The sequence below is a fragment of the Streptomyces sp. NPDC102360 genome, from assembly GCF_044766085.1.
Classification (GTDB): Bacteria; Actinomycetota; Actinomycetes; order Streptomycetales; family Streptomycetaceae; genus Streptomyces.
Genome location: NZ_JBIWLG010000008.1, coordinates 1 through 230,686 on the forward strand (window position 1 = coordinate 1; position 230,686 = coordinate 230,686).

Here is a 230,686-nt window from a genome sequence, read left to right on the forward strand (position 1 = left end):
GTTACATTCCGAACCCGGAAGCTAAGCCTCACAGCGCCGATGGTACTGCAGGGGGGACCCTGTGGGAGAGTAGGACGCCGCCGAACTAATTTTATGGAAAAGCCCGGACCGGGATACGGTCCGGGCTTTTCTGCGTTTACCGCGCTTCTATTGCGTGGAGATCCTGAGGCAGGCGCGCAATTCCTCGACCGGCTCCGGAGCACCGGTGATCCGCACGTGTGAGGTCTCGGCGGCGCCCGCGCGGTTCCACAGGTCGCGCAGCAGTGCCTCTGGCATGCCGCTGAGGGTGACGTCCGTGGTGGAGTTGGCGGCTGCACCGTCCTCGACCGTGAAGGTGGGTTCGGCCCCTGTACGGATCCGCCACGTCGCGCCCTTCTCCGCCTCCGCGCGTACCTCGTACGTCCGGCCTGGCGACGCGGCCAGCGGCTCCCGGAAAAAGTCGGGCCACTCGGTGACCGCGTAGGCCGTGAACACCTTCAGGAGTTCGTCGATCCCGTCGACGGCGAGGTCGTCGGGGACGGGGGAGATCGGGCCGCCCGCCGCGAGTTCGGCGTCGATGCGGTGGATGACCGTCTCCTGCGCCATGCGGCGGATCCAGAAGCCGACGGTCTGGTCCGGGGCGTACCAGGTGCCCGACGGGGCCTCCGGCTCCCGTGTCTCGAGGGCGGTCCGCAGTTCCGCGTAGGCACGGTCCATGAGGGCGAACGGTTCCTCGTCGGACGTGCCCTTCGGCGGCCACTCCGGTTCGGAGCCCGGGGCGGCCGCCAGCACGGCCTGCGTCTTGTGTGCGTAGACCTGCCCGACGTGGCGCACCAGATCGGTGACGGTCCAGTCGGGGCAGCTCGGCACCTGTGCCGTCGGGGCCGGTGTGGCGGCGGCCCGGAGCCGCTCGAAGTCGGCGGCCAGGCAGTCGAGGTACCGGGCGACGGACAGGGTTGTGCCTGCTTCGTGGCTCATGGGCGCAACGTAGCGGCAGGCACTGACAATCGGCCCCGGATTTACGGGCCCGGCGGAGTCAGGAGGGCTCCCGCTCGACCGGCAGCCACAGTTCCGCCTCCGCCGTCGCGCCGTCCGGTGACAGCCGCGTTCGCAGGATCTCCGGGCCGGGGCGTCCGGGCCGGCCACCACGCCGTGGTAGTAGTCGAGTTCGCTGCCCTCGGCACGGCCGGGGTCCAGGTCGTCGCAGACCGCGACGATGCCCTCGGGGTCCTCGCCGGAACCCTTCGAGAGCTGCTGAAGGGCCGTGACGGTTTCGGGCGGAACGGAGCGGACGAAGTCGATGATCGCCTGGTTCGGGCCCAGGTACACCAGGGGGACCCGGGCTTTCGGTCCGACGACGCTGAACTCGGGGCGGTCCACTACGCGGTAGCGCATGCTGCTGTTCCCTTCGACGGTGAGCCGGAAGGAGAGGCGGGGCTGGGAGACCAGTGCCGGTTTCGTGCGGCGGGCCTCGCCGGGGCCGACACCGTGCAGGGCACGGAACGCGCGGGCGAAGGCCTCGCCCGAGCCTTCCCCAAGCTCTCGAACAACCTCGAGCAGGGGAGACCCCATTCGTAGCGCACGGCGATGGTCAGGAGCGGCTCTTGGCCGGCGAGGACCTCGGCGCCCGCCACCGTGAGCCGGCGCCGCCGGACGTACTCGGACAGCGGCTTGCCCGCGAGCGCCGAGAACATCCGGCGCAGGTGGTACTCGGACGTGGTGGCGATGCGCGCCAACTCCGCGATGTCCAGGGGCTCGTCGAGGCGCTGCTCGATGTGGTCCATGACCTGGTTGAGTCGGTCCAGCAACCTGGCCCCTCCTGCCGGTTCGTGCTGTTGACGTCTTGAACGCTAGGGACGGTGCGCCCCGGTGGACCCGACATCCTGTGCCCGATCAAGTCGGCTGTACCGGCCATGGGAACTGAGTACGTGAGCTGAGTACGTGAGCTGAGTACGTGAGGTGAGTACGCGCACTCAGGTAGGGGAACAGCTGTCCGCCTTGGATGGAGACATGATCTCCGAACTCGCCGCCGAGCCCGCCGCACCGTCCGCGCCGCGTCCTCGCGCCTGGGTCGCCCCGCTGGTGTCGAGTCTGGTCACGCTGCCGGGGGCGTTCCTCGCATGGACGGCCGTCGGCACGGACGCCGCACCCGTCTTCGGCTGGGGGCTGACGGTCGCGCTCCTCACGCTCGCCACCGCCTGGCTGCTGCCGTGGGAGGAGCGGTTCGTGGCCCGTCGGCGGGGGTTCTCGGTGGCGGCGCCGTTCGCCGTCGCGGCCACGTATCTGCTGTACCTCGTACTCGTCGACTGGCCTTGACGTCAGCGGCAAGGTCTAACGTCTTCGACATGCGCATCGGAGAGCTCGCCGCCCGCGCCGGTACGACGACGCGGGCGCTCAGGTACTACGAGTCGCGTGGGCTGCTGCCCGCGCGGCGCGGTGGCAACGGCTACCGGACGTACGACGAGGACGACCTGCGGGCGCTGCGGCAGATCCGCACGCTGCAGGACTTCGGCTTCGACCTGGAGGAGACCCGGCCGTTCGTGGACTGCCTGCGGGCCGGTCATCCGGAGGGCGACTCGTGCCCGGCGTCGGTGGCCGTGTACCGGAGCAAGGTCGCCGAACTCGATGCGCTGATCGGCGAGTTGACCGCCGTACGCGAGACGGTCGGTGCGCAGTTGGCGCGCGCCGAGCGGGCCATGGAGACGCTGGCGGCGGAGGCCCATGAGCCGCGCTGTGAGCTGACGGACGAGGAGTGATCATGCGGGATGTGACCGACGAGGACTTCGAGGTGCGGGTGCTGCGGGCCGAGCGGCCGGTGCTCGTGGAGTTCACGGCCGAGTGGTGCGGTCCGTGCAAGCAGTTGGCGCCGGTGCTCAAGGCCGTCGCGGAGGAAGAGCGGGAGCGTCTGGACGTCGTGGCCATCGATGTCGACAGCAATCCGGAGACGGCCGTCAAGTACGGGGTGATGTCCATGCCCACGCTGATGGTGTTCAAGAACGGCGAACCGGTGTGGTCGCGTGTGGGAGCCCGGCCGAAGCGGCGGCTTCTGGAGGAATTGGCCGAGACCGTCTGAGCAACGTCGTCCGAGCAGCGTCGACGGCTTTGGAATTCAGCCCCGCCCGGGGTATATTCGGTGTTTCTGTGTGCCCACAGAAAAGGCCCCACAATGGGGGCCAACAAAAACCACGGTACCGGGCAGGGAGTTGTTTTGTCAAGCCGGGACAGCCTGGAATTGCAGAAAGAGCAGGAATACATCGACGCGCTCTACAGGCGCGTCGATGAGCTGCGTGGCGTCACCGCGGACTCCGTCCGGGATGCGATCACCCCGGTGGGGACCGGCCAGCAGGCCCTCCTCGAGCGGGACCTGTTGGTCGTCGAGCGATCGGGGCTGCTCGCCGCGTTGAATGCGGTGGAGGGATCGCTCTGCTTCGGTCGAATTGACCTCAAGGGCGACGAAGATCAAGAACTCGGTGTGGCGTACCACATCGGCCGTATCGGAATTCGCGCGGACGACTCCGAGCGCACGCCGATGCTGATCGACTGGCGGGCGCCCGTCGCCCGGCCTTTCTATCTCGCCACGGGCCATACGCCGATGGGTCTTCGCCGGCGCCGTCACCTCACATTCGACGGGCGCACGGTCACCGAGCTGCACGACGAGATCCTCGACCTCGACGACTCGGAGCGCACCGGGTACGAGGACCCCACCGGCGACGCCGTGCTGCTCGCCGCCCTGAACTCGGCGCGTACCGGCCGCATGGGCGACATCGTGCAGACGATCCAGGCCGAGCAGGACCGCATCATCCGGCACCCGCACCCGGGCGTGCTCGTCGTCGAGGGCGGGCCCGGCACCGGCAAGACGGCCGTCGCGCTGCACCGCGCCGCGTTCCTGCTGTACGAGCAGCGGGAGCTGCTCGCCAAGCGGGCCGTGCTGATCGTCGGCCCGAACCCGGCGTTCCTGAAGTACATCGGCGAGGTGCTTCCGGGGCTCGGCGAGACCGGGGTGCTGCTCTCCACCGTCGGCGAGCTGTTCCCCGGCGTGCACGCCACGCTCAAGGACACGCCGCGCGCGGCCACCGTGAAGGGCTCGGCGGCGATGGCCGACAGCCTCGCGCTGGCCATCGAGGACCGGCAGCGACTGCCGGAGCCCGGCGCCCCGCTGATCATCCCGAACGACGACGGCGACCTGATCCTCGACTGGGAGATCGCCTACGAGGCCCGGCAGGCGGCCCGCGACACCAAGCTGCCGCACAACCTGGGCCGCCCGCACTTCGCCTTCCGGGTGATCGACGCGCTCACCGAACAGCTCACCGAGCGGATCGGCGCCGACCCCTACGGCGGCCCGAACTTCCTCGGCCCCGACGACATCGCCCAGCTCGGCAAGGCCGTCGCATCCAGTGCCGACGTGCACGCGGCCATCGAGGAGCTGTGGCCCCAGCTCACCCCGCAGGGCTTCCTCGCGGACTATCTGGCCGAGCCCACCCACGTACCGGAGGAGGACGCGGCCGCGATCCGGAGCGAGAGGCCGGGCGCGGGCGAGTGGACCATCGGGGACGTGCCGCTGCTCGACGAGGCCGCCGAGCTGCTCGGGTACGACGACAGCGCCGAGCGGGCAGCGGCGGAGGCGGCGCGGCAGGAGCGGATCGCGTACGCGCAGGGCGTGCTCGACCTCTCCAAGGGCTCGGAGACGTACGAGTTCGAGGACGAGGACGAGTCGGAGGTGCTCGCCGCGCACGACGTCGTGGACGCGGACCGGGTCGCAGGCTGGTACGAGGAGGAGGACCACCGCAGCGCCGCGGAGCGGGCCGCCGCCGACCGGACCTGGGCGTTCGGGCACATCATCGTCGACGAGGCGCAGGAGCTGAGCCCGATGGCGTGGCGGCTGCTCATGCGCAGGTCGCCGACGCGGTCGATGACGCTGGTCGGGGACCCCGCGCAGACCTCCGAGGAGGGCAGCGTCGGCGCGTGGGCGGACATCCTCGCGCCGTACGTCGAGGACCGTTTCGAGCACACCCGGCTCGGGGTCAACTACCGGACGCCGTCCGAGGTCATGGACGTCGCGGCGGCGGTGCTGCGGGACTCCCATCCGGAGTACGAGGCGCCGTCGTCCGTGCGGTCGAGCGGGGAGCGGCCGTGGGTGCTGCGGGCCGACGACGTCGTGGAGGCTGCGGCCAAGGCGGCGGTTGAGCGGGTTCCGGAGGAGGGGCGGCTTGCGGTGATCGCGCCGCGGGGGCTGCATGCCGGGCTTGCGGCGCGGTTGCCGGGTGTTGAGGCCGGGGGAGAGCCTGACCTCACGCGGCATCTGGTGCTGCTTGATCCGAGGCAGGCCAAGGGGCTGGAGTTCGACCGGGTGATTGTGGTTGAGCCCGGGGAGTTCGGGGTGAGCGATTTGTATGTGGCGCTTACTCGGGCCACGCAGGATCTTGGGGTTGTTCACGCGGGTGAGTTGCCGGAGGCCCTGGGGGCCGCGTTGCGGGGGTGAATTTCCCCCACCCCGCCCCTTCCCGAAACCGGGGGCTCTGCCCCCGGACCCCCGCTCCTCAAACGCCGGAGGGGCTTGATCCATCAAGCCCCGTCGGCGGTGCGGGTGAGCCAGATTGTTGACAGGGGTGGCAGTGTCAGGTGGAGGCTTGCGGCGTCCGGTTTGATCGGGTCGCGGTTCGTCACGTCGCCGCCGCCGTAACGTGCGTTGTCCGTGTTGAGGATTTCGTGCCATGCCGGGGTGTCGTCGGGGACGCCCAGGCGGTAATCGTGGCGGACCACCGGGGAGAAGTTCGAGACCGACAGGAGCGGGGTGCCGTCGGAGGCGTGGCGGAGGAACGCGAAGACGTTGTCCTCCGATGCGTCGCCGGCGATCCAGGAGAAGCCTGTGGGGTCGGTGTCCCGTTCCCACAGGGCGGGGGCGGCGCGGTATCGGGCGTTGAGGTCCCGTACGAGGTCGCGGACGCCGCGGTGGTCGGGCTCCGCGCCGTATGCGGGGTCGAGCAGCCACCAGTCGGGGCCGTGGGCCTCGGACCATTCGGCGCCCTGGGCGAACTCCTGGCCCATGAACAGGAGTTGCTTGCCGGGGTGGGCCCACATGAAGGCCAAGTACGCGCGGTGGTTGGCGCGTTGCTGCCACCAGTCGCCGGGCATTTTGGAGACGAGTGAGCGTTTGCCGTGCACGACCTCGTCGTGGGAGATGGGCAGCACATAGTTCTCGCTGTAGGCGTACACCATGGAGAACGTCATCTCGTTGTGGTGGAACTTGCGGTGCACCGGCTCGTGGCTCATGTAGTCGAGCGAGTCGTGCATCCAGCCCATGTTCCATTTGAGGCCGAAGCCCAGGCCACCGAAGCCTGCGGGGCCTTCGTGGTGAGTGGCGCGCGTGACGCCGTCCCAGGCCGTCGACTCCTCGGCGATGGTGACGACGCCGGGCACGCGGCGGTACAGGGTGGCGTTCATCTCCTGGAGGAAGGCGACGGCGTCGAGGTTCTCGCGGCCGCCGAACCGGTTCGGGGTCCACTGGCCGTCCTCGCGCGAGTAGTCGAGGTAGAGCATGGAGGCGACGGCGTCGACGCGCAGGCCGTCGATGTGGAATTCCTGGCACCAGTACAGGGCGTTGGCGACGAGGAAGTTGCGGACTTCCTTGCGGCCGTAGTCGAACTCCAGGGTGCCCCAGTCGGGGTGCGCGGCGCGGAGCGGGTCCTCGTGTTCGTACAGGGGCTTGCCGTCGAACTCGGCCAACGCCCAGTCGTCGCGGGGGAAGTGGGCGGGGACCCAGTCCATCAGGACGCCGATGCCGGCCTGGTGGAGGGTGTCGATCAGGTGCTTGAAGTCGTCGGGGGTGCCCAGGCGGGCGGTGGGGGCGTAGAAGCCGGTGACCTGGTAGCCCCAGGAGCCGCCGAAGGGGTGCTCGGCGACGGGCAGGAACTCCACGTGCGTGAAACCCAAGTCCGATACGTAGGCGGGCAGTTGCTCGGCGAGTTGGCGGTAGCTGAGGCCGGGGCGCCAGGACGACAGGTGCACCTCGTACACCGAGAACGGCGACGTGTGCGCGGGGCGGGCGGCGCGGTGCTCCAGCCAGGCCTCGTCCTGCCAGGTGTGGTGCGAGGCATGGATGACCGAGGAGTTGGCCGGGGGCACCTCGGTGCGGGTGGCGAGCGGGTCGGCGCGCATCGTCTTGCTGCCGTCCGGGCGGGTGATCTCGAACTTGTACAGCTCGCCCTCGCCGATGTCCGGCACGAACAGCTCCCACACGCCCGAGGAGCCGAGCGAGCGCATGCTGTGGGCCGCGCCGTCCCAGTAGTTGAAGGTGCCGACGACGCGGATGCCCCGGGCGTTGGGCGCCCACACCGTGAAGCGGGTGCCCTGGATGCCCTGGTGCTCCATGGGGTGGGCGCCGAGTGCCGTCCAGAGCTGTTCGTGGCGGCCCTCGGCCATCAGGTGCAGGTCGAGGTCGCCGAGGGAGGGGAGGAGGGCGTAGGAGTCCGCGATCCGCTGCGTCGTCTCGGCGTACGTGATCTCCAGTTCGTACTCGGGTGGGATCTCGCGGAGTTGGAGCAGGGCGGTGAAGAATCCGTCGCCGTCGTCGTGGAGTTCGGCGCGCAGGCCGTCCCGGGTGGTGACGGACACGTGCTGGGCGTAGGGGCGCCAGGTGCGGAAGGCGATGCCGCCGTGGGTGGGGTGTGCGCCCAGCACTCCGTGGGGGTCGTGGTGGGTTGCGTTCAGTAGCCGTGTGCGGTCGTCCGGGGGGACGGGGGCCGGGGGTGTCGTCGGGGCGGGGGTCACGGTGGGGGCCTCCTTGCGGCTTCGTGTGTGCGTGTGGGTCGCGTGCGGTGCGGTGCCGTACTTGGAGGTCGCCCCCTCCTCCCCTTCCCGTCCCGGTCCTGGGGGCTGCGCCCCCTTGCCCCCAAAAAGATTGCGCAGTTCCCCGCGCCCCTATAGGGCCAATCGCCGTAGTGCTGTCAAGGGGACCTCGAGCCAGTCCGGCCTGTGGCGGGCCTCGTACAGGGCCTCGTAGATGGCCTTGTCCGTTTCGTAGGCGCGGAGGAGGGCCGGGGCCGTGCGGGGGTCGGTGCCTGTGACCTCCGCGTAGCCGGTGCAGTACGCGGTGCGGCAGGAGAGTGACCAATCCGTGCCCGGGGCCGCGTAGTCGAAGGAGCGGAGCATGCCGGCGATGTCGCGGTGCACGGGGTGCGGCAGGCGGCGTTCCGGGAGGGGGCGGGACGGTTCGCCCTCGAAGTCGATCAGATGCCAGTGGCCGGACGGGGCGCGCAGGTACTGGCCCAGGTGCAGGTCGCCGTGGATCCGCTGGGCCTGCCAGGTGCGGCCGTCGGCGCCGAGCCGGGCGAGCGCGTCGAAGGTGGAGCGTAAGCCGGGTACGAGGGGGAGCAGTGCCGGGACCTGTTGGGCCGTCGCCTCCAGGCGGCGCGTCATCGACTCGGCGAGCTGCTCGATGTGGGCGCGCGTGTACGTGACCGTGGGCAGCGCGCGGGCCAGGGCGGTGTGCACCTCGGCGGTGGCGCGGCCGAGGTCGCGGGCCTGCGCCGTGAAGTCCTGCTGGTTGGTGACGTGCTTGAGGGCGAGGTCCCAGCCGTCGGCCGCGCCCCTGAGGAAGGGCTGGAGGATGCCGAGGGTCGCGGGTTCGGTGGGGTGCGTACCGGCCGTCTCGAACCAGGCGACGGGTGCGGGCACCCGGTCGCAGCCCTCGCGGGCCAGGGCCAGCGGGAGTTCGAGGTCGGGGTTGAGGCCGGGGGAGACCCGGCGGAACAGCTTGGCGATGAGCGTATCGCCGTACACGACCGAGGAGTTGGACTGCTCGGCCGTCAGCGGGCGGGGTGCGAGTTCGCGCGGCACCTCGCCGTGCGGCCCGCGGTGGAAGCGGAGCGCGCCGAGCGCGCCGGGTATTCGGAGCCGCTCCAGGAGGACGGCGCTGTGGCGCGGGTCCTGGAGCGCCTCGTACGCGGTGCGCCCCGCGAGCGGGCCGTGGGTGATGTGGCCGATCACCGCGGGCGCGAGGTGCGGCGCCGCGGCCTCGGCGGTGCCGATGAGCAGCTGGTAGCGGTCGCCGGGCCCCTCCTCGTCGGCCGGTGGCTGGTGGGCGCGGACGAGGAGGTGCAACAGGGCGGCGTCCGGCAGCAGTTCGGTGACGGAGTCCAGGGTGAAGCCGGTGACCGGGCGGCCCTTGCCGGCGAACCAGCGCTGGCGGGGCAGCCACTCGCGCAGCAGTGGATCGAGCGACATGAGCAGTTCGGATTCTCCGGCCGTCGGGGCGGCGGGCCGGGTTGCGGCTTCCGACATGGAGTCGTGTCCTTTCCCCGATGTATTTGTGGAGAGTGCCCAGGTGCGTCGGTGTCAGTCCTCGCGGAGCCGGTCGTCAGTCCTTGCGGAGACGGAACCAGTAGAAGCCGTGTCCCGCCAGGGTCAGGAGATACGGCAGTTCGCCGATGGCCGGGAATCGCACCCCGCCGATCAGTTCCACCGGGTGGCGTCCGTTGAACGACTGGAGGTCGAGTTCGGTGGGCTGTGCGAAGCGGGAGAAGTTGTGCACGCACAGCACCAGGTCGTCCCCTCCGTCCTCGGTCGCGGGGGCCTCGCGGAGGAAGGCGAGGACCGCGGGGTTGGAGGAGGGGAGTTCGGTGTAGGAGCCGAGGCCGAAGGCGGGGTTCTGTTTGCGGATCTCGATCATGCGGCGGGTCCAGTGCAGCAGGGACGACGGGGAGGACATCGACGCCTCCACGTTCGTGACCTGGTAGCCGTAGACCGGATCCATGATCGTGGGGAGGAAGAGGCGGCCCGGATCGCTGGAGGAGAAGCCGGCGTTGCGGTCCGGGGTCCACTGCATCGGCGTGCGCACCGCGTCGCGGTCACCGAGCCAGATGTTGTCGCCCATGCCGATCTCGTCGCCGTAATAGAGGATCGGCGTGCCCGGCAGCGAGAGCAGCAGGGCGGTGAAGAGTTCGATCTGGTTGCGGTCGTTGTCCAGGAGCGGGGCCAGGCGGCGGCGGATGCCGATGTTGGCGCGCATCCGCGGGTCCTTGGCGTACTCCGCGTACATGTAGTCGCGTTCCTCGTCGGTGACCATTTCCAGGGTCAGCTCGTCGTGGTTGCGCAGGAAGATGCCCCACTGGCAGCCGGCCGGGATCGGCGGCGTCTTGGCCAGGATCTCCGAGACCGGGTAGCGGGACTCGCGGCGTACCGCCATGAAGATGCGGGGCATCACCGGGAAGTGGAAGGCCATGTGGCACTCGTCGCCGCCGGTGTCCGGGGCGCCGAAGTAGTCGACGACGTCCTCGGGCCACTGGTTGGCCTCCGCGAGCAGGACGACGTCGGGGTACTGGGCGTCGATCTCCTTGCGGACCCGCTTGAGGAAGGCGTGCGAGGCGGGGAGGTTCTCGCAGTTGGTGCCTTCCTCGGCGTACAGGTAGGGGACCGCGTCCAGGCGGAAGCCGTCGATGCCCAGATCGAGCCAGAACCGCAGGGCCGCCAGGATCTCCTCCTGGACGGCCGGATTCTCGTAGTTGAGGTCCGGCTGGTGGGAGAAGAAGCGGTGCCAGAAGTACTGCTTGCGCACCGGGTCGAAGGTCCAGTTCGAGGCCTCGGTGTCCACGAAGATGATCCGCGCGTCCGCGTAGCGCTTGTCGTCGTCGGCCCACACGTAGTAGTCGCCGTAGGGGCCCTCGGGATCGGAACGCGACTGCTGGAACCACTCGTGCTGATCACTCGTGTGGTTCATGACGAAATCGATGATCACGCGCATCCCGCGCTGGTGCGCCGCGTCCACGAACTCCACGAAGTCCGCCAGGTCGCCGAACTCGGGGAGCACCGAGGTGTAGTCCGAGACGTCGTAACCGCCGTCCCTGAGCGGGGACTTGAAGAAGGGTGGCAGCCAGAGGCAGTCGACGCCCAGCCACTGGAGGTAGTCCAGCTTCGCCGTGATGCCCTTGAGGTCTCCTACGCCGTCGCCGTTGCTGTCCTGGAAGGAACGGACCAGGACCTCGTAGAAGACGGCGCGCTTGAACCAATCCGGGTCCCGGTCCTTCGCAGGGGTGTCCTCGAAGGTGTCCGGGACGGGCTCATTCATCATCATGGTGTGGGTGACCCTCCGAATCCCATGTCCCGGCCGTGCGTGCGAGTTCATCGCGGCGTGGCCGGTGACGGGAGGACGAGGATGTGCGCGGGCGTGCGGCCCGGCTCTAGGCGCACATAGTTCGTCCTGCTCCAGTGATAGGTGTCGCCGGTGAGTTCGTCGCGCACCGGTACGGATGCGTGCCAGTCGAGCCCCAGGCGCGGCATGTCCAACGACACCGTCGCCTCCTGGGTGTGGTGCGGGTCGAGGTTCACGACCACCAGAACCGTGTTCGAGCCCTGTGCGGTGCTGGCGGTCTTCGAGTACACGAGCACCGCGTCCTGGTCGGCCTCGTGGAAGTGCACGCCGCGCAGCGTTCGCAGGGCCGGATTGCGGCGCCGGATCGCGTTCAGCTCGGTGATCAGCGGGGCGATCGTGCGGCCCTCGCGTGCGGCCGACTCCCAGTCCCGGGGGCGCAGTTGGTACTTCTCGGAGTGGAGATACTCCTCGCTTCCGGCGCGCAATGGAGTGTTTTCGCACAGTTCGTAGCCGCTGTAGACACCCCACGTGGGCGAGAGCGTCGCGGCGAGCACCGCGCGCAGCTCGAAGGCCGGGCGGCCGCCGTCCTGCAGGAACGCGTGCAGGATGTCGGGGGTGTTCACGAAGAAGTTCGGCCGCATGTACGAGGCGGCTTCTCCGCTCAACTCGCGGGCGTACTCGGTGAGTTCTTGCTTCGAATTGCGCCAGGTGAAGTACGTGTACGACTGCTGGAAGCCGACCGCGGCCAGTGCGTGCATCATCGCGGGCCGGGTGAACGCCTCCGCCAGGAAGATCACGTCCGGGTCGCTGCCGTTGATGTCCGCGATCACCTGCTCCCAGAAGACCACCGGCTTGGTGTGCGGATTGTCGACCCGGAAGATGCGCACCCCGTGGTCCATCCACAGCCGCAGGATCCGGACCGTCTCCGCGATCAGGCCCGGCATGTCCTGGTCGAAGGCGAGCGGGAAGATGTCCTGGTACTTCTTCGGCGGATTCTCCGCATACGCGATGGAACCGTCCGGACGGTGCCGGAACCAGTCCGGATGCTTGTGCACCCACGGATGATCCGGCGAGCACTGCAACGCGAAATCCAGCGCCACCTCCATGCCCAACTCCCGCGCCCGGCCCACGAAATGATCGAAGTCCTCGAACGTGCCCAGGTCCGGGTGGAGCGCGTCGTGACCGCCCTCGTGCGAGCCGATCGCCCACGGCACCCCCACGTCATCGGGGCCGGGCGAGAGCGAGTTGTTGGGCCCCTTGCGAAAGGTGGTGCCGATGGGGTGCACGGGCGGCAGGTACACCACGTCGAAACCCATCGCCGCAATGGCCGGAAGCCGCCGCGCCGCCGTGCGGAACGTCCCGCTCACCGGCGGCACACCCGGCTTCACGACAGCGCCCTCGGACCGCGGGAAGAACTCGTACCAGGACCCGAACAGCGCCCGCTCCCGCTCCACGAGAAGCGGCAACTTCCCGCTGCGCGTGACCAGTTCGCGCAGCGGGTGGCGGGCGAGGGCCCGCTGGACGTCGGGGGCGAGCGCCGCAGCGAGCCGGGTGGGGGCCGGGAGCGTGGTGTCGCGGAGCGCGGCGGCCGCCCGCGCGACCGCTTCGCGAAGAGGTGCGGGGGCGCCCTTCGCGGCGCGTTCGTGCAGCAACGCGCCTTCTTCCATGACGAGTTCGGTGTCGATGCCCGCCGGAATCTTGATCTTCGCCGTGTGCCGCCACGTCGCCACGGGGTCGCCCCACGCCTCGACCCGGTACGTCCAGCGCCCTGTCGCGTCCGGGGTGACCTCGGCGCCCCAACGGTCGCTGCCGGGGGCCAGTTCGCGCATCGGTGTCCAGGGGCCCGGCTCGCCGTCGGGCCCGCGCAGCACGACGTTCGCCGCGACGGCGTCGTGCCCCTCGCGGAATACGGTGGCCGTGACCAGGAAGGTCTCGCCGACCACGGCCTTGGCAGGGCGCCGGCCGTGCTCGACGACGGGGCGGACGTCGCGGATGGGGATGCGGCCCGTGGTGGCGCGCGGTTTCGGGGGCGTACGAGGTGTACGGGGCGTGCGCGAGGCGTGCGAAGGGGATCGCTTTGCGGGCATGACCGCTCCTGTCCGCGGGGGATCGGGGGTGCGGAAACGAGATTCGGGGAGAGGGCCGTGCGGTGAAGTCGTGCGGCGTACCGGTGGAGCCTTCCACGCTCCACCGGCGGGCAATCCGTGTCGTACCCAGTACTCGTCACTACTGGCGCGTAAGGGAACACATAAGACCGGTCCCGCCGAAAACGACGGGACCGGAACATCGACTCACCTCCTCCTACGGGTTGTTGACCTGAAGCAGCTTGTTGGGCGAGCCGAGTCCCGCGCCCGTCACCTTGCCGGTCGCGGCACGTTCGGCCAGTGCCTTGCTCACCTCGGCGGGCGACGCCGTCGCGTGGTCGGCGAGGTACAGCGCGGCCGCGCCCGCGACGTGCGGCGACGCCATGGACGTGCCGGAGAAGGTGGCCTTCCCCGAGTCGCTCTTGTACGAGGCGGACGTGATGTCCACGCCGGGAGCGAACAGGTCGAGGCGGGTACCCCAATTGGAGAAGCTCGCACGCGCGTCCTTCTTGTCGGTGGCGCCGACGGTGATCGCTTCCTTGACTCGGGCCGGCGAATACAACTCAGCGGGCATGTTGTCGTTGCCCGCGGCCACCGTGTAGGTGACGCCGGAGGCGATGGAGTTCCTTACGGCGGCGTCGAGTTGGGCGTTCGCGTAGCCGCCGAGGCTCAGGTTCGCCACGGCCGGCCGCTGGGCGTGCTTGGTCACCCAGTCGATGCCCGCGAGCACCTGCGCCGTCGTGCCGGATCCCTCGTCGTCGAGCACGCGCACACCGACCACGTCGGCCTGTTTGGCGACGCCGTACCGCTCGCCCGCGACGGTCCCCGCGACGTGGGTGCCGTGTCCGTTGCCGTCCTGGGCGGTCGAGTCGTTGTCGACGAAGTCCCAGCCGCTCGTGGCCCGGCCGCCGAAGTCGCGGTGGGTGGCGCGGATGCCGGTGTCGATGACGTAGACGTGCACGCCGGCGCCCGCGGACTCGGGCCACGTGTACGACTTGTCGAGCGGCAGATCGTTCTGGTCGATGCGGTCCAGGCCCCACGACGGCGGGTTCTTCTGGTTGTGTTCCGTGGTGACCTGGGAGTCCTGGACGACCGACGCGACGTTCCCGTCGGCCGCGAGCCGCTCGGCCTGACCCGCACCGAGTGTCACCGCATAGCCGTTGAGCGCCCGGCTGTAGGTGTGGCGTATTTTCGCCCCGTACTTCTCCGCGAGGTCCTTGCCCGCGGAGGACGGGGCCTTCGTGTCCCCCTTCAGTGTCACTATGTAGCTGCCCGCTATGGCGCCGGGCTCCCCGGCGCCGAATATCCGCCCCTGTGCCGGGGCGGCGTCCGCGGGAAGCGTGATGGCCGAAAGCACCGCGACCGTGGCGACCGCGGTGAGCCCACCGGCCCAGCGCGTCCGTCGCTTTCGCGTCACTCGCACGGTCCCTGCCATGGGTGAGTTCCCCTCCTCAACTCGGCGCGGTGTCACGCCAGTTGGCAGCCTCTCGTGTGGTGTGAAGCACCACAAGGAGGTACGAGGTGGCGGAATCGGCCATATCGGTCGTGAGGGTTGTGCGTTTGAGTTGCGGCGTTTTTCGGACTCCGTACGGGGTTTTCGGTCGTTCCCGCGGGGCGCGCAATTCCCTGGCGTGACGCACGGCGACGTCCGATGATGAAGCCGTGTCGATCATTCACCGCACCACACTCACGCCCACCAAGCTCGAACTCCTCGCCGACTGGCTGCCGAAGCAGCCCTGGTACCGGGGCTCCGGCACCCCGGAGCTGACGAAGGCCGGCGGTTTCCGGCTCGACGATCCGGCCGGGGAGGTCGGCCTCGAGTTCATGGCCGCGACGGACACGTCCGGCCCCGAGCCGGTGACGTACCACGTGCCGATGGCCTACCGCGGGGCCCCGCTGGAGGGCGCCGCGGACGACGCGCTCATCGGCACCCTGGAGCACGGCGTGCTGGGGAAGCGCTGGGTGTACGACGGGGCCAAGGACCCGCTTGCCGTGAGGGAGTTGACCGCCCTGCTCAAGGGCGCGGTGCGCGCGCACGCGCAGAGCGTCGACGGGGCGCTCGACCCGACCGTGCACGCCCGGGTCACCGCCGACGACGTACGGCCCGAGATCGTGCGCGTACTGGAGGCGGGGGCGAAGGCGCCGGGCGACACCGTCGGTGAGGTGTCCGCCGAATGGACCGCGGAGGACGAGCGGCGGGTCCGTGGGGTTTTCGTGGTGGTCCGCGCCGGCTGACGACCTCTGGGCGTTGCGTGCCTCTGGGTGATCATGAAATCTGGCATCGTGGGCAGGTCGCCGATGACCTACGGCGGCAACTTCCTGTACCGACGTCCGAATGGTTTGGATGTGGTTCTTTGATCTGGGGGGCACCACGCATGACAGCGACCCGACGTCCGCGACGGCTGGCACGCATCTTCACGGGAGCGGCGCTCACGGTGGGCGCGCTGCTCGGCGCCGCGGCCGCACCGGCCGCGGCCTACGACCCCAACCCCGACGCGGCGGTCACCTACCGGCAGGCCGCGGGCGGCAGCGTCGGCGCCGACGTGGCGCTGACGCAGAACGGTTCCCGCCTCGGTGAGGTGGAGTTCCAGCCGGAGACGCAGCAACTGCGGGTGTACGACACCCGCAACGACGGCGACACGTTCTACGTGCACGTCTCCTCCACGACGAACGGTGTCACGCACAACCTGGGCACGTACGCCGCGCCCGGCAGCGAGGCTCCCGTGGACTTCCTCGTGAAGGACTTCCACCTGACCAAGGGCACCCCCGTCGACATCGAGGTGTACGACGACGCGGGACTCACCGACTACATCGGTGGGGCGCGCGGCGCCGGGGCGGCGATCGCCTGACACCGGCTCCCAGGGGCCTGGAACGTACGGCGGTCAGGGCGCGCGCCGCGCGCGCCCTGACCGCCGTACGCGTTTCGGCGCCCTGTCCCGCGCCGCGGCCGTGCGGCTACCGTCGGGGACACGACTCAGGCATCCGACGCGCAACCGCAGAGGTGAGCACGTGAAGGCCATCCGTCGATTCACCGTCCGTCCGGTCCTGCCCGAACCCCTCGCCCCGCTGCACGAGTTGGCGCGCAATCTGCGCTGGTCGTGGCATGCCGGGACCCGTGATCTGTTCGCCGCCGTGGACCCCGGTCGCTGGGCCGGATCCGGCGGTGACCCGCTGCGGCTGCTCGGCAGCGTGCCGCCCGAGCGGCTGGCCCGGCTCGCGGGCGACGAGGACTTCCTCGCGAGGCTGAGCGGGGTCGCCGACGATCTGCGCGGCTATCTGCACGACGACCGCTGGTACCAGGAGCGGGCGCGGCAGTCACAACTCCCTTCCTGTATCGCGTACTTCTCGCCCGAGTTCGGTATCACCGCCGCGCTGCCGCAGTACTCGGGCGGGCTCGGGATCCTCGCCGGTGACCACCTCAAGGCCGCGAGCGACCTTGGGGCGCCGCTGATCGGCGTAGGGCTGCTGTACCGGCACGGCTACTTCCGGCAGTCGCTCTCGCGGGACGGCTGGCAGCAGGAGACGTACCCGGTCACCGACCCGAACGAGCTGCCGCTCGCCCTGCTGCGGGAGCCCGACGGCAGCCCCGTGCACCTCGCGCTCGCGCTGCCCGGCGGGCGGCGGCTGCTCGCGCGGGTGTGGCAGGCGCGGGTGGGCCGGGTGCCGCTGCTGCTTCTCGACTCGGACATCGAGGAGAACGACGTCCACGAACGGGATGTGACCGACCGGCTCTACGGCGGCGGCAGCGAGCACCGGCTGTTGCAGGAGATGCTGCTCGGGATCGGCGGGGTGCGCGCCGTCCGCGCCTACTGCCGGCTCACCGGACACCCCGAACCCGAGGTCTTCCACACCAATGAGGGGCACGCGGGCTTCCTCGGTGTGGAGCGGATCGCCGAACTCGCCGAGCGGGGCGCGGACTTCGACTCCGCGCTGGAAGTGGTGCGGGCGGGCGCCGTCTTCACCACACACACCCCCGTCCCCGCCGGCATCGACCGCTTCGACCGGGAGCTCGTCGCCCGCCACTTCGGCGCCGCGGCCGAGCTGCCGGGTCTCGACGTGCAGCGCATCCTCGGGCTCGGCATGGAGACGTACGCGGGCGGTGACCCGAACGTCTTCAACATGGCGGTGATGGGGCTGCGGCTCGCGCAGCGCGCCAACGGCGTCTCCACACTGCACGGCTCCGTCAGCCGGGACATGTTCGCCGGACTGTGGCCGGGATTCGACGTCGAGGAGGTGCCGATCGCCTCCGTGACCAACGGTGTGCACGCACCGACATGGGTCGCCCCCGAGGTGCACCGGCTCGGCGCGCGGCAGATCGGGGAGCGGCGCACCGAGGACGCCCTGTCGATCGGCGGCTCGGACCGCTGGGACGCCGTCGGCGAGATCCCCGACCGCGACATCTGGGAGCTGCGCGGCGAACTGCGCCGCCAGCTCGTCGACGAGGTGCGCGAGCGGCTCGCCGCGTCCTGGCGGCAGCGCGGCGCGGGCGCGGCCGAACTCGGCTGGATCGACGGCGTGTTGGACCCGCATGTGCTCACCATCGGCTTCGCCCGGCGCGTGCCCTCGTACAAGCGGCTCACGCTGATGCTGCGCGATCCGGACCGGCTGATGCGGCTGCTGCTCGACGAGGAGCGGCCGGTGCAGATCGTCGTCGCGGGCAAGGCGCACCCGGCCGACGACGGCGGCAAGCGGCTCGTCCAGGAGCTGGTGCGGTTCACCGACGACCCGCGGGTACGGCACCGTATCGTCTTCCTGCCCGACTACGGGATGGCGATGGCGCAGAAGCTCTATCCCGGCTGCGACGTGTGGCTGAACAATCCGCTGCGCCCGCTGGAGGCCTGCGGCACATCCGGCATGAAGGCGGCCCTCAACGGCTGCCTCAACCTGTCGGTCCTGGACGGCTGGTGGGACGAATGGTTCACGCCCGACTACGGCTGGGCCATCCCGACGGCCGACGGTACGGCCACCGACGAGCACCGGCGCGACGACCTGGAGGCGGCCGCCCTGTACGACCTCCTGGAGCGCCGGGTGACGCCTCGCTTCTACGAGCGGGGCCCCGAGGGGCTGCCCGACCGCTGGATCGAGATGGTCCGCCAGACCCTCACCCACCTCGGCCCGAAGCTCCTCGCGGGGCGCATGGTCCGTGCGTACGTGGACCAGCTGTACGCCCCGGCCGCCGCGTCGGCCCGCTCGCTGGACGCGGACGCCGCCCGGGACCTCGCCGCGTGGAAGGCACGGGTCCGCGCCGCCTGGCCGCGCGTCACCGTCGACCACGTGGAGGCCTCGACGGGGAGCACCGAACTGGGTGCCACCCTCGGCCTCCATGTCCGGGTGGCCCTCGGCGAGTTGGGCCCCGACGACGTCGAGGTGCAGGCCGTCGCGGGGCGCGTCGACACCGAGGACCGGATCACCGAACCGACGACGGTGCCGCTGAAGCCGGCCGGCGGCCCGGACGCCGAGGGCCGCTGGGCGTACGAGGGCCCGCTCGCCCTCGACCGCAGCGGACCCTACGGCTACACCGTCCGGGTGCTGCCCGCGCATCCGCTGCTCGCGTCGGCGGCGGAGACGGGGCTCGTGACGGTGCCTTCGCAGGAGGCGGGCGAGGGCGGCGGGATGTTGATGCGGTGAGTCCTACGTGACGGTGAGTCCTACGTGACGGTGAGTCCTACTTGACGTTGACGCCCGACCAGGCGGCCGCCACGGCCTTGGACTCCGCCGAGTCCGCCCCGTACAGGTCCTTGGCGGCGTCCAGCGTGCCGGTGCGCGCCGCCGCGTAGTCGGTGTTCGACGTGAAGTACGTCGTCAGCGCCTTGAACCAGATCTTCTCGGCCTTGTCGCGGCCGATCCCGGTGACCGTGGAGCCGTCGGACGTCGGGGAGTCGTAGTCGACGCCGTTGATGGTCTTCTTTCCGCTGCCCTCGCTGAGCAGGTAGAAGAAGTGGTTCGCGATGCCCGACGAGTAGTGGACGTCGACGTCGCCCGCGCCCGACTTCCAGGCGTCGAGCGAGTTGCCGTCCTTGCTGGGCTTGTCCATGTAGCGCAGCGGCGAGCCGTCGCCGTTGATGTCGATCTGCTCGCCGATGAGGTAGTCGCCGACGTCCTTGCTGTTCTTCGCGTAGAACTCCACGGACGTGCCGAAGATGTCGGAGGTCGCCTCGTTGAGGCCGCCGGACTCGCCGCTGTAGACGAGGTTCGCGGTCGCCGAAGTGACACCGTGGCTCATCTCGTGCGCGGCCACGTCGAGCGAGGTGAGGGGGTTCTTGTTGCCCTCGCCGTCGCCGTATGTCATGCAGAAGCAGCTGTCGTCCCAGAACGCGTTGACGTAGTCGTTGCCGTAGTGGACCCGCGAGTACGCGCCCTTGCCGTCGCCGTTGATCCCGCTGCGGCCGTGCACCGACTTGTAGTAGTCCCAGGTGACCTGCGCGCCGTAGGCGGCGTCGACGCCGGCGGTGGCCGCGTCGTTGTTCGTGCCGTCGCCCCACTTGTCGTCGGCGTCCTTGAACAGGGTGCCCTTGCCGGACTCGCCGTGCTTGAGGTCGTACGTGGAGTGGCCGCCGCGTTCCGCGTCCGTGAGGGAGAACTCGGAGCCGGAGCCGCTCGTGCCGATGTCGACGCTGCCGCTGTACTGGGATTCGCCGGCGCCGGTGCGGATCTCGTCGTACTCGAAGATCTTCTTGCCGGTCTGGGCGTCCGTGATGACGTGCAGCCGGCTCGGCGTGCCGTCCTTCTTCGTCGACGTGACGACCTTGTCGTACGCGAGTCTCGGGGTGCCGGAGGCGGCCCAGACGACCTTCCGGGCGCCGGACGGGGCGGCCTTGAGGGAGACCCCGCTGGTCTGCACGTCGATGGACCTGGACGTCGCGCGGGTGACGCCCTCGCGCTTGCCCGCCTTCGTCTCGTGGACGACCAGATCGCCGCCGAGCACCGGGAGGCCGTCGTACGTGCGGTCGTAGCGGGTGTGGGTCGTGCCGTCGCGGTCCTTGACCACGTCACGGACGACGAGCTTCTCCTTGGAGCCGAGATTCAACTCCTTCGCCGTGGCGGTGGCGGTGTCGGCGGCGGCGCCCGTCGTGCCGAGCGAACCGGCCAGCAGCGCGCCGGCGGCGACTGCCGTGGCGACGGCGAGCGTGGTGCGGCGGGGCATGCGTCGGGATGTGTTTCTCGATATGTGGGGAGTCACGAAGAAAGCTCCTTGTGTGATGTGGGGGGTGAGCTTTGCCGTGCGGGTTGTGCGGGAAAACAGTGGCAGTTGATGACCAGGAATGTCATGTACGTGATCGGAGTTTGGCCGGAATTCGTTCGTTGAGCGAAAACTGACGGTCGCATTGCGAACAACGCATGAACAGGCGCGCCGCGCCGGGTAGTTGGGCCCCGGCACGACGCGCCTGGTCGTGGGCGTCCGTGCGGTTTACGGGAACGTCAGCTTGAAGCTGTTGATGTAGCCCGTGTCCTGCGGGCCGAGGTCCTGGACCTTCAGCTTCCAGGTGCCGTTCGCCGTCTCCGTGGAGGCGTTGACCGTGTAGGTGGTCTGGATGTTGGGCGTCGGGTCGTACGCCGACGAGTGCAGCCGGTACGTCTTCCCGCTCGGGCCCACTAGGTCGACCTGGAGGTCACCGCTCCACGTGTGCACGATGTCGACGCCGACCTTGAGCGTCGACGGCGCGTTGCCGCTGACGCCGGATACGGTCACGGACGAGGTGACCGCGGCCCCCGGGGAGTCCGGGATGTTCACGTCGGTGTCGTTCGTGAACGTCTTGCCGGTGCCGGGGTCGCCGCCACCGGAGCGGGCGCCCACGTTGATCGCGGCGAACGCGTCCTGGACCGCCTTGTACTCGGTGGACGTCGTCCCGTACAGCTCACCGGCCGCCGCGAGCGCGCCGGTGCGGGCCCCCGCGTAATTGGTGGTCGACGTGAACTTCGTGGTGAGCGCCTTGAACCAGATCAGCGCCGCCTTGTCGCGGCCGATGCCGGTGACCGGAAGACCGTCGGAGGTCGGGGAGTTGTACGTGACCCCGTTGATGGTCTTCGTGCCGCTGCCCTCGCTCAGCAGGTAGAAGAGGTGGTTGGCCGGGCCCGACGAGTAGTGGACGTCGATGGAGCCGATGCCCGAGTACCAGGAGTCCTTCGACGCGCCGTCCTTGCTCGGCTTGTCCTGGTAGCGCAGCGGGGTGCCGTTCCCATTGATGTTGATCTTCTCGCCGATGAGGTAGTCGCCCACGTCGGCCGTGTTGTTGGCGTAGAACTCGACGGCCGACGCGAAGATGTCGGAGGTCGCCTCGTTCAACCCGCCCGATTCACCGGAGTAGTTGAGCCCCGCGGTGTTCGACGTGACGCCGTGCGTCATCTCGTGCGCGGCCACGTCGAGCGAGGTCAGCGGGTGCGTGTTGCTCGTGCCGTCGCCGTACGTCATGCAGAAGCAGCTGTCGTCCCAGAACGCGTTGACGTACGCGTTGCCGTAGTGGACCCGGGAGTACGCGCCGACACCGTCGCCGCGGATACCGGTGCGGCCCTGCACGTTCTTGTAGTAGTCCCAGGTCTCCGCGGCGCCGTAGTGCGCGTCGGCGGCGGCCGTCTCGGTGTTGGAGGCGGAGCCGTTGCCCCACACGTCGTCCGCGCCGGAGTACAGCGTGCCGGTGCCCGACGTGCCGCGGTTCAGGTTGTACGTCTTGTGGCCGCCGCGCGCGGTGTCGTTGAGGGTGTACGAGGAACCGGACTGGGCGGTGCCGAGGGAGACGGTGCCGCTGTACTGGGTGTTGCCGGTGCCGTTCTCGATGGCCTGCCACTCGTGGAGCTTCTTGCCGGTGGCGGCGTCCGTGATGACGTGCAGCTGGTTCGGGGTGCCGTCGTCCTGGAGGCCGCCGACCACGGTCTCGTACGCGAGAGTGGGCTGCCCCTTGGCCGCGCCCTGGCCGAGCCAGACGACCTTGCGGGGTGCCTTGTCGGCCTCGGTCTTCTTCGAACCGTCGGCCTTCGCGAGCTTCAGGGCCTGCGTCTCGGCGGTGGCCGGTTTCACGTCGGGGGTGGTGTCGACGTTCTTGAGTTCGGCCTTGGCCGCCTTGGTGACGCCCTTCTCGGCGCCGGACTTGGCGGCGTCGACGATCAGGTCGCCGCCGAGGACCGGGAGGCCGTCGTAGGTCCGCTCGTAGCGGGTGTGGGTCGTGCCGTCGCGGTCCTGGAGCACGTCCCGGACGACCAGCTTCTCCTTGGCGCCGAGGTCGAGCTTCTTCGCGGTCTCGGCCTTCGCCCTGGTGGTGTTCGCGGCGCGCAGCAGTTCGGCGCGCTTGGCGGGGGAGAGCTTCACGGGCAGGGCACCCGGGTCGGCGCCGCGGGCCGCGTTCGCGGTGGCCTGCGCGGCGGGGGTCGCGGCGCGGGCGTCGGAGGCGGTGGCCGGGCCCGACTGGAGGGCGACCGCCAGCAGGGCGGCGACGGCTCCGGCGGCGGTTGCGGCGGCGGTGCGGCGGCCGCGGCGGGTGCGGGGCGTGGGTCTGTGGGAGGTGGAGGTGCTGCTTCTCAACGCTGACTCCTTGTGCACGGCCGCGTGGGTTGGGCGGCCAGCGGGACCGGGCGGCGGATGGCCGTCCGGGCAGAGCGCGGTGCGGGCAGTACGAAGTGCGGTGGTACGCGGTGCGGTGGTACGTGGTGCGTGGGGCTGTGCGGTGGCCGGGCGCGGTGCCGCTGTGTGGTGACTTTGCGGCGGCTGTGCGGTGGCCGTGGGGAAGAGTGGCAGCAGAGAGCGCGGTCTGTCAGGGGCCCGTCAGCAGGTTGGCCGGAAATGGTTCGTTGTCCGGTGCGGGCCGTTCGGTCTGCGGTGACGTGGTTGCGGACACGGGGCTCTGCCCCGGACCCCGCTGCTCAATCGCCGCAGGGGCTTGGTTTGCCCGAGTTGCGCTGATCAGTCCAGTGACTGGCTGTCGTGCCAAGCGCGGTGGAGGCCGGCGAATTCGCCGGAGGCGGCGATGAGTTCGGACGGGGGGCCGTCCTCGGTTACCCGGCCCGATGCCATCACCAGGACCCTGTCCGCGATTTCCACCGTCGACAGGCGGTGGGCGATGACGACCGCTGTGCGGCCGCGCAGCACCGTCCGCATGGCGCGCTGCACCGCCCGCTCCCCGGGGATGTCGAGCGAGCTGGTCGCCTCGTCGAGGATCAGTACCGCCGGGTCCGCGAGGAGGGCGCGGGCGAAGGCCACCAGCTGGCGCTGGCCCGCCGAGATCCGGCCGCCGCGCTTGCGTACGTCAGTGTCGTAGCCGTCGGGGAGCGCCGCGATGAAGTCGTGGGCGCCGATGGCCTTCGCGGCCTGTTCGATCTCTTCGCGGGTCGCTTCGGGGTGGCCGATCGCGATGTTCTCCGCGACCGTCCCGGAGAACAGGAAGGCCTCCTGGGTCACCATCACCACCCCGCGCCTGAGCTCCGCGTTGGACAGTTCGCGCAGGTCGACGCCGTCGAGGAGGACCTGGCCGTGCGAGGGGTCGTAGAAGCGGGCCAAGAGCTTGGCCAGGGTCGACTTTCCTGCCCCCGTCGAGCCGACCACCGCCACCGTCTGGCCGGCCGGCAGCGTCAGGTCGAAGCGGGGGAGGACCTCGCCGCCCGTGCGGTAGCCGAAGGAGACCGACCGGAACTCGACCTCGCGGCCCGGCTGTTCGCTCTCCCCCGGCGGCAGCGGGCGCGGCATGGCCGGTTCCGGCACCGTCGGCGTCTGCACCAGTAGGCCCGCGATCTTCTTCAGGGACGCGGCCGCGCTTTCGTACGCGTTGAGGAACATCGCCAGGCGGTCGATCGGGTCGTACAGGCGGCGGATGTAGAGCACCGCGGCTGCCAGGACGCCGAGTTCGAGCGTGCCGTCCGCGACGCGGTACGCGCCCCAGAGCACCATGCCCGCCACCGCCGTGTTCGCCAGGAGCCGGGAACCGATCACGTAGCGCGCCATCTCCAGCATCGCCGTGCCGTTGGACCGCTCGTGCCGGCGGTTGAGCTTCGCGAAGTGCTCGTCGTTCGCGCGCTCGCGGCGGAAGGCGCGCACCGGCCGGATCCCGTTCATCGTCTCGACGAACTTCACGATGACCGCGGCGATCGCCGAGGAACGCTCCGCGTACGCCCGCGCCGCCCGTCGCCGGTACAGCGTGATCAGGACGTAGAGCGGCGCGAAGGACAGGGCGGCGACCGAGCCGATGCCGACGTCGAGCCAGAGCAGCATCGCCGTGATGTAGATCGAGCCCACGATGACGTTGACCAGTTCCTGGAGGCCCTCGCTGAGCAGTTCGCGCAGCGCCTCGACGTCCGTCGTGGCGCGTGAGATGACGCGGCCCGACGTGTACCGGTCGTGGAAGTCCACGCTCAGCGCCTGCGCGTGCCGGAAGATGCGGCCGCGCAGGTCGAGCAGCACGTTCTGGCTGACGCGGGCCGAGAGGCGGATGTACGCGTACACGAAGGCGGCCGAGCCGACCGCGCACAGCAGGAAACCCGCGCCGACCGCGACCAGCGGCCCGTAGTCGTGCGCCCGGAACGCGGGGACCGCGCTGTCGATGGCGTACGCGACGATCAGCGGCCCCGACTGCACGGCGGCCTGTTGCAGGAGCAGCGCGAGAACGGTGAGGGCGACCATGCGGCGGTGGGGTGCGAGCAGCGAGCGGAGCAGGGTGCCCGTCGCGCCTGGGGGTGTGGGCAGGTCGTCCTGGTCGAACGGGTCGCCGGGGGAGGGGAGTTGGACGTCATCGGCGTCTTCGGGGTGCTGCGAGTCGCCCTGTGCGGCTGCCTTGGCGTTCGGCTTCGCGGTCGTCGTCATACGCGCTCTGTCTCCGTCTCCGCGTCCGTCTCCCCGGCGTGTTCGCCCGACATCAGGTGTCTGTACTCGGCGTTCGTGCGCAGCAGTTCGTGGTGGGTGCCCACCGCCGTGATCCGGCCCTCGGACAGCAGCGCCACGCGATCGGCGAGCAGCACCGTGGACGGCCGGTGCGCGACCACGAGTGCCGTGCTGTCGGCGAGGACCCGGCGCAGCGCCGCCTCCACCGCGGCCTCCGTGTGCACGTCGAGCGCGGACAGCGGGTCGTCGAGGATCAGGAAGCGGGGCGTGCCCACGACGGAGCGGGCCAGGGCGAGGCGCTGGCGCTGGCCGCCGGACAGGCTCAGGCCCTGTTCTCCCACCTCCGTGTCGACGCCGTCGGGGAGGTGGTGCGTGAAACCGGCCTGTGCGACGTCGAGCGCCTGCTCCAGTTGCTCGCGGTCGGTGGCCTCGGGGGCGCCCATCAGGACGTTGTCGGCGACCGAGGCGGAGAACAGGGTGGGTTCCTCGAACGCCACGGACACCAGTGCGCGCAGTTCGGAGCGGGGCATCGCGGTGATGTCGCGGCCGTCGAGCGTGATGTGGCCCGCTGTCGTGTCGTAGAGCCGGGGTACGAGGGCGGTGAGTGTGGTTTTGCCGCTGCCGGTCGCGCCTACGAGGGCCATGGTTTCGCCGGAGCGGATGTGGAGGTCGACGTGGGTCAGGGTGGGGGTGGCGTCCTCGGCGGCGTCCGGGTAGCGGAAGGCGACGTCTTCGAAACGTAGGCCGTCACCTCTGGCCGCCGTGGTTGCGGACTCGGGGCTCTGCCCCGGACCCCGCTGCTCAATCGCCGCAGGGGCTTTATAGGTGGCCTCCGGATCCGCGTCCATTACCTCGAAGTAGCGGCGCGTCGCCGTTGCCGCCTCCTGGCTCATCGCGAGGAGGAAGCCGATGGATTCGATGGGCCAGCGCAGTGCGAGCGCCGTGGACAGGAAGGCGACGAGCGTGCCGGCCGACAGCGTGCCGTCGGAGACCTGGATCGTGCCGAGCACCAGGGCCGCCCCGAGTGCCACTTCCGGCAGCAGCGTGATCACCGTGAGGATCCCGGCGAGCAGCCGCGCCTTGAGGAGTTCCGTGCCGCGCACCGTGCCCGCCAGGTCCCGGAAGGCGCGGGCCTGGCTGCGGTGCCGGCCGAAGCCCTTGATGACGCGGATGCCGAGGACGGACTCCTCGACGACCGTCGTCAGATCGCCGACCTGGTCCTGGGAGCGGCGTGAGGCCTGCGCGTACCCGTCCTCGAACTTGTAGCAGAACGCGATCAGCGGGACGGCGGGGGCGAGCAGAACGAGGCCGAGCCCCCAGTCCTGGACGATGAGCACGGTGAGCCCCGCCAGGATCGTCACCCCGTTGACGATCAGGAACGTCAGCGGGAAGGCGAGGAACATCCGCAGCACCATCAGGTCCGTCGTGCCGCGCGACAGCAACTGGCCCGATGCCCACCGGTCGTGGAAGGAGACCGGGAGCCGCTGCAGATGCCGGTACAGATCGGCCCGCAGCGCCGCCTCCACTCCGGCGAGCGGCCGCGCCACCAGCCATCTGCGCAGCCAGAACAGGACCGCCTCCACGATGCCGAGCGCGAGCAGTACCCCGGCGCCCACCCACACCCCGCCCGGATCGCGCTCGGTCACAGGACCGTCCACGATCCACTTCAGGACCAGCGGGAAGACCAGCGCCAGACACGACGCGAGCACCGCCACGAACGCCGCGCCCGCCCACCGCGCCCGCACCGGACGCACGTACGGCCACAGCCGCAACAGCGTCCGCACGGCGGAGAGTTGACCGGTCGTCTCTGTGGTGGCACGTGTAGTCGTCGGCATCAGGGGCGAGCCTACGGATTGCCACTGACAACGCCCACCGAGTTTCGGTCGGCCGCAGGTCGCAGGCCTGCCGAGAGCCCGCCGCGTCCACTGAGTCGTACCGGACCGCCCCCGGAGTCGTACCGCCCATCAACCGATCGGTTGATGCGTGCTCGAGCGCGATGGCCGATGCCCCGACCCGGCCCGCGCGGCGACGCTTGATGCCATGACCACCACCACAGCACCGCTCATCGAGGTCGCCGGGCTGCGCAAGACGTACGCCGGGCGGGCCGTCGTCGACGGGGTGTCCTTCACCGTCGGCGAGGGCGAGATCTTCGGCATCCTCGGGCCGAACGGCGCGGGCAAGACCACCACCGTCGAATGCGTCGAGGGGCTGCGCGCGGCCGACGAGGGCCACGTACGGGTCGCGGGGCTCGACCCCGTACGCGATCACGCGCAGGTCACCGGGATCCTCGGCGCGCAGCTCCAGGAGAGCGAGATCCAGCCGAAGCTGACCGTGAAGGAGGCGCTGGAGCTGTACTCCGCCTTCTATCCCGCGCCCCTCGACTGGCGGCCGCTCGCCGACCGGCTGCGGCTCACCGACAAGCTCGGCACCCGCTTCGCGAAGCTCAGCGGCGGCCAGAAGCAGCGCCTGTTCATCGCGCTCGCCCTCGTCGGCAACCCCCGCGTCGTCGTCCTCGACGAGCTGACCACCGGGCTCGACCCGCGCTCGCGCCGCGACACCTGGGAGCTCATCGAGGAAGTGCGCGACAGCGGCGTCACCGTCCTCCTCGTCACGCACTTCATGGAGGAGGCCCAGCGGCTCTGCGACCGGATCGCCGTGATCGACAAGGGTCGGGTCGCCGCGCTCGACACCCCGTCCGGGCTGATCCGGCAGGCCGCGGGCGCCACCGTCATCTCGTTCACCCCGTCCGCTCCGCTCGACGAGCGGGAGCTCGCCGCCCTGCCGGGGCTCGCCTCCGCGGGGCACAAGGACGGCCGGGTGACCCTCACCGGCGGCGACGAGACCGTCGACGCGGTCCTCACGCTGCTCGCCCGGCACCGCGTCACCGCCCACCAACTCCGCGTGTCCGACGCCACCTTGGACGACGCGTTCCTCGACCTGACGGGAGCCGGACAGTCATGAGCACCGCCACCGCACCCCACACCGCCACCGCGGTCCCCGCCGCGCGGGCCTCGGTCAACAGGGCCGTCCTCAAGGCCGAGTTCACGCTCTTCCGGCGTGAGGCGGGCAGCCTCGTCGGGATCCTGCTGTTCCCCGTCGCGCTGCTCGTGATCCTCGGCTCCATCCCGTCCTTCCGGGAGGCCGACGCGGGGCTCGGCGGCATCCGGCTCATCGACGCGTACGTGCCCGTCACCGTGCTGCTCGGCATGATCGCGGGCGGCATCCAGTCGATGCCGCCGATCATCACCGGGTACCGCGAGCGCGGCATCCTGCGCCGCATGTCGGCCACGCCGGTGCGGCCGACAGCCGTCCTCGGCGCGCAGATGGGCATCCACGGCGTGGCCGTCCTCGTCTCGGTCGCGGTCTGTCTCGCGGTCGGCCGGATCGCCTTCGACGTGGCGCTGCCACGGCAGCTCGCCGGGTATCTGCTCGCGCTCCTCCTCTCCGTCGTCGTCTCCCTCGCCCTCGGCGCGCTGATCGCCTCCAGGGCCCGTACGACGAAGATCTCCAACGCGATCGGCTCGATCGTCTTCTTCCCCGCGATGTTCTGCGCGGGCGTCTGGCTGCCGGTGCAGGCGATGCCGGACGCGCTGGCCCACATCGTCGAGCTGACGCCGTTCGGCGCCGCCGCGCAGGCCCTGAACCAGGCCGCGGCGGGGGACTGGCCGACCTGGTCGCACCTGCTGGTGCTCGCCCTCTGGGCCGTCGGCCTGACCGGCGCGGCCGCGCGCTGGTTCCGCTGGGAATGACCGGGGAGCCGGGCGTGGTCGCGCAGACTGGGGGCATGGACGAGCGGGACCAGCGAGGACCGGGCGCGCGGCCCGGCGGCGACGGGAGGGCCGGCGGCCCCGACCGGGCGGGCCGTGCGGTCCCCTGGGGCGGGCGCGCCGTGAGCGGGGGCGCGGAGAGCGGCGGGCGGGCCGGCGCCCGTGAGGGGGCGCAGCCCGGCTGGGGCCCGACGGGCGCCGCGTGCGGCCGTGACGCGGAGCGGCTCGACCCCGGGGCCCTGGACGTCGAGCTGCGCTGGCGCGCCTTCCACCGGTACTCCCCGTACGTGATGCTCGCCATCAGCGCGCTGCTCGCGGTGCCGACGAACGCCGCCTTCGGTGTGGGGCACACGGGTTGGTACGTGATGGGTGGCCTCGTCGCGGGCGCCGCGGTCCTGGAGGGCGTCGCCATCCGCGTCGGCCTCGCCCGCAAGGGCCCCTCGGTGGCGACGACCGTCTACTACGGGCTGCGCTGGGCACTGGCCTTCTGCCTCGCGTGGATCAACCCGCTCTTCGCGTTCTACGCGGCCATGGGCTACTTCGGTGCCGGCCGGTTCCTGCTGCCCCGCCTGGTCAAACCGGGCCTCGCCGCATCCGCCGTGATCCTCGCCGGATCGCAGGCCGGCGGCCTGCCGCCGGAGAACGCGCCGCAATGGGCCCTGTTCGGCGCGCTGCTCGCGATCAACCTGGGCCTGGTGGGCGCCATGGTCCACCTCGACACGAAGGAGTACGAGCGCACCCGCGCCCAGGTCGCCACCATCGCCGAGCTGGAGCGCACCAACAAGGCGTTGCAGGAAGCCATGGACGAGAACGCGCAGCTTCACACCCAACTCCTCGTCCAGGCACGGGAGGCCGGCATCTCCGACGAGCGCCGCCGGCTCGCCGCCGAGATCCACGACACCATCGCCCAGGGCCTGACCGGGATCATCGCGCAGCTCCAGGTCGTCGCGAACACGGACGACCGGGGCCTGGCCTGCGAGCACCTCGACCGGGCCGCGGACCTCGCCCGGCACAGCCTCGGCGAGGCCCGCCGCTCCGTGCACAACCTGGCGCCCGCCGCCCTGGACGACGCGACGCTCGCCGAGGCCCTGAAGAAGACCGTCGAGGACTGGTCGGCCCGCACCGGCGTCCGCGCCGACTTCACCCTCACCGGCACCGCCGAGCCGCTGCACGACGAGATCGAGGCCAGCCTGCTGCGGATCGCCGAGGAGGCGCTGTCCAACGCGGCCCGGCACGCGGCCGCCACCCGCGTCGGCGTCACCCTGTCCTTCATGGCGGGCGAGGTCACCCTCGACGTGCGCGACGACGGCCGCGGCTTCGACCCCCTCGCCGTTCCGGGCCGCTCCGGCGGCGGCGGCTTCGGCCTCGACGGGATGCGGGCCCGCGCCGAGCGGCTCGCGGGCGGCGTCACCGTCGAGTCGGAGGAAGGCGGCGGCACCGCGATCTCCGCTCGCGTACCGTTGGTCCGCCATGACCAGTGACTCCGCCCCTCCCGCCATCAGCCTGCTGATCGTCGACGACCACCCCGTCGTACGGGACGGTCTGCGCGGCATGTTCGAGTCGACCACCGGTTTCACGGTGCTCGGCGAGGCGGCGAACGGGGTGGAGGCCGTCACCCGCGCCGAGGCACTCGACCCGGACGTCGTCCTCATGGACCTGCGGATGCCGGGCGGCGGCGGCGTCGACGCGATCCGGGAGCTGGCCGGGCGCGGCGTACGCGCCCGGGTCCTGGTCCTCACCACGTACGACACGGACTCCGACACGCTGCCCGCGATCGAGGCGGGCGCCACCGGCTATCTGCTCAAGGACGCCCCGCGCGAGGAGCTCTTCACGGCGGTACGGGCCGCCGCCGACGGCCGCACCGTCCTGTCACCCGCGGTCGCGTCCCGCCTGGTCACCGCCGTGCGGACGCCCGCGGCGCCCGCCGACGAAACGCTCTCCGGCCGCGAGCGCGAGGTACTCGTCCTGGTCGCGCGCGGCACGTCGAACCGGGAGATCGCGCGCGAGCTGTTCATCAGCGAGGCCACGGTGAAGACCCATCTCACCCATATCTACGGCAAGTTGGGCGTGAAGGACCGGGCGGCGGCGGTCGCGGTGGCGTACGACCGCAAGATCCTCGGCTGAGACCAGGTCCCGTACATGGCCCGGCCTCAGCCGATCTGCTCCGGGGTGACGGTCACCCACCGCTTGTCGGCGGTGACCTTCTGCCCGAGCTCCTTCTGCCGCTTCACCCCGTCCGCCTTCATCCCGTTCAGCTCCTTCATGTAGCTGTCCTTGCGGTTGACCCACACCCGAACGCCCCCGTGCGCCACGTCCACCGACCGGAACAGCATCGGCCCGTCGCTCTTGGGTGTGTCCCCGGCCGCGAGGACCGGCTTCTTCCAGGCGTCGATGTACGTACTGATGGCGGCGGGCTTGCCTTCGTACCAGGTGGCCGGGGCCCACAGCGTGGGCGTCAACTCCCGGTCCTCCAGGGCCTTCTGGTCGAACTTCCCGGCCGCGATCTCCTTGCGGGAGCTGGTGACGTCACCGGTCTTGCGGTCCTTGAGCAGGGCGGCGACACCGAGCACGTTCTCGGGCTTCACGTCGTAGCCGTACTTCGGGTCGCCGAGCACCATGCGTACGAGGTCCTCGCTCGCGGCGCTCACCACGTACACCTCGATGCCGTGCGAGCGCAGCGCGTGGTACAGCTCCCGCATGCCGTCGGAGAACTCCGGCGGCTTCGCGCCGCCCGGCAGCTCCCCCTTGTACGCCAGCAACTCGTCCACGTACACCTTGAGTTGCTTCAGCGTGAACCCGGAGAAGATCTGCGCGGCCCACGGATAGCAGACCTGGTCGTCGACCTCGCACAGCCGGTTGTAGTACTCGGTCAGGGTCTCCTTGTGCGTGGCCGTGTCCTTGAAGGGGATGACCTTCAGCGACGGGTCCATGGTGTCCCGCGTCAGGACGCCCTTCATCTCCATGAAGGGCAGCAGCGACTCCTCCAGGTCGTTGCGGTACGTCGTGTTGTCCGCGTCGAAGGTCGCGTACGCGCCCTTCTCGCCCTCGTGCGCCGCCACGACCCGGGCGAGCTGCTGCGCCTGCGCCCGCGGCCAGTGCTTCAGCTGGGCGGCGACGGTCCGTGCCGTCGCGTCCCGTCCGGTGGCGGCCGTCGCCTCGGTGTCGGGCCACAGCACGGTGGTGGCGAGCGCCGCGGTGAGGGCGGCGCCCACGACGCCGGCGAGGAGGGGCTTCTTGCGCAGGGAGTTTCTGGCTTCGGTCACGGCGCGCCACCCTAGAGCTACGGGACCCTGATTCCCATGATCGAGGTCACCGTCCGTGACCCGCATGCGACCGCCGGGCGCGGGTAGGTGTCCGGCTTGCATACTGGAGGTATGAGCACCGGCTCCCAGGAGTTCGTGCGCGCGACGCCACGGCCCGGCGGCCCGATCGTCTCCGCGGTCGGCTATCGCACGCGAGGCCTGCCTCCCGCGCTCCACCGCGGCCTGCCCTCCCCGTACCTCACGGTGATCTTCACCCTCGACGAGCCGGTCGTCGGCGGCCACACCCCCGAGGAGGCCCTGGGCCCCGACGCGGTCCGCACGGACATCGTCGTGGGCGGGCTGCACCAGAGCCCCGAGTTCATCGCGCAGTCCGGGTCCGACGCGGGCATCCAGCTCGCGGTGCACCCCCTCGCGGCCCGCGCGCTGCTCGGGGCGCCGGCCGCCGAGCTCGCGGGGCCCGTCGCGGTCGAGGGTACGGACGTGCTCGGCCGGACGGCGGCCCTCGTACGGGAGGAGCTGGTCGGGCTCGACGACTGGCGGGCCCGGTTCGACCTCGTCGCCGACTATCTGGCGCGGCGGACGGCCGGCGACCCGCTGGCCGGCGTGCGCCCCGAGGTCGCCGAGGCCTGGACGTGGCTCGCCCGGCACCGCGGCGCGGGCACCCTGAAGGGACTCGCCGCGCACGTCGCCCTCAGCGAGCGCCGCCTCACCGCGCTGTTCCGCGCCGAGACGGGCCTGAGCCCCAAGCAGGCCGCCCGCCTGATGCGCTTCCAGCACGCGAAGGCCGCCGTCGTCCGCGCCGTGGCGGCGGGCGCCCCGCCGGACCTGTCCCGCGTCGCCGCCGAGCACGGCTACTGCGACCACTCGCACCTGGTCCGCGACTTCCGCCAGTACACAGGTCTGAGCCCGACCGGGTGGCTCGCCGAGGAGTGCCGGAATATCCAAGCCGGGGGACACCACAACGGCGAAGACTCGGAGCCATGAACACCACACAGAGCACCCAGCAGACACCCCGCGAGCCCGCCGTCTGGCCCACTCTCCAGGCGAACGACGCGCCCGCGCTCATCGACTTCCTCGTCGGCACCGTCGGCTTCCTGCGCACGGCTGTGTACGAGGACGGCGACCGCGTCGCCCACGCCCAGCTCGACTGGCCCGAGGGCGGCGGGATCATGCTCGGCTCCCACAAGCCGGACGCCGAGCCCGGCACCTGGTGCGTCAAGCCCGGCAGTTTCGGCGGCTACGTCGTGACCGCCCGGGTCGATGAGCTGTACGCCCGGCTCGTCGACGCGGGCGTCAAGATCCTCCGCGAGATCGAGGACCAGCCGTACGGCAGCCGCGAGTTCGCGATCACCGACCCCGAGGGCAACATGTGGTCCTTCGGCACGTACCCGGGCGAGCCCAGGCCTACGGCCTGACCTTCAGGAACAGCACCGTCCTGGCCTCGACCGTGACCGTGGCGCCGGCCTCGTGCAGCACCGCCGGCGCCGCGCCCTGTTCCTCCTCGCCGGTGTCCACCACCACCTCGTACGACCCGGCCCAGGGCTCGCCCGGCAGCACGAAGCTCTCGGCCCGGTCGCCCGCGTGCAGGATCGCGAGGAAGCTGTCGTCCCGCACCGGCTCGCCGCGCGCGTCACGGCCGGGGATGTCGCGCCCCGACAGATACATGCCGACCGTGCCGGCGGGCGCGTACCAGTCGCCCTCCGTCATCTCGGTGCCTCGCGAGGTGAACCACGCGAGGTCCCGCAGCCCGTCCGCCGAGGCCGCCCGGCCCGAGAAGAACGCGCGGCGGCGTAGCACCGGGTGCGCGTGCCGCAGCGCGACGAGCCGTGCGGTGAGCGCGAGCAGCTCCCGGTAGCCGGGGTCGTCGAGGAGGGACCAGTCCACCCAGCTGATCTCGTTGTCCTGGCAGTACGCGTTGTTGCTGCCGCGCTGCGTGCGCCCGAACTCGTCGCCCGCCACCAGCATCGGCACCCCGGTCGACAGCAGCAGCGTCGTCAGCAGATTCCGCAACTGCCGTCTGCGCAGGGCCCGGACGCCCTCGTCGTCGGTCTCGCCCTCGACGCCGCAGTTCCAGGACCGGTTGTCGTGCGTGCCGTCCCGGTTGCCCTCGCCGTTGGCCTCGTTGTGCTTCCTCTCGTACGACACGAGGTCGCGCAGCGTGAAGCCGTCGTGCGCGGTGATGAAGTTGACCGAGGCGTACGGGCGGCGCCCGCCCCACGCGTACAGGTCGCTCGAACCGGAGAGGCGGTACCCGAGGTCCCGTACGTCGGGCAGCGCGCCGCGCCAGAAGTCGCGCACGGCGTCGCGGTAGCGGTCGTTCCACTCCGTCCACAGGGGCGGGAAGGAGCCGACCTGGTAGCCGCCCGAGCCCACGTCCCACGGCTCCGCGATCAGCTTCACGCGGCGCAGCACCGGGTCCTGCGCGATGACCGCGAGGAACGGGGAGAGCATGTCGACGTCGTGCATGGAGCGGGCGAGCGCCGCGGCCAGATCGAACCTGAACCCGTCGACGCCCATCTCCGTGACCCAGTACCGCAGCGAGTCCGTGATCAGCCTGAGCACCTGCGGCTGCACGACGTGCAGCGTGTTGCCGCAGCCCGTGTAGTCGGCGTAGCGGCGCGCGTCGTCCTGGAGGCGGTAGTAGCCGCGGTTGTCGATGCCCTTCAGGGACAGCATCGGGCCCAGCTCGCCCGCCTCCGCCGTGTGGTTGTAGACCACGTCGAGGATGACCTCGATCCCCGCGTCGTGCAGCGCCCGCACCATCCGCTTGAACTCGCCGACCTGCTGCCCGGCCGTGCCGGACGCCGCGTAGCCCGCGTGCGGGGCGAAGTAGCCGATGGAGTTGTAGCCCCAGTAGTTCCTGAGCCCCCGGCGCAGCAGATGGTCCTCGTGCGCGAACTGGTGCACGGGCAGCAGCTCCACAGCCGTCACGCCCAGCTTCACCAGGTGCTCGATGGCGGCCGGGTGGGCGAGCCCGGCATACGTTCCCCTCAACTCCTCCGGAATGCCCGGGTGTTGGCGGGTGAAGCCGCGTACGTGCAGCTCGTAGATCACCGAGTCCGCCCACGGCGTCTTCGGCCGCCGGTCGTCCACCCACTCGTCACCGGACGCGTCGTCGTGCACGACCACGCCCTTCGGTACGTACGGCGCGGAGTCCCGGTTGTCGCGCACGGTGTCGGCCACGTGCTGCTCGGGCCAGTCCCGTACGTGCCCGTAGACCTCGGGCGGCAGACTGAACTCGCCGTCCACCGCCCGCGCGTACGGGTCGAGCAGCAGCTTCGCCGGGTTCCAGCGGGCGCCGGTCCACGGGTCCCAGCGGCCGTGCACCCGGAACCCGTACCGCTGCCCCGGCAGCACTCCCGGTACGAAGCCGTGCCAGATCTCGTGCGTCAACTCGGTGAGCGGGGCCCGGCGTTCATGGCCCTCCTCGTCGAACAGGCACAGCTCGACGGACTCGGCGCCGCCCGCCCACAGGGCGAAGTTGGTGCCCGCGACCCCGTCCGGTCCGACCCGGAAGCGGGCGCCGAGCGGCACGGGCGTGCCCGGCCACACCGGCTCCAGTGGGGACACGCGCTCCCGTTCCCGCTCGTGACCGCGACCGGTGAACGGGGCCGGCAGCGCTCTGCCGTTGCCCGCGCGCGGCGCGCTCTGAACTGCCTCCTGCTCGGGTGCGCTCGACACCTGACGGCCTCCCGCGGCTCCACGGCTCCTGGGCAGCGGGGCGCCCGGCGTCCCGGCCGCGCTCCCCCTGCCTCCTTCCCCTGTTCTGCCCAGAGCTTCGCTCGCACTCACGTTTCCCCGGCGGGGTGCACGTCGTTGGCTCTGGCGTGAGAACAGCTGTGAGGCGTGCGCGGCACGCAGGGGCGACCTTGGGCGCCGTACTGACCTGGGCGGGACTGATGGGCGCGCTCGCCGGATGCGGGGGCGACACGACGTTCGGCAAGCCGCGGTCCGCGAAGGAGTTGGTCCGGGTCACGCCCGACGACGGGGCGAGAGGCGTGCGGGCGGACGGCGGTCTTCACGTCACCGTCGCCGAGGGCCGGTTGGAGTCGGTCAGGGTCGTCAAGGTCCAGGACGCGGAGGAGCGGTCCGTGCCGGGCCGTCTGGAGCGGGACTCGATGCGCTGGCGCCCCACGGGCCCCGGCGCGGGCCGTCTCGCGCTCGCCGCGCAGTACAGGGTCGACGCGGTCGCCATGGACGGCCACGGGCGCCGCGTGGCGCGGCACACCACGTTCAAGACGTACGTTCCCGACAAGCGCTTCATCGGCTACGTCACGCCGGAGCACCGCGCGAAGGTCGGCACCGGAATGATCGTCAAGGTCGCGTTCAACCGGGAGATCGAGAACCGGGCCGCCGTGCAGCGCGCCATCAGGGTCACCGCCGAGCCCGGCGTCCGGATCGCCCCGCACTGGTTCGGCAGGAGCCGCCTCGACTTCCGGCCGAAGCGGTACTGGAAGCCCGGCACCGAGGTCACCGTCGACCTGGGGCTGCGCGACGTACAGGCGGCGCCCGGTGTCTACGGCCGCCAGGACAAGGCGTTCACGTTCACCGTGGGCCGCAGCCAGGTCAGCGTGGTGGACGCGGCCGCGCACACCATGCGGGTGCACAGGGGCGGCAAGCCGGTGGAGACGGTGCCGATCACCGCGGGGGCGCCGGGCTCGACGACGTACAACGGGAAGATGGTCGTCAGCGAGATGCTCGACGTCACCCGTATGGACAGCCGCACCGTCGGATTCGGCGGCGAGTACGACATCCCGGACGTGCCGCACGCCATCCGGCTCACCGACTCCGGCACGTTCCTGCACGGCAACTACTGGTCGGGCGGCGTCTTCGGCCGCAGCAACGTCAGTCACGGCTGCGTAGGACTGCGCGATGTGAAGGGCGGCAGCAAACGGACCCCCGCGGGCCGGTTCTTCGACCGCAGCCTCATCGGTGACGTGGTGGAGGTCAGGAACAGCGCGGACAAGCAGGTCGCGGCGGACAACGGGCTGGGTGGCTGGAACATGGACTGGGCGCGCTGGAAGGCCGGGGGAGCGGTTACGCGCTAGCCGAAACTGGGGCATCCTCCCCACTGTTGGGACTGAACGGTGACATCCCTGGGGGTCCGTTTCCCCAGGTCGTGTGGTTATCTTTCGCAATGCGTGCGCGCGAAGGCGCGGTAGTGCGGGCCTTGGGGCAAGGCCGTGCGAGGGGAGAAACATCTTGAACGGGCGACGACCGATATCCGCGGCTCTGCTGGGGGCGGCACTCTTCCTTGTCACCGCGTGCGGTGGCGGCGGTGGTTCCGGCGACGACAAGGGGAGTTCCGGCAAGGCGGCACAGAAGGAGTCGCAGGCTGTGGTGGAGGTGGCGCCGAAGAACGGCGCCGACGGGGTCGCGACCAGCGGGGCCCTCAAGGTCACCGCGGACAAGGGGAAGCTGACCGAGGTGAAGGTCGCCGACACCAAGGGCAACGAGGTGCAGGGCGCGATCGCCGGCGGCGGCAGGAGCTGGACCCCGGCGCGGCATCTCGCCGCGTCGACCGAGTACAAGGTGCACGCGGTCGCCAAGGACAAGGCGGGCCGCGAGTCCGCCAAGGACTCCACGTTCACCACGCTCACCCCGAAGAACACCTTCATCGGCACGTTCACCCCGGAGGACGGCTCGAAGGTCGGCGTCGGCATGCCGTTCTCGATCCGCTTCTCGCGTGGCATCACGCACCCGGAGGACGTCGAGAAGGCGATCTCGGTCAAGGCCGAGCCCGATGTCCCGGTCGAGGGCCACTGGTTCGGCAACGACCGCATCGACTTCCGCCCGGAGAAGTACTGGGCCACGGGCACCAAGGTCACCGTCAAGATGGACCTCGACGGCGTCGAGGGCCGGCCCGGCGTATACGGCAAGCAGGCCAAGACCGTGAAGTTCACCGTCGGCCGCAGCCAGATCTCCACGGTCGACGCCAAGACGCACATGATGACGGTCAAGCGCGACGGCAAGACCCTCAAGAAGATCCCGGTCACCACGGGCAAGCCGGGCTACGAGACGTGGAACGGCAAGATGGTCATCAGCGAGAGCCTGCGCGTGACCCGCATGAACGGCGAAACGGTCGGCTACGGCGGCGAGTACGACATCAAGGACGTCCCGCACGCCCAACGCCTGACCGACTCCGGCACGTTCATCCACGGCAACTACTGGGGCGGCGGCACCTTCGGCAACGTCAACTCCAGCCACGGCTGCATCGGCCTCCGCGACGTCCGCGGCGGCTACGACAAGAAGGTCCCGGCGGCCTGGTTCTTCGACGAGTCGATGACGGGCGACGTGGTGGTGGTCAAAAACTCCCACGACAGGACGGTCGACGCCGGCAACGGCCTGAACGGCTGGAACATGTCCTGGGCGGACTGGAAGAAGTAGACGCTCGTGTCCATGCCCTGCCGGCGGGCGAGCTCTTCAAGCTCCGCCGGCGGGCGAGCCCATCAAGCCCCGCCGGCGTTTGAGGCGAATCAAGCCCCTGCGGCGATTGAGCAGCGGGGTCCGGGGCGGAGCCCCGATCTTTCCAGCCCCGCCGGCGCTTGAGGCGCGGGGTCCGGGGCGGAGCCCCGTGACCGCAACCCCGGTGGACCGCAACGATCAACTGGGTACGCTGCGCCGCATGACCGTTCACCTCGAAGTAGCCGCCGGCGTGGGGACCATCCGCCTGGACCGCCCCCCGATGAACGCCCTGGACGTAGCCACCCAGGACCGCATCAAGGAACTCGCAGAGGAGGCCACGGCCCGCGACGACATCCGCGCCGTGGTCCTCCGCGGCAGCGAAAAGGTGTTCGCGGCCGGCGCGGACATCAAGGAAATGCGCGACATGGACCACGCGGCGATGGTCGCGCGCTCCCGCGGCCTGCAGGACTCCTTCACCGCGGTCGCCCGCATCCCGAAGCCCGTCGTCGCCGCCGTCACCGGCTACGCGCTGGGCGGCGGCTGCGAACTGGCGCTCTGCGCCGACTTCCGGATCGCCGCCGACAACGCCAAGCTCGGGCAGCCGGAGATCCTGCTCGGCCTGATCCCCGGCGCGGGCGGCACCCAGCGCCTGTCCCGCCTCGTCGGCCCGTCCAAGGCCAAGGACCTGATCTTCACGGGCCGCCAGGTACGGGCCGAGGAGGCGCTCACCCTCGGGCTCGTCGACCGGGTGGTCCCCGCGGCCGAGGTCTTCGACGCCGCGAACGCCTGGGCGGGGCAGCTCGCCAAGGGGCCCGCGATCGCGCTTCGGGCGGCGAAGGAGTCGATCGACACGGGCCTGGAGACGGACCTCGACACGGGCCTGGCGATCGAACGCAATTGGTTCGCAGGCCTGTTCGCCACGCAGGACCGGGAGACCGGGATGCGCAGCTTCGTGGAGGAAGGCCCCGGGAAGGCGAAGTTCGCCTGACGCGGTCCCCAAGTAGCTTGCGGGCAAGCCGAGTTGATCAGTTCGCCCGTTCGGGGAGCATTATCCGAGCCTTAAGGGAACCTTAAGCGAACTCGGCCGGGGACGATCAACGGCGGCGTACGTACGGGGAGTTGTCGCAGCTCACGTGGGGTGGAAACGGCCCTGTACTGCCAAAGGCATATGCCTAAGCGGCCCTCCGGAACGGAGCGTTCCGGGGGGCTTATTCCGTCGGAACGACCCCACGGAGCGCCCCGTGGCCCCATCATGGAGGCATGGCGGGGCTTGAGGGTGTGGAACAACCGCGGCGGCACGCAAGTGCGACCGCGGCGCGCTGGTCTCCCGCGGTCGAGGACGAACACGCCCTGAGGGCACTGGAGTTGTTCGGAAACCCGGCCGAGGCGGAGGTGTCGCTGCCGTCGCGCCCCGAGTCGGCCGCGACCGCGCGGCGGCTCACACAGGTGGTCGTCCTGCGCCACTGGGGCCTCTCCCCGAAGATGACCGAGGACGGCGTCCTGCTCGTCTCCGAGCTGGTCGGCAACGCGGTGCGGCACACCGGGGCCCGCCACTTCGGCCTGCGCATGCTGCGCCGCCGCGGCTGGATCCGCGTCGAGGTGCGCGACCCGTCCCGCGGACTGCCCTGCCTGATGCCGGTGCAGCCGATGGACATCTCCGGCCGCGGCCTCTTCCTCGTCGACAAGCTCTCCGACCGCTGGGGCGTCGACCTGCTGCCGCGCGGCAAGACCACCTGGTTCGAGATGCGCGTCGCCGACCGCTGACCTTCGTACGCTGGGTGGCTTGAGTCTCCACCCACTGGAAGGCCCAGACTCCTCGACATGATCGACGACGGCCCGAAGCTGCTCACGATCGGACAGCTGGCCCGCCGCACCGGCCTCACGGTGCGCACCATCCGGTTCTGGTCCGACGAGGGCGTCCTGCACCCCGTGACCCGCAGCGAGGGCGGCTACCGGCTCTACGACGCCGAGTCCGTCGCCCGCCTGGAGCTGATCCGCACCCTGCGCGAGCTGGGCCTCGGCCTGGACGACGTACGGAAGATCCTCTCCGGGGAGCGGGACATCGCGTCCGTCGCCGCCGCACACGTGGCGGCGCTCGACGCGCAGATCCGTTCGCTGCGACTGAACCGGGCCGTCCTGTCGACCGTCGCGAAGCGTGGTTCGAGCACCGAGGAGATGGCTCTGATGAACAAACTGGCACGGCTGAGCGCCGCCGAGCGGAAGCACATCATCGACGACTTCATGGAGCAGACCTTCGGCGGCCTGGACGCCGCCGACCCCGACATCCGCAACCGGATGCGGGTGATGGTCCCCGATCTGCCCGACGACCCGACGTCCGAGCAGGTCGACGCCTGGGTGGAGCTGGCCGAGCTGATGCGGGACCCGGACTTCCGCGCCCATATGCGCCGCATGATCGAGTTCAACGCGGCCGACCGCGGTCCCGACGTGACGCCCGGCAGTTCGCTGTGGTTCATGAGCCGCCTCGTGCACCTCGCGTCCGAGGCCAGGGAGCGCGGTGTCGAGCCCGGCACCGCCGAGGCCGACGAGGTGCTGCGCGGTCTGCTCGGCGACGCCGACCGCGCCGAGGTCCTGGAGCGGATGGAGGCGGCCGCCAACGACGACGTGGCCCGGTTCCGCGACCTGGTGTCCCGGGTCCGCGGTCTGGAAACCCTGCCACGGCACGAGGCGGAGTTCGCCTGGGTACTCGCTGCACTGCGGTCGGGGCCCGCCAGCTAATCTGGCTGCCGTCAACACGGCAGTACGAGAGCAGTACGGAAGACGAGGGGTGGACCCGGTGGCGGACATCGAGGAAGCACGCAAGGCGTTCGAGCGGTTCGACGCGGACGGCGACGGCTTCATCACGGCGGCCGAGTACAAGAGCGCCATGGCGCAGATGGGCGACTTCAACGTCACGGACTCCGTGGCCGAGGTACTCATCTCCGGGCAGGACGCCAACGGGGACAAGCGCCTGTCGTTCGACGAGTTCTGGGCCAACCTGAACAAGTAGGCATCCGGCTCTGGTGGGGCGTGCGCACGGCGCACGCCCCACCGGTGTCTCACGCCTCAGTCGCGCCCCGGTTCACCGCCGACCCGAAGTTGCGCGAACGCGACGGGGCGGGCGGCCCGCGACGAACTGACGGCGATTCAGGGCAAGTTGGAATCGCGAGTGGACGAGTGAGGCCGGTCCGAGGGTCGGAATAGCGGGTGTGTCCTCCCGGTTCACATCCTGTGCACGTGCATGCTTCTTCCGAATCCTCCCGACCTCGAAGGGCAAGGCTCGACATGAAGATCGGCATCATCGGAGCGGGCAACATCGGCGGCAACCTCACCCGCCGCCTCACGGCCGTCGGCCACGACGTCCACGTGGCGAACTCGCGCGGACCGCACACCCTCACCGCTCTCGCGGAGGAGACCGGCGCCACGCCCGCCACCATCGAGGACGCGGTCCGCGACGCGCAGGTCGTCGTCGTCACGATCCCGCTCAAGGCGGTACCGAACCTGCCCGCCGGGCTCCTCGACACGGCGGCCGACGACGTCGCGGTCATCGACACCGGCAACTACTACCCGCAGCAGCGCGACGGGAAGATCGACGGGATCGAGGACGAGGGCCTGACGGAGAGCCGCTGGACGGAACGCCAGATCGGCCACCAGGTGGTCAAGGCCTTCAACGGCACCTACGCCCACGACATCCTCGAGAAGGCCCGCCCGGCCGGCGACCCGCAGCGCGTCTCCCTGCCCATTGCGAGCGACGACGCGGCCGCGAAGCAGGTCGTCTCCGCGCTGCTCGACGAGATCGGCTTCGACACCGTGGACGCCGGCGGCCAGGACGAGTCCTGGCGCCAGCAGCCCGGCACCCCGGTCTACGGCCTCGCGTCCGACGCGGCGGCGGTGCGCAAGGCCCTCGACTCGGCCTCCCCGCAGCGCACGGCGGAGTGGCGCGCCTGACCGCCGGCTCCCGTCAGACGCCGCCGGCCCACTCGTGCAGGGCGTCCTTGCTCTCGAAGTCGGCGACGTTCTTGTCGAGGGGGCTGTCGGTGTACTGGTGGATCGCCCAGTCCGCCTTGATGCGGGGCTTTCCGGCACTGACGTAGTCGGCGATCCAGAGGCCGTCGCCGGCGTAGGACGTCGAGTCGATATTGAGCCAGAAATTCCTGTTTGCGTAGAGAAGCACCCGATGGTTCGGCCGCAGCCGCTTCACCTCGCGGATGAACTTGTCCTTCTCCGCGTTGCTCGCGTGCGTGCCCTCGCCGGTCGTCTCCCAGTCCGCCGCCAGCAAGTCCCCCACCTTTTCGGGGGACTTGCTCACGAAGTACTCGGCCTGCGCCGTGATGTTCCCCGGCCACAGGAAGTGGTAGAAGCCGACGACGCAGTGCGCGTCACGGGCCCGCTTCGTCTGGGCGGCCAGGCGCGGGTTGACGTACGAGCGACCCTCCGTCGCCTTGATGAAGACGAACGACAGGCCGTCCGTGTCGAACGTGGACTGGTGCGAGCTGACGTCGATGCCACGGATCATGCGGGCCTCCAGGTCGGTGGGGCGACGAGGTCGAACTTTCATCGTCCCTGATCCGGCGCGTAATGAGGTCACCTTTGCGTAGATCAGCGGCTGTTGGCCATGCCCCGGGCCGCACGGATGTCACTTTTCGCGCAGGCCGATCCGTCCGTCTGGTGAACCCTTCTGAAGGAGCGCACATCATGTTCACCGTCTACGTCGTCGTCACCGTCCTCGCCGCCGTCGTGTACGGATCGGCGGCCGTCGCCAACCTCGCCGGCCACGCGTATCCGAAGGCTCAGGCCGACAAGCTGGGGGTGCCGTACGCGTGGATCCCGTGGCTCGGGACGGCGCTCGGAGCCGGCGCGCTGGGGCTCGTCGCCGGGTTCGTGGTCCCGGCCCTCGGGATCGCCGCCGCTTCGGGCCTGGTGCTGTACTTCGTCGGGGCGCTGGGCGCGCATCTGCGCGTCGGCGACCGGAACTACGGTGCGTGGTCCTTCTGCTGCGCACTCGCTGTAGCGGCCCTGGCCCTGAGGGTCACTGTCTAGAGTCCGACGTTTCGGACACCCCAAGTCTTGGAACTCGCTTTACGTGCGCGGACGCAACTGACCGAGGCCCTGTGGCTGTCTGACAGGGAGCTGAGCCCCGTTCGGGGCGTGCTGTGCAGAGCGGACTCGGAGAGTGGGGCAGGTCGTGGGACGGCGCAGGGGCAGTGGCATAGGAGTCGCGCTGGCGACGGTCGCGGTACTGGTGGGCGCGAGCGCCTGTGGCGGTGGCGGCACGGACAAGGCGGGCGGGGAGCCGTCGGGGAAGGCGAGTGCGAGCGCCTCGCCGTCACCGGCGAAGCCCAAGGGCCCGCCGATGCTGCTGGAGACGATCACTCCGCAGACCGGCACCAAGGTCGGCGTCGCCATGCCGGTATCGGTGGTCTTCACCAACCCGGTGGCGGCGAAGGCGCGCGCGAAAGTCGAGAAGCACATGAAGGTGAGCGCCTCGCAGCCGGTGAAGGGCGCCTGGCACTGGTTCGGCGACAAGCGCGCCGACTGGCGCCCCAAGACGTACTGGCCCTCGGGTACGAAGGTGAAGGTCGACGCCGATATGAAGGGCGTCAGCAACGGCAACGGCCGCTACGGCGTGCACGGTTACACGCACACCTTCACGGTCGGGGACGACGTGCGCGCCGATGTCTCCGTTCCCGGCCACACCCTGAAGGTCACGAAGAACGGCAAGGCCGTGCGCACGCTGTCGATCAACGCGGGCAGCGCCGAGTACCCGACCTGGAACGGCACGATGGCCGTCATCGACAAGCAGAAGAAGGTCCACATGACCTCCTGCAGCGTCGGCATCAGCTGCGACAAGGGCAGCCCCAACTACTACGACCTGACGCTGCCCTGGGACGTCCACCTCACCCAGTCCGGCACGTACGTCCACTACTCGACCGGTGACCCGAACCCGGGCAGCGGCAGCGCCCGCGGCTCGCACGGCTGCGTGCACCTGTCGATGTCCGACGCCAAGTGGTTCTACGGCCAGGTCAAGCAGGGCGACCCGATCACCATCACCGGCTCCCCGCGCGCCAAGGCCCCGGCGGACAACGGCTACGCGGCCTTCAACCTGAGCTGGGACCAGTGGCTCGAGGGGAGCGCGTCGGGGCAGGGGACGAGCGCCGCCCTGTGAGCTGAGCCGGGCGGGCGCCGTCCGGTGCCCCGGTGGGCCGGTCGCTCAGCCCACCAGGAGTGGGTCCAGCCGTTCCGCGGGATAGAAGATGTCGATGTCGACCTCCTCGCCGCCGACGATCTGGGTGTCCCAGGCGCCGCTGTGCACCAGGGTGTACAGGGTCTGGCCGTTCAGCGTGTCCAGGTGCTTCAGGAGCGTCGCGTCGTCGGGCAGTCCGGGAATCCGCGGCGCCAGACGGTCGCGGATCGCGCGGAGTTGATCCATGAGGGCGTCGAGGTCGGCCTGCCGGTCCGGCGTCCGCTCCGCGGCCTCCGAGATGCTCTGCTGGATCTTGTCCTTGATGGCCCGGGTCACCCCTTGCTCGTCCGTGGTGATCATCGAGTTCCAGGCGCGGCTCTTGTGCCGGTACTGGAGCATCGACATGGCCGCCTCGTGGCGTACGAAGTCGGCATCGCGCAGCGGCCGCCCCCGCCAGGTGCCGCTGAGGGAGCGGGCGAGCGAAATGGCCGATCCCCAGCCGCTGTTGAGGCCGCGGCCCGGCCAGAAGTGGATGGCGTTGGCGGCGTCCCCGAGCAGGAATCCGTACGTGCCCGGTCCCGAGGCCGTCTTGGGGTGCAGCCGCGCGGTGAACCGCGGCCGCTGCACCATGTCGAGGCGGAACGCGGTGACGGCGCTCAGGTCGGACTCGGGCACGGCGAACAGCGCAAGCCCCTCCTTGACCCGCTTCCACAGCGCCGACCCCTTGAGCAGGGCGGGCAGGAACAAGGTGCTGTGGGTGTCGCAGAGGAAGTCGCCGTCCTCGCTCCGGTTCATCACGCACGGGCGCGAGGCGATGCACTCCTCGAACACCTGCCGGACGGGGTCGATCCCCACGACCTCCTTTGCCTCCTCGTCGGTGAGCCGCATGTTGAGGAAGCCCTCACCGCGCAGGGAGTTGAGGAGGAACCGGTTCTGCGCCACGGTGAGCAGCACGGACATCGGATCCGACAGCCTGGACTTCACCCTCAGGCCGAGCACCACGTCCTGGAGGTGCGCGCCTTCCAGCGAGTAGATGGACGTGTCGGCCCGGCCGAACTTCTCTGTGAAGTGCGCACGCGTCCGGGAGCGACCTCCCTCGCAGATGGCGAGCACATGGTCCGCGGCCGCGCTCTTCTCGTGCTCGACCGGGTCGAACCGCTCCGGCACGAGGCGGATGCGGTCCGCCTTCTCGTTGGCCAGCTCCAGGAGTGTGTCCTCCACGTAGGAGATCCGGATGTTGCGGGGCTGGTGACCGCGGATCGAGTCCGGGCCCGCCGGCCACATCTCGCTGTACGCGCCGTCCTTGAACAGCCGGTCCTGGACCTCCTGGGGAAGGCCGAGGTACTGGCGGCTCTGCACCGTGACGACCTGCATGCGCCGGACGTTTCCCTGTGTCGCGTCCTTCCAGACGACCCTGTCCCCGTCCCGGGTCCAGCGGCCGTCGTAGATCGTGACGGCGGCCCGGGGGCCGAGCAGGGACTCCAGGAGCAGGGCGAAGGCAAGCCCCACGGGACCGCCGCCCGACACCGTCACCTTGAGCACCGGGACCGGCTGCTCGGCGGGAGGCGGCGTGAGGGCCTCGAGAACGGAGAGGTCCATGATGGTCTCCATCGGTCCTGCCGCCTCGAAGGAGAACGTCTCCTCACCGATCGTGATGACGTCGTCGGGCTGGAGCACGCGCGAGGTCATGCGCTCCCCGTTGACGTATGTCCCGTTGCTGCTTCCCAGGTCGTAGAGCATGAATCCATGGCCCTCGCGGCGTACCTCGGCATGGAACCGCGAGATGCTCACGTCGCGGATCACCACGTCGTTCGCGGACTTGCGGCCGAACGTGAGGGGCTTCGCTCCGATGCCGAACCGCTCTCCGGCCAGGGAACCTTGACGGCTGACTATCTCAGGGGGCATGAGTCCTCGGATTCCATTCATCCAACGAGCCAGGACCGTGCGGCGAGGGCGGCCGTTACCCCGGCCGCCCTGCCCGTACGTCAAAGCTAGGGCCCTTCTGACGGATCCTGCTGGAGTCGCGGGGTCTGGCACGCCCATCTGCGGCGTTGTCGTCGGTTGCCAACGCTCCGCGTTGACGCCCTCCTCCGCCTTGCAGCTGCACGCACCAGACCCCGCTCGTCTGCACCGGACGGCCACGGCCACCCGCATCCAGCCTGACCCGTCAGAAGGACCCTAGAGGCGTCGACGGATTCGGGAACCCCCTGGCGCGTGAACCGGCCGACCCCGAGGAGGCGGCCTCAGCACTCGATGATGTTCACCGCGAGCCCGCCGCGCGCCGTCTCCTTGTACTTGACGCTCATGTCCGCGCCGGTGTCCCGCATCGTCTTGATGACCTTGTCGAGGGACACCTTGTGCGAGCCGTCGCCGCGCAGCGCCATCTTCGCGGCGGTGACGGCCTTGACCGCCGCCATGCCGTTGCGCTCGATGCACGGGATCTGGACGAGGCCGCCGACCGGGTCGCAGGTCAGGCCGAGGTTGTGCTCCATGCCGATCTCGGCCGCGTTCTCCACCTGCTCCGGGGAGCCGCCGAGCGCCTCGGCGAGGGCGCCCGCCGCCATCGAGCAGGCGGAGCCGACCTCGCCCTGGCAGCCGACCTCGGCACCGGAGATGGAGGCGTTCTCCTTGAAGAGCATGCCGATCGCGCCGGCCGTGAGCAGGAGGCGGACCACGCCGTCCTCGTCGGCTCCGGGCACGAAGTTCACGTAGTAGTGCAGGACGGCGGGGATGATGCCCGCCGCGCCGTTCGTGGGCGCCGTGACGACCCGGCCGCCCGCCGCGTTCTCCTCGTTCACGGCCATCGCGTAGAGGGTGATCCACTCCATGGCGAGGGCCTTGGGGTCGCCCTCGGCGCGCAGCTTGCGGGCCGAACTCGCGGCGCGGCGGCGGACCTTGAGGCCGCCGGGCAGGATGCCCTCGTGGGACATGCCGCGGGAGACGCAGGACTGCATGACGCGCCAGATGTCCAGGAGACCCTCGCGGATCTCGTCCTCCGTGCGCCAGGCCTTCTCGTTCTCCAGCATCAGGGCCGGGATGGACAGGCCGGTCTCCTGCGCGAGGCGGAGCAGCTCGTCGCCGGTGCGGAAGGGGTACTTGAGGGACGTGTCGTCGGGGACGATCGGGTTCGAGCCCTCGACGGCGTCCTCGTCGACGACGAAGCCGCCGCCCACCGAGTAGTACGTCTTGGTGAGCAGCTCCTTGCCGTCGGAAGCCTCGTCACCGTATGCCCACAGCGTCATGCCGTTCGCGTGGTACGGGAGGGCCTTGCGGCGGTGCAGGACGAGATCGTCGTCGTAGGAGAACGGGATCTCGTGCGCGCCGAGCAGGTTGAGGCGGCCCGTCTCCTTGATCGTCTGCACGCGCTCGTCGGCGTGCTCGACGTCGACCGTGCGCGGGGAGTCGCCCTCGAGGCCGAGCAGCACCGCCTTCGGGGTGCCGTGTCCGTGCCCGGTCGCGCCCAGGGAGCCGTACAGCTCGGCGCGGACGGAGGAGGTGTGGGCCAGCAGGCCCTCGTTCTTCAGGCGCCGCGCGAACATGCGGGCCGCGCGCATCGGGCCGACCGTGTGCGAGCTGGACGGGCCGATGCCGATCGAGAACAGGTCGAAGACCGAGATGGCCACGGGTTCCTCCAGGGGACGGTACAGAAGTGGTGCGGGGCACCGCGCACTCTCCAGTGTGCGCGGTGCCCCAGGGAGCGAGCCCGCTGTTACTTGCCGAGATTCGGGTACAGCGGGTGCTTGTCGGCCAGAGCGGTCACCCGGGCCTTGAGCGCCTCCGCGTCGTACGACGGCTGAAGCGCCAGCGCGATCACGTCGGCGACCTCGCGGAAGTCCTCGGCCTGGAAGCCGCGGGTGGCGAGGGCCGGGGTGCCGATCCGCAGGCCGGAGGTGACCATCGGCGGGCGCGGGTCGTTCGGGACCGCGTTGCGGTTGACCGTGATGCCGACCTCGTGGAGGCGGTCCTCGGCCTGCTGGCCGTCGAGCTCCGATTCGCGCAGGTCGACGAGGACCAGGTGCACGTCGGTGCCGCCGGAGAGGACGTTGACGCCCGCCGCGCGGGACTCCGGGGTCGTCAGGCGCTCGGCGAGGAGCCGGGCGCCCTCGATCGTGCGGGCCTGGCGCTCCTTGAAGTCCTCCGATGCGGCGACCTTGAAGGAGACGGCCTTGGCCGCGATCACGTGCTCAAGGGGGCCGCCCTGGAAGCCCGGGAAGACCGCCGAGTTCAGCTTCTTCGCGAAGTCCTTGTTGCGGGCGAGGATGATGCCGCCGCGCGGACCGCCGAGCGTCTTGTGCGTCGTGGACGTGACGACGTCGGCGTGCGGCACCGGGTTGGGGTGCAGGCCCGCGGCCACGAGGCCCGCGAAGTGCGCCATGTCGACCCACAGGTACGCCTCGACCTCGTCGGCGATGCGACGGAACTCGGCGAAGTCCAGCTGGCGCGGGTACGCGGACCAGCCGGCGATGATCACCTTCGGGCGGTGCTCCTTGGCGAGCCGCTCGACCTCGGCCATGTCGACCAGGCCGGCGTCGTCCACGTGGTACGGGACCACGTTGAACTGCTTGCCGGAGAAGTTCAGGCGCATGCCGTGCGTGAGGTGGCCGCCGTGCGCCAGGTCCAGGCCGAGGATCGTGTCGCCCGGCTTGGCGATGGCGAAGAGCGCGGCCTGGTTCGCGGAGGCGCCGGAGTGCGGCTGCACGTTCGCGTACTCGGCGCCGAAGAGCGCCTTCACACGGTCGATCGCGATCTGCTCGGTGACGTCGACGTGCTCGCAGCCGCCGTAGTAGCGGCGGCCGGGGTAGCCCTCCGCGTACTTGTTGGTGAGGACCGAGCCCTGGGCCTCCATGACGGCGGCCGGAGCGAAGTTCTCCGACGCGATCATTTCGAGGGTCGACTGCTGGCGCTTCAGCTCGGCGTCGACCGCGACGGCGACCTCGGGGTCGAGCTCGTGCAGGGATTCGTTCAGTACGGACATCAGGGGGTCAGCTCCCGGAGAACTCGGTGTACTCGTCGGCGGAGAGCAGGTCCTTCGGCTCGTCGGCCAGCCGGACCTTGAACAGCCAGCCGCCCTCGAACGGGGCCGAGTTGACGAGCGCCGGGTCGTCGACGACGTCCTGGTTGATCTCGGTGACCTCGCCGTTCACGGGGGAGTACAGGTCGGAGACCGACTTGGTCGACTCGAGCTCGCCACAGGTCTCGCCCGCGGTCACGGTGTCACCGACCTCGGGGAGCTGGACGAACACGATGTCACCGAGCGCGTTCGCGGCGTGCTCCGTGATGCCGATCGTGGCGACGCCGTCCTCGACGGCCGAGAGCCACTCGTGCTCCTTGCTGTAACGCAGCTGCTGGGGGTTGCTCATGATGCGAATTCTCCTGTACGCGGGAAGGTGCTGGTGACAGAGGGGGCGCCGATGCGCGGCGCGGCTACTTCTGGCGCTTGTAGAACGGCAGTGCCACGACCTCGTACGGCTCGTGCGTGCCGCGGATGTCGACACCGACACCCGCCGTACCCGGCTCCGCGTGCGTGGCGTCCACGTACGCCATCGCGATCGGCTTGCCCAGCGTCGGGGACGGGGCGCCGGAGGTGACCTCGCCGATCACCGTGCCGTCGACGACGACGGACATTCCGGCGCGCGGCACCCGGCGGCCCTCGGCGATGAGGCCGACGAGCTTGCGGGGCGGGTTGGCCTCGGCCTTCGCGGCGGCCTCCTTGAGGGCGTCGTGGCCCACGAAGTCGTCCCCGTGCGAGGTCTTCTCGAACTTCACGACGCGGCCGAGACCGGCGTCGAAGGGGGTGAGCCCGGTCGTCAGCTCGTGCCCGTACAGCGGCATGCCCGCCTCCAGGCGCAGCGTGTCCCGGCAGGACAGTCCGGCGGGGATCAGGCCGTACTCGGCGCCCGCCTCGGTGAGCGCCTGCCACAGCTTCTCGGCATCGGTGGGGGCGACGAACAGCTCGAAGCCGTCCTCGCCGGTGTAGCCGGTGCGCGCGATGAGCGCCTGCACGCCGGCGACGGTGTCGGGCAGTCCCGCGTAGTACTTCAGGCCGTCCAGGTCCGCGTCCGTGACGGACTTCACGATCGCCGCGGAGGTCGGGCCCTGCACCGCGAGCAGCGCGTACGCGTCCCGGTCGTCGCGGACCTCGGCGTCGAAGCCGGCGGCGCGCCCGGTGAGGGCGTCGAGCACGACCTGCGCGTTGCCCGCGTTCGCGACCACCATGTAGGTGGTCTCGCCAAGCCGGTACACGATCAGGTCGTCGAGGATCCCGCCGTCCGCGCGGCAGATCATCGTGTAGCGGGCGCGGCCGAGGCCCACGGAACCGATGTTGCCCACGAGAGCGTGGTTGAGGAGGTCGACGGCCTGCGGACCGGACACGGTGATCTCGCCCATGTGGGAGAGGTCGAAGAGGCCGGCACGCGTGCGCACGGCGTTGTGCTCGTCGCGCTCGCTGCCGTAGCGCAGCGGCATGTCCCAGCCGGCGAAGTCGGTCATGGTCGCGCCGAGCGAACGGTGCAGGGCGTCCAGTGCGGTGGTGCGGGTCATGGCTGGTGTGCTCCCGGTGGCATGACGGCGATGGCGGAGTCTCGTGAACGCACGCGAGACGTCCTCCCCATCTGTCATCGGAACCTGAGAGGTTCGCCCCGAGGGGCTTGCACCTTGGGTGGGGGCGTCACGTCACAAAGACGCCCCACTTTTCAGATCTGCCTCGCCCGCGCGGTACGGGGCCTGAGAGATTCAAGGGAGGAACTTGCTCCTTCGGCGTCCGGGCACTCGTGAGTACCCGGAACTCTCCCGCGCGGATTCAAGCGGCCGGTATGCAGTTTGCGCGCACATCATTGCATGCCCGTCCGACAGGGAAAGCCCTTGAGTGGCATTACCTTCTCTTTACACTTGAGGGGCAAGGGTGGCGTGACCGGAACGGGGAGGACGATCACGGTGCACAAGGCAGTGGCGGGGGCGTATGCGGTGTCGGCTTCGGCGCCGGTGGTGGCGGGGGTGCGGAGCACCGGCCGGCGCTCGGTGCGGGATCTGCGCGGCCGTCGCGGTCACACGCCGCACCTGCTCGCCTTCGCGGCGGGCGACCTCGTCGTGCTCTCGGGTCTGCCGGGCAGCGGCAAGTCGACGCTGATGCGGCGGGCCGTCAAGGAGATCCGGATCGATTCGCAGGACACCCGCGAGCGCTGGGCCGCCCGCATGCCGCGCTACCTGCCGTACGCGCTGTACCGCCCGCTGGTCCGCGTCGCGCACTACGTGGGGCTGCGCCGGGCGATGCGCTCGGGCGTGAGCGTCGTCGTCCACGACTGCGGTACGCAGGCGTGGGTGCGCCGCTGGGTGATCCGCACGGCGCGGCGGCGCGGGGTCGCCGTCCACCTGATGCTGCTCGACGTACCGGCGGACACGGCCCTTGAGGGGCAGCGGGACCGCGGCCGCGGGGTGTCCCGGTACGCCTTCGCCCGGCACCGCAGGGCGGTGGGCGCGCTCGTCAGCTCGACGGAGCGGGGGAAGCTGCCGGCCGGGATGGAGTCGGCGGTGCTGCTCGACCGGGCGGCGATGGAGGCGCTGGGCGGGATCACGTTCGGCGACTGACACCGGTTAAGGTCGGCGGGCAGCAGCAGCGGGCGGAACAGCAGAGGTTGATGGCAGTCATGGAGTTCCCAGGCACCCCGGAGCCGGGTCACGGTCACGCTCAGGGGCACGAGGGCGGCTACGCCCACCCCGTGCAGGGCTGGCCCGCCAACGAGTTGGAGGAGGTCCTCGCCGCGGCCCTCGGGCATCCGGAGTCCGGTGCCCGCGTCGTCGAGGTGCTCGGCCGCAGCCACGTGTGGATCCCGCTGCCCAGGGGCGGTTCGAACGCCAGCAGGGACCTCGACCTGCCGAGCCTGGAGATCGCGGGCCAGGCCTTCGTCCCCGTGTTCAGCTCCGAGCAGCAGTTCATGGCGGTCACCGGTGGCCGCATGGACTGCACGGTGGCCCCGGCCGTGGAGTTCGCGCGCGGGCTTCCGCCGCAGGTCGGCATCGCGGTGAACCCGGACGGCACGGTGGGCGTGCCGCTGCCGCCGCAGGCCGTCGCCGAGCTGGCCCGCAGTGGCCGCACCCCGCTGGACGGCCCGGCGACGGGTGGCCGCGTGGTGCTCAGTGAGCCCGACTGGCAGGTCGACCCGATGGACTTCCTGGCCGCGGTGCGTGAGGAGTTCGAGGCGCTCGGCACGGTACTGAGCGCCCGGCGCTGCCTCGCGACCGTGGAGGACGCGGAGCCGTCCCTGTTCATCGGCGTGGAACTGCTGGCGCAGGCCGCCGGTGCCGCGGGCGGTGCGCGGGACGTTCCGCTGGAGGCGCTGGGGCGGGCGCTGGGCCGCGCGCCGGTGGCCTGGGCCGTCAACCTGGTGTTCCTGGACGTGACGCAGGACCCGGTCGCGGACTGGCTGCGTACACACGTACGGCCGTTCTACGTACGAGAAGGGTGACGGCGTCCGTCAAGTCGGTGTCAGTATCGCCGCTTAAGCTGGTTTCATGACGTGACCGGTCGGCGCTTCGCTTTCCGGCCACGTGTGGGACACGGACGTATGTGAAGAGCCGAAGGGGCGGTTACGGGTGAGTGCGTCGGGCACGGCCGCGGCTGGACAAGTCGAGCACATGCTGCGCCAGGTGACGCCGGGACGCCACGACGCGTACGAGGCGCTCCTCAAGGCCCTCGCCGACCCCGCGGCCGGGCAGGTCTGGATGCTGCTCTGGCACGGCCAGGCCGGCTCTCCTGACGCCCAGTACGGGAACATGGAGGTGGACGGCTTCGGCTACGCCCCGTGCGTCACCTCCGCCCAGGAGCTCTCCGCCTCCGGCTGGTCGCGGGCGTACGAGGTGGTGAGCGGGGTCGACGCGGCGCGCACGCTCTACCCGGACCACTACGGGCTCTGGCTGAACCCGCACGCGCCGGGTGGCGGCGTCGGCATCCCGTGGCTCGACCTGCGCCGCATCGCGGGCGGCCTCGACCGGCAGCCCGCGGGCCCGCTGCGGCTCTCCGAGCCCACGATCGAAATCCCCCAGTTCTATGCGGTACTGACGCAGAACGCCCACCGCACCACGGCGATCCGTTCCCTGCGCCGCGCCTGGGTCCAGCCCGCGCTCGGCGCGCCCTACCTCGCCATCGGCCTGGACGTCTACGACACGTCACCGGCGTCCGTGGACGCGGTCCGGGCGATGATGCAGCAGTCCGTCCCCGCGGTCCCCGAGGGCCTCCCGGTCTCCACGGTCGCGATGTCGGACGAGTACGACCCCATCGCCATGTGGCTCAGGGCGAACGCGCGGCCGTTCTACGACCGCGAGGCGCATGTCGCTCCCGCTGGGGGTGGGTACGGGTATCCGCCGCCGTACGGCGCTACGCGTTAGCTCCAGCCCGTCCGGCGTTTGAGGACATCTTTTGACCGGTGCCGCCCCAACTGTCCCGGTTGCGCGGCCATTCGGCCGCTTGGGGCCCAACTGCCCACCGTCCGCACCCCGTTCACCCCTCTCCGGATAACGGAACACCCCAGCCTGCATCACGTTTAGGCATCCTTTCGCTGTCAAGTCTGGCAACAGATCGCGCCCAGGTTGAAGACTCCCGCAGCAAGGGGGCTTCGCCTCTGTGTACGACGGACTGAACCACGCCGCCACAGCGGCAAGTGCGGGCCGGTCACCGCCGGTTGAGAGGGGTCCCTGCCACGATGACGGCACCATTGCACGACACGAGCGCGGAAGCGGAACCGAGCGCCCCGGTCGAGCCTGCCAAGGGAGACGGAGACCGCAAGGTCGAGGGCCGGTCGCTCAAGCAGATCGCCTGGAACCGGCTGAAGCGCGACAAGGTCGCTCTCGGCGGTGGCATCGTTGTCGTCCTTCTGATCCTGGTCGCGATCTTCGCGCCGTTCATCGTCAGCCTGCTCGGCCACCCGCCGAACGACTTCCACCAGGACAAGCTCGACCCGCTGACGAACCTGCCCCAGGGCGCGCTCGGCGGCGTGAGCGGCGACTTCCTCTTCGGCCTGGAGCCGAACAAGGGCCGCGACGTCTTCAGCCGCATCGTCTACGGCGCCCGGATCTCGCTGCTCGTGGCGTTCCTCGCGGCGATCGTCGCCGTGGTGCTCGGCACGCTGTTCGGCATCATCGCCGGCTTCTTCGGCGGCTGGATCGACGCGGTGATCAGCCGCGTGATGGACGTGCTGCTCTCCTTCCCGCAGCTGCTCTTCATCATCTCCCTGGTCTCCGTGCTCCCCGACGACCTGCTCGGCCTGACCGGCAGCGGGGTGCGCATCGCCGTACTGGTCCTCGTCATCGGATTCTTCGGATGGCCGTACATCGGCCGCATCGTCCGAGGGCAGACGCTCTCCCTGCGGGAGCGTGAATACGTCGAGGCGGCACGGTCGTTGGGCGGTGGCTCGCGGCACATCCTGTTCCGCGAACTGCTGCCGAACCTGGCGGCGCCCATCGTCGTCTACATGACGCTGATGATCCCGACCAACATCCTCACGGAGGCGGCGCTCAGCTTCCTCGGTGCGGGTGTCAGGCCGCCCACGGCCTCCTGGGGCGGCATGCTCCGCGACGCTCTGGAGACGTACGAGCACGACCCGATGTTCATGGTCTTCCCGGGTGTCACGATCTTCATCACCGTTCTCGCCTTCAACCTCTTCGGCGACGGGCTGCGCGACGCCCTCGACCCGAAGGGCACCCGGTAACGCCGTACAAGTCCAACTGGCTTTCACCGAACTGCCCCTGCAGCACCGTCAGGTGGCTTGACTCCATGGTTCTCCGGCAGGTGTCCGGGACCGCGATCTCGGAGGTTACGAGAAAATGCCCACAGGTTCCTCGAAACGACGGCTCGCCGCCGGCGCCGCCCTCGTGGTCGCGGCTCTGGTGTCGACCACGGCGTGCGGCGGTGGCAGCGACGACGACTCCAAGGACTCGTCGAAGGGCGCCGGTTACGACGCCGCGTACCAGAAGATCGCCAACCCTTCGAAGAAGAAGGGGGGCACGCTGCGCATGGTCGGCAAGCAGGACCTGGACTCCGCGGACCCGCAGCGCGCCTACTACGGCATGTCCTGGGACTTCATGCGGTTCTACACGCGCCAACTGGTGACCTACGCGCCCAAGCCGGGCGAGGCGTCCAACGAGCTGGTCGGTGACCTGGCCAAGTCCAAGGCCGACATCTCCGACGACGGCAAGACCTACACGTACCACCTGCGGGACGGGATCACCTGGGAGGACGGCTCGCCGATCACCTCCAAGGACGTCAAGTACGGCATCGAGCGCATCTGGGCGACGGACACCATCACCGGTGGCCCGCAGTACCTGAAGAAGAACCTGGACCCCAAGGGCGAGTACAAGGGCCCCTACAAGGACAAGTCCAAGGACAAGCTGGGCCTGAAGTCGATCGAGACGCCGGACGACCAGACCGTCGTCTTCAAGCTGCCCAAGCCGAACGGTGACTTCGAGCAGTTCCTCGCCATGCCGACCGGCTCGCCGGTCAAGCAGGAGAAGGACACGAAGGCCAAGTACACCGCGCACCCGTTCTCCGCCGGCCCGTACAAGTTCCAGTCGTACAAGGCCAACAAGAAGATCGTGCTGGTCCGCAACGACAAGTGGAAGAAGTCCTCGGACCCGGTCCGCGCGGCGCTTCCCGACAAGGTCGACGTGACGATCTCCGCCAACCTGGAGGAGAACGACAAGCGCCTGATGGAAGGCGACTACGACGTCGACATGAACGGCACCGGCATGACCCAGTCGGGTCGCGTCTCCGCCGTCCAGGACCACAAGGACAGCGTCGACAACATGCGGACCGCCTTCGTCCGCTACGTCGCTCTGGTGCACAAGGCCAAGCCGTTCGACAACGTCCACTGCCGCAAGGCCGTGTTCTACGGAACGGACTTCGCCGGTCTGCAGCAGACCCGCGGCGGCAAGCTGGCCGGTGGCGACATCGCCAACTCCACCCTGCCGAAGTCCATCAAGGGCCACAGCGATTACGACCCGTACGGCATCCTCGCCCGCAAGGGCAAGCCGGACGTGGCCAAGGCCAAGTCCGAGCTGAAGGAGTGCGGCAAGCCGACCGGCTTCTCGACGAAGATCACCGCCCGTACCAACAACCCGGGCGAGGTCGACACCGCCGAGGCGCTGCAGGAGCAGCTCGCCAAGGTCGGCATCAAGGTCGAGGTCGACTCCTTCGACGGTGCCGAGGCCGCCTCGGTCACCGGTTCGCCGAAGGTCGTCAAGGCGCGCGGCTACGGCATGATCATGAGCGGTTGGGGCCCGGACTTCCCGTCGGGCCAGGGCTTCGGCCAGCCGCTGTGGGACAGCCGCTTCCTCGCGCAGACCGGTAACTACAACGAGTCCGAGATCAACGACCCGAAGATCGACGGCATGTTCGACAAGGCCATCGCCGAGACGGACCCGAACAAGGCCGGCGAGACCTACAAGGCGCTCGACAAGCGGATCCTCGACCAGGCCGACTGGATGCCGTTCATCTACGAGAACAACATCACGTGGCGTGGCCCGCGTCTGACCAACGCCATGATGGCCGACGCCTACAGCGGTCGCTACGACTACGCCTCCCTGGGCGTCGTCAAGTAACACCCCTGCCGGACGGCGGAGTTCATCCGCCGTCCGGTTCCGCCCCAGCCGCCGAAACCCGCCAGTCCGAAGGGCAGGTGATGGCCCCGGGCGGCGGACGTGCACCCCCACAAGGGGCCACGGTCGCCGCCGGGCCGCGCACAGTGCTTGCTTATCTCACCCGGCGCCTGTTCGCCGTAATCATCATGGTGCTCGTCGTTCTGTTCGCGACCTTCACCATCTTCTTCATGCTGCCCAAATGGGCGGGTCAGGACATCGCCGTGCTCTTCGCCGGCAAGTCGTCCGGCGCCGAGCAGCTCGCGGGGATCCGGATCAAGCTGGGGCTCAACGACCCTCTGCTCGTCCAGTTCTGGGACTTCGTCAAGGGCATCCCGCTGGGGCGCGACTACGCCAACGGCAATGACGTGACCCATTGCGCGGCGCCCTGCTTCGGGTACTCCTTCCGTACGGAGGAACCCGTCTGGAACACCCTGAAGGACGCGCTGCCCGTCACCGGCGCGCTCGCCCTCGGCGCCTGTGTGCTGTGGCTCATCGGCGGCGTCGCCACCGGTGTCGTCTCCGCCCTCAAGCGCGGCTCCTTCTGGGACCGCGCCGCCATGACCACCGCCCTCGCCGGCGTCTCCCTGCCGGTCTTCTTCACCGGCATGGTCGCGATGGGGATCTTCGTGCACAGCCTCGGCTGGGTGCACATCGCCGACTCGCTCTCCACCGACGACTCGATCGGTACGTGGATCGAGACGCTGATCCTGCCGTGGATCGTGCTCGCCTTCCTGAACGCCGCGATGTACGCCCGGCTCACCCGCGCCACCATGCTGGAGATCCTCGGCGAGGACTACATCCGCACCGCGCGCTCCAAGGGCCTCGGCGAACAGGCCGTCATCACCCGGCACGCGCTGCGCTCCGCGATGACGCCGATCCTCACCGTCTTCGGGCTCGACCTCGGCGTGCTGATGGGCGGCGCCGTGCTCACCGAGTCCACGTTCAACCTGCCGGGTCTCGGCCTCGCGGCGGTCCAGGCCATCAGCAACAAGGACCTGCCCGTGATCCTCGGCGTGACGCTGATCGCGGCCCTCGCGATCGCCGTCGCCAACCTCGTCGTGGACCTCTTGTACGCCGTCATCGACCCGCGAGTGAGGCTGGGATGACCGAACTGAACAAGACCGGAGCGGCGGTCGGTGAACCCACCGCCGCCTCCGGCGCCCCCAGCTCATTCCTCGAGGTCCGGGATCTGCATGTGCACTTCCCGACCGACGACGGCCTGGTCAAGTCCGTCGACGGGCTCTCCTTCACGCTGGAGAAGGGCCGCACCCTCGGCATCGTCGGCGAGTCCGGCTCCGGGAAGTCGGTGACCTCGCTCGGCATCATGGGCCTGCACACCACCGGCCAGTACGGCCGGCGCAAGGCGCAGCTCAGCGGCGAGATCTGGCTGGACGGCACCGAGCTGCTCTCCGGCGACCCGAACACGGTGCGCAAGCTGCGCGGCCGCGACATGGCGATGATCTTCCAGGATCCGCTCTCCTCGCTGCACCCGTACTACTCGATCGGCAAGCAGATCGTGGAGGCCTACCGGGTCCACCACAACGTCGACAAGAAGACCGCGCGCAAGCGGGCCGTCGAGATGCTCGACCGGGTCGGCATTCCGCAGCCGGACAAGCGGATCGACTCCTATCCGCACGAGTTCTCGGGCGGCATGCGCCAGCGCGCGATGATCGCGATGGCCCTCGTCAACAACCCCGAGCTGCTGATCGCCGACGAGCCGACCACCGCGCTCGACGTGACGGTGCAGGCGCAGATCCTCGACCTGATCCGCGATCTGCAGAAGGAGTTCGGCTCGGCCGTCATCATGATCACGCACGACCTCGGTGTCGTCGCGGAGATGGCGGACGAGCTGCTGGTCATGTACGGCGGCCGCTGCGTGGAGCGGGGGACCGCCGACCAGGTCTTCAGCACGCCCCAACACCCGTACACGTGGGGCCTGCTGGGCTCGATGCCGCGCATCGACAGGGAGCAGACGGAGCGGCTCACCCCGGTCAAGGGCTCCCCGCCCAGCCTCATCAATCTGCCGAACGGCTGCGCCTTCAATCCGCGCTGCCCCTACGCGGACGTACCCAAGGACAACATCACGCGCACCGAGCGTCCCGAACTGCGGGAGGTCGGCTCCGGACACTTCTCCGCCTGCCACATGTCGGGCGAGGAGCGCGAGCGGATCTGGAACGAAGAGATTGCGCCGAAGCTGTGACGGATGCCCAAGGTACGGATGCCCAAGGTACGGACGCCAAAGGACCTGAAGCCGAGATGACGACGCCCCCTACGATTCCCCAGCAGGCGACGACCTCTCCGGACCCGGCGGCCGGTGAGCCGCTGCTCAAGGTCGAAGGACTGGTCAAGCACTTCCCGATCCGCAAGGGTCTGCTCAAGCGGCAGGTCGCCGCGGTGCAGGCGGTCGACGGGCTCTCCTTCGACGTCCGCGCCGGTGAGACGCTCGGCGTCGTGGGCGAGTCCGGCTGCGGCAAGTCGACCATGGGCCGGCTGATCACGCGGCTCCTTGAACCCACGGCAGGCCGCGTCGAGTTCGAGGGCCAGGACATCACGCACCTGAGCACCGGCGGGATGCGGCCGCTGCGCCGCGACGTCCAGATGATCTTCCAGGACCCGTACTCGTCGCTGAACCCGCGCCACAACATCGGCGCGATCGTCGGCGCTCCGTTCCGGCTGCAGGGCGTCAAGCCCGAGGGCGGTGTGCGCAAGACCGTCCAGGAACTCCTGGAGAAGGTCGGCCTCAACCCCGAGCACTACAACCGCTATCCGCACGAGTTCTCCGGCGGGCAGCGGCAACGCATCGGCATCGCACGGGCGTTGGCGCTCAATCCGAAGCTGGTGGTGGCGGACGAGCCGGTGTCGGCGCTGGACGTCTCGATCCAGGCGCAGGTCGTGAACCTGCTGGACGACCTCCAGGACGAGCTCGGCCTCACGTACGTGATCATCGCGCACGACCTCTCGGTCATCCGGCACGTCTCGGACCGGATCGCGGTGATGTACCTCGGCAAGATCGTCGAGCTGGCGGACCGCGACGACCTGTACGCGACGCCGATGCACCCGTACACGAAGGCGCTGCTCTCGGCGGTGCCGGTGCCGGATCCCAAGCGTCGCGGCACGAAGAGCGAGCGCATCCTGCTGCGCGGTGACGTCCCCTCGCCGATCGACCCGCCCACCGGGTGCCGGTTCCACACGCGGTGCTGGAAGGCGACGGAGCTCTGCAGGACGACGGAGCCGCCGCTGATTCCGTTGGCCACGGCCCATCAGGTGGCGTGCCACCACCCGGAGAACGCTCCGGACCAGGCGCCGGAGGACTCCACGCTCCTCCAGGTGGCGAAGGAGGCCATCGACGTGATCACGGTCCCGGAACCCACGCCCCCGACGACCTGAAAGCCGGGGCTCAAACGCCGGCGGGGCTGTTGTGAAGCCCCTGCGGCGTTTGAGCAGCGGGGTCCGGGGCGGAGCCCCGTGGCGTCGGACCCGGTGCCGCGCGCAACCCGGTCCCCCGCAAATGGCCCGATAGGGTCATGTACACGTCGACCGCCGAGCGGCAGAGTTCCGCTGTCCGTTACACCGGAACCCGCTCGAAGGGACGCCCCATGGCACTCTCCCGTTCGGCACGCCTGGCCGCGCTCACCGTAGCCGCCGCCTCCTTCTGTCTGATAGCCGCCGGCCCCGCCCCCACCCCCGGCTCCGACGGCATCGGCGACCCGTACTTCCCACAGCTCGGCAACGGCGGCTTCGACGCCGCCCACTACGCCCTCGACGTCGCGTACAACCCCGACACCGACCGCCTCGACGGCCGCACGACCCTCACCGCGCGCGCCACCCAGAACCTCTCCGCCTTCGACCTCGACCTGCAGAAGCTGACCGTCACCAAGGTCGAAGTGGACGGCAGACGCGCCGAGTTCACCCGCAGCGGCGACGAACTGCGCATCACCCCGCGCGCCTCGATCCGCAAGGGCAAATCCTTCACCACGACCGTCACCTATGGCGGCGTGCCCGAGCCCCTCAGCGGCCCCATCGTCTTCGGCTCCGACTACGGCTGGATGAAAACGGCGGACGGCGTCTTCGTCGCATGCGAGCCGAACGCCGCCTCCACCTGGTTCCCGTCCAGCGACCACCCGTCCGACAAGGCCACGTACGACATCCGTATCAAGGCCCCGAAGGGCCTGACCGGCGTATCGAACGGCCGCCTTGTCGACACGTACGACACCGACAAGGGCAAGCAGACCGTCCACCACTGGCGCGAGTCGAAGCCCATGGCGACGTATCTCGCGACCGCCAGCATCGGCAAGTTCGATGTGAAGTCCGGCAAGACACCGGCCGGTACCCCGATCTACGTAGCCATCGACCCGGTCCTCGCCAACAGCAACAACGTCGACGTGTACGCGGTGACCGCCGAGGCCACCGACTACTGGTCGCAGGTCTTCGGCCCGTACCCCTTCGAGGAGACGGGCGCGGTCGTCGACGACATGCCGCAGGCCGGCTTCTCCCTGGAGACCCAGTCCAAGCCGAGCTACTCGGCGGTCCGCTCCGAGTCGACGATCGTGCACGAGCTGGCCCACCAGTGGTTCGGCGACTCGGTATCCGTCGAGCAGTGGAAGAACATCTGGCTCAACGAGGGCTTCGCCACGTACGCCCAGTGGCTGTGGACCGAGCACAAGGGCGGCGCCTCGGCCCACGACTCCTTCCTCGCGGGCTACAACTCCCGTCCGGCGGACTCCGCCTTCTGGCAGGTCAAGCCCGGCGACCCGCAGCGCGACACGATGTTCGCCTCGGCCGTCTACCAGCGCGGCGCGATGACGCTCCAGATGCTGCGCGAGCGCATCGGCGACAAGGCGTTCTTCCAGCTGCTGCCGAAGTGGACGCAGGAGAACCGCTACGGCAACGCCCAGACGTCCGACTTCATCGCCCTCGCCGAGAAGGTCTCCGGCAAGCAGCTCGACGACCTCTTCGACACCTGGCTGTTCACGACGGGCAAGCCGAGTCTGTAGCGGCGCCCCCGGCAGGGCTGCATCTCCCGGGGGGCAACCCCCGGACCCCCGGCTGGAAAGGCAGGCCGACCGAGCCGGGCCTGCACGCCCTCGCCAGGGAATGTGCGTAAGAATGTCGGGTGCTTGAGGAACTGTTCACGCCCTCCGTCCAGCATTGGCTCGACCTCATCGGGATCTTCGTCTTCGCGATCTCCGGTGCCCTGATGGCCGTCCGCAAGAACTGGGACGTCTTCGGGATCGCCGCGCTCGCCGAGGTCACCGCGCTGGGCGGAGGCGTGTTCCGCGACCTGGTCATCGGCGCCGTGCCCCCGGCCGCGTTCGTCGACCTCGGCTATTTCGTCACGCCGCTGATCGCCGCCGCGCTCGTCTTCTTCCTGCACCCGGAGGTCGAGCGCACCCAGACGGCGGTGAACGTCTTCGACGCGGCGGGCCTCGGCCTGTTCTGCGTCACGGGCACGACGAAGGCGTACGACTACGGGCTCGGGCTCACCGCTTCCGCGGCGCTCGGCCTCACCACCGCGGTCGGCGGCGGTGTGCTGCGCGACATCATCGCCAACGAGGTGCCGTCCCTCGTGCGCTGGGACCGCGATCTGTACGCGGTGCCCGCCATGGTCGGCGCCGGGATCGTCGTCCTGTGCATCCATCTCGACGCCCTGGACGGCTTCACCAGCGCCCTCGCGGTCCTCACCGCGTTCGTTCTGCGGCTGCTCGCGATGCGCTACCACTGGCGGGCGCCGCGCGCCTGGAACCGCAGGTCCGCCGGGGTGGAAGTGACGGAGGAGACGCCGTAGCCGCGGACCGGTGGACGGTGAAAGCTACCGCTTAGTAATTTCCTGTTGTACGTTTTCGGGTATGGCAGACGCAGTATCCACGCAGAGTCGCCCGGCCGTCATCGGCGACAGCGAGTTCGACCGTGACACCGCCGTCACCCGGCGCGCGGGCGAACCCGGTGTCTACGACATCGACCTCTCCGCGGGCTGGACGATCATCAACGCCCTCAACGGCGGCTACCTCCTCGCCGTGCTCGGCCGCGCCCTCGCGGACGCCTTGCCGCACGACGACCCGTTCACGATCTCGGCGCACTACCTGACCGCGTCCGCGCCGGGCCCCGCCGTGATCAGGACCGATGTGGCCCGCTCCGGCCGCACCCTCTCCACCGGGCAGGCCTCCCTCTTCCAGTACGCGGAGGACGGCAGTGAGATCGAGCGGATCCGGGTCATCGCGTCGTACGGCGATCTGGACACGCTCCCCGACGACGTGCGCACGAGCGCCGAGCCGCCGGCCATGCCCGCCATCGACCAGTGCTTCGGCGCGGGCGACGCACCCGATGGCACGCCGCCCGTGCCCGGCAGCTCCGCGATCTCCGACCGGCTGCACCTGAAGCTCGACCCGGCCACGCTGGGCTGGGCGCTCGGCGCGCCGTCCGGCAAGGGTGAGATGCGCGCCTGGTTCGGCCTCGCCGACGGCCGCGACATGGACCCGCTGTCACTGCTGCTCGCGGTGGACGCGCTGCCGCCGACCGCCTTCGAGATGGGCCTCAAGGGCTGGGTGCCGACGGTCGAGCTGACCGTCCACGTGCGCTGCCGCCCGGCTCCGGGACCCGTCCGCGTGTCGATCACGACGCGGAACCTGGCCGGCGGCTTCCTGGAGGAGGACGCCGAGATCTGGGACGCGCAGGACCGCTTGGTGGCCCAGTCGCGTCAGCTCGCGCGCGTGCGGCTCGGCTGAGCCACTCAAGCCCCGCGCCTCAAGCCCGGCCGGCGTTTGAGGCGCGGGGTCCAGCTGAGCCAATCAAGCCCCGCCGGCGTTTGAGGCGCGGGGTTCGGGGCGGAGCCCCGAGTCTTCACCCCGCATGGGCCTCACCGTAGAAACTCCCCGAGCACGGCCGCGAGTTCGGCGGGCGCGTCCTCCTGGACGAGATGCCCGGCGCCCTCGACGATCCGCAGCTCCGCGCCGGGGATCAACTTGACCAGCTCGTGCGCCCGCGCAACCGGGATCCAGGTGTCCTCGGCACCCCAGCAGACGAGCACGGGCAGGCCCAACTCCCCGTACCGGTCCTGGATGTCGTCGGTGGCCGCCCACAGGGGGTTCTGCTCGAGCTGCCGGTAGAAGGATTCCTTCCCGGCCTCGGTCAGCCAGGGCGCGACCACGCGCGCGTGCGTGTCCGGGTGCAGCCCGAGGTGGCTGCCGGAGGCGATGTAGCGGTGCACGAGCGCCTCGTGCAGTTCGGGCGGCAACTGCCGGAACACGTCGGAGTGCGCACCGAGCAGCCGGTACGTGGGGGAGCCCCACGGCCGGATCGCCACCGGGTCGACCAGGGCGAGGCGCGCGTACGCGGCGCCGTGCACCAGGTGCGCGCGCAGCGCGATGCAGCCACCGAAGTCGTGGCCGACCACCGCGGGTTGCCCTTCACCGAGGCCCCAGTGGTCGAGCAGCTCGGTGAAGACGCGGGCCTGGGCGTCGAGCGAGAGGTCCTGGTCGGGGCCGGTCTCCGAGACGCCGTAGCCGGGCAGGTCCCACACGTAGACGCGGAATTGGGTCGCGAGCGCGCGGGCCGGCGCCCGCCAGACGTAGGACGAGAACGGTGTGCCGTGGACGAGGACGACGGGCGGCGCGTCGGCCGGTCCGAGTGCCGTCCAGCGGATCTCGCCGGACGAGCTGGAGAAGCTTCGGTCGAGGTTCCAGTCGGCTGCTGTCATGACCGTAACGCTAGTAGCTCATGACACATCGAGCCAGTGTTTTCGGCCGATACTCACCAGACGCAGCTGCCGCTCCGCCTGGTCCGTCACCCGCCCGAAGTCCGCTGCACCCGTGCTGAGCAGCAGCGATGCCGTCACCAGCATGTGATCGACGTACAGGTCCGCCAGCATCTTCAGGTCCTCTTGGCTCCAGCCCGCCGCGTCGGGGTCGTGCTGGAGCGCCTCGCGCACTTCGTCGGCGAACTGCGCGAGCTGCTCGCCGATCGCCTCCCGCACCCGCTGCACGCCACCGTGTCGCTCGCGCGCGATGAAGCGGACGTGTGCGGGATGCGCGTGCACGTGACGGGCGATCAGTTCGATGGTGCGCGTGATGCGCTCGTCGCTGTCCCAGGTCGCCGTCAGCGCGTCGCGGATCACCGCGTGCAGACTGCCGAGGGCCTCCTCGACCAGGGCCACTCCGAGGTCGGCTGTGCTGTCGAAGTGCCGGTAGAACGCGGTCGGGGTCACGCCCACGGCGCGCGTCACCTCGCGCAAGCCGAGGCTGCTGAGGCTCTGGTCCTCCAGCAGTCCCAACGCCGCGTCCAGGAGCGCCTGTCGGGTCTTCTGTTTCTGCGCCTGACGGGCGCCGAGGGTGTGACTCATGTCATCCAGTTAACAACTGTTCTCTGTAATGGGGAAGTCGGGTCGCGAGCTAGACTGGGGAGTCAGTGAACAGTTGTAACCCAACTTTTCGAGAGGCTTCCATGCTGTTCCTCGTAGCGGCCCTCCTGCTGCTGGGCTTCGCGCTCGGCACCGTGGCCCACGCCCCGCTGCCCATCACGCTCGTCGCGGCCGCCGTCATCGGCGTCTGGCTGGCCGTGTTCGCGGTCCGCGAGCGCCACGCGCGCCGCAGGCACCAGCACTGAACCGTCAGCAGTCCACGTTCTCAGGGGGTATCACCATGCAACTCACCGCAGAACCGCGCACCACGGAACCGCACGCCACGGAGTCGAGCGCCACGGACGCGGGCGCCGCAGAGGCGGGTGCCGCGGAGCCGCAGACGCAGGCCCGCCCCACCGGCCGCCGGGACGCCGACGGCATGGCCGTCGCCTCGTTCGTCCTCGGCCTGGTCGGGCTGCTCGTCATGAACGTCTTCCTCGGCCCCGTCTCGATCGTCCTCGCGTCCGTCGCCCTGTGGCGCGGCACCGAGCGGCGCGGCCGCGCCTTCCTGGGACTCGGTCTCGGGGTCGCCGACCTCGTCGTGCTCGGCGCCCTGATCGCCGCCGACGGCACGATGTCCTGGAGCATTACGGGCTGACCGTCGGGCGCGCACGGGGGCTTGTGCGGGAGCTCGTACGGGGGCCCGTGCGGGGGCTCGTAGAATCGAGCGCACCATGGCATACCTCGACCACGCCGCGACCACTCCGATGCTCCCGGAGGCGGTCGAGGTGATGACCGCCCAGCTCGCCGTCACCGGCAACGCCTCGTCCCTGCATGCCGCGGGGCGCCGGGCCCGCCGCACCGTCGAGGAGTCCCGCGAGACCCTCGCCGAGTCGCTCGGCGCCCGGCCCAGCGAGGTCGTGTTCACCTCCGGTGGCACCGAGGCCGACAACCTCGCCGTCAAAGGCCTGTACTGGGCGCGCCGCGCGGCCGATCCGGCCCGCACCCGCGTCCTCGCCAGCCCCGTCGAGCACCACGCCGTGCTCGACGCGGTGCACTGGCTCGCCGAGCACGAGGGCGCGACCGTGGAGTACCTGCCGGTCGACGCGTACGGCCGGGTGCACGCGGACGCGCTGCGGGAAGCGATCTCACGCAACCCCGACGACCTCGCGCTCGCCACGGTCATGTGGGCCAACAACGAGATCGGCACGATCCAGCCGGTGCGTGAACTGGCCGACGTGGCAGGGGAGTTCGACATCCCGCTGCACGCCGACGCGGTGCAGGCCTACGGGCAGATCCCGGTCGACTTCGCCGCCTCCGGGCTCGCCGCGATGACCGTGTCGGGCCACAAGGTCGGCGGCCCCTACGGCATCGGCGCCCTCCTTCTCGGCCGTGAGTACACCCCCGTCCCTGTGCTGCACGGCGGCGGGCAGGAGCGGCACGTCCGCTCCGGCACGCTCGACGTCCCCGCGATCGCGGCCTTCGCCACGGCCGGCCGGATCGCGACCGAGCAGCGCGAGTGGTTCGCCCGCGAGATCGGCGCGCTCCGGGACGCCCTGGTCGCGGCGGTCCGGTCGGCCGCCCCCGAGGCGATCCTCGGCGGCGACCCGGAGCCCGGCGGCCGACTGCCCGCCAACGCCCACTTCACCTTCCCCGGCTGCGAGGGCGACTCGCTCCTCCTGCTCCTGGACGCGCAGGGCATCGAGTGCTCCACGGGCTCGGCCTGCACCGCGGGCGTGGCCCAGCCCAGCCACGTCCTGCTCGCCACCGGCACGGACCCGGACCTGGCGCGCGGCACGCTCCGCTTCTCCCTCGGCCACACCACGACGAAGGCCGATGTGGAAGCGGTGGCGACGGCGATCGGCCCCGTGGTGGAGCGGGCGAGGTCGGCGGGGCTCACGTAGGGCGCCGCTACGGCTTGATCCGCCACGGCTTGATCCGCTACGCCTTGGTGGACCCGGCCCGCTCGTACGCCGCCTTCACCAGCCGTATGTACCGGTCCCAGTCCCAGTGCGGTCCCGGATCGGTGTGGTCGGTGCCCGGCACCTCGACGTGCCCGATGATGTGCTTCCGGTCGACCGGTATGCCGTAGCGCCTGCAGATCCGGGCGGTGAGCCGCGCGGACGCCTCGTACATCTCGGCCGTGAAGTCCTCGGGCCGGTCCACGAAGCCCTCGTGCTCGATGCCGACACTGCGCTCGTTGTAGTCCCGGTTCCCGGCGTGGAACGCGACGTCCAACTCCCGGATCATCTGCGCGATGTGCCCGTCCTGCCGGACCACATAGTGCGCGGCCGCCCCGTGCCACGGATCCTTGAAGACCCGCACGGCGCTGTCGTAGCTGCCCTGCGTCACGTGGATGATCACACGGTCGATCGTGAAGTCCGAGGGCCGGTCCGCCCGCCGCCAGTTCGCCGACGCCGCGGCCACCCACTCCGCGCCCTTGAAGTCGACCGCTCCGGCCTTGCGCGGCTTGTCGACGCCGGGCACCTGCCACCACATGCGGGCGAGATCGCCGCGCGCGAGCAGCCCGACACCCACGGCCGACGCGGCCCCTCCGATGATCAAGGCCCGCCGGCTGACACCACGATCACGGTCTCCGCCACGGCCCTTCCCGGACCCGGCTCCCTGCTTCCCCATATGTCGCCCCCGTCAGTGCCGTACGAGATCCACAACGCATATCCGAGCGATTCGGTTCCCGCGGGCCCTTACCCTGTTAGTGCTATGACTTCGCAGACTCCGCAGCGCTCCGCGGGCCCCGAGCAGGCGGCCCGACCCCTCCGTGTCCTCGCCGCCATGTCCGGCGGCGTGGATTCCGCCGTCGCCGCGGCCCGCGCCGCCGAAGCGGGCCACGACGTGACGGGCGTGCATCTCGCCCTCTCGGCGAACCCGCAATCGTTCCGCACGGGCGCCCGCGGCTGTTGCACCATCGAGGACTCCCGCGACGCGCGCCGCGCGGCCGACGTCATCGGCATCCCGTTCTACGTCTGGGACCTCGCCGACCGCTTCCGTGAGGACGTGGTGGAGGACTTCATCGCGGAGTACGAGGCCGGCCGCACACCGAACCCGTGCCTGCGCTGCAACGAGAAGATCAAGTTCGCCGCGCTCCTCGACAAGGCCCTTGCACTCGGCTTCGACGCGGTCTGCACGGGCCACTACGCGCAGGTGATCGTCAACGGGAACGGCGACCGCGAGCTGCACCGCGCCGCCGACATGGCCAAGGACCAGTCGTACGTGCTCGGCGTCCTGGACGACCGCCAGCTCGCCCACGCGATGTTCCCGCTCGGCGACACGGAGACGACCAAGGAAGAGATCCGCGCGGAGGCGGAGCGCCGCGACCTCGCGGTCGCCAAGAAGCCCGACTCCCACGACATCTGCTTCATCGCCGACGGCGACACCCAGGGCTTCCTCGCGGACCGGCTCGGCAAGGCCGAGGGCGACATCGTCGACGAGTCGGGCGACAAGCTCGGCACCCACGAAGGCGCCTTCGGCTACACCATCGGCCAGCGCAAGGGCCTGCGCATCGGCAGGCCCGCACCCGACGGCAAGCCGCGCTACGTCCTGGACATCTCGCCGGTGGACAACACGGTGACGGTGGGCCCGGTGGAGGCCCTCGACGTCACTGCCCTGACCGCCATCAAGCCCCGCTGGTGCGGCGCGGCCCCTTCCGGCCCCGGCACCTACACGGCCCAACTGCGCGCGCACGGCGGCGAGACCGAGGTCTCGGCGGAGCTGGCGGGAGACGAGCTCCAGGTCCGCTTCACGGAGGCCGTCCGCGGCGTCGCCCCCGGCCAGGCGATCGTGCTGTACGACGGCACGCGCGTGGTGGGCTCGGCGACGATCGCCACGACGGAACGGGTCACCGCAGGCGTCTGACCCGGGGCCTCAGCCGACCTGGCGTTTCAGCCCCGCCCCTGCATGTAGTACTGCAGCACGGCACCCAGTTGACCGCACCACTCGGACGCCTGCGCCTTCTTCCGGGCCCGCACCTGGCAGGTGTAGACGGCGCCGTCCGACATCGCGGCCGTGACGAACACCCCGGACGGCATCGGCTGGAAGTGCGCCGTCCGGACATGCGTCCACGGCAGGTCGATGGCGTGCGGCCCCTGCTCGAAGTGCAGCCCGTCCGCGTCCACGACCATGCCGTTGTGCTGGTCGGCAGCCACGAACTCCGGTGCGGCGGGCCCTGCCGGGGGAGCGGGCGGCGCGTACGCGGGCGGCGGCGGGGCCGCCGGCGGGTGCGGCGGCGGTGCCGGTGCGAACGGCGGCGGGGGACCGCCGAACCCTCCCGTCGGAACGTCCTGCTGCCCGTCTCCGTGAGTCATGTCGCTCACCCTCCGCCGTGCGCCGTGTACCTCCTCATTCGACCACGCGCGCGTGGTTACGCGGCATCGACCTGCGTCTCGTAGAAGCACAGGTGGTCCTTGATGGCGGCCACCTCGGCCTTCGGCTCCGGATACGCCCACACCAGGTCCCGCGCGTCGGGCAGCGACCAGTAGGAGGCGTCGCCCTTGAAGGGGCAGTGCGTAGTCGTGTTCGAGGGCGTAAGCAGTTCGGTCCGTACGTCCTCCGGCGGCAGGTAGTACCGCACCGGACAGCCGGTCTCCTTCAGGACGAGGGGGCGCGCGCTCTCGGCGAGGACCTGCCCTTCGTGAACGACCCGCACGCGCTGCGAGCCCTGCTCGACGGTGATCGTGTGTCCTTGAGTCATGACTGTGTCAGCGCTCACAGCGGGCGGCTTCTTCCCGCCGACGGCCCCGGATCGCTGTCAGTGGCGGCCCGTACGGTAGAGGCATGAACATCTGCGTCTTCCTCTCCGCCGCCGACCTCGACGAGCGCTATACCCGACCCGCCCGTGAATTCGCCGAACTGCTCGGCAAGGGCGGACACACGCTCGTGTGGGGCGGTTCGGAGAGCGGCCTCATGAAGGTCGTCGCAGACGGCGTGGCGGAGTCCGGCGGGCGGCTGACCGGGGTGTCCGTGGACTTCCTCGCGGCCAAGGCACGCGTCGTCGCCGAGCCCGACCAAATGGTGATCGCGGGGGACCTCGCGGAGCGCAAGGCGCTGCTCCTGGAGAAGTCCGACGCCGTCGTGATCATGGTGGGCGGCACCGGCACGCTCGACGAGGCCACCGAGATCCTCGAGCTGAAGAAGCACGGCAAGACCGACAAGCCGATCGTGCTGCTCAACTCCGCGGGCTTCTACGACGGTCTGAAGGAGCAGTTCCGGCGCATGGAGGACGAGGGCTTCCTCCCGATCCCCCTCACTGACCTCGTGTTCTTCGCCGAGGAGCCGGTCGGGGCGATGGCGTACCTGGAGACCGTGACATCAGCGGCTGCCGCCGCGGGGCGCGGCGTCGAGTAGTGCGAGCATGGCGGGCATGGCTACACATGTGATCACCGGCGCCGGTTCCGGAATCGGCGCCGCCGTCGCCCGCCGACTGCACGAGCGCGGCGACGAAATCTACGTGCACGCGCGCGACGCGGGCCGCGCCAAGGAGCTCGCCGCCGAGTTCCCCGGCGCGAAGACGCTCGTCGGCGACCTCGCCGACCCGGACAAGCTGTCCTGGGCCTTCTCGCACCAGACGCTGCCCGACCGGATCGACTCGCTGCTGCACATCGCCGGCGTCGTCGACCTGGGCAAGGTCGGCGAGCTCACCCCGAAGGCGTGGCGCAACCAGCTCAACGTGAACCTCATCGCCCCGGCGGAGCTGACCCGCCACTTCCTGCCCCAACTCCGCGTCGCCCAGGGCCACGTGCTCTTCGTGAACTCCGGCGCCGGGCTCAACGCCAACGCCGACTGGTCCGCGTACGCCGCCTCCAAGCACGGCCTCAAGGCGCTCGCCGACTCGCTGCGCCAGGAGGAGCACGGCAACGGGGTGCGGGTCACCTCCGTCTACCCGGGTCGCACCGCCAGCCCCATGCAGGCCAAGGTGCACCACCAGGAGGGCAAGGAGTACGACGAGTCCCGCTGGATCGACCCCGAGTCCATGGCCACGACGATCGTGATGGCCCTCGACCTCCCGCGCGACGCCGAGGTCAACGACCTGACGGTGCGCCCCGGCCGCTGACGTCGCCGCCCGCCCGGCGGCCTGCGTTACGTACCCTTCCTGGGTGACTGACAAGAGCGACTTCAGGTGGGGGCCGGCCACGGGCGTCGGTTCGATGCCCGGTGGCGATGCCCGCGAGGCCGCCAAGACCGTGACCGGCAGCTTCGAGGGCCCGGAGCAGGGGATGCCGTTCCTCGCCGAGCTGCCCGCGCGGGGCCCCGGCGCCGACATGATCGGCCGTACGGCCGGGATGCTGGTCGATCTGTACGCGCGCGTGGAGCCCAGCGGCTGGCGGATCGGCGACCGGCCGGGCCGGGACACCAAGCGCGCGAGGTCCTGGCTCGGCGAGGACCTCGACGCGCTCGAGGAGTTCACGCAGGGGTACGAGGGGCCGCTGAAGGTTCAGGCGGTCGGGCCGTGGACCCTGGCCGCCGCACTGGAGTTGAGGAACGGGGAGGCCGCTCTCTCCGACCTCGGCGCGTGCCGCGACCTCGCCGCGTCCCTGGCCGAGGGGTTGCGTGAGCATCTCGCCGACGTCCGCCGCCGGGTGCCCGGCGCCCAGGTGGTGCTGCAGCTCGACGAGCCCTCCCTCATCGCCGTGCTGCGCGGACGGATCAAGACCGCCAGCGAGTACCGCACGCACCGCGCCGTCGACCGCCAGGTCGTCGAGAGCGCGCTGCGGGACGTCTTCTCCGTGATCGAGGACGGGCCGCGCCTCGTCCACTCCTGCGCCCCCGACGTGCCGTTCGCTCTGCTGCGCCGGGCCGGCGCGGACGCGGTCTCCTTCGACTTCTCTCTGCTCACCGAGCGTGACGACGACGTGATCGGTGAGTCCGTCGAGGCCGGCCTGCGACTCGTCGCCGGTGTCGTGCCGGGCGTGGACGGCCCATTGTCAGACCCTGCCGGTAGCGTCATGGGTGTCAGGACGCTGTGGCGCAGGCTGGGGCTGAATCCGGGTTCCCTCGCGGACTCGGTGGTGCTCACGCCGTCGTGCGGACTCGCGGGTGCGTCGCCCGTGTACGCCCGCGCGGCACTCGCGCACTGCGTCCGGGCGGCGAGATCACTCGCGGACAACCCTGAGTGACCGTGGACGAAGGCGAACGGGAGGACGAGACGGTGGCTGACGAACTGCAGAGCGAGGGCACGGTGCCCGCCAAGGCGCGGGACGAGCACGCCCAGCTGGCGGAGCAGATCGAGGAGCACCGCTTCCGGTACTACGTGAACGATGCTCCGGTCGTCGACGACGCCGAGTTCGACAAGCTCCTGCGCTCCCTTGAGGCGCTGGAGGACAAGTACTCCGAACTGCGCACGCCGGACTCGCCGACCCAGAAGGTCGCGGGCCAGTACGAGACGGAGTTCACCTCCGTCGAGCACCGCGAGCGCATGCTCTCGCTCGACAACGCCTTCGACGACGAGGAGTTGGCGGCCTGGGCGGACCGCGTCGCCAAGGACGTCGGCGCGCCCGGCTACCACTTTCTGTGCGAGCTGAAGATCGACGGCCTCGCGGTGAACCTGACGTACGAGGACGGGCGGCTGACCCGCGCGGCCACGCGTGGCGACGGCCGGGTCGGCGAGGACATCACGTCGAACGTCCGCACGATCACGGAGATCCCGAACCGCCTGAAGGGCGAGAACATCCCGCCGCTCGTCGAGATCCGCGGCGAGGTCTTCTTCCCCATGGACAAGTTCGAGGAGCTGAACGCGCGGCTCGTCGAGGCCGGCGACAAGCCCTTCGCCAACCCCCGTAACGCGGCGGCGGGTTCGCTGCGCCAGAAGGACCCCCGCGTCACGGCCACGCGCCCGCTGCACATGGTGGTGCACGGGATCGGCGCCCGCGAGGGCTTCGACATCGACCGCCTCTCGGAGGCGTACGCCCTGCTGCGCGAGTGGGGCCTGCCGACCACCAAGTACAGCAAGGTGGTCGAAGACCTCGAAGGCGTACGGAAGTTCATCGCGTACTACGGAGAGAACCGCCACTCCGTGGACCACGAGATCGACGGCGCGGTCATCAAGCTCGACGAGATCCGGTTGCAGGGCCGCCTCGGCTCCACGGCGCGCGCCCCGCGCTGGGCCATCGCCTGGAAGTTCCCGCCCGAAGAGGTCAACACCAAGCTGATCAACATCCGCGTGGGCGTGGGCCGCACGGGCCGCGTGACGCCGTACGCGCAGGTGGAGCCGGTCACCGTGGCGGGCTCCGAGGTCGAGTTCGCGACGCTGCACAACCAGGAGATCGTCAAGAAGAAGGGCGTGTTCATCGGGGACACGGTCGTCATCCGCAAGGCCGGTGACGTCATCCCCGAGATCCTCGGCCCGGTCGCCGACCTGCGGGACGGCAGCGAGTACGAGTTCGTGATGCCCGCCGAGTGCCCCGAGTGCGGCACGCCGCTGCGGGCCATGAAGGAGGGCGACATCGACCTCCGCTGCCCCAACGCCCGCACGTGCCCGGCCCAGTTGCGCGAGCGCCTTTTCTACCTGGGCGGCCGCCAGAGCCTGGACATCGAGAACTTCGGGTACGTCGCCGCCGCCGCGCTCACCGGACCGCTCGAGCCCGCGCAGCCGCCGCTCACGGACGAGGGCGATCTGTTCGGCCTCACGATGGACCAGCTCCTGCCCATCAAGGCGTACGTCCTCGACCAGGACAGCGGGCTGCCCAAGCGCGATCCGAAGACGGGCGATGAGAAGATCGCGGACATCTTCGCCACCAAGGCGGGAGAGCCGCGCAAGAACGCGGTCTCGATGCTGGAGCACATCGAGGCGGCCAAGAGCCGCCCGCTGGCCCGGGTCATCAACGGCCTTTCGATCCGTCACGTGGGCCCGGTCGCCGCCGAGGCGCTCGCGCGCGAGTTCCGCTCCATCGACCGCATCGACCAGGCCACCGAGGAGGAGCTCGCCGCCACGGACGGCGTGGGCGGGATCATCGCCGCCTCCGTGAAGCAGTGGTTCGCCGAGGACTGGCATCGGGAGATCCTGCGGAAATGGCGTGAGGCCGGTGTGAGGATGGAGGAGGAGGGGGCCGGTGAGGACGAGGGCCCGCGGCCCCTCGAAGGGCTCACCGTGGTGGTCACCGGGACGCTGCAGGACTTCACACGGGATGGCGCGAAAGAGGCCCTGCAGACCAGAGGCGCCAAGGTCACGGGTTCCGTTTCCAAGAAGACGTCCTTCGTGGTCGTGGGGGACAACCCCGGTTCCAAGTACGACAAGGCCATGCAGGTCAAGGTTCCGGTACTGGACGAGGAAGGGTTCGTCGTCCTTCTGGAACAAGGGCCGGAGGCCGCCGCCGACATGGCCCTTCCCGCGGAGCAGGAGACCGACGAGTAGCGGACGCAGGTCACTCGATCGGCGCATACCAGACGCAGCGGGAAAGCCAGGGCCTATTCGGGCAACCGTGCCCGGGCGCGTCCGTCTGGTGCCCGTGGAAGCCTTCTGCGGCCTACTGTTGAGGTGTGCGCCTGCCGAGTCCTGCTGCGGATGGGGCGAATCCTCGCTCACTGGAGCGAGGAGAGCGGGCAGCGGACGCAGGCACCGCCGGCAGTGAGAGGGACGGGAATGGAACCGACCGAGAGCGCCGCCCCGGACTCACGCCTGCGCCCGCGTCGACGTGCGCGGCGCGATACGGCACCGCGCCCCGACGGCGGCGACGGGGCCGACGGCGGCGCAAGCGGTCACGGGGAGAGCGAGCGCGGTGGCGTGGTGAACTGGCGCAAATGGTGGCGTGCGGCGGGTTTCGGCGCCGACGGGATGAGCGGTGCCCCGGCCCCTGACATACCCGGGCCCGAAGCGGCCGACCGCAAAGGGCTGTTGAAGCGCGGGGCGAAGGATCGCCCTGCGGACAGCGGCAATTCGATCGACTTCCACAACACCGTGTCCGGTCCGGAGGCGCCCGCTCCGGCGCGGCCCCGAGCCGCCGACGAGCAGCCCCTGCGCAGCTTGCCGGCCCGCATCCGGAAGGTCGGAGGCGCGCCCGGCGTGCGGATATCCGGCGACCGGACGACGGGCGGCGGGGAGCCCAACGGCCGCACATCCGGCGCGCGTCCGCAGGGCGAAGCCAACTCCTCAACCGGTGACGGCATGGGCGACGGTCGGATCGTGCCCGGGCGCGCCGCCGCCCCCGGCAGGGCCGCGGGCCCGCTCCCCGGGACCGTCCCCGCGGGCGGCTGGGTCGGGGCGGCGACCCCCGCGCGCAATCAGCTCGTGGGCCAGGGGGAGACCTCGCGGGCCGCGCTCGTGCCGCTGCTGCCCGGCATGGTGGTGGCGCTCGCCGCCGTGGTGCTCGGCGGCGGGTTCTACTGGTCGCTCCGGGAGGGGCACGCGCTCTTCCCGTCCGGCACGGTCGGCTGGTGCCTCGCGATCCTGACCGGGATCATCGTCGGCCACCTCGTCGCACTCGGCCGCGACCGCTGGTGGGGCGGCACCGGATCCGGCGCGGCCCTCACCCTCGGCGTGCTGCTCCTCTACGGCTGGGTGCCCGCGGGCATGGTCAGCCTCACCGTCGTCGTCCTCGTCGGCATCGCCCGCAGACACCGCTGGCGCCAGGGCCTGTTGCACGGCGCGATCGACATCCTCGGCATCGGCGCGGGCGCCCTCGTCCTCGCCGCGTTCGGCCGCGTACCGTCCGTCGAGGCGCCGTGGAAGCCGGAGAGCTGGAGCCTGTCCACCCTGCCCGAGGTGGTCCTCGCGGCGCTCGCGTATCTGCTGATCACCCGCACTCTGCTCTGGTACGTGCATGCGCCACCGAACTCGGGGATGCCGACCGTCGCCCGTACCGCTCTCGTCCGCCACGGACTGGTCGCCGTCGCGCTGCTCGGGATCGCGCCGCTGATCTGCGTCGTCGCGACCGCCCTGCCGGTGCTGCTGCCGCTGTTCGCGATCCCGTTGATCGCGCTCGACTCCACGCTGTGGATCGCGCGGGCCCGCGCCGAGGAGCAACTGCGCGACCCGCTCACCGGACTGCCGAACCGGCAGTGGCTGCTCGAGCGCACCTGGACCGCGCTCGACGACGCCGAGCGGATCGGGGTGCGCAGCGCGCTGATGCTGATCGACCTCGACCGGTTCCGTTCGGTGAACGACACGCTCGGCCATCTCGCCGGTGACCGGCTCCTGTTGCAGATCGCGGATCGGCTGAGGGGGGCGCTGCCGCGCGGTGCGGAGGTCGCACGCCTCGGCGGCGACGAGTTCGCGGTGCTGCTGCCCGTCGCCGACTCCACGACGTCCGCGACGCGGGTGGCCCGCAATCTCGTGGCGACGCTCGGCTCGCCCCTCGATCTGGACGGGCTGACGCTCGTACTGGAGGCGAGCGCGGGACTCGCCGTCTTCCCCGACCACGCGCTGGACGCGGAGGGGCTGCTGCGCCGGGCCGACGTCGCGATGTACCAGGCCAAGCGGGACCGCACGGGCGTCGAGGTCTACGAGTCGAAGCGGGACTCCAACACACCCGACCGGCTCGGCCTGTTGGGCGACCTGCGGCGCGCGCTCGACGCGGGCGAGGTGGAGCTGCACTACCAGCCGAAGGTCCGGTTCGACGGGCACGTCGCGGGCTTGGAGGCGCTCGTACGGTGGGTGCACCCGGAGCGCGGGAAGGTGCCGCCGGACGAGTTCATCGCCATCGCCGAGTCCTCCGGGCTCATGCCGCATCTGACCGAGTACGTCCTGGAGACGGCGCTCGGGCAGGTCGCGCGCTGGCGTGCGCAGGGGCTGCACGTGCCGGTCGCGGTGAACGTGTCGCCGCGTGATGTGCACACGCCCGGGTTCGCCGGAGCGGTCGCCGCGCGGCTCGCCCGGCACGGGGTCCCGGCCGGGTCCTTGCAGCTGGAGATAACGGAGCACGTACTGCTTGAGGATCCGCAGCGGGCGGCCGACACCCTGGCGGGGCTCACCGGGCACGGCGTGAAGATGTCGCTCGACGACTTCGGCACCGGGTACTCGTCCCTCGTGCACCTGCGGCGGCTCCCGGTCAGCGAGCTGAAGATCGACCGGTCCTTCGTGGCCCGGCTCGCCGTGGACAACGAGGACGCGGAGATCGTCCGCTGCACCGTCGACCTGGCGCACTCCCTCGGCCTGCTGGTCGTCGCCGAGGGCGTCGAGGACGACGAGACGTGGGAGCGGCTGCGGGACCTGGGGTGCGACGCGGTGCAGGGGTGGCTGGTCGCCGCCGCGATGCCGCCCGACGAGACGACGGCCTGGCTCCGCGCGCGGGGTGATCGCGGCTGGCAACGGTTGCCTGCGGCGCTTCCGGCGGCCCAGGGGGACGAGCGGGGCCCTCTCGGCTGACGGGTCCCGCCCCGGGCGGCCGGGGTCTTGTCACCGGCGGTGCGGGGCCACCCGTGGCTGGGGTTGCGCAGTTCCCCGCGCCCCCAAGATGGTCACCCGTGGCCGACGCCACCGTTTTTAAGGGGCGCGGGGCTGTATCCATCAGCGGCTCCGCCGCGGTGCGCGCCCAGCCACGGCGGACCCGCGCAGGCGCGCAGGCCCACCCCGCCCGCCAGGGCCACACGAACCCCGCACCGGCGTGCAGGCCACCCCCGCATCCCGGGGCCACGAACCCCGTACCAAGCGCACCCGGGGGTGCCGCCCCACCCCGCCTCCGGAAACCCGTTCCGTGGCACGGCTCCGCGCCCCATAGGATTGGGGCACACGCTGAAACACAGCACACGCACCCCGTGAGGATCCGCATGCCTGGCATCACGCGCGAGGAGGTCGCCCACCTCGCCCGGCTGGCGCGTCTGGAGCTGAAGCCCGAAGAGCTCGACCACTTCGCAGGCCAGCTCGACGACATCATCGGCGCGGTCGCCCGCGTCAGCGAGGTCGCCGACCAAGACGTACCGCCGACTTCGCACCCGCTGCCGCTGACGAACGTCATGCGCAAGGACGAGGTCCGTCCGTCGCTCACCCCCGAGCAGGCGCTCTCCGGCGCCCCGGCCCAGGAGCAGCAGCGTTTCAAGGTGCCGCAGATCCTGGGGGAGGACTAAACAGCCATGACGGACATCAACGTCAACATCATCAAGCTGACCGCCGCGGAGATCGCGGCGAAGATCGCTTCCGGCGAGCTCACCGCCGTCGAGGTCACCGAGGCCCACCTGGCCCGCATCGGTGCCGTCGACGAGAAGGTGCACGCCTTCCTGCACGTCGATCGTGAGGGCGCTCTGAAGCAGGCCGCCGCCGTCGACGCCAAGCGCGCCGCGGGCGAGAAGCTCGGCCCGCTGGCCGGCGTCCCGCTCGCGCTGAAGGACATCTTCACCACGGAGGGGATCCCGACCACGGTCGGCTCGAAGATCCTCGAAGGGTGGATCCCGCCGTACGACGCGACGCTGGTCAAGAAGCTCAAGGCCGCCGACGTCGTCATCCTCGGCAAGACCAACATGGACGAGTTCGCCATGGGGTCCTCCACCGAGAACAGCGCGTACGGCCCGACCGGAAACCCGTGGGACCTCACCCGGATCCCCGGCGGCTCCGGCGGCGGTTCCTCCGCCTCCCTCGCCGCGTACGAGGCCCCGCTCGCCATCGGCACGGACACCGGCGGCTCGATCCGTCAGCCCGCCGCCGTCACCGGCACCGTCGGCGTCAAGCCGACCTACGGCGGCGTCTCGCGGTACGGCATGGTCGCGTTCTCGTCCTCCCTGGACCAGGGCGGCCCCTGCGCCCGTACGGTCCTGGACGCGGCGCTCCTGCACGAGGCCATCGCCGGTCACGACCCGCTCGACTCCACGTCCATCGACGCCCCGGTCCCCGCGGTCGTCGAGGCCGCGAGGAACGGCAGCGTGCAGGGCATGCGCGTCGGCGTCGTCAAGCAGTTCCGCGGCGAGGGCTACCAGGCCGGCGTCGTGCAGCGCTTCGACGAGTCCGTCGAGCTGCTTCAGTCCCTTGGCGCCGAGGTCGTCGAGCTGGACTGCCCGTCGTTCGACCTGGCCCTGTCCGCGTACTACCTGATCGCGCCGTCCGAGTGCTCCTCGAACCTCGCCCGGTTCGACGCCATGCGCTACGGCCTGCGTGTCGGCGACGACGGTTCGCACTCCGCGGAGGACGTCACCGCGCTGACCCGCGAGGCCGGCTTCGGCGACGAGGTCAAGCGCCGCATCATCCTCGGCACGTACGCCCTGTCGAGCGGCTACTACGACGCGTACTACGGCAGCGCCCAGAAGGTGCGCACGCTGATCACCCAGGAGTTCGAGGCCGCGTTCGAGCAGGTCGACGTGATCGTGTCGCCGACCACGCCGACCACCGCCTTCCCGATCGGCGAGCGCGCCGACGACCCGATGGCGATGTACCTCGCGGACCTGTGCACGATTCCGACCAACCTGGCGGGGAACTCGGCGATGTCGCTGCCCTGCGGCCTCGCCCCCGAGGACGGGTTGCCGGTCGGCCTGCAGATCATCGCCCCCGCGATGAAGGACGAGCGCCTGTACAAGGTGGGGTCCGCCGTCGAGGCGGCTTTCGTGGAAAAGTGGGGGCACCCGTTGCTAGAGGAGGCTCCGTCGCTGTGAGTGCCATGGCAAAGAAGGCCAAGAACTTCAAGAAGTCCAAGTCCGGCGTCTACATCTCGCTGGCCAGCACCGCCTTCGGTGCGATCAGCGTCGCGAAGCAGGCGAAGATGGCCCGCACGGACAACGACACCCTGCGGCTGGTCGACGCCGCCGTGTCCGCCGCCGCCATCGTCACCGGTATGGCGATCCTCTACCGGGAGCTCAAGCGCCTGGGCGACGACGACGTCCTGCTGGGCTGAGAGGGAAGTTTCAGAAATCGTGACTGCCACGACCACGTCCGAGCTGATGGGGTACGAGGACGCGCTCGCGTCGTTCGACCCGGTCATGGGCCTTGAGGTCCACGTCGAGCTCGGCACGAAGACGAAGATGTTCTGCGGCTGCTCCACCGAGCTCAAGCAGGACGCCAACAGCCAGACCTGCCCGACCTGCCTCGGCCTGCCCGGCGCGCTGCCGGTCGTGAACGAGATCGGCGTCGAGTCGGCCATCAAGATCGGCCTCGCGCTCAACTGCTCGATCGCCGAGTGGTGCCGCTTCGCCCGGAAGAACTACTTCTATCCGGACATGCCGAAGAACTTCCAGACCTCTCAGTACGACGAGCCGATCGCCTTCAACGGCTACCTCGACGTCCAGCTGGAGGACGGCGAGGTCTTCCGCGTGGAGATCGAGCGCGCCCACATGGAGGAGGACACCGGCAAGTCGACGCACGTCGGCGGCGCCACGGGTCGTATCCAGGGCGCCTCGCACTCGCTGCTCGACTACAACCGCGCGGGCATCCCGCTCATCGAGATCGTCACCAAGCCCATCGAGGGCGCGGGCGAGCGGGCCCCCGAGGTCGCCAAGGCGTACGTCGCCGAGCTCCGCGAGGTCATCAAGGCGCTCGACGTGTCCGAGGCCCGGATGGACAAGGGCCAGATGCGCTGCGACGTGAACCTCTCCCTGCGCCCGCACGGGCGCGAGGAGTTCGGCACGCGCTCCGAGACGAAGAACGTGAACTCGCTGCGTTCCGTCGAGCGTGCCGCGCGCTACGAGATCCAGCGGCACGCCGCGGTGCTGACCTCCGGCGGATCGATCGTGCAGGAGACCCGTCACTTCCACGAGGAGGACGGCTCCACCACGTCGGGCCGCATCAAGGACAACGCCGAGGACTACCGGTACTTCCCCGAGCCCGACCTGGTGCCCGTCGCCCCGTCCCGCGAGTGGGTCGAGGCGCTGCGTGCCGAGCTCCCGGAGATGCCGCTGTCGCAGCGCAACCGGCTGATCGAGGAGTGGGCCATCAGCGCCCACGACATGCAGTCGATCCGCAACGCCGGTGCCATCGGGCCGATCGTCGCCACGATCGCGGCCGGTGCCGACTCGGCGTCCGCCCGTAAGTGGTGGATGGGCGAGCTGGCCCGCTCCGCGAACGACCAGGGTGTCGAGCTCGGCGCGCTGCCGATCACGCCGGAGCAGGTGGCCCGCGTGTCCGAGCTGGTCGCCGCGGGTGACCTCAACGACAAGCTGGCCCGCCAGGTCATCGACGGCGTCCTCAAGGGTGAGGGCACGCCGGACGAGGTCGTCGAGAAGCGCGGCCTGAAGGTCGTCTCGGACGAGGGTGCGCTCACCACTGCCGTGGAGGAGGCGATCGCGGGCAACGCGGCGATCGCCGACAAGATCCGTGGTGGCAAGGTCGCGGCCGTGGGTGCGCTTGTGGGCGCGGTCATGAAGGCGACCCGGGGCCAGGCGGACGCGGCGCGCGTCAAGGAGCTGATCCTGGAACAACTGGGCGTCAGCGAGGGCTGAGCCTTCTTGTCCGGAGGGTGTTCGGAGGGGCTGGGTAAATCCAGCCCCTCCGGCGTTTGAGGAGCGGGGTCCGGGGCGGAGCCCCGTGGCGTGGGACGGAGCAGCACTCTGAGTACGACCTCGGCCGAGATCCTGGCCGCAGCACTCCTCGCCGCAACCTTGCTCTTCGCGGTCCTACGCCCCCGTAAATGGCCGGAGGCCGTCGTCGCGGTGCCCGCCGCAGCCGTGGCCATCGCCACCGGAACCGTGAGCCCCGCCCACGCGTGGTCGGAGGCCCAAGACCTCCTCCCGGTCGTCGGGTTCCTCGCAGGGATCCTCCTCCTGGCCCAACTCTGCGCCGACGAGGGCCTGTTCAGAGCGGCAGGCGACCTGGTCGCCCGTGCCTGTCACGGCAGTCCGAAGCGGATGCTCGGCGGCGTCTTCGCGGTGGCCGCCGGGATCACCGCCGTACTGAGCCTGGACGCCACCGTCGTCCTGCTCACCCCGGTCGTCTTCGCGACGGCGGCCCGGATCGGCGCACGCCCGGCCCCGCACGTCTACGCGAGCGCCCACCTCGCCAACTCGGCATCACTGCTCCTCCCCGTATCGAACCTCACGAACCTGCTGGCCTTCGCGGCGAGCGGGCTCACGTTCACGCACTTCGCGGGCCTCATGGCGCTCCCGTGGCTGGTGGCGATCGGCATCGAGTACGCGGTGTTCCGCCGCTACTTCGCGCGCGACCTGGCCGCGCCCGCGCACGACCCGGACCCCGAAGAGCCGCCCGGAGTCCCGGTGTTCACCCTCACGGTGCTCGCGCTCACGCTCGCCGGATTCGTCGTCACGTCCTTCGCGGGCATCGAACCGCTCTGGGCCGCCTTCGCGGGAGCGGCCGTGCTCGGCACCCGGGCCCTCGCCCGCCGCCACAGCACCCCGGTGGAACTGCTCAAGGCGGCCAACCTGCCGTTCTGCCTCTTCGTCCTCGCCCTCGGCGTCGTGGTCAAGGCCGTGGTCGACAACGGGCTCGGGGACGCCATCGCCCGCTTCCTCCCCGACGGTTCCTCCCTGCCCACGCTGCTCGCGATCGCCGGGGTCGCGGCCCTTCTCTCCAACGTCATCAACAACCTGCCGGCGATCCTCGCCCTGCTCCCCGTCGTCACCCCGATGGGCTCCGGGCCGGTGCTCGCCGCCCTGATCGGCGTCAACCTCGGCCCCAACCTCACGTACGTCGGCTCGCTGGCGACCCTCCTGTGGCGGCGCATCGTGCACGACCACGGCACGGAGCCCGAGCTGGCCACGTTCACCCGCCTCGGCCTGCTCACGGTCCCCGCGACCCTCGCGGCGTCGACCGTCGCTCTGTGGGCCGTGCTCGCCCTGTGAGTGCCTCTCTGCAGGCCCCTATGAGCGCGGAGTTCCCCTTGTGAGTAAGGACACGAAAGCGACAAAGGATCACTTCCTGCTGTAAGAGTGTCCCGTCATTGCTCATGTGTTCTTTGCGGTCGGTTCACGCACCAAGCGGATGTTCCCGGACAAAGATCAACGAAATGACTCAGGGAGCGCGACCGTGGCCGCACTTGCCCGCTGGTGTGTCAGGCACCGGCTCGTGGTCGTACTTCTGTGGTTGACCGCCCTTCTGGGCACGAGCGCCGCCGCGGCCGTCGCCGGATCCGCGTACTCGAACGACTACGAGGCGCCCGGCACCGAGTCGGGGCGCGCCACACAGCTCCTCGACGAGAACTTCTCCGGGCTCGGCGGCGACAGCGACACCGTCGTCTGGCACATCGAGGGCTCCACCGTGCGCGCCGCCGACGTCGAGAAGACGATGAGCAACACCTTGGGCGAGCTCGCCGACCTCCCCGGCGTCGCCTCCGTCGGATCTCCGTACGAGGCCGGTGGCACGGGACAGGTCAGCGCCGACGGGCACACCGCGTACGCCACGGTCACCTTCGGGAAGCAGGCCGACGACATCCCGAAGGGGCAGGCGCAGGCCGTCGTCGACACCGCGCAGGCCGCCGAGGACGACGGGCCCGACGGGCTTCAGGTCGAGCTGGGCGGCAGCGCCGTCGCGCTCACCGAGTCGACGTCGGCCCATACGTCCGAGATCATCGGCGTCGTCGTCGCGGCCGTCGTGCTCTTCCTCGCCTTCGGCTCGCTCGCCGCGGCCGCGCTGCCCATCGCGACCGCGCTGGTGAGCGTCGGCACCGCGTACGCCGGGATCGTGCTGCTCGGGCACGTCATGACGGTCGCGGACTTCGCGCCGATGCTCGGCATGCTCGTCGGGCTCGGCGTCGGGATCGACTACGCGCTGTTCATCGTGACCCGGCACAGGAGAGGGCTGAAGCGGGGGCTTCCGGTCGCCGAGGCCGCCGAGCGGGCCGTCGCCACCACCGGGCGGGCCGTCGTGTTCGCCGGGGCCACCGTGTGCATCGCTCTGCTCGGCATGCTGATGCTGGGCCTGAGCTTCCTCAACGGCGTCGCCATCGCCGCCTCCGTGACCGTGCTGCTCACCGTCGCCGCGTCCGTGACGCTGCTGCCGGGGCTGCTCTCGTACATCGGGATGCGTGCGCTGTCGCGGCGCGAGCGGCGGCGGCTCGCCGAGCACGGGCCCGAACCCGTGCTGCCCACCGGGTTCGCCGCCCGCTGGGCCGCCTTCGTGGAGCGCCGCCCGAAGCTGCTCGGCACACTCGCCGTCGCCGTGATCGCGGTGCTCTCGCTGCCCACCTTCTTCCTCCACCTGGGCACGTCCGACCAGGGCAACAGTCCGGCGAGCAGCACCACCCGGCAGGCGTACGACCTGCTTGCCGACGGTTTCGGGCCCGGCGTGAACGGTCCGCTGACCCTCGTCACCCAGGTCGACGGCGCCAAGGACAAGGCCGCGCTCGCGGAGCTGACGAGCGAGCTGCGGGCCACCGACGGGGTCGCCTCCGTCTCGCGTGTTACGTATAACGCGGACGACAGCGCCGCCCACGTCACCGTCGTGCCGACCTCCTCGCCGCAGTCCGAGCGGACCAGCGAGCTCGTCGACCGGCTGCGTACCGATGTCGTGCCGGCCGCCGAACAGGGCAGCACCCTCGATGTGCAGGTCGGCGGCGTCACCGCGAGCTACGACGACTTCGCGGAGGTCATCGTCGGCAAGCTGCCCCTGTTCGTCGGGGTCGTGGTCGGACTCGGGTGCGTACTGCTCCTGCTCGCCTTCCGGTCCATCGGGATCCCGCTCAAGGCCGCCGCGATGAACGTCGCCGCCGTGGCCGCGGCCTTCGGGGTCGTGGTCGCGATCTTCCAGTGGGGCTGGGGGAGCGAACTGCTCGGCCTCGGGGCGTCCGGCCCGATCGAGCCCTTCCTCCCCGTGATCATGGTGTCGGTCCTCTTCGGGCTCTCCATGGACTACCAGGTGTTCCTCGTGAGCCGGATGTACGAGGAGTGGCTGGAGACCGGCGACAACCGGAGGGCCGTCCGGGTCGGGCTCGCCGAGACCAGCCGCGTGATCAACTCGGCCGCCGTGATCATGATTTCGGTGTTCCTGGCGTTCGTGCTCAGCGGGGACCGCGTGATCGCCATGTTCGGCATCGCGCTCGCCGTGGCCGTCGCCGTCGACGCGTTCATCCTCCGCACGCTCCTGGTGCCCGCCCTGATGCACATGCTCGGCGGCGCCAACTGGTGGCTGCCCAAGTGGCTCGACCGGCGCCTGCCGCGGCTGAGCATCGAGCCCCCCGAGTGCCGCGCCGCCGCGGGTGCGAGGATCCCCGTGCAGCCGGACCCGCTGCAGGACCTCTCCGCGAAGGAGCCCGATGTACGCCATCCCGCTGGATGACACCGCCGAACTGCGCCCCCTGGAGCCCTGGCACGCCGAGGAGTTCCTGGCCCACCTGGACCGGGGCCGGGAGTTCATCGGGCAGTTCATCCCGTTCGGCCAGGACGCCCGGGACACCGAAGGCGCCCGCGCGCTGATCCAGCGGTACGCCGACAAGCGCGCCGCCGACAGCGGCAGCCTGCACGGCATCCGGCTGGACGGAAAGCTCGTCGGCGGCGTGCTCTTCCGGGTCTTCGACGCGGCCGCCGGCACCTGCGAGGTGGGCTGCTGGCTGGAGCCTGCCGCCACCGGGCGCGGACTCGTCACCCGCGCGGCCCGCGTGCTCATCGACTGGGCCGTGGAAGAGCGGGGCATTCACCGTGTCGAGTGGATCGCCGCCGCCGGCAACGCGCCCAGCATCGGCGTCGCCCGCAGGCTCGGAATGCGCCGCGACGGGGTGCTCCGCGAGGCGTTCCTGTACGGCGGCGTACGCCATGACGAGGAGATCTGGTCCGTGCTCGCGCCCGAGTGGCGCAGCGCACGCGACGCGCACAGGGAACGTTAAGACGCCTCTCAGACTCCACCCCTACGGTGCGCAGCATGACTACGAAGACTGAAGCGCAGCGCGACGCCGAGACCACGGCGGAGGAGGCCGTGAAGGCAGACAAGGCCGAGCAGGCCGACAAGGAAGTCACGGCGGAGGCCACCGAGGCCGAGACCGAGGACGAGGAGGCGGCTCAGGCCGCCGAAGCCGCCGCGGAGGCCGAGCTCACGGCCCTCGCCGAGGCCGAGACCGAGAAGCCGTCCGGTGTGGGCCAGGGCGCGGGCGCGATCGTCTCCGTGGCCCTCGGCATCGTCGGGCTCAGCGGCGGCTGGCTCGGCACAATCGCCTCGGCCCGCGCACAGCTCAAGGGCCAGCTCACCACCGCGCAGAGCGCGGGCATCGCCAAGCAGATCTCCGCGATGTACGGCGAGGCCTGGCACTCCGCCGCCCTGGTCGGCGGCGCCTTCTCGCTCGTCGCCCTGCTGGTCGCCGCGGCCGTCCTGGCCCGGCCCGCGTTCGGCGCCCCCGGCAAGCCGCAGGCGCCGTGGATCAAGTCGACCGCCTGGGCGGGCTTCGCGGTCGGCGCCATCGGCCTGGTGCTCGCCGTCGCCAAGTACACCGACCTCATCCTCGGCATGCCCGGCACCAGCGGCTGAGGCACTTACACAAGGCGGCTCAGCCGCCTAAGGCACCCCGTGGGCCGCGTCTAAGGAGGCGCGGCCCACGAACATGCGGCACTCTCCCGATGTGCCGCACCCCCCTGGGGGACGAGAGTCGAGGCATCGCGGAAAACGCTCCGCGAGAGCCGCAGAAATCGTCACCAGGGAGACGAGATGTTCGAGTACGAACTGCACCAGCTCCGCTCCGCCGAACTCATCGAGGAAGCCGAGCGGTTCCGCCTCGCACGCTTCGCCCGTACGCAGGCCAAGGCCCGCCGCGCGGAGCGCCGGGGTCACCAGGAAAACAGCCAGGACGCCGAAAGGCCGGTGAGTACCGGTCGTATCCGCCGGCGCCGCGCCCCGCACACGGCGTGAGCGCGCCGGCCGCGGTCGGTGGCGAAGAAATCGCGGCCCCGCTGTCAGACCCGTGTGCGATCCTCAGCGATGTGGAGACCAGGTCCGTCAGCCCGGTGTTCGTCGGTCGTGCCGATGAACTGGGCGTACTGAGCAAGGCCCTTGAGCGGGCCGAGGCCGCCGAGCCGCAGGCGCTGCTGCTCGGCGGCGAGGCCGGCGTGGGCAAGACGCGCCTCGTCGAGGAGTTCGGCGCGGCCGCCCGCGAGCGGGGCGCCGTCGTCGTCACCGGCGGCTGCGTCGAGATCGGCGCCGACGGACTGCCGTTCGCGCCGTTCTCCACCGCCCTGCGCGCCCTGCGCCGCACGCTGCCCGCCGAGGTGGACGCGGCGGTCGCGGGCCGCGAGGACGAACTGGCCCGTCTGCTGCCGGAATTGGGCGACCAGGAAGGCCGGGGGTTCGACGGGCGCGGGGACGACAGCGCCATGGCCCGACTCTTCGAACTCACCGCCCGGCTCCTGGAGCGCGTCGCCGCCGAGCGCACCCTCGTCGTCGTCCTCGAGGATCTGCACTGGGCGGACGCCTCCACCCGCCACCTGCTCACCTACTTGTTCCGTACGCTGCGCAGCGGCCGCCTCGCCGTCATCGCCAGCTACCGCGCGGACGACGTGCACCGCCGCCACCCGCTGCGCCCCCTGCTCGCCGAACTCGACCGGCTGCGCACCGTCACCCGCATCGAACTCGGCCGCCTCAGCCGGGACGAGGTCGCCCGTCAGGTCGCCGGAATCATGGCCGCGGAACCCGAGCCGGCCGACGTGGACGACATCTTCCGGCGCTCCGACGGCAACGCGTTCTTCGTCGAGGAACTCGCCGTGTCCGCCGCCGAGGGCTGCGCCACGGGCCTGACCGACTCGCTGCGCGACGTCCTGCTCGTCCGCGTCGAATCGCTGCCCGAGTCCGCCCAGCGCGTCGCCCGGATCTGCGCGGAGGGCGGCTCCACGGTCGAGTATCCGCTGCTCGCGGCCGTCGCCGGGCTCGGCGAGGACGAGCTCATCGAGGCGCTGCGCGCGGCCGTCGGCGCGAACATCCTGCTCGCCTCGCCGGACGGGGACGGCTACCGGTTCCGCCACTCCCTGGTCCGCGAGGCCGTCAGCGACGACCTGCTGCCCGGGGAGCGCTCCCGTCTCAACCGCCGCTACGCCGAGGCCCTGGAGGCCGAGCCGACGCTGGTGCCCGTCGACGCGCGCGTGACGCGCCTCGCCAGTTACTGGTACCACGCCCACGACGCGGCGAAGGCCCTGCCCGCCGTCCTCGACGCGTCCGTGGCGGCCCGCCGCCGGCACGCGTACTCCGAGCAACTGCGGTTGCTGGAGCGGGCGATGGAGCTGTGGGACGGCGCGCCGCAGGAGATCCGCGCCGCGCTGCGCATGGGCGACTACGCCATCGCCTTCAGCTCCTGCGGCTGCGACCCCGCCGAGACCCCGCTCGACTACCTCGACCTGCTGTCCGAGGCCGCCGCCGCGGGCCGGCTGTGCGGTGAGCGGGAGCGCGCCCTGAAGATCGGCAAGCGGGGGCTTCGCATCCTGGAGGAGGCCGAGGGGAGCGGGAAGGCGGATCCCTTGCGGGCCGCGTGGTTCCACATCCAGAACTCCAAGATCGTCTCCCATCTAGGCCGCGGCGACGGGTGGGACGAGATCGCCACGGCCCAGGAGCTCGTCCGGGGCCTCCCGCCGTCCGCCGTGCACGCCGAGGTCCTGGCGAACGTGGCGGCCTGGGGCATGCTGCACAGCCCCGGCGCCCAGACCCTTGCCGCCGCCGAGCGGGCAGTCGAGTACGCGCGCATGGTCGACGACGCCGAGGAGATCGAACTCCACGCCCGGCTCGTCCGCGGCGGACTCCTCGTCGACGCCGGCGCCATCGAAGAGGGCTTCGCCGAGATGTACGAGGTCCGCGAACGCTCCCTGGGGCGGGGCATGACCGCCCGCCTCAACAACGTCAACGTCAATCTGCCCTCCCACCTGGAGGGCGTCGGGCGGTCTGCCGAAGCCGTGCGGATCTGCGAAGAGGCCGTCGTCCTGTGCCGCCGCTACGGCCTCACCGACAACAAGGGCTGGGTCCGCTCCAATCTGGCCGAGTCCCTCGTCTCGCTCGGCCGCTGGGACGAAGCGGCCGAGGTGGCCGATTGGGTGAGCCGGCGCTTCGGACTCAGCGACAAGCCTCGCGGCACCGCGTGCGCGCATCTCGCGATGATCGCACTCGGCCGTGGCGCCCTTCAGGAAGCGGCCGACCACCTCGCCGCGGCCAACGGGTACTACGGCGCGCACGACCCGCAGCCCCAGTACACGCTGCCCCGCGCCCACCTCGCCCTCGCGCTCGCCGCCTCCCAGGGCCGCCTCCTGGACGCCCGCGCCGAGCTCGACCGGCTGATCACAGCGGGGCTGCCGCCCTCCATGCACCGCTACCTGTGGCCCATCCTGCGCACCGCCGCCGCGGCCGAGGCCGACGCCCGCGGTCTGCCCGCCGCCGACACCGGGCGCGCCGAGGCGATCGCCCGTATCCGGGACGCCGCCAAGAGGCAGGCCACCCCGGTCCCCGTCTGGCGGGCCCATGAGCAGTGGACGCGCGCCGAGCTCCTGCGCGCGGAGGGCCGCGACACCGCCGACGACTGGTCCGCCGCGGCCACCGCGTTCGAACCCCTCGACCGCCCTCACGACCTGGCCCGCGTCCGGTTCCGCCTCGCGGAATCCCTGGTCGCGCGGGGTGCGGAGGACGACAGGGACCGCGCCACCGAACTCCTCCGGCTCGTCGCCGCCGTCGCCGAGCACCTGGGCGCGCGCCCGCTCGCCGAATCCGTCACCCTGCTCGCGCAGCGCGCCCGGCTGGCCCTGACCCGCGACGTGCCGCGGCGGAGCGCCCCGGCCGACCCCGCGCAGGAGTTCGGCCTCACGAGCCGCGAGCGGGACGTGCTGCGCCTGGTCGCGGCGGGCCGCAGCAATCGGCAGATAGCCGAGGAGCTGTTCATCTCGCCGAAGACGGCCAGCGTCCACGTCTCCAACATCCTCGCGAAGCTGGGCGTCGCGGGCCGCGGCGAGGCGGCGGCCCTGGCCCACCGCCTGCACCTCTTCCCGACGGAAACGGCTCCCGTACGCTGAGGGGGAGTGGCCCGCCCGGTCGGGCCACGCCACCTGGAGGCGCCGTGTTCAACATGTTCGAGGAGCTGTTCTCACCCGGCCGCAAGCACACCAACGACGAACGCAAGCGCCTGGAGCTGACCCGCACCGACACGAGCGACGGCGACCCGGGCCGCGGCCCCATAGACCTCACATCGGGCAAGGTCACCGTCCGCCCACCGACCCAAGCACCTGTGGCGACTGAACAGCAAGGCCCTGGCAATTCAAGCCCCTGCGGCGATTGAGCAGCGGGGTCCGGGGCAGAGCCCCGAGTCCGCAACCCCGTAGCCGCTCCACTGGCCGACGCCCTCAGCCCACCTTCAGCTCCAGGATCCGGTCGTCCCCAGCCTCCGGCGTCCCCCGCGTATCCGTCTCACTCGTCACAAGCCACAACTTGTCACCACCCCCCGCGACCACGGTCCGCAGCCGCCCGTACTTCCCCTCCAGGAACGCCCGCGGCTCATGCGCCGCCTTCCCACCGTCGAGCGGAATCCGCCACAGCCGCTCACCGCGCAGCCCGGCCATCCAGATCGACCCCTTCGCGTACGCGATCCCGCTGGGCGAGGCGTCCGACGTGTGCCACTGGGCGACCGGGTCGTGGTACTTCTCGCCGCCACCCTTGCCCTCGGCCTCGGGCCAGCCGTAGTTGTCACCCGCCACGATGTGATTCAGCTCGTCCCAGGTGTCCTGCCCGAACTCCGAGGCCCAGAGCCGCTTGTCCTCGTCCCAGGCCAGACCCTGCACATTGCGGTGCCCGTACGAGTACACGGGGGAGTCGCCGAAGGGATTGCCGGGCGCTGGCTCACCCTCCGGGGTCAGCCGCAGGATCTTGCCGCCCGTCGACTTCTTGTCCTGCGCAAGCGGTTTGTCGTACGTCTCGCCGGTGCCCACGTACAGCAGCTTGTCCGGGCCGAACGCGATCCGCCCGCCGTTGTGGTTCGTGCCCTTGGGAATCCCCCGGAACACGGTGTCCGGGGCGCCCAGTTGCTCACCGGACGGCTTCTTCTCGTCGTAGATCATCCGCACGACGCGGTTGTCCGACTCCGTCGTGAAGTACGCGTAGACCATGTGGTCGGAGGCGTACGAGGGGGAGAGCGCGAGGCCGAGGAGACCGCCCTCGCCCTCGGGCGCGACTCCGGGCACCTCGCCGAGCACGGTCTTCTTCCCGGTCTTCGTGTCGACGCGCGTGATCGTCCCCTCGTCGCGGGACGAGACGAGCAGGCCGCCACCGGGCAACTCGGCGAGCCCCCAAGGCGACTTGAGGCCGTCCGTGACGGTCCGCTCGACGCTCACCGAGCCCTTCGCCGGAGGTACGTCCCCCTTGGGGGACGAGGAGCCGCCCGCACCGCTCTCACTCGGCGCGGACGCCGAGTCCTTGCTCGGCGATGGAGAATCGTCACCGGAGCCGCACCCGGCCGCGAACAGAAGCGCGGCACAGGCGGTGACGGCCAACGCGGGCCGCACAGCTGGACGTTGCACGATCAGGATCCCTTCGACGTGAAGCTCGGTCGGTCACCGTGAAGCTCGGTCGTTCACACACCGCTCTACCGTTGAAACACCGCACACGCGGCCCAGGTTCCCGAACTCCCCGCCGCGAGGCGGGCCGCTCAGTCCCAGGACCCCTGCGCCGCCGGAAGGCCCGCGATCTCCGTGAAGTCCTCCGCGGTGAGCCGCAGTTCCGCCGACGCCGCGTTCTCCAGCGCCCAGCGCTCCTGCTTGGCGCCCGGCACCGGCACCACGCCCTCACCTTGCGCCGCCACCCAAGCGAGCGCCACCTGGGCCGGTGTCACGTCCTCCCCGTGCCGCGCGGCGATCCGCCGCAGGCTCGCCACGAACGGCTGGTTCGCCGCCATCATCTCGGCGGTGAAACGGGGGTGGCGGGCGCGCAGATCGTCCGGCTCGAAGCCTCCCCCGGTGGTGAGCGTGCCGGTCAGGAACCCGCTGCCCAGCGGCATCGCGGCGAGGAACCCGACGCCGCGCGCCGCGCACCACGGCAGCAGCGCCCCGAGCGCCTCCGGCGACCACACCGACAGCTCGGCCATGACCGCGCTCACCGGGAACACCTGCTGCACCCGCTCCAACAGGCGGATCGTTCCGGCATGCCGCGCGGCCCGGCCACCGCGCCGCGAGCCCCGCGCGCCCACGGCGCAGAAGCCCAGCGAGCGCACCTTGCCCGCGCTCACGAGCTCCGCCATCGCGCCCCACGTCTCCTCGACGGGAACCTCGGGGTCCTCGCGGTGCAGCTGGTACAGGTCGATGACATCGGTCTGCAGGCGCCGCAGCGACGCGTCACAGGCCCGCTTCACATAGCCGGGCCTGCCGTTGGCGACGATGTGCTGCTCGCCGACGAGCAGCCCCACCTTCGTCGACACGAAGGCGTCGGCCCGCCGCTCCTTGAGCACGCGGCCGAGCAGCAGCTCATTGGTGAAGGGCCCGTACATGTCCGCGGTGTCGACCAGGCTGCAGCCCCGGTCCAGGGCGGTGTGCAGGGTGCGCAGGGACTCCTCGCCGCGCTGCCGCGAGCCCGTGTACGCCCAGCTCATCGGCATGCAGCCGATGCCGACGGCACCCACGTCGAGGCCCGTCGCGCCGATCGCCTTGCGCGCACCACCTTGCTTCACGTGCCCGTTGACCCTCCCCAGGACCTGCCTGGCCCCTCGTACCGAGGTCCCCAACCTAACCTCTGTCCCTTCACGAGGCTGACATAGCCTCCTGACCATGACTGGTGATGTGTGGCTGCCCTTCCGCGCCGATGAGATCCCGGGCCTCCCGCAGGGGCTCGACTACCGTTTCTGGAACGGCGAACCCGACTTCCCCGCGGACCCCGCCGACTGCGCGTACTACGTCGTCCCCTACATGAAGCCGCCGGGCGTCGGCGTTCGCCCGATGCCCGAGATGACGTCCGTACGCGCCGTGCAGACGCTCTCCGCGGGTGTCGACCACGTACAGGGCGGGCTGAAGTACCTGCGTCCCGGCGTCCAGTTGTGCAATGCGCGCGGCGTGCACGACGCCAGTACCGCCGAGCTCGCGCTCACCCTGATCCTCGCTTCCCTGCGCGGCATCCCCGACTTCGTCCGCGGTCAGGACCGCGGCGAGTGGCGCGGCGGCTTCCGGCCCGCGCTCGCCGACAAGCACGTCCTCATCGTGGGGTACGGCGCCATCGGCGGTGCCATCGAGGACCGGCTCACGCCGTTCGAGGTCGCGCGGGTGACACGCGTCGCGCGCTCCGCCCGCACAACGGAGCGCGGGCCCGTGCACCCGCTCACCGAGCTGCCGGAACTGCTGCCGCAGGCCGATGTCGTCATCATGGTGACCCCGCTCACCGAGGACACCCGCGGCCTCGTGAACGCCGAGTTCCTCGCGCGCCTCAAGGGCGGTGCGCTGCTCGTGAACGTCGGCCGCGGCCCGGTCGTCGACACCAAGGCCCTCCTCGCGGAGCTGGAGACGGGCCGCATCACCGCCGCCCTCGACGTCACCGATCCCGAACCGCTGCCCCAGGAGCACCCGTTGTGGCAGGCTCCAGGGGTGCTCATCTCGCCGCATGTGGGCGGCCCCACATCCGCCTTCCTGCCGCGCGCCAAGCGTCTCCTCGCCGCTCAGCTCACGCGGTTCGCGGCGGGGGAGCCGCTCGAGAACGTCGTGCTCACCATCGACGGACGCGGCGACTGACACCCGGTCACCTCGCGACTCTGCGCACCCACAGACCTCGCGAACCACACCGGCCCCACGGGCAACTCCCGTAGGGCCGCACGCCGTTCGTCGGGCACGCTGTGCGCCCGCCCGGATGCACCCCGTGCCCACTCCGTGCCCGCATCGTGCCTGGTCGTCACGGAGAGTAGAGGAACTATGTCCCTGAGTGACGAGACTGGTGTATCGTCCCGACTGGGGCAGCGCCGTGTCAGCACGCGGCGCCGGGGAAGAGTGACGGACTGCGAGGGGGGCGACGGGCGATGCACGGCCTATGGGCGAACGATCCGACTCGGCGGGGCCGCCGACGGCGCTCCTGTGTGGTGACCCGCGCGACGCTGCGGGGCCGAAGTCCGGGCTGTCGCAGGACACATGTGCATCGGACCGGACCGCGCGGCGGACGCAGAAGGAATCAGCAGGCGGGGCAGGGGAAGGCGGACACGGGAGCCGCCCGGCGGACCGAGGCGGCCCGGTGAGTACGCACCCCACGCCGACGACGGCACTGGGCGCCTCGATGTACTCCGGCGGCCAGGCCCCCGCCCGCGCGCCGCAGCGGGGTGGCACGGGAGTCCAGTTGCTCCTCGCCCTGGTGTGCGGCGGCTTCGTGGTGGGGTCCGCGTTCGGCTGGGGATCCGACCGACTCGCCCTGATCATGGGCGACTTCGGCCTGAGTGTCGCGGCGGCGATCGCCGCCGTATCGAATTTCGTGTACGCGCGCAGCAGGCGCAGCCGCTTTCGACCCGCCTGGCTCCTGTTCGCGTTCTCCTCGCTCATGGCCAGCTTCGGCAACGGGGTGTGGGGCTGGTACGAGGTCGTCCTGCGCGAGCTGGTGCCCACACCGAGCCTCGCCGACCTGTTCTTCCTCTGCTTCGCGCCGCCCGCCATCATCGGCCTGCTCGTCCTTGCCCGGCGGCCCGTTACCAAGGCCGGCTGGATCTGCCTCGCGCTCGACGCCTGGCTGATCGCCGGCTCCCTGATCACCCTCTCCTGGAGCCTCGCCCTCGCGCACACCGCCGAGTTCGAGGGCCAGAGCGTCACCCGCACCGCGCTCTCCCTCGCGTACCCGCTGCTCGACATCGCCCTGGTCAGCATGGTCCTCGCGCTGCACTTCCGCCGCTCGCCCGGTAGCCGTACGGCGGTGAACACCGCGATCGGCGCGCTCGCCCTCACGGTGCTGTGCGACGCCCTGTTCACCTCGCCCCTGCTGCACGCCAGTTACCGCTCGGGCGAGATCCTGGACGCCGGCTGGTTCGCCGGTTCGCTGCTGCTCGCGTACGCGCCGTGGGTGGGGGCGCGGCACGGCGGGCGCGAGGACGACTCCGCGCCCGGATCCGGCGGCCGTTACCAGGTCAGCTACACCCGCCCGATCTCCGGCTCGCTCGCCGCGCTCACCCCGTATCTGGCCGCCGCGGTCTGCACGTTGGGCATTCTCTACAACCTGCTGGACGGCCACCGGGTGGACCGCGTCGTGCTCTTCACGGCCTGCACCGTCGTCCTGGCGCTCGTCATGCGCCAGGGCATCATGCTGCTCGACAACATCACGCTCACCCGGGAACTGGCGCAGAAGGAGAACCACTTCCGCTCCCTGGTCCAGGGCTCCAGCGACGTCATCATGATCGCCGCGCCGAACGGGACGCTGAGGTACGTCAGCCCGGCCGCCGCGGGCGTCTACGGGCGGGACGCCGAGGACCTCGTCGGCTCCGAGCTCGCGTCGATCATCCACCCCGAGGACCTCGGGCGTGTGATGCACGAGGTGCGCAGATTCCTCGCCGCGAGCCAGGTCGAGGAGCCCACTACGCGCATCGAATGCCGCTTCCGGTCCGGCACGGGCACCTGGCTGAACGTGGAGTCGACGATCAACCGCCACCACGGCGGCCTGATCCTCAACAGTAGAGACGTGACCGAAAGGGTGCGCCTCCAGGCCCAGTTGCAGCACAACGCCGAGCACGACCCGCTGACCGACCTGCCCAACAGGTCGCTGTTCACCAAGCGGGTCGGACAGGCCCTCGCCGGGCGGCGGGCCGGTGACATGGGCACCGCCGTGCTCTTCATCGACCTCGACGGCTTCAAGCAGGTCAACGACACGATCGGCCACCAGGCGGGCGACGAGCTGCTCGTCCAGGCGGCGCGAAGGCTGGCCGAATCCGTGCGCGCATCGGACACCGCGGCCCGGCTGGGCGGTGACGAGTTCGCGGCACTGATCGTCGGCGACGGAGGGCGGGACCACACCGCGAGAGAGCAGCAGATCTACGAGCTGGCCGACCGGCTCAGAATCACCCTGTCCCAGCCGTACTCGATCGACGGGCACGACGATGTACGGGTCGCCGCCTCCATCGGCGTCGCCTTCGCCGAGCCGGACATCACAGCGGGCGGCCTGCTGCGCAACGCCGACCTGGCGATGTACCGGGCGAAGGCCGCGGGCAAGGGCCGCGTCGAGCTGTACGCGCCGCAGATGCAGGCCGATGTCGTACGCAAGGCGGAGCTGGCCACGAGGCTGCGATCGGCGTTGCACGAGGGCGAGTTCGCGCTCCTCCACCAGCCGATCGTCTCGCTCGACGACGGCCGGATCACGGCGGTCGCCGCGCAGGCCCGATGGCGCAGCGCGCAGGGCATCCTGTTCACGCCCGCGGAGTTCCTGCGGGTGGCCGACGACAGCGAGCGCACCGCCGAGCTGGGGCGCTGGATGCTGGAGGAGGCCGTCGAGCAGGCCGCCGAGCGCGGGCACAGCGGGCACGCGACGCCGGTCGCCGTGCGGATCGGCGCCCGCAGACTCCTTGACCGGGCGATGCCGCTCGGCTCGATAGAAGCGCTCCTCACGCGGCACGGGCTGCCCTCGGGCGCGCTCGTGATCGAGCTGGCGGACAGCGACCCCAGAGTCCCGTTGGACGAGCTGGAGCGGCGTCTGACGGCGCTGCGCCGCCTCGGCGTCCGGATCGCGCTGGACGGCTTCGGCAGCGGCTATGCGGCCATCACGGCGCTGCGCCGTCTCCCCGTCGACGTACTGAAGCTGGACCGCTCGCTGATCGAGGGCGTCGTCGAGTCCGCGCGGCTTCACAAGATCACCAGCGGGTTGCTGCGGATCGCGGGGGACCTCGGACTCAGCTCCGTGGCGGACGGTGTGGACCTGCCCGAGCAGGTCGCGGCGCTGCGCTCGATGGGGTGCACGCACGGGCAGGGCATGGCGTTCTCCGGCCCGCTCGACGAGTACCGGCTGCGCCGCGCCCTCACCTCGGGGGAGTACCCGGTCCCCAGGGGACCCGCCGAGCCGGTGTTCGCGGGCTTCACCACCCTGCGCTCACATAATGAGACGCCCGTCCCACCCACTTGACACGCCCTACGCGCCGGGGAGAGGGTCAATGCCATGCGCACCCGAATTCTCGTACTTGGAAAGCGCGTCGGCTGACGCTGGGACCACTGGTTCGAACACCGGAAACCCAGCGACCGCACCCGGCGCGCTCCCCTCGCTTGCCTCACGGCACGAGGGGTTTTTTGTTGCACCGGTGCCGGTTCAGATCCGCCGCCCACCGCCCGACACACACGTAAGACTCTGCAGAACCCTCGCAAAAACCCTCAGCATCGAGAAGAGAATGCCGATGACCGAGCAGGCCACCGGGGCCAGCCAGCCGCAGCCGCGGCCCCGTTCCGGAGGACAGCAGTCCGCCCCCGTCGAGCGCGTCACGGGTGCGAAGTCCCTCATTCGCTCGCTTGAGGAGGTCGGGGTCGACACCGTATTCGGCATCCCCGGCGGCACGATCCTTCCCGCGTACGACCCGATGATGGACTCGAGCCGGGTGCGCCACGTGCTCGTCCGTCACGAGCAGGGTGCGGGCCACGCGGCCACCGGTTACGCGCAGGCCACCGGCAAGGTCGGTGTCTGCATGGCCACTTCGGGCCCCGGTGCCACCAACCTGGTGACGCCGATCGCCGACGCGATGATGGACTCGGTGCCGCTCGTCGCGATCACCGGCCAGGTCGTCTCCAAGGCGATCGGCACGGACGCCTTCCAGGAGGCGGACATCGTCGGCATCTCGATGCCGATCACCAAGCACAGCTTCCTGGTCACGAAGGCCGAGGACATTCCGCAGGCGATCGCCCAGGCGTTCCACATCGCGTCCACGGGCCGCCCGGGCCCGGTCCTCGTCGACATCCCGAAGGACATCCTGCAGGCGCAGACGACGTTCACCTGGCCGCCGCAGCAGGACCTGCCCGGCTACCGCCCGGTGATCAAGCCGCACGCCAAGCAGATCCGCGAGGCCGCGAAGCTGATCACGAATGCGAAGCGGCCCGTCCTCTACGTCGGTGGCGGCGTCCTGAAGGCCGGCGCCACCGCCGAGCTCAAGATGCTCGCCGAACTCACCGGAGCGCCCGTCACCACCACCCTGATGGCGCTCGGCGCATTCCCCGACAGCCACCCGCTGCACGTGGGAATGCCGGGCATGCACGGTGCGGTCACCGCCGTCACCGCGCTGCAGAAGGCCGACCTGATCGTCGCCCTCGGAGCCCGTTTCGACGACCGTGTCACCGGCAACCTGGACAGCTTCGCCCCGTTCGCGAAGATCGTGCACGCGGACATCGACCCGGCGGAGATCGGCAAGAACCGCGCCGCCGACGTGCCGATCGTCGGAGACGCCCGCGAGGTCATCGCCGACCTGATCCAGGCGGTCCAGAAGGAGCACAGCGACGGTCACGCCGGCGACTACAGCGCCTGGTGGAACGACCTCAGCCGCTGGCGCGAGACCTACCCGCTCGGCTACGACCAGCCCGCGGACGGCTCGCTCTCCCCGCAGCAGGTCATCGAGCGCATCGGCCAACTCGCCCCCGAGGACACGATCTTCGCGGCGGGCGTCGGCCAGCACCAGATGTGGGCCGCGCACTACATCAAGTACGAGAAGCCGGCGACCTGGCTGAACTCGGGCGGCGCCGGGACCATGGGCTACTCGGTGCCCGCCGCGATGGGCGCCAAGGCCGGCGCGCAGGACCAGACGGTCTGGGCGATCGACGGCGACGGCTGCTTCCAGATGACCAATCAGGAGCTGACCACCTGCGCCCTGAACAACATCCCGATCAAGGTCGCCATCATCAACAACGGCGCCCTCGGGATGGTCCGCCAGTGGCAGACGCTGTTCTACAACCAGCGCTACTCGAACACCGTGCTGCACGCGGGCCCCGACGGCGAGACCCCGCCGAACAAGGGCACCCGCGTCCCGGACTTCGTGAAGCTGTCCGAGGCCATGGGCTGCTACGCCATCCGCTGTGAGCGCCCCGAGGACCTCGACAAGTGCATCGAGGAGGCGAACTCGATCAACGACCGACCGGTCGTGGTCGACTTCATCGTCCACGAGGACGCCATGGTGTGGCCGATGGTCGCCGCCGGCACCTCCAACGACGAGATCATGGCCGCTCGGGACGTCCGTCCCGACTTCGGCGACGGCGAAGACGACTGAGCCACGACGAGACGTAGAGAGAGACCAAGAGATATGTCCAAGCACACGCTCTCCGTCCTGGTCGAGAACAAGCCCGGTGTCCTCGCCCGGATCACCGCCCTCTTCTCGCGCCGCGGCTTCAACATCGACTCGCTCGCCGTCGGCGTCACCGAGCACCCCGACATCTCGCGCATCACCATTGTCGTGAATGTCGAATCGCTCCCGCTCGAACAGGTCACGAAGCAGCTCAACAAGCTGGTCAACGTCCTGAAGATCGTCGAGCTGGAGCCCGACTCGGCCGTGGCCCGCGAGCTGGTGCTCGCCAAGGTCCGCGCCGACAACGAGACGCGCTCGCAGATCGTCGAGATCGTCCAGCTGTTCCGCGCCAAGACCGTGGACGTCTCTCCGGAGGCGGTCACCATCGAGGCCACCGGATCCAGCGACAAGCTCGAGGCGATGCTCAAGATGCTGGAACCCTTCGGCATCAAGGAGCTCGTCCAGTCGGGCACCATCGCGGTCGGCCGCGGCTCGCGCTCCATCACCGACCGGAGCCTGCGGGCGCTCGACCGCTCCGCGTAGCTCGCATCGCGAGACCCCAAAACCTTCTTTCCGCACCCCGCCGTACGGTGGGACGCAACACCAGCACACCAAGGAGAACCCCAGTGGCCGAGCTGTTCTACGACGACGATGCCGACCTTTCCATCATCCAGAACCGCAAGGTCGCGGTGATCGGTTACGGCTCCCAGGGCCACGCCCACGCGCTCTCGCTGCGCGACTCGGGCGTCGACGTGCGCGTCGGCCTGCACGAGGGCTCCAAGTCCAAGGCCAAGGCCGAGGAGCAGGGCCTGCGCGTGGTCACCCCGTCCGAGGCCGCGGCCGAGGCCGACGTCATCATGATCCTGGTCCCGGACCCGATCCAGGCCCAGGTCTACGAGGAGACGATCAAGGACAACCTGAAGGACGGCGACGCGCTGTTCTTCGGTCACGGCCTCAACATCCGCTACGGCTTCATCAAGCCGCCGGAGGGTGTCGACGTCTGCATGGTCGCCCCGAAGGGCCCGGGTCACCTCGTGCGCCGTCAGTACGAGGAGGGTCGCGGCGTTCCGTGCATCGCGGCCGTCGAGCAGGACGCCTCCGGCAAGGGCTTCGAGCTGGCCCTCTCGTACGCGAAGGGGATCGGCGGCACCCGCGCCGGCGTCATCAAGACGACCTTCACCGAGGAGACCGAGACCGACCTGTTCGGTGAGCAGGCCGTTCTCTGTGGTGGCACCGCCGCGCTGGTCAAGGCCGGTTTCGAGACGCTGACCGAGGCCGGCTACCAGCCGGAGATCGCGTACTTCGAGTGCCTGCACGAGCTGAAGCTCATCGTCGACCTCATGTACGAGGGCGGGCTGGAGAAGATGCGCTGGTCGGTCTCCGAGACCGCCGAGTGGGGCGACTACGTCACCGGCCCGCGGATCATCACGGACGCCACCAAGGCCGAGATGAAGCAGGTCCTCGCCGAGATCCAGGACGGCACGTTCGCCAAGAACTGGATGGACGAGTACCACGGCGGTCTGAAGAAGTACAACGAGTACAAGAAGCAGGACGAGGACAGCCTCCTCGCCACCACGGGCGCCGAGCTGCGCAAGCTCATGAGCTGGGTGAACGAGGAGGCCTAGGCCTCCACGGAACGGGGTCGCGGCACACGCCGCGACCCCGTTCTTCATGGCTCGTCCACGCCGTTGTCCACGGTGTACAGCCTCGGACGAGTGATCCTTCCAGGGAGGCGCAAGCGCACCTCCCTGGCGGCACTACACTGCAGAACATATTCGCGTCGGGCCCACAGCGTCGTGCGTCTTCCACGCGGCACAAGCACCCTCCACCGCCTGCGGCCGTCGGGACGGCCGTCCGCACTGGACCTGTGAGGACTCACGTGAGCACTGCTGCCAACGGCAAACCCGTCGTACTCATCGCCGAAGAGCTGTCGCCCGCGACGGTCGACGCCCTGGGCCCGGACTTCGAGATCCGCCAGTGCAACGGCGCGGACCGGGCGGCGCTGCTGCCCGCCATCGCCGACGTCGACGCGATCCTGATCCGCTCGGCCACCAAGGTCGACGCCGAGGCGATCGCCGCCGCGAAGAAGCTGAAGGTCGTCGCACGAGCCGGCGTCGGCCTCGACAACGTCGACGTGTCCGCCGCCACCAAGGCAGGCGTGATGGTCGTCAACGCGCCGACCTCGAACATCGTGACCGCCGCCGAGCTCGCCTGCGGTCTGCTCATCGCCACCGCGCGCAACATCCCGCAGGGCTCGCAGGCCCTCAAGGCCGGCGAGTGGAAGCGCAGCAAGTACACGGGTGTCGAGCTCGCCGAGAAGACGCTGGGTGTCGTGGGCCTGGGCCGCATCGGCGCCCTCGTCGCGCAGCGCATGTCCGCCTTCGGCATGAAGGTCGTCGCGTACGACCCGTACGTGCAGCCCGCGCGCGCCGCGCAGATGGGCGTGAAGGTCCTTTCGCTGGACGAGCTGCTCGAGGTCTCCGACTTCATCACCGTGCACCTCCCGAAGACCCCCGAGACGCTGGGCCTGATCGGCGACGAGGCGCTGCACAAGGTCAAGCCGAACGTGCGCATCGTCAACGCCGCGCGCGGCGGGATCGTCGACGAGGAGGCGCTCTACTCGGCGATCAAGGAAGGCCGCGTCGCGGGCGCCGGCCTCGACGTGTACGCGAAGGAGCCCTGCACGGACTCCCCGCTGTTCCAGTTCGACCAGGTCGTCTGCACCCCGCACCTCGGCGCCTCCACGGACGAGGCGCAGGAGAAGGCCGGCGTCGCCGTCGCCAAGTCGGTGCGCCTCGCGCTCTCCGGCGAGCTCGTGCCGGACGCGGTGAACGTCCAGGGCGGCGTCATCGCCGAGGACGTCAAGCCGGGTCTGCCGCTCGCCGAGCGCCTCGGCCGGATCTTCACCGCGCTCGCGGGCGAGGTCGCGGTCCGCCTCGACGTCGAGGTGTACGGCGAGATCACCCAGCACGACGTGAAGGTGCTCGAACTCTCCGCGCTCAAGGGCGTCTTCGAGGACGTCGTCGACGAGACGGTGAGCTACGTCAACGCCCCGCTGTTCGCGCAGGAGCGCGGCGTCGAGGTCCGCCTCACGACGTCCTCCGAGTCGCCCGAGCACCGCAACGTCGTCACTGTCGCCGGCACCCTGTCCGACGGCCAGAAGGTCTCGGTCTCCGGCACGCTCGCGGGCCCGAAGCACCTCCAGAAGATCGTCGCGGTCGGCGAGTACGACGTGGACCTGGCGCTCGCCGAGCACATGGTCGTCCTGCGCTACGAGGACCGTCCCGGCGTCGTCGGCACGGTGGGCCGTGTCCTCGGCGAGTCGGGCATCAACATCGGCGGCATGCAGGTCTCGCGCGCCGACGTCGGCGGCGAGGCCCTCGCGGTCCTGACCGTGGACGACACGGTGCCGCAGTCGGTCCTGAACGAGCTGGCCGCCGAGATCGGCGCGACCTCGGCGCGGTCCGTCAACCTCGACTGAGGTCTCTGGTCGGAGTACGCGTACGAGGGCCGGGTCACCCGCGGGTGACCCGGCCCTCGTACGTTCAGGTGCGCTCTCGGCCGGAGGCGCTGCTCTCCGGTTCGATCAGGCCCTCGCGGTAGGCGATGCCCACGGCCTCGGTGCGGCTCGCGGCGCCCAGCTTGGCGAGGATGTTCGAGACGTGGACGCTCGCGGTCTTGCCGCTGATGAACAGCTCCTCGCCGATCTGGCGGTTGGTACGTCCCCGGCCGAGCAGCCGCAGCACGTCGCTCTCCCGGGAGGTCAGCGCGGCGATACGGTCCCCGGCGGCCGGAGCGCCGGCGAGGCGGCCCCGCCGGATCAGGGTGTCCAGGGCCTCGCGCAGCGGTTCGGCGCCGAGCAGTACGGCCGTGTCGCGGGCCGCGTACGCCTGCTCGGCGGCCTCCTCGCGGCGGTCGGCGGTGAGCAGGGCCTCGGCCAACCGCCGTCGGCAGCGGGCCAGTTCGTACGGCTCGCCGTAGTCGAACGCCGTCACGGCCCGCTCCCAGGCCGCGACGTCGGGTCCTGTCGCGGCGCGCATCCGCTCGGCCTCGGCGCGGGCCAGCCAGGCCAGGCCCTCGGGGCCCTGCTCCGTGCCGTCCTCACCGTGCGCCGCCGTGTCGCGGGCCAGCCCCACCAGCTCGGTGGCGGTTCCCGCCCAGCGGTCCGCGCCCGCCGTGTCGCCGGAAAGGCGGGCCTCCTCGGCCGCGTCCGCGACGGCCGCGAGGGCCAGCGCGGCGAGCCGCACCACGACGTCGGGCCGAGTGCCGCCCGAGACGTCGGTGAGCGAGTCGACCGACGCGCGCACCTGTCGTACGCAGTCCTCGGCGGCGCCGCGCAGCGCCGCCGCGTCGGTCAGCACGATCGCGGCGACGAGCGCCGCCATCCAGTCGAAGTGATGGTCGAGGAGCCCGCTGGCCCCTGCGACCGCCGCGTCGTACTCGCCGCGGGCCAGCGTCACGTACAGCGCGGGCGCGATCGCGAACCCGCCCGCGGGCGGCAGCAGTTCGGTGTCGGCGGCCGCCGCACGCGCGCACTCGTCCCAGCGGCCCAGCGTGTAGAGCAGCAGGGACTGCAGGTAGCGCAGCTCCAGGGCGTACGGCGAGGTGAGGAGCCCCGCGCGGCGGGCGATGGTGAGGCCCTCGGCGAGCCAGGGCAGGCACGCGTCCAGGTCACCGGACTCGTAACAGCCGATGGCGAGGTTGTAGAGCGCCCGCATCTCCACCGCGAGGTTCCCGGCGGAGCCGGCCAGCTCACGGGCCCTGACCAGTCGGTCCCGGCCCTGCGGTGTACGCCGGTTGTGCGTCTCCAGGGTGACCAGTGAGATGGTCAAGTCGGCCTGGGCGTCGGCGAGTTCGAGTCGATTGGCGACGTCGAGCGCCTGCCGGGCGACGCGCTCGGCGTCCTCGTTACGGCCCACGTGCCGCGCGGCCAGGACGTGCGTCGCGGCGGCCCACACCCAGGTGCCGGAGGGTGGCTCGGCCGGGATCAGCTCCAGTGCTTCGCTGCTGTACGTGAACGCCGCCTCCAGGTGGTCGATCCGGATCAGGTTGCCCGCGAGGGTGTAGCGCACGCGCGCCGCGAGTTCCGAGTCGGCGTCGGAGCCGGCCCGGGCGAGCGCGGAGCGGGTGAGCTGGACCGCGCGATGCGGGTCGCCCGCGCGGGCGGCGGCGGCCGAGGCGCGCAGGGTGAGGGTGGCCGCGTCGCCGGTCTCGGGGCGTGCGGGCGCGTCCACCACGGCCAGGAGTTCGAGCGCGGTCTCCAGGTGCCGCAGCTCCTCGGCGGGCGCGCCGACGCGCTGGGCGTGGTCGGCGGCTTCGAGGGAGGCCGCGAGGGCGTCGGGCAGGTCGTGGCTCTCGCGCGAGTGGTGGGCACGCTCCGCCGCGCTCTGCGGCGAACGGCCCTCGCCCGCGAGGAGCGCGGCGAACCGGCCGTGCAGCCTGACCCGTTCGCCGGGCAGCAGATCCGCGTACACGGCCTCTCGGGTGAGGGCGTGCCGGAACGAGTACGTCGCGTCGTCGCCCGGCACGAGGAGCTGGTGTCCGACGGCCTCGCGCAGCGCCGACTCCAGCTCCTCCTCCGGCAGTTGCACGGCGGCCCGCAGCAGCTCGTGCCCGACCCGGCGGCCCGCGACGGCCGCCGTGCGCAGGACCTGCTGGGCGGTCTCGGTGAGCTGCTCGATCCGGATGAGCAGCACATCCGCCAGACCGCTGGGCATGGCGGGGGAGTCGGTGCCCTCGTCGTCGCCGGGCAGGGCGGCGAGCAACTCCTCGGCGTAGAAGGCGTTTCCCTCGGCGCGGTCGACGATGCGGCGGACCGTGCTGTCGGGCACGGGGCCCGTACGGCGTGCGCGGACGAGCCGGGCCATGTCCGCGTCGGCCATCGGGCGCAGGTCGAGACGGTCGACGGCGGGCAGCCTGATCAGCTCGGCGAGCAGTGGCCGCAGGGGGTGCCGTCGGTGCAGGTCGTCCGCGCGGTACGAGGCGAACACCGCGAGGCGGCGGGGCTGCAGGACGCCCCGGCTGAGCAGGAAGCGGAGCAGGTCGCGGGAGGACTGGTCGGCCCAGTGGAGGTCCTCGACGACCAGGAGCAGCGGCGTCAGTTCGGCCAGGTCGGCGAGGAGCCCGGCGACACCCTCGAAGAGCTGGAGGCGGCTGCCGGGGTCGGGCGCGGAACCGGCCCCCGAGGCCGCGCCGATGAGCCGGTCCACCGCGGGGTACGCGGCGAAGGCCGGGGCGAGCCTGTCGTCGGCGGCCGCCGCGCCGAGGATCTCCGTGAACGGGAGGTACGGCAGGCCCACGTCCCCGACGTCCACGCAGTGGCCGGTCAGGACGGTCAGGCCGGTGGCGGCGGCGTGCGCCGAGGCCTCCGTGAGCGCCCGGGTCTTGCCGACGCCGGCGTCCCCCGCCACCAGGACGGCGCGCGGTTCGCCGGCCGCGGCCCGCTCCAGGACGCCGGTGAGCCGGGCGAGTTCGTCCGCCCGGCCGATGAACGGCGTATCGAATGTCTGAGCCACGGGGCCATCCTGGCACGGTCCGGGTGGGGCTCTGGTGCGGTCCATCCTGACTGGGGAGAGAGCAGGGACGGCCGGTCGGAGCCGCCCGAGTCGACCGGGGGGCTCCGAGCCGTCGTCTGTGCCGTCAGGCCGTCGCCTTCTCGTTCGGTGCCGCGTCGGGCGTCGCGTCCGTGTGGTCCGCGGCCGCGTCGTGCACCGTCACCTTGCGCAGGGTTGCCACCGAGAGGATCGCGGCGGCCAGGAGCACGACCGCTCCGGCGATCGCCGCCGCCTGCATGCCGCCGGTGAAGGCCTCCCGTACGGCGGCCGTCAGGGCCCGGCCCGCCTCGCCCGGCAGTTCCCCGGCGACCGCGAGGGCGCCGCCCAGCGTTTCGTGGGCCGCGGCCGGGGCGTCCGCGGGGACGCCGTGGCGGTAGACGGCCGTGCCGATGGAGCCCAGGACGGCCATGCCCAGGGCGCCGCCGAACTCGGCACCTGTCTCCAACAGGGACGCGGCGGAGCCCGAGTTGGCGACCGGAACGGTGCCGAGCGCCAGATCCATCATCTGGGACATCACGGTCACGATGCCGGACGCGAGGACCCCCGCGCCGGCCAGGACCAGCCAGAGCGAGTCGGTGCCGGCCAGGGCCAGGAGCCCGTATCCGCAGGCGGCGACGGTGAAGCCGCCGGCGACGACATGTGCGCGGTGCACGCCCTTCGCGACGAGTTGCGCGGAGACGGGAGCCGCCACACCGACCAGGACGGTGGGAACCAGCGACCACAGAGCGGCCGCCAGGGAACTCTTGCCGAGCACGGACTGGAGGTACTGCGTCGTGAAGTACGCCGAGCCCATCATGCCGAAGGAGGAGACGAGGTTCAGGACGACGGCGGGGGCGAATCCCCGGCCGCGGAACAGGACGGGGGAGACCAGCGGCGACCTGGTGGTGCGCTGGCGGTGCACGAACAGGACGGCGAACAGCAGCCCCACCGTGATCGAGACGACGTACCGCACGTTCCAGCCCTCGGACGGGATCTCCTTGATGCCGTAGATGACCGGCAGCACGGCCGCCATCGAGAGCGGCACGCTGAGCAGGTCGAAGCGGCCGGGCTCCGGGTTCCTGGACTCCGGCAGCACGACCGGGCCGAGGACCAGGAGCAGCACCATCGCGGGCAGGTTCACCAGGAAGACCGAGCCCCACCAGAAGTGCTCGACGAGGACGCCGCTCATCACCGAGCCGAGGGCGACACCGCCGGTCATGACGGCGGACCACATGCCGATCGCCTTCGCGCGCTGGCCGGCGTCGGTGAACATCGTGCGGATGAGGCCCATGGTGGACGGCATGAGAGTCGCGCCGCCGATGCCGAGGAGCGCGCGTGCGGCGATGAGGGTCTCGGCGCTGTTCGCGTACGCGGCCAGGAGCGAGGCGGTGCCGAAGGCGGCGGCGCCGATCAGGAGCAGCTTGCGGCGCCCGATGCGGTCGCCGAGCGAGCCCATCGTCATCAGCAGGCCGGCGAGCACGAACGCGTAGATGTCGAAGATCCACAGCTGCTGGGTGCCGCTCGGTTCCAGGTCGGCGCTGATCTGCGGGATCGCGAAGTAGAGGACGGAGACGTCCATCGAGACCAGCAGCAGCGGAAGCATCAATACGCCGAGGGCGGTCCACTCGCGGCGCCCCGCGAGGGCTGCGGCGGGTGGGGTGGTGCTCGTCGGGTTCGTCATGCCAGGAACTGTACGAGCGTATTAAACGCTTGTCTAGTACGGTTGTTTAAAACGTAGGTATAAGACGTGGGTATAAGACGTCCGTCTGGATTCCGGTTAGGGTGAGCCCATGGGACATCGTGAGGATCTGCTCGAAGGCGCCAAGCGGTGCCTGCTGGAGAAGGGGTTCGTGCGCACGACCGCGCGCGACATCGTCAAGGAGTCCGGGGCGAACCTGGCGTCGATCGGCTACCACTACGGGTCGAAGGACGCGTTGCTCGCCCAGGCCTACCTGGAGCTGGTGGAAGGCTCGTCCGACGCCTTCGAGCAGGGCGGTCTCACGGCCCCGGCCGGCTCCCTGGAGCGCTTCCAGGAAGTGTGGAGCAACGTCATCGAGAGTCTGGGCAAGCCCGGCTCCATGTGGCACCTGGGCATGGAACTCGTCGTGATGGGCGACAAGTTGCCCGGAGTCCGGGAGATCGTGGCGAGGGCCCAGGTCGAGGGCGGCCGCGGGATCATCCCGCTGTTCATGGGCGGCGAAGAACCGCCTGCCGACCACCCCGCCGTCGGCACGCTCGGCAAGTTCTACATGACGCTGATGACCGGGCTCATCGCCGAGTACATGCTCGACCCGGAGAGCGCGCCCAGCGCCGAGGAACTCACCGAGGGGTTGCGCCGCGTCATCACCGCCTCAGAGGCGTGACGCCTTCAGCCCCATGTGCAGAAGGAGCCGGTCCTCGCCCTCGTCCAGATCGAGGCCGGTGAGCTGTTCCACCCGTGACAGGCGGTAGTACAGCGTCTGGCGGTGGATGCCGAGGGCCGCGGCGGTGCGGCCCGCCTGGCCCGCGCAGTCGAGGAACACCTCGGCGGTGCGGGCCAGTTGACGGTGGGCGGGGGAGAGCAGGGGCGCGACCGCCGGGTCGTGCGCGGCCTCCGCGGGGAGCGCGGTGAGCAGTCGGTACGGGCCGATCGACGACCACTGCGCGTCCGGACCGAGGCGCGGGTCGGCCAGCGCGGCGCGCGCCGCGGCCGTCGCCTCCTGCCAGGCCGTGGCCAGTTCGGCGAGGTCGTCACGGGCGGCGCCGACACCCGCCGCGACCGGGGAACCCGCGCGGGCGCGCAGCTTCGCCGCCGCCGTCAGCGCGGGCGCCAGCGCCTCGCGCGAGCGCAGCCGCACCAGCAGGGCGAGGCACTGGCCGGTCACACCCCACGGCACCGTGCACAGCGCGTCCGCCGCCGGGATCGTCCGGACGGACGGGGCGTCGTCGGGGTCCGCCGTGGGCCACGGCGCGACGCAGACCACCGTGTGCAGGCCGGGCGCCCGGCTGCCGAGCGCCGTGCGCAACGCCGCCACCGCCATGTCCCGCTGCCAGCCCCGCTCCGCCGTGAGCACGGAGTGGAACTCGCGGGTCAGGTCCGCGCCGGCCTGCGCCTCGTCGGCGAGCTGCGCGCCGATCCGGCCCGCCACCTCCATCGCCGCGTCGAGCTGCTCCTCCGTGGGACCCGGATCGTCGTCGAGCAGCCATACGTAGCCGAGGACGAAGCCGTGATGGCGTACGGGAAGGCAGACGCGGCCGCGGTAGACGCCGGCCTCCGGGGTCGCCGGGATCCTGACCGGCTCCTTGGCGCTCGCGATGCCGAAGCCCTCGAACCAGGAGCGGACCGCCGAGGTCGAACCGCGCGTCAGGATCGAGCGCGTGCGCACCGGGTCGAGCGCCGCCTCGTCGAAGTCGTCCGCGCTGACCTGCTGGCCGAACGCGATCAGCCGGAAATCGCGGTTCTCCAGCGTCGCGGGGGCGCCGAGGAGCGCCGAGATCTCGTCGACCAGTTCCTGGTAGTCGCCCTTCATCCCGCCATTCTCACCCACCCCGCGCGCCTCTTCATACAGATGTCTGAGGCGGCGGACACAGATGCGTGACAGCTGTCGATGGCACAGGATCAGAGGGATCCTTAGATTTCACGGTGGTTCCACGTGCTGTTCCCGCTTTGCGGTGGTTCGGCCCGTCCTCAACTCATGTCCCGTGGAGGTGCCCCGTGCTGGCTCCCTTGATCCTCGCCGCGTCGCGCAGCGACCAGATGCGCGCCTTCGTGTCGGCGGCGCCGGGCACCAAGCAGGTCGTCGACCGCTTCATCGCCGGCGAGTCGGTCGACCAGGTCGTGCCGATCATCGAGGAGGCCGCCGCCAAGGGGCTCGAGGTCACGCTCGACGTCGTCGGTGAGGACATCACCACCGTCGAGCAGTCACAGGCCGCGCGCGACGCCTACCTGGAGCTGGTCGAGCGCCTCAAGAACCTGGGCCTCGGCACGAAGGCCGAGATGTCCGTGAAGCTGTCGATGTTCGGCCAGGCGCTGGACGGTGGCCACGAGCTCGCCCTCGCCAACGTCCGCGAGGTCGTCAAGGCCGCGGCGAACATCGGCACCACGGTCACCCTCGACGCCGAGGACCACACCACCCTCGACTCGATGTTCGCCATCCACGAGGAGCTGCGGAAGGACTTCCCGCAGACCGGCTGCGTCATCCAGGCCTACCTGTTCCGCACCGAGGACGACGCCCGCCGCCTCGCCGCCGCGGGCAGCCGCGTGCGCATCGTGAAGGGCGCCTACAAGGAGCCCGCCGAGGTCGCGTACCAGGACAAGGCCGAGACCGACAAGGCGTACGTGCGGATCATGCGCATCCTCATGGAGGGCGCCGGGTACCCGATGATCGGCTCCCACGACCCGCGGCTCGTCGCCATCGCGCAGGAGCTCGCCCGGCAGGCCGGGCGCAAGCTGGACGAGTACGAGTTCCAGATGCTGTACGGGATCCGCAGCGACGAGCAGTTGCGGCTCGCCGCCGAGGGACACCGGATGCGTGTCTACACCGCGTACGGCACCGACTGGTACGGATACTTCATGCGCCGCCTCGCGGAGAAGCCGGCCAACCTGCTCTTCTTCGCCCGCTCGGTCCTCACCAAGGGCTGACCCCTCCCGCTTGCTCAACCGATAACTCCCCGACCCCCCGAAGGAGATACGGACCCATGACCCTCGACGCCGTGACCCAGGTCCCCGCCCCGGTCAATGAGCCGGTGCACGGCTACGCGCCCGGTTCCCCGGAGCGTGCCCGCCTGGAGGTCAAGCTCAAGGAGCTGGCCGAGAACCCGATCGAGCTGCCCTGCACCATCGGCGGCGAACGTCGTTTGGGTGGCGGCGAGCGCTTCGACGTCGTGCAGCCGCACAACCACAAGTCCGTCATCGGTACGTACGCCAACGCCACGGAGCAGGACGCCCAGGACGCGGTCGACGCCGCCCTGGCCGCCGCCCCGGCCTGGCGCGCGACGTCCTTCGACGACCGCGCCGCGATCATCCTGCGCGCCGCCGAGCTGCTGTCCACGAAGTGGCGCGAGACGCTGGCCGCCTCGACGATGCTCGGCCAGTCGAAGACCGCGCAGCAGGCCGAGATCGACACTCCCTGTGAGCTGATCGACTTCTGGCGCTTCAACGTCCACTACGCCCGCAACCTGCTCGCCGAGCAGCCGCCGGCGAACTCCACCGGCGTGTGGAACCGCATGGACCACCGCCCGCTTGAGGGCTTCGTCTACGCGATCACGCCGTTCAACTTCACGGCCATCGCGGGCAACCTGCCCACTGCCCCGGCGCTGATGGGCAATGTCGTCGTGTGGAAGCCGTCGCCGACGCAGACGCACGCCGCCGTCCTGCTGCTCCAGCTCCTGGAGGAGGCCGGTCTGCCCAAGGGCGTCATCAACCTGGTGACCGGTGACGGCCTCGCCGTCTCCGAGATCGCGCTGAACCACCGCGACCTGGCGGGCATCCACTTCACGGGTTCCACCAAGACCTTCCAGCACCTGTGGAAGACGGTCGGCAACAACATCGAGAAGTACCGCACCTACCCGCGTCTCGTCGGCGAGACCGGCGGCAAGGACTTCGTCGTCGCCCACCCGAGCGCCGACCGCGCCGTCCTCAAGACGGCCCTGACCCGCGGCTCCTTCGAGTTCCAGGGCCAGAAGTGCTCGGCCTCCTCGCGCGCCTACGTCCCGGCGTCCATCTGGAACGACGGGTTCAAGGAGGAGTTCGCGGCCGAGGTCGACGGCATCGCCATGGGTGACGTCACCGACCTGTCGAACTTCATCGGCGCCGTCATCGACGACCGTGCGTTCGCCAAGAACAAGGCGGCGATCGACCGGGCCAAGGACGACGCTTCCTGCACGATCGTCGCGGGCGGCACGTACGACGACTCCGTCGGCTACTTCGTGCGTCCGACGGTCGTCGAGTGCTCGGACCCGGCCAACGAGGTGTTCTCCACGGAGTACTTCGGCCCGTTCCTGGCCGTGCACGTCTATGAGGACGACCAGTACGACGCCATGCTGGAGCAGATGGAGTCGGCGTCCGACTACGCGCTCACCGGCTCGGTCATCGCCAACGACCGTGCCGCGGCGGCCCACACGATGGAGAAGCTCCGTTACGCGGCGGGCAACTTCTACATCAACGACAAGTCGACCGGGGCGGTCGTCGGTCAGCAGCCGTTCGGTGGCGGGCGGGCCTCCGGTACGTGTGACAAGGCGGGGGCGCCGCAGAACCTTCAGCGGTGGACGCTTACCCGTGCCATCAAGGAGACGTTGGTTCCGCCGACGGATTACGTGTACCCGCACATGGGCTGACCGCCTCTGCAGCGTGTCGCCGCCCCCGGTCGAGGTGTTCCTCGGCCGGGGGCGGTTCGCGTGAACCGGTCCTACGCCCCGGGGCTCCGCCCCGGACCCCGCGCCTCAAACGCCGGCGGGGCTGGAAAGGCCGCCTCAATCGCCGGCGGGGCTTGATTGGCTCACCTGTTGCGGTCGGCGCCCCGGTGCCGCGCAACGGAAACGACGGGCCCCGGCCCCGGTGCAGCCCGACCGGCCCCCGCCCCGGCACCGCTCACGGCACCGTCAGGACGATCTTGCCCTGGGTGCGGCCCGAGGCGCCCAGCTCGTGGGCCTTGGCCGCCTCCTCCAGGGGGAGCGTGGCCGAGACGTGCGGCCGGAGCCGCCCCGCGGCCAGCAGCGCCGCGGCCTTACGGAGGGTCGCACCCGAGGGCTGGACCGAGATGGGCGCGAAGCGGACACCCCGGGTCTCGGCGTCCTCCTGGGTGACCCCGGGGTCCCAGAGCATCGCCGAGGCCAGCAGCCCACCGGGACGCAAGGTGACCAGGGTGCGCGGACCGTAGTCACCACCGATCAGGTCCATGGCCACGTCCACGTCCCGCAGCGAGTGGGCGAAGTCCGTGGTCGTGTAGTCGATGGGCTCGTCGACCCCGAGCTCGCGCAGGAAGTCGTGCTTGTCGGCGCGCGCCGTGCCGATGACGTACGCGCCCTCGGCCTTGGCGATCTGGACCGCCACATGTCCGACCCCGCCGGCCGCCGCGTGCACCAGCACCCGGCGGCCGGGACCGATCTGCCCGACGTCGACGAGCGCGAGCCAGGAGGTGAGCGCCGCCGCCGGCACCGCCGCCGCCTGGACGTGGTCGACATTGCTCGGCTTCGGCGCCAGGTGCTCGGTCCGGATCGCCACGTACTCGGCGTAGCCGCCGCCCCGGATCATCGCGAACACCTCGTCGCCCGGCCGGAATTCGGTGACATCCTGGCCCGCCGCCTCGACGACGCCCGAGACGTCCCAGCCGAGCGTGAACGGCGGATCACCGAGGAGCGGCGCGGCGCCGGAGCGCGCCATCCGGTCCACCGGGTTCACCCCCACGGCCCGGACCCGGACCAGTACCTCACCCGGCCCCGGCTCGGGCCGCTCCACCTCCACCACTTCGAGCACCTCGGGTCCGCCGAGCCGGCGCTGACTGATGACGCGCATGGTGGGACTCCTCCCCAGGGCCCGCCGGGCCACCGCGGCCCGGCCGGTAGGGGACCCATCGTGGTGCGTGGACGGCGGCCGCGCCATGGCCCGGCCCGGCCACGCGGCCGGACTCGGCCACCACTGTGACCGCTGTGGCCAATGGGGCTGGTGGGGCCGGAGATGTGGGTCCCGTCTCAGATAGTAGGAAGTCCGAGTAATTGTGGAGACAGAAGCAGAGACCTGTCCTAGCTTTGTAGAAGCCGAACGACTCGCCCGATCCGGCGAATGGCGGTCGCGAGCCGGAGCACCAGGCAGGCAACCCCTGCAGCTCCCGCTTCCCGCCCTTCCGGCGCCTCGAAATCCCCTTGCGCACATGGCGCGCGAGGATTCCCACGGATTCTCAAGGAGTCGATCCCTCATGGCCACTGCGACGCCCGTCCGCCGCCGAGTCCGCCACGTCTCCCCGTCGAGCGAAGCCGACCGCCAGGCCGCCAGGACCGCGGCCGCCGCCCTCCAGCGCGCGCTGGACCGCAGGGACAACGGCGGCGAGACCGGTCACTGAGACCGGTTGTCGGGACCCGGGGTCCGGGGCCCGACCCGAACGGCAGCCCCTACGCGCCTCTTCGTACCTCGAAGTGGTCGATGCGCTCGCCGGACTCGGCCAGCGCCGACACCTTCATCCGGCCCTTCTCCACCTCCACCGCGAGGAACGAGAAGCCGGTGTACCGCACCCGGGACCACTCCACGGTGTCCGGGTCGGGCAGGCGTGACTTCGTCCAGTGGAAGGTGACGATCGACTCCCGGTCGTTCACGTTGCCCTCGTAGCTGTCCTGCACGCCCGGCCCGAAGCCGTAGAGGTCCTTGCCGGCGCCGCCCGCGGTGACGTACACGATGCCGTCGCGCGTCGGATCGGTCGACGCGCCGACCGGCACCGGCTTGCCGACCTCCCCGTTCCCCGCGCCCTTGATCGCGTCGGTGCGCTCGTAGACGTGGTTGTGCCCGTTGATCACCAGATCCACCTGGTGCTTGGCGAACAGCGGCACCCACGCGTCGCGCACCCCGCCGTCCGAGGCGTGCGTCGACGTCGAGTACGCGCAGTGGTGGAAGAAGACGACCACGAATTCGATGTCGTCCCGCGCCCGCAGTTCACCGAGCCGCTTGTCGAGCCAGGCGGTCTGCTTCCCGTCCAGGTAGCCCTTGTTGGCGGGGATCTCGTACGAGACGTCGTTCGCGTCGAGCGCGACCACGCCCACACTCCCGTACGTGAAGGAGTACACGCCGGGAGCCCTCGACGGGTCCGGGCCGTTCTCGGGAAGTGACCAGCGCGCGCTCTGCCCGCCGTAACCGTTGGGCGAGTACCAGGCCTCCATGTCGTGGTTCCCGGTCGTCACCATCCACGGCACCGACTTGGCGACCGTCTCCGTCTGCGCCAGGAACTGGTCCCACACCCGCGCGTCGTACGTGTCCGACTCCTTGCCGTGGCCGCTGCTGTCGGCGTAGCAGATGTCGCCCGCGTGCAGGTGGAAGGACGGGTTCTGGCCGAGGATCACCTGGTCGTTGGCGAGCGCGTCGTAGCTGACGCCCTGGTCGCCGAAGGCCGTGAAGACGAACGTCTCCGGGGCGGCCGGTGCCGTACGGAAGGTGCCGAGCGTGCCGAGGCGCTCCGCGTCGGCCGGGTCGAAGCCGTCGTGGCCGACGCCGTAGTAGTACGTCGTGCCGGGCTGAAGGTTGTCGAGCGCCGCGTGCAGGTAGAGCTGCTCGACCTCGGGGAGCTTCTTCGACAGTGACGGGGTGTGCAGGGCGCGCACCTCCGCCGGGATCTTCCGGCTCAGCTCCCAGGGCTTCGACCCCACCCGCAGATACGGGTTCTTGACCGCGAACGGCACCTGCCACGAGATCCGCATCTGCGTCTTCGGGTCGGCGCCGAAGGCGAGATGCCGGCCGAAGGGGGCGACGAGGGAGCCGTCCACCTGCGCGGCGGCCGCCCGCGTCGGAAGGGCCGGCGCCGCGTACGCGCCCGTCGCCGAGCCACCGCCGAGCAGCGCGGCCCCGCCCACCGAGGCCGCGGCCCCCGTCAGGGCGCGGCGCCTGCTGAACTTCCTCCGCAGATACTCGTGTTGCTCGGGCATGCTCAGGCGTCCGGCGAGCTGCTCGGGTATGCCGACGTTCGGAGTGTCCATGGCAGGAAAACTTCCCAGTAACTTCCAACTCCCGCCATACGTACGGGTGAACAACTACTGGCCGCCAGGAGACGATGCCTGGTCGGCTGTCCGAATCGTGGACGCCCCATGTCATTCCATGGGACACGGAGTACGGTGCTGACATGTCTCGCAGCATCAATCTCGCAGTGATCCCCGGTGACGGAATCGGCCAGGAGGTCGTGGCCCAGGGTCTCAAGGTCCTCTCCGCCGTCCTTCCGCAGGATGTGAAGCTGGAGACCGAGGAGTACGACTTCGGCGCCAAGCGCTACCACGCGACCGGTGAGACCCTCACCGACGCCGACCAGGAGTCGCTCAAGAAGCACGACGCCATCCTGCTCGGCGCCATCGGCGACCCTTCGGTGCCGTCCGGCGTCCTGGAGCGCGGCTTCCTGCTCAAGCTCCGCTTCGCGTTCGACCACCACGTCAACCTGCGGCCTTCGAAGCTCCTTCCGGGTGTCTCGACCCCGCTCGCGGGCGAGCCGGACATCGACTTCGTCGTCGTCCGTGAGGGCACCGAGGGCCCGTACACGGGCAACGGCGGTTCGATCCGCAAGGGCACCGAGCACGAGGTCGCGACCGAGGTCTCCGTCAACACCGCCTTCGGTGTGGAGCGCGTGGTCCGTGACGCCTTCGCCCGCGCCCAGGCCCGCCCCCGCAAGAAGCTCACGCTGGTCCACAAGAACAACGTGCTGGCCTTCGCGGGGCACCTGTGGACGAACGTCTTCAACAAGGTGGCCAAGGAGTTCCCCGAGGTCACCACCGATTACATCCACGTCGACGCCGCGACGATCTATCTCGTCACCGACCCGGCCCGCTTCGACGTGATCGTCACCGACAACCTCTTCGGCGACATCATCACCGACCTCGCCGCGGCCGTCTCCGGCGGTATCGGCGTCGCGGCCTCCGGGAACATCAACCCGAGCCGCGAGTTCCCGTCCATGTTCGAGCCCGTGCACGGCTCGGCCCCGGACATCGCGGGCCAGGGCAAGGCCGACCCGAGCGCCACGATCCTCTCGGTCGCCCTCCTCCTGCGTCACCTCGGCTACGAGGCCGAGGCCGCCCGCATCGAGACCGCGGTCTCCGCGGACCTCGGCGAGCGCGGCGACGCCGTGCGCTCCACCGACGAGATCGGTGACGCCCTCGTCGCCCGAGTAGCCGGCTGACCCGGCGCTCATCTCGTACTGCTGAAAACAGCAGCCGCCGGGTCGCACACCGCGCCCGGCGGCTGTTCTCGTGCGGCCCCTGGGTGCGACCATCAACCCCAAGGGTTCTGTCGTCACACTCCCGTCTGCCTCGCGTCGCCTGGCACGCACGCTCGCGGCGTTGCCGAAAGGCCCGAGTAGCTCCGCTACTAGGACCTTCCGGCACCTTGCGATCGCACGCACCAGACGCCGCGAGGCCGCCCTTCGGGCGACGACGGGAGTGTGACGACAGAACCCGGGCCGCTTCACGCACCCGCACTCACCAGGCCGGTTTCCGGGCACACCCCGCCTCGCGCGATAATCGAACGTGGGGCCGCGATGTACGTGGAAGCTCGGACGTCCTAGTACGCAGGGGTGCAGGCGTGAACGCGGTCCGTCACAACCAACGGTGAAGGACACGCAACCATGACGACGCCCACGATCGAGCTCAAGCCCACCGCCACCCCGCTGTCCGCCGCGCAGCGCGAGGAGATCCTGGCCAACCCGGGATTCGGCCGCCACTTCACCGACCACATGGTCATCGTGAAGTGGACCGAGGGGCGTGGCTGGCACGACGGGCAGCTGGTGCCCTACGGACCGCTCTCCCTCGACCCGGCCACGAACGTCCTGCACTACGCGCAGGAGATCTTCGAGGGCCTCAAGGCCTACCGTCAGCCCGACGGCACCGTCGCCACCTTCCGGCCCGACATGAACGCCAAGCGCTTCCAGCACTCCGCCTGGCGCCTCGGCATGCCCGAGCTGCCGGTCGAGACCTTCGTCGAGGCCTGTGACCTGCTCGTCCAGCAGGACAAGGAGTGGGTGCCCGCGCACGGCGGCGAGGAGTCCCTCTACCTGCGCCCGTTCATGATCGCGACCGAGATCGGCCTGGGCGTGAAGCCCGCCAACGAGTACCTCTTCATCGTCATCGCCTCGCCCGCCGGCGCGTACTTCTCCGGCGGCGTGAAGCCCGTCTCCATCTGGCTCTCCGAGGACCGCGTGCGCGCCGTCCCCGGCGGCGTCGGCGACGCCAAGACCGGCGGCAACTACGCGGCGTCCCTGCTGGCGCAGGCCGAGGCCGCCGCCAAGGGCTGCGACCAGGTCGCCTACCTCGACGCCGTCGAGCACAAGTGGGTCGAGGAACTGGGCGGCATGAACCTGTACTTCGTGTACGGCAACAAGATCGTCACCCCGACCCTCACCGGTTCGCTGCTCGCGGGCGTCACCCGCGACTCGCTCCTCCAGGTCGCCCGCGACCTCGGCTACGAGTCGGAGGAGCGCCGCATCTCGATCGACGAGTGGCAGTCCGCCACGGAGTCCGGCGAGCTGACCGAGGTCTTCGCGTGCGGCACCGCCGCCGTCATCACGCCGGTCGGCACGGTCAAGCGCGCGAGCGGCGAGTGGACCCAGTCCGGCGGCGAGGCCGGCGAGGTCACGATGAAGCTGCGCAACGCCCTCCTGGACATCCAGCGCGGCAAGGCCGAGGACAAGCACGGCTGGATGCACGAGCTGGGCTAGTCGACACCGGCATCCACACCCGGCCCCCGTCCCGCAGCCGCGGGACGGGGGCCGGGGTGCGTCAGGCCTGGGCGTCAGGCCTGTGCGGCGGTGGGGCCGGCGTGGCCCGCGAACATGTCCAGCAGTGCCTGCCGCGCGTTCGGGCCGAACATCATGGTGAGGTTGGCGGCGGACTCGGCGGCCAGCTGCTCGCTGCGCGGGAACATCTCCTTCTCGTACGTCGCGAGCGCCGCCTCCGGGTCGTCCGGGTGCTCGACGATCGCGCGGGCCAGCTCGGCGCCGTCGAACATGGCGAGGTTGGCGCCCTCGCCGGCGAACGGCGACATCAGGTGCGCGGCGTCGCCGATGAGCGTGACACCCGGGCGGCGCTCCCAGCTGATGCCGACCGGCAGCGCGTGGATCGGGCGCGGCGTCAGGGGCAGCTCGGCGTCCGCGATCAGCGCGCGCAGCCGGTCGTCCCAGCCGTCGAAGACGGCGAGCACCGCGGTGCGTGCGGCCTCCGCGTCCGTGAAGTCGATGGTGCCGAGCCAGCTCTCGGGGGCCTTCAGCGCGGCGTACGTGTGCACGCGGTCGTCGCTCTCGCGGTGCGTGAGCAGGGCGCGCCCGTCGGCGAGGACGAAGGCACTGCCGCCGCCGGTGAACGCGGCGATCTCCGCGTGCCGCTCGCTCCCCGGCAGCACATCGGCCTCCACGAACGAGATGCCGGTGTACGAGGGGCGGGCGTCGCTCAGCAGGGGGCGGATCCGGGACCAGGCGCCGTCCGCGCCGATCAGCAGGTCGGTGGTGAAGCGGCCGCCGTCGGCGAGGGTCACCAGGTGGCGGCCCGGGACGTCGGTGGGCTCGGCGGAGGTGACCTTCGCGCCCCAGCGGATCGTGCCGTCGGGCAGCGAGTCGAGGAGGATGCGGCGCAGGTCGGCCCGGTTGATCTCGGGGCGGCCGCCGTTCCCGTCGTCCGGCTCGTGGTGGCGCAGGGTGCCGTCCGCGTCGATGACCTTGGTCTCCTCGCCGCCCGTGAGGACGAGGGCGCGGAACTCTTCGTACAGACCGGCGGCGCGCAGCGCGGCCTGCGCGGTCTCCTCGTGCAGGTCGAGCATGCCGCCCTGGGTGCGGGCGTCGGCGGAGGCGTCCAGGTCGAGGACGGTGCAGGGGATGCCGTGGACGTGCAGGACGCGGGCGAGCGTGAGGCCGCCGAGGCCCGCGCCGACGACGGCGATGGGGTGGTGGGGTGCGGTGATGGCGTTCATGGTGGCCTCCCTGGGTGCCGCGGTACGGGCACGGTTGTCATGGATTCCCCGAGGTGTCCGGTTCGTTCTTCCATCATAGCGAACATGTTCGTAACGAACATGTTCGTAACGGAGTGGCCGAGAGTGCGACGGTCGGTGCCGGGTGGATCAGGAGTCGGCGAGAGGGGGTTCGGGCGCTGCCGTGATGCCCGCGATCAGGGCGGCGAATCCCCAGTTCAGCCGACCGGAGCCACCTCCCGCCACGAGCACGTCGGCGAGTCGAGCGAGCTCCGGGTGCCGGGCGGGCGAGGCGGTGGTGATCGCGGTGCGGGCGGCGTCCATCGTGTCCTGGTCGTCGCCCGCGTGCTCGGCCGCCGTCGCGGTCGCGTACTGCAGGAGCAGGTCCACGCCCCAGGCGGCCCGGGCATCCGGCACCCCACCCTCGCGCAGCAGCACGAGCAGGGCCTCCACGAGGTCCAGGTAGTGATCCCCGGCGGGGTGCACGGTCAGCGCGGACCGGGCCAGCGACGGGTGGCGGAACAGCATTTCCAGGTACGAGGTGAGCAGCCGGGTCAGCCGCTCCCGCCAGTCGCCCGAGGCCTCCCGCGCGGGCGTCAGGTCCACCTCGGCGAGGAGCTCGTCGAGGACGGCGGCGTGCAGCTCGTCGGTGTTGCGGACGTAGACGTACAGCGAGGCGGGCCCGGTGTCGAGCTCCTTGGCGAGGCGACGCATGGTCACCTTGCCCAGACCTTCCGTGCGCAGGATGTGCGTGGCGGCGCTCACGATGCCGTCCCTGCTCAGGGCGGCCTTGGCGGGCCGCTCGCGGCGGCTTCGGGGGGTGCTGGTCCGGTCGGCGCTGTTCACGGTGCCACGGTAACGGCGCGGGCGGGCCCCGAGGGCTTCCCGGTCAGGGCGGCACACCGTCCGCTGGGCTCGCGGTCCGTGCGCGCGATCACCAACAGCCTTTCCTGGCAAGGTGGTTGAGCGTGCGTGTACGTATTGTGCCGCGAGGGTATCCACTGACTCCATGGCTTGGCGTTCGGGGGGTGGTCACGGGTGAGTGGGATACCGTTCAGGGCTCGATTGCGATGGTTTCTCCGGGCCCTGCGTACACCTCGCAGGCCGCAGAGCCTGTCCGTCCTGATCGGCCTCGCCGCCGTCTCCGCGATCCTGCTGTGGCGCAGCGCCGGCATGGAGAACTACAAGGAGAATCTGGCGCTCAACCTTGGTGCCGACATCATCGGCGCCGTTGTGACCGTCTTCGTGATCGGCCCGTTGATCAGTCGCGCTCAGGAGGGCCGCGCCCGCGAGCACAGCCGACTCGACTACGAGTGGTTCTGCGCCCAGGTGTACGGGTCGACGTCGAACGTGAAGGTCCTCGACACGTTCTCCAACGTGTTCGGCCCGCAGTTCTCCCACCGCCTTCTGCGGGGCATCAGGGCCGCCACCGCCAACGGCACCCGCGTCCAGATCCTGCTGCTCCATCCCGACTCCCTCGCCGTCATCCTGCGTGGGCAGGAACTCGGCGACCAGCACGCCGACATCCGGCGGGAAATCCTCCGCAACCTTCGAACGCTGCGTTCCTTCGAGGCAGAGCTCGATGCGGGCATCCGTCACCTGCTCGAAGTCCGGCTCTGTTCCTCGTCCCCCGGCGTGACGTTGTACCGCTGGGACGAGCGGTGTCTTGTGTCCTTCCTCACGGTGGGCCGCCTCTCCGGTCAGGGTGTCCAGCTCGAAGTGCCCGTCCGGTCACCCCTCGGGGCGTTTGTGGAGCAGCGGTTCGACGAGCTCTGGCAACAGAGCGCGATGATGGACGAGTTCACGCACCTGCCGGTCATGCTCGTCGACGAGGGCGACGGGCGCAGAGCGTTCACGTGCAGGTTCGTCGTCGTGGACGAGGCCACGTATGTCGCCGACGCGGAGCTCGTGTCCCACATGGCGCGCCATCGCCTCGATCAGCTCACCGCGTTCAGTCAGGGTCTTGGCGTCAGCGTCGCGCACGAACTCCTGGTCGTGGACGACGAAAGCGAGCTCCATGTGCGTCTCACCCAGGACTTCGCCGAGAAGTATGATGCGCCGACGGGTGCTTTTGTCTGCCTACGCCCGCAATCCCTTCTGACGGAGTAGGGGCCCTCGTACGGTGAGAACATCGCGCGACCCAGTCGGCGGGCTGGTGCAGGACCGGGGCAGATTTCGCAGCTTCACCTCTCGCGATCTGGACGGACTGCTCCAGCGCAGGGCCCTGTCGGCCGAGGAACGGCTGAAGCTGCGGGCCGTGGCGGCCGTGCTCCCCTTCCGGACGAACGAGTATGTCGTCGACGAGCTCATCGACTGGTCGGCGGTGCCGGATGATCCGATCTTCCGGCTGACGTTTCCGCAGGTCGGGATGTTGTCCGAACCCGATGTGCGGGAGATGTCGGACCTGCTCGCGGACGGTGCCCCGGCGGGCCAGGTGCAGCGGGCCGCGCACCGGATCCGAATGCGGCTGAACCCGCACCCCTCAGGTCAGCTCGATGCCAACGTGCCGGTGCACGAAGGGCGTCGGCTGGAAGGACTCCAGCACAAGTACCCCGAGACGCTGCTCGTCTTCCCCCGCCAGGGCCAGACCTGCCACGCCTACTGCACGTACTGCTTCCGCTGGCCGCAGTTCGTCGGTGAGTCCGAACTCCGTATCGCCACCGACGACTTGGCGACGACCGAGGCGTATCTGCGGGCGCATCCCGAGATCAGCAGCGTGCTGATCACCGGTGGTGACCCGTTGGTGATGAGCGCCGACGTGCTGCGTCGCTACGTCGAACCCCTGCTGCGGGTCGAGAGCGTGCGTTCCGTCCGGATCGGCACCAAGTCCCTCGCCTTCTGGCCGTACCGTTTCGTCTCCGATCGGGACGCCGACGACCTGTTGAGGCTCTTCGAGGAGGTCGTCACCGCAGGAAAGCACTTGGCGCTCATGGCTCACTTCACGCACCCGCAGGAACTGCGCACCCGAATCGTGGTGGAGGCGATGCGGCGTGTCCGGGACAGTGGCGCCGTGATCCGCTGCCAGGGTCCGCTGGTGCGTGGAATCAATGACAGCGCGGCTGTGTGGGCCGAGCTGTGGAGCGAGACGACGCGCCTGGGGGCGGTCCCCTACTACCAGTTCGTGGAGCGGGACACAGGGCCGCAGGACTACTTCGCGGTGCCCCTCGCCCGTGGGTACCAGATCTTCCGGGATGCCTACGCCCAGGTGTCCGGTCTCGCGCGGACCGTGCGGGGGCCGGTGATGTCGGCGATGCCGGGCAAGGTCGTCGTGGACGGGGTCGCGGAGGTGGGCGGCGAGCGGGTGTTCGTCCTGCACCTGACCCAGGCGCGGGACCCGGAGCTGGTGAACCGGCCGTTCTTCGCTGTGTACGACGAAGGTGCCACGTGGTTCACCGACCTCAAGCCCGCCTTCGGTGCGGGCGAGTTCCTGCCGGGCCTGACCTTTCCCTGACCCCGGCCAGGGCTGATGTGCCCACGCCGGATGCGCCCCACGCCGGATGCGTCCCGCGCTGGATGCACCCACGCCCGGCGGTTTGAGCGTCATTCCATGTGAGCTTTCCCTGGAAGCGCCGTGACTGCTTTCCTCCTGGGCTTTCGGCGTTTAGAGTGCTGTTCTAACTGGAAGCGAGGAGTGCCGTGCGACTGACCCCCACCGAGCGCGACCGGCTGCTGCTGTTCGGCGCGGCCGAGCTCGCGCGGGCCCGCAAGGCGCGTGGCCTGCGGCTCAACGTGCCGGAGGCGACCGCCCTGATCGCGGACACCGTCTGCGAGGCCGCCCGCGACGGGAAGCGGCTCGCCGAGGCGATCGAGGCGGCGCGCTCCGCGCTCGGGCCCGACGATGTGCTGCCGGGCGTCGCCGACGTGGTGACCGAGGTGCACGTGGAGGCGGTCTTCGACGACGGCTCGCGGCTCGCCGTGGTCAGCGATCCGATCGCGGGTGGCAGTCTCACGGACGAGGCCCCCGGCGCGCTGCTGCCCGGCCCCGAGCACCACGACCCCGAGCCCGAACTGACGCTCACCGTCACCAACACGGCGACCGTCCCGGTCTCCGTCACCTCCCACTTCCACTTCTTCGAGGTCAACCCGCGCCTGGATTTCGTACGGGACAAGGCGTACGGGATGCGGCTCGCGGTGCCCGCGGGGTCGTCGGTGCGGTTCGGGCCGGGGGAGACCCAGGACGTCGGGCTGCTGCCGATCGGCGGGGCCCGGGTCGCCATCGGGTTCGCGGGGCTCGTCGACGGCCCGCTGGACGCGCCCGGCGCCCGCGAGGAGGCGCTGCGCCGCGCCGCCGCCTGCGGATACCTCGGCGTACCGGACACGACTGAAGAGGAGGCCGCGCGATGAGCCGTCCCGGAGGCCACGCCGCCGAAGCCCGCCGACTGACCCCGTACGAGTACGCGGGGACGCACGGCCCGCGCGCAGGGGACCGGGTCCGGCTCGGGGACTCGGGGCTCACCATCAAGGTCGAGTCCGACTCCCAGAGCTACGGGGACGAGTTCCTCGCCGGGTTCGGCAAGACCGCGCGCGACGGGCTGCACCTGAAGGCCGCCGCGGTCCGCGACACCTGCGACATCGTGATCAGCAACGTCGTGGTGATCGACGCCGCGCTGGGGATCAGGAAGGTCTCCATCGGGATCCGCGAGGGCCGCATCCACGCCGTCGGGCGGGCCGGCAATCCGGACACCATGGACGGCGTCGACGTCGTGGTCGGTACCGGGACGACGATCGTGTCCGGTGAAGGGCTCATCGCGACCGCCGGAGCCGTCGACACCCATGTGCACCTGCTGTCGCCGCGCATCATGGAGGCCTCGCTCGCCTCCGGCGTCACCACGATCATCGGCCAGGAGTTCGGCCCGGTCTGGGGCGTCGGGGTCAACTCGCCGTGGGCGCTCAAGCACGCGTTCTCCGCCTTCGACGCCTGGCCGGTCAATATCGGCTTCCTGGGCCGGGGTTCGTCCTCCGACGGGGCCCCGCTCGTCGAGGCGCTCGCCGAGGGCGGCGCCTGCGGGTTCAAGGTGCACGAGGACATGGGCGCGCACACCCGCGCCCTCGACACCGCCCTCCGGGTGGCGGAGGAGCACGACGTTCAAGTCGCTCTGCACAGTGACGGGTTGAATGAATGCCTGTCCGTCGAGGACACCCTCAAGGTCCTCGAAGGGCGCACCATCCACGCCTTCCACATCGAGGGCTGCGGCGGCGGCCACGTACCAAATGTGCTGAAGATGGCGGGAGTTCCGAACGTCATCGGCTCCTCCACCAACCCCACCCTCCCCTTCGGCCGTGACGCCGTCGCCGAGCACTACGGCATGATCGTCTCCGTCCACGACCTGAAGACGGACCTCCCCGGCGACGCCGCGATGGCCCGCGACCGGATCCGCGCCGGGACGATGGGAGCCGAGGACGTACTGCACGACCTGGGCGCGATCGGCATCACGTCATCGGACGCGCAGGGCATGGGGCGTGCGGGCGAGACCGTGCGCCGTACGTTCGCGATGGCCGGGAAGATGAAGGGCGAGCTCGGCGACCCGGGCGTCGGCCACGACAACGAGCGCGTCCTGCGCTACATGGCGAAGCTGACCATCAACCCGGCCATCGCGCACGGCCTCTCGCACGAGATCGGGTCCATCGAGCCCGGCAAGATGGCCGACATCGTGCTGTGGCGCCCCGAGTACTTCGGCGCGAAGCCGCAACTCGTCCTGAAGTCCGGCTTCCCCGCGTACGGGGTGGTGGGCGACCCCAACGCCGCCACCGACACCTGCGAACCACTCGTCCTCGGCCCGCAGTTCGGGGCGTACGGAGCGACGGCCGCCGAGCTGTCCGTGGCTTTCGTGGCGCAGGCCGCCGTCGACGACGGGCACGACACCATGCCCACCCGCAGGCGCCGCGTCGCGGTCCGCGGCACGCGCGGTATCGGCCCGGCCGACCTGCGCCTCAACTCCCGCACGGGAGCGGTCGACGTGGACCAGCGCACGGGCCTGGTCACCCTCGACGGCGACCCGCTGCGCTCGGAACCGGCCGAGTCCGTCTCCCTCAACCGCCTCTACTTCCTGTAAGGGATCAAGCCCATGACGTATGTGATGCCGCCCGAGTGGGCCCCGCACGCGCGCACGTGGATGGCGTGGCCGGGCCCCAACCCGACCTTCTCCGACGAGAGTGAACTGGCCGGAGCGCGGGCCGCGTGGGCGTCCGTCGCCAACGCCGTGCGCCGCCACGAACCGGTGACGATGGTCGTCGGACCGGGGCAGCTGGAGTCCGCGAAGGAGCTCCTCGACCCGTCCGTGGACCTGGCCGAACGGGAGCTGGACGACGCGTGGATGCGCGACATCGGCCCCACGTTCGTCAAGCACGGCGAAACCGGTGAACTGGCCGCCGTGGACTGGACGTTCAACGGCTGGGGCGCCCAGGACTGGGCCCGCTGGGAGCACGACTCCAAGATCGCCCGGCATGTCGCCGACCTCACGGGCGTACCGGTGCACTCCACCGCGCTCGTCAACGAGGGCGGCGGCATCCACGTCGACGGTGAGGGCACGGTGCTCCTGACGGAGACGGTGCAGCTCGACCCCGACCGCAACGGGGGTCGTGCGAAGGAGGACGTCGAAGCCGAGATCCACTCCAGGCTCGGCACGACCAAGGCGATCTGGCTGCCGCGCGGACTCACCGCGGACTACGGCGAGTTCGGTACGCGTGGACATGTCGACATCGTGGCGGCGTTCGCGGCACCCGGCGTGGTCCTGGTCCACTCCCAGCGGGACCCGGCGCACCCGGATCACGAGGTGAGCCGCGAGATCATCGGCTGCCTCGCCGGACAGACGGACGCGCAGGGCAGGCCCTTGGAGATCGTCGAGGTCCCGGCGCCGAAGGTCCTCACGGACGACGAGGACGGCTCCTGGGTCGACTACTCGTACATCAACCACTACCTCTGCAACGACGGCGTGGTGCTGTGCGGATTCGACGACCCGAACGACGAGGAGGCCGCGGCGATCTTCCGCAGGCTCTTCCCGTCCCGGACGGTCACCCTCGTCGACGCCCGGACGATCTTCGCGGCGGGCGGCGGCATCCACTGCATCACCCAGCAGCAGCCGGGCGCGGGGGCCTGAGCGGTGACCGGGACGCAGCGCCGGCGCACACCGGCGCCGCCGCGCGAGGACGTGCTCGCCGCGACCATGGCGATGATCGCCGAGCACGGCCTCGAACGGCTGACGCTCGCCGCGCTCGGCCGCGAGGTCGGGATGAGCAGCGGACACCTCGCGTACCACTTCGGCAGCAAGGACGAGCTGTTGCTGCGCACGCTGGAGTGGAGCGAGGGCCGACTCGGCGCGCGCCGCCGGGAGTTGCTGGTCGGCGGCAGCAGTGCGCGGGACCGCCTCGACGCCTACGTCGACCTGTACGTCCCGGACGCGCCGCGCGATCCGCACTGGACGCTGTGGCTGGAGGTGTTCAACCGCTCGCGGAACGCCGACGACGACGCGCGGGCCCGCCAGGCCGCCATCGAGGGGGCCTGGCACCGCGACCTCGTGGCGCTGCTCGCCGAGGGCAGCTCACGCGGCGAGTTCCGGGCGCTCGACCCGGACCGCTTCGCGACCCGGCTTCGGGCGCTGCTCGACGGTTTCTCCATCGCGGTGGCGATCGGCCTGCGCGGGGACCGGGACCAGGTCATGGCCCACGTAAGGGAGTTCCTTGACGAGGGGCTGGCTTCGCGGGCTACAGGGTGAACCGGAGCGGCGTGCCGGGCGCCGCCTGGGCTGCCGCGCCGAGAGCGTTCTCGTCCACGACGGCGATCACCGGGTAGCCGCCGGTCGTCGGATGGTCGTGGAGGAACACGACGGGGCGCCCGTCCGGCGGCACCTGCACCGCGCCGAGCACCATGCCCTCGCTGGGCAGCTCGCCGTCCGACTCCCGCTCCAGGGCGGGCCCTTCGGTACGCAGCCCGATCCTGTTGCTGTTGCCGGAGACGGTGTACGTGGCGGTGACGAAGGTCCGGCGCGCGGCCTCGGTGAACCAGTCCGTACGGGGTCCGAACCGCACGGGCAGCACGAGCTCGGCCGGGGGAGCGGGCCATGGCGCGGCCACGGGCGTGGCGGGCCGAGTGCCGGGTGCCTCTCCGGCGGGCAGCACGTCGCCCGTGCTCAAGGGCGCGGGGCCGAGCCCCGACAGCAGATCGGTGGACCGGCTGCCGAGCACGGGCTGCACGTCGAACCCGCCGGCGACGGCGACGTAGGACCGCACGCCGGCGCTGACGGTCCCCACGTCGAGGGTCGCTCCGGCCGGTACGTACACGGGCACGCCCCAGGCCGCGGGCGCTCCGTCGACGCGGACCGGGCACGGCGCCCCACCCACGACGAAGCGGACGCCACGGTCGGGCCGTAGTGCGCACCCGGTGAGGGTCGTCTCCAGTACGGCGGCGTCCTCCGCGTTCCCGAGCAGCCGGTTGGCCAGCCGCAGCGCATCCGCGTCCAGCGCCCCGGACCTGGGAACGCCGAGGTGGGCGTGCCCGATCCGCCCGGAGTCCTGAACGGTGCTGAGCGCCCCGGCCCGAACGACGGTGATCTTCCCGGTCATGCCGTGGCCCCTCCCGCCCCATCCGTCCTCCGCACCGTGGGGCTCCGCCCCACACCCCGCCGGCTCTCGTCCGAGAGCGGGGCTTGATAGGCGGAACCGGGCCTCGCCGCCCCTTGAGACGGGGGCCAATCAAGCCCCGGCTCATGAGGCCGGGAGGCGGGCAAATCAAGCCCCACTGGCGTTTGAGGCGATGAGCCGGGCAATTCAAGCCCCTGCGGCGATTGAGCAGCGGGGCCCGGGGCGGAGCCCCGTGACGTCAACCCCGTGGAGGCTTGATATGCGGGCTCCGGCCCGGCGGCCCTATCAAGCCCCGCCGGCGATTGAGGCGCGGGGTCCGGGGCAGAGCCCCGTGGCGTCAACTCCGTTTGGGCGAAACGGACCCGTGTCCCGGGGGACAGCAATGCCGCCGACTCCCGCGCCACATCCCACAAGACCCCGGGATCGGGCATCGTTCCGATCAACTGCCACCCACCCGGCGACACCCGCGGATACACCGCCGAGTACCCCCCAGCCACCCCAACCGCCCCCGCAGGAACCCGCGTCCGCGGCGTCGCCCGCCTCGGCACGTGCAACTCCTCCGGCAACCCGGCCAGATACCCGAACCCCGGCGCGAACCCGCAGAACGCCACCCGATACTCGTACGAGGAGTGCACCGCGGCGACCTCCGCCACCGACACCCCCCACAGCTCCGCCACCTCGGCCAGATCCGGCCCGTCGTACACGACAGGAATCGTCACGACGTCCCCCTCCGCCACGGACCCGGGCGGCACATCCCACTCGACCACCTGGCGCGCGAGCGCATCCCGCTCCGCCACCCCGTCGAGCAGCACCGTCCGCGCCCCCGGCACGATCTCCCGCACCGGCGGCAGCACCCCCGCGCCCCGCCTGCGCAGCACCTCCGCGTGGAACGCCCCCGCGTGCTCCGCGTCGGCGAACTCCACCAGCAGCGCATGCCGCCCGGCGTGCCGCACCCGCATGCTCACGCGAACGCCCCGACCTCGACCCCGGCGCCCTCCAGCGCCACCCGCACCCGCGCCGCGATCGCCGCCGCGCCCGGGGTGTCACCGTGCACGCACAACGACCGCGCGGCGACGGCGACTTGGGACCCGTCGACCGCCTCGACCCCGCCGTCCACCGCGAACGCCACGGACCGGGCCACCACGGCGTCCGCGTCCTCGACGACGGCACCCGGTTCGCGGCGCGGCACGAGCGTGCCCTCGGGGGTGTAGGCCCGATCGGCGAATGCCTCGCGTACCGGCCTCAGTCCCAAATCCTCCGCCACGCGCAGCAGTTGAGACCCGGGAAGACCCAGCACGGGCAGCTCCCCACCGGCGAGCCGTACGCCGTCCACGACCGCACGGGCCTGTTCCGCATCCCGTACGGTCCGGTTGTAGAGCGCCCCGTGCGGCTTCACATACGCCACCTCGGCCCCGGCCGCCTCGGCGAACACCCGCAACGCCCCGATCTGGTACGCCACTTCGGCCGCGAGCTCGTCCGGCGGCACGTCCATGGCGCGCCGCCCGAACCCGGCGAGGTCCCGGTACGAGACCTGTGCCCCGATCCGTACGCCCCGCTCGGCGGCCAGGTCGCAGACCCGGCGCATCACGGAGGGATCGCCGGCGTGGAAGCCGCAGGCGACGTTGGCACTGGTCACCACGGAGAGCAGGGCCTCGTCGTCGGTGAGGGTCCACCGGCCGAAGCCTTCGCCGAGGTCGGCATTGAGGTCGATGACGTCCTGGATCACTGGCTCAACGTAAAGGATCGTTGAACGATCCGACAAGGGTGAGATCTTCGCCCCCTCCGGGCGTCCGAATTCCGGAACCCCTTGTTAGATCGTTGAACGATCCCCTAAGGTCCGTGCATCTCTCATCCATAAGTGCGTCCCTCATCGAAAAGGCCGCCGCATGATCGTTCTGCTCGGCGTGCTCGTGGTGATCCTCGGATTCGTCACGCGCCGCAATCCCGTTCTCGTGGTCGGTGTCGCCGGCATCGTCACCGGGCTGCTCGGCAAGATGAACCCGCTGGAGATCCTCGCCGCCTTCGGCACCTCCTTCGCCGACAGCCGCTCCGTCACCGTCTTCGCCATCGTGCTGCCGGTGATCGGCCTTCTGGAGCGCTACGGCCTGCGCGAACAGGCCCGCACGCTGATCGGGAAACTCGGCAAGCTCAGCGCGGGCCGCTTCCTCACCGCGTATCTGCTGGTCCGCCAGATCACGGCCGCCTTCGGCCTCAACAACCTCGGCGGTCCCGCCCAGGCGGTCCGCCCGCTCGTCGCGCCGATGGCCGAGGCCGCCGCCGAACGCAGGTCGGGCGCCGTGCTGCCGGACAAGCTGCGCGAGAAGGTCCGCTCCTACTCGGCGTCCGCCGACACCGTCGGCGTCTTCTTCGGTGAGGACTGCTTCATCGCGATCGGCTCGATCCTGCTGATCACCGGATTCGTGAACTCGACGTACCACGAGCACCTCGAACCCACGCAGCTCGCGCTGTGGGCCATCCCGCTGGCCGTCTGCGCCTTCGTCATCCACGGCGCCCGGCTGCTGCTCCTCGACAAGCATCTGGAGCGCGAGATGGCGCTCGCCGTCGCCGAGCACGACATCCCGCTGCCGAAGCAGACCCCGGGCGACTCCGGGAAGGAGACCGCCAAGTGATCAAGGTCGAATGGCTCTACTGGCTGATCGGTCTCGTCTTCGTCGTCATGGCCGTGCAGATGGCGAGGGACCGGAGCAACCCCAAGCGCTGGACATCGGCGGCCTTCTGGGGGCTGCTCGGGCTGACCTTCCCCTACGGCACCGGGGTCGCGGGCGGCTCGAAGGCGCTGCCCGCCGAACCCCTCGGCGTCGCGGTCCTCGCGCTGATCGCACTCGCCGGGTTCAACTTCATAGGCAAGGGCGAACCGGTCACGACCACGCAGGAGCAGCGCGAGGAATCGGCCGCCCGCCTGGGCAACAAGCTCTTCATCCCGGCGCTCACCATCCCGATCGTCGCCATCGTCTGTGCCTCCTTCCTCGACGAATCGGGCCTCTTCGAGACCGGTCAGGCCACCCTCCTCGGGCTCGGCGTCGGCTGCGTCGTGGCTCTCGTCGTCGGGATGCTGGTCACCGGCGAGCGCAAGGTGTCGACGCCGATCCACTCCGGCCGCTCGATGCTGGAGGCGATGGGCTCGGCGCTGCTGCTGCCGCAGCTCCTCTCCGTCCTCGGCTCGATCTTCGCGGTCGCCGGTGTCGGCAGCCAGGTCGGCCGGATCACCAACGCCGTGCTGCCGGACAACTCCAAGTACCTGGCGGTGATCGCGTACTGCGTCGGCATGTTCCTGTTCACCGTGATCATGGGCAACGCGTTCGCCGCGTTCCCCGTCATGACGGCGGCGATCGGCTGGCCGGTGCTCATCCAGCAGATGGGCGGCAACGAGCCGGCGGTCCTCGCGATGGGCATGCTCGCGGGCTTCAGCGGCACGCTCGTCACGCCCATGGCCGCCAACTTCAACATCGTCCCGGCGACCCTCCTCGAACTGAAGGACCAGTACGGGCCGATCAAGGCCCAGCTGCCGACGGGCTTCGCGCTCCTCGGCTGCAACATCGTGATCATGTCGCTCTTCGCGTTCTAGGAGACAGGAGATCCAGTGATGACCCGGGTACTGCTCACCGGATTCGAACCGTTCGGCGGGGAGTCCGTGAACCCGTCGTGGGAGGCGGCGCGGGCGGTCGCCGCCGCGCCACCGGCCGGCCTGGACGTCACGGCGGTCCAACTCCCGTGCGTCTTCGGCGCGGCACTGACGGCGCTGCGGGCCGCGGTGGCCGAGACCCGGCCCGACCTGGTCGTCTGCCTCGGCCAGGCGGGCGGCCGCCCCGGCGTCACGGTCGAGCGGATCGCCATCAACGTCGACGACGCCCGCATCCCCGACAACGCCGGGGCCCAGCCGATCGACGTACCGGTGGTGCCGGGCGGTCCGGCCGCGTACTTCTCCACGCTGCCGGTGAAGGCGTGCGTGGCGGCGATGCGCGATGCGGGGGTCCCGGCGGCGCTCTCCAACACGGCCGGAACGTTCACGTGCAACCACGTGGCGTACGGCCTCGGACACCTGATCGCCACGGAACTCCCGGGCGTCCGGGGCGGGTTCGTGCACGTGCCGTCGACCCCGGAACAGGTCCCGGACGGCACGGCCCCGTCCCTCCCGACCGAAACGGTGGCCACGGGCATCCGGTCGCTGCTGCTCGCGGCGGCATCCACCCACGACGACCTCCGGGTAACGGAGGGCGCAACGCACTAGCCGAGGCGGGGTCGGCGCCGAGGGCGCGTGACGCGGCGTCGTGGTTGGGCTGTGTTCATATGCGGCTCCGCCGCGTGGGCGCGAACGCAACCCAAAGCAGCACCGCACCCGGCGACGAACACGCACCCCGCGGGCACGCACCCGCACCCCGCCCCACCGGAGGACACCGCATGCTCACCCCGGACGAAACCGCCCAGCTGGCGGCAGCCAACGTGACCCGTGAATACCCCAACTTCACGGCCCACCTCACCACTTCCCCGGACGACCGCCCCCGCCCGAGCGAGCTCCACCCCGCCTTCTACGGCGCCTACGACTGGCACAGCTCCGTCCACATGCACTGGCTGCTGCTCCGGACCCGGCCGGAGGCCCACGCCGACGTACTCGACCGCCACCTCACCCGCGAGAACCTCGCCCGGGAAGCCGACTACCTCCTCGCCCGCCCGGGCTTCGAGCGCCCCTACGGCTGGGCCTGGCTCGTCGCGCTCGCGGCGCAGTGCCACGGCACGCGCTGGGCCGACGCCTTCGCCCCGGCCGTGGACGCGGTCGACCGACTCCTCACGGACTGGCTCCCGAAGGCCACGTATCCCGTACGCCACGGCATCCACGCCAACAGCGCCTTCGCCCTCGGCCTGATCCTCGACACGGGGGAGCGGGCCGGGCTGCCCGCCCGCACCCTCGACGCCGTGCGCGACCGGCTGCGGAGCTGGTTCGCCGACGACCACGACGCGCCCGCCCACTGGGAGCCCTCCGGCCAGGACTTCCTCTCGCCGGCGCTGACGGAGGCCGACGCGATGCGCCGCGTATTCGAGAACGCCGACGACTTCGCCGCCTGGCTCGACCGCTTCCTCCCGGCTCTGGCCACCGACGCCCCCTGCGCACTCCTCGACGTACCGGTCGTCTCCGACCACGCCGACCCGCACATCGGCCACCTCCTCGGCCTCGCGCTCTCCCGCGCCGCCGCCCTGCGCACGATCGCGAACGCACTGCCAGAGGGACCCGTGCGCGAGCGGCTCACGAAGGCGGCCGAGGAGCACCTCGACGCAGGCCTCCCGGCCGTCGAGAGCGGCGACTTCACGACCGACCACTGGCTCGCGACATTCGCCGAACTCGCACGTGAACAGCCCCGTGAAAAGTCCCGCGAACACTATGAACGCAAGTAAGCGTGATCGTTGCCCGGGCGCTATTGCCCTGAGCATGACCAGTCCCGCATCGTGCCGATCATGGGACGTGAACAATGGAAGAAGATCCTGGTCGGCTCGGCCGGGAACATGGTCGAGTGGTTCGACTGGTTCGTGTACGCGAGCTTCGCGACGTACTTCGCGGGATCCTTCTTCCCCAGCGGCAACCCGACCGCCCAGCTGATGAACACCGCCGGCATCTTCGCCGTCGGCTTCTTCATGCGCCCCGTGGGCGGCTGGCTGCTCGGCCGGGTCGGTGACCGCAAGGGCCGCAAGGCGGCGCTGACCCTCACGGTCACCCTGATGTCGGCGTCGGCGGTGCTCATCGCCATCGCGCCGACGTACGCGGTGGCCGGATACGGCGGCGCCGCGGTGCTGCTGATCGCGCGCCTGCTCCAGGGCCTCTCGGTCGGCGGCGAGTACGCGGCCAGCGCCACGTACCTCACCGAGGCCTCGTCCCCGGAGAAGCGCGGCTTCGCCTCCAGCTTCCAGTACGTGTCGATGACGGCGGGCCAGATCGTCGGACTCGGCCTGATGATCGTGCTCCAGCGCACCATGACCGACGGCGCCCTGCACAGCTGGGGCTGGCGCATCCCGTTCATCATCGGCGCCCTCGGTGCGGCGATCATCTTCTACCTGCGCCGCAACATGCTGGAGACCGAGGTCTACGAGGAGTCCGCCGACGCGGACGCCACCGTGGGCGGCGACGACAAGGGCACCATCAAGGCATTGATGGCGCACAAGCGCGAGGCGTTCCTCGTGATCGCGCTGACCATGGGCGGCACGGTCGCGTACTACACGTACACGACCTACCTGACGAAGTACCTGTCCAATTCGGCGGGCCTCAGCAAGGACACGGCCACCCTCGTTTCCTTCTGCGCGCTCGTCGTCTTCGCCTGTCTGCAGCCGCTCGCCGGCGCGCTGTCCGACCGGATCGGCCGCCGCCCGCTCCTGATCACCTTCGCGATCGGCTCCACCTTCCTGACCGTGCCGATCATGACGCTGCTCCAGCACGCGGGCTCCTTCTGGCCGGCCCTCGGCCTCTCCCTGCTCGCCCTCGTCATCGTCACCGGCTACACGTCCATCAACGCCTGCGTAAAGGCGGAGCTGTTCCCGACGGGCATCCGCGCCCTCGGCGTCGCCCTCCCGTACGCCATCGCCAACGCACTGTTCGGCGGCACCGCCGAATACGTGGCCCTCTGGTTCAAGGACTCGGGCATCGAGTCCGGCTTCTACTGGTACGTCGCCGGGTGCGCGGCCGTCTCGCTGATCGTCTACCTGACGATGCGCGAGACCCGCGACATCGACCTGAACCAGGTCAAGAACGCGGACACCGCCGGCGCCAAACCGGCGAAGCAGAACGCCTGACCGCATCGTGAGACCACGGCCCGGCCCCCGGCCGGGCTGTGGCAGACTGCGGGCGTGCTCTCGTTGGCCATGATTATTGGCAGCAGGCGCGCCGGTCCGCAGTGACCACCTCGTACGACCCGGTACAGGTGGACACCGTCGTCCTCGACCCGCGCGCAGACCTCTCGCACCCGCGAGGGGTTTTTTCGGTTTCTGGCCCACCCACAGCCAGGACGAGAGCGCGAGGGATCATAGATGGACGGTGGAACCGGTCCTTCCGGTACGAAGACCGAGATCCCGATCAGGAGCCAGATCAGCATGAGCAGCAGCCCCAGTGAACGTCACAGTGACCCCTCCAGTGAACTCGACGATTCCCGCGACGCCTCCGACGCTTTCCACGTCTTCGACACCACGCTGCGCGACGGCGCACAGCGCGAGGGCATCAACCTCACCGTCGCGGACAAGCTGACCATTGCCCGGCACCTGGACGACTTCGGCGTGGGCTTCATCGAGGGCGGCTGGCCCGGCGCCAACCCCCGCGACACCGAATTCTTCGCCCGCGCGCAGGAAGAGATCGACTTCAAGCACGCGCAGCTCGTCGCCTTCGGCGCCACCCGCAGGGCGAACGCCAAGGCGAGCGAGGACCCGCAGGTGCGGGCCCTGCTGGAGTCCGGCGCGCCGGTGGTCTGCCTGGTGGCCAAGTCGCACGACCGGCACGTCGAACTGGCCCTGCGCACAACCCTCGAAGAGAACCTGGAGATGGTCCGCGACACGGTCTCCTACCTGGTCTCGCAGGGCCGCCGGGTCTTCGTCGACTGCGAGCACTTCTTCGACGGCTACCGCGCCAACGCCGAGTACGCGAAGTCCGTCGTCCGGGCCGCGCACGAGGCGGGCGCCTCCGTCGTCGTCCTGTGCGACACCAACGGCGGCTTCCTGCCCGCCCAGGTCCAGGCGGTCGTCTCCACCGTCATCGCCGACACCGGCGCCCGGCTCGGCATCCACGCCCAGGACGACACCGGCTGCGCCGTCGCCAACACGTTGGCAGCGGTGGACGCGGGCGCGACGCACGTCCAGTGCACGGCCAACGGTTACGGCGAGCGCGTCGGCAACTCCAACCTGTTCCCCGTCGTCGCCGCCCTTGAGCTCAAGTACGGCAAAAAGGTTCTTCCCGAGGGCGCGCTGCGCGAGATGACCCGTATCTCGCATGCCATCGCCGAGGTCGTGAACCTCACCCCCTCCACGCACCAGCCGTACGTGGGTGTCTCGGCGTTCGCGCACAAGGCGGGCCTGCACGCCTCCGCGATCAAGGTCGACCCGGACCTGTACCAGCACATCGACCCGGACCGCGTCGGCAACCACATCCGGATGCTGGTCTCCGACATGGCGGGCCGCGCCTCCATCGAGCTCAAGGGCAAGGAGCTCGGCGTCGACCTCGGCGGCGACCGCGAGCTGGTCGGCCGGGTCGTGGAGCGCGTCAAGGAACGCGAACTCCAGGGCTACACGTACGAAGCGGCCGACGCCTCCTTCGAACTCCTGATGCGCGCGGAGGTCGAGGGCAAGGAACGCAAGTACTTCCGCGTCGAGTCCTGGCGCGCGATCGTCGAGGACCGGCCCGACGGCTCGCACGCCAACGAGGCCACCGTGAAGCTGTGGGCCAAGGGCGAGCGCATCGTCGCCACGGCGGAGGGCAATGGCCCGGTGAACGCCCTCGACCGCGCGCTCCGCGTCGGCCTGGAGCGGATCTACCCGCAGCTCGCGAAGCTGGAACTGGTCGACTACAAGGTCCGCATCCTGGAGGGCAAGCACGGCACGTCCTCCACGACCCGCGTCCTGATCTCCACGAGCGACGGCACCGGCGAGTGGTCCACGGTCGGCGTCGCCGAGAACGTGATCGCGGCGTCGTGGGGCGCGCTGGAGGACGCGTACACGTACGGCCTGCTGCGCGCGGGCGTGGAGCCGGTCGAGTAAGCACCCGCGTTTGTGGGCAAAGCGAGTTAGCGTCGATACATGAGGCCCCTTATCGCCGCCCTCGCCACCCCGCTCCTCGTGCTGGGCGCCACCCTCGCGGTGGCGCCACCCGCCTCGGCCGCGACGGACGTGTCCACCGTCGCCGACGCCCTGGAGAAGAGCCCCGTCTACGTCGCGCCCGGTGCGTCCGGCGCGCTGACGTCGAACGACGTGGACGCGCTCAAGAGCAAGATCAAGGAAGCGGACAAACCGGTGATGGTGGCGGTGCTCCCCGCCGACTTCCCGACGAAGAAGCTGTTCAGCGATCTCCGCGCAAAGACGGGGGTCGTGGGCGTCTACGGAGTCCGCCTCGGCACGCGGTTCGACGCGAAGGCGGACCATCAGGTGATGTCGGCGCAGGCCGTCAAGAACGCGGTGGAAAGCGTTCAGGGCCAGTCGACCAAGAGCCAGCTCGACGACTTCGTGACCACGTCGGTCCGTACGGCGAAGGGCTCGGCCCCCGCCGCCTGGGACGCGGGCGGCGACGACGGCGTCTCGGCCGGCCCCCTGATCGGCGTCGGTGCGGTCGTCGTGATCGGCGGAGCCGGTGTCTACGCCCTGAGCAGGCGCAACCGGCGCAAGCGCGAGGAGGAGCAGCGCGAGGCCCTCGACAAGCTGCGGGTCGTGGTGGACGAGGACATCACGGCGTTCGGAGAGGAGCTCGACCGCCTCGACTTCCACCCGGCGGAGGCCGGCGCCGACGACGCGATGCGCGCGGACTTCGAGCGGGCGCTCGACGCGTACGAGAAGGCCAAGCGGTACATGAGCGACGCCCGGCTCCCGGACGACGTACGCGGCGTGACGCAGGCCCTTGAGGACGGCCGGTTCGCGCTCGCGCAGCTCGCCGCGCGCCGTGAGGGCCGCCCGCTGCCCGAGCGCAGGGCGCCCTGCTTCTTCGACCCGCGCCACGGCCCCTCCACGGAGGATGCCCGGTGGACGCCGCCCGGCGGGTCGCCGCGCGAGGTCCCGGTCTGCGCGGCGGACGCGACGCGGCTGCGGGACGGCGAGGACCCGCACGTGCGCACGGTCGACGCGGGGGCGGGGGAGCGCCGCCCGTACTACGACGCGGGTCCGGCGTACGGCCCGTGGGCCGGCGGCTACTTCGGCGGCGGCATGCTGCCGGGCCTGCTGGTCGGCACGGTGCTCGGCTCCATGCTGGCGAGCCCCGCCTACGCGGCCGACTACGGCGGCGGTGACTTCGGCGGCGGCTTCGACGGCGGCGACGTCTCCGGCTCCGACTTCGACCCCGGCGACTTCGGCGGCGGTTTCGGCGACGGTGGTGGCGGTGGCGACTTCGGCGGTGGTGGCGGAGGGGACTTCGGCGGCGGGTTCTGAGGAGCGGACCGCACGTCAGGACTGTGACGTGTCATGACGACCTGACCGGAGTTGCACGTCACAGTCCCGCCGCTTCGACGCAAGCCGCCCCGCTCTAGGCCCGGTTGAGGGTCCTGGTCACGCCCGCCACGACCGTCGTCGTCAGGATCCAGCCGACCGCGATGAGCCCGTACGCGAGTCCCTGCACGTACGACTCCGACCAGTGCCAGCCGTCGCGCTGGCCGAGGCCGCCGATCGGGACCATCAGGTCGAGCGCGTACGCGAACGCGTTGAAGGGCGGGCCCTCGCCCTTCTTGTTCGGTACGGGGGTGTGCGCGGCGAAGACCGCGGCGCCGAGCACGGTGAGCGCCGCGAGCCAGATCCCGGCGATCCACGGCCGGTAGCCGTACCCCACGGTGGCCTCGAGCAGCCACCCCCAGGCCCGCCCCGCAGGACCGAGCGTCGAGCGGCGCCGCCGCTCCCGCACCAGCAGGACCCGGCGGGCCTCGTCCTCGTGACCCAACCTCCGGTAGTACGCGGCCAGTTGCTCGTACGGCTGAGGTGCGTGCACCGGTTGCAGGCGCAGCCACGCCAGCCGGTTCGTGCTGTCCTCGCGCTGCGCGGTGGCCGTCGACGCCAGCCAGTCGTACGTCAGCCCGTCCAGGCCCAGCGGCCGTTGCCAGGTGTCGGGGCGGTCCTGGATGCGGCCCGCGTGCGCGTTGCGCAGGTTCACGCCGCCCGCCGGCGGCCTCGCGAACCGCAGATCGAGCGCCTCCACCTGAGCCCCGACGCACATCAACGACGATCCCGCGCCCAGGAGTTCGGCGCGGCCGAACGACAGCAGGTCGTCGACCCGCACCCCGCGCAGCCGCACCCGGCCCTCCGTGCGGAACCCCTCGTGAAGGCGCACGGTCGACGCCCGCAGTCCGTCCCCGTTGAACGCGATCGTGTCCGGTTCCGGGACCACGATCCGCGCCCCGCCCATCCACAGTCCACCGGTCAACTCCGCGCCGGGGAACAGTACTTGGCCGTGCGCGACGAACCCGTCCTCGCAGAACACGGCGCCCTGTATGACCAGACCGCCCGCGTTCAGCGCGATCTCCTCCCGTGCCACCAGGTGCGCCCGGTCGAGTCGCAGCCCGCCCGCGACGTGCGTGTGCACGAGGTTCACGGCGCCGCGCCGGCCTCCGGTGAACGTGGACCCACGTAAGTCGAGCCGCCCGCCTATCTGCGCCGTCGGCGCCAGGAATCCGGGCAGCTCGCAGTCGGTGACGCTGAACGCGAGTGTGTTCGCGCCCTCCAACGTCATCGGTTCGTCGAACCGGCACCGCTCGAACCGGACGAGCCGCCTGATCTCGGCCCCGTCCAGTGTCAGCGCCCCTCGGACCCGGGCGTCGCGCAGTACGTACGGATCGGCACCCGTGTCCGCGTCGAGAATGTCCCGCCGTACCACCCCGGCATCGACGCTCCGTTCAGCGGCGGGGGATGGCGCTGCGGCGTTCATGGGACTCCCGGCGGTCCGTCCGGCAGGCGTGCGCTCTCGTCGGGGGACGGTGCCTGCGGCCGCAGCATTTCATACGTCCAGAACCGCCGGAGGGCGGCCACGGAATTCGTGGCCGCCTCAACCTGCCGGTACAGAAGGCCGGTTCAGGCCTCCTTGATCGCCGAGATGTCGAAGTTCAGCTTGATCTTGTCGGAGATCAGGACGCCACCGGTCTCCAGCGCGGCGTTCCAGCTCAGGCCCCACTCGGAGCGGAGGATCTCGGTCTTGCCCTCGAAGCCGACGCGCTCGTTGCCGAACGGGTCCTTCGCGGCGCCGTTGAACTCCAGGTCGATGCTGAGCGGCTTGGTGGTGCCGAGGATCGTCAGGTCGCCCGTGACGCGGTAGTCGTCGCCGCCCAGGGACTCGGCGGAGGTCGAGCGGAAGGTCATCGTCGGGAACTCGTCGATCTTGAAGAAGTCGGCGCTCTTCAGGTGGCCGTCACGGTCCTCGTTACCGGTCGAGATGCTCGACATCTGCACGTCGAAGGAGGCCGTGGACTTCGCCGGGTCCGAGCCGTCCAGGTGCAGCGAGCCGGTGAAGTCGCTGAAGCTGCCCTTCACGTTCGTCACCATGGCGTGCCGGGCGACGAAACCGAGCGTCGTGTGAGCGGGGTCGACGGTGTACTCGCCGGTGAGTGCGGCGAGGTCCGGGTTGACCGGCGCGGCCTGCGCGGCGTCGGCGGGGGTGGTGGCGGACTCGTTCTTGCGGCCGAAGATGCCCATGACGTGCTCCTTGGGGACGGGCGGCACGGGTGGTGCCAATTGGAGTGACGAGGTGATGTTGAACGTTGAACTACCAACGGTTTCGACTGTAGCGCGATGATGTTCAATGTTCAACATCAAACGCCGTGTGCCTCTTCGATTACAGCCGGATATGGCCAAGGTCGCCCTTTCGGGCGTGCGTGGGGCGCGTGGGTGCGGGGCGTGTGAGGCGGGTCTCAGTACGCGGCTTTGTGCGACGTCTACAACGCGGACCCGTGCTGAGCAGTCACTTCGGCACCCCGGGGGCGGGGTTCTGTTCAGGGCTACCAGGAAAACGGGCCGGAGACTGTACGGAGTCGACGGACCGTTTTCAGGGGTGCACTTCGTAAGGTCACTACATGACCGTTTTGGACGACACCGCCTCGAACCCGGGGGACGAGCCCACCGACGCCCGTGGACGCGTGGCCGAGCTGCACGCGATCCGTGCGCAGGCGCTGGCCGGACCCAGCGAGAAGGCGACCGACGCCCAGCACGCGAAGGGCAAGCTGACGGCGCGCGAGCGCATCGAGCTGCTCCTCGACGAGGGTTCGTTCAACGAGGTCGAGCAGTTGCGCCGGCACCGGGCGACCGGCTTCGGCCTGGAGGCCAAGAAGCCCCACACCGACGGCGTCATCACCGGCTGGGGCACGGTCGAGGGCCGCACGGTCTTCGTCTACGCGCACGACTTCCGGATCTTCGGCGGCGCGCTGGGCGAGGCCCACGCTACGAAGATCCACAAGATCATGGACATGGCCATCGCGGCCGGCGCCCCGCTGGTCTCGCTGAATGACGGCGCCGGTGCCCGTATCCAGGAGGGCGTCTCCGCGCTCGCCGGCTACGGCGGCATCTTCCAGCGCAACACCAGGGCCTCCGGCGTCATCCCGCAGATCAGCGTGATGCTCGGCCCGTGCGCGGGCGGCGCGGCCTACAGCCCGGCGCTCACGGACTTCGTGTTCATGGTTCGCGACACCTCGCAGATGTTCATCACGGGCCCGGACGTCGTGAAGGCCGTGACCGGCGAGGAAATCACGCAGAACGGGCTCGGCGGCGCCGACGTCCACGCGGAGACCTCCGGCGTCAGCCACTTCGCGTACGACGACGAGGAGACCTGCCTCGCCGAGGTCCGCTACCTGCTCTCGATGCTCCCGCAGAACAACCGGGAGAACCCGCCGACCATTGAGTCCGACGACCCGGCGCAGCGCCGCGGCGACGTCCTGCTCGACCTGGTCCCGGCCGACGGCAACCGCCCGTACGACATGACCAAGGTCATCGAGGAGCTCGTCGACGACGGCGACTTCCTGGAGATCCACGAGCGCTGGGCGCGCAACATCATCTGCGCCCTGGCCCGGCTCGACGGCCAGGTCGTCGGCATCGTCGCCAACCAGCCGCAGGCGCTCGCGGGCGTCCTGGACATCGAGGCCAGTGAAAAAGCTGCCCGGTTCGTCCAAATGTGCGATGCTTTCAATATCCCCATCGTGACGCTGCTCGACGTCCCCGGCTTTCTGCCCGGCGTCGACCAGGAGCACGGCGGGATCATCCGGCACGGCGCCAAGCTGCTGTACGCGTACTGCAACGCCACCGTGCCCCGGATCTCGCTGATCCTGCGCAAGGCGTACGGAGGTGCGTACATCGTCATGGACTCCCAGTCCATCGGCGCGGACCTCACCTATGCCTGGCCGACCAACGAGATCGCGGTCATGGGCGCCGAGGGCGCGGCCAACGTGATCTTCCGCCGGCAGATCGCCGAGGCCGAGGACCCCGAGGCCATGCGCCAGAAGATGGTCAAGGAGTACAAGGCCGAGCTGATGCACCCGTACTACGCGGCGGAGCGCGGCCTGGTCGACGACGTGATCGACCCCGCCCAGACGCGTGAGGTGCTGATCAGGTCCCTGGCGATGCTGCGCACCAAGCACGCCGACCTGCCGTCCCGCAAGCACGGCAACCCGCCGCAGTAGCCGGCACGTACTAGTCGTAGGAGACCTGCCACATGTCCATGCCTGACATCCGCGTCGAGAAGGGCCACGCCGAGCCGGAGGAGGTCGCGGCCATCACCGCGATCCTGCTGGCCCGCGCCTCCGCCACTCCCGAGGCCCCGGCACACCGGGTCCGTCAGCCTCGTGCCGGGTGGCGCCGCCTGGAGCGCGAGCCCGGCTTCCGGGCGCCGCACAGCTGGCGCTGACCGGTACCGGTCCACACACACGTCTGAGGCCCTCCTCCCGGATTGGGAGGAGGGCCTCAGACGTGTGTGTGGTCCTCGCCGACGGGCGGACGGGGAGCGGTTGCGGGGCTCTGCCCCGGACCCCGCTCCTCAATCGCCGGAGGGGCTTGAATGGACCCGCCGCAGGGGCTTGAAACGCCTACCGGAGGCGTGCCATCAGGGCGTGTTCCACCAGCGTGATCAGCGTCGACTTCGCGTCCGCGCGGTGGCGGGCGTCCGTCGTGATGATCGGGGTGTCCGGGCCGATCTGCAGGGCCTCGCGGACCTCGTCGGGGCCGTAGGGCTGGCCGCCGTCGAAGCCGTTGAGGGCGACGACGAAGGGCAGGCCGGAGTTCTCGAAGTAGTCGACCGCGGGGAAGCAGTCGGCGAGGCGGCGGGTGTCGACGAGGACGACGGCGCCGATCGCGCCGCGCACCAGGTCGTCCCACATGAACCAGAAGCGGTCCTGGCCCGGTGTACCGAAGAGGTACAGGATCAGGTCCTGGTCGAGCGTGATGCGGCCGAAGTCCATGGCGACCGTGGTGGTCGTCTTGTCCCCGGTGTGAGTGAGGTCGTCGATGCCCGCCGACGCGGACGTCATGACGGCCTCGGTGCGCAGCGGGTTGATCTCGGAGACGGCGCCCACGAACGTCGTCTTGCCGACACCGAAACCACCTGCCACCACGATCTTCGCCGATGTGGTGGAACGGCTTGGAGCAGCCGGCCCTCCGCTAGAGCTTGCGAAGTCCACTGAGCACCCTTTCGAGCAATGTCACGTCTGGCTGGCCGCCGGCGCTCTCGTCGCCGCCGGGCTGATGGATGGCGACCAGTCCCGCCTCCGCGAGGTCGGCGACGAGAATCCTGGCCACGCCGAGGGGGATCGTCAGGAGAGCCGAGATCTCGGCCACCGACTTGATCTCTCGGCAGAGGTTGCAGATCCGCTGGTGCTCGGGCAGTTGGCCCTGCAACTGGTGCGGCTGCGCGGTGGTGTGCACCAGCGCCTCGATGGCGAGCTGGTACCGCGGCCTGGTCCGGCCGCCCGTCATGGCGTACGGGCGCACCAGCGGGTTGTTCTTCGCGGCGGGTGCGGGATTCGCGTCGGGGCGCGGCTGCGGCTGCACGGGCTGGATGCGCGGCGCGGGCGGCTGGTCGTAGGGACCGGGCTGCCGGGTCGGTCGGGCGTGGCCCGCCGAGGAGGGGGAAGACGGGAAGTTGTACCGGTTCTGGGAACCGTCGTCACCCATGCCTGCCTGCCCACGCCCCTGGCCGTGGCCGTAGGGCGGCCACTGGGCCGACGAACCGCTCGGGGGTGTTGCTGAACCAGACACGAACTTCCTCCTCCGACTGCGCTGGGCACCATCACTGTGGAGCCGCGTCCCGAAACCTTACGGCCCCGGGACACGAATACGCACTGCCTGTCTGTTAGTTGAGAAGGCTTCCCTGAAGCTCCGCCCGCAGGTCCGGCGTGAGAACCGTGCCCGCCCGGTCGACAAGAAGGGCCATCTCGTACCCAACGAGGCCAATGTCCGCCTCGGGGTGTGCAAGGACGGCGAGAGAAGAGCCGTCGGAGATGGACATGATGAAGAGGAATCCTCGCTCCATCTCCACAACTGTCTGGTTCACCGGGCCGCCTTCGAAGATGCGGGAGGCGCCCGCGGTCAACGAGGTCAGACCCGAGGCGACGGCCGCCAGCTGGTCGGCGCGGTCGCGGGGGAACCCTTCGGACATCGCCAGAAGGAGTCCGTCGGCGGAGACCACCACCGTGTGGGACACACCGGGGGTGTTGTCCACGAAGTTGGTGATCAACCAGTTCAGGTTCTGTGCCGCCTGGCTCATCGGGCTCACACTAACGCTCCTGGTTGTAGGTGCTGTCAGGGCCGAAGCCCTGGCCGTTCGTATCACTGCTGCCCTCGCTGCGTCCCCGCTGTACGCCGCGACGCAGGTTGCTGAGCCTGCCCCGGACGTCCTCAGGGGCGCGGGAGACCTGTGGGCCGCCCTGCGGCGTCGACTCCGCCGTGCCCTCGACCAGGTTGGCCTTGGGTACTCGGCGCGGCAGGCCGGACGCGGTGACCCCGCCCGCCTTCGGCTTCTTGAGCTGCTCCGCGCGCTCCCACCGGGCGTCGTTGGCCGAGCGCCAGGAGGTGTCCTCGTCGGAGTGGGTCTCGGGGGCCTGCTGGGGGGTCGGTGCGGGCCCCTGCGGGGCGCCGCCACCGCGCCGCGGCAGACCGGAGTCGGTCAGCGCGTGGGGTGCGGAGGGGGCCGGTCCGGTCGTGTCCGCCGAGGGGGTGGCACCGTGCCCGTCGAAGCCTACGCGTTCCCGGTCCGCTGCGGCAGTGCCCGGAGCGGATTCCGCTTCGGCGCCGAACGGGCCCTGGAAATCGGCCTGGTAGGGCTCCCGGTAGGCGTCCTGCGCCTGCCAGTCGGCCCGCTGCGGGGACGGCTCGAAGGGGTTGTACGACTCCGGAGGGGCTTCCGCATAGCCGTCCTGAGTGGTGAACCCGGAGGCGAATCCGTCCGGCTGCCCGTTGTCGTGCGTGGGCTGCACCGGGACGAACCCGTCGAAACCGCCCTGCTGTCGGCCGTCGTAGCCGACCTGGCGCTCGTCGTAGCCACCCTGCTGCTCGCCGTAGACGCCCGGCTGCGGATCGTCGTAGGCAAACTGCTGACGGTTGTCGTACGGGGCCTGCCGGGTGTCGTACGGGTCCTGCTCCGCGAAGGGCGGACGGTCCTGCTGCGGCTGCTGTGGCTGGAACTCGTCGCGGAAGAGCGGGCGTTCCTGCGGGGCCTCGTCGGGGTCGTGCTGCTGCGCCTCCAGGGCGGCACGGCGCTCCTCACGCATGAGGGAACGGCCGACAGGGTCCAACTCGCGGGCGTCGTCAGGGACGTCGTAACGGCTGTCGTCGAAGCCGAGCTCGGCGGCCGTGCGCAGCGGGGTGTGCTCGAACGCGGCCTGCTTCGGGATCATCGTCGAGACGGTGAACTCCGAGAGTTCGGCGTTCTCCTGGACCCCGCCGCCACCACCGTGGGTGATGACCTCGGGCAGCATGACGAGCGACGTCGTGCCCGCCTGCTCGCCCGAGGGGCGCAGCTGCACGCGGATGCCGTGCCGGTCCGACAGGCGGCCGACCACGAACAGGCCCATGCGCTGGGAGATCGCGGCGTCCACCGTCGGCGGGTTGGCCAGCTTGTGGTTGATGTCCGCGAAGTCCTCGGCGGTGAGGCCGATGCCCTTGTCGTGGATCTCGATCATGACGCGGCCGTCCGGGAGACGGGTCGCGGTGACGCGGACCTTGGTCTGCGGCGAGGAGAACGTCGTCGCGTTCTCCAGGAGCTCGGCGAGCAGGTGCACGAGGTCGGTGACCGCGCGGCCGTGGATCTCGGCCTCGGGGACGCCGGCCAGTTCGATGCGCTCGTACTGCTCCACCTCGGAGGAGGCGGCGCGCAGCACGTCCACCAGCGGCACCGGCTGGTCCCAGCGGCGGCCGGGCTCCTCGCCCGCGAGCACCAGCAGGTTCTCGCCGTTGCGGCGCATACGGGTCGCGAGGTGGTCCAGGCGGAACAGCTGTTCCAGCTGGTCCGGGTCGGCCTCGTTGTTCTCCAGGTCGGTGATGAGGGTCAGCTGGCCCTCGATCAGCGACTGGTTGCGGCGCGACAGGTTGGTGAAGATCGCGTTGATGTTGCCCCGGAGCAGTGCCTGCTCGGCGGCGAGCCGGACGGCCTCGCGGTGCACCTGGTCGAAGGCGCGGGCGACCTCGCCGATCTCGTCGGTCGTGGTGATCGGGATCGGCTGGACGCGGGTGTCCACGCGGCCCGGCTCGGTGCGCGAGAGCTGGTCGACGAGCATCGGCAGGCGCTGCTCGGCCACGTCGAAGGCGGCGGAGCGCAGTCGGCGCATCGAACGGGACATCTGCCGGGCCATCTGGCCGGCGATCAGGACGGCGACGAGCAGGGCGACCACGACGGCGGCACCGATGATGATCGCTTCGCGCTTGGCGTCGGCGGCGATACCGGAGGCCTCGGTCACGGCCTTGTCCGCCAGGTTCGACTCGATCGTGCGATAGGCGTCGAACTTCGCGGTGTTGACCGCCCACCAGTTCTCGGGCGTGACGCCCTTCTGGGCGAGCGCGAGCCGGGCGCTGGGCTGGGTGCTCGGCAGGGCCACAATGGCGGCGACCATCTTGGTGGTTTCCGGCGGCGGGACGTACGAGGGGTTCTTGGCCTTGGTCGCGGCGGCCTGCTTGGCGCCGTCGGACTTCAGCTTCTTGATCGTGGCCTCGAGCTTCTGGAGGTCCTCGGCCGTACCGCCGCCCTTGTACTCCTCGATGGCGATGTTCTCGAGGTAGGCGTAGCTGCCGAGCGCGGTGCGCTGACGGTTCAGGTTCGCGGCGCCGGGGCCCGGCTTCACCAGGAGGTGCATGCCGATGGACCGCTCCAGCGAGAGCGCCGCCTTCGTCAGCGAGATCGCGTAGACGGTGCGGCCGTAGCTGGTGATGTTGCCGGTGCCGAGGCCGAGCTCGTTGGCGAACTCCATCAGCGGGTGCTGGATGGCGACGTAGCCCTCTTCGGTCTGTACGCCGGAGAGCTTGGAGGTGTACGCGGCGGCCCGCAGCTTCTTCAGGCCGGGCTCGACCTTGGTGAACTGCGCGAGGCGGCGCTGGAGGCCTTCCTTCTGCGGCATGTTCTCGGCCGCGGCGTGGAACTTCTCGGCGGCGGCGTCCGTGGCCTCGCGGGTCTTGGAGACCTTGGGGTCGTTCGTCTTGCCCTGGAGGAGGGGCGCGGCGGTGGTGTCGCGCTCCTCGATGAGGCGGTTGCCGTACGTCAGTGAGGCCTGCACGAGGCGTGCGGTGCTCTCGGCGTCCTCGGCCTCCTGCCAGGTGTTGATCGAGTTCGACACCTGGAAGCCACCCATGACGAGGCCCACGACCACGGGTATGAGGAGGATGGCGTTCAGTTTGGTGGGTACACGCCAGTTTCGGGGCGACATGCGTCCGCCCGACGGTGCCGGCGCCGGGGCTTCGGCCGCCGGTGCGGTCCGCGCCGCGTCGCGCGGGGGCGGGGTGAAGTTGCCCCGCGCCGAGACCGGCTCGGGACTGTTCTTGCTTCGCCTCACTCGACCAACAACCTCTCGGCGTCGGCACCTACGTTGTGCCGCTGTATGTCTCCAGGCCCATTGCTACTGGGCAGTTCAGCGCATTCCAGCACGTCAGGAGGCGCACTTCCAAACAGTCGGAAGCGGAAGCTCCGGGTGACGCACACCCCAGATAAAACGGTCATAAAGAGCGAGCCCCGCCAAAAGGCGGGGCTCTTGTGAGCGCAGTGGAACCGGCTGTGCGCGACGTGTGTCGGTGCCCTGGGAATTCTCTTTCGAAACGTTATGAACACCAGGGCCCGGCGTGTCAAAGGCCACAGGGGTCGCCGAATGGGCTACGACAACTGCCGTACGGATCCAGCCATTTGATGACCGGAATCCGACCGAGTCTGACAGGCGGTGGCTGTCGTCGGCCGGCGGCGGCTACTTCAGGCGGGCCATGAGGGCGTGCTCCACCAGCGTGATCAGGCCGCTCTTCGCGTCGGCGCGGTGCCGGGCGTCGGTGGTGATGATCGGGGTGTCCGGGCCGATCTGCAGGGCCTCGCGGACCTCGTCGGGGGTGTACGGCTGGTGCCCGTCGAAGCCGTTGAGGGCGATGACGAAGGGCAGGCCGGAGTTCTCGAAGTAGTCGACGGCCGGGAAGCAGTCGGCGAGGCGGCGGGTGTCGACGAGGACGACGGCGCCGATCGCGCCGCGCACCAGGTCGTCCCACATGAACCAGAAGCGGTCCTGGCCGGGCGTACCGAAGAGGTACAGGATCAGGTCCTGGTCGAGCGTGATGCGGCCGAAGTCCATGGCGACCGTGGTGGTCGTCTTGCCCCCGGTGTGCGTCAGGTCGTCGATCCCGGCGCTCGCCGAGGTCATGACGGCCTCGGTACGCAGCGGGTTGATCTCGGAGACCGCCCCGACGAACGTGGTCTTGCCGACACCGAAGCCGCCCGCCACCACGATCTTCGCCGAGGTGGTCGCGCGGGCGGTCCCCACGGAACCGTCAGAGCTTGCGAAGTCCACTGAGCACCCTTTCGAGCAGAGTCACGTCCGGCGCACCGCCGTTGGCCTCGTCGCCGCCCGGCTGGTGAATGGCGACGAGCCCGGCCTCGGCCAGGTCCGCGACGAGGATCCGGGCCACGCCGAGCGGCATCGAAAGGAGCGCCGAGACCTCGGCCACCGACTTCACCTCGCGGCACAGGTGGCAGATGCGCTGGTGCTCCGGCAGCAGCGTCATCAGGGCCGCGGGGTCGGCCGTCGTGCTCACCAGGGCCTCGATGGCGAGCTGGTAGCGCGGACGGGTCCGGCCACCGGTCATCGCGTAGGGGCGGACCAGGGGCTGGTCGCCCTCGAAGCCGTACCCGGCATGGGCGGTGGCACCGTACGGGTCGTATGAGTCGGTGGGCGGGGTCATGGATCCTCCGGGCGGGACGACAAGTGCGGGGGCCTGCCGTCTGAGGGTGGGCCGGTGGGGGGATTGTGACGGCGGAACATCGGGTGTGCGGATTGCGTGCGCTGACTGGATTCCGGGGCTGCCGATGAAGCAGACTTCGGGGGTGGCCGGGGTTACCGGCCGTTACAGGCCTCAGTGCAGCAGGCTGCCCTGCAGCTCGGCGCGCAGGTCGGGAGTGAGCACGGAGCCCGCCCGGTCGACCATCAGCGCCATCTCGTAGCCGACGAGGCCGATGTCGCAGTCGGGGTGCGCCAGCACGGCGAGCGACGAGCCGTCCGAGATGGACATGAGGAAGAGAAAGCCGCGCTCCATCTCCACGACCGTCTGATTCACCGGACCGCCCTCGAAGATCCGGGACGCGCCGGCCGTGAGCGAGGTGAGACCCGACGCCACGGCCGCCAGCTGGTCCGCGCGATCACGCGGGAACCCCTCGGACATCGCGAGCAGCAGCCCGTCCGCGGACACCACGACCGTGTGCGAGACACCCGGCGTGTTGTCCACGAAGTTCGTGATCAACCAGTTCAGGTTCTGTGCCGCCTGGCTCATCTGGCTCAACTAACGCTCCTGCTGGTGAGTGGGGCGGGGGTAGCTGCCGGTGTTGCCGGCCTGCCGCCCCTGCTGGATGCCCCGACGGAGATTGGTCAGCCGACCGCGCACCTCGTCGGGCGCGCGCGAGACCTGGGGACCGGTCTGAGTCTGCTGCTCCTGAGCGGTTCCCGCCACAAGGTTCGCCCTCGGCACACGGCGCGGCAGACCGGAGTGGGTGACGCCGCCCGCGGCGGGCTTGCGCACCCGCTCGGCCTGACGCATCAGGTCGTCGTTGGGGGACTGCCGCCAGTTGGCCTCGGCCGAGTCGGGGGACGCGGCGGGGCGCGCAGGGGCGGCCGAGGGAGCCTGCGCCTGCGGCCGCTGCGGGAGACCCTGCTCGGGGCGCCCGCCCGGCGACTGCATGCCCTGGCTGCGGCCCTGACCGTTCTGGTTCCGACCGTTCTGGCCCTGGCCCTGAGCCTGGGACTGGCCCTGAGTCTGGGGCTGGCCCTGAGCCTGGCCGTTCTGGCCGTGGAACCAGTTCGTCTCCAGCGTGTCGTACAGCGGCGTACGGCCGTCCCCGCCCGACGTGTCGCCCGGCGGCAGGAAGTCGTCCTGCGAGGGCTGCGCCGGGATGCCCTGGTCCCGCGCGCCGTTGCGCTGAGGCGGCTTCGGCGGCGTGAACTCGAACTGGCCGGTGGCCGAGCGGCCCTGGGGCTGCGCGTACTGGCCGGTGTTCGCCGGGTCGCTCGGGGGGCGGTTGTACTGGCCGGTGGCCGAGGGGTCGCCCTGTGCCGGGTTGAAAAGGCCGGCGTCCGCCGGGTCCTGGACGCGCGGGAACTGAGCGGTGCTCGACGGCCCCTGCGGGTTCTGGAACTGGCCGGTGGCCGACGGATCGCCCTGCGGCTGGTTGAACTGGCCGGTGTTCGCCGGGTCGCTCGGGGGACGGTTGTACCGGCCCGTGCCGGCCGAGGGGTCCTGCGGGCGGTCCTGCGGGCGGTTTTGAGGGCGCGGGAAGCCGCCGCTGTCCGACGGGTCCTGCGACTGCGCGAACCGGCCGGTGGCGGACGGGTCGCCCTGCGGCTGGTTGTACTGGCCGGCGGCGGACGGGTCGCCCTGCTGTCGGCCGTACTGGCCGGTGGCCGAGGGGTCGCCCTGTGCCGGGTTGAACAGTCCGGCGTTCGACGGGTCCTGGACGCGCGGGAACTGGGCGGTGCCCGGGTCCTGCGGGCGCTGGGGCCGGCCGGCGGCGGACGGGTCGCCCTGTGGCTGGTTGTACTGGCCGGTGGCCGACGGGTCGCCCTGCTGCTGGCCGAACTGCCCGGTGGCGGACGGGTCCTGACGGTCCGTGAGGCCGCCGTCCCGGAAGCCGTGCGCCGCGTCGGGGCCGCCCGCGTTGCCGTCACGCGGGCCGAAGACGTCCGAGCGGACGAACTGGCCGGAGTCCTGCGCCGGGCCGCGGCCACCATGCCGGGGCGGACCCTGGCGGTCGTCGTGGACGCGCGGGAACTGGGCCGTGGAGTCCGGCTCGTCGTGACCACGCGGAGCGTCCAGGTTCGGCTGCGCGTTCTCGTCGCCCCAACTCGGTGTACGGGGCTGCGGGTTGCCGCCGGGCAGCTCGGCGCGCGGGCCACCGCGCGGCGGCAGCACCGGGCGCCGGCCCCGCGGCTCGTTCGGGTCGCTGTGGGTGCGCTGCTGAGGCGGCACGGGACCGCCGGGAGCCTGTCCCTTGCCGAACGCGTCGGGAGCGGAGGGGTTGGAGGGACCGGAAAGACCGGCGGGACCCGAAGGACCGCCCGCCCCGGAACCGGCAGGCGCCGGTGCCTGCGGGCCACCGCGTCCGGGCAGCGCCGCACGCGGCCCACCCGTACCGGCGCCGACCTGCGGCCGCCCGCCGGGCGCACCGGAGCCGCCACCGAGGAGACCGGCCGGACCGCCGGCGTTGCCGGGCGCCTGGCCGCGCCGCGCTGCGGCGACACCGGCCGCGGCCTGCGCGGCGGCCGGACCACCGGAACCACCGGGGCTGCCCTTGCCGGAAGGCTTCTTGCCGCCCTGCGCGACGTCCACGGGGAGCATGACCAGCGCGGTCGTACCACCGGAGTCGGAGGGGCGGAGCTGGATACGGATGCCGTGGCGCTGCGACAGGCGGCCGACCACGAACAGACCCATGCGGCGGGAGACCGAGACGTCCACGGTGGGCGGCGCCGCGAGCCGCTCGTTGATCGCGGCGAGGTCCTCGGGGGAGAGGCCGATGCCCGTGTCGTGGATCTCGACCAGCACACGGCCGTCGGGCAGCGCGTGACCGGTGACCTTGACCTTGGTCTGCGGCGAGGAGAACGAGGTCGCGTTCTCGAGCAGCTCGGCGAGGAGGTGCACGAGGTCGTTGACGACGCGTCCGGCGACCTCGGTCGCGGGCACGGCGGCCAGCTCGATGCGCTCGTACTGCTCCACCTCGGACGCGGCGGCACGCAGCACGTCGACGAGCGGCACGGGCCGCGTCCAGCGGCGACCGGGCTCCTCACCGGCGAGAACGAGCAGGTTCTCACCGTTACGGCGCATGCGGGTCGCGAGGTGGTCCAGCTTGAACAGCGACGACAGCTGGTCCGGGTCGGCCTCACGCGACTCCAGCTCGGAGATGAGCGAGAGCTGGCGCTGGATAAGACCCTGGGACCGGCGCGACAGGTTGGTGAACATCGCGTTGACGTTGCCTCGCAGGAGGGCCTGCTCGGCGGCGAGACGCACGGCCTCGCGGTGCACGTCGTCGAAGGCCGCGGCCACCTTGCCGATCTCGTCGCGCGAGTGCACGCCGACCGACTCCACGGACGTGTCGATGTCCTGCGGGTCGGACTCGGACAGCTCCCTGACCAGCTCGGGCAGGCGGTCCTGGGCGACCTTGGTCGCGGTGTCCTGGAGCCGGCGCAGCGAGCGGATCATGGACCGGGCCACGACGAAGGCGCCGACGAGCGAGACGCCGAGCACGAGCAGGATCAGCGCACCGTTGATGATGGCCGAGCGCTCGGAGGCGTTGCGCAGCTCGCGGGCCTGCTGCTCCATCTGGTTGAGCAGCGTCAGCTCGATCTTGGACATTTCCTGGATGCGCGTGGTGTCCGCGTCGATCCAGTCCTTGTACGAGCGCTTGTCCTGCGACTTGATGCCGTCGGACTTCTGGAGCACACGGTTCGCGTAGGTGTCGGCGGCCTTGATCGTGGAGTTGTTCTCCTCGATCGGCTTCAGCAGCTCCTGCGCGGCCACGGCGCCGTAGACGGCCTTGAACGACTGGAGCTGCGACTTCTGGTTCTCCTGGGCGGCGAGACCGTACTGCCGGTCGGTCTCCGAGAGCTTGCCGAACCGGGCGCTGTTCGGCGGCAGGGCGGCCGCGATGATGGCGCGCTGCTCGGACGCGTACTCCTTGGCGGAGGAGAAGGCCGCGAGGGCGCGGGTGCGCTGGATCATCTCGGGGCTGCTGGTCGCCTGCGCCATGTCCGTGGACAGGGAGAGCAGTTCGTCGATGATCCGGCTGTAGGAGTCGACGGTCTGCGAGGAGTTCGACCTGTCGTCGTACGCGCCCTGCCGGATCTTGCTGAGCTGGATCAGCTCGCTGGCGATCTGCACCGCGTGCTCGCGCACACCGTTGAGGCTGCCGGCCTCACCGTCGGCCTTGATGTCCGTGGTGCTCTGCAGGAACGTGTCCTGGGCGCGGTCGGTCTTCTCCCGCGTCGACTTGACGCTGAAGTCGCGGGTCGAGGAGCCGCTCGACAGCGGGCCCGCCGCCTGGTCGCGCTCCTCCTGGAGCGCCGACGCCAGCTCGGTGGCCTGCTTGGTCATCTCGGTCAGCAGCTTCATGTTCTCGAGCTGCTGGATGTCGTTCAGCGACTCGGAGATACGCAGCGCGCCCAGCGAGGTCGCCGCGACCACGGGAAGCGCGAGCAGCGAGACGAGACGCGTCGAGATGCGCCAGTTGCGCAGAGCCATCCGCGAACCGGGCCCCGTGGGGACCTTGGGCCTCGCCGAGGACGGGGGTGCCGAGGCGCCCTTGCCGTCGCCCTCGGAGGTGTCGACGGACGCGGTGCGTCCCGGGTTCTGGGCGTGCGGGGGCCGGGTGCCGCCGGCTGTCGGGCCGGTCCCGCCGCGCGGCTCCGGCTCCGCCGCAGCGCTGCCATCCCTGTTCTTACGTCCCTGCACTAGCGTCGCAACCTCTGGACCAGGCGCCCCGCCCGTATGCACGGACAAGACGGTGTCGGCGTCGTTCGGGGGGCGACCTGAAACGTCCCCCTGTGGTCGTGAGTGACCGGCGCTGGTTCCCCCTCTCCGCCGCTGCTCGGCGCTGCGATGCGCCCGTGCGCGCCGGTTCTGTACCTGCGGCGGTCCACGCGATTCCAGCACAGTGCAGGATCTCCAACAAGGCCCGAGGTGACTGGCACACCCTGTGTGACGCGACGTGAGAGGAGGGTCACGGGTCGTGCATCTCGACCTGCTTCAACCCGGTCATTACCGGACTTTCCGCGTACGCCAGGGGGGTGTCCCGGCCGCCGTGATCGCGAGCGGAATAGTGGCTTCAGTCGCGTAATGTCCGTTTCGTGGACGGGAGTTGGTGGACCGAAGTGTCCTATTTGCGAGGCGCCCAGTGAGCAAACTCACATGCGGGGGATCGTAACTTCCCGGCTTTCGGCGGGAATCAGATGTTTAGCCTGACGTTGAAAAGGGATGGCCCACCAGACTGCACATCAGACTACGGAGAAGGTTCCCGAGCACAGTCATGACGAAGACGATGATGTTCCAGAACATTGCCAACCCGCGGCGCACGACGCTGGCGCACCTCGCGGACGCCGACGAGATCCAGGCCGGGCCGGCCGTACCGGAACACCCGGCGTCGCTGCCCACGAACACGGCGAACCCGAAGCGCACGATCCTGATGGTGGCTCCGGAGACCGCCCCGGCGGCGTAACAACCGGGCCGACGGCGCAGGCCCCACCGCGTTAGCCTGGCTCTGTCACATCCCACCCGGGCCCAACGCAGAAAAAAGGGGCGCAGCAGACCGTGCGCATCGCCAGATTCTCCATCGACGGGAACGTCGCCTTCGGCGCGGTCGAGGGCGACAAGCCAGACGAGCTCGTCCTCGACATCATCAAGGGCATCCCGTTCGCGGACTACGAACTCTCCGGTACGAAGGTCCCGGTCAGCAAGGTCCGGCTGCTGCCCCCCGTGCTCCCGAACAAGGTGATCGCCTTCGGCCGCAACTACGCGGAGCACGCGAAGGAGCTGGGCAACGAGGTGCCGGACACCCCCTTCGCCTTCTTCAAGCCGTCGACGTCGGTGATCGGCCCGGACGCCGAGATCCAGTACCCCGGCTTCTCCGAGGAGCTGCACCACGAGGCGGAGCTCGCCGTCGTCATCGGCCGCATGTGCCGCGAGGTCCCGCGCGAGCGCGTCAAGGACGTCGTCTTCGGCTACACGGCCGCCAACGACGTCACCGCCCGCGACGTGCAGAAGCGCGAGAAGCAGTGGGCGCGGGCGAAGGGCTTCGACACGTCCTGCCCGCTGGGCCCCTGGGTCGAGACCGACCTCTCCCTGGAGCAGGCCTCCGACCTCACCATCCAGTGCACGGTCAACGGCCAGCAGCGCCAGCTCGGCCGCACGTCGCAGATGATCACGTCCATCGAGGACCTGATCGTCAACATCTCCGAGGCCATGACGCTGCTCCCCGGCGACGTCATCCTCACGGGCACCCCGGAAGGGGTCGGCCCGCTCAGCGTCGGCGACGAGGTCGCCGTCAGCATCGAAGGCATCGGCACTCTCACCAACAAGGTTGTCAAGCGTGGCTAGCGCACCTGTACGCGTCCGTTTCTGCCCTTCCCCCACCGGTAACCCGCACGTGGGCCTGGTCCGCACCGCCCTGTTCAACTGGGCCTTCGCGCGCCACAACCAGGGCACCCTGGTCTTCCGCATCGAGGACACCGACGCGGCCCGCGACAGCGAGGAGTCGTACGAGCAGCTCCTCGACGCGATGCGCTGGCTCGGCTTCGACTGGGACGAGGGCCCGGAGGTCGGCGGCCCGCACGCGCCGTACCGGCAGTCCCAGCGGATGGACATCTACAAGGACGTCGCCGAGAAGCTCATCGAGGCCGGCCGGGCGTACCCCTGCTACTGCTCCACGGAGGAGCTGGACGAGCGCCGCGACGCGGCCCGCGCCGCCGGCAAGCCCTCCGGCTACGACGGCCACTGCCGCGACCTCACCGCCGAGCAGAAGGCCGCGTACGAGACCGAGGGCCGCAAGCCCATCGTCCGCTTCCGCATGCCCGACGAGCGGATCACGTTCAACGACCTGGTCCGCGGCGAGATCTCGTACGAGCCGGAGAACGTCCCGGACTACGGCATCGTCCGTGCCAACGGCGCCCCGCTCTACACGCTCGTCAACCCGGTCGACGACGCCCTGATGGAGATCACCCACGTCCTGCGCGGCGAGGACCTGCTCTCCTCCACCCCGCGCCAGATCGCCCTCTACTGGGCGCTCAAGGACCTGGGGCTCGCCAAGCTGGTGCCCGATTTCGGCCACCTGCCGTACGTCATGGGCGAGGGCAACAAGAAGCTCTCGAAGCGCGACCCGCAGTCCTCGCTCAACCTGTACCGCGAGCGCGGCTTCCTCCCGGAGGGGCTGCTCAACTACCTCTCCCTCCTCGGCTGGTCCCTCTCCGCGGACCGCGACATCTTCTCCATCGAGGAGATGGTGGCGGCCTTCGACGTCAAGGACGTCCAGCCGAACCCGGCCCGCTTCGACCTCAAGAAGTGCGAGTCGATCAACGGCGACCACATCCGCCTGCTCGACCCGAAGGAGTTCGCGGAGCGCTGCGCCCCGTGGCTGAAGGCTCCCTTCGCGCCGTGGGCCCCGGAGGACTTCGACGAGGCGAAGTGGGCGGCGATCGCCCCGCACGCCCAGACCCGCCTCAAGGTCCTCTCCGAGATCACGGACAACGTGGACTTCCTCTTCCTCTCCGAGCCGGCCTTCGACGAGGCGAGCTGGACGAAGGCCATGAAGGAGGGCTCCGACGCGCTCCTGCGCACGGCCCGCGAGAAGCTGGACGCGGCCGACTGGAGCTCGCCCGAGTCCCTCAAGGAGGCCGTCCTGGCCGCCGGCGAGGCCCACGGCCTCAAGCTCGGCAAGGCCCAGGCCCCGGTCCGGGTGGCCGTCACAGGACGCACCATCGGCCTGCCCCTCTTCGAGTCCCTGGAGATCCTGGGCAAGGAGACGACCTTCGCCCGCATCGACGCGGCCCTGGCGAAGCTCACCGCGTGAGCACGCGCGCGTAGGCCCCCTTACGCAGGGCCCCTGAAAGACCCGGAAGCCGACCGCTTCCGGGTCTTTCGACGTTACGGTCATGACATGCCGCACAGCACCACGCCCCATGCCGCCGCGATCAAGGCCATCGTCTGGGACATCGACGACACCCTCTTCGACTACGCGACGGCGGACACCGTCGGCATGCGGGCCCACCTCGCCGCGGAGGGGCTGCTGGAGGGCTTCGGGAGTGTCGAGGAGGCCCTCGTGCGGTGGCGGGCCGCCACGCGGGAGCACTGGGCCCGGTTCGAGGCGGGGGAGGCCGACTGGGAGGGGCAGCGCAGGGACCGGGTGCGCGGCTTCGTGGGGCGCGCCATGGAGGCCGAGGAGGCCGACGGCTGGTTCGCCCGCTATCTCGGCCACTACGAGGCCGCGTGGAGCCTCTTCCCCGACACCCTCCCGGCCCTCGACACCCTCGCCGACGGCTACCGGCACGCCGTGCTGTCCAACTCCTCGCTGCACAACCAGGACCGCAAGCTGCGCGTCCTCGGCGTGCGCGACCGCTTCGAGGCCGTCCTGTGCGCCGCCGAACTCGGCGTCGCCAAGCCCGAAGCGGCCGCCTTCCACGCCGTCTGCGAGGAGCTCTCCCTGGAGCCGCACGAGATCGCGTACGTCGGTGACCAGCCGGACACGGACGCCCGCGGAGCCGTCGACGCCGGCCTGAGCGGAATCTGGCTCGACCGCGCGGAACTGGGCGGCAGGCCCGAACTCGTACGCATCACAGGGCTCGGGCAACTGCCTGCGCTGTTGGCCGGGGATACCCGTTTTGGAGCGCAGTCCACCTTCGGGTAATGTTCTTTCTGCGCCAAGGGGAGCGGGCCGAAAGCCCGGAATCCGGAAGCGCAAGCCAAGCAAGATCCCTCCGGGGGTTGCGTTTCGGTGGCCTATGGTGTAATTGGCAGCACGACGGTTTCTGGTTCCGTTAGTCTAGGTTCGAGTCCTGGTAGGCCAGCTCGCAGAGCTCATCTGCAATCGTGGATATGGCATCCACAAAGCCCCCGTTGTGTAGCGGCCTAGCACGCCGCCCTCTCAAGGCGGTAGCGCCGGTTCGAATCCGGTCGGGGGTACAGATCCTTCCCGCGAGGACGGCCTGGGTAGCTCCCACCGACCACGATGCAGGATCGCTAGGGCCCCCGTTGTGTAGCGGCCTAGCACGCCGCCCTCTCAAGGCGGTAGCGCCGGTTCGAATCCGGTCGGGGGTACGCACTGAGTTCGCAGGCCGCAAGGTCTTGAACTTCTGTGGTCTATGGTGTAATTGGCAACACTACGGTTTCTGGTACCGTCATTCTAGGTTCGAGTCCTGGTAGACCAGCTCGATCACGCAAGTGGTCAAGGCCCCCGTTGTGTAGCGGCCTAGCACGCCGCCCTCTCAAGGCGGTAGCGCCGGTTCGAATCCGGTCGGGGGTACTCGCTCAACGATCAGGCCCTTCCCGAAGTCGGGAAGGGCCGTTTTCGTGTGCGGTGACAGATCCGGGCGCGTGCGCGGCGGTTGAAGCCGGGAGCGGACAACTCCGGCCGGTCGCTGCGGCGTTGAAGCGACCGGCCGGGAACGGGCGGGAAACGTAAGGGGAGTTGGGGCAACGGGGTCAGCCGGTGCGGCGCAGGGCCTCGGAGAGGCGCCCCGCGGCGTCGATGATCGCCTGGGCGTGCATCCGGCCCGGGTGACGCGTCAGACGCTCGATGGGACCGGAGACGGACACGGCCGCCACCACGCGGTTCGAGGGGCCGCGTACGGGTGCGGAGACGGACGCGACGCCCGGCTCCCGCTCGCCGATCGACTGGGCCCAGCCGCGGCGCCTGACGCCCGACAGGGCCGTCGCCGTGAAGCGGGCGCCCTGGAGGCCGCGGTGCAGGCGCTCCGGCTCCTCCCAGGCCATCAGGATCTGCGCGGAGGAACCCGCCTTCATCGTGAGGGTGGAGCCCACCGGGACCGTGTCCCGCAGCCCGGAGAGCCGCTCCGCCGCGGCGACGCAGATGCGCATGTCGCCCTGGCGGCGGTAGAGCTGCGCGCTCTCACCCGTGACGTCCCGAAGGTGCGTGAGCACCGGGCCCGCCGTCGCGAGGAGGCGGTCCTCGCCGGCCGCCGCCGAGAGTTCCGCGAGGCGCGGGCCGAGAATGAAACGGCCCTGCATGTCACGCGCCACCATGCGGTGGTGCTCCAGGGCCACCGCCAGGCGGTGGGCTGTGGGTCTTGCCAGTCCGGTGGCCGCGACAAGGCCTGCGAGGGTCGCGGGTCCGGACTCCAGGGCGCCCAGGACAAGGGCTGCCTTGTCCAGAACGCCGACGCCGCTACTGTTGTCCATGCGTCGATACTCCCGTCTCACTCTGTGAAACGCAAGTTCAATTTCCCGTGGAACTTGCCACTCTGTACGGACACCGGCCCGCGGACCAACGGGCCCGGTGGCCGACGTCCGGTACGAGGGGTACGAGCGACGGCTATCCGAATCTCTAGTTGGGCCGGCGCACCTCTGCCGGCCGGAGGGAAAGCGATGGGTAGGACACTCGCGGAGAAGGTCTGGGACGAGCACGTCGTCCGGCGCGCCGAGGGCGAGCCCGACCTCCTCTTCATCGATCTGCACCTGCTGCACGAGGTGACCAGCCCGCAGGCTTTCGACGGCCTCCGGCAGGCGGGCCGTCAGGTGCGGCGCACCGACCTCACCATCGCCACCGAGGACCACAACACCCCGACCCTCGACATCGACAAGCCGATCGCCGACCCGGTCTCGCGCGTGCAGCTGGAGACGCTGCGCAAGAACGCGGCCGAGTTCGGGGTCCGCCTGCACTCCCTGGGCGACGTCGAGCAGGGCGTCGTGCACGTGGTCGGCCCGCAGCTGGGCCTGACGCAGCCGGGCACCACCGTCGTCTGTGGCGACTCCCACACCTCGACGCACGGCGCCTTCGGCGGTCTGGCGTTCGGCATCGGCACCTCGCAGGTCGAGCACGTGCTGGCCACGCAGACGCTGCCGATGGCCCGCCCGAAGACGATGGCGATCACGGTCGAGGGTGAACTGCCCGAGGGCGTCACCGCCAAGGACCTGATCCTCGCCATCATCGCGAAGATCGGCACCGGTGGCGGCCAGGGCTACATCCTGGAGTACCGCGGCTCGGCCATCGAGAAGCTGTCGATGGAAGCGCGGATGACCATCTGCAACATGTCCATCGAGGCCGGTGCCCGCGCGGGCATGGTTGCCCCCGACGAGACCACCTTCGCGTATCTGGACGGCCGTGCGCACGCCCCCAAGGGTGCCGACTGGGACGCCGCGGTCGAGTACTGGAAGACGCTGAAGACGGACGACGACGCGGTCTTCGACGCCGAGGTCTTCATCAAGGCCGAGGAACTGTCGCCGTTCGTCACCTGGGGCACCAACCCCGGTCAGGGAGCGCCGCTTTCGGCGAACATCCCCGACCCGGCTTCGTACGAAGACGCTTCGGAGCGCTTCGCCGCCGAAAAGGCCCTGGAGTACATGGGGTTGGAGGCCGGGCAGGCGCTGCGCGACGTCAAGGTCGACACCGTCTTCGTAGGCTCGTGCACCAACGGCCGCATGGAGGACCTGCGCGCCGTCGCCGAGATCCTCAAGGGTCGCAAAATCGCCGACGGGCTGCGGATGCTGGTCGTTCCCGGCTCCGCGCGGGTGGGCCTGCAGGCCGTCGAGGAGGGCCTGGACAAGGTCTTCAAGGAGGCCGGCGCCGAATGGCGCTACGCGGGCTGCTCCATGTGCCTGGGCATGAACCCGGACCAACTCGCTCCCGGCGAGCGCTCCGCGTCCACCTCCAACCGCAACTTCGAGGGCCGGCAGGGCAAGGGCGGGCGTACGCACCTCGTCTCGCCCCAGGTCGCCGCGGCCACCGCCGTTCTGGGCCACCTGGCCTCGCCCGCCGACCTGTCCGACACCCCTGTCGCCGCTGGAGTCTGAGAGTCATGGAAGCATTCACCACGCACACCGGCCGGGCCGTCCCGCTGCGCCGCAGCAACGTCGACACCGACCAGATCATCCCCGCCCACTGGCTCAAGAAGGTGACGCGGGACGGGTTCGAGGACGGGCTGTTCGAGGCCTGGCGCAAGGACTCCGAGTTCGTGCTCAACAAGCCCGAGCGCGAGGGTGCCACCGTCCTGGTGGCCGGCCCCGACTTCGGCACCGGCTCGTCCCGTGAGCACGCCGTCTGGGCCCTCCAGAACTACGGCTTCAAGACCGTCATCTCCTCCCGCTTCGCGGACATCTTCCGCGGCAACTCCCTCAAGAACGGTCTGCTGACCGTGGTTCTCGACCAGAAGGTCGTGGACACGCTGTGGGAGCTGGTGGAGAACGACCCGCAGGCCGAGATCACGGTCGACCTCCAGGAGCGCGAAGTTCGGGCCGAGGGCGTCACCGCGTCCTTCGAACTGGACGAGAACTCCCGCTGGCGGCTGCTGAACGGGCTCGACGACATCAGCATCACGCTGAGCAACGAGGACGACATCGCCGCCTACGAGGCGAAGCGTCCGGCCTTCAAGCCGCAGACGGTCCAGGTCTGAGCCGACCGGATTCCTACGGCTCCTCTCACGGATCCGTAGCCCGGCAAGGCTTATTCAGGCCACATCGACAGGGCCCCGTACCCCCAATCGTGCACCGGTTGGGGGTACTTCTGTGTCCGGCCCCCGACCCCCTTCCGGGCCCCGCCGGCGGGGGCGTCCGGGTTCCTCAACTCCCTTGAATGCCAAGGGTGTTCACGGGGTACACGTGCTTCGGTGGCACTCTGGGCGAACAGCTCGCGCGACGCCCCAGAAGGGCCTTCTGGGGCGGGAGTTGCACCCTGCGGAGGCGACAACTCGCCCCAGATGGCACAATCTGTGCATGGAACACGACGGCCAACTCCAGCTGTACGCGGCGGTCGCGGACCAACTCAAGGAAGCGCACGCCAGAGTGCGCACACTGCAAGTCCCGGAGGGCGTACGGATGGCGCTGACCCGGAAGCTGCTGGCCGTCACGGCCGCGGCCAAACACGATCTCGCCGGTGCGGCAAGGCGTCTGGAGCGATTCATGGCGGACCTCGACGACTTCGAAGAGGGCTCCATCACTGAAGAGGAACTCTGAGACTGTCCAGTTCGTTGCGGCACAAGGGTGATTAGCCCGTTTCGCGTTTGATTTGCGGTATATATCTGCCTAACGTGCGAAAAAGCCGGTGCGAAAGAGATTCGTTCCGGCAATGTCTCCGAAGGGGAAGACGTGAACAAGGCGCAGCTCGTAGAAACCATTGCCGACAAGGTGGGTGGCCGTCAGCAGGCCGCCGACGCCGTCGACGCCGTACTCGACGCCATCGTGCGTTCCGTGGTCAGCGGTGACCGCGTCTCGGTGACGGGCTTCGGCTCGTTCGAGAAGGTCGACCGCCCGGCCCGCTACGCCCGCAACCCGCAGACCGGGGAGCGTGTCCGGGTCAAGAAGACGTCGGTGCCGCGCTTCCGTGCGGGCCAGGGCTTCAAGGACCTCGTCGCGGGTTCGAAGAAGCTCCCGAAGAACGACGTCGCGGTCAAGAAGGCGCCCAAGGGCAGCTTGAGCGGCGGCGCTTCGGCGACGGTCAAGAAGGCGGCCGCCAAGAAGGCCACCACCGCCAAGAAGGCCGCCGCGAAGAAGGCGACCCCGGCGAAGAAGGCCACCACCGCCAAGAAGGCGACGGCCAAGAAGACCACCGCCAAGAAGGCGACCCCGGCCAAGAAGGCGGCTCCCGCCAAGAAGGCCGCCACCGCCAAGAAGGCGACGGCCAAGAAGACCACCGCCAAGAAGGCGGCCCCGGCGAAGAAGGCCACCGCCAAGAAGACGGCGCCCGCCACGAAGGCCACGGCCAAGAAGGCGCCCGCCAAGAAGTCGACGGCGCGCAAGACCACCGCCAAGAAGGCCACCGCCCGCAAGAAGTAAGTCGCTTCTCGGGCGTAGCCACAAGGTTGCTCACGCGTCGGGCCGGGCTCCCTTCGGGGAGACCGGCCCGCGGTGTGTCCAGGGGGCCTCACCGGGCCCCTGCGGGGTTCTCAGAAGGTCTGCAGGGTCACCAGCGTGATCTGCCGTGCGTCGGCCGCGCCCTCGGTGTCCCGCACCTCGATGCGCACCCGCTGCCCGGGGCGCAGCAGCCGCAGGCCGCCCGCGTCGAAGGCGGCGGCGTCGAAGGAGGCGGGGGTCCCGTCGTCCAGGAGGACGCTGCCGGAACGGGTTTCGGGGTCGTACGTGTACGCGGTGGCCTGCATACGGGCAGCGTACTCAGTACGTGATTCCGTACGGGATTCAGACCGGCTTCAGTCCGGGATCAGGAGCCCCGCCGCGGCCCGCGCGGTGTGCGGGCCCACGCCGAGGGCGAGCGCCGCTCGCAGGTCGTCGCCGGTGTCGACGTCCTGGCGTACGGAGTGGACGCCTTCGAGGGGGAGTTCCGCGGCGCCGGACGCCGCGTGGCGGGCCCGCGATGCCCCGCCGAATGCGGGCAGCAATTCCGTCCCGGGTCCCGCGGACAAGAGCGTTGTGCCGATTCCGGCGGCATCGGGCAGAAATGCGCGGGGGAATGCGGCGGCCGCCGAGAGAACGCGGGCCAATTCGGAGGGGCGCAGAGCCGGCAGATCGGCGTTCAGGGCGGCCACGGCGGCGGCCCGGCGTCCGGAGCGCACGAACGCCGCTCCGTGCGCGAGGGCGGCGTTGAGGCCCGCCTGCGGGGGGTCGGGGACCACGTGGGCGCCCAGGGCCGTCAGTTCGCGCTCCGCGCGGGGATCGTCCGTGACGACCACCACATCCCGCACCGCCGCACAGGCCCCCGCCGCGGCCACGGTGTCCTGGGCGAACGCCAGGGCGAGGCTTGGGCGCAGGGCGTCTCCCGCCGTCGGAGCCAGTCTGCTCTTGGCCCGCACCAGCGGTTTCAGCGGTATCACCAGGGTCCACTGCACGCGCCCATTGTGACCTGTGCATGAGGTGCGGCCGTCCGCGCGGGCGTACGGTGTTCTCGACAGGCCGGTGGGCCGGGGCGACACTTGTGCGGCCCTGGCCCCCCTAGAGGAAGGTGTCCGAGTGTCCCGCCGCAGAATCGGCTTCTGGTACCGCTTCGCCGCGGTCCTCTGCAAACCACCGCTGGTGGTTCTGTTCAAGCGGGACTGGCGTGGAATGGAGAACATTCCGGCCGACGGAGGCTTTATCACCGCGGTCAACCACAATTCGCATCTGGATCCGTTCCTCTACGCCCACTTTCAGTACAACACGGGACGGGTCCCGCGTTTCCTCGCCAAGCACGGCCTCTTCAGGAAGGGGTTCGTGGGCGCCGCGATGCGCGGTACGGGACAGATTCCCGTCTATCGCGAGTCGACGAACGCGCTGAGCGCCTTCCGTGCCGCGATCGACGCCGTGGAGCGCGGTGAGTGCGTCGCCTTCTATCCGGAAGGAACGCTCACCCGCGACCCCCAACTGTGGCCGATGACCGGTAAGACAGGTGTCGCGCGCGTGGCCCTGCAGACCAAGTGCCCGGTGATTCCGGTCGGCCAGTGGGGCGCCACCGAAGCGCTCGCGCCGTACTCCAAGAAGCCGGACTTCTTTCCGCGCAAGACGCACCACGTGCTCGCCGGTGCCCCGGTCGACCTCTCCGCGTACTACGACAGGGAGATCACGCCCGACCTCCTCAAGGAGGTGACCGACGCCATCATGACCGCGATCACCGCCGAGGTGGAGGTGCTGCGCGGCGAGAAGGCCCCGCAGAAGCGTTACGACCCGCGTGAGGCGCGCATCGAGCAGCGCCGCAAGGCGCAGGCGCGCAGCGGCAAGTCGCAGGTGGAGAGCGGCAGTTCGGCAGTGAGCGGCACGAGCGAGGAGAGCAGCAAGTGACCCGACCCGTGAAGGCCGCCGTCTTCGGCACCGGCTCCTGGGGCACCGCTTTCGCGATGGTGCTCGCGGACGCGGGCTGCGACGTCACCCTCTGGGCCCGCCGCGCCGAACTCGCCGAGGCCGTCAACTCCACGCGTACGAACCCGGATTACCTGCCCGGCGTGGAACTCCCGGAGAACGTGCGGGCGACCGCCGACCCGGCCGAGGCCGCGGCGGACGCCGATTTCACGGTGCTCGCCGTGCCCTCGCAGACGCTGCGCCAGAACCTGGGGGAGTGGGCCCCGCTGCTCGCCCCCGACACCGTCCTCGTCTCACTCATGAAGGGCGTCGAGCTCGGCTCCGCGATGCGCATGAGCGAGGTCATCGAGGACGTCACGAAGGTCGGCGATGACCGCATCGCGATCGTCACCGGGCCCAACCTCGCGCGCGAGATCGCCGCCCGGCAGCCCGCCGCCGCGGTCGTCGCCTGCCGCGACGAGACCGTGGCCCGGCGGCTCCAAGTCGCCAGCCACACCCCGTACTTCAGGCCGTACACGAACACCGACGTGATCGGCTGCGAGCTGGGCGGCGCGGTCAAGAACGTCATCGGGCTCGCCGTCGGCATCGCGGACGGCATGGGGCTCGGCGACAACACGAAGGGCTCGCTCATCACGCGCGGGCTCGCGGAGACGACGCGGCTCGGGCTCGCCATGGGCGCCGACCCCCTGACGTTCTCCGGACTCGCGGGCCTCGGCGACCTCGTGGCCACCTGCTCCTCGCCGCTGTCGCGCAACCACACCTTCGGCACGAACCTCGGCAAGGGCATGACCCTGCAGGAGACCATCGCGGTCACCAAGCAGACCGCCGAGGGCGTCAAGTCCTGCGAATCGGTGCTGGATCTGGCGCGCCGTCACGACGTCGACATGCCGATCACGGAGACCGTCGTCGCGATCGTCCACGAGGGCAAGGCCCCGGTCGTCGCGGTGAAGGAGCTCATGTCGCGCTCCGCCAAGCCGGAACGACGCTGAGCGACGGGCATACGACAACTGTGCGACCGGGGCTCTGCGGGCGCTGACTCTCGTACTACCAGCAGGTACGCTCAACGCGATATGAGCAGCGAGAACCTCCCCCAGAGCCCTGCGTCCACCGCAGGTGGGCCCAAGCCGCGTGTGGCCGTCGTCTTCGGTGGCCGCAGCTCCGAGCACGGCGTCTCCGTGGTCACGGCGGGCGCCGTGCTGCGCGCCATCGACCGCTCCAAGTACGACGTGCTGCCGATCGGCATCACGCGCGAGGGGCGTTGGGCGCTGACGGCGGACGATCCCGAGCGGATGGCCATCACCGACCGGCAGGTGCCGGATGTCGCCGATCTCGCCGAGTCGCCCGAGGGCGGCGTGGTCCTCCCGGTCGACCCGGGCTCCCGCGAAGTCGTCTACAACGAGCCGGGATCCGTCCCCAAGGCCCTCGGCGAGGTCGACGTCGTCTTCCCCGTGCTGCACGGCCCGTACGGCGAGGACGGCACCATCCAGGGCCTCCTGGACCTCTCCGGAACCCCGTACGTCGGCTGCGGTGTGCTCTCCTCGGCCGTCGGCCAGGACAAGGAGTACATGAAGCGCATCTTCACGTCCTTCGGGCTGAAGGTGGGCCCTTACCTGGTGATCCGGCCCCGCGAGTGGGAGCAGGATCAGGACGGCGCCCGGCGTCGTGTCGCCGACTTCGTCGGGGACCACGGCTGGCCGCTGTTCATCAAGCCCGCGCGCGCGGGTTCGTCGATCGGCATCACGAAGGTCGACTCCTTCGACGGGCTCGACGAGGCGATCGGGACCGCCCGTGAGCACGACCCGAAGGTGATCATCGAGGCCGGCATCGTCGGGCGCGAGATCGAGTGCGGCGTCCTGGAGTTCGAGGACGGGCCGCGTGCCTCCGTCCCGGCCGAGATCCCGCCGGCCGACTCGCACGCGTTCTACGACTTCGAGGCGAAGTACATCGACTCCGCGGCCGGCATCGTGCCCGCGCCGCTGAGCGAGGAGCAGACCGCCGAGGTCCGCAGGCTCGCCGTCGACGCCTTCGAGGCCATGTCCTGCGAGGGGCTCGTGCGGGCGGACTTCTTCCTCGACGAGGGCGGCGAGTTCGTCATCAACGAGATCAACACCCTGCCGGGCTTCACGCCGATCTCCATGTACCCGCGGATGTGGCAGGAGACCGGGGTCGGCTACCCGGAGTTGGTGGACCGCCTCATCCAGGCGGCACTGCGACGCTCGACCGGACTGCGGTAGACGGCATCCTCCATGAAGGCCCCTCTAGTCGGCGATCCCCTTGGGGATCGCCTTCTTGATGGGTGCCGCGAGGTCGACCAGGGAGCCCGCCCCGTTCTTGGTCACCTCGTCCTTGGGGATCGTCACCTCTACGTAGGCGAGGCGTCCGCCCGTCGTCATGCGCTGGGCGCCGTCGTCGAGTTCGTCCGCGACCCAGCCGACGCCGTCGATCGTCGCCGTGTTGCTGCTCGTCTTCAACGCCGCGTCGGGCCACGGCACGCCGCAGCGCAGTATGATCGCGGGGCTTCCCCACGCCGCGGTGAGCTCCGAGCCCGGTTCGGGATCGTTGCGCTCGAGTCCGTCGACCTTCTCCGGCAGGACCTCGTCCAGGTTCCGGCACAGCTTGGCGGCCTTCGCGTCCGGAGTGGGAACCGCCGCCTTAGGCGCCTCGTCCGTCGAAGCGCAGCCCGCGGTGGCGATCAGCAAGGAGAGCGAGGGCACCGCGATGGACAGGCGGCTCAGCCGGCCGTGCCGGATCCGGTGACGATATGACTTCACCGGCACAGCGTAGACGGGGACTACAGGTGGACGACCGGGCAGGTCAGAGTGCGCGTGATGCCGTCCACTTGCTGGACCTTGGCGACCACCATGCGACCCAGTTCGTCGACTGTGTCCGCCTGCGCGCGCACGATCACGTCGTAGGGGCCGGTGACGTCCTCGGCCTGGATCACTCCTGGAATCTTCCCGATCAGCTCGGCGACGGTCGACGCCTTGCCTACTTCGGTCTGGATCAGGATGTACGCCTGTACCACGGAACCTCCAGGGCGGCCACGAGGATCATCACGAGGATCATGTGGGGAGAAGGGACGCCACGTTATCGCGTCACCGCTCGTCGCGGGGAGACCCGGTGGCGGCTGTGGCGTCCGACGGACGTGGAAGGCAGGCCCGTGACACAAACCGTACCCATGACAGAGACGGCCCGCGACCGCAAGCGGGCCGGGGCAAACGGCCCTGGCGGGCGGCAGCGAACCGGGGCAGAAAGGGCAGCACGCGCATGAAGGGCACCGTCGGCGAGTTGGGGGAGTTCGGCCTCATCCGGGAGCTGACCTCCCGGCTCACCACCACCCCGGCCGTACGCATCGGTCCCGGCGACGACGCCGCCGTGATCGCCGCACCGGACCGCAGGGTCGTCGCCAGCACGGACGTCCTGCTGGAGAACCGGCACTTCAGGCGCGACTGGTCCACCGCGTACGACGTCGGGCGCAAGGCCGCCGCGCAGAACCTCGCCGACATCGCGGCCATGGGCGCCGTGCCGACGGCGCTGCTCCTCGGCCTCGTCGTGCCCGCCGAACTGCCCGCGTCGTGGCCCTCGGAGCTGATGGACGGGCTGCGCGACGAGTGCCAGGTGGCGGGAGCCGCCGTCGTCGGCGGTGATGTCGTGCGCGGCGACACGATCACCGTGGCGATCACCGCGCTCGGCGACATGCAGGGCCACGAACCGGTGACCCGGTCCGGTGCACAACCCGGCGACGTCGTGGCCGTGACCGGCTGGCTCGGCTGGTCCGCCGCCGGTTACGCGGTGCTCTCGCGCGGCTTCCGTTCGCCCCGCGCCTTCGTGGAGGCGCACCGCCGCCCCGAACCGCCGTACCACGCGGGTCCCGCGGCGGCCGGGCTCGGCGCCACCGCCATGTGTGACGTGAGCGACGGGCTGATCGCCGACCTGGGCCACATCGCCGAGTCGAGCAAGGTCCGTATCGACATCAAATCGGGGCAGGTGGATGTGCCCTCGCAGATGAGCGACATCGGCCAGGCCGTCGGCGTCGACCCGTTGCAGTGGGTGCTGAGCGGGGGAGAGGACCACGCGATCGTGGCCACTTTCCCGCCGTCCGTGAAGCTGCCCGCCCGCTGGAAGGTGATCGGCGAGGTGCTGGGCCCCTCGGCGCTGTCCCAGGTGACCGTGGACGGGGCGCCCTGGACGAACCAGAGCGGCTGGGACCACTTCGGGGACGGCGACGGGTACGCCGGGGGCGAGATCGAGACGTGAGGTGCCGGTGCGGGCGCGCGCCCGCACCGCGCAAGGCGTCGTGCTCCGGCAGCCCTGGGTATAAACCGGCAGCCCCGGGTATAAAAAAGAGCCGGTCCCCGAGGGGACCGGCTCTTTAAAGCAACCAGCTAGGTGGCCGCGCTACGCGAAACGTCAGCGCGAGACCTTGCCGGCCTTGATGCACGAGGTGCAGGCGTTGAGGCGCTTCGGCGTCCCACTGATCACTGCACGCACACGCTGGATGTTCGGGTTCCAGCGACGGGGCGTACGGCGGTGCGAGTGGGAGATGCTGTTGCCGAAGCCCGGCCCCTTGCCACAGACGTCGCAGTTGGCAGCCACGGGTCACTCCAAAGACTTCAGATGCTCTTACGGTTGATCCCGGCATGCCGGGATCAGGATCGGAGGATCTGAGTGGCGGTGCCAGGGGATGGCCCAACGAATATCGGGCAACCCGAGCAGCATACAACGGCTGCGTCGGTACAACGAAACTACCATGGCTGCTCGGGCGGCCCGCCCGGGCTCCGGACCAGGTCGGGACCTGCTTTCGGGCCGGGCCCTCTTTCCGGACGCTCACCTTCCGCGGTCTACTCTGCGGTGCCAGTCCAGCTGCTCGAGGAGGCGCAGGTGCTCGACGTGATCGCGGTGCGCGCCTGGTGCTCACTCGCCCTGGAGGCGCTCGGCCGCGACCGTGCGGAGATAGACGCGATCAACGTGTATCCGGTCGCCGACGGGGACACCGGCACCAATCTCTATCTGACCCTGGAGTCCGCGCAGCAGGCGGTCGAGGCGGTCTTCGCCGGGCTCGAGGCGGGGCCCGAGCCGGCCGCTCCCGCGCTCCCCGAAGTGATGCGCGCCATGGCGCACGGCGCCCTCATCGGAGCCCGGGGCAACTCCGGGACGATCCTCGCGCAGCTGCTCCGGGGCATGGCGCAGGTCCTCGCCGCGGGCGGAGTCGGTGAGGTCGGAGGCAGTGAGGGAGATCACGCCGGGGGAGCCGACGCCGACGCCCTGCGGCTCGCGCTGGGCCGGGCCGCCGAGGCCGCGCGCGAGGCGGTCGCCCACCCCGTGGAGGGCACCGTCCTGACCGTGGCGACGGCGGCCGCGCAGGCCGCCTCCGGGGTCGAAGGGGGCTGCCGCGACGTCGCCCGTGCCGCCTACGAAGGCGCGTGCGTGGCGCTCGACGCGACGCCGGGGCAGCTCGCCGCCCTGGGCAGCGCCGGGGTCGTGGACGCGGGCGGGCGGGGGCTCGTGGTCGTCCTGGGGGCGCTGAGCGAGGCGGTCTCGGGGGAGGCGGTGCCGGTACGCCGCGGTGGAGCGGGCGGCCACGCGCGCGTGGATGCCGTTCCCGACGGCGTACTGCTCGAATGCCCCGAGAGTGAAGGGGCCGAGGGCGAAGGCGCCGCCGGTCCCGCCTTCGAGGTCATCTACCTGCTTGAGGCGGACGACAAGGCGGTGGCCCGGCTGCGGACCCGGCTCGACGCCCTCGGGGACTCGCTGGTCGTCGTCGGCGGGGACGGCCTGTGGAACGTCCACGTGCATGTGGACGACGCGGGCGCGGCCGTGGAGGCGGGCGTCGAGGCCGGGCGCCCGTACCGCATCCGTATCACCCACTTCGGGCTCGGCGACGTACACGCGACGCACGCCTCGGCGCCGCCCCGCGAGCGCGCCCAGCGGGCCGTCGTGGCGGTCGTGCCGGGCGACGGGCTCGCCGGTCTGTACGCGGAGGCGGGCGCGACGACCGTGCCCGACCGGCCCGGTGAGCCGCCCGCGAGCGGGGAGCTGGTCGACGCGATACGGCGGGCCCACGCGCGCGAGGTGGTGCTGTTGCCGAACGACGCCGAGCTGCGGCACACCGCCGCGGCGGCGGCCGAGCAGGCCCGCTCCGAGGGGCTGCGGATCGCGCTCATCCCGACCCGCTCGGCGGTCCAGGGCATCGCCGCCCTCGCCGTCCACGAGCCCGACCGGCGCTTCGACGAGGACGTCGTGGCGATGACCTCGGCCGCGGGGGCGACCCGGTACGGCGAACTGGCCGTCGCCGAGCGGCAGTCGTGGACCATGGCGGGCATCTGCCAGGCCGGGGACGTCCTCGGCCTCATCGACGGCGACGTGGCGGTGATCGGAGGCGAGGTCCCCGCGACGGCCCGCACGGTCCTCGACCGGATGCTGGCGGCGGGCGGCGAACTCGTCACGCTCGTCCTCGGCGAGGAGGTCTCCGACGAGGTCGCGGGCGCGCTCGAACAGCACGTGCGCGAGTCCTACCTGGCCGTGGACACGGTGGTCTACCGCGGCGGGCGGCAGTCGGCGCTGATGCTGATCGGCGTCGAGTAGGGAAAGGCCCTGCCGGACGCCCTACTAGGCCCTACCGGAGGCCTACCGGATGCCCTTGCGGCGCAGGGTTCCCGCCAGTTCGTCCGCGTGCCGGCGCAGCGCCTCCGTGACGCGGGTGAGTTCCCTTTCGGAGGCGCGGGACAGCGGCATCGAGCAGCTGATCGCGTCGGTCGCCGGGATGCGGTAGCCGACGCAGGCCGCCACGCAGCACAGCCCCGCCGTGTTCTGCTCCCGCTCGATCGACCAGCCGCGCGTCCGGCTCGCCTCCAGTTCGCCGTGGAGCGCCGCGCGCGTGGCCACCGTGTGCTCGGTCAGCTGCCGCAGCCCGTCGTCCGGCAGGATCGCGTCGACCTCGGCGGGGGTGCGCTCGGCGAGCAGGGCCTTGCCCAACGAGGTGGCGTGCGCCGGGAGTTGCCGGCCCACTCGGGACACGAGGCGCTTGGGCTCCGTGACCTCGCGGCTGGCCAGGTAGATGACGTTGGGGGCGTCCAGGCGCGCGTAGTGCACGGTGTAGCCGGTCTCGGCGCGCAGGCTCTCGAGCTGCTGGACGGCGAGGGGCAGCGCCGGGTCGCGGTCGAGGTAGGCGGTGCCCGCGAGGAGGGCGCGCGGCCCGATGCCGTACGTCTGCTCGCCGTCGGAGGTCTCGATCCACTTCAGGGTCGTCAGCGTGCGCAGCAGGGCGTACAGGCTGGAGCGGGGATAGCCGGTGCGCTCCTGGAGTCCGCTCAGGCTGAGGCCGTCCGCGGACTCGGCGAGCGTCTCCATGATCCGCGCGGTGCGCTCGGCGGACTTGACCAGGCCGCGGCCCGGTTCGGTGTCCGCCGGGCCCAACGAGGCGTTCTTCGCTGCCACTTATACCCCCTGGAACGTCCGGATCATCGTAGGCGACGGGGTGGTGGATTCCGGCTGCCCGGACCTCCGAAATCACATACGCAAGCCTTGTCTACGTACGTAGACGCGTGTCAGGATCCGGTCATGGCTGACACTGAGAAGCACCGGATCTCCGAGGTGCGCGTGACGCCGGTGGCGTTCCGCGACCTTCCGCTGCTCAATTCCGTGGGCGTCCACGAGCCCTTCGCGCTGCGCTCGGTCGTCGAGGTGGTGACCGACAGCGGCCTGTGCGGGCTCGGTGAGTCCTACGGGGACCTGCCGCATCTGCGCCGCCTGGAGCGGGCCGGGCGGCACCTGGTCGGCATCGACGTCTTCGACATCAACGGCGTCTGGCGCGCGGTCAACGAGTCGCTGGCCGCCGACAGCGGCGTGGGCGGGCACGGGATGAGCGGGATGGTGACCGACAGCTCCCTCGCCGACCGGGTCGTCTCGCCCTTCGAGGTCGCCGCGCTCGACCTCCAGGGCAAGGTCGTCGGCCGCCCGGTGAGCGACCTGCTGGGCGGTGCCGTGCGCGACCGCGTCGCCTACAGCGCGTACCTCTTCTACAAGTGGGCCGGGCATCCAGGGCAGGACGACGACGCGTGGGGTGAGGCGCTCGACCCCGAGGGGCTCGTCCGGCAGGCGCGGCGCATCATCGACGCGTACGGGTTCGGTGCGATCAAGCTGAAGGGCGGTGTCTTCCCGCCCGAGGAGGAGATCGAGGCGGTCCGGGCGCTGCGTGCGGCCTTCCCCGAGCTGCCGCTCCGGCTCGACCCCAACGGGGCCTGGAGTGTGGCCAGTTCGGTCAAGGTCGGCCAGGAGCTCGACGGTGTCGTCGAGTATCTGGAGGACCCGACGCCCGGCATCGAGGACATGGCCCGCGTTGCCCGCGAAGTGTCGATGCCGCTCGCCACCAACATGTGCGTGGTCGCCTTCAAGCACCTGCCGCCCGCCGTGCGCCAGGACGCCGTCCAGGTGGTGCTCTCCGACCACCACTTCTGGGGCGGGCTCCGGCGGTCCCAGCGGCTCGGCGCGATCTGCGAGACGTTCGGCATGGGGCTCTCCATGCACTCCAACTCGCATCTGGGCATCAGCCTCGCGGCCATGACCCACCTCGCCTCCGCCACCCCGAACCTCGACTACGCCTGTGACACGCACTGGCCGTGGAAGGACCCCGCCGAGGACGTCGTCGTACCGGGCGCGCTCACGTTCGAGGACGGCGCCGTCGCGGTGCCCACCGCCCCCGGACTCGGCGTCGAGCTCGACCGTGACGCGCTCGCCCGGCTGCACGAGCAGTACCTCACCAGCGGCATCCGCGAGCGCGACGACACCGCCTACATGCGCCGCTTCCAGCCGGAGTTCGACCCGACGGTGCCGCGGTGGTGAGCGGGGGAGCGGTACGACCCCTGGAGGTCCTGGTCACCGAGCCGGTCATGGGGCGGTTCAGGGACGTGCTCACCGAGGGCAGCGCGCACCGCTGGACCTTCGCGTACGGGGACGATCCCGTGGCCCGCGCCGCCGCCGCGGCCACCGCCGACGTCCTCGTGTGCTCGTCCGCCGACCGCGAGCTGCTGGCCGGGATGGAGCGGCTGCGGCTGCTGCACGTCACCGGGGCCGGCTACGACAAGATCCCGCTGGACGCGCTGCGGCCCGGGGTACGGGTGGCGAACACCTTCCACCACGGCCGCTCCATCGCCGAACACGTGGTGATGGTGTCGATGATGCTGCTGCGCGACGTCGCGCGCGGCGAGCGGGACATGCGGGCAGGCGTCTGGCGCAACGCCGTCGTCGACGAGGGCTACCCCTTCGGCGGGGTCCTCGCCGGGCGCACCATCGGTGTCCTCGGTATGGGCGAGATCGGCGGCGAAGTGGCGCGGGTGGCGGGCGCGTTGGGCATGCGGGTGCGCACCGTGCGACGCGATCCGGCCGCGCCGCCGCCCGCCGGGGTGGACCTGGAGTGGGTGGGCGGGCAGGACCGGCTGCACGAGATGCTGGGCGCCTGCGACGTGGTCGTGGTGACGGTGCCGCTGAGCGAGGAGACCCGCGGGCTCGTGGACGCCGCCGCGCTCGCCGCGATGAAGCGCTCCGCCGTGCTCGTCAACGTGGCCCGCGGCGCGGTCGTCGACGAGAAGGCGCTGCACGCGGCGCTGAGCGACGGCACGATCGCCGGGGCAGGCCTCGACGTGTGGTGGCGCAACCCGCGCGAGCCCGCGGCCCCGCCGCCCTCGCACCTCGACTTCACCGGGTTCGCCAACGTGGTGCTCACGCCGCACCAGTCGGGCCACACCGAGGAGACCTTCCGCGGCCGGGCCGAGGACATCAGGGCGAACGTCGAGGCGCTCGCCGAGGGGCGATCGCCGCGCAACCTGGTGCGGGGCTGAGGGTCGTACCGAAGGTCACACCAGTTGCCCGCCGGCCAACCGAAGGTCACAGCAGCTGCTCGCCGATCAGCAGCACCGCCCCCAGCGCCGACACCCCGATCGCGGCCCAGCGCAGCCGTCGCGCGTCCATGAAGCGGTTCACGTAGCGCGAGAGCACGTAGCCGACGACCGACGCGGGGGCGAGCACGGCCGACATCCGGAGCGTGTGCGTACCGATGGCGCCCGTCGCGGCGAGCGTCGCGACGGAGAGCACCGAGCCGATGAGGAAGAACCCGCTCATGGTGCCGCGCAGCACCGGGGCGTCCTTGCCCTGCCAGACCAGGGCCATCGGCGGGCCGCCGATCGAGGTCGCGGTGCCGAGGAGCCCCGAGGCGGAACCGGCGAGGACCAGGACAGGGCGGTGCGGTCGCGGCGCCCAGCCGAAGCAGGTCAGTACGACGCCCAGGAGCACCACGCCGGACAGCATCAGGGCGAGGCCCTCGGGCGGCATCGCGGCCACGAGCAGCGCTCCCGCGATCGTGCCGGGCACCCGCCCGACCAGCGCCCAGCCCGTGCCCCGCAGATCGATGTGCTGCCGCTCGGCCACCGTCACGAGGAGGGTGAGCACGCCCGCCTGAATGATCAGCGTTCCCGGTACGAGGGACGGGTCCACGACGGCGACCACCGGTGCGGCGAGCATCCCCATGCCGAAACCGATGGACGCCTGAAGACAGGACGCGATCACCACCGCGACCGCGACGACCAGATAGCCGGTGAGTGTCACGCGCCGTCGCCGCCCGCGGCCACCAGCCCTGAGGCCTCCTCCAGCGGATGGAAGCAGGCCGCCGTGTGCCCCGGATCCCGTGGGTCGACGGCCGGGTCGGGCGCCGCCGAGGCACACGTGTCGGTCGCCTTCCAGCAGCGGGTGCGGAACCGGCAGCCGGACGGCGGCGACAGCGGGGACGGCAACTCGCCCTGGAGGACGATGTGTTCCCGGCGCGTGTCGGCGTCGAGGGACGGCGCGGCCGACATCAGCGCCGAACTGTACGGGTGCAGGGCGCGGTCGAAGACGGACTCCGTGTCGCCCTGTTCCACGACGCCGCCCAGGTACATCACCATCACGCGGTCCGCGACGTGCCGGACCACCGACAGGTCGTGGGAGATGAAGAGGTAGCTGACGCCGAGCTGCCGTTGCAGGTCGTTGAGGAGGTTGAGCACCTGCGCCTGTACGGAGAGGTCGAGCGCGGAGACCGGCTCGTCGCAGATGATCACGTCGGGGGAGAGGGCGAGCGCGCGGGCGATGCCGATGCGCTGGCGCTGGCCGCCTGAGAACTCCTGCGGGTAGCGCTGCTCGTCGCCCTTGCGCAGTCCGACGAGATCGAGCAACTCCCGTACGCGGGTTGTGCGTTCGGCCGCCGTGCGGTGCAGGGTCCTGTGGGTGCGCCATGGTTCGCCGATGATCTCGCCGGCCGTCATCCGGGCGTTGAGCGAGGCGAACGGGTCCTGGAACACCATCTGCACCCGGCGCCGCCACGCCAGCAGCTCCGCCCCCTTGAGGGCGAACGGGTCCACGCCGTCGAAGCGGACGCTGCCGCCGTCGGGCCGCTCCAGCATCAGCAGCGTGCGGGCCAGCGTGGACTTGCCGCAGCCCGATTCGCCGACGAGGCCGAGGGTCTCGCCGCGCTTCAGGTCGAAGGAGATGCCGTTCAGGGCGCGCAACCGGCGCCCCTTGCCGGCGCCCTGGACCTGGAACGTCTTGGTGAGCTCGCGTACTTGCAGCAGCGGCTTGTCGGTCATCGGGTCACCTCGTCGGAGAAGTGGCAGGCGGCCGTGCGGTCCGGCGCGACCTCGGCCGGTTCGGGGCGCCGCGTACGGCACAGGTCGCGCACCAGCGGGCAGCGGTCCTGGTAGACGCAGCCGGACGGGATCGAGTGCAGGTCCGGCGGGGCGCCGCCGATGGACCGCAGCTCCTCGCCGCGGGCGGCGTGCACCGGCACCGAGTCCAACAGGCCCTTCGTGTACGGGTGGCGGGGCGCGCCGAACACCTCGCGCACGGGACCCGACTCGACGACCGTGCCGGCGTACATCACCACGACCTCGTCGGCCTGCTCGGAGACGAGGGCCAGGTCGTGGGTGATCAGTACGACGCTCATGTCCCGCTCCGCGCGCAGGTCCCGCAGCAGCTGCATGATCTGCGCCTGCACGGTCACGTCGAGCGCGGTCGTCGGCTCGTCGGCCAGGAGCACGGACGGGGAGAGGGCGACCGCGATGGCGATCAGGAGACGCTGGCGCATGCCGCCGGAGAACTGGTGCGGATAGGCGTCCACCCGGCTCTCCGGCTCCGGGATGCCGACCCGCGCCATCAGCTCGATCGCTTCCTTGCGGGCCTGCTTGCGGGACATCCCGCGGTGGATCCGGAACGGCTCGGCGAGCTGGGTGCCCACCGTGTAGACCGGGTTGAGGGCGGTGAGCGCGTCCTGGAAGACGATGGCCAGCTCGGGTCCGGCGAGCGCGCGCCGGGTCCGCTCGTCGGCCGCGACCAGGTCGGTGCCGTCGAGCAGCACCCGGCCCCCGCTCACCTCGGCGGCCGGGTCGAGCAGCGACACGATGGCCTGCGCGGTCATCGACTTGCCGCAGCCGGACTCGCCGAGCAGGGCCAGAGTGCGGCCGCGGCGCGCCCGGAAACCCACCTTGTCGACGGCGCGTACGGTGCCGTGCGGGGTGCGGATGTCGACGCTGAGGCCGTCCACTTCAAGGGCGGTTGCGGTCACGACGTGGCCTCCTGAGTAGCTGGGGCGGCGCGGCGTCGCGCCTTGCGGGGCAGGGCGAGGCGCCAGCGCTGCGCGGGGTCGGTGGCGAGCCGCGCCCAGGAGGCGAGCACGGTCGCGGAGACCGTCGTGATGACGATGGCGAGCCCGGGGAAGAACGTCAGCCACCACGCGCTCTGCAGATACGTCCGCCCCTGCGAGACCATCAACCCCCAGCTCACATCGGGCGGTTGGATGCCGATGCCGAGGAAGCTCAGCGAGGACTCCGCGAGCATCACGTAACAGAATTCGAGCGTCGCGAGGGTCAGCAGCGTCGGCAGCACGATCGGGAACACGTGCCGGCGGATGATCGCCCCGCTGGACGTGCCGAAGGTCCGCGCCGCGTCCACGAACAGGCGGCTCTGCAACTCGGAGGACTCGGAGCGGGCGGTGCGCAGGTAGACCGGGAGCCGGGTGACGGTCAGGACGAGCACGAGGTTGGCGATGCTCGGCGAGAAGACGTACAGCACGACGACCGCCATGAGCAGCGAAGGGAAGCTCATGATGACGTCGGCCACGCGCATCGCGACCGTCTCCCGGCGGCCGCGGTGGTAGCCCGCCCACATGCCGATGACCGAGCCGACGGCCAGCGCCAGCAGCACCGCGGGCACGGCCACGCTGAACGTGGTGCGGGCGGCGACGATCAGCCGGGCCAGCATGCTCTGGCCGAGCGGATCGGTGCCGAGGATCCCCAGCCAGCCGTGGTCGAGGGAGAAGGGCGCCTGGTTGGCGTTCTTCAGGTCCTGGTCGGTGGCGGAGTCGCCCAGCAGCGGCGGGCCGAGGACCGCGGTGAGCGCGATCAGGACGAGCAGCACCGCCGCCACGGTGGCGACCCGGTCGCGGAGCAGCATGCGCCACAGGGGGACGTGGCTGCCGCGGGGTGCGGAAGCGCTCTCCGCAGGGGCAGCGGCAGGGGCGTTGGAGGCGGGCTTGTCGATCGAGGTACTCACGGCGTCCTCCTCAGGCCGTCGCCGTCTCGCGCACGCGCGCGTCGAGCAGCGCGTAGCAGACGTCGATGACGATGTTGAGCGCGAAGATGGTGATCGCGGTGATCAGCACCGCGGCCTGAAGCACCGCGAAGTCGCGGCCCAGGATGGAGTCGATCATCAGCTTTCCGATGCCAGGCCAGCCGAAGATCGTCTCCACCACCACGGCCCCGTTGACCAGCGAGACGGCGAGGTCCCCCGCCACGGTGAGCGCGGGCGCGGCGGCGTTGCGCAGCGCGTGGTGGCTGACGACCCGGACGCTCCCGGCCCCCTTGCTGCGCGCGAGTCGCACGTACGGTGCGGAGAGCGCGGAGACCATGGCGCCGCGCACCACCTGGGTGAGCACGCCGAGCGGCCGGATCACCAGCGTGGCCACCGGCAGCACCCACGAGAGCATCCCGTCGGTGACACCCGAGGTGGGCAGCGCGCCGAGCGTGACGGCGAAGATCCATACGCCGGTGATCGCGAACCAGAAGTCGGGGACGCTCGCGGCGGTCATGGACAGGAACGAAGACACGCGGTCCGCAAGGGAGTTGGGCCGGAACGCCGCCCAACTGCCGATGACCACCGCGCCGATCACGGCGATCAGCATCGTCGCGAAGGCGAGTTGCAGCGTGGCGGGGAATGCCCGCAGCGCCATCGTCGCCGCGGACTCGCCGGTGCGCAGCGACTCACCGAAGTCGAGCTGGAAGACGCCGCCGAAGTAGTCGGCGATCTGCTGCCAGATCGAGTCGTCGAAACCATTACGGGCGGCGAAGGCGGCGCGCTGGGCCGGGGTGGCGGACTCGGGCAGATACAAGGACGACGGATCGCCCGTGAGCCGCGCGAGGACGAACACCCCGAGGAGTACGGCGAGCAGCGGCAGAACGCTGGTCAGTGTCCGACGGCGGAGAAAATGGAACATCGCTGTCCCTAGGTTCGAAGGAAGTCTTCTTCAAGCCCGGAAGGCCGGGCGGTTCGCATTTCAAGCCCCTGCGGCGATTGAGCAGGCTCTTCAAGCCCCGCCGGCGATTGAGGCGCGGGGTCCGGGGCAGAGCCCCGATCTTTCAAGCCCCTGCGGCGTTTGAGCAGCGGGGTCCGGGGCGGAGCCCCGCGAGCGGAGGACGCACCACCGCCATCACTCGACGTGCCGGAACTCGGCCAACCGCATCTCATCCCCGGTCGCCGAGTTCGGCCGATACCGCACCCCATCAGCCAACGCAGTGATCCCGTACATGTGCGCCACATACGCGTACTGCGTGATCTCATCCGGCTCCCGGGCGAAGACCCGACCAAGCGCCCGCTGCCGCCGCTCCCCGGTGAGGGCCTCCGCCGCACGGATCTTCCGGTCGAAGGCCGCCGTCCCGCCGGAGCTCTGGAACCCCTTGCTCAGCAGGTACTGGTCCATGGAGAAGGCCGCGTCACCGGCCTGGTTCCCGTGCTGGATGAGCAGCAGATACGGCCCCGTGTCCTTGGGGAACGGCCGCTCCTGGAACTCGGTGCTGCCCGCGGTGTCCTTCATCTGGATCTTGACGTTGAGGCCGATCCCCGCCAGCTCGTTCTGGATGACCTGCACGGTCTCGTCGACCTTCGGGAAGAGCGCGGTCCGGCTGATCAGCCGGATCTGCTTCCCGACATCGACCCCGTCGGCCTTCGCCTGCGCCAGGAGCTTGCGCGCCTTGGCGAGGTCGGTCGGCCAGGGCTTCAGCCCCTTGTCGTACCCGGTGATCCCGGAGGGCACGAGCTGGGAGGCGGCCTTGGCGTCGCCCTGGTAGAGGGAGTCGACGATGCCCTTGCGGTCGATCGCGTAGTTGATCGCCTTGCGCACCCGCGCGTCGTTCAGCGGCGCCTCACCGAGCTGCATGCGCAGCGCGGTGGTCTCGTTGTTCGGATACGTGACCGCGGTGTCGCCCGCCCCGTCCTGCGGGCCGAGCGAAGTGGCCACATCCGCCTCGCCGTTGGTGACCATGGCGGCGCGGACGCTGCCCTCGGGGCGCCACTGGTAGAGGGCCTTGCGGTAGTCGGGGGCCTTGCCCCAGTACCGCTTGTTGGCGGCGAGGGAGAGCCGCAGGCCCGGCTCCCAGTCGGCTATCCGGTACGGGCCCGTGCCGATCGGCTCGCGCACCTTCTTCTTCGCGTCGGTGGACGTCGGCACCATCTCGATGAAGGAGAGCCGCAGCGGCAGGATCGGGTCCGCCTCGGGCGTCGTCACCTTGAGGGTGTGGGCGTCGGGCGTCGACAGTTTCACGTCCATGTCCCCGAAGACGTAGCCCTCGACATTGCAGCCGAGCTTCGAGTTGACCGCGCGGTCGATGGAGTACGCGGCGTCCTTCGCGTCGAACCGCGAACCGTCGCTGAACCGCACACCCTCGCGGACGGTGTACGTCCACTGGGTGTCGGAGGTGCGCTTCCAGGAGGTCGCGAGCTTCGGCTGAAGCCTGCCCGAATGCGGATCGCGCTCGGTCAGCGGCTCGGTGATGTTGGAGCGCACCACCACACCGGTGGAGGTCAGCGAGGACTCGCAGGGTTCGAGGGTGGGCGGCTCCTCCGGCAGCACGACGCGCAGCGTGTCCTTGCCCGCCGTCACCGACGCGCTGTTGGCCACGGTGCAGCCGCTCGCGGCGAGCGTGCAGACGAGCGCCAGAGCGAGAGCCCGACCGGGGATGGGAACAAGGGGCATGGGGCTTCCTCCACCGCGACAGGCAGCAGCATGTCCACGGATGTAGACGCCGTTTCGATTTGTGGACGCACGGTAAGTGGGGGTTCTCGGGCGCGTCAATAGGTCGAGCAAGCACGGAAGTTGAGCACGCCCCACGTGTATGCCGGGAAGGGGCGTACTCATATGTAGACGCCATTCCTATCCGTGATCAACGTCTGCTAGCTTGCGGCCAGCCGGCCTCATCCGCCAACGCCCTTGGAGCTGCCCCATGGCCCGTTTCTCGCCCGATGATCTGCGCCGCGTCCTGGGCTCCGGCCTGCTGTCCTTCCCCGTCACCCACACCACGCCCGACCACGCCTTCGACGAGCCGGCCTACCGCGCGCACCTGCAGCGCCTGACCGGGTACGACGTGGCGGGCCTTTTCGCCCCGGGCGGCACCGGCGAGTTCTTCTCGCTCAGCCACACCGACGTCGACGCGGTGCTGCGGGCGAGTGTCGCCGAGGCGCCGGACGGGCTGCCGATCATCGGGGCGGCCGGATACGGCACGGCGACCGCGGTGGAGATGGCCCGGCGGGCGGAGGAGATCGGGGCCGACGGCATCCTGCTGCTGCCGCCCTATCTCACCGAGGTCGGACAGGAGGGGCTCTACGAGCACGTGGCCCGGGTCTGCGCGGCCACCTCGCTCGGCGTGATCGTGTACCACCGGGCCAACGCCCGCTTCAAGGCGCCGACCGTCGACCGGCTCGTCGCCCGGTTCCCCAACTTCATCGGGTTCAAGGACGGCGTCTGCGACATCGACCTCATGGCCCGGCTGCACGCCGAACACGACGGGCGGCTCGTCCTCATCGGGGGCCTGCCGACGGCCGAGACCTACGCCCTGCCCTATCTCGAACTCGGCGCCACCACCTACTCGTCGGCCATCTTCAACTTCGCCCCGCAGTGGGCCTGCGACTTCTACGCGGCCGTGCGCGCCCACGACAAGGCGCAGGTCTACGACCGGCTGCGCGAGTTCGTCCTGCCGTACATCGCCATCCGCGACCGGCAACCCGGCTACGCGGTGTCGATCGTGAAGGCCGCCCTCACCGTCTCGGGCCACGGCGCGGGCCCGGTGCGCCCGCCGCTGACCGACCTCACCGAGGCCGAGCACACCGAACTCGCCGCGCTCGTCAAGAAAGTGATCTGAACCGGCCCTGGACCGCGCGCCGGTCCGGGAAGGAGTTTCCGCATGACCACGACCTCTGCCGCCGTCGGCCGCGTCCTCGCGGTCGGCTCGCTGAAGCCCTCCCTCGCGCAGACCCTGCGCAGCACGTACGACGCCCTCGTCCTTCCGGAGGAAGGACCCGAACGCGACACCTTCCTGGCCGAGTACGGAGACGAGGTCGGCATCGTCGTCACCTCCGGCCGCGCGGGTGTCGGCACCAGCCTCATGACCGCCCTGCCGCGCCTCGGCGCCGTCGTCAACTTCGGGGTCGGCTACGACACCACCGACGTCGGCCTCGCCCTGGAACGCGGCATCGTGGTCAGCAACACCCCCGACGTGCTCACCGACTGCGTCGCGGACACCGCGCTCGGGCTGACGCTCGACGTGCTGCGGGGGATCTCCGCCGCCGACCGCTACGTACGCGAGGGCCGCTGGCCGCGTGAGGGTCCCGTCCCGTTGGCGCGGCGGGTCAGCGGCGCCCGGATCGGCGTGCTCGGGCTCGGCCGGATCGGGCGGGCCATCGCCACCCGGTTCGCGGCCATGGGCTGCCCGATCAGCTACCACAGCCGCCGCGAGGTGCCCGGCGTCGACTACGCGTACGCCGCCTCGCCGGCGGAACTGGCCGCCTCCGTCGACGTGTTGGTGATCGCCACCTCCGGCGGCCCCGCCACGAGCGGGCTCGTCTCCCGCGAGGTCCTCGAGGCACTCGGCCCGGAGGGCTACCTGGTCAACATCGCGCGCGGCAGCGTGGTCGACGAGGAGGCGCTCGTCGACCTCCTGGCCGGCGGCGGCCTCGCGGGCGCGGGCCTGGACGTCTTCGCCGCCGAACCGCACGTGCCCCAGCCGCTGCTCGCCCTGGACAACGTGGTGCTCACGCCCCATCTGGCCAGTGGCACCGTCCAGACCCGTGACGAGATGGAGCGCCTGACCCTGGACAACCTGACTGCGTACCTGGCGCACGGGAAGCTGGTGACGCCGGTGCCCGAGATGGGCTGAGGCCCGTTTCGCCGGATGGGTTCGGCCATTGTCAGTGGCGTGGTGTGCAATGGATCTCGTGCCCGCGCTCGAAGAACCACTGAAGAAGGTGCTCGGCCCCGCCACCGCGAAGGTGATGGCCGAGCACCTAGGCCTGCACACGGTCGGGGACCTGCTCCACCACTACCCGCGCAGATACGCGGAGCGGGGCGAGCTCACCCGCCTCGCGGAGCTGCCGCTCGACGAGCACGTGACGGTCGTCGCGCAGGTCGCGACCGCCCGCATCCTGAAGTTCAACGGCGGCAGGGGCCAGCGCCTCGAAGTCACCATCACCGACGGCAGCGGCCAGCTCCAGCTCGTCTTCTTCGGCCGCGGCATCCACAAGCCGCACAAGGACCTGCTGCCCGGTACGCGCGCGATGTTCGCCGGCAAGGCCTCGGTCTTCAACCGGAAGATGCAACTGGCGCACCCCGCATACCAGTTGCTCAACGCCGAGTCCTCCGACGAGGCCGCCGAAGCCGTCGGCTCGTGGGCCGGGGCACTGCTGCCGATCTACCCGGCCACGGCCAAGCTGGAGTCCTGGAAGATCGCGAAGGCCGTCGACCTGGTGCTGCCCAGCGCACCCGAGGCCGAGGACCCGCTGCCCGAGTCGTTGCGCGAGGGCCGCGGTCTCGTCCCGCTGCCCGAGGCCTTGCTCAAGATCCACCGGCCGCACACGAAGGACGACGTCGCCGGCGCCCGGGACCGCCTCAAGTGGGACGAGGCGTTCGTCCTTCAAGTGGCCCTCGCCCGGCGCCGCTTCGCGGAGACCCAGCTGACCGCCGTCGCGCGCGCGGCGAAGCCGGGCGGCCTGCTCACGGCCTTCGACGCGAAGCTTCCGTTCACGCTCACCGACGGCCAGCAGAAGGTCTCCAAGGAGATCTTCGACGACCTGGCCACCGAGCACCCGATGCATCGACTCCTCCAGGGAGAAGTGGGTTCCGGTAAGACCATGGTGGCGCTGCGCGCCATGCTCGCCGTCGTCGACGCGGGCGGGCAGGCAGCGATGCTCGCTCCCACCGAAGTCCTCGCCCAGCAGCACCACCGCTCCATCACCGAGATGATGGGCGAACTGGCGGAGGGCGGCATGCTGGGCGGGTCGGAGCACGCCACCAAGGTCGTCCTGCTCACCGGCTCGATGGGTATGGCCGCCCGCCGCCAGGCCCTGCTCGACCTGGCCACGGCCGAGGCGGGCATCGTCATCGGCACGCACGCGCTGATCGAGGACAAGGTGATCTTCGACGATCTGGGCCTGGTCGTCGTGGACGAACAGCACCGCTTCGGTGTGGAGCAGCGCGACGCCCTGCGCTCCAAGGGCAAGCAGCCACCGCACCTCCTGGTCATGACGGCAACGCCGATCCCGCGCACGGTCGCGATGACGGTCTTCGGCGACCTGGAGACGTCCGTCCTGGACCAGTTGCCGGCCGGCCGCTCGCCGATCTCCAGTCACGTGGTCCCGGCGGCCGACAAGCCGCACTTCCTCGCGCGCGCGTGGGAGCGTGTACGAGAAGAGGTGGAGAACGGGCACCAGGCGTACGTCGTCTGCCCCCGCATCGGCGACGACGAGGACGAGAAGGGGGCGAAGGGCAAGGCCAAGAAGCAGTCCGCCGAGGACGAGGCGGAGAAGCGGCCGCCTCTGGCCGTGCTCGACGTCGCGGAGGAGCTGGCGCGCGGCCCGCTCCAGGGCCTCAAGGTGGAGGTCCTGCACGGGCGCATGCAGCCCGATGACAAGGACGCGGTGATGCGCCGGTTCGCGGCGGGGGAGACGGACGTCCTGGTGGCGACGACCGTCATCGAGGTAGGCGTGAACGTGCCGAACGCGACGGCGATGGTGATCATGGACGCCGACCGGTTCGGCGTCTCGCAGCTCCACCAGCTGCGCGGCCGCGTCGGCCGTGGCTCGGCGCCGGGCCTGTGCCTGCTGGTCACCGAGATGCCGGAGGCCGCCCCCGCGCGCGCCCGCCTCGGCGCCGTCGCCGCCACGCTCGACGGTTTCGAGCTCTCCCGCATCGACCTCGAACAGCGCCGCGAGGGCGATGTCCTCGGCCAGGCCCAGTCCGGCGTCCGCTCGTCCCTCCGGATGCTCGCCGTGATCGAGGACGAGGAGATCATCGCGGCGGCGCGGGAGGAGGCCACGAAGGTGGTCACGGCCGACCCGGAGCTCGACCACCTGCCGGCCCTGCGCATCGCGCTGGACGCGCTGCTCGACGAGGACCGCGAACAGTACCTCGACAAGGGCTGACCCGAACCAGCCCAGCCCTGCCGGCGTCGCGGCCGCGGGGCTCCGCCCCGGACCCCGCGCCTCAATCGCCGGCGGGGCTTGATCCATCAAGCCCCTGCGGCGATTGAGCAGCGGGGTCCGGGGCAGAGCCCCGCGGCGTAGGGGGACGGGTGCCGGCAGGCGGTCCCGGGGGCGCGGCTGACAAACTGGTGGCGCACCGAAACCCGCCCAAGGACAAGGACGTACCAGCGCGATGACCCGCGTGATCGCCGGAACCGCCGGCGGACGCCGCCTCGCCGTGCCGCCAGGCACCGGCACCCGCCCCACCTCCGACCGCGCACGCGAGGCCCTCTTCTCCACCTGGCAGGCCCTCCTCGGCGGCAGCCTCGCCGGCACCCGCGTCGCCGACCTGTACGCCGGCTCCGGCGCCGTCGCCCTGGAGGCGCTCTCCCGCGGCGCCGCCCACGCACTGCTCGTCGAGGCCGACGCCCGCGCCGCCCGCACGATCCGCGAGAACATCCGCGCGATCGGCCTCCCAGGAGCAGAGGCGCGTACCGGAAAAGCGGAACAAATCCTCGCGGGCCCGGCTCCGGACGCCCGCTACGACCTGGTCTTTCTCGACCCTCCGTACGCCGTCTCCGACGATGATCTTCGAGAGATTCTGCTCACACTCCGTACGCGGGACTGGCTCGCGGACGAAGCACTCGTCACCGTGGAACGCAGCACCAGAGGCGGCGAATTCCGGTGGCCTGACGGCTTCGAGGGCCTGAGGTCCCGTCGCTACGGCGAGGGCACGTTTTGGTACGGTCGCGCCGCCTTGAACACCACCCTCACGTGCGACGACGCACGATGACCGGACCGGAGAGCGAGGGACTTCCCGTGCGCCGCGCAGTCTGTCCGGGGTCGTTCGACCCCATCACCAACGGCCATGTCGACATCATCGCGAGAGCCTCCAAGCTCTACGACGTCGTGCACGTCGCAGTGATGATCAACCAGTCGAAGCAGGGCCTGTTCACGGTCGACGAGCGGATCGAACTGATCCGCGAGGTCACCGCCGAATTCGGCAACGTCGAGGTCGAGGCCTTCCACGGCCTCCTCGTCGACTTCTGCAAGCAGCGCGACATCCCGGCCATCGTCAAGGGCCTGCGCGCCGTCAGCGACTTCGACTACGAGCTGCAGATGGCCCAGATGAACAACGGCCTGTCCGGCGTGGAGACCCTCTTCGTCCCCACCAACCCGACGTACAGCTTCCTGTCGTCCTCCCTGGTCAAGGAGGTCGCGGCCTGGGGCGGCGACGTCTCGCACCTGGTTCCGGCGCAGGTCCACGAGGCATTGACGGAGCGCCTTCCCAAGAAGTGACACGCACGCGCACGTTGGGCTTACAGTCGTCTCGTCCGTCTCCAACACCCCAGCCAAACCGGCGTCTAGACGAGAGAGTGGCGAGCACACGGTGGACGTGCAGAAGAAGCTCGACGACATCGTCGGCACGGTCGGCGGCGCGCGCTCGATGCCCATGTCGGCCTCGTGCGTGATCAACCGCGCCGACCTGCTGGCGATGCTCGAAGAGGTGCGCCAGGCGCTGCCCGGCTCCCTCGCCCAGGCCCAGGAGCTCATCGGCGGCCGCGAGCAGATGGTCGAGCAGGCCCACGCCGAGGCCGAGCGGATCATCGAGGGCGCGCACGCCGAGCGCGGCACCCTGATCGCCGACACGGAGATCGCCCGCCGCGCCCAGGCCGAGGCCGACCGGATCCTCGCCGAGGCCCGCCAGGAGGCCGAGGAGGTCCGCGCGGAGGCCGACGACTACGTCGACTCCAAGCTGGCCAACTTCGAGGTCGTCCTCAACAAGACGCTCGGCTCGGTCGGCCGTGGCCGCGAGAAGCTGCTCGGCACCGGGCCCGGCGTCGACGAGGCGGGCTACGAGGACGAGGACGCCCCCGAGCGCAGCCACGACCCGGAGACGCTGCGCCGGGACGCCGACGCGTATGTGGACACCAAGCTCGGCGCCTTCGAGGCGGTGCTCGCCAAGACGCTCGACGCCGTCGGCAAGGGCCGCCAGAAGCTGCACGGCCGCATCGCCAGCGACGACCTCGGCACGCTGGCCGTGGACGGCGAGGGGCAGCCGCACACCAGCGACGCCGACTACCTGGCGGGCCTCGCCGAGATCGGCGGAGCCCAGGCCCAGCAGCCGGCCGCGGCGCAGCCCCCGCAGATGCCGCAGCCCCCACAGGTCCCCCAGATCCCGTCCCAGGCCCCCGAGCCCGCGTACGCGCAGCAGCAGGGCCAGGACCCGTACGGCGGCTATCAGCAGCAGCCCTATGGCCAGCAGGACGCCTACGGCACCTACCAGCAGGACCCGTACGCGGCGTACCAGCAGGACCCGTACGCGTATCAGCAGCACCAGCAGCAGGACCCGTACGCGTACCAACAGCATCAGCAGGATCCCCAGCAGCTCCAGCCGCAGGCCCAGGACGGCGCGCTCGACGAGACGAGTCTCTTCGACACGAGCATGATCAGCCTGGAGCAGATGCGACAGTACGAGCAGGGGCGCTGAGCCGGTCCCGTACCGGGTGCAAGGGGCAGATTGGGCCGTGAGCGAAAGGTCCAGTACCCTGGTTCTTCGGTCGCGCGTAGCACGTGCGTTCCGAGCTGCCCGGAAATTCGGGGCGGCAATCCCCACATGAGCTTCGAAGAACGAAAGCAGGACCAGCCCTGAACACCCACCTCGACCACCGCAACCCGTTCGTGTTCGATACGCACGAGCTGGGTCGGCGTCCTGGTGCCATGCAGCGGCTGTCCCGCACGATCGACGCTCCCAAGGAGTTCGGCCTCCTGGGAGTCATCGAGGTGCCGGAAGGCGCCCCGGTGGAGCTCGACCTCCGCCTGGAGTCGGTCATGGAAGGTGTGCTTGTCACAGGCACCGCCCGTGCATCGGCCGAGGGGGAGTGCGTAAGGTGTCTGGAGCCGCTCGTCCAAGAGGTCGACGCGGACTTCCAGGAGATGTTCTCGTACCCTGACGCCGACGACCGGGGCCGCGCAAAGGCGGAACCGGCCGACGACGCCGAGGAAGACGAGGACAGGCTCTTTCTCGAGGACGGCCTGTTCGACCTCGAGCCGGTGCTGCGTGATGCGGTGGTGCTCGCACTGCCGATGCAGCCGGTGTGCCAGGAAGACTGTGAGGGTCTGTGCTCCGAGTGCGGAGTGCGGCTTTCGGACGAGCCGGGCCACCATCACGACGCCGTCGACATCCGTTGGGCGGCTTTGCAGGGACTCGCTGAATCCATCCAGGACGGCGAGAAGGACGAGATGAGCGGCGCCGAAGCGCAAGCGGGCGTCGACGAGAAGCAGGAGAAGTAGCCGTGGCTGTTCCGAAGCGGAAGATGTCGCGCAGCAACACGCGCCACCGCCGGTCGCAGTGGAAGGCTGCGGTCCCCACCCTGGTTTCGTGTGAGCGTTGCCAGGAGCCCAAGCTGCAGCACATCGCGTGCCCGGCTTGCGGCACCTACAACAAGCGCCAGGTCCTCGAGGTCTGAGCGGCTGGTGAGAGGCACAGTGTCGAGCCCCAAGAAGGCGGATGACGCCAAGAAAAAGGTGGACACCACAGCCTCGTCCCACACGCTTCTGGAAGGGCGGCTCGGGTACAAGCTCGAGTCCGCCCTTCTGGTGCGCGCGCTGACGCACCGTTCGTACGCGTACGAGAACGGCGGCCTGCCGACGAATGAGCGCCTGGAATTCCTGGGCGACTCGGTCCTCGGCCTCGTGGTCACCGACACTCTCTACCGAACCCACCCCGACCTGCCTGAAGGCCAACTGGCCAAGCTGCGGGCCGCGGTGGTCAATTCGCGTGCACTTGCGGGGGTCAGCCGCGGGCTCGACCTGGGCTCCTTCATCCGGCTCGGCCGGGGCGAAGAGGGCACGGGCGGCCGGGACAAGGCGTCGATTCTCGCCGACACCCTTGAAGCGGTGATCGGTGCGGTGTACCTGGACCAGGGTCTGGACGCGGCGGGCGAACTCGTCCACCGTCTGTTCGACCCGCTCATCGAGAAGTCCTCGAATCTCGGTGCCGGCCTGGACTGGAAGACCAGTCTCCAGGAGCTGACGGCGACGGAGGGACTCGGCGTGCCCGAGTACCTGGTCTCCGAAACCGGCCCGGATCACGAGAAGACCTTCACTGCTGCCGCCCGCGTCGGAGGCGTCTCGTACGGCACCGGCACCGGCCGCAGCAAGAAGGAAGCGGAGCAGCAGGCCGCTGAGTCCGCGTGGCGTGCGATTCGCGCCGCGGCGGACGAGCGGGCCGAGGCTGCGGATGCGGCGGTCGATTCGGCCTCCGGAGCGTAACCGCTCCGCTTCCTGAGCCCGCCCTTTACCGGCCCACCCGGTAGGGGCGGGCTTCGCATTTCCCCGCGCCCCGGGGCTCCGCCCCGAACCCCGCGCCTCAAACGCCGGCGGGGCTATTTATAGCCCCTGCGGCGATTGAGCAGGCCCGTCCGGCAGGACTCGGGGGCGTGCGCGGTACGCTCCCCGCACCCAGCCCACCCGCTCCCGTCCGGAGGACGTCCGTGCCAGAGTTGCCCGAAGTGGAGGTCGTCCGGCGCGGACTTGAGCGGTGGGTGGCACACCGGACCGTCGCCGAGGCCGAGGTGCTACATCCGCGCTCCGTGCGCCGGCACATCGCGGGCGGCGAGGACTTCGCGTCCCGGCTCAAGGGGCGGACGATCGGCGAGCCGAGCCGCCGCGGCAAGTACCTGTGGCTGCCGCTTGAGGGCACACACACCTCCGTCCTCGCCCACCTCGGCATGAGCGGCCAACTCCTGGTGCAGCCGCACGACGCCCCCGACGAGAAGCACCTGCGCATCCGCGTCCGCTTCGCCGACACGGAGACATCGGCCGCTACCGCGGCGGGCGACACCGAGCTGCGCTTCGTCGACCAGCGCACCTTCGGCGGCCTCTCGCTGCACGACACCGACGAGAACGGCCTCCCGGACGTCATCGCGCACATCGCCCGCGACCCCCTCGACGCGCTCTTCGACGACGCCGCGTTCCACACCGCGCTGCGCGCGAAGCGCAGCACCATCAAGCGGGCCCTGCTCGACCAGTCCCTCATCAGCGGCGTCGGCAACATCTACGCGGACGAGGCACTGTGGCGCGCGAAGCTGCACTACGAGCGCCCCACGGCGACGTTCACCCGCCCCCGCACGGCCGAACTCCTGGGCCACGTAAGGGACGTGATGAACGCGGCGCTGAGCGTCGGCGGAACGAGCTTCGACTCCCTGTACGTGAATGTGAACGGGGAATCGGGCTACTTCGACCGGTCGCTCGACGCGTACGGGCGCGAAGGGCTGCCGTGCCGGCGCTGTTCGACGCCCATGCGCAGGCGCCCGTGGATGAATCGGTCCAGCTACTTCTGCCCGCGCTGTCAGCGCCCGCCGCGCACGCCGGCGTAAGGCCTCAGTAGCCGAAGTCCTGTGTCCACCACGGCCCGCCCGAGCCGAGGTGCACGCCGACGCCCAAGGTCTTGAAGTCGCAGTTCAGGATGTTCGCCTTGTGGCCGGGGCTGTTCATCCAGGAGTCCATGACCGACTGGGCGCCCGCCTGGCCGCGGGCGATGTTCTCGCCGCCGAGGTCCGTGATCCCCGCTTCCTTGGCGCGGTCCCAGGGCGTCGCCCCGTCCGGGTCCGTGTGGTCGAAGAAGTCCCGCGCGGCCATGTCGTCGCTGAACGCGGTGGCGAGCGAGGCGAGTCCGCTGTCCGTCGTCACCGGGGAGCAACCCACCTTGGAGCGCTCCTGGTTGACGAGGGCGAGGACCTGCGCCGAAGCCGCCTTCTCCGACGTGGTCGCCGAGCCGCCGCCCGCGCTGGAGGGCGCCTTCGTCCGCGCCGGTGCCGAGGGTGCGGACGTCGACGGGCTCGCGCTCCTCGTCCTCGTACCGCTGTCGTCGGCGGACCGGGACTGCTGCGGGCGCTTCGACGGCTCGGAGGACCGCGGCGCGGCGCTCGAAGCGGACCGGGACGGCTTCGCGGACGGCGTGGCCCGCTCGGTGTCGCGGCTCGCCGCGGACGGCGCCCGGTCGTCGACGTCACCGCTCGTGCCGCCCTGCGCCGTGACGTCGGGGGAGTCGGCGGCCTGCACCCTGCTGCCGCCGTCACCGCCGAACTTGAAGCTTCCGCCCCCGGGTATCAGGCCCGTGGTCACCGCGACCGCGCCCATCGCGACCGCGGCCGAGGCACCGAGCAGACCGGTGCGCAGCGGGACGCCGTCGCGCCTCTTGCGGTGGTGGGAGGTGCCGGGCTGTGCGGGAGGCGCCGTGGGGTGCGGTGGGTACTCCGCGTAGCCCTGCGCAAAGTCGCTCGCGTGCGGGCGGCCGGCGGCGGAGCGTCGGTGGCGTCCCATGTCCTTGGCCTTCCTCGTCCTCTGGTCCTCGCGGTCGTCACTGTGTCGTCACTGTTGTGCGTGCTTCTCACTCGTACGAGTGAGGTGCGATGGTCGGGGACGCTACCCCAACTCCCCAGTGGACGAAGTGCTCCGAGTGCTTTTGGCCGGTTAGCGTGCACCCATGAACGAAGAAGTACGGATCACCGCCTGGGTGCGGGGACGCGTCCAACGTGTGGGTTTTCGGTGGTTCACCCGTGCACGTGCGCTGGAGATCGGCGGCCTGAGTGGTTTTGCTCTCAATCTGGACGACGGGCGTGTCCAAGTGGTCGCCGAGGGGCCGCGCGGCGGATGTCAGCAACTGCTCGACTGGCTCCATGGCGACGACACACCCGGCCGGGTCGACGGTGTGACTGAGATCTGGGACACGCCCCGTGGCGGCTATGACGGGTTTGCCATTCGCTGAGTCGTTACCGCAGGCGGGCCCGGGGGAGAGGGCGAGGAAAGTGCCGCGGGCACCTGCGTGCGGCAGAAACGCCCTGGTGGTTGCCAAGAACGGGGACTCGTGGCAGGCTCCGCGGGAACGGATGATCTCTACGCCCCCGGGCCCCGAACGTGAGGCCGTACCGCAGGTTCTGCGGCGCGAAGCCCCCGGTTTGCCCGCCAATACGGGGCGTGATCGTGTTGACCGTCAAACTTTTTGGTGAGACTCTGGAAGTCCCCGCGCACCTTAGCTGTTTGGCATGTGGGAACGGCAGCAATACAAGAAGTGCCAAGCACCGCGGGTGCGATTCCCTCACGACCCACACCGCTTCGGTCGGTCACGCATTGTGGAGGACCATCCATCATGGCAAAGGCGCTTCTCGGTTACGTCGGCGGCAGCGACCCGCGACTTCTCGCCGAGATGCGACGGCTCCAGCAGCGCGTCCAGGATCTCGAATCCGAGCTCGGCCGTATTCAGGCCGAGAACGACACGCTCGCGGCTGCCGCTTCTCACGACTCTCTCATCGAGGGTATCGACGTACCCCAGGCGGAGCCTGCGCTCACCTGACCACTCCCAGCGACCTGGGTGGTCGGGCGCCGCCCGTAACCAGCCGCTCGACAGAGACATCCAAGGGACGCTTCGGCGTCCCTTTTTTCTTCTCGCCCTGCTTCCGGCCTGGCTTCCAGGTGCCCCCGCGCACCGTTTTCGCCTGACGTTCTCTACGTCTGATGTGCCCTGCATGTTCACGGGTGAAACCGTGGGTTCATGGAGTGAGACAGGGGTGCCGGGTAGAGTCCGACGGCGTGCACCTCAAGGCCCTGACCCTGCGCGGGTTCAAATCGTTCGCCTCGGCCACCACGTTGCGGTTCGAGCCGGGCATCACCTGTGTCGTGGGTCCCAACGGTTCGGGCAAGTCCAATGTCGTGGACGCCCTGAGCTGGGTCATGGGGGAGCAGGGCGCCAAGTCGCTGCGCGGCGGCAAGATGGAGGACGTCATCTTCGCCGGCACCACCGGGCGGCCGCCGCTCGGCCGCGCCGAGGTCTCGCTCACCATCGACAACTCCGACGGCGCGCTGCCCATCGAGTACGCCGAGGTCACCATCACGCGGATCATGTTCCGCAACGGCGGCAGCGAGTACCAGCTCAACGGCGACACCTGTCGACTTCTCGATATCCAGGAGCTGTTGTCGGACTCCGGCATCGGCCGCGAGATGCACGTCATCGTCGGCCAGGGCCAGCTCGACGGCGTGCTGCACGCCGACCCCATGGGCCGCAGGGCCTTTATCGAGGAGGCCGCGGGCGTCCTCAAGCACCGCAAGCGCAAGGAGAAGGCGCTGCGGAAGCTGGACGCGATGCAGGCCAACCTCTCGCGCGTACAGGACCTCACCGAGGAACTGAGGCGGCAGCTGAAGCCGCTGGGCAGACAGGCGGCCGTCGCGCGGCGGGCCGCCGTGATCCAGGCCGACCTGCGCGACGCGCGGCTGCGGCTGCTCGCGGACGATCTCGTACGTCTGCGGGGAGCGCTCAGCGCCGAGGTCGCCGACGAGGCGGAGCTGAAGCGGCGCAGGAGCGCGGCCGAGGAGGAGCTGAAGAAGGCGCTGCTGCGCGAGGGGCACCTGGAGGACGCGGTCCGGCAGTTGACGCCCCGGCTGCAGCGGGCGCAGCAGTCCTGGTACGAGCTGTCGCAGCTGGCCGAGCGGGTGCGCGGGACGGTGTCGCTGGCCGACGCGCGGGTCAAGAGCGCGACGTCGGCGCCCGCCGAGGAGCGGCGCGGGCGTGACCCCGAGGAGCTGGAGCGCGAGGCCGCGCGGGTGCGCGAGCAGGAGGCCGAGCTGGCGGCCGCCCTCGAAGCGGCGCAGATCGCGCTCGACGAGACGATCGCCCACCGGGCCGAGCTGGAGCGGGAGTTGGCGGCCGAGGAGCGCCGCCTCAAGGACGTGTCGCGGGCCATCGCCGACCGGCGGGAGGGTCTCGCCCGCCTTCAGGGGCAGGTCAACGCCGCGCGTTCGCGGGCCGCTGCGGCGCAGTCCGAGATCGACCGGCTCGCGGCGTCCCGGGACGAGGCGCGGCAGCGGGCCGCCGCCGCGCAGGAGGAGTACGAGCAGCTGCAGGCCGAGGTCGACGGGCTCGACGCCGGTGACGAGGAGCTGTCCGCGCGGCACGAGGAGGCCAGGGCCGCGCTCGCCGAGGCGGAGGCCGCGCTGAGCGCCGCGCGGGAGGCCGCCACGTCCGGGGAGCGGGGGCGCGCGGCGCTCGCGGCCCGGCACGAGGCGCTCGCGCTCGGACTGCGGCGCAAGGACGGCACGGGTGCGCTGCTCGACGCGAAGGACCGGTTGACGGGGCTGCTCGGCCCCGCCGCCGAGCTGCTGTCGGTGGCGCCGGGCTACGAGGTGCCGGTGGCGGCGGCGTTCGGCGCGGCGGCCGACGCGATCGCGGTGACCACGCCCACGGCCGCCGCCGAAGCGATTCGCCTGCTGCGCAAGCAGGACGGGGGCCGGGCGGCCCTGCTGCTGGCCTCTCAAGCCCCGCCGGCGTTTGAGGCGCGGGGTCTGGGGCAGAGCCCCAGCGGCGCCGCGCACCCTGCGCCTCAGGGCTCACACCCCGACGCCGCCGAAGCGGACCGCCCCGGCCCTCCGCACGCCGCCGAACTCGTCCACGGCCCCGCCGAGTTGCTGCCCGCCGTCCGCCGCCTGCTGCACGGCATCGTCGTCGTCGGGACGCTCGAGGACGCCGAGGACCTGGTGTACGCGCGGCCCGACGTGACCGCGGTGACCGCCGAAGGGGACCTGCTCGGCGCGCACTTCGCGCACGGCGGGTCGGCCGGAGCGCCGAGCCTCCTGGAGGTGCAGGCCTCCGTCGACGAGGCCGCTGCCGAGCTGGAGGAACTGGCGGCCAAGTGCGAACAGTGGGCCGAGGCGCAGCACGCCGCGGCCGAGCGCCGCACCGAGTGTGCCTCGCTCGTCGAGGAGTTGGGGCAGCAGCAGCGGGCCATGGAGCGCGAGCGCTCCGGGCGGGCCCAACAGCTCGGCCGGCTCGCCGGACAGGCCCGCGGCGCCGCGGGCGAGGCCGAGCGCAGCGCCGCCGCGGCGGCCAAGGCACAGGACGCGCTGGGGCAGGCCGCAGCGGACGCCGAAGAGCTGGCGGAGCGCCTCGCGGTGGCCGAGGAACTGCCCGCCGACGAGGAACCCGACACCTCCGTGCGCGACCGCCTCTCCGCCGACGGGGCCAACGCGCGGCAGACGGAGATGGAGGCGCGCCTCCAGGTACGTACGCACGAGGAGCGCGTGAAGGGGCTCGCGGGGCGTGCCGACTCGCTCGACCGGGCCGCCCGCGCCGAGCGCGACGCACGCGCGCGTGCCGAGCGGCAGCGCGCCCGCCGCCAGTACGAGGCCGGCGTCGCCGAGGCCGTCGCCTCCGGCGCCCGGCAGTTGCTCGCGCACGTCGAGGTGTCCATCACCCGGGCCGACGAGGAGCGGACCCTCGCCGAGCGGGCGAAGGCGGCGCGGGAGCAGGAGCTCGGCGCCGAGCGGGCCCGCGGCCGTGATCTCAAGGAAGAACTCGACAAGCTGACGGATTCGGTCCACAAGGGCGAGGTACTCGGCGCCGAGAAGCGGCTGCGGATCGAGCAGCTGGAGACCAAGGCGCTGGAGGAACTCGGTGTCGAACCGGCCGGACTTGTCGCGGACTACGGTCCCGACCAGCTCGTGCCGCCCTCGCTCCCCGCCGAGGGCGAGGAGCTGCCGGAAGACCCCGAGCACCCGCGTAACAGGCCACGCCCGTTCGTCCGTTCGGAGCAGGAGAAGCGGCTCAAGTCCGCCGAGCGTGCGTACCAGCAGCTCGGCAAGGTCAACCCGCTTGCCCTTGAGGAGTTCGCGGCGCTCGAAGAGCGCCACAACTTCCTCAGCGAGCAGCTGGAGGACCTGCGCAAGACCCGCGCCGACCTGCTTCAAGTGGTGAAGGAGGTCGACGAGCGCGTCGAGCAGGTCTTCACCGAGGCCTACCGGGACACCGCGCGCGAGTTCGAGGGCGTCTTCAGCCGGCTGTTCCCTGGCGGTGAGGGACGGCTCGTCCTGACCGACCCCGAGAACATGCTCACGACCGGTGTCGATGTCGAGGCCCGCCCGCCGGGCAAGAAGGTCAAGCGGCTGAGCCTGCTCTCGGGCGGTGAGCGGTCCCTGACCGCGGTGGCGCTCCTCGTCGCCATCTTCAAGGCGCGGCCGAGCCCGTTCTACGTGATGGACGAGGTGGAGGCCGCGCTCGACGACACCAACCTGCAGCGCCTCATCCGCATCATGCGGGAGCTGCAGGAGGCCTCGCAGCTCATCGTGATCACGCACCAGAAGCGCACGATGGAGGTCGCCGACGCGCTGTACGGCGTCTCCATGCAGGGCGACGGAGTCTCGAAGGTCATCAGCCAGCGGCTGAGCCGGCCCCTCCCTTAGTAGCGTTCAAGTCTTGAACACATTGCGACACTCCCATGCCTGTAAATTCACACCACCCGAAGTATTGACTTCAAAACATGAAGGCATAGTCTCTGCAACGTTGCTTTTACCTTCAGGTGGTGGGTGGCGTGAACATGTGCGCCACTGGAATCGCATCTGAAGGGCTCGCCCCCACCCCCGGCAGCGAGGCCGGTGGCCCGAGGAGTACATGTGACCAGCAGTGCGGCACCGACAACGGGAGCCAGGCAGGAACAGCCGGGCAATCTCCGACGTGTCACCCTGATCGCGGCAGGTGCCGCCATGGGTGGCTTCCTTTTCGGCTACGACAGCTCAGTGATCAACGGAGCCGTCGAAGCCATTCGTGATCGGTGGGACATCGGTTCCGCCACCCTCGCTCAGGTCATCGCCATCGCGCTGCTCGGCTCGGCCATCGGCGCCGCGACCGCCGGGCGGATCGCCGACCGGATCGGCCGCGTACGGTGCATGCAGATCGCGTCCGTGCTCTTCATCATCAGCGCCCTCGGCTCGTCCATGCCGTTCGCGCTGTGGGATCTGATGCTGTGGCGCATCATCGGCGGTTTCGCCATCGGTATGGCCTCGGTGCTCGGCCCGACGTACATCGCCGAGGTCGCACCGCCCGCCTATCGAGGCCGGCTCGGCTCCTTCCAGCAGGCCGCCATCGTGCTCGGCATCGCGATCTCGCAGCTGGTCAACTACGGCCTGCTGAACGCCGCCGGCGGCGACCAGCGCGGTGAGCTGCTCGGCCTGGAGGCCTGGCAGGTGATGCTCGGGATCATGGTGATCCCGGCCGCGCTCTACGGCGTGTTCACCTTCATGATCCCGGAGTCGCCGCGCTACCTGCTCGCCAAGGGCCGGCCCGAAGAGGCCCGCAAGGTCGTCCGGCAGGTCGAGGGCGACGGCGCCGACGCGGAACACCGCATCGCCGAGATCGAGCACGGCATGAAGAACGAGCGCCTGTCGACCTTCAGGGACCTGAAGGGCAGCTTCATCTTCAAGCCGATCGTCTGGGTCGGTATCGGGCTCGCGGTCTTCCAGCAGTTCGTCGGCATCAACGTCGCGTTCTACTACTCCTCGACGCTGTGGCAGTCGGTCGGCGTCAACCCCGAGGACTCGTTCTTCTACTCGTTCACGACGTCGATCATCAACATCATCGGCACCGTCGTGGCGATGCTCCTGATCGACCGGGTCGGCCGCAGGCCGCTCGCGCTCATCGGCTCCGTCGGCATGGTCATCGGTCTGGGCTGCGAGGCCTGGGCGTTCTCCTCCGACCTGGTCAACGGCCAGCTGCCGACCGCGCAGGGCTGGGTCGCCCTGATCGCCGCCCACTGGTTCGTCTTCTTCTTCGCGATGAGCTGGGGCGTCATCCTCTGGGTCATGGTCGGCGAGATGTTCCCGCCGAAGATCCGCGCCACCGCCATCGGCGTCGCGTCGATGTTCAACTGGCTCGCGAACTACCTCATCACCGCGACGTTCCCGTCCCTGTCCGACTGGAACCTGGGCGGCACGTACATCATCTACACCGTGTTCGCCGCGCTCTCCATCCCCTTCACCCTGAAGTTCGTGAAGGAGTACAAGGGCAAGACGCTGGAGGACGCGGCGGAGACGGTCTGACCGTCGCCCCCTCCCCAAGACCCGGGGAGATGGATTCAAGTCCCCGCTGCCATCTCCCCGCTGCCGTCACTGCCCCGGCTGAAGGACCTACGACTGGTCCTTCAGCCGGGGCAGTACGTTTTCGCAGTACAGCTGGAGGCTGCGGCGGCCCTCGTCCAGGGGCATGCCGCCGGAGAGCGGATGCAGGATGTAGTTGTCGAGCCCCTGCGCCAGGCACTCGTCCGGCGTGAGCACCCGGTAGACACCCTCGGCGCGCAGCTCGTCGACCGAGGACGCCCCCGACTTCACCGCGGACTTGATGTCCCCCGACTGCCAGGACGCGTACGTCCGCGCCTCGTGCAGGAAGTGCTCGCCGTGCTCGGCCCAGGTGCGGTCCGGGTCATCGGACAGGTGCAGGAGCGGGGTCACCTTCCCGGGCATCATGGTCCAGCCCTCGGTCCCGTACTCCTCCAGGCGTTCCTTGTAGTACGCCTCGATCTCGGGCAGATGTGCGCTCGGGAAGAAGGGGAGCCCGAGCCTGGCCGCCCGGCGTGCGGCCGCCTGCGAGGAGCCGCCGACCAGGAGCAGCGGGTGCGGCTGGGTGAACGGGCGCGGGGTGACGCGGACCCGGCGGCCCCGGTAGCTGAACTCCTCGCCGGTCCAGGCCTTGAGCAGCGTTTCGAGCAGCTCGTCCTGGAGCTTGCCGCGCCGCTTCCACTCCACGTCGAACTGCGCGTACTCCTCGGGCCGGTAGCCGATCCCGGCGACCGTGACGAGGCGTCCGCCGCTGATCAGGTCGAGTACGGCGATGTCCTCCGCGAGCCGGAGCGGGTCGTGCAGCGGGCCGATGATCGCGGAGACGGTGACCGCGATGCGCTTCGTGGCGCCGAGGACCGCGCCCGCGAAGGTGAAGGGCGAGGGTAGCCAGTTGTTGGCGACGCCGTGGTGCTCCTCGGTCTGCACCGTGTCGATGCCCTGCTCGTCGGCGTAGCGGGCCATCTCGACGGCCGCCTGGTAGCGGGCCGCGAGCGTTTCGGGTGTGCCGGCGGGGTCGACGAGGTTGAACCGTACGACGGACACGGGCATGGAAAAGTCCCCCTCCGCGAGGCGTGGAGCCGGATGCGTGGAGGGGGACGTTAGCTGACGGAGCGTCAGGAAGCCATGGCTTCGGCGGCCTCGGCCTCGTCCGGGGCGGTCGTGGTGTCGGCCGGCTTGGGCAGCGCCAGGTACAGCAGGCCGGAGACGACGATCGTGACGACCCAGCCGAGGCCGTACTCACCGATGAAGTTGTTCGAGGCGAGCGGTCCCGAGAACCAGGTCGACGACGTGAACAGCAGGCCCACGACCAGGCCGACCGCCCAGGCGACGCACGCGGCGGGGGAGAAGCCGCCCTTGTACCAGTAGGCGCTGGCGCGGGTGGTGTCGATCAGGGCCTCGGCGTCGTAGCGCTTGCGCTTGAACATGTCCGCGCCGAAGACGCCGACCCAGGCGGAGAAGGCCACGGCGAGCAGCGAGAGGAAGGAGATGAACGAGCTCATGAAGCTCGTCGCCACCAGCATCAGGATGGCGCCGAAGACCAGCGAGATCACCGCGTTGATGGAGACGGCCCAGTGCCGCGGCACCTTGAAGCCGAGGGTCTGCGCGGTGAAGCCGGCCGAGTACATCGACATGGCGTTGATCAGCAGCATGCCGACCAGGGCGATCAGCAGGTACGGCACCGCGATCCACATCGGCAGGATCTCGCCGAGGAAGGAGACCGGGTCCTGAGCGGAGGCCAGGTCCGGGGTGGAGACCGCCATCACGGCACCCATCAGGACCATCGGCAGCACGACGATGCCGGCGCCGCCGATCGAGTTCCCGATGATCCCCTTGGTGGAGGCGGTGCGCGGCAGGTAGCGGGTGAAGTCGGGGGAGGACGGGATCCAGCTGACGCCACCGGCGGCGATCATGCCGATACCCGCGACCATCAGGGACGTCTTCCCGGCGGGCTGCCCGAAGACCTCGGACCAGTCGGTGTTGATGATCAGGTAGATCAGCACCAGGACCGAGAAGATGCCGAAGAGGTACGTCGCGTACTTATTGCACTTCTGTACGACGTTGATGCCGAGGCCCGAGATCGCGAACGTGACGCACACGAACACCAACAGGGTGAGGATCACCAGGAAGTTGTTCTGCTTGATGCCGAACAGGATGTCCAGGACGGTGAGCACGGCGTACGCGCCGGTCACCGCGTTGATCGTCTCCCAGCCCCAGCGCGCGACCCAGATCAGCGAGCCGGGCAGCAGATTTCCGCGCTGACCGAACACCGCGCGGGACAGCGCCATGCCGGGCGCGCCACCGCGCTTGCCCGCGATGCCGATCAGGCCCACGAGGCCGTACGACACGATGGGCGCCGCGATGGCCACGACGATGGCCTGCCAGAAGTTGAGCTTGTAGCTCACGACGAGGCTCGCGCCCATCGTGAGAAGAAGCACGCTGATATTGGCGGCGACCCAGGTCGGGAAGAGCTCGCGGGTCTTGGCGGTGCGCTCGGCGTCGGGGACGGGCTCGATGCCGCGTGTCTCCAGCGCGCCTTCTGCTTCGGCGGTCTTGCTCATGCGGTGGGGTTCCGTGCCTCTCGCTCGGCTCGGCCGTGGGGGACGGCGGAGAGCCGGTGGGGGGTGACGGGCCCGCAGGGCCCTTGTGGAGTGGTGTCGCGATCCGGAGTGGTGTCGTCCTGATCGCGTTGGACTCTACGCGCGTTGATGCGGCGACTGCCATCGTACTTTAGTCCGAGTCAGACCCGTCAGGGGCCTTTGTCCTTTGGAGGAAGGTACGAACACGGCTTGGGCGGGGTCCATGACTGATACTGGACGGGTTATGGAAACCGTCATCCTTGCTGTAGTCATCGCCGTGGTCGTGATCGGCGCGCTCGGCGGGCTCGTGATCGGCAGCCGCAAGAAGAAGCAGCTGCCCCCGTCCCCGCCGTCGGCGCCCGACATCACCACCGCCCCGCCCACAGAGCCGCACGTCGGCGAAGAGGCCGAGACGCCGCGCGACGAAGCGCGGCGCACGATCGAAGAGGTCGACCTCCCCACCGCCGAGCCGACCGCGGAGGAGGAACCCGAGGCCCCGGCCGCCGAGGAGCCCGCCGCTCCCGAGATCGAGGTACCGGAGCCGACCGCGGGCCGCCTCGTGCGGCTGCGCGCCCGCCTTTCCCGTTCGCAGAACGCGCTCGGCCAGGGCCTGCTCACCCTCCTGTCCCGCGAGCACCTCGACGAGGACACGTGGGAGGAGATCGAGGACACGCTGCTCACCGCCGACGTCGGCGTGCAGCCCACCCAGGAACTCGTCGAGAACCTGCGCGAGCGCGTCAAGGTGCTCGGCACCCGCACGCCGGACGAGCTGCGCGCGCTGCTGCGCGAGGAGCTCCTCAAGCTGCTCGTCCCCGAGTTCGACCGCACCGTGAAGACCGAGGGTCTCGCCACCGAGGGCACGACGCCCGGCATCGTGATGGTCGTCGGCGTCAATGGCACCGGCAAGACCACCACCACCGGCAAGCTCGCGCGCGTGCTCGTCGCCGACGGCAAGAACGTGGTGCTCGGCGCCGCGGACACCTTCCGTGCGGCCGCCGCCGACCAGCTGCAGACGTGGGGCGAGCGGGTCGGTGCGCGCACCGTGCGCGGCCCCGAGGGCGGCGACCCGGCCTCCATCGCCTTCGACTCCGTCAAGGAGGGCATCGAGGAGGGCGCCGACGTCGTCCTGATCGACACCGCGGGACGGCTGCACACCAAGACCGGGCTCATGGACGAGCTCGGCAAGGTCAAGCGCGTCGTGGAGAAGCACGCGCCGCTCGACGAGGTGCTGCTCGTCCTCGACGCGACGACCGGGCAGAACGGGCTGGTCCAGGCCCGCGTCTTCGCCGAGGTCGTCGACATCACGGGCATCGTGCTGACCAAGCTGGACGGTACGGCCAAGGGCGGCATCGTCGTGGCCGTGCAGCGTGAGCTGGGCGTGCCGGTCAAGCTCGTGGGTCTCGGTGAGGGCCCCGACGACCTGGCGCCGTTCGAGCCGGAGGCGTTCGTGGATGCGCTTATCGGCGAGTAAGCGCTCCGCTGTGCGCGAGAGAACCGCGGCCGTGACTGCTCTGTGCCGAGCGTCGCGGCCGCGGTCTTTTCCTACGCGCAGGGTGAGCGATGGGCCACGTACGCCAGCGTGCCCAGGAGAAGCCTCGCCTGCGGCGGTTGACTCGCCGTGTCCAGGGACGGCGGGCGCAGCCAGGACGTCGGGCCGAGGCCGCCGCGGTCCGAGGGCGGGGCCGTGACGTAGCCGCCGGCGCCCAGTGCGTGCAGGTCGAGGGCCGCGTCGTCCCAGCCCATCCGGTAGAGCAGCGTGGGGAGTTCGGCCGCGGCGCCCGGTGCCACGAAGAAGTGGGCGCGGCCCTCCGGCGTGGCGATGACCGGGCCGAGAGGGACGCCCATGCGCTCCAGGCGGATCAGTGCCCGGCGGCCCGCGGCCTCCGGCACGTCGATCACATCGAAGGCCCGGCCGACCGGCAGCAGCACCGCGGCGCCGGGGAACCGGCCCCAGGACTCGGTCACTTCGTCGAGCGTGGCCCCCGCCGGGACCAGCGCGGCCGGGTCGAGCGGGTGGGCCCCGGGGGCCGGGCAGCCGGCCTTTCCGCAGGAGCACGCGGAGCCGACGGCGCGGGCGCCGGGCACCACGTCCCAGCCCCAGAGGCCGGTGAACTCCGCCACCGTGGTGCAGTCCGAAGCGCGGCCGGACGTGCGGCCGCGGCGACGTGAGCCGGTGCGCATCTCGCGCATGCCGCCGATCGTGAAGCCCATGCCCCCTCCAACACATCCCGTACGCCGGTGGTTACGCGGCGGAATCGGATCGTTACCCAATGCGCACGCCGCCCCGGTCGGACCGGAGCCGATTCGCATTCGGGGTGGTGCGCCCGGTGTCGCACGCCCCCGTCCACCCTCGTCCGCCTACTTCCGGCTGTCGTATGTCAAGTGAATCGCGTGGGGCCGCTGCTGGGTTCATTCGAAGGGGTGGCGAATGGTGGCGTTTCCGTGTTCGCCCTCGCGGGAGGGGTGATCGTAGGATTACTTTCAGTGCACGAGCCCTGAGGGTGAGTGCACCCGTGGGTATGCCGCAGGCAAGTCGGTTTCCTGTTCGAGGAGTGACAACTGCCGGACGGGGAACCGGGTTTGACGGCATCCTGGTAGGGCTTACGGGCAAGAGTGTGGAGAACAACGATCTACGGGACTTCACACAAAGCGGCTTAGATGGCTTTCAGGGATGGGGGCGTTCCAGTGGGCGGCAGCGGCGGTGGCGTCACGAACGCCGAGAAGCGCCCGAACGAGCTGCTCGGTTCGTGGTTCGTGCGCAGTGGCTGGTCCAAGGGCGAGCTGGCGCGCCAAGTGAACCGACGGGCCCGGCAGTTGGGTGCGAACCACATCTCCACGGACACCTCGCGCGTGCGCCGCTGGCTCGACGGGGAGAACCCGCGCGAGCCGATCCCGCGGATCCTCAGTGAGCTGTTCTCCGAGCGTTTCGGCTGCGTCGTCGCCGTCGAGGACCTCGGCCTGCGCGCCGCGCACCAGGCGCCCTCGGTGTCCGGTGTCGATCTGCCCTGGACCGCCCCGCAGACCGTGGCGCTCATCGGCGAGTTCTCCCGCAGCGACCTGATGCTCGCGCGCCGCGGCTTCCTCGGCAGCTCGCTCGCGCTCGCCGCGGGCCCCTCGCTGATCGAGCCGATGCAGCGCTGGCTGGTGCCGACCCCCGGCGCCTCGGCGAGGCCGGATCCCGAGCCGGTCACCCAGCGTCGCGGGAACCGACTCTCGAAGCCGGAGCTCGACCTCCTGGAGTCGACCACGGTGATGTTCCGCCAGTGGGACGCCCAGTGCGGCGGCGGTCTGCGCCGCAAGGCCGTCGTCGGCCAGCTCCACGAGGTGACCGACCTGCTGCAGGAGCCGCAGCCGGAGGAGACGACGCGGCGGCTGTTCAAGGTCGCCGCCGAACTCGCCGAGCTGGCCGGCTGGATGAGCTACGACGTGGGCCTGCAGCCCACCGCCCAGAAGTACTTCGTGCTCGCCCTGCACGCCTCCAAGGAAGCGGGCGACAAGCCGCTCGGCTCGTACGTGCTCAGCAGTATGAGCCGGCAGATGATCCACCTCGGCCGTCCCGACGACGCCCTCGAACTCATCCACCTCGCCCAGTACGGCAGTCGCGACTGCGCCAGCCCTCGCACCCAGTCCATGCTGTATGCGATGGAGGCCCGCGCGTACGCGAACATGGGACAGCCCGGCAAGTGCAAGCGCGCCGTGCGGATGGCCGAGGACACCTTCACGGACGCCGGCGACTGGGACGACCCGGATCCCGACTGGATCCGCTTCTTCTCCGAGGCCGAACTGCACGGCGAGAACAGTCACTCGTACCGGGATCTCGCCTATGTGGCCGGTCGCAGCCCCACGTACGCGTCGCTGGCGGAACCCCTGATGGAGCGCGCCGTCGAGCTGTTCGGGAAGGACGCCGAGCACCAGCGTTCGTACGCGCTGAACCTGATCGGGATGGCGACCGTGCACCTCCTGCAGAAGGAGCCCGAGCAGTCCACGGTGCTCGCGGGGAAGGCCCTGGAGATCGCCAGGAAGGTGCGCTCCGAGCGGGTCAACACCCGGATCCGTAAGACCGTCGACACCGCGACGCGGGACTTCGGCGACATCGCCGAGGTCATCGACCTCACCGAACAGCTCGCGCTCCACCTGCCGGAGACCGCCGAAGCCGCGGTCTGACGGCGGGGGAGCACCCCCACAGATCCCGGCCACGGCCACCGTCCCGAAACAGCCCGACTCGGCTCCCCTACGCCAGGTCATCGCGGACGGAGGTCGTGGCCGGTCCGTTTCCGGCATTTCATCCACCCGTAACACCCGCGAGCTCTTCGTCACTGCGGCGAAACATCAAGGGGCGCGAACGGAAACGGCGCTGCAGCAATGTCATGGCGCATAACCGGCCCCATGACGAGGAGACGCCGATGGCTGCAGCCATCACGCTGGCGGCAGACGCACCCACACTGTCGCCCGCCAATACAGGCTTCATGTTGATCTGTTCCGCCCTGGTGATGCTGATGACGCCGGGCCTGGCCTTCTTCTACGGAGGCATGGTCCGCGTCAAGAGCACCCTGAACATGCTGATGATGAGCTTCATCAGCCTCGGGATCGTCACGATCCTGTGGGTGCTGTACGGCTTCTCCGTGGCGTTCGGCACCGACAAGGGCTCGCTCCTCGGCTGGGACGGCGACTTCGTCGGGCTCAGCGGGATCGGCCTCACCCAGCTCTGGGACGGCTACACGATCCCGGTCTACGTGTTCGCGGTCTTCCAGCTGATGTTCGCGGTGCTGACACCCGCGCTGATCAGCGGCGCGCTCGCGGACCGCGTGAAGTTCAGCGCCTGGGGGCTGTTCATCGCGCTGTGGGTCACGATCGTGTACTTCCCGGTCGCGCACTGGGTGTGGGGGACCGGCGGCTGGGCCTTCGAGCTCGGCGTGATCGACTTCGCCGGTGGTACGGCCGTGCACATCAACGCCGGTGCCGCCGCCCTCGGCGTGATCCTCGTCATCGGCAAGCGCGTCGGTTTCAAGAAGGACCCGATGCGGCCGCACTCGCTGCCGTGGACGATGCTCGGTGCCGGTCTGCTGTGGTTCGGCTGGTTCGGCTTCAACGCCGGTTCGTGGCTCGGCAACGACGACGGCGTCGGCGCGCTGATGTTCATCAATACGCAGGTCGCGACCGCTGCCGCCATGCTGGCCTGGCTGGCCTACGAGAAGATCCGGCACGGCGCGTGCACCTCGCTCGGCGCCGCGTCCGGTGCCGTCGCAGGTCTTGTCGCCATCACTCCTTCCGGTGGTTCCTGCTCGCCGCTCGGCGCGATCGCCATCGGCGCCATCGCCGGTGTGCTGTGCGCGATGGCCGTGGGCCTCAAGTACAAGTTCGGCTACGACGACTCGCTCGACGTCGTCGGCGTCCACCTGGTCGGCGGCGTCGTCGGCTCCCTGCTCGTCGGCTTCTTCGCCACGGGCGGCGGCCAGTCCGACGCGTCCGGCCTGTTCTACGGCGGCGGCCTCGACCAGTTCTGGAAGCAGTGCGCGGGCGTCGGCGGTGTTCTCGCCTACTCGCTGATCGTCTCCGCGGTCCTCGCCTTCGCCCTCGACAAGACCATCGGCATGCGGGTCGACGAGGACGACGAGGTCTCCGGCATCGACCAGGCCGAGCACGCGGAGACCGCGTACGACTACAGCGGCGCGGGCGGCGGCACCGTGGCCCGCCAGGCGGTTCCCACCCCGGCCGCCACCCCGAAGGACCCGCAGAACACGAAGAAGGTCGACGCATGAAGCTGATCACCGCGGTCGTCAAGCCGCACCGGCTCGACGAGATCAAGGAAGCCCTCCAGTCCTTCGGCGTCCAGGGCCTGACCGTGACGGAGGCCAGCGGCTACGGTCGTCAGCGCGGGCACACCGAGGTCTACCGCGGCGCCGAGTACACCGTCGATCTGGTACCCAAGATCCGTATCGAGGTCCTGGTCGAGGACGACGACGCCGAGCAACTGCTCGATGTCGTGGTGAAGGCCGCGCGGACCGGCAAGATCGGCGACGGCAAGGTCTGGGCGGTCCCCGTCGAGACGGCCGTGCGGGTGCGCACCGGCGAACGTGGCCCGGACGCGCTGTAACGGACTTGGACGGAACGGGAGTCGCCGGTGACGAGCGTGAACGACGTACGTGCTGAATCAGAGGATTCCGGACCCGGCGGCTATGCGGCGGCCCGGCTGCGCCTCCTCCAGGGGGAGGCGCGGTCCGGGCCGCCGCGCCGTGCCGCCCTCGCGGAGCTGACCGACGACTGGCTCGCCGAACTCTTCGGCGCCGGAGCGCCGGGAGTCTCCCTCGTGGCGGTCGGCGGGTACGGGCGCGGCGAGCTCTCCCCGCGCAGCGACCTCGACCTGCTCCTGCTGCACGACGGCTCGGCGGACCCCAAGGAGGTCGCCGCGCTCGCCGACCGCATCTGGTACCCGGTGTGGGACCTGGGCCTTGCCCTCGACCACTCCGTCCGTACGCCATCGGAGGCGCGCAAGACCGCGGGCGACGACCTCAAGGTGCAGCTCGGCCTGCTCGACGCCCGGCACCTCGCGGGTGACCTCGGCCTCACGGCGGGCCTGCGCACCGCCGTGCTCGCGGACTGGCGCAACCAGGCGCTGAAGCGGCTGCCCGAACTGCGCGAGCTGTGCGAGGAACGGGCCGCGCGCCAGGGCGAGTTGCAGTTCCTCCTCGAACCCGACCTGAAGGAGGCGCGGGGCGGGCTGCGGGACGCCACCGCGCTGCGCGCCGTCGCCGCCTCCTGGCTCGCGGACGCACCCCGCGAGGGCCTCGCCGACGCGCGGCGCCGGCTCCTCGACGTACGGGACGCCCTGCATCTGGCCACCGGGCGCGCCACCGACCGGCTCGCGCTCCAGGAGCAGGACCAGGTCGCCGCGGAACTCGGCCTGTTGGACGCCGATACGTTGCTGCGGCAGGTGTACGAGGCCGCGCGCACGGTGTCGTACGCCAGCGACGTCACCTGGCGGGAGGTGGGCCGGGTGCTCAAGTCCCGGTCGGCCAAGCCGCGGCTGCGGACCCTGCTCGGCGGCGGGAAGTCCGCGCCGGTCGAGCGCTCCCCGCTCGCCGAGGGCGTCGTCGAGATGGAGGGGGAGGTGGTGCTCGCCCGCGCCGCCAAGCCCGAGCGCGACCCGGTCCTGCCGCTGCGCGCCGCAGCTGCTGCCGCCCAGGCCGGACTGCCGCTGTCCCCGCACGCCGTACGACGGATGGCCGCCGCCGCCCGCCCGCTGCCCGCGCCCTGGCCCGCCGAGGCCCGCGAACAGCTGGTCACGCTGCTCGGCGCGGGCCGGCCGACCATCGAGGTGTGGGAGGCGCTCGAGGCCGAGGGGCTGATCACCCGGCTGATCCCGGACTGGGAGCGGGTGCGGTGCCGCCCGCAGCGAAATGCCGTGCACACGTGGACCGTTGACCGGCACCTCGTCGAAACCGCCGTCCAGGCCGCCGAGTTGACGCGGCGTGTGCACCGGCCCGACCTGCTGCTCGTGGCGGCGCTGCTGCACGACATCGGCAAGGGCTGGCCGGGTGACCACTCGGTCGCGGGCGAGGTCATCGCGCGGGACGTCGCCGCGCGGATCGGTTTCGACCGGTCCGATGTCGCCGTGCTCGCCTCCCTCGTACGGCACCACCTGCTGCTCATCGAGACCGCCACGCGGCGCGACCTGGAGGACCCCGCGACCGTGCGGTCCGTCGCGGACGCGGTCGGCTCGACCGGGACGCTCGAACTGCTGCACGCGCTGACCGAGGCCGACGCGCTGGCCACCGGGCCCGCCGCCTGGTCGTCCTGGCGGGGCTCACTGGTGACCGATCTGGTCAAGCGGGTCTCGGCGGTGCTCGCGGGGGAGGGCGCCGAGGGGGACGCCACCGACGCCGAGCCGACGGCCGAGCAGGAGCGGCTCGCGGTGGAGGCGCTGCGCACCGGCGGGCCCGTACTGGCGCTGCGGGCGCAGACCGATGCCGTACCGACCGAGGCGGAGGGGGACGCCGAACCGGAGCCGCTCGGCGTCGAGTTGGTCATCGCGGTGCCGGAGCAGGACGGAGTGCTGCCGGCCGTGGCCGGGGTGCTCGCGATGCACCGGCTGACCGTGCGGACGGCGGAGCTGCGGGCGCTGACACCGCCGGAGGGCGTGGAGGGAGTCGCCCTGCTGCTGGACTGGCGGGTCGCCGCCGAGTACGGCTCGCTGCCGCAGGCCGCGCGGCTGCGCTCCGACCTCGTACGGGCCCTGGACGGCTCGCTCGACATCGCGGCGCGGCTCGCCGAGCGGGACGCCGCGTATCCGCGCAGGCGCGGTGTGGTGGCGCCGCCGGCCCGGGTGACGGTGGCCTCCGCGGGCTCGCGCCGTGCGACGGTGATCGAGGTGCGGGCGCACGACGCGCCGGGTCTGCTGCACCGCATCGGGCGTGCCCTTGAGGGGGCCGGGGTGCGGGTGCGCTCGGCGCATGTGTCGACGCTGGGCGCCAACGCGGTCGACGCGTTCTACGTGGCCGGGAGCGATGGCGGGCCGCTGCCCTCGCGGGAGGCGGTGTCCGTGGCGCGGGGCGTGGAGGAGGCGCTGCGGGGGTGAGCCCCCGCGAGTGGGCCGGGGTCCGTGTCGTGCGGCACGGACCCCGGCCGGGATCACTTCCCGGTGAAACCGGGTCTCACTTGCCGATGAAACCGTTCGTACGCAGGAAGTACAGAGCGGCCTGATCGGCGCTCTTCCCCTCCAGGTCGACCATCCCGTTGAGCTTGATGATGGTCTTCTCGGTGAGCGCGTCGCCGAGCTTCTTCGACAACTTCGTGAGCTGCGGGTACTTCTTCGCGGTCTCGTCGCGCACGGTCAGCGCGGCCAGCTCCGTCGTGAAGTGCCCCTTGTCGTCGTCCAGGACCTTCAGGTCCAGGGACTCCAGGCGGGCGTCCGTCGTGAACACCTCGGCGAACTTGCAGGGGCTGCCCTTCGCCACGTTCACGAAGTTCAGCGCGAACGCGTTCTGGTAGACCTGCGGCGCCGCGAACTTCAGCTTGTACGGGCTCTGCTCCAGCGCCGACAGCTCACGGTCCAGGAACTCCGAGGCCCCGCAGAGCGTGGCGTCCTCCGGGTGGTCCTTCGCCAGCTTCGCCAGGTCGCTGATCGAGTCGACCTTGCCCGCACGGCCCGTCGCGTCGGAGGCGCGGGCGATCGTGTACTGGTTGCCGAACCGGGCCGGGCCCAACCACTTGATCTTGTGTTTCTTCAGGTCCTCTTTCGAGGTCGCCGCGAACTGCGCGGCGCTGCCCTGTACGGGCTTGTCGTGCTGCAGGAACTGGGTCCAGCCGGTGCCGGAGTAGTCCCAGTACATGTCGATGTCGCCGCCCTGCAGCGCGCTGCGCGCGATCGTGGTGCCCTGCAACCCCGTCTGGTCCTTGGTCTTCGCCCCGGCGGCCTCCAGCGCGTACAGCGTGATCTTGCCGAGGATCTGCTGCTCGGTGAACTCCTTGGAGCCGACCGTGAAGTGCGCGCCCTTCAGGTCGACGTCCTTGGCGATCGAGCCGCCGTCGAGCTGCTTCTGGCTCGCGGTGCGCGGCAGGTTGTCGGATCCGCCGGAGCCCGCGTCGGAGCAGCCCGTCAGGGCCGAGCCGAGCAGAGCGACGCACAGTGTCGCGGCCGGTCCGAATCGCATGCGTGTCTTCACTTCTCTCACAGGCCCCTTCTCACAGACCGCGCGGGCGCAGCAGGTTCTCGACGATCCCGGCGACCCAGTCCACGAGCAGCGCGAGGACGGCCACGAGCACACTGCCGGTGACCAGGACCAGGTTCCGGCTGGAGTTGATCCCGTTCGAGATCACATCGCCGAGTCCGCCGGCCCCGATGAACGTCGCGAGCGCGACCGTGCCCACCGTGATCACCAGCGCCGTACGGATACCGGCGAGCATCACCGGCACCGCGAGCGGCAGTTCGATCCGGCGCAGCACCTCCCACTTCGTCATCCCCATGCCCTGGGCGGACTCGAGGATCGACGGGTCGACCTGCTGAAGGCCCGCGATGGTGTTGCGCAGCACCGGCAGCACCCCGTACGCGACGAACGCGATCAGCGCGATCTGCGTCACCCCGAGGCTGACGAAGGCCACCGCGAGCAGCACGATCAGGCCGAGCGAGGGCAGTGCCTGCCCGATGCTGGCGACCGCGAGGACCGGTCCCGCGAGGGGGCGGGCCCAGCGGCGGGTGAGCAGCACGCCGAGCGGGATGGCGATCACCAGGATGAACACCGTGGCGACCGCGGTCAGTTCGAGGTGCGTGAGGGTGCGGCTGAGCAGGTAGTCCGCGTTCAGACTGCGCAGCTCGATCTGGTCCTTCTCCTGCCCGGAGACGTACCAGGCGAGGAGCGCGAGGACCACGGCGAGGGCGAGCGGGGTGAGGGCGAGGCGCCACAGCGGCGGCAGGACGCGGGTGCGGTCGGCCTTCGCATGAGCGACCGCGGGGACGTCCTCGACGAGTGCCTGGGTCACGGCCGGGCCCCCTGCAGCAGACCGGAGCCGCTGTCGGCGTGGATCAGCGTCCGCAGCGTGTCCAGGGTGACGACCCCGCGGTAGCGGCCCATGTCGTCCACGACCGTCAGCGCGGAGGCGTTCACGGCGAGCAACTCGTCGAGCGCGTCGTACAGGCTCGTGGCCGGGCCGAGCGGGGAGATCAGCGGCAGCCGGGTGCCACCGCCGGCGGGCAGCCAGCCGACGGGGCGGCGGTCCTCGTCCAGGACCACCACGAACTCGCGGCCGCTGTCGGCGGCTGTGTCCTCGGCGGCCTGCTGCTCCTCGGCGCTCGCCGATTCGGCGACGGTGGGCCACAGCGGTACGTCGACGTTCCCGAGCCGGGTGAGCGAGAGGCGGCGGACGGCGGCGCCCGCGCCGATGAAGTCGGTGACGAACTCGCTCGCCGGCTCGGCGAGGATCTTCTCCGGGGTGTCGTACTGGACGACGTTGCCGTGCTCGGCGAAGACGGCGATCTTGTCGCCCATCTTCACGGCCTCGTCGATGTCGTGGGTGACGAAGACGATCGTCTTGCGCAGCTTCGACTGGATCTTGAGGAACTCGTTCTGCAGCGCCTCGCGGTTGAGCGGGTCGATGGCGCCGAAGGGCTCGTCCATGAGCATCACCTGCGGGTCGCCGCCGAGCGCGCGGGCGACACCGACGCGCTGCTGCTGGCCGCCGGAGAGCTGCTTCGGGTAGCGACCGCGGTACGTGTCCGGGTCCAGGCCCACCATGTCGAGCAGCTCGTCCACGCGCGCGTGGACGCGTTTTTTGTCCCAGCCGAGCAGGCCGGGCACGGTGGCTATGTTCTGGGCGACCGTCTGGTGCGGGAAGAGCCCGGACTGCTGGATCGCGTAACCGATGCGGCGGCGCAGCTCGTGCACCGGGATCTTCGTGACGTCCTCGTCGGCGAGGTGGATGCGGCCGGACGTCGGCTCGATCAGCCGGTTGATCAGCTTCATCGTCGTCGTCTTGCCGCAGCCGGAGGGGCCGACGAAGACCACGATCTTCCCCTCGGGGACCTCCAGCGTCAGGTCGTCCACCGCCGGACGCTCCTGCCCCGCGTAGGACTTGGTCAGCCGGTCGAGCCGGATCATCGGGTGACCCCCTTCGGAGTGGTCAGACGGTTGAGCAGGGCGAAGAGCAGATCGAAGAGCAGCGCGAGGACGACGATGGCGAGCGCGCCTTCAAGCGTCAGATAGACGGCGAACGGGGTGCCCGCGCTGGCCAGTCCGTCGAGGATGAGCTTGCCGAGGCCAGGACCGTTCACGGCGGCGGCGATCGCGGCGATGCCGAGCAGCATCTGCGTCGCGACCCGCAGGCCGGTGAGGACCACGGGCCAGGCCAGCGGGAACTCGATGGTGGCGAGGACCTTCAGGCGGGTCATGCCCATCGCGTTCGCGGACTCGACGACGGCCGGGTCCAGCTCGCGCAGGCCGACCACGGTGTTACGTATGACGGGCAGCAGCGCGTACAGCGTCAGGGCCACGATGGACGGCCCCGTGCCCAGGCCGAGCGGCGTGATCAGCAGGCCGAACAGCGCGTAGGACGGGATCGTCAGAAGCAGCCCGGCCGCTCCGAGCACGGCGGCGCGCGGCGCCCGCGTCCGGTACGTCAGGATCGCCACCGGCACGCCGATGAGCACCGCGAGGGCCAGCCCTTCGAGGACCAGCAGGATGTGCGCGAGCGTGGCGTCGAGCACATCGGGCCAGTTGCCCTGGAAGTAGTCGAAGAAGTTCACGCCGGCCTCCCTTGGGGGGCCGGTGGCCTGCGGACCGGCCGTGACGGCCGGTCCGCGGAGGGAGCGAGGGAGGTCATCTGTGAGTTCCTGTTCGCGTCGGAGGTGGATACGGCGGTCCGCCGCACGGCTGCTGGTGGCGGTTGCGGACACGACCGGGCACGCCCCGGCCCGGGGCGGAGGAGAGGGGTGGTGTCGAAACCTGCAGGCGCCTACCCAGTCGGGCGCCACTGATGTGCACGGGTTTACGGAACCGCTGGGACCGTAATTATGACGAACGGCCTGGTCACGCCGGGGTGTCCGCGGCGGATATGGAGGCGTATGCACGGTTTTTTCGTACGTGGGTGCGACCTGTGGGACGCATCGGCACCGGGCCACTGACCACGGCACCGCGGGCGGATACCCTGGAGAGCGACCTGTCCGTAAAGCCCCCGACCCGAGGATTCGCGACCGCCGTGTTCGACACTCTCTCCGATCGCCTCGCAGCGACATTCAAGAATCTCCGCGGCAAGGGGCGCCTCAGCGAGGCGGACATCGACGCCACGGCGCGCGAGATCCGGATCGCCCTCCTTGAAGCCGACGTGGCCCTGCCCGTCGTCCGCGCCTTCATCAAGCAGATCAAGGAGCGGGCGACCGGCGTCGAGGTCTCCCAGGCGCTGAACCCCGCCCAGCAGGTCATCAAGATCGTCAACGAGGAGCTCATCGGCATCCTCGGCGGCGAGACCCGCCGGCTGCGCTTCGCCAAGACCGGCCCGACCGTCATCATGCTCGCGGGTCTGCAGGGTGCGGGTAAGACGACCCTCGCGGGCAAGCTGGGCCTCTGGCTCAAGTCCCAGGGCCACTCGCCGCTGCTCGTCGCCTGTGACCTCCAGCGCCCGAACGCCGTGAACCAGCTGAGCGTCGTCGCCGAGCGCGCCGGCGTCGCGGTCTACGCGCCGGAGCCGGGCAACGGTGTGGGCGACCCGGTCAAGGTCGCCAAGGACTCCGTCGAGTTCGCCAAGCAGAAGGTCCACGACGTCGTCATCGTCGACACCGCGGGCCGCCTCGGCATCGACCAGGAGCTCATGCAGCAGGCCGCGGACATCCGCGACGCCGTGAGCCCGGACGAGGTCCTCTTCGTCGTCGACGCCATGATCGGCCAGGACGCGGTCAACACGGCCGAGTCCTTCCGCGACGGTGTCGGCTTCGACGGCGTGGTGCTCTCCAAGCTCGACGGTGACGCCCGCGGTGGTGCCGCGCTCTCCATCGCGCAGGTCACCGGCAAGCAGATCATGTTCGCCTCCAACGGCGAGAAGCTGGACGACTTCGACGCGTTCCACCCGGACCGCATGGCGTCCCGCATCCTCGGCATGGGCGACATGCTCACGCTGATCGAGAAGGCCGAGCAGACCTTCTCGCAGCAAGAGGCCGAGAAGATGGCCTCGAAGCTGGCCTCCAAGAAGGGGCAGGACTTCACGCTCGACGACTTCCTGGCGCAGATGGAGCAGGTCAGGAAGATGGGCTCCATCTCCAAGCTGCTCGGCATGATGCCCGGCATGGGCCAGATGAAGGACCAGATCAACAACCTCGACGAGCGCGATGTCGACCGCACGGCCGCCATCATCAAGTCGATGACCCCGGCCGAGCGCGCGGACGCCGCGATCATCAACGGCTCGCGCCGCGCCCGTATCGCCAAGGGCTCCGGCGTCGAGGTCAGCGCGGTCAAGAACCTGGTCGAGCGGTTCTTCGAGGCCCGCAAGATGATGTCCCGCATGGCCCAGGGCGGCGGCATGCCGGGGATGCCGGGCATGCCCGGCTCGGGCGGCGGCCCCGGCAAGCAGAAGAAGCAGCAGAAGAAGGCCAAGGGCAAGCAGCGCTCCGGCAACCCGATGAAGCGCAAGCAGCAGGAGCAGGAGGAGGCCGCCCGGCGCGCGGCCGCCGCCGAGTCGGGCGGTGCCCTCGGCCTGCCCGGCGCCGGCCAGCAGGACCCCAAGGACTTCGAGCTCCCCGACGAGTTCAAGAAGTTCATGGGCTGAGGCTTCGGCTTGTGCCGCTGTAAGGGGCGTCCACCATGGGTGGGCGCCCCTTACACATGTCCGTACGGAGGTCAGGCCGCCCTGGCCGCCGCCTCGCGGATCTCCGTGCCGTTGGCCAGGCCCGCCGGATCGAGGCCGAGCGCCGCCGCGGCGGTGGCGCCCACGTCGGCCAGGCTCGACGCGTCCGGCAGCAACTCCACGCCCGGCGCCCCGGCCCGGTGGATCAGCACCGGCACATACTCGCGCGTGTGGTACGCGTGGCCGATCGTCGGGTCGTTGCCGTGGTCGCCCGTGACGATCAGGCGGTCGCCGGGTTCGGAGAGCAGCGACAGCAGCGCCGCGAGCCCTGCGTCGACCTGCTCCAGGATGCGGCCGTACCGCTCGACGTCCTGCTGGTGCCCGGCGAGGTCCGACTCCTGCACATTGGCCACCACCAGCGCGTCGCCGTCCGCCCGCACCGCCTCCAGGGTGTGCGCGAGCACCTCGGCCGTGTCCACGGCGGGCCGCCGCACCGCCGCCTCGCAGGCGAGGATGTCCGCGGCCTTGCCGACGAGTGTCACCGGGATCCCGGCCCGCGCGGCCAGGTCCGGCAGCTGCCGGGCGTGGTCCAACTCGGCGCCCAGGTGCTGCACGTGCAGCCCGCCGTTGCGGTAGAAGCCGGTCGCCGGGGTGTCCAGGCCGACCGTGCCGCCGTCCCCGTCCCGTACGAAGGAGGGCAGCGGCCCGTCCGCGCGCCCGCCCACCGCGATGACCCGGGCGACCGGTGCCACAGCCCGTACCGTGCGGGCGACGGAGAGGATGCCGGGGAAGTCGAGGTCGTCCAGGCGGCCCGAGGCGTTCCAGTTGATGCCGGGGTCCGCCTCCAGGTTGTCGTGCACAAGCACGGCGCCGTCGACCACCAACAGGGACTTGCCGTCGAGGCGTTCGACCCGGTGGCCCGCGTCCGTCAGGGCCCGCGTCACCTCGTCCAGATGGTCCGCGAGCCGGGCCACCGTCACTCTGCTGAAGTCGGCGCCCATCATCGTCTGGTGCCCGGCGAACGTGTCCGCCCCCGGGTAGCCGAGCGCCGCCCGGCCGACCGCGACCGGCAGATGCGTGCGCCGCGCGAGGTCGGGGTGCGGGTGCACGAGACCCAGGCCGAGCGCACCGAGGACCGGAAGCCGCAGCGGCCTGCCGAACGCCTCCCGGCACTGGTCCAGTACGTGCCCGCAGGTGTCCGCCGTCAGGTCGCCGGGGCGCAGCGTCCCGGCGTCCGGCATCGCGCCGACCCCGAATCCGTCCACCACCACGATCACGGTCCTGCTCATGAGACGGCCTTCCCCTGGGAGTCGTACAGACCGGTGAGCCGGGGAGTCCCGGAGGCGAGCCCGGCGACCACCGCGACCGTCGAGCGCGTCACGAAGATCTGCGTACGGAACGCCAGCAGCGCGGTGTCGCCGACCTCGATGCCCGTGCCGGGGGAGGGGGCGTCGAGCAGCCGGTAGTAGTCGATGTTCTCGGCGGGCGCGCCCTGGACCCGCAGGCGGGCGCCGGTGCGGGGGAGCAGCGCCGTCTTGATGCCCGAGCGGGGGTAGAAGCCGCCGCCGTACACCGCGGGACGGCCGTCGGCGAGGGTGTGCGCGACCTCGGTGACGTACACGTACGCGGGCTTCTCGGGCTGGGTGAGGTCGTGGGCGTGCAGCGGGGTGGTGCCGGTCAGGGAGTGGCCCGGTTCGCCGTGCGTGGCGCCGAGTTCGGCGAGCAGCGGGAGCGAGGCCATGGAGGTGGCGCTGGGGGCGCTGAGCTTGAGACCGGTGTGGCCGCGCGCGGACAGTGCCTGACGGGCCTTGAGGGCGATGTCGAAGTTCGGGGTGGCGGCGGGCCGGCCCGTGGCCGGGTCGCACAGTACGCAGGGGAACGCCGTGACGCCCGCGATCCGCATGCCCGGCAGCCGCTCGGCCTCGGCCGCGAAGGCGTCGATCCCGGCGAGCGGTACCCCGCCCTCCTGCCCGGGGTACACGGACCCCTCGGCGCCCTCCAGTCGGATCAACACGTCCTGTACGAAGCCCAGTTCGCGCGCCGCGTCCGAGACTGCGCGGGCGTTGGCGAGGTCGTACACCGTGACCGTCTCGGGGCGCCACGCCAGCATCTCGGGCAGGGCGCGACGCGGGATCTGCACCAGGTGGCCGAGGTTTCCGGCCTCGGCGCCCGCCGCGTGCAGCGTGCGGGCCTCGGGCGGGTCGATGGCGGCGTACCGGGGGATGTGCCGGCCTATGGCGCGGATCAGCTCGGGGTTGCGGCCCAGCTGCTTGACGACGAACCACAGGCTCAGGCCGAGCCGCTCGGCCTCGGCGGCGAGCAGCGCGGCGTTCGCCTCGACGGCGTCGAGGTCCATCACGTAGGTGTCGGGCGGGATCGCGCCCCGTCGGTGCAGGTCCGCCGCGGCGTCGGCCAGCTCGGGGTTGCGGGTGAGCAGACTGTCGAGGAACACGGTCGGTCAGTCCTTGCTGGGTTCGTTCAGGGAGCGGGGTGCGTTCGGTGAGTTGGATCCCCGTGAAGGGGCGAGCTCGTTCAGTGAGCGGCGCAGGATGTCGACGACGAGGTCGGAGCCCGCGCGCATCGGGTTGATCCGGACCGTCCAGTCGGCGAGCGCGGGCGCGTCGTCGAGGGACGAGCTCGACATGCGGTAGAACAGCGGCGCGATCTCGTACCGGGAGTTGGAGCCCACCGGGTAGGGCGCGGCCCCGAACCTCGCGGCCACGTCCGGGAGTTCGCGCGCCACGGGCCTCTCCAGACGGACCAGCAGGCAGCGGTCCTGCGCGTTGGCGATCCGCACCTCGGCGACGCCCGGCACCTCACCGGCCGCGAGCCGCTCGGCGACCTCGGCGCCGACCCGCGACTGGAGGCCCCACATCACCGGTACGTGGGTCAGGGCGCGCAGCGCGTCGAGCGCCTGGTGGCCCTGGACCTGGCCGCCGCCCGAGTAGTTGTCCGCGCGTACGTGCTCGACGAGGTCGCGGGCGCCGACCACGGCGCCGACGCCCTCGGGGCCGTGCAGCTTGAACAGCGAGAAGCAGGAGGCGTCCGCGCCCAGTTCGACCCCGGACGCCGGCACCCGCATGACCGCGTAGTTGTCGTCGACGATGGTGCGCACTCCGGCTTCCCGGCAGGCGGCGAGCACCGTCCCGGGATCGTAGGAGTCGCCGAGCCGCTGCCGCGTGTGCTGCACGTACGCCCAGCGGAACCGGCCGGAGGCCAGCTCGGCGCGGAGTGCGTCCAGGTCGTTGAAGTCGACCTCGTGGGTGCGCACGCCGATGCCGCGCAGGGTGACCTCGGTGGTGCGGTAGACCGGCGCGCGGTGGATGAGCAGCGGATCGCCCGCGCGCACGGCCGCGTTCAGCGCGGCCCGGATGGCGCCGGTGCCCGCGCCCTGGACGAGGGCCGCGTCCTCGGCGCCGAAGAAGTCCGCGAGCACGGCCTCCACCTGGGCGGTGGTCCGCGGCCTGCCGAGCCCGGGCACCACGCCCGCGTCGGCGGCGAACAGCTCGGGGCCCTCGAAGTGCGCGGCCGTGCACTCCAGGAGCCGGAACTGCCGGGCGGCGGCGTCCTCCACGGAGACGGTGGCCAGTGGGTGCGTGGCGGGCAGCGAAGGCGGGTTGAAAACGGTCATGGTCAGATCTCCTCCACGCTCGCGCCGGTCAGGAAACGCAGCGGGTTGCGCCGCGTCAGCAGGTCGACGAGGTCGTCGTCCGCCCCGGCGGCCCGCAGCCTCGGCAGGAAGGAGCGGAACAGATGCCCGTAGCCCTGGCCGCCCTCCGCCGACAGATAGCCGTGCCGGGAGATGTCGCAGCTGAGCAGCGCCCGGTCGGCGTGCCCGGCCTCGATCAGGCTCAGCAGCAGCCGCAGCCGGGTGTCGTCGCTCTGGTAGCCCTCCTTGCCGACCGTGTCGAAGGCGACGTACGCGCCGCTCGCCGCCAGCTCCTTGTGCACGCCCGGTTCGTCGAGCAGGTCCTGGTGCCCGATGGACACGCGATGGGGCGGCAGGCCCTCGGCGGTCAGCAGCTCCAGCTGGGCGAGGCCGCCGTGCCCGAGCTGGGCGTGCGTCGCGACGGAGAGGCCGGTGGCGCTCGCGGCCCGCGCGGCGGCCCGCAGCGAGCGGACCTCGGGTTCGCTCGGCGTGTCCCCGTGGCTGCCGATCTCACCGAGGACGCCGGGCCTGATCCCCGTATCCGTACCCGTATGCGTATCAGTACCTTCGAAGCCGTCCTCGATCTCGCGCACGAGGGTCTCGGTGAGCCGCTCGACGCTCGTGTCCGCCAACTCCTGGGTGTGGAACGGCTCGTAGTACCAGCCGGTCGCCGCGACGACCGCGACCCCGCTCTCCCGGGAGAGCGCGGCGAGCGCGCCCGGGTCGCGGCCCATGCCCCGGCAGGTCAGCTCGACGACGAGGGACAGGTCGAATTCGTCACGCAGCGCGGCCAGTTCGGTGGCGACCGACGGGCCGTGCCGCCGCGCGTCGAGGACGGCGCCGCCGTCGCCTTTGAGGTCCAGGTCCAGGACGAGGTGCTCATGGGCGAGGACGGGGCCGCGGACGGACTCGTAGGAAAGGGGGCCCGTGACGGTGTGGAGGGTGGTGGTGTGCATGGTGGGGGGTGTCCTCTCCTGTGTACTGGCACTACAGGTCCTTCGGCGACGAACTCACCCCTTGACCGGGGTGAACAGGTCCAGCCAGTACAGGACGTTGAGCACGATGCCGCCGACGATCACCGCGGCGGGCGCCGCCGCCATCCGGACGACGGGCCGGCCCATCGCCTCGTTGAGCAGATAGAGCCCGCCCACGATCAGGATGCCGAGGCCCGCGCCCATCGCGTTCGCCGCCATCAACGAGCCGAACAGGATGGCCAGTTGCAGCGTGTCGGTGATCGCGCTGCGCAGGTGCTCCGAGGAGTCCCGCACGCTCGGCAGCTTGCCGAGGAACTTGCCGAGGTACGACAGGGCGAGCACCTCGACCGCGAAGACGAGCGCGCCGACGACCGCCGCGAGGACGGGGTTCGGCATCAGGTAGCCGATGGGGTAGACGAGCGTGAAGCCCGCGATGCCGTACGCGCCGGAGGCCAGGGCCGTCGTCGCGATCAGCGGGATGAAGCCGAAGACGCGGTAGAAGTCGACCTGCGCGGCCTCGCTGTAGTTCCCCTTGGCGATCAGGAAGCTGGTGGCCTCGCCGCCGCCGAATATGTGCATCTGCGCCAGGACGCACACGCCCGCGCCGAGCACCATGAACAGCGGCAGGTACCTGCGCAGCCGGGCCGCGCTCGCGCTGAACAGGGAGGCCATCGGGTCGTCCGCGAGGACGGCCTCCTCGGTCTCCTCTACCTGGTTCGCCCGGTCGGCCTTGCGCTGCCTGAGGTCCTTGGCGATCGCGAGCCCGATCAGCATCAGGACGCCGACGGCCATGGCGATGGCGCCCGCGAAGACGGTCGGCCACAGCTTCATCGTCATCACGACGAGCGCGAGTTCAAGGACGCCTGCGACTCCGCCCCACTTGCGCCCGAACTGCTTGGTGATGGCGAGCACCGGGAACAGCGTGAACAGGAACAGGATCGGCGTCGACATCTGCTGCATCGCGGTCAGGAAGTCGACGGGCAGGTCGTGCGCCAGGTTGTTGGCGCCGCTCAGGCCGAAGACGACGACCGCGCCCCAGGCGCCGCCCAGGATCGGGGCGAGCCACTTCTTGGGCGACAGGATGCCGAGGATGTCGGTCGGCAGGAACAGCAGCCACGGGTTGAGGACGCCCGACGCCAGAGCCATCGGGGCGCCGAGCCCGAAGATGAACCCGGCGGAGAGCCCGAAGGAGACCGCCGTGGTGGCGCTGCGGGTGGATCGCCCCTGGATGAAGTCGAGCATGAAGGGGCGCACGCCGTCGTTGAAGACGGCCAGGGCCATGTGCGAGATGAACGCGGTCAGCGCGCACAGGGCGATCACGGTGAGCTGTTGCGCCAGCGTGAAGTCGAGGTTCGCGCCGGCGGCGAGGACGGTGCCGGGGGAGGAGTTCATGGCATGTCCCTGGGGCTACGAGCGGTCGGCGATCGCGCGCGCGATGACCGGCGCGACCTGCTCGATCTGGTCCATGGAGAAGCCGAACACCTTGTTGCCGTCCGCGAGGAGGGTGGCGACCTCGTCCTCCGTGGGCACGCCGCGGCCGAAGGTGTGGCAGGCGGCCTGCCCCATGAGGCCGACGAGGACGCCGAGGGAGGCGCCGGCGCCGGTGTGACAGGTGCCGAGGAAGTAGTCGGCCTGGCCCGCGCGCAGCTTCATCGCGGCGTCCATGTCGCTGGAGACGGTGACCTCGACGCCGTCGAGCCCCAACTCCTTGACCGTGTTCGCGACTTCGACCTTGCCGACGCCGCCGGTGAGGATCTTCGTCATGGCTGGTTCCCTCTCTCGGGCTCAGTGGGTGGTGTGCTGCCGCGCCAGTACGGCGAGGTGCAGGGCGAGGAAATTGACCTCGGACTCGGGCAGCGAGGCGCCGAGTTCGGCGTGGGCGCGTGCGGAGACGCGGCGGGCGCGCTCGACGGCCTCGGGGTGGTCGGCCAGTTCGTCGGCCACCTGCTCGTCCGTGAGGAACTGGTCGATGGGCGCGCCGTCGAGGAGCCGGGTGAGCGCCATCATCAGATGGCTGGTGAGCATTCCGGTGCTCTCCTCGGTGACGGTGTTGCCCTCGTCCTCCAGGGCGGTCAGCTCGGCGGTCACGAAGTCGGCGACCTCGGGCCTGACCTGGCCGCCCTCACGGAACAGCTGGATGCGGAGGGCTAGTTGGTCATCCATCGGACCTCCCAAGCGGTATGAGCGAGACGAGTGAGACGGGCGATTCGAGCGAAACAGTAACCGGGATTCTGGATTTTGAGCCGATGTGTCGATGTGTCGAGGATTCGGAGCCGGAGCCCTGCGGCCGGATGCCGTCAGTACGAAGGAATGCGATCGCCTCGCAGTACCTCGGTCTGAAGCTGTGCCACCTGCGACAGGTCGAGGGCGTCGTGCACCGCGGAGAGTGCCTTGGCTCCCTCGGTCCTGCCGATGATCGCCGCGCTGGAGTTGCGCAGCGCCAGGTCGCGGGTGACCTCGTCTCCGAGAGGCAGTACGTCGACCTCCATGCCGAGCCGGCCCTGCACCTCGTCGAGGTTCCAGACGGTGGCGTCGACCTGGTCCTGTGCGAACAGATCGCGCAGCTGCATGTAGGAGGACTCGATCCACCGGACGTCCTTGTGCCCGGCGAAGGCCCGCTCTGCCAGCATGCGGTGGTCCTCGGACGTGTGGTCGACGGCGACCCGCAGCCCGGCGGCGTCCAGGGAGGCACCCTTGCGTACGAGGAAGCCGTGCGCCCCCACATACGTGGCCGGTCCGAGATCGGCGACGAGCGCCAGGCTGTCCTGGTGCTGCTCGACCAGGCCGTCCGCCGCGAGCCGCGACAGGACCACCAGGTCGACCTTGCCCTCAAGCAGCGCGGCCGTACGTGCGCCCGCGCCACGCATGAAGGTGATGGCGAAGGGGGTGCCGGCCGCTTCGAAAGCGGCACGCAGTCCGGTGGCGAGGCCTTCGTAGCGCCGCGAATAGGGGAGCGGCATCGCGGCCAGCAGGGTGCCGAGTCCGGAGAGCTGCCACAGGATGGCGCGCTCCGCATGGGTCAGGAAGGTGCCCAGGTGGCCGCGGGCCGAGGTCTCGATGGCGCCGGACTCCTCCAGGAGGCGCAGCGCCGCCTGCACGGTCCCGTTCCCACAGCCCAGCTCATGGGCCAGGTCCTTTACGCGGGGCAGCCGCGTCTCCGGCTCGTGTCCCATCAGGAGGACCGCGAGCCGGCGCGCCGCAAGACCGTTCCGCGTAAGGAAGCGATCGTCGAAACCGTTCACGAACAAGACAGTAACCAGGATTCTGGATACTGGCAAGGGTGTCGGATCTGTGCGGTTATGGCCCCATGGCTGAAGGGCCATGACGAGCGCTTGGCGACGGCAGGCGGCAGGCGGCAAGCGGCAGGAGGAGAGGCAGGCGTGGCGAACCCCGTACCCCCGCGCGACCGGACGGATCAGCCCTGGCGTTCCGAGGGCGCGCCGCCCCCTCCGCCCCCGCCGGGGCCCAAGCGCAAGATGCCAGGCGGCTGGGGCAGCCTCATTCTGACGGCCCTGATCGTCTACCTCATCGCCAACCTGGTGCTGTCGTTCTTCAACGAGGGCGACGAGCCGACGGTCTCGTACACGGAATTCAGCAAGCAGGTCGAGGCCGACAACGTCACCAAGATCTACTCCAAGGGCGACGCGATCCAGGGCGAGCTCAAGAAGGAGAAGCCCACCCCCAAGGACAGCGACAGCAAGCGCGACAACTACACCAAGTTCACGACGCAGCGCCCGGCCTTCGCCGATGACGACCTCTGGGCCAACCTGGAGAAGCACGACGTCACGGTGACGGCCGAACCCGTCGTCCAGGAGCGCAGCTTCCTGTCCAACCTGCTCATCTCGCTCGCCCCGATGCTCCTCCTCGTCGTGCTGTGGGTGTTCATCGCACGGCGCATGAGCCAGGGCATGGGCGGCGGCGCGGGCGGCATGCTCGGCCGCAAACAGCCGCCCAAGCCGGTCGAGCTGGAACCCGGCAAGAAGCGCACCACCTTCCAGGACGTCGCCGGCATCGACGAGGTCAAGGGCGAGCTCGACGACGTCGTCGACTTCCTCAAGAACCCGCAGGACTACCGCGCCATGGGCGCCAAGATGCCGCGCGGCGTGCTCCTCGCGGGCCCGCCCGGCACCGGCAAGACGCTGCTCGCGCGGGCGGTCGCCGGCGAGGCGGGGGTGCCGTTCTTCTCGGCCTCCGCCTCGGAGTTCATCGAGATGATCGTCGGCGTCGGTGCCTCGCGCGTACGGGAGCTGTTCGCCGAGGCCCGCAAGGTCGCCCCGTCGATCATCTTCATCGACGAGATCGACACCATCGGCCGGGCCCGCGGCGGTGGCGGCGGCATGGGCGGTCACGACGAGCGCGAGCAGACCCTCAACCAGATCCTCACGGAGATGGACGGCTTCTCCGGCTCCGAGGGCGTCATCGTCATCGCGGCGACCAACCGCGCGGACGTCCTCGACCCGGCGCTGACCCGGCCGGGGCGCTTCGACCGCATGGTCACCGTCTCGCCGCCGGACCGCGACGGCCGCGAGTCCATCCTCAAGATCCACACCCGGGACATCCCGCTGGCCCCCGATGTCGACCTCACCCAGGTCGCACGTACGACCCCGGGCATGACCGGCGCCGACCTCGCGAACCTGACCAACGAGGCCGCGCTGCTCGCCGTCAAGCGCAAGGAGAAGCAGGTAGGCCAGTCCGAGCTCTCCGAAGCGCTCGAAAAGGTCCAGCTCGGCGCCGAACGGCCACTGGTGATGCCCGACGAGGAGCGCCGCCGCACCGCCTTCCACGAGAGCGGCCACGCCCTCCTCGGCATGCTGCGGCCCGGCGCCGACCCCGTCCGCAAGATCACGATCGTGCCGCGCGGCCGCGCCCTCGGCGTCACGCTCTCCACCCCGGACTCCGACAAGTACGCGTACACGGAGGAGTACCTGCGGGGCCGCATCATCGGCGCCCTCGGCGGCATGGCGGCCGAACAGGTCGTCTACGGAGTCATCACGACCGGCGCCGAGAACGACCTGGAGCAGGTCACCAACATCGCCCGCGGCATGGTCGCCCGCTGGGGCATGAGCGAGAAGGTCGGCCGCCTGTCCGCCCTCCCGAACGACGCCCAGCAGGCGTACGGCCTGTCCGCCGCCCCCGACACCCTCGACACGATCGACGGCGAGATGCGCCGCATCGTGGACGAGTGCTACGAGGAGGCGTGCCAGAAGCTGCGCGACAACCGGGACAAGCTCGACGCGCTGGCCGAGGCGCTCATGGAGAACGAGACGCTGGAGGAGGCGGACGCGTACCGGATCGCCGGCGTCACGCGCTTCACCAAGGACTGAACCGGCAGCCTGTCGCTCGGGCCCGCACGCCGTACGGTGTGCGGGCCTTCGGCTTGTGGTGCCTCCTTGCGGTGTCTCACGGCGTGCGGGCTATCAGGTACCTGAAGACATTGGGCATCCACACCGTGCCGTCGGCGCGCACATGGGCCTGCAGCGCCTCGGACACCTCCTTGTCGACCTGCGCCCGGTCCGTCGCCCCCACGGCGGCGTCGAACAGGCCCGTCGAAAGGAGGCCGCGCACCGCGCTCTCGGCGTCCGCGTACCCGAAGGGGCACGCCACCCGGCCGGAACCGTCGGGCCGCAGCCCCGCCCGCTGAGCGACCTCCTCCAGGTCGTCACGGAGCGCCGGGCGCCAACTCCCCGTGCTACGTAGGGGGTCGGCGAGTTTTGTGGCCACTCGTAGGACGGACGACGTGGCACAGCGCTCCGGAGGACCCCAGCCGACCAGCACCATGGCGGCGCCACGGCCCGCCAGGGGAGCCACGCTCTCCAGACGCGCGGACAGCCCCTCGGAGTCCCCGGCCACACAACCGATCGGCCGGAAGTCGGTGATCACGTCGTACGGGGTCCCGCCGGGATCGGTCGCGGTGAGATCGGCGGCGTCGGCCGTCGTGAGCCGGGCGTCCGCGGCCTCCCGCGGCCCGGAGGCGTCGGGCAGCAGCCGCTCCTCCGCCAGGGCGAGGAGCTCGGGCTCAGAGGGCTCGACGCCGGTCACGGCCGCTCCGCGCGACGCGGCCATCAGGAGCGCGAGCCCGGAGCCGCAGTCAAGGCCGAGGAGCCGGGTGCCCGCACCGACCTCCAAACGCTCGTAGACCGCTTCGTAGAGCGGCACCAGCATCCGTTCCTGAATCTCCGCCCAGTCACGCGCGCGTGCGCACAAGTCCGTACGCGGCGCGGGGGCCGTGTGAGGGAGGTGCCGCCGCACGAGCGTAGGTGTCATCGAAAGTGCCCCAATCCACCGAGAGATGCCGAGAGTTGTCGCCGTGCCGGCTGACCGTTCGCATGGCGTACGGCCGTGTTCGCGCGCTGCTCGCACTCCCCCCGTATGCCAGAAAACTCCGCAACGTCCGCCGCGTCTAGGGGGTGTTTGGCAGGTGCGGCGACAATGCGCGTGTGCACCGTCGTGCGCCCCCGGGAGGTCATATGACGGGCGCACTCGGGTGGCCCCGGGCATACGGGCGAAAAGGATTCGAGTGCGCCACAGCCCGCGCCGTAGCATCCGCGACATGGCCAAACCCCGCGTTCTCACGCCCCGGACGGAAGACTTTCCGCGCTGGTACCAGGACCTGATCACCAAGGCCGAACTGGCCGACAACGGTCCGGTGCGCGGCACCATGGTCATCCGACCGTACGGCTACGGCCTGTGGGAGCGGATGCAGCGGGAGATGGACGACCGCATCAAGGAGACGGGCACGCAGAACGCGTACTTCCCGCTCCTGATCCCGCAGTCCTACCTCACCAAGGAGGCCGACCACGTCGAGGGCTTCGCGCCCGAGCTGGCCGTGGTCACGCACGGCGGCGGCAAGGAGCTGGAGGAGCCCGCCGTCGTCCGCCCCACCTCCGAGATGGTCGTCAACGCCTCCTTCGCCAAGTGGGTGCAGAGCTACCGGGACCTGCCGCTGCTCATCAATCAGTGGGCGAACGTGGTCCGCTGGGAGCTGCGGCCCCGCCTTTTCCTCCGAACGACGGAATTCCTCTGGCAGGAGGGCCACACGGCGCACGCGACCTACGAAGAGGCGCGCGACTTCGCGGCGCGCATCCACCGGGACGTCTACGCGGACTTCATGGAGAACGTCCTCGCGATGGACGTCCTCCTGGGGCGGAAGACGGCCAAGGAGCGCTTCGCCGGCGCCATCAACACCCTCACCCTCGAAGGGATGATGGGCGACGGCAAGGCCCTCCAGATGGGCACGAGCCACGAGCTCGGCCAGAACTTCGCCAAGGCGTTCAACACGCGCTACCTGTCCAAGGACGGCTCGGAAGAGCTGGTCTGGCAGACCTCCTGGGGCTCGACGACCCGCATGATCGGCGCGCTGGTGATGATGCACGGCGACGACAACGGGCTGCGCGTCCCGCCCCGCCTCGCGGCCACCCAGGTCGTCGTACTCGCCGTCAAGGATGACGAGGCGGTGCTCCACAAGGTGCGCGAAATCGGCGACGTACTTAAGAAGGCGGGAATCCGTGTCCACGTGGACGACCGCACCGACACTCCCTTCGGACGCCGCGCCGTCGACTGGGAGCTGAAGGGCGTGCCCGTACGCGTCGAGGTCGGGCCCCGCGACCTGGAGAGCGGCACCGGGATGCTCGCCCGGCGCATCCCCGGCGGCAAGACCTCGGTCGCCCTGGAGGCACTGACCGCGGTGCTGCCCAAGATCCTGGAGGAGGACCAGGCGCTGCTGCTCGCGCAGTCACGGGAGCGGCGGCAACTGCGGACGACCGACGTGGCCACGGTCACCGAAGCGCTGGAGGCGACCGCCGCGGGCGGCTGGGCGCGCATCCCGTGGGCCACCCTCGGGGAGGCGGGCGAGAACGAGCTCGCCGGGCACGGCGTGTCCGTACGGTGTCTGCTCACCCCCGAAGGGGCGGTGCCGGACGCCGACGACGCGGCCGGTAACGTCGCGGTCGTGGCGCGCGCCTACTAGGCGCGTGTACCGGAGGGCGCTCGCGAAGGCGTACATGCCACTACGCACCACCTTGTTGTGAGCTGTGCGCCTTCTCCGTACATTTGCGCACCCGCCCTCCTCGGGACGCATCAGTGGGAACTGACTGGTACGTGCAAATTATTTGGGATGCCCCGGAATAGGAACACGGAGGCACCCCGGCTCGTTGTCACGACGTGAGCACGACACCACCTGTTCTCGCCGCAGAGCTGGCAGGGGCGTGGGCCGACATTCAGCGGCACCACCCCGAACTGCCGGATCTTGCCGCGCCCGAATCCCTGATCGGCGAGTCGTCGTCCGCCTGTGGACGCGAGCTCTCCTTCGAGCGACTCCTTCATGAGGCAGTCCACGGCATCGCAGCCGCGCGCGGAATCCGCGACACCTCGCGCGCCGGCCGCTATCACAACCGCAGATTCCTGGCCATCGCCGAGGAGTTGGGCCTCGACCACCCCGAGGAACCGCACCCCAGCAGCGGCTTCTCGCTGGTCACGCTCAACCCGGAGGCGAAGCAGCGCTACCGGCAGACGATCGAGCGGATCCAGCGCGCCCTGAAGGCGCACACCGTGGCGACCGCCGCGGACACCAAGCGCAGCTTCCGCGGTCCGGCCGCCCGGCACGGCTCCTCCGGGGGCGGAGTCCGCGTCAAGGCGGTCTGTGACTGCGGGCGCAACGTCCGAGTGGTGCCGTCGGTGCTCGCGCAGGCCCCGATCATGTGCGGCGGCTGCGGAAAGCCGTTCCGCATTCCGGAGATCGTCGGTGTCGCGGCTGGGTGAGGGCCGTGCTCCTGGTGGGGGGCGGACCGGAGTTCGGTCACCCCCGCGTCATGTGGCACAATGGCTAGCTGTACTCGACAGTCGCATAGGACCCCTCTCTCCTCCGGCTGACGCGTCCGTCGGGCACTCGGGTACCGCAACCCCACGCGGCAATCTCGCCGTGCCCACCCACGTCAAGACCAGGAGACACCACTCCCGTGGCAGTCAAGATCAAGCTGAAGCGTCTGGGCAAGATCCGCGCGCCTCACTACCGCATCATCGTCGCCGACTCCCGCACCCGCCGTGATGGCCGTGCGATCGAGGAGATCGGCCTGTACCACCCGGTGCAGAACCCGTCGCGCATCGAGGTCGACTCTGAGCGTGTCCAGTACTGGCTGGGTGTCGGCGCGCAGCCGACCGAGCCGGTCGCGGCCATCCTCAAGGTCACCGGTGACTGGCAGAAGTTCAAGGGTCTGCCGGCCCCGGCGCCGATGAAGGTTGCCGAGCCGAAGGCCGCCCGCCCCTCCTTCGAGGCGCTGGCCACCGAGGACGAGCCCAAGGGTGAGGCCATCACCCAGAAGAAGAAGGCTGAGAAGAAGGACGAGGCCGCTGAGGCCGCGTCCGAGTCGACCGAGGCCTGAGCATGCTCGAGGAGGCTCTTGAGCACCTCGTGAAGGGCATCGTCGACAACCCCGACGACGTGCAGGTCGCCTCGCGCAACCTGCGCCGGGGCCGCGTTCTCGAGGTCCGGGTCCACCCCGACGACCTCGGCAAGGTGATCGGCCGCAACGGCCGCACCGCGCGCGCTCTGCGTACTGTCGTGGGTGCCATCGGCGGCCGTGGTGTCCGCGTCGACCTCGTCGACGTCGACCAGGTTCGCTGAGAAAAGTTGAACACCGGCTCGGGCCGGGGAGGGCTTTCGAGCCGTCCCCGGCCTGAGTCGTTTGTGCCCCTTGGCGGGCTGACAGGAGAGTTTCCGACGTGCAGTTGGTAGTCGGGCGCATCGGTCGCGCCCACGGCATCAAGGGTGAGGTCACCATCGAGGTGCGCACCGACGAGCCCGAGCTGCGGCTCGGCCCCGGCGCGCGACTCGCCACCGACCCGGCCTCCACGGGCCCGCTCACCATCGAGTCCGGCCGGGTGCACAGCGGCCGGCTGCTGCTGCGCTTCGAGGGCGTGCGGGACAGGACCGCGGCCGAGGCGCTGCGCAACACCCTCCTGATCGCCGCGGTGGACCCCGAGGAACTGCCCGAGGAAGAGGACGAGTTCTACGACCACCAGCTCATGGACCTCGACGTCGTCCTGGCCGACGGCACCGAGGTCGGCAGGATCACGGAGATCTCGCACCTGCCCTCGCAGGACCTGTTCATCGTGGAGCGGCCCGACGGCAGCGAGGTCATGATCCCGTTCGTCGAGGAGATCGTCACCGAGATCGACCTCGAAGAGCAGAAGGCCGTCATCGACCCGCCGCCCGGCCTGATCGACGACCGCGCCGAGATCGCGTCGTCGCGTGAGGAGAAGTCCCCCGAAGGCTTCTCGCGCGAAGAGGGGGACGAGTCCGCATGAGACTCGACGTCGTCACGATCTTCCCCGAGTACCTGGAACCGCTGAACGTCTCCCTCGTCGGCAAGGCACGCGCGCGTGGTCAACTCGACGTCCACGCGCACGACTTGCGGCAGTGGACCCACGACCGGCACAACACGGTCGACGACACGCCCTACGGCGGCGGCCCCGGCATGGTCATGAAGACCGAGCCGTGGGGCGACTGCCTCGACGACGTACTCGCCGAAGGGTACGAGAGCGGCGCCCAGGGGCCCGTCCTGGTCATTCCCACGCCCTCCGGGCGCCCCTTCACCCAGGAACTCGCCGTA

The 230,686-nt window shown here is 70.6% G+C and carries 197 protein-coding genes, 5 tRNA genes, 1 rRNA gene, 2 pseudogenes and 1 riboswitch (1 of these 206 cut by a window edge); of the genes and pseudogenes, 128 read left to right on the forward strand and 77 right to left on the reverse strand.

The genetic code is table 11. The annotated features are described in order from the left end of the window. A 5S ribosomal RNA gene (gene rrf / locus ACIRHA_RS27655) occupies positions 1-86 on the forward strand; the annotation flags it as partial. A gap of 61 nt (positions 87-147) precedes the next feature. Here the strand turns inward: rrf and ACIRHA_RS27660 are convergent. After that, positions 148-957 carry a maleylpyruvate isomerase family mycothiol-dependent enzyme gene (locus ACIRHA_RS27660; RefSeq protein ID WP_403851191.1) on the reverse strand — a complete coding sequence of 270 codons (810 nt, stop codon included), beginning with the start codon at positions 955-957 and terminating at the stop codon, positions 148-150. 58 nt (positions 958-1,015) lie between these two features. Next, positions 1,016-1,787, reverse strand: a pseudogene (locus ACIRHA_RS27665) (helix-turn-helix domain-containing protein). Positions 1,788-1,989: 202 nt separating this feature from the next. On the opposite strand from ACIRHA_RS27665, the gene ACIRHA_RS27670 reads away from it, so the two are divergent. From ACIRHA_RS27670 to ACIRHA_RS27685, 4 genes are all read left to right on the forward strand, one after another. Then, positions 1,990-2,295 (forward strand): hypothetical protein, encoded by a 306-nt coding sequence (locus ACIRHA_RS27670; protein WP_403851194.1) that lies wholly within the window; start codon positions 1,990-1,992, stop codon positions 2,293-2,295. A 29-nt stretch (positions 2,296-2,324) separates the two neighbouring features. Continuing rightward, the gene (locus ACIRHA_RS27675; protein ID WP_403851196.1) at positions 2,325-2,735 is read left to right on the forward strand and encodes a MerR family transcriptional regulator; all 411 of its coding nucleotides are present in this window, start codon (positions 2,325-2,327) and stop codon (positions 2,733-2,735) included. A 2-nt stretch (positions 2,736-2,737) separates the two neighbouring features. Continuing rightward, on the forward strand, positions 2,738-3,052 hold the full coding sequence (trxA, locus tag ACIRHA_RS27680; protein ID WP_403851199.1) for a thioredoxin: 315 nt from the start codon (positions 2,738-2,740) through the stop codon (positions 3,050-3,052). A 159-nt stretch (positions 3,053-3,211) separates the two neighbouring features. After that, the gene (locus ACIRHA_RS27685) at positions 3,212-5,458 is read left to right on the forward strand and encodes a HelD family protein (protein ID WP_403852112.1); all 2,247 of its coding nucleotides are present in this window, start codon (positions 3,212-3,214) and stop codon (positions 5,456-5,458) included. An 83-nt stretch (positions 5,459-5,541) separates the two neighbouring features. Here the strand turns inward: ACIRHA_RS27685 and glgB are convergent, their stop codons facing one another. The 5 genes from glgB to ACIRHA_RS27710 all read right to left on the reverse strand — a co-directional run bounded on the left by glgB (position 5,542) and on the right by ACIRHA_RS27710 (position 14,584). Continuing rightward, entirely contained in the window at positions 5,542-7,746 is a 2,205-nt protein-coding gene (gene glgB / locus ACIRHA_RS27690) for a 1,4-alpha-glucan branching enzyme (protein WP_403851202.1), read from the reverse strand. A 150-nt stretch (positions 7,747-7,896) separates the two neighbouring features. Continuing rightward, positions 7,897-9,258: a maltokinase gene (locus ACIRHA_RS27695; RefSeq protein ID WP_403851204.1), complete on the reverse strand. Its 1,362-nt coding sequence runs from the start codon at positions 9,256-9,258 to the stop codon at positions 7,897-7,899. Between the two features lie 76 nt (positions 9,259-9,334). Further along, positions 9,335-11,047, reverse strand: a complete 1,713-nt coding sequence (treS, locus tag ACIRHA_RS27700; RefSeq protein ID WP_403851208.1) for a maltose alpha-D-glucosyltransferase — start codon at positions 11,045-11,047, stop codon at positions 9,335-9,337. A 47-nt stretch (positions 11,048-11,094) separates the two neighbouring features. Then, entirely contained in the window at positions 11,095-13,152 is a 2,058-nt protein-coding gene (locus ACIRHA_RS27705) for an alpha-1,4-glucan--maltose-1-phosphate maltosyltransferase (protein ID WP_403851211.1), read from the reverse strand. A 214-nt stretch (positions 13,153-13,366) separates the two neighbouring features. Then, entirely contained in the window at positions 13,367-14,584 is a 1,218-nt protein-coding gene (locus tag ACIRHA_RS27710; RefSeq protein ID WP_403851214.1) for a S8 family peptidase, read from the reverse strand. A gap of 227 nt (positions 14,585-14,811) precedes the next feature. Here ACIRHA_RS27710 and ACIRHA_RS27715 point away from each other — a divergent pair, with 227 nt between their 5' ends. The 3 genes from ACIRHA_RS27715 (at position 14,812) to glgP (ending at position 18,777) form a co-directional block, all read left to right on the forward strand. Continuing rightward, complete coding sequence (locus ACIRHA_RS27715; protein WP_403851216.1) at positions 14,812-15,384, forward strand: 1,4-alpha-glucan branching protein; 573 nt, start codon at positions 14,812-14,814, stop codon at positions 15,382-15,384. A gap of 140 nt (positions 15,385-15,524) precedes the next feature. Then, the gene (locus tag ACIRHA_RS27720; protein ID WP_403851219.1) at positions 15,525-15,998 is read left to right on the forward strand and encodes a hypothetical protein; all 474 of its coding nucleotides are present in this window, start codon (positions 15,525-15,527) and stop codon (positions 15,996-15,998) included. 160 nt (positions 15,999-16,158) lie between these two features. Continuing rightward, the gene (gene glgP, locus ACIRHA_RS27725) at positions 16,159-18,777 is read left to right on the forward strand and encodes an alpha-glucan family phosphorylase (protein WP_403851222.1); all 2,619 of its coding nucleotides are present in this window, start codon (positions 16,159-16,161) and stop codon (positions 18,775-18,777) included. A gap of 37 nt (positions 18,778-18,814) precedes the next feature. Here the strand turns inward: glgP and ACIRHA_RS27730 are convergent, their stop codons facing one another. The 4 genes from ACIRHA_RS27730 to ACIRHA_RS27745 form a co-directional block, all read right to left on the reverse strand. Continuing rightward, entirely contained in the window at positions 18,815-20,329 is a 1,515-nt protein-coding gene (locus ACIRHA_RS27730; RefSeq protein ID WP_403851225.1) for a M4 family metallopeptidase, read from the reverse strand. A gap of 228 nt (positions 20,330-20,557) precedes the next feature. Further along, positions 20,558-22,663, reverse strand: a complete 2,106-nt coding sequence (locus ACIRHA_RS27735; RefSeq protein ID WP_403851227.1) for a M4 family metallopeptidase — start codon at positions 22,661-22,663, stop codon at positions 20,558-20,560. A gap of 378 nt (positions 22,664-23,041) precedes the next feature. After that, complete coding sequence (locus ACIRHA_RS27740) at positions 23,042-24,931, reverse strand: ABC transporter ATP-binding protein (protein WP_403851230.1); 1,890 nt, start codon at positions 24,929-24,931, stop codon at positions 23,042-23,044. Beyond that, complete coding sequence (locus tag ACIRHA_RS27745; protein ID WP_403851232.1) at positions 24,928-26,784, reverse strand: ABC transporter ATP-binding protein; 1,857 nt, start codon at positions 26,782-26,784, stop codon at positions 24,928-24,930. Before ACIRHA_RS27745 ends, ACIRHA_RS27740 begins: the two co-directional genes overlap by 4 nt. Before the next feature lie 205 nt (positions 26,785-26,989). Between ACIRHA_RS27745 and ACIRHA_RS27750 the strand changes: the two genes are divergently transcribed. The 4 genes from ACIRHA_RS27750 to ACIRHA_RS27765 all read left to right on the forward strand — a co-directional run bounded on the left by ACIRHA_RS27750 (position 26,990) and on the right by ACIRHA_RS27765 (position 30,840). Further along, positions 26,990-27,910 (forward strand): ABC transporter ATP-binding protein, encoded by a 921-nt coding sequence (locus ACIRHA_RS27750; protein ID WP_403851234.1) that lies wholly within the window; start codon positions 26,990-26,992, stop codon positions 27,908-27,910. Then, positions 27,907-28,698, forward strand: a complete 792-nt coding sequence (locus ACIRHA_RS27755; protein ID WP_403851236.1) for an ABC transporter permease — start codon at positions 27,907-27,909, stop codon at positions 28,696-28,698. Before ACIRHA_RS27750 ends, ACIRHA_RS27755 begins: the two co-directional genes overlap by 4 nt. Positions 28,699-29,006: 308 nt before the next feature. Beyond that, positions 29,007-30,197: a sensor histidine kinase gene (locus ACIRHA_RS27760; RefSeq protein WP_403852115.1), complete on the forward strand. Its 1,191-nt coding sequence runs from the start codon at positions 29,007-29,009 to the stop codon at positions 30,195-30,197. Then, entirely contained in the window at positions 30,187-30,840 is a 654-nt protein-coding gene (locus ACIRHA_RS27765) for a response regulator (protein WP_403851238.1), read from the forward strand. The genes ACIRHA_RS27760 and ACIRHA_RS27765 overlap by 11 nt, the downstream gene beginning before the upstream one ends. Before the next feature lie 26 nt (positions 30,841-30,866). Here the strand turns inward: ACIRHA_RS27765 and ACIRHA_RS27770 are convergent, their stop codons facing one another. After that, positions 30,867-31,979: a haloacid dehalogenase-like hydrolase gene (locus tag ACIRHA_RS27770; RefSeq protein WP_403851240.1), complete on the reverse strand. Its 1,113-nt coding sequence runs from the start codon at positions 31,977-31,979 to the stop codon at positions 30,867-30,869. Positions 31,980-32,090: 111 nt separating this feature from the next. Here ACIRHA_RS27770 and ACIRHA_RS27775 point away from each other — a divergent pair, with 111 nt between their 5' ends. Further along, the gene (locus ACIRHA_RS27775; protein ID WP_403851242.1) at positions 32,091-32,963 is read left to right on the forward strand and encodes a helix-turn-helix domain-containing protein; all 873 of its coding nucleotides are present in this window, start codon (positions 32,091-32,093) and stop codon (positions 32,961-32,963) included. Then, positions 32,960-33,394 (forward strand): VOC family protein, encoded by a 435-nt coding sequence (locus ACIRHA_RS27780; protein WP_403851244.1) that lies wholly within the window; start codon positions 32,960-32,962, stop codon positions 33,392-33,394. The genes ACIRHA_RS27775 and ACIRHA_RS27780 overlap by 4 nt, the downstream gene beginning before the upstream one ends. Here ACIRHA_RS27780 and glgX read toward each other — a convergent pair. Beyond that, positions 33,384-35,660 carry a glycogen debranching protein GlgX gene (gene glgX, locus ACIRHA_RS27785; protein WP_403851246.1) on the reverse strand — a complete coding sequence of 759 codons (2,277 nt, stop codon included), beginning with the start codon at positions 35,658-35,660 and terminating at the stop codon, positions 33,384-33,386. The two genes, ACIRHA_RS27780 and glgX, sit on opposite strands and share 11 nt — an antisense overlap. 146 nt (positions 35,661-35,806) lie before the next feature. On the opposite strand from glgX, the gene ACIRHA_RS27790 reads away from it, so the two are divergent. The 7 genes from ACIRHA_RS27790 to ACIRHA_RS27820 all read left to right on the forward strand — a co-directional run bounded on the left by ACIRHA_RS27790 (position 35,807) and on the right by ACIRHA_RS27820 (position 42,329). Then, positions 35,807-37,027 (forward strand): Ig-like domain-containing protein, encoded by a 1,221-nt coding sequence (locus ACIRHA_RS27790; RefSeq protein WP_403851249.1) that lies wholly within the window; start codon positions 35,807-35,809, stop codon positions 37,025-37,027. A 154-nt stretch (positions 37,028-37,181) separates the two neighbouring features. Next, positions 37,182-38,366 (forward strand): Ig-like domain-containing protein, encoded by a 1,185-nt coding sequence (locus tag ACIRHA_RS27795; protein WP_403851252.1) that lies wholly within the window; start codon positions 37,182-37,184, stop codon positions 38,364-38,366. Between the two features lie 238 nt (positions 38,367-38,604). Then, positions 38,605-39,372 (forward strand): enoyl-CoA hydratase/isomerase family protein, encoded by a 768-nt coding sequence (locus tag ACIRHA_RS27800; protein WP_403852118.1) that lies wholly within the window; start codon positions 38,605-38,607, stop codon positions 39,370-39,372. Between the two features lie 272 nt (positions 39,373-39,644). Further along, the gene (locus tag ACIRHA_RS27805; RefSeq protein ID WP_403851255.1) at positions 39,645-40,148 is read left to right on the forward strand and encodes an ATP-binding protein; all 504 of its coding nucleotides are present in this window, start codon (positions 39,645-39,647) and stop codon (positions 40,146-40,148) included. A gap of 57 nt (positions 40,149-40,205) precedes the next feature. Further along, the gene (locus ACIRHA_RS27810; RefSeq protein WP_403851259.1) at positions 40,206-41,120 is read left to right on the forward strand and encodes a MerR family transcriptional regulator; all 915 of its coding nucleotides are present in this window, start codon (positions 40,206-40,208) and stop codon (positions 41,118-41,120) included. A 58-nt stretch (positions 41,121-41,178) separates the two neighbouring features. Continuing rightward, complete coding sequence (locus ACIRHA_RS27815) at positions 41,179-41,391, forward strand: EF-hand domain-containing protein (RefSeq protein WP_403851262.1); 213 nt, start codon at positions 41,179-41,181, stop codon at positions 41,389-41,391. 227 nt (positions 41,392-41,618) lie between these two features. Continuing rightward, the gene (locus ACIRHA_RS27820; RefSeq protein WP_403851265.1) at positions 41,619-42,329 is read left to right on the forward strand and encodes an NADPH-dependent F420 reductase; all 711 of its coding nucleotides are present in this window, start codon (positions 41,619-41,621) and stop codon (positions 42,327-42,329) included. A gap of 13 nt (positions 42,330-42,342) precedes the next feature. Here the strand turns inward: ACIRHA_RS27820 and ACIRHA_RS27825 are convergent, their stop codons facing one another. Beyond that, positions 42,343-42,897: a glycoside hydrolase family 25 protein gene (locus ACIRHA_RS27825; RefSeq protein WP_403851268.1), complete on the reverse strand. Its 555-nt coding sequence runs from the start codon at positions 42,895-42,897 to the stop codon at positions 42,343-42,345. A gap of 179 nt (positions 42,898-43,076) precedes the next feature. Here ACIRHA_RS27825 and ACIRHA_RS27830 point away from each other — a divergent pair, with 179 nt between their 5' ends. Both ACIRHA_RS27830 and ACIRHA_RS27835 read left to right on the forward strand, forming a co-directional pair. Beyond that, complete coding sequence (locus ACIRHA_RS27830) at positions 43,077-43,421, forward strand: DoxX family protein (RefSeq protein ID WP_403851271.1); 345 nt, start codon at positions 43,077-43,079, stop codon at positions 43,419-43,421. 145 nt (positions 43,422-43,566) lie between these two features. Further along, entirely contained in the window at positions 43,567-44,547 is a 981-nt protein-coding gene (locus tag ACIRHA_RS27835; RefSeq protein ID WP_403851274.1) for an Ig-like domain-containing protein, read from the forward strand. Positions 44,548-44,592: 45 nt separating this feature from the next. Here the strand turns inward: ACIRHA_RS27835 and ACIRHA_RS27840 are convergent, their stop codons facing one another. The 5 genes from ACIRHA_RS27840 to gcvT all read right to left on the reverse strand — a co-directional run bounded on the left by ACIRHA_RS27840 (position 44,593) and on the right by gcvT (position 51,105). After that, a complete protein-coding gene (locus ACIRHA_RS27840; RefSeq protein WP_403851277.1) occupies positions 44,593-46,470 on the reverse strand; it encodes an FHA domain-containing protein in 1,878 nt (625 codons plus the stop codon). 338 nt (positions 46,471-46,808) lie between these two features. Then, a complete protein-coding gene (locus ACIRHA_RS27845; RefSeq protein ID WP_403851280.1) occupies positions 46,809-48,188 on the reverse strand; it encodes an L-serine ammonia-lyase in 1,380 nt (459 codons plus the stop codon). An 86-nt stretch (positions 48,189-48,274) separates the two neighbouring features. Next, complete coding sequence (glyA, locus tag ACIRHA_RS27850) at positions 48,275-49,540, reverse strand: serine hydroxymethyltransferase (protein ID WP_403851282.1); 1,266 nt, start codon at positions 49,538-49,540, stop codon at positions 48,275-48,277. A gap of 7 nt (positions 49,541-49,547) precedes the next feature. Next, entirely contained in the window at positions 49,548-49,925 is a 378-nt protein-coding gene (gene gcvH / locus ACIRHA_RS27855) for a glycine cleavage system protein GcvH (RefSeq protein ID WP_266714318.1), read from the reverse strand. A 64-nt stretch (positions 49,926-49,989) separates the two neighbouring features. Continuing rightward, positions 49,990-51,105: a glycine cleavage system aminomethyltransferase GcvT gene (gene gcvT, locus ACIRHA_RS27860; protein ID WP_403851285.1), complete on the reverse strand. Its 1,116-nt coding sequence runs from the start codon at positions 51,103-51,105 to the stop codon at positions 49,990-49,992. Between the two features lie 162 nt (positions 51,106-51,267). After that, a riboswitch (glycine riboswitch) is annotated at positions 51,268-51,367 on the reverse strand. 125 nt (positions 51,368-51,492) lie between these two features. Between gcvT and ACIRHA_RS27865 the strand changes: the two genes are divergently transcribed. The 11 genes from ACIRHA_RS27865 to ACIRHA_RS27915 all read left to right on the forward strand — a co-directional run bounded on the left by ACIRHA_RS27865 (position 51,493) and on the right by ACIRHA_RS27915 (position 63,914). Beyond that, a complete protein-coding gene (locus ACIRHA_RS27865) occupies positions 51,493-52,149 on the forward strand; it encodes an AAA family ATPase (RefSeq protein ID WP_403852121.1) in 657 nt (218 codons plus the stop codon). 59 nt (positions 52,150-52,208) lie between these two features. After that, complete coding sequence (locus ACIRHA_RS27870) at positions 52,209-53,027, forward strand: enhanced serine sensitivity protein SseB (RefSeq protein ID WP_403851288.1); 819 nt, start codon at positions 52,209-52,211, stop codon at positions 53,025-53,027. Positions 53,028-53,154: 127 nt separating this feature from the next. Then, positions 53,155-53,946 (forward strand): enhanced serine sensitivity protein SseB C-terminal domain-containing protein, encoded by a 792-nt coding sequence (locus ACIRHA_RS27875; RefSeq protein ID WP_403851290.1) that lies wholly within the window; start codon positions 53,155-53,157, stop codon positions 53,944-53,946. 314 nt (positions 53,947-54,260) lie between these two features. After that, on the forward strand, positions 54,261-55,265 hold the full coding sequence (locus ACIRHA_RS27880; protein ID WP_403851293.1) for an ABC transporter permease: 1,005 nt from the start codon (positions 54,261-54,263) through the stop codon (positions 55,263-55,265). Between the two features lie 115 nt (positions 55,266-55,380). Beyond that, positions 55,381-57,153 (forward strand): ABC transporter substrate-binding protein, encoded by a 1,773-nt coding sequence (locus ACIRHA_RS27885; protein WP_403851296.1) that lies wholly within the window; start codon positions 55,381-55,383, stop codon positions 57,151-57,153. A 143-nt stretch (positions 57,154-57,296) separates the two neighbouring features. Beyond that, positions 57,297-58,298 carry an ABC transporter permease gene (locus tag ACIRHA_RS27890; protein WP_403851299.1) on the forward strand — a complete coding sequence of 334 codons (1,002 nt, stop codon included), beginning with the start codon at positions 57,297-57,299 and terminating at the stop codon, positions 58,296-58,298. After that, positions 58,295-59,392 (forward strand): ABC transporter ATP-binding protein, encoded by a 1,098-nt coding sequence (locus ACIRHA_RS27895; protein WP_403851302.1) that lies wholly within the window; start codon positions 58,295-58,297, stop codon positions 59,390-59,392. The genes ACIRHA_RS27890 and ACIRHA_RS27895 overlap by 4 nt, the downstream gene beginning before the upstream one ends. Positions 59,393-59,448: 56 nt before the next feature. Next, positions 59,449-60,579, forward strand: a complete 1,131-nt coding sequence (locus ACIRHA_RS27900; RefSeq protein ID WP_403851305.1) for an ABC transporter ATP-binding protein — start codon at positions 59,449-59,451, stop codon at positions 60,577-60,579. Positions 60,580-60,788: 209 nt separating this feature from the next. After that, positions 60,789-62,186 (forward strand): M1 family metallopeptidase, encoded by a 1,398-nt coding sequence (locus tag ACIRHA_RS27905; RefSeq protein ID WP_403851308.1) that lies wholly within the window; start codon positions 60,789-60,791, stop codon positions 62,184-62,186. 119 nt (positions 62,187-62,305) lie between these two features. Beyond that, entirely contained in the window at positions 62,306-62,977 is a 672-nt protein-coding gene (locus ACIRHA_RS27910; RefSeq protein WP_403851310.1) for a trimeric intracellular cation channel family protein, read from the forward strand. Between the two features lie 61 nt (positions 62,978-63,038). After that, entirely contained in the window at positions 63,039-63,914 is an 876-nt protein-coding gene (locus ACIRHA_RS27915) for a thioesterase family protein (RefSeq protein WP_403851312.1), read from the forward strand. Between the two features lie 131 nt (positions 63,915-64,045). Here ACIRHA_RS27915 and ACIRHA_RS27920 read toward each other — a convergent pair whose 3' ends face one another. Together ACIRHA_RS27920 and ACIRHA_RS27925 are read right to left on the reverse strand one after the other, a co-directional pair. Then, the gene (locus ACIRHA_RS27920) at positions 64,046-64,885 is read right to left on the reverse strand and encodes an alpha/beta fold hydrolase (RefSeq protein ID WP_403851315.1); all 840 of its coding nucleotides are present in this window, start codon (positions 64,883-64,885) and stop codon (positions 64,046-64,048) included. 18 nt (positions 64,886-64,903) lie between these two features. Beyond that, positions 64,904-65,527: a TetR family transcriptional regulator gene (locus tag ACIRHA_RS27925; RefSeq protein ID WP_403851318.1), complete on the reverse strand. Its 624-nt coding sequence runs from the start codon at positions 65,525-65,527 to the stop codon at positions 64,904-64,906. Positions 65,528-65,628: 101 nt separating this feature from the next. On the opposite strand from ACIRHA_RS27925, the gene ACIRHA_RS27930 reads away from it, so the two are divergent. Beyond that, positions 65,629-65,790, forward strand: coding sequence for a hypothetical protein (locus ACIRHA_RS27930; RefSeq protein WP_403851320.1), 162 nt, complete (start codon positions 65,629-65,631; stop codon positions 65,788-65,790). Between the two features lie 20 nt (positions 65,791-65,810). On the opposite strand, the gene ACIRHA_RS27935 is transcribed toward ACIRHA_RS27930, so the two are convergent. Continuing rightward, positions 65,811-65,930, reverse strand: a complete 120-nt coding sequence (locus ACIRHA_RS27935) for a pentapeptide repeat-containing protein (protein WP_403852124.1) — start codon at positions 65,928-65,930, stop codon at positions 65,811-65,813. Positions 65,931-65,963: 33 nt separating this feature from the next. Between ACIRHA_RS27935 and ACIRHA_RS27940 the strand changes: the two genes are divergently transcribed. Both ACIRHA_RS27940 and ACIRHA_RS27945 read left to right on the forward strand, forming a co-directional pair. Then, positions 65,964-66,182, forward strand: a complete 219-nt coding sequence (locus tag ACIRHA_RS27940) for a DUF4190 domain-containing protein (protein WP_323179680.1) — start codon at positions 65,964-65,966, stop codon at positions 66,180-66,182. Positions 66,183-66,258: 76 nt separating this feature from the next. After that, positions 66,259-67,428: a cysteine desulfurase family protein gene (locus tag ACIRHA_RS27945; RefSeq protein WP_403851322.1), complete on the forward strand. Its 1,170-nt coding sequence runs from the start codon at positions 66,259-66,261 to the stop codon at positions 67,426-67,428. Positions 67,429-67,465: 37 nt separating this feature from the next. Here the strand turns inward: ACIRHA_RS27945 and ACIRHA_RS27950 are convergent, their stop codons facing one another. Then, positions 67,466-68,161 (reverse strand): N-acetylmuramoyl-L-alanine amidase, encoded by a 696-nt coding sequence (locus tag ACIRHA_RS27950; protein ID WP_403851323.1) that lies wholly within the window; start codon positions 68,159-68,161, stop codon positions 67,466-67,468. An 84-nt stretch (positions 68,162-68,245) separates the two neighbouring features. Here ACIRHA_RS27950 and mnmA point away from each other — a divergent pair, with 84 nt between their 5' ends. Continuing rightward, positions 68,246-69,397 carry a tRNA 2-thiouridine(34) synthase MnmA gene (gene mnmA, locus ACIRHA_RS27955; protein WP_403851326.1) on the forward strand — a complete coding sequence of 384 codons (1,152 nt, stop codon included), beginning with the start codon at positions 68,246-68,248 and terminating at the stop codon, positions 69,395-69,397. Between the two features lie 26 nt (positions 69,398-69,423). On the opposite strand, the gene ACIRHA_RS27960 is transcribed toward mnmA, so the two are convergent. Both ACIRHA_RS27960 and ACIRHA_RS27965 read right to left on the reverse strand, forming a co-directional pair. Continuing rightward, positions 69,424-69,846: a hypothetical protein gene (locus ACIRHA_RS27960; protein ID WP_403851328.1), complete on the reverse strand. Its 423-nt coding sequence runs from the start codon at positions 69,844-69,846 to the stop codon at positions 69,424-69,426. Between the two features lie 56 nt (positions 69,847-69,902). Further along, positions 69,903-70,232 carry a DUF427 domain-containing protein gene (locus ACIRHA_RS27965; protein WP_403852127.1) on the reverse strand — a complete coding sequence of 110 codons (330 nt, stop codon included), beginning with the start codon at positions 70,230-70,232 and terminating at the stop codon, positions 69,903-69,905. A gap of 83 nt (positions 70,233-70,315) precedes the next feature. Here ACIRHA_RS27965 and ACIRHA_RS27970 point away from each other — a divergent pair, with 83 nt between their 5' ends. The 16 genes from ACIRHA_RS27970 to ACIRHA_RS28045 all read left to right on the forward strand — a co-directional run bounded on the left by ACIRHA_RS27970 (position 70,316) and on the right by ACIRHA_RS28045 (position 90,561). Beyond that, positions 70,316-70,885, forward strand: a complete 570-nt coding sequence (locus ACIRHA_RS27970) for a TIGR00730 family Rossman fold protein (RefSeq protein WP_403851330.1) — start codon at positions 70,316-70,318, stop codon at positions 70,883-70,885. A 7-nt stretch (positions 70,886-70,892) separates the two neighbouring features. Further along, positions 70,893-71,591 carry an SDR family oxidoreductase gene (locus ACIRHA_RS27975; RefSeq protein WP_403851333.1) on the forward strand — a complete coding sequence of 233 codons (699 nt, stop codon included), beginning with the start codon at positions 70,893-70,895 and terminating at the stop codon, positions 71,589-71,591. Positions 71,592-71,634: 43 nt separating this feature from the next. Further along, positions 71,635-72,654, forward strand: a complete 1,020-nt coding sequence (locus ACIRHA_RS27980) for a methionine synthase (protein WP_403851335.1) — start codon at positions 71,635-71,637, stop codon at positions 72,652-72,654. A gap of 2 nt (positions 72,655-72,656) precedes the next feature. Beyond that, positions 72,657-74,888 carry an NAD-dependent DNA ligase LigA gene (gene ligA / locus ACIRHA_RS27985; protein ID WP_403851338.1) on the forward strand — a complete coding sequence of 744 codons (2,232 nt, stop codon included), beginning with the start codon at positions 72,657-72,659 and terminating at the stop codon, positions 74,886-74,888. Between the two features lie 228 nt (positions 74,889-75,116). Continuing rightward, positions 75,117-77,837, forward strand: a complete 2,721-nt coding sequence (locus tag ACIRHA_RS27990; RefSeq protein WP_403851341.1) for a putative bifunctional diguanylate cyclase/phosphodiesterase — start codon at positions 75,117-75,119, stop codon at positions 77,835-77,837. Positions 77,838-78,238: 401 nt separating this feature from the next. After that, the gene (gatC, locus tag ACIRHA_RS27995; RefSeq protein WP_016432511.1) at positions 78,239-78,535 is read left to right on the forward strand and encodes an Asp-tRNA(Asn)/Glu-tRNA(Gln) amidotransferase subunit GatC; all 297 of its coding nucleotides are present in this window, start codon (positions 78,239-78,241) and stop codon (positions 78,533-78,535) included. A gap of 6 nt (positions 78,536-78,541) precedes the next feature. Next, positions 78,542-80,047 carry an Asp-tRNA(Asn)/Glu-tRNA(Gln) amidotransferase subunit GatA gene (gene gatA / locus ACIRHA_RS28000; protein WP_403851344.1) on the forward strand — a complete coding sequence of 502 codons (1,506 nt, stop codon included), beginning with the start codon at positions 78,542-78,544 and terminating at the stop codon, positions 80,045-80,047. Between the two features lie 5 nt (positions 80,048-80,052). After that, entirely contained in the window at positions 80,053-80,286 is a 234-nt protein-coding gene (locus tag ACIRHA_RS28005; RefSeq protein ID WP_403852130.1) for a hypothetical protein, read from the forward strand. Between the two features lie 19 nt (positions 80,287-80,305). Further along, a complete protein-coding gene (gatB, locus tag ACIRHA_RS28010) occupies positions 80,306-81,826 on the forward strand; it encodes an Asp-tRNA(Asn)/Glu-tRNA(Gln) amidotransferase subunit GatB (RefSeq protein ID WP_403851347.1) in 1,521 nt (506 codons plus the stop codon). 108 nt (positions 81,827-81,934) lie between these two features. Beyond that, a complete protein-coding gene (locus ACIRHA_RS28015; protein ID WP_403852133.1) occupies positions 81,935-83,182 on the forward strand; it encodes an arsenic transporter in 1,248 nt (415 codons plus the stop codon). A gap of 184 nt (positions 83,183-83,366) precedes the next feature. Beyond that, on the forward strand, positions 83,367-85,613 hold the full coding sequence (locus ACIRHA_RS28020) for an MMPL family transporter (protein WP_403851350.1): 2,247 nt from the start codon (positions 83,367-83,369) through the stop codon (positions 85,611-85,613). After that, positions 85,591-86,157: a GNAT family N-acetyltransferase gene (locus tag ACIRHA_RS28025; protein ID WP_403851353.1), complete on the forward strand. Its 567-nt coding sequence runs from the start codon at positions 85,591-85,593 to the stop codon at positions 86,155-86,157. Before ACIRHA_RS28020 ends, ACIRHA_RS28025 begins: the two co-directional genes overlap by 23 nt. 35 nt (positions 86,158-86,192) lie before the next feature. After that, positions 86,193-86,792 (forward strand): hypothetical protein, encoded by a 600-nt coding sequence (locus ACIRHA_RS28030; protein ID WP_403851356.1) that lies wholly within the window; start codon positions 86,193-86,195, stop codon positions 86,790-86,792. 177 nt (positions 86,793-86,969) lie between these two features. Continuing rightward, entirely contained in the window at positions 86,970-87,170 is a 201-nt protein-coding gene (locus tag ACIRHA_RS28035) for a hypothetical protein (RefSeq protein ID WP_403851359.1), read from the forward strand. A 59-nt stretch (positions 87,171-87,229) separates the two neighbouring features. Beyond that, positions 87,230-90,298: an AAA family ATPase gene (locus ACIRHA_RS28040; RefSeq protein WP_403852136.1), complete on the forward strand. Its 3,069-nt coding sequence runs from the start codon at positions 87,230-87,232 to the stop codon at positions 90,296-90,298. A gap of 44 nt (positions 90,299-90,342) precedes the next feature. Then, on the forward strand, positions 90,343-90,561 hold the full coding sequence (locus ACIRHA_RS28045; protein WP_403851362.1) for a DUF6191 domain-containing protein: 219 nt from the start codon (positions 90,343-90,345) through the stop codon (positions 90,559-90,561). Positions 90,562-90,625: 64 nt separating this feature from the next. Here ACIRHA_RS28045 and ACIRHA_RS28050 read toward each other — a convergent pair whose 3' ends face one another. Then, a complete protein-coding gene (locus tag ACIRHA_RS28050; protein WP_403852139.1) occupies positions 90,626-91,801 on the reverse strand; it encodes a PQQ-dependent sugar dehydrogenase in 1,176 nt (391 codons plus the stop codon). A gap of 122 nt (positions 91,802-91,923) precedes the next feature. Beyond that, the gene (locus ACIRHA_RS28055; protein WP_403851365.1) at positions 91,924-92,937 is read right to left on the reverse strand and encodes an aldo/keto reductase; all 1,014 of its coding nucleotides are present in this window, start codon (positions 92,935-92,937) and stop codon (positions 91,924-91,926) included. A gap of 97 nt (positions 92,938-93,034) precedes the next feature. Between ACIRHA_RS28055 and ACIRHA_RS28060 the strand changes: the two genes are divergently transcribed. The 6 genes from ACIRHA_RS28060 to serA all read left to right on the forward strand — a co-directional run bounded on the left by ACIRHA_RS28060 (position 93,035) and on the right by serA (position 102,943). Next, positions 93,035-93,985 carry a 2-hydroxyacid dehydrogenase gene (locus ACIRHA_RS28060; protein WP_403851368.1) on the forward strand — a complete coding sequence of 317 codons (951 nt, stop codon included), beginning with the start codon at positions 93,035-93,037 and terminating at the stop codon, positions 93,983-93,985. Between the two features lie 532 nt (positions 93,986-94,517). Then, positions 94,518-97,331: a putative bifunctional diguanylate cyclase/phosphodiesterase gene (locus ACIRHA_RS28065; protein ID WP_403852142.1), complete on the forward strand. Its 2,814-nt coding sequence runs from the start codon at positions 94,518-94,520 to the stop codon at positions 97,329-97,331. A 265-nt stretch (positions 97,332-97,596) separates the two neighbouring features. Next, positions 97,597-99,447, forward strand: a complete 1,851-nt coding sequence (locus tag ACIRHA_RS28070) for an acetolactate synthase large subunit (protein WP_403851371.1) — start codon at positions 97,597-97,599, stop codon at positions 99,445-99,447. 33 nt (positions 99,448-99,480) lie between these two features. Continuing rightward, on the forward strand, positions 99,481-100,005 hold the full coding sequence (gene ilvN / locus ACIRHA_RS28075) for an acetolactate synthase small subunit (RefSeq protein WP_385767107.1): 525 nt from the start codon (positions 99,481-99,483) through the stop codon (positions 100,003-100,005). 83 nt (positions 100,006-100,088) lie between these two features. Continuing rightward, positions 100,089-101,087 carry a ketol-acid reductoisomerase gene (ilvC, locus tag ACIRHA_RS28080; protein ID WP_403851375.1) on the forward strand — a complete coding sequence of 333 codons (999 nt, stop codon included), beginning with the start codon at positions 100,089-100,091 and terminating at the stop codon, positions 101,085-101,087. Between the two features lie 254 nt (positions 101,088-101,341). Then, positions 101,342-102,943 (forward strand): phosphoglycerate dehydrogenase, encoded by a 1,602-nt coding sequence (serA, locus tag ACIRHA_RS28085; RefSeq protein WP_403851378.1) that lies wholly within the window; start codon positions 101,342-101,344, stop codon positions 102,941-102,943. Between the two features lie 64 nt (positions 102,944-103,007). On the opposite strand, the gene ACIRHA_RS28090 is transcribed toward serA, so the two are convergent. Continuing rightward, positions 103,008-106,022: an AAA family ATPase gene (locus tag ACIRHA_RS28090; protein WP_403851381.1), complete on the reverse strand. Its 3,015-nt coding sequence runs from the start codon at positions 106,020-106,022 to the stop codon at positions 103,008-103,010. Between the two features lie 79 nt (positions 106,023-106,101). Continuing rightward, a complete protein-coding gene (locus ACIRHA_RS28095; protein WP_403851384.1) occupies positions 106,102-107,676 on the reverse strand; it encodes an MFS transporter in 1,575 nt (524 codons plus the stop codon). A 109-nt stretch (positions 107,677-107,785) separates the two neighbouring features. Between ACIRHA_RS28095 and ACIRHA_RS28100 the strand changes: the two genes are divergently transcribed. Then, the gene (locus ACIRHA_RS28100) at positions 107,786-108,358 is read left to right on the forward strand and encodes a TetR/AcrR family transcriptional regulator (RefSeq protein WP_403851387.1); all 573 of its coding nucleotides are present in this window, start codon (positions 107,786-107,788) and stop codon (positions 108,356-108,358) included. Here the strand turns inward: ACIRHA_RS28100 and ACIRHA_RS28105 are convergent. Then, entirely contained in the window at positions 108,347-109,504 is a 1,158-nt protein-coding gene (locus tag ACIRHA_RS28105) for a PucR family transcriptional regulator (RefSeq protein WP_403851390.1), read from the reverse strand. The two genes, ACIRHA_RS28100 and ACIRHA_RS28105, sit on opposite strands and share 12 nt — an antisense overlap. 185 nt (positions 109,505-109,689) lie before the next feature. On the opposite strand from ACIRHA_RS28105, the gene ACIRHA_RS28110 reads away from it, so the two are divergent. Together ACIRHA_RS28110 and pruA are read left to right on the forward strand one after the other, a co-directional pair. Continuing rightward, positions 109,690-110,616: a proline dehydrogenase family protein gene (locus ACIRHA_RS28110; protein ID WP_403851393.1), complete on the forward strand. Its 927-nt coding sequence runs from the start codon at positions 109,690-109,692 to the stop codon at positions 110,614-110,616. 56 nt (positions 110,617-110,672) lie between these two features. Next, positions 110,673-112,310: an L-glutamate gamma-semialdehyde dehydrogenase gene (gene pruA, locus ACIRHA_RS28115; protein WP_403851396.1), complete on the forward strand. Its 1,638-nt coding sequence runs from the start codon at positions 110,673-110,675 to the stop codon at positions 112,308-112,310. A gap of 253 nt (positions 112,311-112,563) precedes the next feature. Here pruA and ACIRHA_RS28120 read toward each other — a convergent pair whose 3' ends face one another. After that, positions 112,564-113,487, reverse strand: coding sequence for an NADP-dependent oxidoreductase (locus ACIRHA_RS28120; protein ID WP_403851399.1), 924 nt, complete (start codon positions 113,485-113,487; stop codon positions 112,564-112,566). Positions 113,488-113,887: 400 nt separating this feature from the next. Between ACIRHA_RS28120 and ACIRHA_RS28125 the strand changes: the two genes are divergently transcribed. Then, positions 113,888-114,031, forward strand: coding sequence for a hypothetical protein (locus ACIRHA_RS28125; RefSeq protein ID WP_266714423.1), 144 nt, complete (start codon positions 113,888-113,890; stop codon positions 114,029-114,031). A gap of 49 nt (positions 114,032-114,080) precedes the next feature. On the opposite strand, the gene ACIRHA_RS28130 is transcribed toward ACIRHA_RS28125, so the two are convergent. Then, entirely contained in the window at positions 114,081-115,649 is a 1,569-nt protein-coding gene (locus ACIRHA_RS28130; protein WP_403851402.1) for a purple acid phosphatase family protein, read from the reverse strand. A gap of 143 nt (positions 115,650-115,792) precedes the next feature. Here ACIRHA_RS28130 and ACIRHA_RS28135 point away from each other — a divergent pair, with 143 nt between their 5' ends. Continuing rightward, complete coding sequence (locus ACIRHA_RS28135) at positions 115,793-116,833, forward strand: 3-isopropylmalate dehydrogenase (RefSeq protein WP_403851403.1); 1,041 nt, start codon at positions 115,793-115,795, stop codon at positions 116,831-116,833. Between the two features lie 444 nt (positions 116,834-117,277). Beyond that, positions 117,278-118,366, forward strand: a complete 1,089-nt coding sequence (locus ACIRHA_RS28140; protein ID WP_403851405.1) for a branched-chain amino acid aminotransferase — start codon at positions 117,278-117,280, stop codon at positions 118,364-118,366. A 74-nt stretch (positions 118,367-118,440) separates the two neighbouring features. Here ACIRHA_RS28140 and ACIRHA_RS28145 read toward each other — a convergent pair whose 3' ends face one another. Further along, positions 118,441-119,610 (reverse strand): FAD-dependent oxidoreductase, encoded by a 1,170-nt coding sequence (locus tag ACIRHA_RS28145; protein ID WP_403851407.1) that lies wholly within the window; start codon positions 119,608-119,610, stop codon positions 118,441-118,443. 147 nt (positions 119,611-119,757) lie between these two features. Beyond that, entirely contained in the window at positions 119,758-120,453 is a 696-nt protein-coding gene (locus tag ACIRHA_RS28150) for a TetR/AcrR family transcriptional regulator (protein ID WP_403851409.1), read from the reverse strand. Positions 120,454-120,672: 219 nt separating this feature from the next. On the opposite strand from ACIRHA_RS28150, the gene ACIRHA_RS28155 reads away from it, so the two are divergent. The 6 genes from ACIRHA_RS28155 to ACIRHA_RS28180 all read left to right on the forward strand — a co-directional run bounded on the left by ACIRHA_RS28155 (position 120,673) and on the right by ACIRHA_RS28180 (position 127,319). Then, positions 120,673-121,716 (forward strand): hypothetical protein, encoded by a 1,044-nt coding sequence (locus ACIRHA_RS28155; protein ID WP_403851412.1) that lies wholly within the window; start codon positions 120,673-120,675, stop codon positions 121,714-121,716. 13 nt (positions 121,717-121,729) lie between these two features. After that, positions 121,730-123,058: a KamA family radical SAM protein gene (locus ACIRHA_RS28160; protein WP_403851415.1), complete on the forward strand. Its 1,329-nt coding sequence runs from the start codon at positions 121,730-121,732 to the stop codon at positions 123,056-123,058. 185 nt (positions 123,059-123,243) lie between these two features. Then, positions 123,244-123,951: an urease subunit gamma gene (ureA, locus tag ACIRHA_RS28165; RefSeq protein WP_403851417.1), complete on the forward strand. Its 708-nt coding sequence runs from the start codon at positions 123,244-123,246 to the stop codon at positions 123,949-123,951. Continuing rightward, on the forward strand, positions 123,948-125,660 hold the full coding sequence (locus tag ACIRHA_RS28170; protein ID WP_403851418.1) for an urease subunit alpha: 1,713 nt from the start codon (positions 123,948-123,950) through the stop codon (positions 125,658-125,660). Before ureA ends, ACIRHA_RS28170 begins: the two co-directional genes overlap by 4 nt. Before the next feature lie 12 nt (positions 125,661-125,672). Then, complete coding sequence (locus tag ACIRHA_RS28175; protein WP_403851420.1) at positions 125,673-126,704, forward strand: agmatine/peptidylarginine deiminase; 1,032 nt, start codon at positions 125,673-125,675, stop codon at positions 126,702-126,704. A gap of 66 nt (positions 126,705-126,770) precedes the next feature. Then, positions 126,771-127,319, forward strand: a complete 549-nt coding sequence (locus ACIRHA_RS28180; protein ID WP_403852145.1) for a TetR/AcrR family transcriptional regulator — start codon at positions 126,771-126,773, stop codon at positions 127,317-127,319. Here ACIRHA_RS28180 and ACIRHA_RS28185 read toward each other — a convergent pair. From ACIRHA_RS28185 to ACIRHA_RS28195, 3 genes and pseudogenes are all read right to left on the reverse strand, one after another. Next, positions 127,309-128,166: a biotin-dependent carboxyltransferase family protein gene (locus tag ACIRHA_RS28185; RefSeq protein ID WP_403851422.1), complete on the reverse strand. Its 858-nt coding sequence runs from the start codon at positions 128,164-128,166 to the stop codon at positions 127,309-127,311. The two genes, ACIRHA_RS28180 and ACIRHA_RS28185, sit on opposite strands and share 11 nt — an antisense overlap. 341 nt (positions 128,167-128,507) lie before the next feature. Next, positions 128,508-129,143: pseudogene (locus tag ACIRHA_RS28190) on the reverse strand (allophanate hydrolase subunit 1); the annotation flags it as partial. 2 nt (positions 129,144-129,145) lie between these two features. Continuing rightward, a complete protein-coding gene (locus ACIRHA_RS28195; protein ID WP_403851425.1) occupies positions 129,146-129,910 on the reverse strand; it encodes a LamB/YcsF family protein in 765 nt (254 codons plus the stop codon). 160 nt (positions 129,911-130,070) lie between these two features. Here ACIRHA_RS28195 and ACIRHA_RS28200 point away from each other — a divergent pair, with 160 nt between their 5' ends. The 7 genes from ACIRHA_RS28200 to ACIRHA_RS28230 all read left to right on the forward strand — a co-directional run bounded on the left by ACIRHA_RS28200 (position 130,071) and on the right by ACIRHA_RS28230 (position 138,300). Next, on the forward strand, positions 130,071-130,814 hold the full coding sequence (locus ACIRHA_RS28200; protein WP_403851428.1) for a DUF969 domain-containing protein: 744 nt from the start codon (positions 130,071-130,073) through the stop codon (positions 130,812-130,814). Further along, a complete protein-coding gene (locus ACIRHA_RS28205) occupies positions 130,811-131,770 on the forward strand; it encodes a DUF979 domain-containing protein (protein WP_403851430.1) in 960 nt (319 codons plus the stop codon). The genes ACIRHA_RS28200 and ACIRHA_RS28205 overlap by 4 nt, the downstream gene beginning before the upstream one ends. 18 nt (positions 131,771-131,788) lie before the next feature. Further along, positions 131,789-132,433, forward strand: coding sequence for a pyroglutamyl-peptidase I (pcp, locus tag ACIRHA_RS28210; RefSeq protein ID WP_403851433.1), 645 nt, complete (start codon positions 131,789-131,791; stop codon positions 132,431-132,433). A 170-nt stretch (positions 132,434-132,603) separates the two neighbouring features. Beyond that, a complete protein-coding gene (locus tag ACIRHA_RS28215) occupies positions 132,604-133,593 on the forward strand; it encodes a DUF2891 domain-containing protein (RefSeq protein ID WP_403851436.1) in 990 nt (329 codons plus the stop codon). Positions 133,594-133,653: 60 nt separating this feature from the next. Next, a complete protein-coding gene (locus ACIRHA_RS28220; RefSeq protein ID WP_403851439.1) occupies positions 133,654-134,979 on the forward strand; it encodes an MFS transporter in 1,326 nt (441 codons plus the stop codon). Positions 134,980-135,276: 297 nt separating this feature from the next. Further along, positions 135,277-136,926: a citramalate synthase gene (gene cimA, locus ACIRHA_RS28225; RefSeq protein WP_403851442.1), complete on the forward strand. Its 1,650-nt coding sequence runs from the start codon at positions 135,277-135,279 to the stop codon at positions 136,924-136,926. Positions 136,927-136,965: 39 nt separating this feature from the next. Beyond that, positions 136,966-138,300, forward strand: coding sequence for a hypothetical protein (locus tag ACIRHA_RS28230; protein WP_403851445.1), 1,335 nt, complete (start codon positions 136,966-136,968; stop codon positions 138,298-138,300). A 94-nt stretch (positions 138,301-138,394) separates the two neighbouring features. Here ACIRHA_RS28230 and ACIRHA_RS28235 read toward each other — a convergent pair whose 3' ends face one another. Beyond that, positions 138,395-139,783, reverse strand: coding sequence for an oxidoreductase (locus ACIRHA_RS28235; protein WP_403851448.1), 1,389 nt, complete (start codon positions 139,781-139,783; stop codon positions 138,395-138,397). Positions 139,784-139,926: 143 nt separating this feature from the next. After that, positions 139,927-140,544, reverse strand: coding sequence for a YceI family protein (locus ACIRHA_RS28240; protein ID WP_403851451.1), 618 nt, complete (start codon positions 140,542-140,544; stop codon positions 139,927-139,929). A 377-nt stretch (positions 140,545-140,921) separates the two neighbouring features. Here ACIRHA_RS28240 and ACIRHA_RS28245 point away from each other — a divergent pair, with 377 nt between their 5' ends. Both ACIRHA_RS28245 and ACIRHA_RS28250 read left to right on the forward strand, forming a co-directional pair. Next, complete coding sequence (locus ACIRHA_RS28245; protein ID WP_403851454.1) at positions 140,922-142,517, forward strand: acyl-CoA carboxylase subunit beta; 1,596 nt, start codon at positions 140,922-140,924, stop codon at positions 142,515-142,517. Positions 142,518-142,549: 32 nt separating this feature from the next. Then, positions 142,550-142,741, forward strand: coding sequence for an acyl-CoA carboxylase subunit epsilon (locus ACIRHA_RS28250; protein ID WP_403851456.1), 192 nt, complete (start codon positions 142,550-142,552; stop codon positions 142,739-142,741). A 178-nt stretch (positions 142,742-142,919) separates the two neighbouring features. Here the strand turns inward: ACIRHA_RS28250 and ACIRHA_RS28255 are convergent, their stop codons facing one another. The 8 genes from ACIRHA_RS28255 to ACIRHA_RS28290 form a co-directional block, all read right to left on the reverse strand. Then, complete coding sequence (locus tag ACIRHA_RS28255) at positions 142,920-143,510, reverse strand: ATP/GTP-binding protein (RefSeq protein ID WP_351341325.1); 591 nt, start codon at positions 143,508-143,510, stop codon at positions 142,920-142,922. Continuing rightward, positions 143,491-144,087 carry a DUF742 domain-containing protein gene (locus ACIRHA_RS28260; protein WP_403851459.1) on the reverse strand — a complete coding sequence of 199 codons (597 nt, stop codon included), beginning with the start codon at positions 144,085-144,087 and terminating at the stop codon, positions 143,491-143,493. Before ACIRHA_RS28260 ends, ACIRHA_RS28255 begins: the two co-directional genes overlap by 20 nt. Positions 144,088-144,181: 94 nt before the next feature. Further along, positions 144,182-144,595, reverse strand: a complete 414-nt coding sequence (locus ACIRHA_RS28265; RefSeq protein WP_266714481.1) for a roadblock/LC7 domain-containing protein — start codon at positions 144,593-144,595, stop codon at positions 144,182-144,184. A 10-nt stretch (positions 144,596-144,605) separates the two neighbouring features. Continuing rightward, positions 144,606-147,869: a nitrate- and nitrite sensing domain-containing protein gene (locus ACIRHA_RS28270; RefSeq protein WP_403851462.1), complete on the reverse strand. Its 3,264-nt coding sequence runs from the start codon at positions 147,867-147,869 to the stop codon at positions 144,606-144,608. 402 nt (positions 147,870-148,271) lie between these two features. Next, positions 148,272-148,859: an ATP/GTP-binding protein gene (locus ACIRHA_RS28275; protein ID WP_351341334.1), complete on the reverse strand. Its 588-nt coding sequence runs from the start codon at positions 148,857-148,859 to the stop codon at positions 148,272-148,274. Beyond that, on the reverse strand, positions 148,840-149,250 hold the full coding sequence (locus ACIRHA_RS28280; protein ID WP_385761305.1) for a DUF742 domain-containing protein: 411 nt from the start codon (positions 149,248-149,250) through the stop codon (positions 148,840-148,842). Before ACIRHA_RS28280 ends, ACIRHA_RS28275 begins: the two co-directional genes overlap by 20 nt. A gap of 171 nt (positions 149,251-149,421) precedes the next feature. After that, entirely contained in the window at positions 149,422-149,835 is a 414-nt protein-coding gene (locus ACIRHA_RS28285) for a roadblock/LC7 domain-containing protein (protein ID WP_266718905.1), read from the reverse strand. 9 nt (positions 149,836-149,844) lie between these two features. Next, positions 149,845-153,999 carry a nitrate- and nitrite sensing domain-containing protein gene (locus tag ACIRHA_RS28290; RefSeq protein WP_403851465.1) on the reverse strand — a complete coding sequence of 1,385 codons (4,155 nt, stop codon included), beginning with the start codon at positions 153,997-153,999 and terminating at the stop codon, positions 149,845-149,847. A gap of 574 nt (positions 154,000-154,573) precedes the next feature. Here ACIRHA_RS28290 and ACIRHA_RS28295 point away from each other — a divergent pair. The 9 genes from ACIRHA_RS28295 (at position 154,574) to ACIRHA_RS28335 (ending at position 158,557) form a co-directional block, all read left to right on the forward strand. Further along, positions 154,574-154,762: a hypothetical protein gene (locus ACIRHA_RS28295; protein WP_403851467.1), complete on the forward strand. Its 189-nt coding sequence runs from the start codon at positions 154,574-154,576 to the stop codon at positions 154,760-154,762. Between the two features lie 92 nt (positions 154,763-154,854). Beyond that, entirely contained in the window at positions 154,855-155,640 is a 786-nt protein-coding gene (locus tag ACIRHA_RS28300) for a fumarylacetoacetate hydrolase family protein (RefSeq protein WP_351341344.1), read from the forward strand. Then, entirely contained in the window at positions 155,624-157,108 is a 1,485-nt protein-coding gene (gene gltX / locus ACIRHA_RS28305; protein WP_403851471.1) for a glutamate--tRNA ligase, read from the forward strand. Before ACIRHA_RS28300 ends, gltX begins: the two co-directional genes overlap by 17 nt. 87 nt (positions 157,109-157,195) lie before the next feature. Beyond that, positions 157,196-157,942 (forward strand): HAD family hydrolase, encoded by a 747-nt coding sequence (locus tag ACIRHA_RS28310; protein WP_403851473.1) that lies wholly within the window; start codon positions 157,196-157,198, stop codon positions 157,940-157,942. 88 nt (positions 157,943-158,030) lie between these two features. Then, positions 158,031-158,102, forward strand: a tRNA-Gln gene (locus ACIRHA_RS28315). 42 nt (positions 158,103-158,144) lie between these two features. After that, positions 158,145-158,217 (forward strand) — tRNA-Glu (locus ACIRHA_RS28320). A gap of 62 nt (positions 158,218-158,279) precedes the next feature. Continuing rightward, positions 158,280-158,352 (forward strand) — tRNA-Glu (locus ACIRHA_RS28325). 38 nt (positions 158,353-158,390) lie between these two features. Beyond that, positions 158,391-158,462, forward strand: a tRNA-Gln gene (locus tag ACIRHA_RS28330). 22 nt (positions 158,463-158,484) lie between these two features. Next, a tRNA-Glu gene (locus ACIRHA_RS28335) sits at positions 158,485-158,557 on the forward strand. Between the two features lie 179 nt (positions 158,558-158,736). On the opposite strand, the gene ndgR is transcribed toward ACIRHA_RS28335, so the two are convergent. Next, positions 158,737-159,453, reverse strand: coding sequence for an IclR family transcriptional regulator NdgR (ndgR, locus tag ACIRHA_RS28340; protein ID WP_266714499.1), 717 nt, complete (start codon positions 159,451-159,453; stop codon positions 158,737-158,739). Positions 159,454-159,639: 186 nt separating this feature from the next. Here ndgR and leuC point away from each other — a divergent pair, with 186 nt between their 5' ends. From leuC to ACIRHA_RS28360, 4 genes are all read left to right on the forward strand, one after another. Further along, a complete protein-coding gene (leuC, locus tag ACIRHA_RS28345) occupies positions 159,640-161,064 on the forward strand; it encodes a 3-isopropylmalate dehydratase large subunit (protein WP_403851475.1) in 1,425 nt (474 codons plus the stop codon). A 5-nt stretch (positions 161,065-161,069) separates the two neighbouring features. After that, positions 161,070-161,663 carry a 3-isopropylmalate dehydratase small subunit gene (gene leuD, locus ACIRHA_RS28350; RefSeq protein WP_403851478.1) on the forward strand — a complete coding sequence of 198 codons (594 nt, stop codon included), beginning with the start codon at positions 161,070-161,072 and terminating at the stop codon, positions 161,661-161,663. 319 nt (positions 161,664-161,982) lie between these two features. Beyond that, complete coding sequence (locus tag ACIRHA_RS28355) at positions 161,983-162,222, forward strand: hypothetical protein (protein WP_266714505.1); 240 nt, start codon at positions 161,983-161,985, stop codon at positions 162,220-162,222. Positions 162,223-162,354: 132 nt separating this feature from the next. After that, positions 162,355-163,041, forward strand: coding sequence for an HU family DNA-binding protein (locus ACIRHA_RS28360; RefSeq protein WP_403851480.1), 687 nt, complete (start codon positions 162,355-162,357; stop codon positions 163,039-163,041). A 110-nt stretch (positions 163,042-163,151) separates the two neighbouring features. Here the strand turns inward: ACIRHA_RS28360 and ACIRHA_RS28365 are convergent, their stop codons facing one another. Continuing rightward, on the reverse strand, positions 163,152-163,364 hold the full coding sequence (locus tag ACIRHA_RS28365) for a hypothetical protein (RefSeq protein ID WP_403851482.1): 213 nt from the start codon (positions 163,362-163,364) through the stop codon (positions 163,152-163,154). A gap of 48 nt (positions 163,365-163,412) precedes the next feature. Beyond that, entirely contained in the window at positions 163,413-164,048 is a 636-nt protein-coding gene (gene cofC / locus ACIRHA_RS28370; RefSeq protein ID WP_403851485.1) for a 2-phospho-L-lactate guanylyltransferase, read from the reverse strand. Positions 164,049-164,169: 121 nt separating this feature from the next. Between cofC and ACIRHA_RS28375 the strand changes: the two genes are divergently transcribed. The 3 genes from ACIRHA_RS28375 to ACIRHA_RS28385 all read left to right on the forward strand — a co-directional run bounded on the left by ACIRHA_RS28375 (position 164,170) and on the right by ACIRHA_RS28385 (position 167,225). Next, a complete protein-coding gene (locus tag ACIRHA_RS28375; RefSeq protein ID WP_403851487.1) occupies positions 164,170-164,973 on the forward strand; it encodes a lysophospholipid acyltransferase family protein in 804 nt (267 codons plus the stop codon). Then, positions 164,970-165,980, forward strand: a complete 1,011-nt coding sequence (locus tag ACIRHA_RS28380; protein WP_403851490.1) for an NAD(P)H-dependent glycerol-3-phosphate dehydrogenase — start codon at positions 164,970-164,972, stop codon at positions 165,978-165,980. The genes ACIRHA_RS28375 and ACIRHA_RS28380 overlap by 4 nt, the downstream gene beginning before the upstream one ends. 81 nt (positions 165,981-166,061) lie before the next feature. Continuing rightward, positions 166,062-167,225 carry a D-alanine--D-alanine ligase family protein gene (locus tag ACIRHA_RS28385; RefSeq protein ID WP_403851493.1) on the forward strand — a complete coding sequence of 388 codons (1,164 nt, stop codon included), beginning with the start codon at positions 166,062-166,064 and terminating at the stop codon, positions 167,223-167,225. 24 nt (positions 167,226-167,249) lie between these two features. Here the strand turns inward: ACIRHA_RS28385 and ACIRHA_RS28390 are convergent, their stop codons facing one another. Both ACIRHA_RS28390 and ACIRHA_RS28395 read right to left on the reverse strand, forming a co-directional pair. Then, a complete protein-coding gene (locus ACIRHA_RS28390; RefSeq protein ID WP_403851495.1) occupies positions 167,250-167,762 on the reverse strand; it encodes a DUF3515 domain-containing protein in 513 nt (170 codons plus the stop codon). Positions 167,763-167,782: 20 nt separating this feature from the next. Beyond that, a complete protein-coding gene (locus tag ACIRHA_RS28395) occupies positions 167,783-168,016 on the reverse strand; it encodes an Lrp/AsnC family transcriptional regulator (RefSeq protein WP_016642988.1) in 234 nt (77 codons plus the stop codon). Between the two features lie 242 nt (positions 168,017-168,258). Between ACIRHA_RS28395 and ACIRHA_RS28400 the strand changes: the two genes are divergently transcribed. Beyond that, entirely contained in the window at positions 168,259-169,248 is a 990-nt protein-coding gene (locus tag ACIRHA_RS28400; RefSeq protein ID WP_403851499.1) for a thiamine-phosphate kinase, read from the forward strand. A 153-nt stretch (positions 169,249-169,401) separates the two neighbouring features. Here ACIRHA_RS28400 and rpmB read toward each other — a convergent pair whose 3' ends face one another. Next, positions 169,402-169,587: a 50S ribosomal protein L28 gene (gene rpmB, locus ACIRHA_RS28405; RefSeq protein WP_266714523.1), complete on the reverse strand. Its 186-nt coding sequence runs from the start codon at positions 169,585-169,587 to the stop codon at positions 169,402-169,404. Positions 169,588-169,842: 255 nt separating this feature from the next. On the opposite strand from rpmB, the gene ACIRHA_RS28410 reads away from it, so the two are divergent. Continuing rightward, positions 169,843-171,576: a DAK2 domain-containing protein gene (locus ACIRHA_RS28410; RefSeq protein ID WP_403851501.1), complete on the forward strand. Its 1,734-nt coding sequence runs from the start codon at positions 169,843-169,845 to the stop codon at positions 171,574-171,576. A 42-nt stretch (positions 171,577-171,618) separates the two neighbouring features. Here the strand turns inward: ACIRHA_RS28410 and ACIRHA_RS28415 are convergent, their stop codons facing one another. Beyond that, positions 171,619-172,428 (reverse strand): IclR family transcriptional regulator, encoded by an 810-nt coding sequence (locus tag ACIRHA_RS28415; protein WP_403851504.1) that lies wholly within the window; start codon positions 172,426-172,428, stop codon positions 171,619-171,621. Positions 172,429-172,551: 123 nt separating this feature from the next. Between ACIRHA_RS28415 and ACIRHA_RS28420 the strand changes: the two genes are divergently transcribed. Both ACIRHA_RS28420 and ACIRHA_RS28425 read left to right on the forward strand, forming a co-directional pair. Further along, positions 172,552-173,832 (forward strand): glucarate dehydratase family protein, encoded by a 1,281-nt coding sequence (locus ACIRHA_RS28420; protein ID WP_403851507.1) that lies wholly within the window; start codon positions 172,552-172,554, stop codon positions 173,830-173,832. Next, the gene (locus tag ACIRHA_RS28425) at positions 173,829-174,827 is read left to right on the forward strand and encodes a 2-hydroxyacid dehydrogenase (protein ID WP_403851510.1); all 999 of its coding nucleotides are present in this window, start codon (positions 173,829-173,831) and stop codon (positions 174,825-174,827) included. Before ACIRHA_RS28420 ends, ACIRHA_RS28425 begins: the two co-directional genes overlap by 4 nt. 46 nt (positions 174,828-174,873) lie before the next feature. Here the strand turns inward: ACIRHA_RS28425 and ACIRHA_RS28430 are convergent, their stop codons facing one another. The 6 genes from ACIRHA_RS28430 to ACIRHA_RS28455 form a co-directional block, all read right to left on the reverse strand. Beyond that, positions 174,874-175,590 (reverse strand): sulfite exporter TauE/SafE family protein, encoded by a 717-nt coding sequence (locus ACIRHA_RS28430; RefSeq protein WP_403851512.1) that lies wholly within the window; start codon positions 175,588-175,590, stop codon positions 174,874-174,876. After that, positions 175,587-176,603 (reverse strand): ABC transporter ATP-binding protein, encoded by a 1,017-nt coding sequence (locus tag ACIRHA_RS28435; RefSeq protein ID WP_403851515.1) that lies wholly within the window; start codon positions 176,601-176,603, stop codon positions 175,587-175,589. Before ACIRHA_RS28435 ends, ACIRHA_RS28430 begins: the two co-directional genes overlap by 4 nt. Next, positions 176,600-177,577 carry an ABC transporter ATP-binding protein gene (locus tag ACIRHA_RS28440; RefSeq protein WP_403851518.1) on the reverse strand — a complete coding sequence of 326 codons (978 nt, stop codon included), beginning with the start codon at positions 177,575-177,577 and terminating at the stop codon, positions 176,600-176,602. Before ACIRHA_RS28440 ends, ACIRHA_RS28435 begins: the two co-directional genes overlap by 4 nt. After that, the gene (locus ACIRHA_RS28445) at positions 177,574-178,563 is read right to left on the reverse strand and encodes an ABC transporter permease (protein WP_403851520.1); all 990 of its coding nucleotides are present in this window, start codon (positions 178,561-178,563) and stop codon (positions 177,574-177,576) included. Before ACIRHA_RS28445 ends, ACIRHA_RS28440 begins: the two co-directional genes overlap by 4 nt. A gap of 10 nt (positions 178,564-178,573) precedes the next feature. Then, on the reverse strand, positions 178,574-179,503 hold the full coding sequence (locus ACIRHA_RS28450) for an ABC transporter permease (protein WP_403851523.1): 930 nt from the start codon (positions 179,501-179,503) through the stop codon (positions 178,574-178,576). Between the two features lie 213 nt (positions 179,504-179,716). Further along, positions 179,717-181,258, reverse strand: coding sequence for an ABC transporter substrate-binding protein (locus tag ACIRHA_RS28455; RefSeq protein ID WP_403851527.1), 1,542 nt, complete (start codon positions 181,256-181,258; stop codon positions 179,717-179,719). Between the two features lie 247 nt (positions 181,259-181,505). Here ACIRHA_RS28455 and kdgD point away from each other — a divergent pair, with 247 nt between their 5' ends. The 10 genes from kdgD to mutM all read left to right on the forward strand — a co-directional run bounded on the left by kdgD (position 181,506) and on the right by mutM (position 191,114). Then, positions 181,506-182,420 (forward strand): 5-dehydro-4-deoxyglucarate dehydratase, encoded by a 915-nt coding sequence (gene kdgD / locus ACIRHA_RS28460; protein WP_403851529.1) that lies wholly within the window; start codon positions 181,506-181,508, stop codon positions 182,418-182,420. A 42-nt stretch (positions 182,421-182,462) separates the two neighbouring features. Continuing rightward, positions 182,463-183,434, forward strand: a complete 972-nt coding sequence (locus ACIRHA_RS28465; protein WP_403851532.1) for a 2-hydroxyacid dehydrogenase — start codon at positions 182,463-182,465, stop codon at positions 183,432-183,434. Between the two features lie 49 nt (positions 183,435-183,483). Continuing rightward, complete coding sequence (gene recG, locus ACIRHA_RS28470) at positions 183,484-185,694, forward strand: ATP-dependent DNA helicase RecG (RefSeq protein ID WP_403851534.1); 2,211 nt, start codon at positions 183,484-183,486, stop codon at positions 185,692-185,694. A 232-nt stretch (positions 185,695-185,926) separates the two neighbouring features. Then, on the forward strand, positions 185,927-186,526 hold the full coding sequence (rsmD, locus tag ACIRHA_RS28475; RefSeq protein WP_403851537.1) for a 16S rRNA (guanine(966)-N(2))-methyltransferase RsmD: 600 nt from the start codon (positions 185,927-185,929) through the stop codon (positions 186,524-186,526). A 26-nt stretch (positions 186,527-186,552) separates the two neighbouring features. Next, positions 186,553-187,032 (forward strand): pantetheine-phosphate adenylyltransferase, encoded by a 480-nt coding sequence (coaD, locus tag ACIRHA_RS28480; RefSeq protein ID WP_403851539.1) that lies wholly within the window; start codon positions 186,553-186,555, stop codon positions 187,030-187,032. Positions 187,033-187,123: 91 nt separating this feature from the next. Then, positions 187,124-188,224: an ATP synthase F0 subunit B gene (locus tag ACIRHA_RS28485; protein ID WP_403851542.1), complete on the forward strand. Its 1,101-nt coding sequence runs from the start codon at positions 187,124-187,126 to the stop codon at positions 188,222-188,224. Between the two features lie 158 nt (positions 188,225-188,382). Continuing rightward, positions 188,383-189,027 (forward strand): YceD family protein, encoded by a 645-nt coding sequence (locus tag ACIRHA_RS28490; protein ID WP_403852148.1) that lies wholly within the window; start codon positions 188,383-188,385, stop codon positions 189,025-189,027. Between the two features lie 2 nt (positions 189,028-189,029). Beyond that, entirely contained in the window at positions 189,030-189,203 is a 174-nt protein-coding gene (rpmF, locus tag ACIRHA_RS28495) for a 50S ribosomal protein L32 (protein ID WP_030361955.1), read from the forward strand. Positions 189,204-189,210: 7 nt separating this feature from the next. Beyond that, entirely contained in the window at positions 189,211-190,008 is a 798-nt protein-coding gene (gene rnc, locus ACIRHA_RS28500) for a ribonuclease III (protein WP_403851545.1), read from the forward strand. Positions 190,009-190,229: 221 nt separating this feature from the next. Then, positions 190,230-191,114 (forward strand): bifunctional DNA-formamidopyrimidine glycosylase/DNA-(apurinic or apyrimidinic site) lyase, encoded by an 885-nt coding sequence (gene mutM, locus ACIRHA_RS28505; protein WP_403851548.1) that lies wholly within the window; start codon positions 190,230-190,232, stop codon positions 191,112-191,114. A 4-nt stretch (positions 191,115-191,118) separates the two neighbouring features. Here mutM and ACIRHA_RS28510 read toward each other — a convergent pair whose 3' ends face one another. Continuing rightward, positions 191,119-192,060 carry a CAP domain-containing protein gene (locus ACIRHA_RS28510; protein WP_403851551.1) on the reverse strand — a complete coding sequence of 314 codons (942 nt, stop codon included), beginning with the start codon at positions 192,058-192,060 and terminating at the stop codon, positions 191,119-191,121. A 163-nt stretch (positions 192,061-192,223) separates the two neighbouring features. On the opposite strand from ACIRHA_RS28510, the gene ACIRHA_RS28515 reads away from it, so the two are divergent. The 4 genes from ACIRHA_RS28515 to ACIRHA_RS28530 all read left to right on the forward strand — a co-directional run bounded on the left by ACIRHA_RS28515 (position 192,224) and on the right by ACIRHA_RS28530 (position 198,597). Then, positions 192,224-192,505 (forward strand): acylphosphatase, encoded by a 282-nt coding sequence (locus ACIRHA_RS28515; protein WP_389282699.1) that lies wholly within the window; start codon positions 192,224-192,226, stop codon positions 192,503-192,505. Positions 192,506-192,886: 381 nt separating this feature from the next. Then, positions 192,887-193,090 (forward strand): hypothetical protein, encoded by a 204-nt coding sequence (locus ACIRHA_RS28520; protein ID WP_351336264.1) that lies wholly within the window; start codon positions 192,887-192,889, stop codon positions 193,088-193,090. Between the two features lie 236 nt (positions 193,091-193,326). Next, entirely contained in the window at positions 193,327-196,965 is a 3,639-nt protein-coding gene (gene smc / locus ACIRHA_RS28525) for a chromosome segregation protein SMC (protein ID WP_403851556.1), read from the forward strand. Between the two features lie 210 nt (positions 196,966-197,175). Continuing rightward, entirely contained in the window at positions 197,176-198,597 is a 1,422-nt protein-coding gene (locus ACIRHA_RS28530; RefSeq protein WP_403851559.1) for a sugar porter family MFS transporter, read from the forward strand. 87 nt (positions 198,598-198,684) lie between these two features. Here the strand turns inward: ACIRHA_RS28530 and ACIRHA_RS28535 are convergent, their stop codons facing one another. Together ACIRHA_RS28535 and ACIRHA_RS28540 are read right to left on the reverse strand one after the other, a co-directional pair. Next, positions 198,685-199,662 (reverse strand): LLM class flavin-dependent oxidoreductase, encoded by a 978-nt coding sequence (locus ACIRHA_RS28535; RefSeq protein WP_403851562.1) that lies wholly within the window; start codon positions 199,660-199,662, stop codon positions 198,685-198,687. Between the two features lie 65 nt (positions 199,663-199,727). Beyond that, on the reverse strand, positions 199,728-201,173 hold the full coding sequence (locus ACIRHA_RS28540; RefSeq protein WP_403851565.1) for a cytosine permease: 1,446 nt from the start codon (positions 201,171-201,173) through the stop codon (positions 199,728-199,730). A gap of 262 nt (positions 201,174-201,435) precedes the next feature. Here ACIRHA_RS28540 and ftsY point away from each other — a divergent pair, with 262 nt between their 5' ends. Beyond that, positions 201,436-202,662: a signal recognition particle-docking protein FtsY gene (ftsY, locus tag ACIRHA_RS28545; RefSeq protein ID WP_403851568.1), complete on the forward strand. Its 1,227-nt coding sequence runs from the start codon at positions 201,436-201,438 to the stop codon at positions 202,660-202,662. A gap of 71 nt (positions 202,663-202,733) precedes the next feature. Here the strand turns inward: ftsY and ACIRHA_RS28550 are convergent, their stop codons facing one another. Then, positions 202,734-203,402 carry a bifunctional DNA primase/polymerase gene (locus ACIRHA_RS28550; protein WP_403851571.1) on the reverse strand — a complete coding sequence of 223 codons (669 nt, stop codon included), beginning with the start codon at positions 203,400-203,402 and terminating at the stop codon, positions 202,734-202,736. A 474-nt stretch (positions 203,403-203,876) separates the two neighbouring features. On the opposite strand from ACIRHA_RS28550, the gene ACIRHA_RS28555 reads away from it, so the two are divergent. The 4 genes from ACIRHA_RS28555 to ACIRHA_RS28570 all read left to right on the forward strand — a co-directional run bounded on the left by ACIRHA_RS28555 (position 203,877) and on the right by ACIRHA_RS28570 (position 209,766). Then, positions 203,877-205,355 carry a hypothetical protein gene (locus tag ACIRHA_RS28555; RefSeq protein WP_403852151.1) on the forward strand — a complete coding sequence of 493 codons (1,479 nt, stop codon included), beginning with the start codon at positions 203,877-203,879 and terminating at the stop codon, positions 205,353-205,355. A 239-nt stretch (positions 205,356-205,594) separates the two neighbouring features. Then, positions 205,595-206,950 carry an ammonium transporter gene (locus ACIRHA_RS28560; protein WP_403851574.1) on the forward strand — a complete coding sequence of 452 codons (1,356 nt, stop codon included), beginning with the start codon at positions 205,595-205,597 and terminating at the stop codon, positions 206,948-206,950. After that, complete coding sequence (locus ACIRHA_RS28565; RefSeq protein WP_306318742.1) at positions 206,947-207,285, forward strand: P-II family nitrogen regulator; 339 nt, start codon at positions 206,947-206,949, stop codon at positions 207,283-207,285. Before ACIRHA_RS28560 ends, ACIRHA_RS28565 begins: the two co-directional genes overlap by 4 nt. 27 nt (positions 207,286-207,312) lie before the next feature. Continuing rightward, complete coding sequence (locus ACIRHA_RS28570; RefSeq protein ID WP_403851577.1) at positions 207,313-209,766, forward strand: [protein-PII] uridylyltransferase; 2,454 nt, start codon at positions 207,313-207,315, stop codon at positions 209,764-209,766. A 76-nt stretch (positions 209,767-209,842) separates the two neighbouring features. Here ACIRHA_RS28570 and ACIRHA_RS28575 read toward each other — a convergent pair whose 3' ends face one another. Genes ACIRHA_RS28575 through ACIRHA_RS28590 form a run of 4 tightly spaced genes read right to left on the reverse strand, consistent with a single transcriptional unit; the run spans position 209,843 to position 213,426 of the window. After that, positions 209,843-210,841 carry a glycine betaine ABC transporter substrate-binding protein gene (locus ACIRHA_RS28575; RefSeq protein WP_403851580.1) on the reverse strand — a complete coding sequence of 333 codons (999 nt, stop codon included), beginning with the start codon at positions 210,839-210,841 and terminating at the stop codon, positions 209,843-209,845. A 31-nt stretch (positions 210,842-210,872) separates the two neighbouring features. Further along, positions 210,873-211,667: an ABC transporter permease gene (locus tag ACIRHA_RS28580; RefSeq protein ID WP_403851583.1), complete on the reverse strand. Its 795-nt coding sequence runs from the start codon at positions 211,665-211,667 to the stop codon at positions 210,873-210,875. Next, positions 211,664-212,782, reverse strand: coding sequence for an ABC transporter ATP-binding protein (locus ACIRHA_RS28585; protein ID WP_403851586.1), 1,119 nt, complete (start codon positions 212,780-212,782; stop codon positions 211,664-211,666). The genes ACIRHA_RS28580 and ACIRHA_RS28585 overlap by 4 nt, the downstream gene beginning before the upstream one ends. Continuing rightward, complete coding sequence (locus tag ACIRHA_RS28590) at positions 212,779-213,426, reverse strand: ABC transporter permease (protein WP_403851589.1); 648 nt, start codon at positions 213,424-213,426, stop codon at positions 212,779-212,781. Before ACIRHA_RS28590 ends, ACIRHA_RS28585 begins: the two co-directional genes overlap by 4 nt. Before the next feature lie 452 nt (positions 213,427-213,878). Here ACIRHA_RS28590 and ffh point away from each other — a divergent pair, with 452 nt between their 5' ends. Further along, on the forward strand, positions 213,879-215,438 hold the full coding sequence (gene ffh / locus ACIRHA_RS28595; protein WP_403851592.1) for a signal recognition particle protein: 1,560 nt from the start codon (positions 213,879-213,881) through the stop codon (positions 215,436-215,438). A gap of 71 nt (positions 215,439-215,509) precedes the next feature. Here ffh and ACIRHA_RS28600 read toward each other — a convergent pair whose 3' ends face one another. The 8 genes from ACIRHA_RS28600 to yhfZ all read right to left on the reverse strand — a co-directional run bounded on the left by ACIRHA_RS28600 (position 215,510) and on the right by yhfZ (position 223,321). Further along, entirely contained in the window at positions 215,510-216,745 is a 1,236-nt protein-coding gene (locus ACIRHA_RS28600) for a phosphopentomutase (protein WP_403851595.1), read from the reverse strand. Further along, positions 216,742-217,908 (reverse strand): alanine racemase, encoded by a 1,167-nt coding sequence (locus tag ACIRHA_RS28605; RefSeq protein WP_403851598.1) that lies wholly within the window; start codon positions 217,906-217,908, stop codon positions 216,742-216,744. The genes ACIRHA_RS28600 and ACIRHA_RS28605 overlap by 4 nt, the downstream gene beginning before the upstream one ends. A gap of 6 nt (positions 217,909-217,914) precedes the next feature. Beyond that, positions 217,915-219,087 (reverse strand): aminotransferase class V-fold PLP-dependent enzyme, encoded by a 1,173-nt coding sequence (locus ACIRHA_RS28610; protein WP_403851601.1) that lies wholly within the window; start codon positions 219,085-219,087, stop codon positions 217,915-217,917. Positions 219,088-219,089: 2 nt separating this feature from the next. After that, complete coding sequence (locus ACIRHA_RS28615; RefSeq protein WP_403851604.1) at positions 219,090-220,061, reverse strand: phosphotriesterase; 972 nt, start codon at positions 220,059-220,061, stop codon at positions 219,090-219,092. Positions 220,062-220,115: 54 nt separating this feature from the next. Further along, positions 220,116-221,471 (reverse strand): YhfT family protein, encoded by a 1,356-nt coding sequence (locus ACIRHA_RS28620; protein ID WP_403851607.1) that lies wholly within the window; start codon positions 221,469-221,471, stop codon positions 220,116-220,118. 15 nt (positions 221,472-221,486) lie between these two features. After that, entirely contained in the window at positions 221,487-221,843 is a 357-nt protein-coding gene (locus ACIRHA_RS28625; protein WP_403851610.1) for a DUF2620 domain-containing protein, read from the reverse strand. A gap of 21 nt (positions 221,844-221,864) precedes the next feature. Continuing rightward, positions 221,865-222,242, reverse strand: a complete 378-nt coding sequence (locus ACIRHA_RS28630) for a PRD domain-containing protein (RefSeq protein ID WP_403851613.1) — start codon at positions 222,240-222,242, stop codon at positions 221,865-221,867. Between the two features lie 134 nt (positions 222,243-222,376). Next, positions 222,377-223,321: a GntR family transcriptional regulator YhfZ gene (gene yhfZ / locus ACIRHA_RS28635; RefSeq protein WP_403851616.1), complete on the reverse strand. Its 945-nt coding sequence runs from the start codon at positions 223,319-223,321 to the stop codon at positions 222,377-222,379. Between the two features lie 138 nt (positions 223,322-223,459). Here yhfZ and ftsH point away from each other — a divergent pair, with 138 nt between their 5' ends. Continuing rightward, positions 223,460-225,403 (forward strand): ATP-dependent zinc metalloprotease FtsH, encoded by a 1,944-nt coding sequence (gene ftsH / locus ACIRHA_RS28640; RefSeq protein ID WP_403851618.1) that lies wholly within the window; start codon positions 223,460-223,462, stop codon positions 225,401-225,403. Between the two features lie 76 nt (positions 225,404-225,479). Here the strand turns inward: ftsH and ACIRHA_RS28645 are convergent, their stop codons facing one another. Beyond that, on the reverse strand, positions 225,480-226,343 hold the full coding sequence (locus ACIRHA_RS28645) for an SAM-dependent methyltransferase (RefSeq protein ID WP_403851620.1): 864 nt from the start codon (positions 226,341-226,343) through the stop codon (positions 225,480-225,482). Positions 226,344-226,629: 286 nt separating this feature from the next. On the opposite strand from ACIRHA_RS28645, the gene proS reads away from it, so the two are divergent. The 6 genes from proS to trmD all read left to right on the forward strand — a co-directional run. After that, on the forward strand, positions 226,630-228,045 hold the full coding sequence (gene proS, locus ACIRHA_RS28650; protein ID WP_403851623.1) for a proline--tRNA ligase: 1,416 nt from the start codon (positions 226,630-226,632) through the stop codon (positions 228,043-228,045). A gap of 194 nt (positions 228,046-228,239) precedes the next feature. After that, positions 228,240-228,836, forward strand: coding sequence for a hypothetical protein (locus ACIRHA_RS28655; protein ID WP_351336314.1), 597 nt, complete (start codon positions 228,240-228,242; stop codon positions 228,834-228,836). A 197-nt stretch (positions 228,837-229,033) separates the two neighbouring features. Beyond that, positions 229,034-229,456 (forward strand): 30S ribosomal protein S16, encoded by a 423-nt coding sequence (gene rpsP / locus ACIRHA_RS28660; protein WP_403851625.1) that lies wholly within the window; start codon positions 229,034-229,036, stop codon positions 229,454-229,456. A gap of 2 nt (positions 229,457-229,458) precedes the next feature. Next, entirely contained in the window at positions 229,459-229,698 is a 240-nt protein-coding gene (locus ACIRHA_RS28665) for an RNA-binding protein (RefSeq protein ID WP_014176063.1), read from the forward strand. A 98-nt stretch (positions 229,699-229,796) separates the two neighbouring features. After that, positions 229,797-230,381, forward strand: a complete 585-nt coding sequence (gene rimM / locus ACIRHA_RS28670; protein ID WP_403851628.1) for a ribosome maturation factor RimM — start codon at positions 229,797-229,799, stop codon at positions 230,379-230,381. Next, positions 230,378-230,686 carry the beginning of a tRNA (guanosine(37)-N1)-methyltransferase TrmD gene (gene trmD, locus ACIRHA_RS28675; RefSeq protein WP_403851630.1) on the forward strand. Its footprint extends 513 nt past the window's final position, so only the first 309 of its 822 coding nucleotides appear in the window; its start codon is at positions 230,378-230,380; the stop codon falls past the right edge of the window. Before rimM ends, trmD begins: the two co-directional genes overlap by 4 nt.

What these genes read in the sequence shown, in the direction of transcription:
- ACIRHA_RS27830 (WP_403851271.1), top strand. Translation starts at nt 43,077, where the DNA reads ATGTTCACCGTCTACGTCGTCGTCACCGTCCTCGCCGCCGTCGTGTAC.
- ACIRHA_RS27765 (WP_403851238.1), top strand. Translation starts at nt 30,187, where the DNA reads ATGACCAGTGACTCCGCCCCTCCCGCCATCAGCCTGCTGATCGTCGAC.
- ACIRHA_RS28565 (WP_306318742.1), top strand. Translation starts at nt 206,947, where the DNA reads ATGAAGCTGATCACCGCGGTCGTCAAGCCGCACCGGCTCGACGAGATC.
- recG (WP_403851534.1), top strand. Translation starts at nt 183,484, where the DNA reads ATGGATCTCGTGCCCGCGCTCGAAGAACCACTGAAGAAGGTGCTCGGC.
- ACIRHA_RS28615 (WP_403851604.1), bottom strand. Translation starts at nt 220,061, where the DNA reads ATGCACACCACCACCCTCCACACCGTCACGGGCCCCCTTTCCTACGAG.
- ACIRHA_RS28575 (WP_403851580.1), bottom strand. Translation starts at nt 210,841, where the DNA reads ATGCGATTCGGACCGGCCGCGACACTGTGCGTCGCTCTGCTCGGCTCG.
- treS (WP_403851208.1), bottom strand. Translation starts at nt 11,047, where the DNA reads ATGATGATGAATGAGCCCGTCCCGGACACCTTCGAGGACACCCCTGCG.
- ACIRHA_RS28200 (WP_403851428.1), top strand. Translation starts at nt 130,071, where the DNA reads ATGATCGTTCTGCTCGGCGTGCTCGTGGTGATCCTCGGATTCGTCACG.
- ACIRHA_RS27920 (WP_403851315.1), bottom strand. Translation starts at nt 64,885, where the DNA reads ATGACAGCAGCCGACTGGAACCTCGACCGAAGCTTCTCCAGCTCGTCC.
- gcvH (WP_266714318.1), bottom strand. Translation starts at nt 49,925, where the DNA reads ATGAGCAACCCCCAGCAGCTGCGTTACAGCAAGGAGCACGAGTGGCTC.
- ACIRHA_RS28355 (WP_266714505.1), top strand. Translation starts at nt 161,983, where the DNA reads ATGGAACACGACGGCCAACTCCAGCTGTACGCGGCGGTCGCGGACCAA.
- ACIRHA_RS28520 (WP_351336264.1), top strand. Translation starts at nt 192,887, where the DNA reads ATGGCAAAGGCGCTTCTCGGTTACGTCGGCGGCAGCGACCCGCGACTT.
- ACIRHA_RS28435 (WP_403851515.1), bottom strand. Translation starts at nt 176,603, where the DNA reads ATGACCGACAAGCCGCTGCTGCAAGTACGCGAGCTCACCAAGACGTTC.
- ftsY (WP_403851568.1), top strand. Translation starts at nt 201,436, where the DNA reads ATGGAAACCGTCATCCTTGCTGTAGTCATCGCCGTGGTCGTGATCGGC.
- ilvN (WP_385767107.1), top strand. Translation starts at nt 99,481, where the DNA reads ATGTCCAAGCACACGCTCTCCGTCCTGGTCGAGAACAAGCCCGGTGTC.
- ACIRHA_RS27780 (WP_403851244.1), top strand. Translation starts at nt 32,960, where the DNA reads ATGAACACCACACAGAGCACCCAGCAGACACCCCGCGAGCCCGCCGTC.
- ACIRHA_RS28560 (WP_403851574.1), top strand. Translation starts at nt 205,595, where the DNA reads ATGGCTGCAGCCATCACGCTGGCGGCAGACGCACCCACACTGTCGCCC.
- ACIRHA_RS27825 (WP_403851268.1), bottom strand. Translation starts at nt 42,897, where the DNA reads ATGATCCGTGGCATCGACGTCAGCTCGCACCAGTCCACGTTCGACACG.
- ACIRHA_RS27800 (WP_403852118.1), top strand. Translation starts at nt 38,605, where the DNA reads ATGACCGTTCACCTCGAAGTAGCCGCCGGCGTGGGGACCATCCGCCTG.
- ACIRHA_RS27745 (WP_403851232.1), bottom strand. Translation starts at nt 26,784, where the DNA reads ATGCCGACGACTACACGTGCCACCACAGAGACGACCGGTCAACTCTCC.
- ACIRHA_RS28130 (WP_403851402.1), bottom strand. Translation starts at nt 115,649, where the DNA reads ATGGACACTCCGAACGTCGGCATACCCGAGCAGCTCGCCGGACGCCTG.
- ndgR (WP_266714499.1), bottom strand. Translation starts at nt 159,453, where the DNA reads ATGGACAACAGTAGCGGCGTCGGCGTTCTGGACAAGGCAGCCCTTGTC.
- ACIRHA_RS27925 (WP_403851318.1), bottom strand. Translation starts at nt 65,527, where the DNA reads ATGAGTCACACCCTCGGCGCCCGTCAGGCGCAGAAACAGAAGACCCGA.
- ACIRHA_RS27750 (WP_403851234.1), top strand. Translation starts at nt 26,990, where the DNA reads ATGACCACCACCACAGCACCGCTCATCGAGGTCGCCGGGCTGCGCAAG.
- ACIRHA_RS27805 (WP_403851255.1), top strand. Translation starts at nt 39,645, where the DNA reads ATGGCGGGGCTTGAGGGTGTGGAACAACCGCGGCGGCACGCAAGTGCG.
- ACIRHA_RS28005 (WP_403852130.1), top strand. Translation starts at nt 80,053, where the DNA reads ATGGCAAAGAAGGCCAAGAACTTCAAGAAGTCCAAGTCCGGCGTCTAC.
- leuC (WP_403851475.1), top strand. Translation starts at nt 159,640, where the DNA reads ATGGGTAGGACACTCGCGGAGAAGGTCTGGGACGAGCACGTCGTCCGG.
- ACIRHA_RS27810 (WP_403851259.1), top strand. Translation starts at nt 40,206, where the DNA reads ATGATCGACGACGGCCCGAAGCTGCTCACGATCGGACAGCTGGCCCGC.
- ACIRHA_RS27905 (WP_403851308.1), top strand. Translation starts at nt 60,789, where the DNA reads ATGGCACTCTCCCGTTCGGCACGCCTGGCCGCGCTCACCGTAGCCGCC.
- ACIRHA_RS27705 (WP_403851211.1), bottom strand. Translation starts at nt 13,152, where the DNA reads ATGCCCGCAAAGCGATCCCCTTCGCACGCCTCGCGCACGCCCCGTACA.
- ACIRHA_RS28645 (WP_403851620.1), bottom strand. Translation starts at nt 226,343, where the DNA reads ATGACACCTACGCTCGTGCGGCGGCACCTCCCTCACACGGCCCCCGCG.
- ACIRHA_RS28280 (WP_385761305.1), bottom strand. Translation starts at nt 149,250, where the DNA reads ATGACCCCGCCCACCGACTCATACGACCCGTACGGTGCCACCGCCCAT.
- ACIRHA_RS28070 (WP_403851371.1), top strand. Translation starts at nt 97,597, where the DNA reads ATGACCGAGCAGGCCACCGGGGCCAGCCAGCCGCAGCCGCGGCCCCGT.
- ACIRHA_RS27880 (WP_403851293.1), top strand. Translation starts at nt 54,261, where the DNA reads ATGACGGCACCATTGCACGACACGAGCGCGGAAGCGGAACCGAGCGCC.
- ACIRHA_RS27900 (WP_403851305.1), top strand. Translation starts at nt 59,449, where the DNA reads ATGACGACGCCCCCTACGATTCCCCAGCAGGCGACGACCTCTCCGGAC.
- ACIRHA_RS27775 (WP_403851242.1), top strand. Translation starts at nt 32,091, where the DNA reads ATGAGCACCGGCTCCCAGGAGTTCGTGCGCGCGACGCCACGGCCCGGC.
- gatA (WP_403851344.1), top strand. Translation starts at nt 78,542, where the DNA reads ATGACGGACATCAACGTCAACATCATCAAGCTGACCGCCGCGGAGATC.
- ACIRHA_RS28550 (WP_403851571.1), bottom strand. Translation starts at nt 203,402, where the DNA reads ATGGGCTTCACGATCGGCGGCATGCGCGAGATGCGCACCGGCTCACGT.
- ACIRHA_RS28180 (WP_403852145.1), top strand. Translation starts at nt 126,771, where the DNA reads ATGGCGATGATCGCCGAGCACGGCCTCGAACGGCTGACGCTCGCCGCG.
- pcp (WP_403851433.1), top strand. Translation starts at nt 131,789, where the DNA reads ATGACCCGGGTACTGCTCACCGGATTCGAACCGTTCGGCGGGGAGTCC.
- ACIRHA_RS27945 (WP_403851322.1), top strand. Translation starts at nt 66,259, where the DNA reads ATGGCATACCTCGACCACGCCGCGACCACTCCGATGCTCCCGGAGGCG.
- ACIRHA_RS28245 (WP_403851454.1), top strand. Translation starts at nt 140,922, where the DNA reads ATGACCGTTTTGGACGACACCGCCTCGAACCCGGGGGACGAGCCCACC.
- ACIRHA_RS28465 (WP_403851532.1), top strand. Translation starts at nt 182,463, where the DNA reads ATGACCACGACCTCTGCCGCCGTCGGCCGCGTCCTCGCGGTCGGCTCG.
- ACIRHA_RS28090 (WP_403851381.1), bottom strand. Translation starts at nt 106,022, where the DNA reads ATGGACCGCACCAGAGCCCCACCCGGACCGTGCCAGGATGGCCCCGTG.
- ACIRHA_RS28035 (WP_403851359.1), top strand. Translation starts at nt 86,970, where the DNA reads ATGTTCGAGTACGAACTGCACCAGCTCCGCTCCGCCGAACTCATCGAG.
- ACIRHA_RS28630 (WP_403851613.1), bottom strand. Translation starts at nt 222,242, where the DNA reads ATGGATGACCAACTAGCCCTCCGCATCCAGCTGTTCCGTGAGGGCGGC.
- ACIRHA_RS28140 (WP_403851405.1), top strand. Translation starts at nt 117,278, where the DNA reads ATGACGACGCCCACGATCGAGCTCAAGCCCACCGCCACCCCGCTGTCC.
- ACIRHA_RS27675 (WP_403851196.1), top strand. Translation starts at nt 2,325, where the DNA reads ATGCGCATCGGAGAGCTCGCCGCCCGCGCCGGTACGACGACGCGGGCG.
- ACIRHA_RS28535 (WP_403851562.1), bottom strand. Translation starts at nt 199,662, where the DNA reads ATGCCCGTGTCCGTCGTACGGTTCAACCTCGTCGACCCCGCCGGCACA.
- ACIRHA_RS28095 (WP_403851384.1), bottom strand. Translation starts at nt 107,676, where the DNA reads ATGACGAACCCGACGAGCACCACCCCACCCGCCGCAGCCCTCGCGGGG.
- ACIRHA_RS28185 (WP_403851422.1), bottom strand. Translation starts at nt 128,166, where the DNA reads ATGACCGGGAAGATCACCGTCGTTCGGGCCGGGGCGCTCAGCACCGTT.
- ACIRHA_RS28250 (WP_403851456.1), top strand. Translation starts at nt 142,550, where the DNA reads ATGTCCATGCCTGACATCCGCGTCGAGAAGGGCCACGCCGAGCCGGAG.
- ACIRHA_RS28065 (WP_403852142.1), top strand. Translation starts at nt 94,518, where the DNA reads ATGTACTCCGGCGGCCAGGCCCCCGCCCGCGCGCCGCAGCGGGGTGGC.
- ACIRHA_RS27915 (WP_403851312.1), top strand. Translation starts at nt 63,039, where the DNA reads ATGGCAGACGCAGTATCCACGCAGAGTCGCCCGGCCGTCATCGGCGAC.
- cimA (WP_403851442.1), top strand. Translation starts at nt 135,277, where the DNA reads ATGAGCAGCAGCCCCAGTGAACGTCACAGTGACCCCTCCAGTGAACTC.
- ACIRHA_RS27965 (WP_403852127.1), bottom strand. Translation starts at nt 70,232, where the DNA reads ATGACTCAAGGACACACGATCACCGTCGAGCAGGGCTCGCAGCGCGTG.
- leuD (WP_403851478.1), top strand. Translation starts at nt 161,070, where the DNA reads ATGGAAGCATTCACCACGCACACCGGCCGGGCCGTCCCGCTGCGCCGC.
- ACIRHA_RS27660 (WP_403851191.1), bottom strand. Translation starts at nt 957, where the DNA reads ATGAGCCACGAAGCAGGCACAACCCTGTCCGTCGCCCGGTACCTCGAC.
- ACIRHA_RS28540 (WP_403851565.1), bottom strand. Translation starts at nt 201,173, where the DNA reads ATGAGCAAGACCGCCGAAGCAGAAGGCGCGCTGGAGACACGCGGCATC.
- ACIRHA_RS27930 (WP_403851320.1), top strand. Translation starts at nt 65,629, where the DNA reads ATGCTGTTCCTCGTAGCGGCCCTCCTGCTGCTGGGCTTCGCGCTCGGC.
- rsmD (WP_403851537.1), top strand. Translation starts at nt 185,927, where the DNA reads ATGACCCGCGTGATCGCCGGAACCGCCGGCGGACGCCGCCTCGCCGTG.
- ACIRHA_RS28310 (WP_403851473.1), top strand. Translation starts at nt 157,196, where the DNA reads ATGCCGCACAGCACCACGCCCCATGCCGCCGCGATCAAGGCCATCGTC.
- ACIRHA_RS28175 (WP_403851420.1), top strand. Translation starts at nt 125,673, where the DNA reads ATGACGTATGTGATGCCGCCCGAGTGGGCCCCGCACGCGCGCACGTGG.
- ACIRHA_RS28285 (WP_266718905.1), bottom strand. Translation starts at nt 149,835, where the DNA reads ATGAGCCAGGCGGCACAGAACCTGAACTGGTTGATCACGAACTTCGTG.
- ACIRHA_RS28025 (WP_403851353.1), top strand. Translation starts at nt 85,591, where the DNA reads ATGTACGCCATCCCGCTGGATGACACCGCCGAACTGCGCCCCCTGGAG.
- ACIRHA_RS27840 (WP_403851277.1), bottom strand. Translation starts at nt 46,470, where the DNA reads ATGCCCCCTGAGATAGTCAGCCGTCAAGGTTCCCTGGCCGGAGAGCGG.
- ACIRHA_RS27970 (WP_403851330.1), top strand. Translation starts at nt 70,316, where the DNA reads ATGAACATCTGCGTCTTCCTCTCCGCCGCCGACCTCGACGAGCGCTAT.
- kdgD (WP_403851529.1), top strand. Translation starts at nt 181,506, where the DNA reads ATGGCCCGTTTCTCGCCCGATGATCTGCGCCGCGTCCTGGGCTCCGGC.
- gcvT (WP_403851285.1), bottom strand. Translation starts at nt 51,105, where the DNA reads ATGACCCGCACCACCGCACTGGACGCCCTGCACCGTTCGCTCGGCGCG.
- ACIRHA_RS27695 (WP_403851204.1), bottom strand. Translation starts at nt 9,258, where the DNA reads ATGTCGGAAGCCGCAACCCGGCCCGCCGCCCCGACGGCCGGAGAATCC.
- ACIRHA_RS28620 (WP_403851607.1), bottom strand. Translation starts at nt 221,471, where the DNA reads ATGAACTCCTCCCCCGGCACCGTCCTCGCCGCCGGCGCGAACCTCGAC.
- ACIRHA_RS27975 (WP_403851333.1), top strand. Translation starts at nt 70,893, where the DNA reads ATGGCGGGCATGGCTACACATGTGATCACCGGCGCCGGTTCCGGAATC.
- ACIRHA_RS27885 (WP_403851296.1), top strand. Translation starts at nt 55,381, where the DNA reads ATGCCCACAGGTTCCTCGAAACGACGGCTCGCCGCCGGCGCCGCCCTC.
- pruA (WP_403851396.1), top strand. Translation starts at nt 110,673, where the DNA reads ATGACCCTCGACGCCGTGACCCAGGTCCCCGCCCCGGTCAATGAGCCG.
- ACIRHA_RS28060 (WP_403851368.1), top strand. Translation starts at nt 93,035, where the DNA reads ATGACTGGTGATGTGTGGCTGCCCTTCCGCGCCGATGAGATCCCGGGC.
- ACIRHA_RS28265 (WP_266714481.1), bottom strand. Translation starts at nt 144,595, where the DNA reads ATGAGCCAGGCGGCACAGAACCTGAACTGGTTGATCACCAACTTCGTG.
- ACIRHA_RS28135 (WP_403851403.1), top strand. Translation starts at nt 115,793, where the DNA reads ATGTCTCGCAGCATCAATCTCGCAGTGATCCCCGGTGACGGAATCGGC.
- ACIRHA_RS27870 (WP_403851288.1), top strand. Translation starts at nt 52,209, where the DNA reads ATGGAGTTCCCAGGCACCCCGGAGCCGGGTCACGGTCACGCTCAGGGG.
- ACIRHA_RS28450 (WP_403851523.1), bottom strand. Translation starts at nt 179,503, where the DNA reads ATGTTCCATTTTCTCCGCCGTCGGACACTGACCAGCGTTCTGCCGCTG.
- ACIRHA_RS28220 (WP_403851439.1), top strand. Translation starts at nt 133,654, where the DNA reads ATGGGACGTGAACAATGGAAGAAGATCCTGGTCGGCTCGGCCGGGAAC.
- ACIRHA_RS27710 (WP_403851214.1), bottom strand. Translation starts at nt 14,584, where the DNA reads ATGGCAGGGACCGTGCGAGTGACGCGAAAGCGACGGACGCGCTGGGCC.
- ACIRHA_RS28510 (WP_403851551.1), bottom strand. Translation starts at nt 192,060, where the DNA reads ATGGGACGCCACCGACGCTCCGCCGCCGGCCGCCCGCACGCGAGCGAC.
- ACIRHA_RS28420 (WP_403851507.1), top strand. Translation starts at nt 172,552, where the DNA reads ATGGCTGACACTGAGAAGCACCGGATCTCCGAGGTGCGCGTGACGCCG.
- ACIRHA_RS27960 (WP_403851328.1), bottom strand. Translation starts at nt 69,846, where the DNA reads ATGACTCACGGAGACGGGCAGCAGGACGTTCCGACGGGAGGGTTCGGC.
- ACIRHA_RS27940 (WP_323179680.1), top strand. Translation starts at nt 65,964, where the DNA reads ATGGCCGTCGCCTCGTTCGTCCTCGGCCTGGTCGGGCTGCTCGTCATG.
- proS (WP_403851623.1), top strand. Translation starts at nt 226,630, where the DNA reads ATGGCCAAACCCCGCGTTCTCACGCCCCGGACGGAAGACTTTCCGCGC.
- ACIRHA_RS28625 (WP_403851610.1), bottom strand. Translation starts at nt 221,843, where the DNA reads ATGACGAAGATCCTCACCGGCGGCGTCGGCAAGGTCGAAGTCGCGAAC.
- ACIRHA_RS28235 (WP_403851448.1), bottom strand. Translation starts at nt 139,783, where the DNA reads ATGAACGCCGCAGCGCCATCCCCCGCCGCTGAACGGAGCGTCGATGCC.
- ACIRHA_RS28610 (WP_403851601.1), bottom strand. Translation starts at nt 219,087, where the DNA reads ATGACCGTTTTCAACCCGCCTTCGCTGCCCGCCACGCACCCACTGGCC.
- glyA (WP_403851282.1), bottom strand. Translation starts at nt 49,540, where the DNA reads ATGTCCGTACTGAACGAATCCCTGCACGAGCTCGACCCCGAGGTCGCC.
- ACIRHA_RS28240 (WP_403851451.1), bottom strand. Translation starts at nt 140,544, where the DNA reads ATGGGCATCTTCGGCCGCAAGAACGAGTCCGCCACCACCCCCGCCGAC.
- ACIRHA_RS27740 (WP_403851230.1), bottom strand. Translation starts at nt 24,931, where the DNA reads ATGACGACGACCGCGAAGCCGAACGCCAAGGCAGCCGCACAGGGCGAC.
- ACIRHA_RS28170 (WP_403851418.1), top strand. Translation starts at nt 123,948, where the DNA reads ATGAGCCGTCCCGGAGGCCACGCCGCCGAAGCCCGCCGACTGACCCCG.
- ACIRHA_RS28100 (WP_403851387.1), top strand. Translation starts at nt 107,786, where the DNA reads ATGGGACATCGTGAGGATCTGCTCGAAGGCGCCAAGCGGTGCCTGCTG.
- ACIRHA_RS28295 (WP_403851467.1), top strand. Translation starts at nt 154,574, where the DNA reads ATGACGAAGACGATGATGTTCCAGAACATTGCCAACCCGCGGCGCACG.
- ACIRHA_RS28455 (WP_403851527.1), bottom strand. Translation starts at nt 181,258, where the DNA reads ATGCCCCTTGTTCCCATCCCCGGTCGGGCTCTCGCTCTGGCGCTCGTC.
- ACIRHA_RS27755 (WP_403851236.1), top strand. Translation starts at nt 27,907, where the DNA reads ATGAGCACCGCCACCGCACCCCACACCGCCACCGCGGTCCCCGCCGCG.
- ACIRHA_RS28120 (WP_403851399.1), bottom strand. Translation starts at nt 113,487, where the DNA reads ATGCGCGTCATCAGTCAGCGCCGGCTCGGCGGACCCGAGGTGCTCGAA.
- ACIRHA_RS28515 (WP_389282699.1), top strand. Translation starts at nt 192,224, where the DNA reads ATGAACGAAGAAGTACGGATCACCGCCTGGGTGCGGGGACGCGTCCAA.
- ACIRHA_RS28585 (WP_403851586.1), bottom strand. Translation starts at nt 212,782, where the DNA reads ATGATCCGGCTCGACCGGCTGACCAAGTCCTACGCGGGGCAGGAGCGT.
- ACIRHA_RS28145 (WP_403851407.1), bottom strand. Translation starts at nt 119,610, where the DNA reads ATGAACGCCATCACCGCACCCCACCACCCCATCGCCGTCGTCGGCGCG.
- ACIRHA_RS28215 (WP_403851436.1), top strand. Translation starts at nt 132,604, where the DNA reads ATGCTCACCCCGGACGAAACCGCCCAGCTGGCGGCAGCCAACGTGACC.
- ACIRHA_RS27895 (WP_403851302.1), top strand. Translation starts at nt 58,295, where the DNA reads ATGACCGAACTGAACAAGACCGGAGCGGCGGTCGGTGAACCCACCGCC.
- trxA (WP_403851199.1), top strand. Translation starts at nt 2,738, where the DNA reads ATGCGGGATGTGACCGACGAGGACTTCGAGGTGCGGGTGCTGCGGGCC.
- ACIRHA_RS27990 (WP_403851341.1), top strand. Translation starts at nt 75,117, where the DNA reads ATGGAACCGACCGAGAGCGCCGCCCCGGACTCACGCCTGCGCCCGCGT.
- ACIRHA_RS28230 (WP_403851445.1), top strand. Translation starts at nt 136,966, where the DNA reads ATGAGGCCCCTTATCGCCGCCCTCGCCACCCCGCTCCTCGTGCTGGGC.
- ACIRHA_RS28665 (WP_014176063.1), top strand. Translation starts at nt 229,459, where the DNA reads ATGCTCGAGGAGGCTCTTGAGCACCTCGTGAAGGGCATCGTCGACAAC.
- ACIRHA_RS28030 (WP_403851356.1), top strand. Translation starts at nt 86,193, where the DNA reads ATGACTACGAAGACTGAAGCGCAGCGCGACGCCGAGACCACGGCGGAG.
- ACIRHA_RS28365 (WP_403851482.1), bottom strand. Translation starts at nt 163,364, where the DNA reads ATGCAGGCCACCGCGTACACGTACGACCCCGAAACCCGTTCCGGCAGC.
- ACIRHA_RS28400 (WP_403851499.1), top strand. Translation starts at nt 168,259, where the DNA reads ATGAAGGGCACCGTCGGCGAGTTGGGGGAGTTCGGCCTCATCCGGGAG.
- gatC (WP_016432511.1), top strand. Translation starts at nt 78,239, where the DNA reads ATGCCTGGCATCACGCGCGAGGAGGTCGCCCACCTCGCCCGGCTGGCG.
- ACIRHA_RS28600 (WP_403851595.1), bottom strand. Translation starts at nt 216,745, where the DNA reads ATGAGCAGGACCGTGATCGTGGTGGTGGACGGATTCGGGGTCGGCGCG.
- ACIRHA_RS28105 (WP_403851390.1), bottom strand. Translation starts at nt 109,504, where the DNA reads ATGAAGGGCGACTACCAGGAACTGGTCGACGAGATCTCGGCGCTCCTC.
- ACIRHA_RS28125 (WP_266714423.1), top strand. Translation starts at nt 113,888, where the DNA reads ATGGCCACTGCGACGCCCGTCCGCCGCCGAGTCCGCCACGTCTCCCCG.
- ACIRHA_RS27720 (WP_403851219.1), top strand. Translation starts at nt 15,525, where the DNA reads ATGACAGCGACCCGACGTCCGCGACGGCTGGCACGCATCTTCACGGGA.
- ACIRHA_RS27760 (WP_403852115.1), top strand. Translation starts at nt 29,007, where the DNA reads ATGCTCGCCATCAGCGCGCTGCTCGCGGTGCCGACGAACGCCGCCTTC.
- mnmA (WP_403851326.1), top strand. Translation starts at nt 68,246, where the DNA reads ATGACTTCGCAGACTCCGCAGCGCTCCGCGGGCCCCGAGCAGGCGGCC.
- ACIRHA_RS27670 (WP_403851194.1), top strand. Translation starts at nt 1,990, where the DNA reads ATGATCTCCGAACTCGCCGCCGAGCCCGCCGCACCGTCCGCGCCGCGT.
- ACIRHA_RS28385 (WP_403851493.1), top strand. Translation starts at nt 166,062, where the DNA reads ATGAGCAGCGAGAACCTCCCCCAGAGCCCTGCGTCCACCGCAGGTGGG.
- ACIRHA_RS27950 (WP_403851323.1), bottom strand. Translation starts at nt 68,161, where the DNA reads ATGGGGAAGCAGGGAGCCGGGTCCGGGAAGGGCCGTGGCGGAGACCGT.